Origin of the sequence: Siminovitchia sp. FSL W7-1587, from assembly GCF_037963795.1 — a bacterium.
In the GTDB taxonomy this organism is placed as follows: Bacteria; Bacillota; Bacilli; order Bacillales; family Bacillaceae_C; genus Siminovitchia; species Siminovitchia thermophila.
On the sequence record NZ_CP150169.1, the window covers coordinates 2,472,519 to 2,703,204 of the forward strand.

Below are 230,686 nucleotides of genomic sequence, written 5' to 3' on the forward strand. Positions count from 1 at the left end.
TAATTCCCATAAATGATCGGAGCCCTCCAACGCGGACTTCGACATAAATGGCAGTTCCATCACAGAGGTTAATGGAAATTGATTGGGTGTATAACCATGAACGCTTAAAGCCAAATCGACTGAACCGGTGGCAGCGGCATCAAAATGTTCATCCGGCGCCGCCAAAGAGGCTCCGGGATAAGAATTGATCTTTATCCTGCCATCTGTCGCTTTTTCTAGTTCAGTGGCAAATGTCTGAATTTCCTCTTCCATAAAATGTGTGGGTGGGAAAAAGTGTGAGAAGTCAAATTCATGTTCTTGGCCACCTCCGTCGCCATTCCCGCTTTTGTCTTTTTTAGCGTCTGTACTTTCACTTCCTCCACCGCAGGCAGACAGAAAGATTAAGCTGATTAATGCCATGAGTTGAAAAAACCACTTTATTTTTCTATGGGCCATAAATTGCAAATCTTTTCACTCCCCCTAATATTGAGATTTCAAATGTGAAGCGTTTTCATTTAGGACAAAACTCCTCCTCCTTTTTTATCGATTTTCTATAATCATATATTATTTAATATATGTTATCAAGTTTTTCTAGCATATTTTTCTATATTGTGAGAAAAAAAGCTATAATATGACAAAAGAGATTGTCAAAAGATCCCTAAAGACCAATAGATGGTTATTCTTGTCCAACGGAGAAAAAACAAAAAATGGTCACCCGACCCGGTTATTCGTGCTTGGAGTAGGAGGGTGGCCAATAGATTGTATATTCTTATAATGAAAAGCTTCGGACAGCGTCTTATGTTTTTCTTATGATAAAACTCAAATGTCTTCCAGATGTCTTGTCTTGACGATAGGAGAATCCACCCTTGTTTAAATAGGTACAAGTCCGGTCAAGGGTGATGTGCTCAGAAGGGATGCCGATGAGTTCACATTGTTTTTTGACGGTAAGCTGGTTGTCTATATGATATTTTTTTGTTTCGGCATTGAAATAAATAAAGTCATCAGCATAACCGAGGTCTTTGAATTTTGTGTACACATTCTCATCAACTTCAAATTTTTCCTGGCTCAAAGCTGCGCCAAGATGAACACGGAAATCCCCCGGATGACAGCCCTCCGCGTGTATGACGTGCTCAAACATCTTCAAGGTAATTTCTTTAGTCGTGCCCCTCCATCCGGAATGAATAACACCAATGAGACCGTTTGCCTCATTGTAAAACAGCACTGGGACACAATCGGCAGTAAAGCAGCATAACAATACATTCGGCTCATATGTGTACAAGGCATCCGTATTCGGAATGGCCGTTTCAGGTCGGTCGGCACCGCGCCCTTTGTCATCGGCCGTCACCTGATGGACATTGGCGCTATGCGTCTGATGAGCGCACACAAAGTCATCCAACCGGCAGTTTAAAAAGGCGGCCAACTTCTGGCGATTTTCTACAACATGATCAAGGTTTTCACATACATGGAGAGCCATGTTGTTCATTTCAAGCCTGCTTTTATCTTTCATCGTCATCCCTGCCATGAAACGGTCATTGCTTGTGTACATGTTTATTTTCATACCTTCACCTTCTTTTATTTTCATATTCGCCAAATGTCGAATCTGATCCTTGGAAAAATCAGTTTTGCGTCTGTTTCTGCCACATGCATATGGAGCGAAAAATAAGCAAGTGCGTCAACAACGAAATGATATCGACTCACATACAATCTTTTTCATATGCAACAATAGAAAATCTGAAAACGATTCTGCCTAATGACAGGAACCTCTTTTTTTCACGGGTGTTACGAAAAGGATCATTACAAAAAATGAAAGGGGAAAATCGGAACATGTCAAGCTTTAAAGAGACAAAAATATAATCAACATGCTATCGTTTTACATAAAGGATATACCTGCTAAATGGCTAAGTGTTTATGGGTCTAAATGGCGGTCAACTTCAAATGGAGTGGTTCTTTAACATAGAGACATATGCTTATTTATCCTTTGGTGAAACAAGTGCCACTTTAAAGTTAGAATCGTCGTATATGATTTCGAACCTGTCTATTGAATGTGCCAAAGATGCGAATGGATTTTTTTCTAGTGTCGTTTTTTTGATGTCTTTGATTGGGATTTTCTTTAATCGGTCCTTGTTGAATGGTTCGTTATGTATTTTATATCCAGTAGATATGAACAGGGTTGCAAAAGGTATGGTGAACAAAAGTGTTTCAAGGTCTTTTCCAATGAAAAGCGGACTAAAGCAGGCAATGATACAGCCCCAATAGAGAATAGATAACCATGCATCCTTTTACGATATCAAAATATTCGAGCTTTCTTTTTAGTGTGGGTTCGGGAGTTAGGACATGACCTTAAGGTAGGGGCCCGTCATTTTTTCAAACTTTACACTTAAAATTATAGCATAATGAATGGAATGACATGAGAGAAATCGAGAAGTGCCCCTCATTGATGTGAAGCCGAGTGCTGTATAGATAATGTTCCGGTTTCTGAAGATTAATGTTCGTGAATCGGGGCTCTGCATGCTTCTGCCATGATTGGTTCCGCTGCCATAAGTACCCATAGCTGCAAGTCAGCTATTTTAACAATAAAGGAGGATCACCCTCTTATGCCCAAAACAATTTATCTGCACACATAGTCACAGCTCCAATGTTTTAATATAATAGAATTTAATAGTTTGTAAGAATTTACAGGGGGATGGAAAAATGGAGAAAAAGTTTGATCGGGAAAAGCTAATGGCCAATCTGTTTAAAGCACGTTTTCCTTTCCTTTATATAGCTACATGGGAAGAGGACAGAGTGCTTTCACTCATAGAATCGATTGCTTCCAATCAGGCATTAATTAAAACAGAAAGAAAAGTCATCACATGGAAAATTACGACCGGGATTGAAGGAGAGGCTAACGGAAAAGGAGATACAAAATCTGCGCTTAAAGCTTTGGAACTTATTGAGAATTATCAAGAGCCTGCTATTTTTGTCCTGCATGACTTTCATATTTATTTTGGGGACGAAGGACGCACTCCAGACCATCAAATTATCCGTAAATTAAGGGATATCAGCTTGAAGTTGAAACGCAGTCCAAATCCTAAAAATGTTGTATTTCTTTCTCCTGTACTAAGGCTTCCGCATGATCTTGAGAAAGATATTACAATCGTCGATTTTGACTTGCCCACTTTTCATGAGATCAAACAAATTTTGGACGATCTTATTGAGGTTAATAAACAAACCGGACGAATTGCAGTTAATCTGAGTGAAGAGGAAAAAGAAAAACTTGTAAAGGCAGCACTTGGACTTACGTTGTCTGAAGCGGAAAATGCTTTTGCACGCGCAATGGTAGAGGATGGACAACTATCTATTCATGATGTAGAAGTGATTTTAGAAGAAAAGGAACAGATCATCAAAAAGACGGAGATTCTTGAATTTGTCAATAGCCGCTTGAATATGGATGACATTGGGGGGTTGGAAAATTTAAAGCGCTGGCTGCGAAAAAGAAACAAGTCGTGGCTGGAGTCTGCCCAAAAATACGGTCTGCCGGCTCCAAAAGGTGTGCTCATAACAGGTGTGCCTGGATGTGGGAAAAGTTTAATCAGCAAAGCGATCAGCGCGATGTGGCAGCTTCCTTTATTACGACTGGATATAGGAAAAATTTTCAGCGGGATTGTCGGGAGCAGTGAAGAGAATATGAGAAAAGCAGTTCAAACGGCTGAAGCCATTGCACCTTCTATCTTATGGATTGATGAGATTGAAAAGGGATTCAGCGGTTTAAATTCATCCGGCGACGGAGGTACGGCCAGCCGTATTTTTGGCCATTTTTTAACGTGGATGCAGGAAAAGGAGAAGCCGGTTTTTGTCATAGCGACAGCCAATAACATTTCGAGCCTGCCTACGGAATTGCTGCGAAAAGGCCGATTTGATGAAATATTTTTTGTCGATTTGCCGACGCATCGAGAGCGGGTCGAAATTTTCAAGGTTCATTTACAGAAAAGATTAAAGGATCCGAACGTTACCGGAGACTTTCAAATAAATGATAACAATTTACATCAACTTGCCGGATTGACAGAAGGATTTGTCGGGGCAGAAATTGAACAGGTAGTCATAAATGGATTATTTGAAGCATTTTACGAAGAAAGAAGTGTTACACTGTCTGATTTTGAAAAGATATGTAAACAGTTTATCCCGCTGTCAGTGACCCAGGCTGAACAAATCAAGGGAATCCGTGACTGGGCCAATGTCAGGGCTGTAGCTGCAACCCCGCGCGAAGACCGAGAGGAATACACGGAAAGTAATGAGGCCGCAGGCATCGGTGATATCATGGCATCACGTGGCGGAAGGACGATCGACTTTTAATCTGATTGAAAGGTGGAAAATGCCCATTGAGTATTGAACTTGTACTGATCCCGGTAGGAATTGCACTGGCACATGCTGCGGGCTCGTTAATCGAGAAAAAAAGCGGCCATACATACAGCATCCAAACAGTCATGAAGAGACAGCATTTGCTGCAAAAAGCCATTGAACAATATGGCTGTAACGTTTATGAACTTAATGAAGATAATTGTCAGGCAGAAGTAGGGGATATTAAAATCTTTTTCCAACAAAATGACAAGGGAATTTTTGAAGCAGTATTTGATGAAAGTGTAGAAAAGGAACATGCATTGGAGTTTATTGATAACCTGCACGTAGAGTATAAATATTTGATCCAGCAAGAGACGTACCAGAAGCTGCTGCAACAGGCCCAGGAAAAAGGGTTGGAATTGGAATCGGAAGAAATTCAGAAAGATCGTTCCATCTTATTAACATTCAATGTAAGTGAGTGGTCGGCAGGTGAGAAAAATTGAGGGATAAAAAATTACAAATAAAAATTACAGAGGACGGCCAAGTTTTTGCCGAGACAATCGGCATCAAGGGAAAGGATTGTTTGGAGTATATAGAGATGCTTGAACAACTGCTGGATGCTGAAACAATAGACTCTAACTATACAGAAGAATACTATCAAACAGAGATCCAGTCTGTTCGCCAAAATAAACAGTTTATAAAGGAGGGCGATTAGTCGATGGCGATCACCAGCAAGGGAAAAGGGTGGGAGTTGAGAAACTCAATCTGGATGCTTTGGGCCATCCTGACATTCGGATTTTTTAATTATGTTTCTTTTTATTATATTTCTTTTCGCGTGAAACAGAAAAAATGGTTTTTTGCCGCTCTGCTATATTCATCGATATTTATCACGACGATGGTTATTAACAATATTTTTTCGGAAGAACATTGGATGTTAGATGCAGGGGCTGTTTTTTTGATAGTCGGATGGGCTGTTTCGATCATCCATGTATTTAAAATAAGACCAGAGTATTTGTTAAGGCTTGAAGCCAAGACGGCAAGCGGCCATAAAGAACGGGAGATTCAATCGCTGAGGAAACAGATAACGCGGGAGTATGGGGGTACTGTTAAATCTCCGTCCACAGTAGCGCCTGTTCAACAAACAGTTAAGGAAAAACCGGAAGATACGATTCAACTGATTGATATTAATACTGCTTCCGAAGATGAAATTGCAGGAGTTCCGGGAATCGGCGCTTTGTTCGCCAAAAAAGTGGTTGAGGCCAGAAGCAGGGCGAACGGCTTTACATCGTTTGACCATTTTGTAGAAGTCCTCGCCATTAAACCGCACTTGGCTGAAAAGATGAGACCTTTCCTTGTTTTTCCTGAAGAAACGGAAAATAGTTCCTTGGAAAAATCAGAGGGGAGAATTGTTGACTTCTAATGAAACTCGTTATTCATCGTTACTTGTCTTGTACAACTGTTGAAGGCCCTGGAAAAAGATTCTGTCTTTGGGTGCAAGGCTGCTCTATTCGCTGTGAAGGTTGCGGGGTGCCTTGGACATGGTCAAAACAGAATGGAAGCACGATCACGGTTGAGGAGCTTTTTAAGGAAATCGAAAAGAGCAAAGAAGAGAATGATATAGAGGGTGTCACATTTCTTGGCGGCGAACCTTTCGATCAAGCGGAAGCTCTTGGAAAGCTTGCTGGCATGGTAAAGAATGCGGGCTTGACAGTGATGACATTTTCCGGTTATCTGTACGAGGAGCTGAAACATAGAACGAAAGCCCGAAGCCTGCTCGCCTGTACAGATTTATTGATAGATGGGCCTTTCGTGAAAGAAAAGCTTGATTTAAGCCGACCTTGGGTTGGCTCCTCTAACCAGCGGTTTCACTTTTTATCACCTGCCTATAAGCACTTGGAAAGCGACCTTTCCTGCATTGACAATAAAATTGAAATTCGAATTTCAAAAGACGGGACTATTTCAGTTAACGGGATGGCAACGCAGGAAGCATTAAATGAGTTATTTGATGTAAGTGAGTTTAAAAAAATCAAAACGGTATAAAAGAGGTTGCCCAAAGGGGTATGGCTTTTACTCGCGGTTATTAGTTCAAATTGCTTTGGATAAATAATTGTGGAGTTTGGCTGCATGTTCTTTTGAGGCGGCTTTTTTTTCGTGTCACTTCTTTTGGGGAAAATTTGTTTATAAGTATTACATTTAGTGCAATAATAGGCTGTAAGTATTATATAATAGGCATAAAGGTCTATGACAACAATTTGATGATTGGAGCCTTGTATGATGGTAAGGAAACAGATGGAATACATACAGCATGAAAAGAATGCAACCCTCATTACATCATTAGGACAGAATGAAGTTTTGCGACTTGTTGCTGTGGCCATATCCGAAGAAATCCTTCAATGTAATGCCGCTGGGATTTATTTACGTCAAGAAGATGGAACATACAAAAGAATGGCTGGTTATGGCGTAATGCTCGAAACAATGATCTTTGATCCAGAAGAAGATCTTATGATTCAACGAATCATGAACACAAAACAAACTTTATATATACCAGATATGTCCATGGATCACCATCTGGTTTCGGATTATGTGGAAGCGTTTAACATCAAATCATTATTAGCTTCACCCATTTTCTTTGAGGATGAATTATTCGGCCTCATTTTTTTGTTTAATGATAGAACTCCTATGTGTCTATCGGAACCCGAAATCCAAGGGGTTGAAGTGTATGCGCATATGGTTTCTGTAGCCATTCGGAATGCCGGTATATTTAAACACCGGGAGCTTATTGCCGAGGAGCGGCTCATGCAGGGAGTGCTGCGCGATTTATGCATGTCTACATCATCTGAAGATAGTTTGCATACGTGTTTTTTCTACTTGGGAAAGGTTTTACATACTTGGCAACTCGCGGCTTATCTCTTGGATCCATGTGACCAACATACCATTACCCTCATAAAAACATGGGGTGATAAATTAGAATTGGGGCAGAGCCTGACAACGTTGATTCAAGATGTTGTAAAAGCAAAACAAATCCTGTTTATTGAAGATGTGCGTGAAGATGAAAGGCTTAAAGGACAGTGCCATATGAAAAGTATATTGTTGATTCCTTTCGCTTCAATGGGGCAAGTGGCGGGGGTAATAGCCGCTTTCAACGTTTACCCCGATGTCCAAATCCCGCTGGCCCAGTCTATTGTGGATGCGACCGCTCTTACGCTTTCAAATGTACAGTATGTGGATAGACTGGAGAATATGGTGGAAGAAAGGACAAAGGAACTCGCTGCTGCTAATGAAAAAGTGACAAGCATCATTGATGGAATGACAGATGGTTTCTTCACTTTGGATCAAGAGTGGAAATTTACTTATATCAATAAACATCAATTTTTACCCCAAAACAAGACTGTGACAGAAGTATTGGGCAAGAGCATATGGGATATTTTTCCAAAGGCAGTTGGTACGGCTATGTATAAAGAATTTCATCGGGCGATGAGGGGAGACATTCCTGTCCATTTTGAAATGCGTTCAGTTTATGAAGATGTTTGGCATGAAATCGTAGCCTATCCATACGATGACGGAATCTGTTGTCTTTTCAAGAACATAACGGAAAAGAAGAAATACGAGAAAGAGCTCAGAAGGTTATCCAGCTTGGATTTAATTGGACAAATGGCAGCGGGTATCAGCCATGAAATCAGAAATCCAATGACGACGGTGCGGGGTTTCTTACAGTTATTAAAAATGGAAAATAAATTTATCCAATACAAACGCTATTTGGATTTAATGATAGAAGAGCTCGATCGTGCCAATGCGATTATTACGGAATTCCTTTCAATCGGAAATACAAGGACATCTGAATTACAGATGCTTGATTTAAATACCATTGTTCACGATATCGTTCCCTTAATCAAAATCGACGCGGCCAGTCAAAGCCAAATAATTGCTGTTGAGACGGGAGATATTCCGCAACTTCTCTTAAATCGTAATGAAATTAGGCAATTATTAATGAATCTTTACAGGAATGGCTTTGAAGCGATGAACGAAGGGCAAGTGCTGACCATTAAAACATATAAAGAAGGGAACCATGTCGTTCTTGCCGTGCAGGATCAAGGAGCGGGAATCAGTCCTGAAGTAATGGAAAAGCTGGGAACACCCTTTTTTACAACTAAAGACAATGGCACCGGTTTGGGGCTCGGTGTGTGCTATGCCATTGCTGCCCGTCATAATGCAACAATCGATATTGAGACAGGGTCTGAAGGGACGACGTTTTTTATTAAGTTTCAGGCAAATTAATTCTTGCGTAGTTTCAAAATATGATCATGACAATACATACAAACTTTTAAAAGAAATATAGATATCTCGACCTTTTTAAAGATAAGATGTTGGATTCATAGGATTTATTTATACATTTATTGCGATTATTGTACGGCTATCAAGAGTAAAAATTGGATAAACATGCTGGGGGGTTCAATAAGTCGATTATTCGGCCTATGGACACCCCCCTCTGCTTTTAAACGTTGTGAGCTTTATTTGTATGTTACTTTTAAAAGATATATCCTTTGCGGGCGGTCCTTAATGGTTTATGGCTATTCAATGATGTAGATGGATTCCATCGTATCGTCGGAAGGGCTTTGAAAATATGCGCCCATCGCATAAAGGTGTCTAATCGTTTGTATATGAGATTGGTTGATTTCCTCTCCGGGTGTAAGGAGCGGGATGCCGGGAGGATACGGAAGCACTGTTTCTCCGCAAAGGGAGCCGACTGCCTCGTCCAAAGCGGCTTTTCGGCGGGGCATATGAAAGGCGTCCCGCAAGGAAACCTTCGGTTGATATAAAGTGCCTTCTGGATCAAAAAAAACCAATTCCTTTTTTGGCGGTCTGGCTTTTTCAGACCAATGTTGTAATGTTTCATCAACCTTTTTGATGGAGGATACGACTTTATCAATATCGCCTTCTTTTTCATGGAGCGAAAACAAGAAAACAACATGGCGTGGGTCACTCATTTCGGCGGTTGCGCCTTGCTCATAAAACAGGTCCAGCAATTGATATCCGGAAACAAGTTCATTTTTACACGAGACAATCCACTTCAAAGGATCTCTGGCATATACTTCCTGACTTCCTCCCCATATGGAAAGTATTTTGAGATTCTCAGAAAGAGTTTTTCTGCGGTCTTCCAAACGCTGTACGGTTTCTTTTAACTGTTCCCTGCCGCGCTCTACTAAATGGCGTCTTGCAACATCCAAGGAAGCAAGCAACGGATATGAAGGGCTTGTGGACTGAATCATACCGAGTACTTGTGCCAACCGTTCACGGGAAACGAGCTGGCCTTTCATATGGAGCATGGAGGTCATATGCATGGAGGTTAACATTTTATGCGTAGACTGTATGACCAAATCGGCTCCTTTCGAGAGGGCGGACGGCGGAACTGTTTCCGCTTGGCCAAAATGGGCGCCGTGCGCTTCATCCACAATGAATGGTACGCCGGCTTGATGACAAATAGCCGCTAATTGGGTAAGGTCTTGACTCATCCCATAATAATTTGGATTTGTAATCCACACTCCTTTCACATCAGGGTATTTCTTTAAAGCCTGTTCAATATAATATGGTTCCGCCACCATTGCTGCTTTTGTGGTGGACTCCATTGCCGGAGCAATGTAGATCGGCTCGGCCCCGGCCAACAATAAACCGTGAAATACAGATTTATGCATATTGCGTTGAACAAGAATTTTGTTTCCCGGCTGACATAAGGAGAGCGCTATTCCGACGTTTCCTATCGTACTTCCTCCCACAAGAAAGAACGTATGATCCGCTCCAAACGCATCCGCAGCCAAACGCTGCGCCTTTTTGATCGCATTTGACGGATGATGCAGATCATCAATCCCTTTTGATTCAGTGGCATCGATAGACAATAGATTGGAAAAATGTTTTAAAGAATTTTCGTCAAAGACGCGTCCATCCTTATGACCTGGTACATGTAATGAAGTGCGGTTCTGTTCCTCATATAAACAAAGCATTTCATAAAGAGGGGCTTCCATATGTAAAGATGTACTTGTTTTTATATGATGATTCAAATGACCATCTCCTCTGTTTTATAGTAGAAACGATGAAAAAATATGAATTTTCTACCTTTTCATCGTGCTCATTATAACCTATTTTCGGTAGGAGGTGAAAGAGGGAGTATGTTTTTGGGGGAGAGAATGAAGACGTGGAAAACAGCCATATTACGCGGGAAAGGACTTGGAACGGGCCCATCACGGCTTGACTCCTCGTGCCAGATTGGAATGGAAGCGGGAACAATTGTAATTGAGGGGAAAGCTTCACTTCGCTTTTCAACTAGATAAATCGCTTGAAAAATAAAGTGAAGCCAAGAGGTTTCATAATGTTCTGAGCTATTCCTAGTCTAATAAATCTTTGTTCTTTTTGTAGGATCGCTTTAATGAAATATAGTTTGATAAAAACGCAACCAATCCGACCGTAATCAGGAGTCCGATTACATCCGCCAACTGCTTCTTCAGTGTTGATACTCCCATAAACAAGATGTATAAAATGAAAAAAATAACAACAAAAATAAAGGTTTGGTAAATCAACGCTTTTCTTTCTCTTTGAAACTGTCTGGCCGTTACTACATTTTCGTATTCCATACCAGAGAGCATATACCTTGTCGCTATATAAAGAAGCGGGGTGCAGAACCCTAATCCCCAAAGGATGTTAGCGTCAAAATGCCAGATAGACAATAGTTCTATAAAGGCAATGGCACCGAAAAGTATCATCGAGGTGACAGCTGCTTCAGCCATAAAGTAGACTATTTTCAAGCGTTTGTATTCATCTTTCGGCAGAAAAAACGTTAACCATGATGTAATCAATGTGACTCAACCTCCCAAAATAATTCATCCAATGTTTTTTCCAATGCTTTGGCAATGGCAATACAAAGTTGCAGGCTTGGATTATATTCGCCTTTTTCGATCAATCCAATCGTCTGCCTTGTGACTTTCACTTTTTTTGCCAACTGGATTTGTGTCATGGATTTTTCTAATCTCGCCAACTTCACTCTGTTGTTCAATGTATCACCTACATTCATTGCCTGATGTAATATATATATTACTTATGTAATTTATATGTTACATCACTTCGGTTATGAAGTCAATTGGTTTTGACATTCACACTTTCCATATATGCCTTTTATTAAATGGAAAAATTGGTATGGAGTAAGCGCCAGTGATCAGGTTTTGTAAAAAGGTGTGAAGGCGGATAGGGAGGGAGGACCCGTGGGGTTAGTTGTTTTTTAACAATGTGTAAGAGAGCAGCATGTAGATGCCACTCTCTTTGTGGGAATTATTGGTTTTTTCCTGGATGGTCATAAACATGCTCAGGATAGTCGGTAATGATTCCATCAACATTCAGTGAGAACAATTCGTAAGCTTGCTCCTGCGATCTGGAAGTGTATGGATACATTTTCATTCCGACGGCATGAACGCGGTCTATAAGCTCCGGTGTCACAATACTGATCGTCGGGTTAAAATAATCGGCATATGCCGCAAAGTCCGCAAGCTGTTCATCTGTAACGCCTGCCCATCCGCCGCCTAATAACACACCATGGGGTAAAAGCGGCAGAAGCTCTTTGGAGGTTTCGATGGATTCATGATGAAAAGACTGAATGACCATCTTTTTATTGTTTGGCTTATGCATATTTCGTTCAATCAAAGCTTTCGCTACCTTCTCTTCGATCCCGGGATATCGTTCAGGTGATTTAAGCTCAATCAAAATGCCGGTTTTTCCACGGAACTCATCAAGTACTTCCTCAAAGGTCGGAATTTTTTCACCTGCAAATTTTTCACTGAACCAGCTTCCTGCATCTAATTGTTTCATTTCTTCCAATGTAAGATCTTTCACAGCACCCGTTCCATTCGTGGTCCGGTCTACCGTTGTATCATGCATAATGACTAGTTCGCCGTCCTTTGACATTTGGACGTCAATTTCTATGTAATCAGCCTTCATGTCTACACCTTTTTGAAACGCGGCCATCGTATTTTCCGGTGCATGGCCCGATGCCCCCCGATGCGCCACATTAATCATTTTAAGCTGCTGTTGTTTTGAAATAGGGCCCTCCTGTGCCGCAAGTGCTGGAGCTGTATACATTCCCATGGCGAGGCTTGACATTAAAACGATGGAAAAAAACTTCTTCAAATCACTCACTCCCTTCATTTTCAACTCTATTATAAGAAGTAATGATAAAGCCTTCATGAATAAATGATAAAAATACTGTAAGAATATTTGGTTAATTAGTCGCGTATCCAAAGTCTTGCTTTTTTTTTTTCAAAAGACTAGATGAGAACAGGCTTGCAAATAGGCGTATGCCATGGAGCAAGGCAAGCCCGCAACATATAATATGGGGAGGAAAGCTTCAGCGCCAATTCATTTGATGAGAGGTGACAGCTTTGAAAATGGTAAAAACGATTCATAACATGAAAACAAATATCATCGCCCAAAACGGAAACATTAATTTTGGAGCGACAGTTCAAAGCAGCCATACTGCAAATACCAAGATTGCCGGGGTTTGTTTTTCATTCGGCGATTGTTCTCATGTCATTGATCTGAATAAGCAAACGACGGCAATCGGCGTTAGCCGAGGGAAAAACGGCAAAGGGGAATAAGGAGCGAACTTTAACCAAACGTGGAAAATGGGCATATATATAAACAACGACGAGTTGGGAGGAGAGAGTATGCCCTCAAACATAAATATATACAGCATTAAAATTAACAATATTTCCAACAACGGTTCTCTAAACATTGGTGATGCTCTGCATAATTCACATTCAGCCAACACCAAATCGCAAGGGGTCAATTCCTCGTACGGGGATATTTCTCCGACAACTTCGGGCATGGAAAATGTGTTCATCGATCCTGATGGAAATGACCAGGGGGACATCGCAACTCCAGCCAATGTGAACGCTAATCAGCTTTAATGAACGCTTCTAAGAAAGGAGTAAAAAATGCCTTACTTTATAAATATTCTCACAATGAAAACCAATGGAATTACCAAAAACGGGAACTTGGATATTGGAGCAGTCATCCAAAACAGCCATACCGCCAATACAAAGTTTATAGGAGCCAACCTTTCTCTGGGTGATTTGTCTCCTTCCACTTCCTTAATGGGCAACGGCAGCATTGACACCGATATAAGCGACCAAGATCAAATAGCCACTCCATCGTTCCCGATCAGCAATCAATTTTAGACAATTAGGGGAGATTGACCATGCTTCCATTTCCGTTTCTATCTAAAGGTGGACTGCCAAAATGGCTGACACAATCATATTTAAACAATGACATTCAAAAGTTTGTTCAAGAAATGGTTGAGCAGTCCATCTCCTCATCTATCAAAAATGCAAAGATGATGGGAAGCGTGCACGAAGTTGAAGAAGAAAGACCGGAGCAAGCGAATGGGACACTCCAGGCATCCACTTTTGAAAGCAATGATCACGTTTACGTTCGAGTGTTTGTCAAGGATGAATCTGTACTTCCCAATGTGAAAATTTATCATAGTTCCAACGAGCTTGTCATTGAAGGGATGCCCTCTTCAGATGACCGGCATATCATTTCCCTGCCTTCTCCGGTGCGAATGAAGGAATCTGTTTCGGAATATCGTGACCATCATTTGCAAATCAAAATGAAAAAAAGAATCGATCCCCAATTTACAGAGGTAGCTGTCCCGACATTGGATTAGGAGCAGTTCTTTGTATTTTGTTTTGAGCAATAAAGGGGGGACAAACAAATGGACTTTGAAAAAATAAAACAATGGATGGAAATTACACAAAAATATCAAAATGGGAAGTTTTGGGAAACAATTTTCGATGGCAATTCCTTTGATGAAGATGAGGAGACGTCTGAAGTACATCCTTTACAATCAAAAAACAAATCTGATCCAAAAAAATACCCGAAAACGGATATTTATGTAACGGAAACGGATGTCGTTGTATTAATGGAGATTCCTGGTGCTTTAAAAGAGGATATTGCCCTGTCCGTTTCGGGCAGTAAGCTTTCTGTCAAAGGAGTATTGCAGCCACCCATGATCAATGGGGCTTCTGTCTTGAATGAACGAAAATATGGAGAATTTCAAAGAAATATTGATTTGCCGGAGCCTGTCGACAGTAAAGACATCTATGCCCGATTTAAAAATGGACTCCTTACTATATCCTACGCACGAAAATATACAAGGGAAGAGAACATCATGATTCGGTAAGTCAACATTTTATCGTAAGGTGTGATGCATGTTATGCCCTTTAGAAGAAAAGAACTTAAAAATCACTTCCCGGAGGACATTTTTCAAAAAATCAGAGCGCTCGAAAAACAAGTGAAGAAGTTGGAAGTGATCGAAGATCATGTGGAGGCTTTGCGGGCGGACAAAGGATCGGCTCCTTTGGCAAATCAAAAAATAGAGAAAGATTTGGAAAAAAAACTCTTATTGTTTATAGAGGAGGCCATCAAAGGAGAATTGAAACCGATACGGCATTCGTTGGAAGGATTGTCAAAAAGAATTTCCAAAATGGAGAAGCGTGTTTCTTTTTATGAAAAATGGTTAGGGGACTATTTGACAATGTACGATCAGTGGATGGAAGAAAACAAGATGAAGGGAAGGGACAAGAGAGAGCAGGAGACGCCGATTGTGTACCAAGAGATCAAGGTGGATAAATTGTTTGTTGATAAGTACGAACAGGTGAATAACTTGGGAAATCTTGGCATCAAAGATTTAAGTGGGCAACTAAATATCGGTGCCACTTTTGAAAACAGCTCGAATCCCAGTGAATATCTTGATAAATGGACAGAGAAAGCAGATAAGTTTCATCAAACGATGGAAAAGCTCAAAGGGCTAAACAGGCAAGACGCAGAAAAGCCTAGTGAAGGAGCAAAAAAATCGGAATAAGAGATTTCTAAGACACAACAGCAGTCCCGGCTTTTTTCTTTTTGAAGGGGGATGTCTTAATCAAACATTTGATTAAATGAAACAATAGACGAATAGGGGGTAAAACGGAAAAACCTTACATAAATGTAGGCTTTCCGTTTTTTTATTTTACCTATGATCCTGTAAGTCCTTACAATGTTCCCTCATTCATTTGGCGGTCAGCGTTTGGCCGATCAACAAGTCTTTTGTGACCCGGCGAGAGCTGCGATTGATTTTATAAGACTTGCGCACCATTTCTCATCGAAGAATGGTCGCATTTTTACTGGGTATGGCCCAACTGGAAGATCGGTATGTATCTAGGAGAAGATGGCAATATGACAACAAGCCACGGATAAGACCCTGGCCATTTACAGTTATATTTTAAGAATGCTCACATCACTGCGGAGCAAGAGGAACTGATCAGATTTGTGGACCAGGTAGGCAAAGAAGATTTTGAATTGGTGGAGTTTTTGCAACAATGGTTTGATACGAAAGGATTTGACTGCGGGGGCTATTCTCGGAATGAATACGCTATCAAGTTTTTCCACGAGCGTTATAGAGAGGAAATGGGTGAAATATAGAGGTTATGCCATATGGGAGCCCTATAATCAAGTTTATCAACTGTATAGGTATGATAATCAAGCGTTGAGTGCGGTAGCCTTCAATGACTAGAAGCGTTACACTTAATATAGGGACCCTTCTTGCTATATTTAAAAATGGCAAGTGGGTCATAAATGCATCTAGATGTTGCAGATTGTTTATAGGAGGGACACCCAGATGTTAAAACCATATTTAGTGGTAGAGTGGAACGATACAGAGACAGATGCGAAAGGCTGGCTAGTCGTCCATAACTTTGTGAAAGGCTACACAGGTGGCGGGACGAGAATGCACCCGTCTGTGACAAAAGAAGAAGTAGAAAGACTCGCTGAAGCAATGGCTTATAAATACGTAGCGAGCGAATCTAAAACGACCGGAGGTTGTAAAGCAGGTATTTCCTATGATTACAAAGCGCCGGACGCGTACGATGTGTTAAGAAGATTTTTGATTGCGATGATGCCTTATATAGATAACGGTGTATCTTTGGGAAGTGATTTAGGAACAAAATATGAAGATGTTTTGAATATCTTCCATGAATTCGGTATTGATATTCCTCTCACGCAGTCAATGAAGCAAGACCCGGCAGTATTACAAGGGATAAAAGATTATGATGACCTATTAACAAAAAAAGTGGACGGGCTGCTTGTAAATGATGTTGTGACTGGCTATGGTGTCGCATTTTCTGCGGATGAAGCCTGGAAATTTAAACATGGGAAAGACGGCGCGAGAGTGGTCATTCAAGGATTCGGCTGCGTAGGTGCAAGCTGTGCATTGAAAATGTCTCAAATGGGATATAAAGTCGTCGGTATTTCAGATGCCAATTTGCTTGTAACGTGTAAGGAAGGCTTGGATGTTCAAAAGCTGATCGACCATAAAAATGCTTACGGAGAAATGGATCGGGATTATTTTGAAGCAAATTATGAAGTAAGACCGAACACGGAATGGCTTGATGTCGACTGCGATATTTTAATTCCGTGTGCGCTGGAGGATGTCATCAATGCATCCAATGCTGAAAAAGTAAAAGCAAGCTTGATTGTGGAAGCAGCGAATATTCCGATTTCAGCTGAGGGAGACAAGATCATTAAAGAAAGAGGAATTGATATTGTCAATGACTTTGTCGCCAACCTGGGGGCAATCCGTTCCTATGACGCTGTTATTTTTGGTTTGGTAGAACCAAATCCGCAAGCGGTGATAGATGATATTGAGAGACTGTGCCGGAAAAATGTGTCCCGCTTGTTTACGGAAGCGAAAAAACAAAATCGTTATCAAAGAGACGTTGCTTTTGAGATTTTTAAACCGGAAAAGAGCGATTTAATAGAATATACGGCATCAAGTTCAGCAACAGCCGTTCAGTAAAAATGGATGGGGAGCGCAGTAAAGCGTCTCCCCCGAACTCGTGACTTTGATATGATAACGAGGTTTCGGATCTTCATATTCATTCACAAATAGGCAGTACCGAACAATCGTAAGGAAAAAAGCTAAGGTTTTTAACATATTGGGGGGAACTGAATGGAAGAAGAACTAGGGAGTCAACAGTCAAAAGGATTAAAAAGATCGATGAAAAGCAGACATTTGTTTATGATGTCTATAGGAGGAGTCATTGGAACAGGCCTTTTCCTTGGGTCTGGGTATGCAATTGGTGAAGCGGGACCTGCTGGAGCCATTACCGCATACTTGTTCGGTGGATTGGTGATGTACCTCGTGATGATCTGCCTTGGAGAGTTATCAGTGGTCATGCCGGTATCAGGTTCATTTCAGGCGCATGCAGAGCGATTTATCGGTCCCGCAACTGGATTTATGATCGGATGGACTTATTGGTTGAGCTGGGCCATTTATGTGGGTTTGGAGTTTATCGCCGCCGGATTGCTGATGGCCAGGTGGTTTCCGGATGTCCCGGTATGGGTTTGGTGTGCCATTTTTGCTTTACTCCTATTCGGCATTAATGCATTGACCACTAGAAGCTTTGCCGAAACGGAATATTGGTTCTCCGCCATTAAAGTACTTGCTGTACTCTTCTTTATTGTCGTTGGCGGTGCGGCGATTTTTGGACTCGTTCCGATAAAAGGCCAATCCGCGCCATTTCTTTCAAACTTTTTCAGTGATGGACTATTTCCAACGGGATTTATGGGTGTTTTTATATCGATGATGACAGTTGTCTACGCTTTTATGGGGTCGGAAATTATGGGGGTTGCCGCAGGTGAGACAGAAAACCCGGAAAAGAATATCCCGAAAGCCATTCGAAGCATTGTCATCCGGATTATGGTTTTCTATGTACTGGCAACCTTTATTTTATCGGCTATTGTTCCGTGGAAAAAAGCGGGTGTGCTGGAAAGTCCTTTTGTAACCGTATTTGATATGATTGGTATTCCATATGCCGCTGATATTATGAACTTCGTCATATTGACGGCCGTTCTTTCAGTGGGAAATACAGGTTTATTCGCTTGTACAAGAATCCTGTATTCGCTATCCCAAAGCGGACAGGCTCCCCGTTTATTTGGTAAATTGAACAAGCGCGGCATCCCGATGAACGCCCTTTTCGTTACATTGGTGTTCGCATTGCTCTCGTTGTTAACGAGTGTCATGGCGGAAGAAACATTGTTTGTCGTGTTGCTGGCCATTAGCGGTGTTGGGGGAGTAGTCACTTGGATGGCGATTGCATGGGCCCAGTATAGGTTTCGTAAGCAGTATATTGCTAAAGGCGGGAAAGTAGAAGATTTGACCTTCAAAGTTCCTTTTTACCCTCTTGTCCCCATCCTCTGTTTGCTCATGTGTGTAGGAATCGTTGTCTTCACTGCTTTTGATCCCACACAGCGCACGTCACTGTATATCGGATTCGGCTTTGTTGCCGCATGCTATATCTTTTACTATTTCAAGTTTGCGAGAAGTAAAGTGCATGCACCGGTCTTGAGAAATAAAGAACCTGATAAATTTGCGCAATAGAAATGGGACTGCACGAATTTTGCCCGCGTGAGCTTAAACAGCAGGTGAAGGCTGGGTGGATGATAGAGATTCGTATGAGGGCCAAAGTTACCCGGCTCCGTGGATGCAGTTATACAGTTTAGATCCATTTTGAAGTACAATGAAGTTTTTACGATAGAAAGAAATAAAGAATGAACATCTTGGGAGGGCTTATCATGAATAATCAAAAAGCATACACAGTTTCAGATGCCATTGTGGAAGAGTTGGTGAGAGCGGGAGTTGAGGTAGTTTACGGGATTGTCAGTATTCATAACATGCCGATCTATGATGCGATGCTCCGCAGCGGAAAAATCCGCATCGTCACTGCGCGCGGAGAAAGCGGGGCGGTCAATATGGCTGACGCCTATGCTCGTGCGACAGGGAAATTGGGAGTTGTGCTAACGAGCACGGGAGCCGGTGCGGGAAATGGCGCGGGTTCATTGACGGAATCATGGAACGCCGGTACTCCGCTTCTCCATATCACAGGGGAAGCAGATTCCCATTACATTGGAACAGATCAACGTTATATCCACGAATGTAAAGATCAATTGAAGATGATGGATGGGGCGAACAAAGCGGCGTATCTCTTGAAGAGACCGAAGCAGATCACGCCATTTATGCGTAAAGCGATCGAAGAGGCATTAACAGTTCCAACAGGGCCTGTTACTGTACAAATTCCAACAAATTTCCAGCCGCTGATCATTCCGCGCAATCTATTAATAGAAGTAGGAACTGTTCAAGATACGAAAGTGAAAATTAATCTGCCGGCCGAAGTAGTTGAAAAAATTGCAACAGCCAAAAGGCCGATTGTGTGGGCAGGCCATGGCGTCATCGCTTCAGGCGCATCGGAGGAACTTCTGGCATTGGTTGAAAAAATCCAGCCTGCTGTTGTGACAAGTGAGGCGGGAAAAGGCTCCATTCCCGAAAATCACCCGCTTTGTATCGGCAATTTTGCCTTTTTTACGCAATTCGAGGAGCTCTTGAAAAAGTCGGATTTGCTGATCAGCATAGGCGTCCGTTTCCGTGGTGGAGAGACAAATGGCTGGACATCTCCGTTACCTGAAAACCACATTAATATTGATGCGGATCCAAATGCGTTTAACCGTAACTTTGATACACTTTATGGATTGGTCGGTGACGCCAAGGCAGTTTTGCAAGAGATCAACAACGCGCTGGCCGAGAGGGAATTAACGCCGGATACCGCTTATGTGGATGAAGTCAAAGCTGTCCGTCAAGCAGTGCGTGACGATCTTTGCAGTTCCATTAAGCCTTATGGTGATATAGCTGCGATTATGCGTAAACAGCTTCCTGATCATACAGTCCTGATAACGGATGTGACGATCCCCGGCTATACTTGGGGGAATAAACTGGTTGACGTCCACGAGCCGAGAAATTACCTTTACATGGCAGGCGGAGGAATCGGACAGGGCTTGCCAATGGCAATCGGTGCCAAAATTGGCCAGCCGGATAAGCCGGTCGTACTCATCGCGGGAGATGGAGGCTTTATGTTGAATGCCGGTGAAATGATTACGGCGACCCAAGAAGATGCGCCCATTATTGTCCTGCTATTCGATGATGGCGGCTACGGTATTTTAAGGTACTACCAGGAAGCCGCTTACGGCAGACGCGCGGCTGTTGATTTGAAAAATCCCGATTTCGTCATGATGGCAAAATCAATGGGCTTTGAAGCAGAAAAAGCAAGTTCCGTTCAGGAGTTTGAAAAAGGATTGGCAAACGCGCTTGCCAGCCAAAAACCTTATATGGTTGTTATTGATGTGGAGGCAGTAGGTACGCTCCATTATAAAGACTCCGAGGAATATATCGCATCTTTCCGTCCGCACGGGGAATAAACAATCTGTCGTCATCCTCTTTGGAACATGAGAATGATCGTCTGCATGAAAAGCTGAAAACAGGAGGCATCATGGTTATGACACTAAACTTGAAACTATATATAAACGGAGAATGGATAGAGTCTAATAATCCGGACAAGCAGGATATCTTAAACCCTGCCAATCAGCAAATCATCGCCAAAGCACCGAAAGCGACGAAGGAAGAGACAGAAAAAGCGATTCATATGGCAAAAACAGCATTTGAAAGCGGCGTTTGGTCAGAAAGGACTCCCCAGGAAAGGGCGCAAACGTTGCTGGAGATCGCTGAAAAAATGGAAGAGAGTATGGACGAGCTTGCGGATTTGGAAATGCAAAACAATGGGAAAACAAGACGGGAAGCACAAGCGGATGCTGCTGAGGCAGCTAACACTTTCCGCTATTATGCGGGACTGCTCAATCAGCCGAATGGACAAATATATGAAGCGTCACAAGATATGCAAACGATGATCGTAAAAGAACCAATGGGGGTTGCGGGCTTAATTGTTCCCTGGAATTTCCCGCTATTGATGAGCGTCTGGAAAATGGCTCCCGCCTTAGCCGCGGGAAACTCCATTATTTTAAAGCCGGCTGAAATCACCCCGTTGACGGCTGTAAAAGTGTTTGAGCTGATGGATCAAACAAGTTTACCCAAGGGAGTGGCCCATTTAGTGATGGGTTCAGGAGCCATCGTTGGTCAAACGATTGCTGAAAGCGATCATGTGGACATTGTTTCCTTTACGGGAAGCACGGGCGTTGGACGCCAGATTATGAAGGCGGCAACAGGCAATCTGAAAAAAGTTTCCCTCGAACTGGGAGGGAAATCACCGAACATTATTTTTGATGATGCTGACCTTGAAACAGCGGTTGACTATGCGCTTTTCGGTATTTTTATGGGAGCTGGACAGGTCTGCTCGTCAGGGAGCCGCATTTTGGTGCAAGAAGGAATCTACGATAAGTTTGTTACAACATATGTGGCAAGAGCCAAAGCAATCAAAGTCGGGCCGGGAAATGAAGAAAGCTCGGAAGTGGGCGCGATCGTCAGTAAAAAGCATATGGAAAGCATTTTGGAATATATCCGGATTGGAAAAGAAGAAGGAGCCACACTTTTATGCGGAGGGAAGCGCATAGAGCGGGACGGGATGGAGAAAGGCTTTTTTATCGAGCCGACCGTTTTTACAGATGTAACCAGTGACATGCGGATCGTCCGGGAAGAAATCTTCGGTCCCGTAGTGGTCATCCAAAAGTTCAAAGACGAAGAAGAAGCAATCAAGCTGGCAAACGATACAGAATTCGGTCTTGCGGGCGCGGTATTTTCCAAAGACCAACATAAAGCCATGCGCGTCATTCAAAAAGTGCGTGCAGGAATTACGTGGGTGAATACCTACCATTTGACAAACGTCCAGGCTCCATGGGGAGGCTACAAACAGAGCGGTATCGGCAGAAGCCTTGGGACGTATGGGCTGGATGAATACCAGGAAACAAAGCAAATCAATATCAGCCTGAATCCTCAACCGATTCAATGGTTTGAATAAGAAAGGCAGGCTCAGCTTGTAGAGAAAATAGGTGTGTTTTTTCTCTACAAGCTTTTTTATTTTGTGTTTTTACAATATGTTCATCTGACGTCACCCTTTTTCTTAACATCGAGTCCATTTGTATTGTCTCTTTCGTATTCCGGTTTTTCACCAATCTCGGTCAGTCAAAGAAGCCATTCAAAACAAAGTAGAATGTTGTTCCTCCCGGTTTTCTATTTGTTGCTCAATTTCATTCATAATGTTTTCCAGTGAATGGACGACACCTTTATCGTCTTTAAACATGACGTGATTGGGAGAAAAATGAACGGGAGAATCCAATCCGGCGGCTGCGGAAATCCGGAATAGCCCTTTTCGGAGTGTGATGAGATAATTGGCGGCCCGATGCTTCTTTTCGTTAATGACTAATGCCTTTTGCAGTAAAGGGTCGGTTGTGGCAACTCCAACGGGACAGATATTGGATTGGCATTTTAATGTTTGAATGCAACCGACAGATATCATGAAGCCTCTGGCAATTTGCACAAGATCGGCGCCCATGGCGAGCGCTATAGCCACCCGGTCCGGGGTAAAAAGCTTGCCGGACGCAATTATTTTGACGCGATCCCGGACACCGTATTTTTGAAGTGTCGATACGAGGATGGGAAGGCCCGACTTCACAGGCAAACCAACGCTGTCTGCCAGTTCTTGATAAGAGGCTCCCGTTCCGCCTTCCCCGCCGTCTATTGAAATAAAATCCGGTCCTTTTCCCGTCTTTCGCATGTAACTGGCCAACTCTAAAACGCTGTCGTTTCCCCCAATGACTATTTTGATTCCGACAGGTTTTCCGGTCGTTTCTCTGATTTTCTCAATAAAGTCGCACATCGTTGGGACGTCGTGAAATTGACGGAAACGGTTTGGGCTGTCCAAAGATGTATATGGCTTTACTTTGCGAATGGCGGCTACCTCTGGATTTACTTTTTCCGCATCAATATGGCCGCCGCGGACTTTTGCGCCTTGCCCCAGTTTTATTTCAAAGGCCTTTACTTGCGGGATTTCGCTTTTTCTTTTTAACTCCTCCCAATCGACATCCCCGTCCGGGTTTCGAATACCAAATAAGCCGGGCCCGATTTGCACCATAAGATCAACGCCGCCTTCAAGGTGATAGGGGGATAATCCTCCCTCCCCGGTATTCATCCACGTTCCTTTTGCCATGGAGAGTCCTTTTGATAAAGCAGTAATGGCATGTTTTCCCAGTGCCCCGTAACTCATCGCCGACATGCCGATAAGCCCTTTCAGGATAAATGGATGCTTGAGCCCGGCTCCAATGACGACAGCATCATTATCGTGCAGTAGATACGCCGATGACTTATCCTCCTCCCATTTTTCAACCCTTTGTGTAAAAAGAGGGTCCTTAATAAGTAAATACTTTTGGGTCAATGCCAAGGTTTCAGTGTCTACTTTCAATTCTTCTGTCAGTTTTGGAAACAGATCATTTCGGACGTAATAGCCTTCTTCTTCAAAATCACGTTTAGAGCCAAACCCGATCGCATCCCGCTTGTATTTTGCGCTCCTCACAATATGTTCATAGTCGTCTCTTGAGTAAGGCCTTCCCTCTGTATCGCTATTAAACCAATATTGGCGCATTTCCGGCCCGATTTTTTCTAGAAAATACCGGACCCTGCCAAGCACCGGATAATTCCTTAAGATGGAATGCATCTTCTGATTTCTGTCAAATAGAAGCAAATATGCAAAAAGAAAGATGATTGTTCCAATGACAAAGATGCTAGTCATAAAGCCAATCACGATGAACATATGTGCAAGATCCATGTTGACCTCCAATTTAGTACAAGTTATAAAGCCAGATCGTCTGTAGAAAGTAGTATTTCCATTCTTGTTGTAATCATTTATTCGGGAGAGAAGTTTGAACGATGGAGCATCATCCATCGTCGGCACGCGAGAAACGGGCTTTGATGCTATTTGAGATACTGAATAACAAAATAACAAAAGTCATTCAGTATTATTTTTTGTTAATTATAAATACAAACGTAAGCTTCATGTTATGGGAGAGGTATTCAGGATACTAAAATAGTCAATACCATCATTTTGGACTGGTCCATCATCATCCCACAGTGGTGAGCATAGCAGGAGTTCCTACCGCCTGAAAAACCACCTTGTGAAAGAGAATAAAGAAAGTAATGGCCAGTAATGGTATGTTCATGGGTGACGAATGGTTTGATCTACGTGAAGGTAATCTGTATATAGTCAATTATTAGGGGGGGGGCTGTAGCCATTGCCTCTTATCATAATTGTACATATCATAATTGTACATATCATTGTTGACTTTTATACATTGGATTCTATCTCCTTTATACTGACTTATCCTAGAAGAAATGAATTGAATAATTTACAGAGGGTAATGGTAGTATAAGGATAATGTATGATAGATTGTAAAGCGGGAATGAAGGAGGAAAGTCTGAAATACTCCCATAATTACTTCTAAAATTAAAGCCGCATGCCAAATAATCCATCCAAGATGACTTTTCAAAAAAATTATAAACCAATAGCGAATGTATCTAAGTTGCTTTAGTTTCTGGCATAGCAATGAGAAAACCTTGAGATATCACGAGTGCAATTGCTTGTTCGACCGTGATCTCACGGCTTACAGGGAGAGCATCTGATTTTTTGTATAACTCTGGATTATAAGGTTCTTTTTTCTTCAACATGTGATAAATTGCAGTTAACAACATTCGTGCAATGGCGATAATGGTACGTTTGTGACCGCGGCGTTTTTGATTCATGCGTAGCGATTCCTTATTTCCGGATGCTTTTCGCTTTTGACTACAGCGGCAGTACACTGTACCAAAAGGGGTTTGATATAGACCACCGCTCTGGAAACCCTTACTGACTTTTTTCTTGCCGGCACTTTCGTTATTTGTAGGTGTTAGCCCTGCTCAAGAATAGAGATGCTTAGCTGTCGGAAACACGTCCATACAAACACCTATCTCAGAAATCACGGCAATGGCAGAGAAGATGTTCTTAAAAGACGGAGCAGTTAAGATCAAGTTAATTTCATCCATGTAGGGCTCTGCAAGAGAAAATATCTGTTTTTCAAGGTCAGCTTTTCGTGCAGAAGGTTTTCTACATGCTGTTTAATAACCGTTAGTTTTCCAAATTGTTCGGGTGTTATAAGACCATTATTGGCAAGTTTTAGTTCTGGAATTTTATGATCCATGGAACCATGAATAAGTGATTTAATATCAAAATCGGGTGTCTGTCGGGTCTTCTAATAGTTTGTCAATGATATTTATGGAACTTTTTCCAAACGTATCAGAAACAACACTTCCAAGCTGAAGATTAGAAACCGTTAAGCTGTTTTGAAATCGGTTTTTTTCACTGGATGTAAAATGAATCAGTTAAAGCGATAGCCCATCAAATCACAAAGCTGTTGAATAGCTAGCGGAAGCATAAAGCTTTCAGCAACAAGATCATGTTTTAATAAATCCGCAATCTATTTATCATCTTTTTTGTCGGTCTTCTTGCCACGAATGGCTTTGACGTATTTTGGATGTGCCAGTGTGATGTTGCAGGAATCTTCTAGTATATTAAACACGGGAATCCAATATTTCCCGGTAGATTCCATACAAACATCTTTACAATTGTTCTTACAAAGCCACTGCGACAGCTCCACCAATCTTTTTGTAAAAGTTGAAAAGCGACGGTGTTTGTAAGTTGTGACATTTTTTATTAGTTGAAGCAATACAGGCAACAACAAAGGTTTTGTGGACATCAATTCCACTCATGTTATACAAAGAGAAGTCTACGTCCTCGAAGTCACACTTGTTTGTGCTTGAAAAGGCAATCTACACATATAAACATGCTTTTCCGCTATCGGAATGGCCCACTCCTGTGCATCCCTATACATCTACAATAATAAAAAAGTGCTCCGCACAACTATATTTCATGCAATTTTGTGCCTTGAGCGAGAGTGAAAGCGGATTAACCCCCGTATTTTGGACATGGTTACTCTTAATCTATCTTTTTCTTAAAATAGCTCTCTATTTCTTGATTTTGGATTCTGTGCTTCTTGTCCGCCACCATTGACCTTGCTTTTGTCCGTGTAGCGGTATCCATGCAGGTTAGCGAAAATAAAAGCCTAGAGGCTCGCCTGCAACAGATGGTAACACGGACAAGTCGATTCTAAGTATTCGTTGGCGGGGCCCCGACCCCTTCCACCGCCTACTAAGAATCGGGCGCTGCGGTAAATGGCAAGCAGCTGCGCTGTGGCTCCTTTCGTAGCCTGACTAGGATTCCTATCGGCCCTGACTCCCTCAAATCGATCACACGCGAACCTCTTTGATTTCCAATTTATGATGCTTATTTTGTTCGTAAAACTCCTGAGGTGATAGGTCCAAAATACTTGAATGCATCCGTCTTTCGTTGTAGAAGACCATAAAATCCGTGACAGCTTCATAGGCTTGCGCATAGGTTTCAAACTGCCACCTTGAGAGGCAATCATCTTCAAAAATTCGATGAAAAGATTCAATATGGGCATTCATATTCGGCGTTCTTGGCGGAATTCTTTCATGTTCCATATGGTATTTTTCGCAAAATTCCTCAAAAGTATGGGAAACAAACTGTGGCCCATTGTCTGTTCGGATCACTGGTTTGATCGCTGCGTTGAATTGTTGGCGTCTTAACAATGCTTGTTGAAGTGCCTGGACGGCATCTTTAGCTGTACAGCTTAATCCGTTATGATAGGCGACAATTCCACGGTCATATACATCGATAATGGACATGACGAAGAAAAACCGGTCTTCCCCTTCGATGTAGCCGTATTTGATATCCGCTTCCCATAGTTGGTTTGAGTCTGTTATCGTACGGTTTCGTGCCAGTTTCCTAGGGTGTTGGGTCTTCTTTTTGCGTTGTGGACGCAGGATACCCAGCTCTTTGCACAACCGGTAGACTTTCTTCTTGTTGATGACAAGGCTATATTCGCGGCGAAGCCTCTTAGTCAGTTTGCGGTAGCCATAGTTGAAGCCATCGCCTGCAATTTCCTCCAGAAGGAATTCTTTGATTTGTTCGTCTGATACTTTTCGTCCGTCTTCTGTGAAGGAATAACCTGGTGCTGGACGTCCCTCACTCACTTTTTTCTCTTCCACACGGTAGTTCTTTTGGTAATAATAGGTGGAACGAGCGATCCCTATGACCTTTAGCACCTTAGAAATAGAATAGCCTTTTTGAATCCAGTGGTCGGCTACTTCAATTTTTTCAGCAAGTGAGGGTTTTTCTTTTTTATAATGTCGCGTAAAATCGCGATTTCAAGGTCTTTTTCACCAAGCAATGTTTTAAGCTTTTCATTTTCCTTGGATACTTCTTTCGGGTCAAAATCTGGTAAAACAGCGACATCAACATCACCATATTTTCCGTCTTTATATTCCCGCACCCAACGGCATACCATGTTGGAATTCAGTTCATAACGGCGGGCAACAAGGCTGTTATTGCCTGTCTCCTGGGCCTCTTTGATGACTTGTAATTTAAACTCCTTGGAGTGTTTGTTTCGTGTCATGTTGTTAGCCTCCTTGGTACATTAAGCAGTATATTATTTTTTACCCTTATTGTCCAAGTTCATTTAGGGGCTAATTAGAAAGGATGGTTATAAAGATGTTTAAAAGAAAAAATTTAGAATGTGATAATTGTAAAAGAGAAATCCAACCAAACGAGGAATTAGTCGTTCATTTAACTCTCCCAGAGACTAAGAAGATGCCAGTAGGTGTCTTAGATAAGATTTTAAAAAAACATGCTAATGAAATTTATTGTAAGAGATGTTTTAAAATTATAAGTTCATAAAATAATAGTGTGGGAAGTGCATATTGAGCAGGATGATCCTCTTCGTTATCAAAAGCTTGAAAAATTTTATGTGAATCGAGTAGAGAGGGGCTGTCCAAAAAGCCCCTAAAATAAATCAGGCGGAGGAAAACGGCTTGTTTTCCTTCGCCTGATTTGTAAGCGTAAAATAAAACACACATAGGAATCAAAGGTCATCCATGGAATAATCTTCTTAGACATAACTCGGGAGGTTATGCAATGATTCCGAAAAATAAAATAATTGAATGGAAAGTGCGATATACGCTTGTTAAGGGTCCAAGGAATTATATAAATAACGCTTTGCTGTTGGAGAATGAACTTTGTGAACGGGTTTTAGCTTGTAGAGAAAGCAGATTCTCTCCAAGCTTTTTTATTTTGTTTTGTGCCTATAGAATCCGGGAAAACAGGTGACAGGTACTTTTTTTGTTTGCAGTGCTCCGCAAGCTTCTTCCTTGATCGGTAATGAGATCGAACCAGCAATGAATCAGGTGCCGATTATCTTGAATCGCTACCGTAAGGAGGCATTTGCTTGGGTATTAGTCATTTTTTGATGATCGAATTGAAAAAATCGCGTTGAAGCTGAAAGAGGTTGTCGAATGGTTTTTGACAGATGTTTTTTACCAATTTCATACTTTTAAAAAACTATTATACAATGGAGAGGGAGGCAATTGTTTTTAAAAAGGCAATCGGCAAGGTAATATCGCGTTTGGACAAACGAAGAAAGGTGATGTGATTCGTGATTGAACGCTTAAAAAATAAGTTGATTGGAGTCGTGAAGGCTGTTGACCGCTACCCGTTAACGATGCTTTTTCTTGTGGCTGTTGCAACAGTGAACGTGATTTCCATACAAAATGAAAAGGAAGATTTTTCAAAGTATCTTTTTACGTTTGTGGTCGGAGCCATGCTGAGTGTTGTTGGCCAGCACGTGTATGAGCGTTTTTGCACAAAGGCAAGTGAACGCTTTATGCTGATGGGCGGCGCGATCCTTTTAACTGCTGGTTATTACTTTATGATTCCATCGGCATCCGCATTTAATATCGAAATTAGCATAAAAACGGCTGTTGCCATGTTTGCACTGCTCATGGCTTTTATTTGGGTTCCCGCTATTAAAAGCAAGGTAACCTTTAATGAAAGCTTTATGTCCGCTTTTAAAGCATTTTTTATCACGGCGCTTTTTTCAGCCGTTCTCGCTGGAGGCGTCAGCACCATCATTTTTGCGATCGATCAGCTTCTTTTTTCCATACATTATAAAGTCTACTCTCACGCCTTAAACATCATTTTTTCTTTGTTTGCACCGATCTTCTTTTTGTCCTTTACGCCCCCTTATCCAGGGAAAAAGGATACGAATCTATCAACAGATCAACTTGAAAAAATGGAAAGGGCCATTTCGGTTCCAAAAACGCTGGGTATTTTGATTTCTTACGTCATTATTCCGCTGACTGCGGTGTACACCATTATTTTATTTGTTTATGTCCTTTTAAATATTCGCGGGGATTTTTGGACGAATAACCTGCTTGAACCGATGCTTGTTTCCTATACGATTACCGTTATTTTCGTGTGTATTCTGGCCAGCAGCCTGGACAATCAATCCGCAATGATATTCAGGAGAATTTTTCCGAAGGTACTCATTCCGATCGTACTGTTTCAAACGATTGCTTCGATCTTAAAAATATCGGAAGCAGGAGTGACTCATGGACGCTATTATGTCATTATGTTTGGGATTTTCGCATTCATTTCAGGCATTATATTCAGCTTTTTCCCTGTTCGAAAAAATGGCTGGATTGCGGCTGTTTTGATCGTTTTTTCCGCTATATCGATCATTCCTCCCATAGATGCGTTTACAGTCAGCCGAACCAACCAGATAAATGTCCTGAAAGATACTCTGACTGAGAACGGCATGTTGGAAGAGGGCAAAATTGTACCGAACTCATCCATATCCGAGAAAGATAAAAAAACGATTACGAGAACGGTCAGTTATTTGGACAGCATGGATTATCTGAAAAAAATTGATTGGCTGCCGGATAACATTCTTTACGATGATCACTTTCAGAAAACCTTCGGTTTTCAAGCAGTATACGATGGAATAGACGGGGGCGGTAAATCACAATATGCCGATCTGGACTGGCAGGAAAGCCCTGTCGTGAATATAGAACCTTACGATCGAATGGTTCAACTGACGGTTAATAGTAAAGAAGTACAGCAAGTTCCAGTTGAAATCAATAACGTACATTATATATTGAAGCAAGAATTGGAAAGCGATGATATCATCCTCCGTTTGGTCGATGAACAGAACGCCGAACTGATAAAGGTTCATACAAAAGAAGTGTTTGCTGAAATCCTTGAGGATGAAGAAAGTTACGGGGGAGGCACCAAAATGCTGTCTGTAAAGAAAGCAACTGTTACCCGTGAGAACGACAAAGTAAGAATGGATTTGCTCATTACTTCTGTGAGTCATTATGACAATCAGTTTTTTGCAGATATGTTTGTACTACTTAAGATCAAATAAGCACCTTTGTGAATGGCACCCTCCATCGTGAGAAACGATCAAACGATGGGAGGTGCTTTCTAATGCCTTTCATTACAGCTTTAGAGAAAAGCGAGATGGGGATTTACTGAATGATCTGACTGTTATGGCTGGATTGGCTTTTATACAGCCGAGTTCGCTCGCAAGTTTGGAAAAAAGGGCGTCACTTTTTATATTGCTCTCCAAACGGGTATTTCGTAAGGGGGAGCTTGTCATTACAGGAAGACTGTGACAGTATAGGCATATAGGAAACAATTAACTATATTTTTTTGAAAATGTTAAATAGCGAAATGAGGAATGAGAAGATGACCAATTTGCCCAATTGCCCAAATTGTAATTCTGAATACACGTATGAGGATAGAGGATTTCTTGTTTGCCCGGAATGTGCCCATGAATGGCATCCGGAAATGAAAGCAGACAATATGGAAGAAGAGCAAGTAGTCAAAGACGCCAACGGCAATGTATTACACAATGGTGATACCGTTACAGTCATTAAAGATTTAAAAATAAAAGGAAGTTCGTCAGTCGTAAAAATGGGGACAAAGGTAAAGAATATTCGCCTCGTTGAAGGGGATCATGATATAGACTGTAAAATTGACGGCATCGGCGCCATGAAACTAAAATCGGAGTTTATCAAAAAGATTTAAAAGGCTTTTGTGAGAAATGAGACTCTTAAAGCATTTACGGGTGAGTGAAGCCAAAAACAAAGATGTTTTGGTAAAAGAAAGAGTAGGGCTGGGACATAAGTAAATACGTTGCGGGATAAAGTGAAACTTCATTCAGTAGGCGTTTTCTTCCATCTCCTACTGAATGTTAGTTGAACCAATCGGGCATTTAGGTGCCGTTTTCTCCCACTTAGACCTTTTGTATTCACTTAAGATTTTGAAGTGGGAGTCTTACGGCACCTTACATGCGGGATAAATTGTTCCAGTGTATAATACGCAAGCTTTTAGCGTAGTCAACATATGTAGACTCCTGCGGGAATAGCTCGAGCTGAAGATCCCGCAGGAAAGCGACCTTTGCTTTCCGAGGAAGCTGAAGCCGTGCCCGCGGAAAGCGAAATATGTTGACGTAGCGATGATAGGGATTTTTTTAACACAATTAAACCGAACAATTATAAATGAATTGTTCGGCCTTTGCTATTTGTGTCACAGACTCCTTCTTTTTAATGTACGTATTGAAACTTCATGTTCTCCTAAGATTCCAAAGATGGACTTTTGGTCTTCCTGAATCATCTTCACAAGCATGTTTTCATAGAAAGCTCAGCCAATCTTCGTAAAATCATTTTATTCTCTTTTTGGATATATGCCGCCCGTATAACACCACGTCCAAGCTGTTTCATTCCTTCTTTTTCCGATACAGCTATGTAAAAGAAAGCTGTGTCCGATTTTTGTGGCGGCGATTCTTTCTATGGTATGTTCACTGGTCTTTAATGACTGCGTGTTCTGAACATCTATCATTTGAAAAAAGCTAATAAACGTTTTATGAAGGTTTTTATTATATCTTTTGTTGTGTTCCATTCATGGTGAAAGAATCGGGGATATTGAATTAAAAAGGAGTTTAACAGAGACTCACAAGATTTCAACTCGAAACAGGCTTTCTTTGGCATATTTCGCTTTATCGAGCCAACTAACAAACTAGGAGTGATCAATCTATTTCTTTTTTACAGATTGCAGAAAGATAATATAAAATAATTTCTTTCCAAATTGCGATTTTTTTCCATGAGGATGGGCAATCATGTTGCATATAATCAGTCGTGTACGATGAAAAAATCCTGAGACATTCGTTGCGGGATGGGTCGAGGAGGCTTTCACGCTTGTAGGCAATGAACGTTTTTCCGTAATACTCGTAGAGTGCACGACATTGGCCTTGTGTAAATTTGCTAGTACCATTCATCGAAATTGGTTATTGGTTGGAGTCAAACTTTTGTTTCAAACCCTATCAAATTTACGAGCGTTGATTTGATTATATAGACTCTTGCTTTACTTGTCATCATTGGAAAATGTAATTGTTGGAAGCTTTTCAGGATGAAAATTAAATTTTGCACAGAGGAAAAAACTAGCTTTTAACGAGTGCATATCACAAAACTTAATGAATGGAGCAGTTACTTCTTTTCTTTATATGGCTAACCTGCCGGTTTAAACAGCAGCCATAATATAGAGATACATATAATAGGCTACTGGTATAAACGAGATGATGAAACCAATGATTCTCGTTTTTGGCTTAAATTGTAAAACCAAGCCAATTATCCAAGTTAACAATAGTATTAAGTAAAAATAGTTGTTTGTAGGTTCCGGTGTTTCCGCTATTCCGCTCATTAAAAATCCTAAAATACTTGAGATGCCAACAAACAGCCCTGTCATAATGTTGACTATAATCAGTACGGTTTTCATCAGTTAATGACCTCCAATAAAGATCGTTCACTTGATTTTAATGTGGTTCCCATCCAGATTAGTGCAACAATATCTTTGAAGGGAAGGGAGAGACTCTTTTTAAGATGATGTTATGCTTGAAATATATGATAATGCTTATTTTATATAATTTCCATAGTTTAAATTTATTAAAATAATAAGATGGGTCAGTTCCAGCGACCTGTGATCAGAAAGATTGGCAAAGGCATAGCAATGATGTAAAAGGATACATCAAAAAAAACCGTCAGGAATACTTTTTGAAGGTCGCCACTAGGTAAAATGCTTGATTTTTATAAATTAATATCACAAGATTAGTTTATTACTTTTAGTAACTAAATAAGCGGTCTTTAAAAAATTGGAGGGATACTAGTGGAAATCGGAGTGACCACGTTTGTTGAAACAACGCCGGATGTTCAAACAGGTGAAGTGATCAGTCATGCTCAGCGGATTCGCGAGGTTGTCGAAGAGATTGTACTTGCCGATCAGGTTGGATTAGATGTGTTTGGAGTTGGTGAACATCATCGAAAGGATTTTGCCGCCTCTGCGCCCGCAGTTGTGCTTGCGGCTGCCGCTTCCCGAACAAAAAGGATTCGTCTGACAAGCGCGGTCACGGTGCTTTCTTCAGATGATCCGGTACGGGTTTTTCAAGATTTCGCCACGCTTGATGGCATATCAAACGGCCGGGCTGAAATTATGGCGGGGAGGGGCTCATTTATCGAGTCTTTTCCACTGTTCGGCTATGATTTGAATGACTATGAAGAGTTGTTTGAAGAGAAGCTTGAATTGCTGCTGGAGTTGTGCAAATCCGAGAAGGTAACTTGGAAAGGGAAGCATCGGGCGGCCATTGATCATCTTGGTATCTATCCACGACCTGTCCAAGACCCGTTACCGGTGTGGATTGGGAGCGGGGGCAATACACAATCGGTTATCCGGGCGGGTACGCTTGGGCTCCCGCTTGTACTTGCGATTATCGGGGGCAGGCCGGTGCAGTTTGCGCCTCTTGTGGAACTGTATAAAAGAGCTGCCGCCAAAGCGGGGCATGATGTGTCGAAGCTTCCGGTCGCCTCTCATTCTCATGGATTTATAGGAGAGGATACGGAAGAGGCGGCAGATACATTTTTCCCGTCTACCCAGCATGTGATGAATGTAATAGGCCGTGAACGCGGCTGGGGTCGCTATGATCGTTCAAGCTATGATGCGGCGCGGAGTTTTGAGGGAGCACTATATGTGGGAGATCCGGAAACCGTGGCACAGAAAATCATCCACCTCCGTAAAGAAGTCGGCATTACCCGATTTATGCTCCATGTACCGCTTGGTACGATGCCCCATCATGAGGTCATGAAAGCGATCGAACTGCTTGGAACAGAAGTGGCCCCGCGCGTCCGGGAGGAAGTTGCGAAATGGGAGGCCGGGTAATAAATAACATCTCGCCAAACGAAGATTTTCGTGTGAACATGACGAGTGATAAAAGCCGCTCGTCATGTTTTTTAAATAGGCTGTTTTCTAAAAGACTGTTGTTTTTAGGCCCATTCAAGGGATCATTCGTATGTAAATTATGGAGGTGATAAAATGGTATTTACATCAAGAAAAGATATATGGATGGGGATTGTAATTTGGGCTTTGATTGTTGTATTTATTTGGGGTTTTTATCAATCCGTTTTTGTTCAAATTGATATACTCGGAATGATTGTAATGGTTATTATGATTTATTTATTGGGAACAATCTGGTTCAATACTCGATATAAAATCGAAAATGATACCCTTAAAATATCATACGGACTTATAAAAAAGGCTATTGATATACAAGAAATTCAATCAATTCGGAATACAACTAATCCATTTGTGGCTCCCTCACTTTCTGTTCATCGTATTGAAATCAATTACGAAAAGTATAAAGCGATTCAGATTTCCCCCAAAGATATACAGGCATTTGTAAATGAGTTACAAAAAAACAACCCACGTATTCAACTTGATAACGAATGCAACTAAAAGTGAAAAGCAACCGTCCTCTTAATTCGAGGTCTTTTCTTATGCTCTTTTCAATATTTCAACAGTTGTATTTTTACTTAATACCTGCGATACAATTCAAAGCCTCCCCACAAAACCATTTGGTAAAAGTAGATGGTGGCCGAATAATGGCATCTTTCGCTTTTTCGGTAATGAACAGAAAAGAAAAAGTGCCGGCGCATCTTTTTTTTCGGATTCTATATCACGAATAAATAAAAAAAGCTTGTAGAGAAAAACCATTTACTGCTCTACAGGCTGAGTGCACTTCTAAAAATATTCCAAAAATGATTACAAAAGCCTATATCTTCAGCCTTAACATTTTGAAGTGAATTTTCTAACTTGAAAAAAGCTGCCTGCCTTATATTCAAACTATTGATCAGGCATGCGCTGAGGTTAGTTCGCGCCGCCTCTTGTCAATTGGCATCCCTTTTTCAAGGGGAGTTGGGCTAGTTAGTCACGAAGTTTGCTCAAGGTGCGCTTTGAATATTTCCTCCGCGATATCTTCGTTTACTCCTTTTTCGAGCTTTATGAGCATTTTGATGATTCGCCACGCTGATAGTTGAATCGTTGAAAAAATGACGACTCCAATCTGCTTTTCTTTTATAAAGCCGCAAAATGTATGGAATCCCATTGTGGTTCCTCCATGGTGTATGAGCGGAAACTCGCTCCATTTGACTTGTTCAATAAACCAGCCGAGACCCATGCTAGTTTTTTTCCAGGAGGTTTTTCCATGCGTTTGATGGGTCAATGCCATCGCCTCTTGCAAAGGGCTTTCCTTCAACCCAATTTGATATTCCAGGTACTGCAGCATGTCATGCAGGCTGCTTTTTAAAGCTCCTGCGCCATTTATGGCCGGTAGTTCCATTGGCCGAATGGGCTCTTTTTTTTGATTATATGCTTTTACGTATCTGCTGTTTTGCTCGGCAGTACCTGTGATAAAAGTGTCTTTTAAACATAATGGCTCCAAAATATGGGATTGGATAGCTTGCTCATAAGTTACCCCCAATATTTCTGCCAGGATGTTTCCCAACAGACCTACACCAATATTGGAATAACGCCACTTTTGATCTATTTCTCTTTTTAAGTCATAATCCAGGAAAAACTGATGTATGTCATCATGGGTAAAGTGTTTATACGGATTGTCTTTATCTTGTTTATTTTCTTTCATTCTTTGGCGGATTTTTTTCATATCTTCCCTTGGAAGGCCGGAAGTGTGTGTGGATAAATGCCGGAATGTTACTTCTTTTCCGTTATAAGAAAGTGCATTTTTATATTCCGGCTTAAACGTTGTAACAGGTTCATCCAGGGAGATGGTTCCTTCCAGGACTAATTTTGCAAATAATAGACTTGTAAATGTTTTGGTTGTGGAGCCCATTTCGAAAATACAATCACCGATGTCGGTGTTCCTATTCTCGTCATACAAGTGCCCGCTTACCCACTTCTGTTCTTTTGTGATGACACCAAGACCCATACTGGCGTTCTTTGCCCGGCCCAATTCTTTTTGAATTAATTTGTTCGCTTGTTCATTCAAAATGCTCATATTCCCCCCTTTTCTTTTTATATTACTTTTTAGTGGGATAAAATTCCATAATAGAAAGCCGGCAGTTGTTATGAAATTCCCCAGCTCTTTAATAACGATGTAATAGCTGCTTCTAATTCATCCTCTGGTATTCCGGCAAATCCAAGAATCATTTTTGGCGGATGTTCCACCTTTTTCTCCAGTGAATAAGAGGAGAGGGGGTGGATTTTCATCTTGGCATTCACGGCTTTTTGAACGAGGTCTTGTTCATTCATGCCATTTTTGACGACAAGGACAATGTGAAGGCCAGAGTGCTCGCCGATGACTTCGACTTTGTTCTGATAAGGCTTTAGGATGTCCAATGTTTTTTCTAATTTTTTGCGGTAAATTTTCCTCATTCTGTTCAGATGCCTTTCGAAATCTCCTTTTTTCATAAACTGGGCAAGGATGTGTTGGTCAATCCTAGAGACCGAACAGTGATAAAAGAAAATGTCCGCATCTTTATATCTTTGTAATAGTTCCTGGGGAAGAACCATGTAGCTGATCCGCAAAGAAGGGATAAGTGATTTGGAAAAGCTCCCCAGGTAAATGACTTTTTCACTATGGTCCATGCTTTGCAGGGAGGGGATCGATTTTCCGCTATAGCGGAACTCACTGTCATAGTCGTCCTCTATAATGTAGCGGTTTGCATGACCCGCCGCCCAATTTAACAGCTTGATCCGCCGGTTGACAGAAAGGACAGATCCATATGGGAAGTGATGGGAGGGCGTTACATAAACAACGTTAATCCCGGTTTGGTCAAGCGTATCCACTTTGACCCCTTCGTCATCGACCTCGAGAGGATACACTTCGTTTTGATGGCTTTTTAAAATATGAGAGATGACATGGTAGCCCGGGTCTTCCACTCCATACACCGTTTTTTTAGGAAACAATAAAATAAGTTGTTGTAAAAGAAAATCACTGCCGGCACCAACCACAATTTGTTCGGGAGAGCATTGCACTCCTCTCGCATGATATAAGTAATGGGCAATCTCCCGGCGAAGCTCAAATTCACCTTGCTTGTCGCCTAATAAAAGGAGTGCGTGGTGCTGTTCGTCAATTGTGTCTTTGGCGTATTTCCGCCATTTGGCAAACGGGAAGTGTTTCGTATCGATCCTGCTGGGAAGGAAATGATATTTCATGTTTTCTTTTTCATCTGTCGGCACATATGAGGTGGCGGCGGCTGTTTGTACATACTCCAAATCTTCATAGGCAAGCACAAAATAGCCTTTTCGCGGAATTCCTTCGACATAGCCTTCTGCCATTAGTTGATCGTAGGCAGCTTCCACTGTATTTTGGCTGATTTTTAAAAAGTCCGCGAGCTTTCGCTTAGACGGCAACTTGGAGCCATACTCCAGGCGGCCTTCGGTAATTTCTTTTTTAATATATAAATAGAGTTGTTCGTATAAAGGTACGTCTATAGATCGGTTTAAATTGCAAGATAACATATCCATTTTTTTAACTCCTCCTTATCTGACCCTGTTATTTTTATGAAAACTGACACTTTTAACAGAGCCACTTACTTTCTATAATAATGGGAAATGAAACAAATCACAACTTGAAGGAGTGGGGAACATGGGAAAACAACTGGGAACTGAGACGGTTAAAAGAGGAATGGCGCAAATGCAAAAAGGCGGCGTCATTATGGACGTAGTTAATGCGGAGCAAGCGAAAGTCGCGGAGGCTTCCGGCGCAGTGGCTGTTATGGCGTTGGAAAGAGTGCCATCTGATATCCGCGCAGCAGGAGGCGTGGCCAGAATTGCTGACCCGAGAATCGTTGAAGAAGTGATGAACGCCGTATCCATTCCGGTTATGGCAAAATGCCGGATCGGCCACATTGTGGAAGCAAGAGTGTTAGAAGCGATGGGCGTAGATTATATTGACGAAAGTGAAGTACTGACACCTGCGGATGAAGAATTTCATCTTTTAAAAAGTGATTATACCGTACCATTCGTATGCGGATGCAGGGATTTGGGAGAAGCCGCCCGCCGGATCGGGGAAGGGGCCGCCATGCTGCGGACAAAAGGGGAGCCTGGAACGGGCAACATCGTGGAAGCTGTTCGCCATATACGCAAAGTCAATGCGCAAGTACGTAAAGTTGCCAGAATGAACGATGATGAGCTGATGACAGAAGCGAAAAATCTTGGAGCACCGTATGAAATCCTTAAGCAAATCAAAGAAGAGGGCAGGTTGCCGGTTGTTAATTTTGCGGCAGGCGGTGTTGCCACTCCCGCAGATGCGGCGCTGATGATGGAACTTGGCGCGGACGGTGTATTTGTCGGATCAGGCGTCTTTAAATCCGAAAACCCTGAAAAATTCGCAAGTGCCATTGTACAAGCAACGACATACTATACGGATTATGATCTAATCGGCAAGCTTTCCAAAGAATTGGGCGCAGCGATGAAAGGGATCGATATTAATAAGCTCAGTCTTGAAGAGAGAATGCAAGAGCGCGGCTGGTAGAAGTGCTGCCGCTTGAATATTTTTTACATGAAGGGAGGTCGAACGATGACAACAATTGGCGTGCTGGGATTGCAAGGTGCGGTAATAGAACATTTGAAACAAGTAAACGCTTTGGGATTAAACGGAATCATCGTGAAGAAACCGGAGCAGCTTCAGGAAATAGATGGGCTCATTTTGCCTGGCGGAGAAAGTACAACAATGAGAAGACTCATTGATCAATATGGTTTTCTTCAGCCACTTAAACATTTTTCCAAGCCGATTTTGGGCACTTGCGCCGGATTGGTGCTTGTTGCAAAAGAAATCGCCGATTCCGATGAAGCCCATCTTCAATTAATGGATATCAAAGTGAAACGGAACGCTTTCGGCCGCCAAGTAGAAAGCTTTGAAACGGAGCTTGATGTCAAAGGGCTGGGTAAACCTTTGACGGCTGTGTTTATTCGCGCTCCTTACATCGAGACGGCAGGTGAAGGGGTGGAAGTGCTTGCCACTTATGACGGATATCCGGTGGCCGCAAAGCAAGGAAGCATCCTTGTGAGTGCTTTTCATCCTGAGTTGACAGGGGACAGGCGTTTCCTTGCAATGTTTGTCCAGATGGTAAAAGAAATGAATCCGGCAGTTCCTTAAGGGATGTGCGGACTGCTATTTCCAATCAAATACTAGCCACAAAAATAGTGGTTCGCCATCTATTTATGTACGCCGGAAAGAGCCGCTGTCATCAGATTGTCAGCGGCGCTCTTTTTTTAGCTTATCAGACAGACTTGAATTTTCTTTTGAGATCCTCCACTTCTGCGCGAATGCGGTCTCTATATGACTTCACTTTTGCTTTGCGTTCCGCAGAGCGCTCTTCCCGTAATTTTTCCCGTGCTTGCTTTTGTAACTCCATTTCTATTTCGCGTGCGTGTTCAACCTCTTCTCTAATCATGCTAGCTTCATAGCGGCGGGTTTGAGAGGAAAATTTAGACATGATATCATCGTAGACGGCATCATATTCGTCAGACATCACCAAAACAATCGCAACATCATTGTCTTGTAGACGGGATGAAATGGCCGCAATTAAACTGGATTCTTCTTCAAGGTCATTTATATCTACTATCGCCCCGATGGCGGCCCCCGCACCAAAACCGAGCAGTACACCCAATGGTCCGCCTAAAACCCCCACAAGTGAACCGATCAAGCCGCCGATTAAGGTATCGTCTCTTGAGTGAACGCCTGTATCAAACCCATCTTTCAAGACGATTTGCTCGTTCTCCTTTTTTAAAATAACCACCTGTGATAATGCGAAGTCGTTACTTTGGTATTGCTTTTGCTTTAATTCTGCCAGCGCCTGAAATGCCTCGCTCTCCTCGTCAAAAAAAGTGACAACCACATTTTCCATAAAACATACCCCTTCCTGAAATAATCGGTTACTATTGTTATTCTCTTTTTTTACAATAGAAAACATTTAATGTATGACAAAAAAGAGACATCGACTGTTGAAGAGGCTGATTGACGATAATTTGCCACTTTTATGTGACCTATTTCTTTTTATGAGAAGGTGGGACATATTGAGGAGACCCTGAAAAGGGCGAGGGTAAAATGTCATCGGACTGTATCAATATATTTCATATAGTTATGCGACTTCCATTCAAATGCGCTTCACCATTCTGGCTGTTATTTGGGGCGTTACTATCATGACATGAGCGGGGTCCACCCTCTTTCAAGAGCGTTGCAAATGTCGTTTTTTACACTATATGTGATAGAAAATAAAGGAACCATGCGAAGAAGCAAATGTGACCTTTATCTTCTTTCCTGAAGAATGAATCAATAATAAACATCGTTTCTCAAACGGTACCACTGAATAAGGAGCGGATACCGTTTGAGGTATAATATATAGATGTCTGGCACGAGCTTCCAGATCAATTAACTCTTCTTCATCAGTAAATAAACAAAATATGGCGCTCCGATTAAGGCGGCCATAATCCCTGCGGGTATGCCTTCGGCGTGTCCCAGATTACGTCCGATTGTATCTGCAAGCAATAATAGCCAGCCGCCCATCAGAGTGGCCACCGGGATACATAATTGGTTTCTTGGTCCGACTAATGCTTTTGCCATATGCGGTGACATGAGTCCGATAAATGCGATGCCGCCTGTTACCGAAACGGCAGATGCGGCCAGTGCAACAGCGGTGAGCAGGAGTACGATCCGTTCTTTTTCGATGGAAAGTCCAGCCCCGATTGCAACAGGCTCGCTGAGTCCCAAAAGATTTAATCGATTTGCCTTATATAATGTAAGAGGAATCAGAATAGCTAACCACGGAAGGATCGCCCAAATGAACGGCCAGTCTGTACCCCAAATATTTCCTGCCAGCCATTTGGCAATAAAATCCACTTTTGTACGTTCAGCGGATGAGATCAGCACAATCATTGCTCCAGATAGGGCCATGGAAAATCCAATTCCGACGAGTACTAATCTTATAGGTTGAAGCCCCCGATTTCTTTTGTATGAAAAGAAGTAAATAAAACATGCTGTCATGAGAGCCCCGATGAAAGCGACAAATGGAAGCAGATAGACGAAGGAGCCCGCTTTTATGGGAAAAAACAGAAAGAAAACAGCAACAGCGACACCTGCTCCAGAGTTGATGCCGATGATACCCGGGTCAGCCAAGTCATTCCTTGTCATCGCTTGTAAGATAGCTCCCGACAATGCGAGTCCCATACCTGCCAATACGGTGACAATAATTCTTGGCAGGCGAATGGAAAATAAGACGAATTCCTCTTTAAAAGACCCTTGTCCAAGAAGGGTGGGAATGAGCCTGCCGTAAGACAGGGGAGAATCGCCCAGCCCCATGCTGATGATGATCGTGACCATGATCAGTATTGACAAGATAAGCAATATCAATTGCTGTCTTTTGATTAAGGCGGGATGTATCATAAGAGTGCCTTGCCTCCTTTATGTACAATGAGCAGGAAAAAAGGCAATCCCAAGATCGCAATAATGGCTGCGACGGGTGTTTCGTAAGGCGCGTTCATTGTACGGCCAAGCGTATCGGCCAAAAGCATAAAAGCGGCCCCTCCGATCGCCGACATGGGGATAATGAAGCGATAATCAGTTCCCACCACGGCACGAACCATATGGGGAACCATTAAACCAACAAATACCATATTGCCAACAAGAGCAACGGAAGCACCTGCCAGAAGGATGATCACAATAAAAAGGGCTATTTTGATTTGTGGCGTATTTTGTCCAAGTCCAACAGCAACTTCATCACTCAAGCTTAAAATAGTCAGTTGTCTTGAAAGGGATAGGGCAATCAGTATACCGATTAATATAAACGGGACGATGACTTGAAGCTGGCTCCATGAAAGGCCGGCTAATCCACCGGCGGTCCACATGGACACATCTTTTGAAACTTTGAAATAAATGCCGATCCCTTCTGCAATGGCATATAAGAAGGCAGATACAGCGGCTCCGGCCAATACGAGGCGAAACGGAGAAAATCCGCCTTTTTTCGCTGCCCCCAATCCAAAAACCATCATGGCTCCCACCGCTGCTCCCAACAAACAGCCGATCATCACGCCAACATAATTTGTGGATGGCATCCATACGATCGTAATGGCTAAAGCTGCATTGGCTCCGGCCGTTATCCCTAATAGACCCGGATCAGCAAGGGGATTTCGCGTCATTCCTTGCATGATTGCGCCGGAAACGGCCAAAGCCGCTCCAACAAAGGACGCACCGACTTCACGAGGAAGACGGATGTTAAGGATGACTGAAGTCTGCTCGCTTTTCTCATTAGACATTAGAGCGAGCCACACATCTTTTACTGTGATATCAGCTGCTCCCAGCACCATAGCGGCCATAAATACGCATATTAAAATAAGAATTCCGGCAAGCAGCTTATATGCAAATGGAATGAAAGGTTGTTTTTCTTTTATCATCAGTCACTCTTCTTTTCTTTTTCTTGTTGCGGATGAGGAATATTTTTATAGAAATCATGTCCATCTTGTTTTACTTGTCAAGAAAATGTTGCATAAAATAATCTAGTTGAAGTTCCAACGTAATGGGGTCGTTAAAGTAAAATTCCTTTGCATTCACCTCAAATACGCGGTTATTTTTAACAGCTGGAAGGTTTTGGTACGTTTCGGTTTCTTGGAATGAATGATCCGCATCGGTATTTTTGCTCACGATGAGATAGTCGCCGGCAAATTCCGGCAGGACCTCGGGTGACAAGGCATAGTAGCCATCTTTTAAAGCCATTTCTTTTACTTTTTCCGGCATGGGCAACTTCATTTCTTGATAAAGGATTTCCGTACCGCGTCCCCAATTGTCACCAAATACATAAAGCTGTTTGTCGAAGCTTTCAATAACAGAAACCGTTGCGTCTTCACCTATTTTTTCTTTGATCTTTTTTCCGGCTGATTGGGCGCGTTTTTTGAAGTCATCTACCCACTCCTTGGCTTCTTTTTCTTTATTGAGCAGTTTGCCAATTTCCAAGTGTTGTGTCAGATAATCTACTTTTCCATATGTATAGGTGACTGTAGGTGCAATTTCGTTTAATTTATCAATATTTTTTATATTAGAGAGTCCAATAATCAAATCCGGGTCCAACTCAATGATTTTCTCCAAGTTTTCATCGGATACTTCCTCAACATCTTGCAATTTTTCCTGAAAGCGGGGATTCATTTTAGACCATGAATCAACTCCAACCAGATTGACGTCCAAAGCCATGACATTGCCGGCAAAACTGGAGAGTACCACAACGCGCTGCGGATCGGCGGGAACTTTAACAGGCCCGTTTTCCGATTCGTACGTAATCGTTTCTGCCTTTTCTTCCTTGCTTTCCTTTTTAGTTGATTGATTGCCGCACCCGCTAATGAACAGCATGAACAACAGTACGGCTAGGATCCAGCGTTTCTTCATTTTTGTGTTCTCCTTTAATTAAGTTATAAGTGATGCACATAGGTTTGTTCGTTCGCGGGTCACGACCGATTTCAGCATCGATCTGAAATACACTTTTGAGGACCGGATGAGTGATGACTTCCTCGCAATTACCGGCTTTCACGATGTTGCCCTCTTTTAAGGCGATCATATAATCTGCAAAACGGGCCGCTTGATTCAGGTCGTGAAGGACCATGATAATGGTGCGCTCCTGCTCTTGATTCAGTTTTTGTAAAAGCTCTAAAACTTCTAATTGGTGAGCCATATCCAAGTATGTTGTTGGTTCGTCCAGGAAAATCATCTCTGTTTCCTGCGCAAGCGCCATGGCGATCCAGACACGTTGGCGCTGGCCCCCCGATAGTTCATCGACAGGGCGGTATTTAAAATCGCTAATACCCGTTACTTCAAGGGCCCAGTCAATTACTTCGACATCCTTTTTCGTTAAGCGTCCAAACCCTTTTTGATAGGGGAAGCGTCCATAGGAAACGAGTTCGCCGACAGTTAGTCCACCTGCACTTTCCGGTGTTTGGGGAAGGATAGCCATTTTTTTTGCAAGCCATTTTGTATTTTCTTTTGAGATGTTTTTTCCATCTAGCACCACCGCTCCTGAATCATGTGAAATAATTCGGGTAATTGCTTTCAATAAGGTTGATTTTCCGCATCCATTCGGACCAATGATGGTTGTTATTTGTTTGTCGGGAATTTCTATACTGAGATTTTTCACAATTAAGCGTCCGTCATAGCCCACGTTAAGAGCATCTGTATATAAGCGGATCATTCTTTCACCTCCGATGTAAGAAATATATAGTTGAGAATGATTATCATTTTCGTTATAATCATAAATATAAAGGTGAGGGTATGAGTTGTCAACTAGCTGATTGAGAATATTTTTCAATTATGCATAACATACTGGGAGTGAAGGAAATATGGAGCAGGCGGACATATTCGATGTAACCGTGATCGGAGGAGGGCCAGCAGGGCTTTATTCGACCTTTTACAGCGGTTTGAGAGCAATGAAAACAAAATTGATAGAGTATCAGCCGTTTTTAGGCGGAAAATTACATGTATATCCGGAAAAAATGATTTGGGATGTTGGGGGTATAACCCCAATCCCGGGAGCTAAATTGATTGAACAGCTTGTGGAGCAAGGATTAACTTTTCATCCAAAAGTCGTTTTGAATGAAAAAGTAGAATCAATTTCACGAAATAATAAGGGAATGTTTATTTTACATACAGCTTCAGGGGGAAGGCACTTTTCAAAAACAGTGATTATTGCTGTCGGCAGCGGTATTTTAAAACCGCAAAAACTGGAGATAGAAGGGGCCGATAGATTTGAAATAGCGAATTTGCAATATACGGTTCGATCGCTGAAACGTTTTAAGGATAAAACCGTCATCATTTCCGGCGGGGGGAATTCGGCCATTGATTGGGCCAATGAATTGGAGCCGATCGCCAAAAATGTTTATTTAATTTATAGAAGAGACAAGTTAACCGGACATGAAGCGCAAGTGCACCAACTTATGAATAGCTCTGTTGTTTGTTTTTTTAATACGACGATAACAAAACTGCGGGCTTGTAAACATCATGACGTGATCGAGCGGGTGGAATTGACGAATGTAAAAACAGGTGAAGTGATGGAACTTCCTGTTGATGAAGTGGTTATTCACCATGGTTATGAACGTGATACGACACTGCTGGATGACAGCGAGTTAAAGATGGCAAGAGCAGAAAATGGTTATATATGCGGCAATGCGTCCAGCGAAACGTCGATTAAGGGCCTTTACGCAGCGGGAGACATATTAAAGCACGAGGGAAAACTGCATTTAATTGCGGGAGCCTTTCAAGATGCGGCAAATGCCGTGAATAAAGCGAAGCAATATATTGAGCCGGAGGCGGATGAAGTCGGTATGGTTTCTTCTCATAATGACGTATTTAAAGAGCGCAACAGGGAATTGGCCAAGCAAATGATACAATCGTTCTAGGATTGATATCCACCACCCCATAAACACCGGAGCTTGAGGCGATCGAATAAACATAAAATGGAGGCGGGACATAAGTTGAAAACTGATTCATATTCGTAAGAATCGTGAGAATAAAACCGCGTGAAATCAAGGTTTTTAAACTTGATTCCATGCGGTTTGTTTCATTTTTACAGGGTTTTGTCCCGGTCCTATTCTTTATTTATGTGTTAATGACCGCTATAATCCCTTCCTCATCGTCCAAAACAAGCTCGATACCGGCAAAAGGGTCTTTATTTAACATTTCATCCAGCCATAGTCGAACGGCTTCGATGATGTGAATCGTCTCCAGAACCGACTTTTGCCCATGGATATAAGCCTCCGCGGAAAATCCGTCGTCATCGTCAAACATGAGTTCAACTTCTACTTCTTGGGGCTGTACGTTTTTCTTGCGGGATTGAGCGATACAAATGGCGTTGATGATATCTTGTTCGGAAATGATTATCTGCCCCACGGATTCATATCCTCTCTCTTTTTCTGTCTTTTAAGAGCTTCAAAGACTTTGCGGATAATTACGATCAAAAAGTAAATCGCTGCAAGGTTGATCATTAATCCCAAGATTGATCCCAATGCCCCCATATTGGCGAACAGGCTGCCAAACAATAAACCGGCAAGACCTCCAACCATTAACCCTTTCATGAGACCTCCTGAAAAGAATCCGCCTTTCTGGTTTGTTTTCTGCATTTGCGATTTTGTTGTAGTGGAGTCCTTAGGTTTTTCTTGGATGTTTGAAGGGTTTTTTTGCGTATTAAACCCTTTCTTACCCGACTTGTATCTTTTGGCCTCAACAGTGGTAACGTCATCCTGGAAGAAAAGGCTACTAACAGGGGAAAAGAAAAGAGTGGCAGCCAATAAGGCTGTCATTAGTTTTTTCATGGTGTTCCTCCTCAGTAAAAATGTCTGTACTATTATTATATACGATTTATGGGCTAAACTTAACGAATATGATGAGGAAAGCGGATATTTGTAGGAAATTAGATCATGATAGATGATGTGAGTGTTTACAGTAAGGATTAATCCCAATTTGATAAACGGGAAAGTTTTCCTCGTATATTGTCCTAGATGACGATGATGATAGGGGTTTGGCAAGGACTTCTTAAGCAAAAGTCCCCATTGCACCATCTGCAATGGGGATGATCCATCGGGAGGGGTTTCCCCTAATATTTTGTTAGAAAGAAATAGGGAATCGGTCCATTAACATAAGAAGACTCCAACTGTGGAGCATGGAAGAGTTGTATTTAGAATTGAAAAAAACTAAAAATTTTAACTTTATTGCCGATAAGTATAATAATTAGTACTCAACTTTCGCAGAGTGAAATCGGCAAATAAGCCTTGATATAACTAGGAAGGCCGGAGACCCACTGCTCAAGTTGACTATCTATTGTTTACGAGAATGGTTCTTTACAGGACATGAATTAAATGAGCGGGTTATTCATATCCACAAAATTACACCGTGAAAGGGTTGGGTCCCAAAAATGCGGATTTTCAACGATAAGCATTTTGATCCTTTTGATAAATCCTGATTTAGGGGTACTTTGAATATATCTCAATCGGTTCTAATCTATTGAAAGGCTACCTTATTTGCGAAGAGGTGGCCTTTTTATACTCTTTATCGTTTAAAAACAAGGGTTCTTTATATATATGTAGAATCTACCATATTATTTTTATTTTCTACCCTATCTATATCTAACTTAAAAGTACAGGCATAGTCGCTAAACCAAATTCCGACTGGGGGTCAGTCATTGTACTCTGCTATTGGAATGAATGAAAACGCTTTGAATGACGAACTTGATCAGCTAATTAATAAAGAAATTGATATGGTTAGTTTAGAAAATGATAAGCTTGAGCAAATGATGGAGTCCTGATGCAATAAAATAATATTTTTGTCGTAGCGGACCGAAGGGAGAATAAGGAACAAAAATATATTGACAACCTCACCAAGCCCGAACCTTCTTGGCATTGACAAAACTTAAAGTTATTTTGTTCCCACATCATCCGGATGCTACCCCATAAAGCACCTTCGTTCTTCGAACTTGTGCAAGCTGAAAGAAAAACAATCTTAAAGTCGTATAACAATTTGTACAAATATTGATACTTATTAAGAAGTGCTTCGATAACGCTTTTTTTAAACGATTTCGCCCTTCTTATTGGGTATTAAAGTAACCCCTATAGTGGCCACGATTCCAGCTATAACAAAGGTGTAGAAGCTCCATATCAAATCGAAGTTCATGCTTAATAAAAGTCCGATGATCACGGGACCGGAAATCGCTCCGATTCTTCCAATTCCAAGACCCCAGCCTATGGCTGTAGCCCGAGATTCTGCCGGGTAGTACTTTGTCACAAATGCATTCATAATTTGTGTACTGCCAACTGCTCCGAAACCAGCGAGCCCCACTAGTAAATAAACAACGGCCATGGAAGGGACTCCTATCGTTAGTAAAAATGCGCTCAAGGCGGCTAAAGCATATGACACTCCAATGACTCGTTTCGATCCCCAGCGATCCGCAATAGCGCTCGCAAGAAGTGCTCCGATTCCGGCCGTTAAGTTCATGACGAGCAGAAATGATAAGCTGGAATGAAGTGAATAGCCTAATTCCCGCATAATCTGTGGCAGCCATGTGTTTAATCCATATACAAGGTAAAAACCCATAATATAGGTAAGAAAAATGGCTAAAGTTGCCCTGATATATTGCTTGGAAAAAAGGCCTTTGATCGACTTTTGCGACTTTCCTTTTTCATTTGCATGTATTTCTCTCAAATTTTCAAATTGAGAAATATCCATTTTATAACGTTTGCATATGGCTTCAGCTTCATTTACATTTCCTCGGGAGAGAAGAAAACTAACTGACTCAGGCAAGTATTTCATCATGATTGGAATTAGTAGTAAAGGAATGGCCCCAATCCAAAACATAAATCTCCAGCCAAGCGAGTCTAAAAGAAGTATTGCTAATATAGCGGCCAAAACAGTTCCAAACGAATAACCAGAAAACATAAGGGCATAGTTGAATGATCGTCGATGAGGTGGTGAATACTCTATCGCCAGGGCAGAGGCTGTTGGAATGACGCCCCCTAAACCAATCCCGCCAATAAAGCGAAATATGGCAAACATTGTTGGGGATGTTGCAATGGCACATAAAATCATCGTGACTGAAAATAGCGCTACACAAATAATCAACGTTTTCTTTCTGCCTATTAGATCGGTGACGGAGCCGACAAATATGGCGCCGAAAAGCATTCCGAATAACGCATAGCTCCCAATGGTTCCGGCATATGCGGGAGACAATCCCCAAGGTTGATAGTCTAATAGGCTTGGCAATACAGCTCCATAAATTCCTAGATCGTATCCATCTGCCAATATACAAAAGAAACATATGCTTAGAATAAAGTACATTAAAGAACGCGGAACCCCAGACTTTTGTGCATGTTTATGGCTATCTTCCAATTCAACGGTTACTCTCTGAGCGCCTTGATTCATTACATGTTTCACCCCTCATCTGATATTGAAACAGTCGTTAATTGAGCAAGCTTTCTTTCCGTTAAAAAATGGGAGCCGAGGCTCCCATTATGACGGAACGCCTGTCTCGCTGTTTTTTGGCCAAAACCCGCGGATCACCTATTTCTCGTATGAAATGTCAGCGCTTTTTTCGATGGACGCTTATGGACAAGGAGTCGTTCACTCAATCCAGGTTCCGCTCGCTTTCCTTGTCCATCAGCCAAATCATTCCTGCCCTCGCTCACAGCCCGGCATTTTACTGCGTTTCTCAGTCCTCAATCCAACTGCTCTCATAACGATCATCTTCTATATCTCTCGCTGTTTTCATCACTTGTAGCGGTCGAAAAGTGTCAATCATGACTGCAAGTTCCAGTGTCTCTTTCTTACCAATACTCGCTTCAATAGTACCTGGGTGCGGCCCATGCGGTATACCGGAAGGGTGCAGTGTAATAGAGCCTTCATTAATTCCTTTTCTGCTCATGAAATTTCCTTCTACATAGTAAAGCACTTCATCACTATCAACGTTACTATGATAGTAAGGAGCCGGGATCGCTTCAGGATGATAATCAAATAATCGTGGCACAAACGAGCAAATCACAAAGTTATGGCCTTCAAAATTCTGATGGACAGGAGGCGGTTGATGAATCCTTCCAGTAATCGGTTCAAAATCCCCAATGTTGAAGATATAAGGATATAGGTAACCATCCCATCCAACGACATCTAAAGGATGATGATTATATATGTGGGAATGAAGGGCTCCCCGTGCTTTTGTTCTTACTTCGTATTCTCCTTTTTCGGTAAAATAGACCAGTTCTTCGGGTCCGCGAATGTCTCTTTCACAAAAAGGGCTATGCTCAAGCAACTGTCCAAATTCGTTGCGGTATCTTCTGGGTGACGTAATCCAACTCGTTGTTTCAATGACCAAAAATTTAGTCTCTCCATCATCTGGAATCACTTTATAAATCGTGCCTACAGGAATGATAATATAGTCGCCTTTACCGTAGGTAAGGGTTCCGAACATCGTTTCTATTTTACCTGTCCCATAATGGACAAAAAGCACTTCATCACCGTCGGAGTTACGGTAGTAAAATTCCATGGGGTTGCTTGGGTAGACTACACCGATCACCAAATCGTCGTTGCCCAATAAGTACTCCCTTCCTGATAGAGCATCTTGGCCTTTTTTTACTTTATTTGTGTTGAAATGTCTCGGCCTTAGTGGGCTCTGTTCTTCATACTCAAAAAAATTCTCTTGCAACAGGGAGGAGGTAACAATTTCCGTTGGCGGATGATCATGATATAAGATGGATTGAATGCCGGAAAAACCTTTTGTACCCATGACTTGTTCCCGATATAGAGTGCCATCTTCCTTTCTCATAACAATGTGCCTTTTACGGGGTATCTTGCCCATCTGCTTATAATATGTCACGGCCATACTCCTTTCTATATTCTTTTTATATAGTTGCTTTACTTCTCCGCTCAATAAGTTTAGCTGGTAAAATGGTTCCGGTTACTTCTCCAAATCCAATGCGATACCCAGCCCCTTGACACCAGCCTGTCAAAGTAAGTTCATCCCCATCCTCTAACCAGCTGCGCTCTTCACCGTTGCTTAACTTGATTGGTTCTGTTCCCCTCCAGGCCAATTCCAGCAGACTTCCTCTTGATCTCTTTTCAGGTCCGCTAATGGTGCCAGTAGCAATCAGGTCTCCTGTATTCAGATTACATCCAGTGATCGTATGGTGGGCAATTTGCTGTGCGGCGCTCCAGTATAAATACTTATAATTGCTCGCGGCTATGCAATCCGGCTTTTCCATGTTTGGAGTCTTTAAAAAGACTTCCAAATGAATATCAAATGAATCTGGTTTTGTATGTTTTAAATAAGGGAGTGGTTCAGGGTCCTGCTCCGGCCCTTTTACGCGAAATGGTTCTAATGCTTCCATCGGAACAACCCATGGTGATATGGAGGTTGCAAAGTTTTTCGCTAAAAAAGGACCTAATGGCTGATATTCCCATGCTTGAATATCCCGCGCACTCCAGTCATTCACAAGAACCATCCCAAAAATTTGCTCTTCCGCTTTTTCAACCGGGACCGGTTCGCCCATCTGATTGCCCATGCCAATGAAAAAGCCCATTTCCAATTCAAAGTCCAACTGCCTGCAAGATGTGAAAATGGGCTTGGTTGTGTCAGCGGGCTTTATCTGTCCGCAGGGTCTATTGAAATGAGTACCGCTCGTCACAACTGAGCTGGCTCGACCGTGATAACCTACCGGAAGATGGGTCCAGTTCGGCATAAGCGCATTTTCTTTTCCTCTGAACATGGTGCCTACATTTGCCGCATGTTCTTTAGAGGCGTAAAAGTCCGTATAATCCCCAATTTTTACGGGAAGTTCCATCTTTACATCTGCTTGCGGAATAAGCGCTCTTTCTCTAAGCTGTACGTTATCTCTCAACTTTGGTTCATTTTCACTTAATAGCATTTGCAGTCTTCTTCGAACGGATTGCCACACATCCGGCCCTTTGGCCATAAACGGATTTAAAAAAGGCGCGGCGAACACTTTTTCTTCTTGATCAATGATATCCTGAAAATAACCTTCTTCTTCCAATACTGATAGATCTAAGACATACTCTCCAATTGCAGTCCCCACACGCGGCTTGCCGCTGTTGTCTCTCAGTCTAAAGATGCCATATGGCAGATTTTGAATTGGAAAATGATTCGAAGGTTCCACCGGAATAAAAGAACGCATATCTTCACTAACCCCTCTCTATCATGTTCAGATCCTTAAATTCACTTCGAGGTGTCTCAAAGCTGCATGAGCCATAAGAATGTAAATATTCTTTTCGCAGTCTCATTATTTCTTTTGTGCTTATTTCTAAATGGCGCCATGTTATTTTCTCGTTCTGGAATGAAAAAAACTTGGCGTCTTTTTCTTGGAGAATTTCAGTGATAGATTCCTTATCTAAATGATGTTGATATGCCATCAGGCCGGCTACAAACACATTTACAAATCCGTGCATGTCCGCCTGGACTTCACTTCTATACAAACGTACCGGATGATGGAGCCCGGCGGTAAATTTGACAGGAACTTTGTGTTCCTTGCAATGATAGATAAAGCTGCCAACAATATTGCTATCTGGTATCAGGCTGGCCTTTATCCCGCCTGTTCTAAGTTTTCCGCCAATTGAATAAAATCGGCTTTGATTTTGCTGTGAGATCAATAGAGCCGTTTTGGCCAATTTTTGTTCCCAAAATCTATCATTCTTATGGATGGGAAACTCGCAATAGCAAGTGATATGATGGCGGCTGCTACGTTTTCCCACCTCGTTCATGAATTCCGCAGTAATGTTTAAAGAGGGCAGAGGCAACTCAAACTGATTGACTCTCACCTTCGTTCCATGTTTTAACTGAAAATGTTCAATGGAAGCTAAATCGTCTTTAAAAAGTTTAATCGTTTCTCTTTCATTTTCCGCTTTTCTCCCCAAGGCAGAAATCGCTAACGGCTTTTCCGATGAAAATAATTCCAGGTAAGGTTCCAATTTCTCCAATTGGGAAGCTGGGCAAACAAAGGGGCCGATCATCCAGGCCTCACAACTATGGATATAGGAGGCATAGTGATGTATGGCTTCTTCTAACGGTAATTGAGTTGGCGGAAACAGTCCGGCATAATCAATGAGCTTTTTAAAAAAAGCTTCGAAACTGTGGGGAGCGGTTGCTATGTCCTCTTTTGCTTTATTAACCAACTCTTGTTTTCATCCTTTCCGCATCAGTTGCTGAAAGTAAAGTGCCGGCTTCCTGTTCAGCATTTTTGAAAAGATTCCTTTGCATAAAGATCAATTCCTCGGCTAGATTGTTCATTCTAGTTTGTATATCAGCATCCATAATCTCATTTTTTTCATTAAAATGACTATTATGGGCATATACATAGCTTGGAGTCGTAAAAGCTCTTAAATAGCCGGCAATCGGTTTTAGTTGGTTTTCAATCATTAAATAATGTTGGAACGTTCCTCCGACTGCCACAAAGCCCATGATCTTATGGCGGAGTGCCGCCGGTGGAAGCAGATCAAAAAGATTTTTAAGCGGTGCGGGAATAGATCCATTAAAAACCGGAGTTCCAATTATATAAAAATCGGCGGCCATCACTTTTCTAATTATTTTTTGGGTATCTTCATTGTAATCATGAATGGGCCTGCCATCGGAAAATTCTATGTTATAATATTTAAGGTCCAACAACTCGGCATGAATGTCAGGGTCTTTTTTCTTTACTTTATTTAGTATTTCATTTACCAGAATGGCTGATTTGGCACCGACAATTGTTCCGGATATTCCAAGTAGTTTCAATATTCTCACCCCACTTCATCAAGATACGATGGCTTGTTTGTTTTTATGGAAGGCCGGCATTACTTCGTCAGCAACTAATGTAATTGACTTCATGACTTCTTTATGGGGCAGACCGCCAAAGTTCATAAGCATCATCATATGAGTACAGCCGGCTTCTTCATACTTTTTCATTCGCTGAATAACGTCTTCAGGTGTTCCAATCAGAAGCTGTTCTCTGGCTTCCAAGTCTTCAAACTTGGCGCTTCTGCCATATTGTCGGGTATCGAGATACAAGTTGACATGCTCTTTTGCAACCATTTCCGCTTCTTCCCTTGTCTTTGCCACAAATGTGTGGAGTGCGAGCGGTATGTTGACAGAACGAGTGTCATGGCCGGCTTCTTGGCGTGCCGCTTTATATCCGTCAATGATCTGTTTCAATTCTTCTATCGAACTGCTTGCCACATAGGGGACTCCCATGATGTTGTATCCCATTTTGCCGACATATTTGGAACCTCTGTCACTTAAAGCCCCAATCCAGAGGGGGACCTGTTTTTGCTTGGGCAATACTTCCAACTTCACATCTGAATATTGATAATAAGGACCTTCATGAGAAAACTTTTGTCCTGTCCATGCTTTTTCAATGACAGCCAAAGCATCGTTAAAGCGATGCGCTTTGTCTTTACCATCAATGCCAAAGCCTGAGAACTCGTGGGGTAGATACCCGCTCCCCATTCCCAGATTTACTCTTCCGTTGCTTAGCACATCTAATAGAGCATAATCTTCCGCAACCTGAATGGGATTTTTAAATGGAAGCGTCACAATGGAAACTCCCAATCGAATGTTTGTTGTTCTCTCGGCCGCTGTCGCCAACAATAACGGCGGGGTGGTTAATATCCCATACTCGCTAAAATGATGTTCCGCAAACCAAACGGAGTCATAACCCAACTCATCCGCAAGCACTGTTTGGTCCAATACCTGTTGTAAAAGATCTTCATGAGACCTCCCCAGCTTTTCCTTGTAGTTGTCAAATACCGTGAATAATCCAAATTCCATTCTTAATCCCTCCATACGTTAGTAAATTAAACACAAAAAAACCAACAGCATAGAAAGTCCTCACATAAGTGGTCCACACCTATATAAGCTACTTTCGATACTGCTGGTTGTTAATCTACTTCAAGGGTTCAGAACTTCATCTTTCACCCAATAGATTAGCCAGCGAATACGTAGGCTTTTCTGTATTTTCTGCCATTATAACGAATGTTTTAAGGGAATGCAAGCGCTTTCTGTTTTTGTAAATCATGATGGCTTCGTTTCCAAATAGCGGTTCCGGGCTGAGATGACGGCTTGTATTACCGCTTTTTTGGGAGGTATGATTAATTTTTCCTCTATATTTTGGATGATTTCGTCCATATCATGTTTAATAGAGTATCCGATGATCAGTGAAGAAGAAAAGTGGTTCGTGAGATCTTGTATAAAAGTAAATGTGGCATCTTTAATGATATCAGTCTCACTATCTATTACAGCAATACAACCAATTACTTTTTGTGTTTCAAAAATAGGTGTCCCTTTAGGCAGTTGTGCAAATCCGGCTACTAAAATATCATTGTTTTTCTCGCGCTGCAAATAAACCCATCTCCTTTCAATTTTGCGGCCACAAACTGTTGGCGAGAGAAGCAAATTGGCAAAAGGCGTTTAGGCCTTCAGCAACTCTTCTTTTGTTTTATTGCTCATTAGCCATTTCACTTTTATTCTTTTATGGTAAATGATTGTATCATTATTTCATAATGTAACGACAATTTCTAGCCTTCCATCTATTTCTGCAGCCTTGACTATTCCGGTATCACGCCTTTTTCCCATTCCACTTGAACTTCAAATGCCCCGCTCAAAAAGTTTATCATTCCCATCCATATCTATATAATCAATTTTTTCTAAAAATTCCTTGCAATTATCGGGAGTCTGCTATAATCTTAAGTTAATTGTAAGTATTTTCAATCAAATCAAAAAGAAAGGAGCAGGTTGAAAATAGATTGAGCAGGATAGCATTTGAAGAAGTCGGACAGATCATAAACGACTGGTATAAAGTTATCAAACAACAGGATGTTTCCAAAGCCGCGATTATGCGGAAAGAGATCGAAAACATGTTGCCGAGAATGGAAAAGAATCAAAATGTGTTACTCTACTTCAACCTGATTGACTCACGCTATAAGCTCATGACAGAGGACTACAAAAAATCCGGAGAATTACTAGACAAGGTGCAAGCCAAAGCTTTAGAAGAAAGTACCGAAAACATGATTCACTATTATTTTTATTTCTTCTCCGGCATTTACGAATTTCACAAAAAGCGCTATATCAAAGCCGTCATGTACTATAAAATGGCTGAGGAACAGCTGAAAAAAATACCTGATGAAATTGAAAAAGCCGAATTCCACTATCAGCTCGCGATTGCATACTATCAAATCGAACAAAATATCTTCTCAATAACGCACGCTAAAACGGCATACGCCATATTCAAAGCGCACGACAGCTATAAAGAAAAAATGGTGAAATGTGAAATGATATTAGGGGCGAATAAACTCGACCTATTGCTTCATGAACAAACCAAAAAACATTATGAGAAGGCTCGTTCTATCGCCAAAGAAAACGGCTTTCGATACACCGAAAGTTTGGCGCTTTTTAATCTTGGCATCTGCTTTGAACGACAAAAAATGTTCAGCGAAGCTGCGAACTGTTTTAAACAAGCCTTAAGCATCCCGGAACATTTAGAGTCATTTGTCGCCGTCCGCTCCACTTACATGTTAAGCAAGGTTCTGTTTCAACTGGGAGCTTCCGACGCTGCCCGGTCATGGTACGAAAAAGCGCTCAAAAGAGCCACGGATGAAGGAGAACAAGAATATCTGGCGAAGTTAAAACTTGTATATGCTTTGTATGCCGAACAAAATGACCAAGAAGTGAGAAGAAATCTTCATATCCTTGATGATATGGAACTTTGGACAGAAACAGCCTATCTTTCACGCGAAATTGCTGAGTATTATAAAAATAAGGATGATCTGGAAAAAGCCGCGTATTACTTTACGCACGGTGGTTTTGCCAAGTACAACGTTCTTAATTCCGCCCTGCCGCCCCTGCTTTCTTTCCTTTCCCTTAAACGCGCCTAAATAGGCGTGTTTTCTAAATCCAAGAAGATTTGAATTCAGAGAAGAATGCTTTCAAGTTCTTTGACATCAATCATGGCTTCAAATCATTCGATTTCCTCTCGAATCGCATTAATCGACATACATTAACTGCCGCTTTTGGGATCTGCCATCCACTTTCTCTACAAGCTGAGCATGGAGATGTGACCATGCTTTTTTCTTATCCCTTAACAAGACTTCACTGTATGGATGAATGAGAAGAAAGGATCTACTTTTCGATAGAAATATGGAAAGAGCGAGTAGCGGAAGTGACAAAAAGAACGGGATCGGATTTGCGGTATTCATCGGGCAAGATAAAAAAGACTTGCGGGTTTTTTCAAGCAATGGCACAGTAATATTGAGTGATCGTTTGAAAAATAACGTTACATTAGAGGAAGGTACATATATGGGCGAAGAAAACATTACAAGACTTGAATTAAATGATAAAGAAATTATTTTGATCGGGACAGCACATGTTTCCAAGCAAAGTGCGGAACAGGTCAAGAGCGTGATTGAAGCGGAAATGCCTGACTCGGTTTGTGTGGAGCTGGATGAGCAAAGGTATCAAGCTATCATCAACAAAGACCGCTGGAAGGACATGGATATCTTTAAGGTGATTAAAGAAAAAAAAGCAACGCTGTTGTTAATGAATCTGGCCATTTCTTCTTTCCAAAAACGGATGGCGAATCAATTCGGCATTCAGGCGGGGCAGGAAATGATTCAGGGGATTGAGTCGGCAAAAGAAACGGGAGCGCAACTTGTCCTCGCTGACCGAAACATCCAGATAACGTTTGCCCGCATTTGGAATAATGTAGGATTTTGGGGAAAGGCCCAGTTGTTGACACAAATTTTTTTCAGTATTTTCAGTGACGAAAAGATGACGGAAGAAGAACTGGAAAAGATGAAGAACGATGACACCATCAACGCCATTCTAAAGGAATTTACCGATAACTTTCCAAAATTGAAGGAGCCCTTAATTGATGAGCGTGATCAATATTTGTCGCAAAAGATTAAAGAAGCTCCCGGAAGAAAAGTTGTTGCCGTATTGGGGGCGGCCCATGTGCCCGGCATCATCAATGAAATCAAGAATGATCATGATTTGAAACGATTAAATGAACTTCCGCCGAAATCCAAAGTTCCCAAAATTATTGGCTGGTCCATTCCCCTTGTCATTTTGGCGATCATTGCCTACACCTTTTTGGCAAATCCGTCCGCAGGGCTCCAGCAGACAATAAGCTGGGTGCTATGGAACGGTTCTCTATCCGCCATTGGAGCAGCGATTGCGCTGGGACATCCTCTCGCCATTTTAACGGCGTTCATTGCAGCGCCCATTACTTCCTTGAATCCGCTCTTGGCGGCTGGCTGGTTTGCGGGGATTGTCCAGGCCATGGTCAATAAACCGCATGTAAGAGATTTTGAAAATCTTACGAAGGATGTTTTCAGCATAAAAGGCTTTTGGCAAAATAAAGTAACACGCATTTTGCTTGTTGTCGTGCTGGCCAATCTCGGAAGCTCCCTGGGAACATTTGTCGGCGGCGCAGACGTCATCCGTTTATTTTTGGAGAATCTCAAATAATTTTTTACAAGAGCAATTAACCAAATTTATAATGAAGCAGCTGTCCTTTCTTGACTCAGAAAGGGACAATACTCGTCTTCTTATGCTGCTTGATGCATTCTTGCATAGAGTACAAATTGTCATAAACATACTGATTCGCTTTTAATAAAACTTATGGGATATGGCTTATCTTCGAGGTTTAAGCTTAGGAAATTGAAAAGAATTAGCTATAAAGGTACGGGCGGCCCCACTTGTTTGACTTGCCCGGTTGTACGTATGGGAGGAATGGAAATTGTATAAAAATGTGATTGTCAAAACACCAGGAAAAAGCTATGTGAAGGGATTAACGACATCCAATCTTGGCATTCCCGATTATGAAAAAGTATTAAAGCAGCATGCTGCGTATGTCGAGGCTATGGAAAAATGCGGAGTTACTGTTACTCACTTACCGGCTAGCGAACAATTCCCCGATTCCACTTTTGTTGAAGATACCGCTGTTTTGACGCCTGAATTTGCAGTCATCACAAACCCGGGAGCCGCTTCCAGGAACGGAGAAATCCAAGAGATGGAAACAGTTCTTAAAAGGTTTTACGAAAAGTTTTATCACATCCAGTCACCGGGCACTTTGGATGGCGGTGATATTTTGCAAATCGAGGATCACTTTTATATTGGTATTTCGGATCGTACAAATGAAGCGGGAGCTCGCCAATTGAAGGACATTTTGGAGTCGGAACATTATAAAGCCACAATCGTACCATTAAAGGAATTTTTTCATTTAAAGACAGGCATTACTTATCTGAGTGACAACCTGGTTGTGACGGCCGGAGAATTTATCAGTCACCCTGATTTTTCTACATATGAAAAAATCATTGTACCTCCCGAAGAGGAATATGCGGCAAACTGCATTTTAGTCAATGATTATGTTTTCATCCCCAAAGGATTTGAAACGACCAAGCGATACATCCAAGAGGCCGGTTACAAAACGATTGAACTTGAAATGTCAGAGTTTCAAAAACAGGATGGAGGCTTAAGCTGTTTGTCTTTAAGGTTTTAAATGATACATCAAGAATGTGCAGCCAAGCCATCAACTTAATTGAAGATAGCTCCATAAACTTTTATAAAATAAAACCAAAAATAAAGATCGCGGCGGGCGTCCATATATATTGATAAATGAAATTCATTTTTTCCCTCGTATTCTTTTGGGGGAAGGGTTATTTTTCAAAATCGGAATGTGGTTCAAATGTCGAAGACGAGAATATTGTATGGACGATATTGCTCTGTTTTTATCTGATATCCTAACCATCAAAAAAGCTTCGGGCTAAAAATGCCCGAAGCTTCTTACAACGCGTCTTGAATGACCTTTTTATAATAAAGGACGGAGAGCAGGCCGAAAATGGAGTACAGCACAGTATATAGCCCCATGACGATAAACATCGGTGTCCATAATTCGGTTCCGAAGAGGAACCAGCCGGACTGGACGGCGAAATAGCCGTGAAGCAATCCGATTCCAAGCGGAATGCCGAAGTTGAACAATTGTTTCGCCTGAATGCCCCGCAACAGGTCTCCTTGGGAAAACCCGAGTTTTCGCAGGATGGTGTAGTTTGGCTTTTCATCTTCACTTTCATCCATTTGCTTGAAGTAAAGGATACAGCCTGAAGTAATCAAAAAGGTAAGTCCTAAAAATCCGACGATAAACATCGTTAGACCAAATAATTGCTTTTGAGATTTGATCATGTCATTAAGCGAATAATAAGTTTCAGCTTTATGAAAACCGAGCTGATGAAAAATATCGTTCGCTTTTTCTATCTCTTTTTTGTCTTGAATGTCTATGCCGATATAAACCGATTCCTTTTGAATATCTGGATTCAGATTCTGCTTCATACGGTTAAATACGGAATCGTCCACAATGGCAGTCGGAAGCCCGCCGGCGGTAAAATTTAAGGAAAGAACGTATTCCTTTTCCAAGCCTTTAAAGGTTTGCGGAATCGTTTCGTTTTGCATGTTCCACTCGATTTCACCCGTATCTTTAAAAGACACAAACCTAGACATTATATCAGAGTAGCCGGTAAATACTGTTTCGTCAGAAGAAAGATCCACACCTTTAACATCCTTGTCACTGACAACAGACACTGTCATCACATTGGGGTCAAAATTCATTCCATCCATTGTGGTTTCCAGAATGTCTTTTACATTGGCTTCTGCTTGTAGAACGTTGATTTTTGTGTCACTGAAAGCAATTTGATTCCTTTTAAAAGTGTCTTTCAATTCATTTGCGTCATTGACATCCGTCAAGGTAAAATCGGCTGGTACATTGTCCTTCGCTGATTCTCCTGCGGAAAAGTAAGAAATGTAGCTGAGAGAAAGCAAGCCGATCGCCAGGGCTGAAACAGTTGTAATGACAGTCAAAAGCAGGGCATTTGACTTCATTCGGAACATGATGGAGGAAAGCGACAGTACCTCGTTTATATTCAGATACCCGTTCTTTTTTTTCCGAATGAGATGGAAGATGAAACTGACCGATCCTTTATAAAAAAGGTAAGTTCCGATAATGACGCTGCCCAGAATAAACAGCATGGCCAAAGACAGTTCTGTCATCGTTGTAAAGTCGCCGCCAAACAATTTTGATGAAACATAATAGCCGATGACAATCAATCCGATCCCAAACACGCCCATGACGGCTTCGAGTTTGGACAATTTTTTGACTCTTATTTCCGTTGAAGAAAGAACCCGGAATAACGACAGGATCGTTTGCCTTTTGATAAACAAGTAATTCATCAACAGGATGAAGAGATAAATGACAACAAAAACAATCACTGTCTGGATCAATGCTTTTGTCGAAAAATGTAAGGTGGCAATAGCATCGACACCGGTTAATTTAAATAAAACCATGATCATGAACTTGGAAGCGGAAAAGCCGATAAAGATGCCGATCGCCAAAGAACTGAAGTAAAGGATGGCATTTTCGGCGCTCAACAGCCGGAAAATCTTATTTTTTGTCATGCCAATGAGCTGAAACAATCCAATTTCTTTGCTTCTTCTTTTAATGAAGAGGTTATTGGCATATAAGAGAAAGACCGATACGATTGCCACGAGTAAGACAGATCCGGCCCGGATGCCGGCGGCGCCTTTGACAGTGCCTTCCACCACGTCCATCGAAGGGTCATATTGCAAGGTGACAAAAGCGAAATAAAGGGCGACACTGAAAATTAAAGCAAACACATAAAGGTAATAATTCTTTATATTCTTTTTCAAGTTGCGAAAAATGAGCTGATTAATGTTCATCATGGACACCGCCCAACACACCTTGGGTTTTCATGATATCTTTCAGGAACGCCTGCCTCGTTTCTTCACCTTTATTCAGTTGTGTATATATTTGTCCGTCTTTAATAAAGATGACCCTGCGCGAGAAGCTTGCCGCCACCGGATCGTGAGTAACCATGATAATGGTTGCGCCCAGCTTTTCATTGAGCCCGCTCAGTTTGTTTAAAAGGTCGGAGGCGGATTTGGAATCGAGCGCTCCTGTCGGCTCGTCGGCAAAAATGATGCTGGGCTCATGAATGAAAGCCCGGGCCGCGGATGTCCGCTGTTTCTGTCCCCCGGAAATTTCATTCGGATATTTATCTTTTAAGTCAACGATGCCTAGTTCGGATGCCAACTGGTGAAATCTTTGCTCGGCTTCTTTTCTCGGTGTTTTCGTAATGGACAAAGGCAACAAGATATTTTCTTTGACAGTTAACGTATCCAGTAAATTATATTCCTGGAAAATGAAGCCGAGGTGATGCTTGCGGAATTCGGCCAGTTGTTTTTCCTTCATGCCGACGATGTCTTTTCCATCAATTTTGATCGTCCCCTCGCTCACTTTGTCAATGGAAGAAAGGACGTTAAGCAATGTCGTTTTTCCCGAGCCTGACGCGCCCATGATACTGACAAAATCTCCTTTTTCCACTTGAATATCTATTCCTTTTAAGACTTCCTGCCTGTTAAATTTATTTCCGTAACTTTTGTAAATTTTTTGCGCTTCAAGAATACTCAATTTGGTTCACTCCTTTACTTGATATATTTATCATAAAAGGATTGGATATCTTTTTCCTTCGATTCGGCGAACAAATGATAAAAGCATGTGACAATCATGTCACATGCGAATGAGATTCTCAAATTCGTTAGAGGAATGTCGTTCCTGTTCCCGGCTATGATTGATGTTGCCATAGTGAGTGATCACGGGCAAAAGTTCGAACCCTGTCATTTCGGCAACCGCTGTTTTCCCCATAAAGTGAAACTTCATTCAGTAGGGCTCCTACTGAATGTTAGTTGAACGAATCGTGCATAGTAGGTGCCGTTTTCTCCCACTTAGACCTTTTGGATCAACTCCGGTCTTGAAGGGGTATATATGGCACCTTACATGCGGGATAAATCTTAATAAACCCAAAATGATTGGTAAATGAAATGTATTTTTTCACCACCGTATCCTGTTAGAGGACTAAGTCGGAATGTGATTCAAATGTCGAAGATGAGAATATTGTATTGATCGTATTGTTCTGTTTTTATCTGAATTTTATCCTAATCATAAAAAAACTCCGGGCTAAAAATGCCCGAAGCTTTTTACAACGCATCTTGAATGACCTTTTTATAATAAAGGACGGAGAGCAGGCCGAAAATGGAGTACAGCGCAGTATATAGCCCCATGACGATAAACATGGGTGTCCATAATTCGGTTCCGAAGTAGAACCAGCCGGACTTGACGGCGAAATAGCCGTGAAGCAATCCAATTCCAAGCGGAATGCCGAAGTTGAACAATTGTTTTGCCTGAATGCCCCGTAGCAAGTCTCTTTGTGAAAACCCGAGCTTTCTCAAGATGGTGTAGTTTGGCTTTTCATCTTCACTTTCATCCATTTGCTTGAAGTAAAGGATACAGCCTGAAGTAATCAAAAAGGTAAGTCCTAAAAACCCGACGATAAACATGAGCATCCCAAAATATTGTTTGGCAAATTTGTTTATTTCATAACGCGAGATAGCATCGGTTTTATGAAAGCCAAGTTGTTTAAAAATGTGGTTCGCTTTTTGTATCTCTTTTTGGTCTTGAATGTCTATTCCGATATAATACGGTTTTATTTGAATATCTGGATTTAGATGCTGCTTCATATGGTGAAATACAGTATCGTCTACAATGGCAGCCAGCTTAATATCATTTAAAGCGGTAAAGTCTATGGAAATAATGGACTCCTCCTGCAAGCCTTTTAACGTTTGGGAAATGGTTTTATTTTGCGTTTTCCACTTCATTTTCCCGCCTTCTTTCAAAGGTATGTCCACATCGTTTGATGGGCCGCTAAACACCGTCTCGTCAGAAGAAACATCCACACCCTTAACATCTTTGTCACTGACGACAGCCAATACCATTGTATCGGAATTCCCGCCATCCTGGTTGTCCAGAATATCCTTTACATTGGCTTCTACTTGCAGAACGTTGATTTTTGTTTCGCTGAATGCGATCTGCTTCTTTTTAAATGAGGTTTTCAATTCATTTGCGTCCTTTACATTCTTAAAGGTAAAATCAGCCGGATAGTCTTGAACCGAATTATCCACCGAACAGTAAGAAATGTAAGAAAGAGAGAGAAAGCCGATCGCCAGTGCTGAAACAGTCGTAATGACAGTCAAAAGCAAGGCATTTGACTTCATTCGGAACATGATGGAGGAAAGCGACAGTACCTCGTTTATATTCAGATACCCGTTCTTTTTTTTCCGAATGAGATGGAAGATGAAACTGACCGATCCTTTATAAAAAAGGTAAGTTCCGATAATGACGCTGCCGAGAATAAACAACATGGTGGACGCTAATTCTTTAGCGAATTTACCACTAAACATTTCCGTTGAAACATAATAGCCAATGATAATCAACGCGATTCCGAGTACGCCGATGAAGGCATCGCGTTTGGATAATTTCTTTATTTTTACTTCCGTTGAAGAAAGAACCCGGAATAACGACAGGATCGTTTGCTTTTTGATAAACAAGTAGTTCATCAACATGATGAAAAGATAAATAACAACAAAAACAGGCACTGTCTGAAACAACGCTTTTGTTGAAAAGTGCAAGGTGGCGATTGCATTGATACCGGTTATTTTAAATAAAATCATGATGATGAACTTGGAAGCGGAAAAGCCGATAAAGATGCCGATCGCCAAAGAACTGAAGTAAAGAATGGCGTTTTCGGCACTCAACAGCCGGAAAATCTTATTTTTTGTCATGCCAATGAGCTGAAACAATCCAATTTCTTTGCTTCTTCTTTTAATGAACAGGATATTGGCATATAAGAGAAAGACTGCTACGATTGCCACGAGCAAGACAGATGCGGCCTTGAATCCGGCGACGCCTTTGGAAGAGGAAGCTGTCTCCTTGATTATTACTGGGTCATATTGCAAGGTGACAAAAGCGAAATAAAGGGTCACACTGAAAATTAAAGCAAACACATAGAGGTAATAATTCTTTATATTTTTTTTTAAGTTGCGAAAAATGAGCTGATTAATGTTCATCATGGACACCGCCCAACACACCTTGGGTTTTCATGATATCTTTCAGGAACATCTGCCTCGCTTCTTCGCCTTTCAGTTGCGTATGTATTTGTCCGTCTTTAATAAAGATGACCCTTTGTTTTTCCTTCCTGCCGACGATGTCTTTTCCATCAATTTTGATCGTATCCCGGCTCACTTTGTCAATGGAAGAAAGGACGTTAAGCAATGTCATTTTTCCCGAGCCTGACGCGCTCATGATACTGACAACATCTCCGTTTTCCACTTGAATATCTATTCCTTTTAAAACTTCCTGCTTGTTCAATTGATTTCTGTCACTTTTGTCCGATTTTTGCGCGTCTAGAATACTCAACCTTGTTCACTCCTTTACTTGATATGTTTTATCATAAAAGGATTGGCTGTCTTTTTCCTTCGACTCGCCGAACAAATCATAAAAGCATGTGACAATCATGTCACATGCTTGTGAGACTCACAAATTCGTTTTGTTTTGGAAAGATGAGGGTGAATGTCGTCCCTGCTCCCGGCTTTGATTTTACATCGATTTGAATCAATAACGATTTTGCCGCTTTTTTCACCAAATACAGCCCCATTCCTGTGGCGGCTTGGTCTGGATGAGTTGTTGAGGTAAAGCCTTTGTCAAAGATGCGGGGAAGGTCCTTCGGATCAATCCCTCGGCCGTAGTCCCGCACTTCAAGGACTGTTTGACCATTTTCCATCCTGCTGCGAATGATAATTTCGGAAGCTTCGCTGTATTTTACCGCGTTTGTTAACAGTTGTCTTATGATAAAAGCCATCCATTTATCGTCACTCAGGACTTCATCCACTTGCAGGTCCACTTCAAATCCGATTCCTTTTTGCATACACCATGACTGCAAATTTTTAATTTCTTTTACAATCAAAGGCTCCAAGGGAACTTTTCCAACATGAAGATCGTTTTCAATGAACGAAATCCGTTTTTGATGGAGTTGCTGATCAAGCAACAGATGGATTCTCAGCCATTCATACGCCAGCCGCGCTTTCGCTTCTTCATCATCCAACCGTTCAATCATTAAGTGCATGGTTGTCATGGGAGTCTTCACTTCATGAATCCAAGATAATAATTCATCTTTTTCCTGCTCGAGGGCCAGCCGATTTTTACTATATATTTTCATCTGTCTGGCTGTTTGATCCGCCAGGCTGTTTTTTACTATTTTTTCAAAAGGTGATCTCGCTTCCGCGATCCCCGCCAAATCAAGGCTGCCTTCCCAGTCTTTCAGGCTTTTGTAAAAAGGTGTTTCTATATTGTACCGGACTGCCAGAAAGATGATGAAAATCAAGGCCGTTAAAAAAATAATATAGCCTACTGACGCGAGCGGGATGGCTGAATCAATATAAGCGATAAAAAGAAACAGGAGTTGGGTAAATAAAAATAACAAGATCCAACTACATCTTTCGATCAAAAATTTTTTTATCATGTTACTGCTCCTCTTCTTTCGCCATATAACCTTGTCCGACTTTTGTTTCGATAAATTTGCCAAGGCCTATCGTCTCGAGGCTTTTCCTTAAACGGTTTACATTGACGGTCAGTGTATTGTCGCTGACAAATCTTTCATCATCCCAAAGGCTTTTGATCAATTCCGACCGGCTGACGATGGTATTTTTCTTTTCAATGAGAACTTTCAAGATAAACATTTCATTTTTGGTCAATTCAATTGTCCCGTTTTCATTGGTAACCGTATTTTTCGCGTAGTCCACTGTGGCGCCGCACCAGCTTTTCATATCCAACGTGTCTGTATTATAGTTATAGACACGGCGGAGAATGGCCTGTATTTTTGCAATCAGCACATCAAAGTGGAAAGGTTTCTGGATAAAATCATCCGCACCTAGTTGCATGGACATGACCATGTCCGTAGGGTGGTCTCTTGATGACAAAAAGATGATTGGCACATTGGAATGAGAGCGAATCAACCGACACCAATGAAAGCCGTCAAACTTCGGCAATTGGATATCAATAATGACCAAATCAGGTTTAATCGCAGTAAATTCCTGAAGCACCCGGCCAAAATCTTCTACGCCGTACACATCGTAAGACCATTGTGTCAAACGGTCTTTGACCTCATTGAATAAGGATGCATCGTCTTCTATGAGAAAAATCTTGAACATGGTATCACCATCTTTGCTTTTCTAAATATTATTGTATATGAAAATGCATGTATAATGATAGTGGACATAAAAGGAGGGAGTCGATGGATTTGCTTGCGATCCAACCTTATATTAAAGTTACCAGGGTCGTGGATCTTGAACAAAAAAATATTGTTCAACACCGGCAAATATACTTATATCGAAACCGTATTGTTACCCGCTACCGAAGGTTCCCTATAGAGGATGTCCTTGATATATCTTTTCGGAAAGTTGGCGGTGAAGGGGGCCTGCTCTTTTTACACACTGTTCAGGGGATATTCTCTTATGTTGTTGAAACTTCACCGGAATTATTTATTCAGGCGTTCAAGGTTTATATAAAAGACTTGCGGTGATATGCAAGTAAAAAAATAAATTCAAGATACAATTTAAAGGATGTAACCGGAAAGTTGGTATGTGGCCTGGAAAGGTCGGCAAACAACCGGACAGTCTCAATGGGTGAGAAAAGCATTGTCCCACATGAGTTTAAGACCATTTTCCAGTAGTATCTCAGAATTGCCCAGAATTTGACATATCCATCAGGTAATCAATCGAATAGGGGACTCCAGGCGTTACGAGCCTCGCGAGGTACGCAATGGCAAGTGAAGAAGCTCAAGCAGACTTGCGAAAAAGCATGGCTTGTAGTGTAAAACGACAGTGTATAAATTTTTCGCAAAAAGCAAATTCAAAACAAAACGCCTAGCTTAATACCCCTAATACACGAGAAGATCAAATTTGATATAATGTAAAAATATCACTTTTTATTTAACTTTTAGGAGGAATTTTTTTGAAAAAATTAGTGTCAGTACTATTTCTTGTGTTTGTCATGGTGATCGTTTCAGCTTGCGGAAAGGAAGAAGCGGATAAAAAGAAGGCGGAGCCGGCAAAATCCGAGCAAGAGGAGAAAGGTGTGGAAGTGGAGAAAGGATTACGAAATGTGGAAGTCACACTTCCCGCATCTTTAATTGGAGAGAAAGATACAGACGAACTCATAAAGGAAGCAAAGGCAAAAGGCGTAAAAGAAGTGACAAAGAATGATGATGGATCAATCACTTACAAAATGTCCAAGCAAGAACATGAAAAAATGATGCAGGAAATGGAAAAAAGTGTTCAGGAATATATCGAAGAAACGAAGAATGATGAAAATGTTTCATCCATAAAAGACATTACCCACAATAAGTCGTTTACTGAGTTCACTCTTAGTGTGGATCAGGAGAAATACGAAAAGAGCTTTGACCGTGTTGCGGCTTTGGGACTCGGCATGTCCGGATTGTACTACCAAGTATTTTCTGGAGAGTCTGCGGAGGAGGCCAAAGTAACCATCTCGTTGAAAAACGCGGATACGGGGGAAGTATTCGATACAATTGTTTATCCTGATGATTTACCAGCCGAAGAGGGGAAAAACTAGTTCATCCTTGGTGTAAGAACACCGCCTCTTGTTCCGGGCGGAACTTGCATTTATAGACATTTGCTCTTTTAAAACATGGTTCCCTAGTTATTTTTGTATATAATAAAAAGAGAAGGATAAAAATGGATAAAGGCTTATAGAGGTGAACATGATGAGGCATGCTGTAATCACTGCGGGTTCAAAGGGACTGGGAAGGCAAGTCACAGAAAGGTTTCTTCGGGATGGCCGCTCCGTCACAGTCAGTTATCGAAGTGATGTGGCGAGAGTGGAGGAATTAAAGAAGGATTGGGAGCCTTTTTCCGAGCAACTGCAATTTGTCCAAGGGGATGTCACGAAAAGAGAAGATATAGCACGAATTGTGAAGAAGGCACTGGAACGCTTTGGCCGAATCGATTATTTAATCAATAATGCCGGTCCTTACATATTTGAACGGAAAAAGCTCGTTGATTATAAAGATGACGAGTGGGACGAAATGATTCATGGCAACTTGAGTGCCGCCTTTCATTTTCTCAAGTTAACGGTTCCTGTTATGCGCAAGCAGCGATTCGGCAGAATCGTTACATATGGATTTCAAGATGCTGAACAATCTCCGGGATGGAAGTACCGCTCCGCATTCAGTGCCGCAAAAGTGGGACTCGTATCTTTAACAAAGACGATTGCGTTGGAAGAAGCCGAGTTTGGCATCACTGCCAATATGGTTTGCCCTGGAGATATTGTCGGCGATATGAAAGAAGCAGACATCGAAACGGCAAGAAAAGTGAGGGATACGCACACCCCGATAGGGCGTTCCGGTACAGGGGAAGATATTGCCCGCATTGTTGCCTTTTTGTGTGAAGATGATTCCGATTTGATAACAGGAAGTGTGATTTCGGCGTCCGGCGGGCTGCGCGTTGTTCATCGTTATGATAAAAGTTAAGATCACCCAAATGTAATGGCTATGTCTTGTCCCCCTCATGCATTTACTGATATGGCTTTATAAAACATGGTGCTTACAAGAAAATGGGGAATTTGATCCTTGATATTTGCGGGAATCTGTCATGAGCTGTGGAGATACTTGTGGTATATGTTGTAAAAACAATGGAATGGAAATTATGGAATGATTTCAATCGGGGACCGTCTAGGGCTCCGATTTTTTTGATAAAGGCTCTATATAAATGTTGGGGTTTTAAACATATGTCAAAATGCAAAATCAGTCGCAGAAATAAGAAGCGTTTTTCTGCGACTGATTTATTTTAGAAGCTTTTTAGACAGCCCCTAATTCTCTGTTTACTCGTAAACTGTTACTTTAACTGTTCTGACTCCCCAGTTTAATGCTTCCTGATTAGTAGGCACGTGTAAGTCAATTTTATTTCCTTTTATCGCGCCGCCAGTATCTCCCGCAACGGCAGTTCCGTATCCTTCTACATGAACTTTGGACCCAAGAGGTATGACATTCGGATCAACGGAGATGACTTTGGCGTTAGGGTTTTTTATTAAATCAATGCCGGTAGCGGTAATGCCGCTACATCCTTTGCAACTGGCCGTGTAGGCCGTCGCTGTAACTGTGATTGTTTTATTGGCAGTTTCATTTGTCGTATCATTCGTAGTTTCATTCGCGGTTGCTTCGGGACTGGCAGTCTGAACAGGTGCTTGTGGCTTTTCTGTTGTATTGACTGGCGCCGCCGCGTTTGAATTCGTAATCGTTAATACTTGATTCGGGATGATAAGGTCACTTGTTAGTCCGTTCAAACTTTTTAATTGGCTGACGGAAACCTTATGCTGTAATCCGATACCCCAAAGTGTATCTCCCTTTTTAACTGTATATGTGTCCGTTGCCGCTGAAGCTGCTCCAGAAAAACCTAATACTAGAATAGATGCTGTAACCATAGATATGACTATTTTTCTCAACATGCAAAACTCCTTTATTTTAAATCGTAGGTCTTAGTATAACAGGGGAATATGACAGCCGTATTTCATCTGTATATACTTTCGGTTACAAAATATTTCCAAAAAACATGAACATGTCTTGGTAACCAAGCCTGGGAATCGCTATTTTCAAGGTTCTAAACAAAAAAGCCACTATATTACAGAACCATGTTATATTTTAATAAAGCCGGGAGCGAGGAGGAAGAATGGTGAAAAAAGAGAAGCTGGTTCGATTGTTTGACAGGCAAGCGAAAAGATATGCCAAGGGAAAGGATTCTGCTTCGTTAAAAAGGTGGCGCCAAGAGTTGATTCGTCAAGCCGAAGGAGAAGTTCTTGAACTGGCGGTTGGGGCGGGAGCCAATTTTCCTTACTATCCTTCAGGGGTCAAGGTGACGGCGACGGATTTTAGTGAAGAGATGCTTCGCAAAGCCAGGGTGGCGGCCGCCGCTCATCACATGGATGCTGTTTTTATTTGTGCCGACATCGAGAAAATGAGCTTTGATGAGGAATCGTTCGACACCATTGTTTCGACGCTTTCATTTTGTTGTTACGAAAATCCTCTCGGCATGTTTCAAAAAATCCAGCGTTGGTGTAAGCCTGACGGGAACATTTTATTATTGGAGCATGGTATTAGCTCTCATGTCGCGATTTCGACATTCCAAAGGACTTTCAATCCACTTTTTTGCCGTGTGGTCGGATGTCATCATAATCGTGACATGCTGGAGCTTGTAAAAGCTTCGGGAATCGAGATTGACAAGGTGGAAAGCCACTGGTTTAACATGGTGCATCTTATTTGGGCCAAGCCGGGAACCCGGGTCTAGTGCGTTATCATCCGAGTCGGAAGGGTATGGCAAAGGCGAATGAGAAGAAATGTCCTTTGCGCTATTATTTCACGATTATCAGACGGGAGTGCTAAGTTTCTAAAAACTGCTATTGACTCAATACGAGCCGGATTGTTAAAATAACTTATCGACAAAAATATGAGCAATGAGGGTTATGGATCAAACTATAACCGGAGCAGCTTCTGGAGAGACCGTGATTTACGCGGCGCCGAAGGATTCACAATCTCAGGCAAAAGGACAGAAGAGTAACATACGAACTTTTATGTACGTTATTCTACTGACTTTCGGAGATTGGAGAGATCCAATCTTTTTTTATGTTTACAATTTCAAGAAGGGGGCTATTACAACATGGAGAAAAGACGCGCAGTTGTCAGCGTGGTTGGGAAAGATCAAGTAGGGATTATTGCCAGTGTAACGAAAGTGTTGTCGGATCACCACATTAACGTTTTGGATATCCGGCAAACCATTTTGCAAGATTTTTTTACAATGATGATGGTCGTTGATGTAACGGGCATTGAAAATTTGGAAGGCTTGCAAAAACAGTTTGATGAACTTGGCGTGAAAATTGGACAGCAAATTAATATTCAACGGGAAGAGATTTTCCAGTCGATGCACCGTATATAGAAGGAGAATGTATATGAATATAGCGCTGAACGAAATGATGGAAACGATTCGGATGGTCCAAATGGAAAACTTGGACATTCGTACCGTCACCATGGGAATCAGCCTGTCGGATTGTGCTGATTCTGATTTTGAAAAAATGAACAAACGGGTTTATGAGAAAATCATACAATACGCCGGGAATTTAAAAAGCACGGCGGAGGCGGCAGAAAAAGAATTCGGTATTCCAATCGTCAATAAGAGAATTTCCGTCACGCCAATTGCCGAGTTGCTGGGCAATGCGACGAAGGAGCAGGCGGTGGAGTTGGCCAAAACATTGGACAAAGCGGCCGCCACAATTGGCGTCGATTTTATCGGAGGTTATTCTGCTCTCGTTCATAAAGGCATTGCCAAAGGAGATCAAACACTGCTTGACGCTCTCCCGGAGGCATTAAGCGTAACGGAGCGGGTTTGTTCTTCCATTTCTGTTGCCACAACAAGAACGGGCATTAATATGGATGCTGTTCGCGAGATGGGTTTGATTATAAAAGAAGCGGCGGAAAGGACGAAGGATCGAAACGGGATTGCCTGTGCCAAGCTCGTCGTTTTTTGTAATCCTGTTGAGGATAATCCGTTTATGGCGGGTGCTTTTCACGGTGCGGGCGAAGGAGAAGTTGTGCTGAATGTGGGAGTCAGCGGCCCGGGCGTCGTGTTAAATGCTTTAAGGCGCCATCCGGAGGCTGATCTTGGAGAAGTGGCAGATATTATTAAGAAAACGGTTTTTAAAATCACGCGAGCCGGCGAACTGCTTGGCAGGGTTGTTGCAGAACGTCTCCAAGTTCCGTTCGGAATCATGGATTTGTCACTTGCTCCCACGAACGCCATGAATGACAGTGTTGCCGATATTTTGGAAGAAATCGGCCTTGAGCGGGTCGGAACACATGGGACAATTGCGGCTCTCGCTTTAATGAATGACGCAGTAAAAAAAGGAGGGGCCATGGCGAGTTCTTATGTCGGCGGTTTGAGCGGCGCTTTTATCCCGGTGAGTGAGGATGAGGGCATGATCCGGGGCATCGAAGACCGGGCGCTCACTTTATCCAAACTGGAAGCCATGACATGTGTTTGCTCGGTTGGACTCGATATGATTGCCTTATCCGGCGATGCTTCACCTGCCACGCTGGCTGCGATCATTGCGGACGAAGCCGCGATCGGTATGATTAATAAGAAAACGACAGCCGTTCGCGTCATTCCAGTCCCGGGAAAGCGGGAAGGAGATATCGTGGAATTTGGCGGACTGCTTGGGCGGGCGCCAGTACTGGGTGTCAACCAATACAGCTCAGAGAAGCTTATCCGCCGGGGCGGGCGTATTCCTGCACCGCTGCAATCATTAATTAATTAAGTAACATAAAAAAAGCTCCCGGGTCACCAGTCCGGGAGCTAATGGCATATTTCTTTGCCTCAATTACCTTTTATTCAACGCTTCCAAATACAATTCATTCACTTGATCCCAATTCACAGTGTTCCACCAACTAGAGACGAATTCCGGTCGTCTGTTTTGATACTTCAAATAATAAGCATGTTCCCAAACATCTATGACAAGCAGCGGTGTTTTCCCGGTCATTAACGGCGTGTCCTGATTAGCAGTACTCATGATGGATAACTCCTCACCATCAAGTACAAGCCAGCCGTACCCACTGCCAAACCGGGAAATGGCTGCTTGGGAAAGCTTATCTTTGAAGTTATCAAAGGTTTTAAAGTAATGTTCGATGGCTTTAGCAATATCCCCTGTTGGTTCATCACCTCCTTTTGGGCACATGATTTCCCAAAAAAGGCTGTGGCAGTAATGCCCGCCGCCGTTATTTCTGACACCTGTCCGTATTTCCTCGGGCAGGGAATCCAAGTTGCTGAGGATATCCTCAATCGGTTTATTTTGCAGATGTTCATGGCCTGCCAACAATGTATTTAAGTTATTGACGTATGTAGCGTGATGTTTACTGTGATGGATTTCTAATGTTCGGGCGTCAATAAATGGTTCGAGTTCATCATAATCATAGTTCAATTCCGGTAAAGCGAATGATGGCACTTCTATTTCCCCTTTCCCATTAATTATTGCACATACACAAAAAAGTTTCCCTAATGCAAAATTAATATAAAGAGGTGTCTTTGTCAACTCTTTCGTACAAAATAGGACTTTATTACTACGAGAGGTTTTTTGAAGTTCTCTAAAAAAGGGTTTTATGATTCATTTGAAAAGTGGTGTAGGGAAAATCAGGATTTGGTTTTCTGTCATACAGGTTGCTATTTCCAAAAAATGTTTGATTTTCAATTGAAACATGCGGAGTACTATCGCTAAAATAAAAGTTGTAAAGGAGGATGGGCGACCGTGAATTGTAGAGCAACATAATCCTTAGTCGGTCGTTGGAGTGTTCATGATCTGAAAGAAAATATATACACTCCAGGCGGGTACCCTAGGATTTTTCATAAAAAATAATGTCACTTTATTGAAGGAGGAAGCGCATGTTCAAAATCAAAAAGAATATTTCTTTTGTGCAATTGATCCCGAAAGTACTGCAAATTATTTTAAATATTTCACTCGTCTTCCTCGCCATCATTTTATCCGTTTTACTTATACAGGAGTTAATCATTTTCGGCCAAATTCTTATTCGAAAAGAAAGCAATGATTATAAACTTTTTCTGGCCAATATCCTTCTCTTCTTCTTATATTTTGAGTTTATTACGATGATCGTAAAGTATTTTAAGGAAGAATATCATTTTCCCCTCCGCTACTTTCTTTATATAGGCATCACGGCCATGATCCGCTTGATCATTGTTGATCATGATCACCCATTAAATACGTTGTTTTATTCCATTGTGATTTTAATTCTGATCATCGCGTATTTCATTTTGAATATTACGCCAAGAGAACGTCCAGACAGCAAATGGTTTTTCAAAAAGTAACAGGAAAGTAGTCTATAATCTTTGCTTTATAGGCAATTCTCGCTATGATGAAAGTATGAAGTGAAGGGGTGATGTGCGAATGGAAGTGGAAATCAATAGAAGCACGCTTACGTTAATGAGAGGCGATATTACTAAACAGAAGACGGATGCGATCGTCAATGCGGCAAATGGCACTCTTTTGGGCGGAGGCGGGGTGGATGGAGCCATTCATCGAGCGGCTGGGCCCGAGTTGCTGGAAGAGTGTAAACGGCTTCGGAAAGAAGTTTTGAAGGGAGAGATGTTGCCAACGGGTGATGCGGTCATCACCAAAGGGTACCTCCTGCCGGCGCAATATGTCATCCATACGGTGGGTCCTGTTTGGCAGGGAGGAGATCAGAAGGAAAAAGAGCTGCTCGCCAATTGTTATAAAAACGCACTAGGCCTGGCGAGTGAAAAAGGACTGCAAAGCATTTCTTTTCCATCCATTTCAACGGGAGTGTACCGTTTTCCCATTGAACTCGCCTCAAAAACCGCTTTAAGCACGATTATCGGCTTTTTAAAAAAACATCCATTCGGAAAAGTAGTCATGACGTTATTTTCGGAAGAGGACTATCACACATATCAATCATCTCTGGAAGAACTGATAAAAGAAATATAAGAGCTGTCCGAAATAGAGCATAACATTGAATGAACGGGGAGCTTAATGATGATTGATTACAAATATGATAAGTTGTTATCTATAAAAACCACCGGAGATTGTGAAGGCCCCTCTGCCCATGTTCATTATCACCGTTATGAGCCGACACCCTATGCGGCATTGGAACAGCTTTTTTCCCGCTATAGGCTGTCCAAAAGTGACTGTTTCGTTGATATGGGATGCGGCAAGGGGCGGGTTGCTTTTTTCGCCCACCATCTTTTTCAAGTCTCGGCAACAGGTGTGGAAATGAACCCTTCATTGTATGAATCTGCCCTCAAAAATCAAGCAAGTTATATTAAAAACGGGAAGCTAAAAGCAGGTATCGTTAATTTTCGGCGTCTATTGGCGCAAGAATATGACATACATCCAAGTGATAATGTTTTTTTCTTTTTCAATCCCTTTTCTGTGCAGATTTTCATGAATGTCATTCATCATATTGGCTTGTCGGTGGCACAAACTCCGCGGAAAGTTGATCTTATTTTGTACTATCCTTCCATTGAATACGTGCATTATGTGATCAATTACACGCCATTTCAGCTTATAGACGAGGTTCGGGTCGACTTTTTATATGAAAAAAATGATCATGAACGGTTTTTAATTTTCAGGTGGTGTTAGAGGAGGGACAACGATGGGAAATATGTGGAATAAGCGGTTTGCTACAGAGGAATATGTATACGGAGAAGAACCCAATGCATTTATTCGGGAACATGTCGGCCAATTGAGGGCTTGCGGGCCGGTCGTCTGTTTTGCGGAAGGTGAAGGGCGCAACGCGGTTTTTTTGGCAAGGGAAGGCCATGATGTGACAGCTTGGGATTATGCGGAAAGTGGTCTGCGAAAAACGAAAAGTCTGGCGGCAAAACACGGTGTCGTTGTAAAGACTAAAACAGTCGACTTGCTCGAGTATGAAGTTGAAGCAGGCCAGTTTGATGCGGCAATCATGGTGTTTGGCCACTTTCAGAGTCGCGATCAAAAAGAAGTTTTTAAGAAAATGCTCAAGGTCGTCAAACCGGGCGGTGTGGTGATGCTGGAAGTGTACTCGAAAGAGCAAATCAGGTATGGGACGGGCGGTCCACGGGAAATCGACATGTTGTACGACCCCAAGGACGTGCTGGATTGGATCGGAGGCCATCATGTAGTTCACTTTTTCTGGGGCGAACAGGATCGAAAAGAGGGCACTCTTCATAAAGGATTGGCCCATGTGATTCAATTGGTTTTGAAAAAGAAAAGATCAGATGATGAATAAAAAGCAATCCTGCATTTTAGTCTGTCATTCCGATAAGTTCATATTGGTAACCAAAAAATAAATCAAAGTCTGATATGGAATCTAACCGTTAACGAAACTGCAATATAACCTAAAAAATTGCAGCGTGTGGCTGATTTAGCAAAGGGGTTATACCGTACGGTGGGTTGAAAGGAATACTCAATGAATATCATCTTGATGATGTTGAAGAGGTGTTCTGATTCATGCAAATGATGGAGAGGAAAGCGAGTAATAACATGGAATCGGCGAGAAAATGGATAAAGCGGACAGTATTTTTCAAAAGCCATGAGTAAATAAGAAAAGTGGATAGAATTTTTCAAAAGCCGTGAGTAAATGGAAAATTGGATAGTATTTTTCAAAAGCCGTGAGTAAATCGGAAAAGTGGATAATATTTTTCAAAAGCCGTGAGTAAATCGAAAAATTGGATAGTATTTTTCAAAAATCCCGAGTAAATCGAAAAAGTGGATAATATTTTTCAAAAGCCGCGAGTAAATGGAAAATTGGATAGTAAACCCCAAAAAGACAAGTCAATCCCAAAGGGGGGATGGATTTGCCGTGACTAAGCTTTCGAAGATTTGTTGACAGCCTGAGCAGTTATTTACTGCTCTTTTTTATTTGAACTAATGAAAGTTATCTACCTTATTTAAGGAATTCCCTTTCCTGCTTTTCTATGTTTGGCATCTTGATCAAAGAGAGATAAAATAATATTATCTCAATGGATAAGGTGGAAGTTGCAAAGTGGATGCATTTCTGAAAACTGTTTTTATTGGCCAACCTAAAACAATCGGCGAGAAACATGCTGAAAACCCGATGGATCGGGAGTGGCGGAGCGGTATCTTTAAAGAACCTGTTCAACGCCCTGTTTGGCTTGGAAAAACAAATTTACAAGGGGATGGCCAGGCGGATTTGAAGCATCATGGAGGTCCGGAAAAAGCGGTGTTCGCCTATCCGCTGGAACACTACGGCTATTGGAACAGTGAATTTCCTGATGCGGGGTTGCTTCCTGGAGGAATGGGGGAAAACTTTTCGATCAGGCATCAAACAGAAGAAGATGTGGCGATTGGCGACATTTATGAAATTGGTGATGCCGTGATACAAGTATCCCAACCAAGACAGCCTTGCTGGAAGCCGGCCCGGCGATTTAAAATCAAAAACTTGGCTTTGCTGTTGCAGAACACAGGCCGTACTGGCTGGTATTACCGTGTATTAAAGGAAGGATACGTTGAAGCGGGTCAATCCTTTACGTTAATGGAGCGCCCGTATCCATATTGGACAATCGAAAAATGCAATACAATTATCCACAAGGATAAAGAAAATATGGAAGAAGCAATGGAGCTTTCTCGCTGTGAAGCTCTTTCTGCCAATTGGCAAGTAACATTAAGCAAACGGGTCCTGAAAAAGGATATGCCGGATATCCGGAAAAGAGTATACGGACCAAATGAATAAGCGGGTACTGTATGTAGTAAAACATGTTTAGAAAGGATTCAGATGAATTTGGACCTTATATTGACATTTGTAATTTTAGGCATCACGATTATTTTATTTATGTCCAACCTGATTCGGGCCGATCTCGTGGCGGTTATGGGTTTGCTGGCGTTTGTATTGGCGGGAATATTGAGCCCCGCAGAAGCGCTTGTCGGCTTTTCCAATTCCGTTGTGATCATGGTCGCGGGTTTATTTATTGTCGGGGCGGGTATTTTGCATACCGGACTCGCGCAGATGGCAAGCAAATTCGTTCTCCGTTCGGCGGGGAAAAGTGAAAATAAGCTGTTTGTGATTCTGCTTGTTATCGTTGCGCTCATTGGTACATTTATGAGCAACACTGGAACAGTGGCGATCATGCTGCCGATCGTTGTCAGCATTGCCATTAGCATTCACAGCAGTCCTTCCAAGTTTTTAATTCCACTTTCATATGTGGCCAGTTTTTCCGGCTTGCTGACATTGATCGCTTCCCCGGCAAACTTGATTGTCAGTGAAACACTTGTCGAAAATGGATATAAAAAGCTTGGTTTTTTTGATATTACACCTGTAGGGCTTGTCGGCGTCGTTACCGGTATTTTGTATTTATACCTTGTACGCAATAAACTGCTTCCGAAAGGGAAGAAGCGGGGTGGTTCCGAAGATGAACACCAGCTTTCGCCCAAACAGCTCTCTGTTGATTATCAGCTGGGGGGCCGCTTGTATAAAGTGCAAGTGCCTGAAGAATCAGTGATGATTGGCAAACGTCTGTCTCAATTAAAAATACCGGCAACGTATCAGCTATACATTTTAAAAATTGTCCGAAAATCCCAAGAAGGATTGAATCTTCTGCCAATCAGATACCAAGAGATGGCTGGGCCGACGAGTGTCATTCAACCAAAAGATGTGTTATATGTTCAAGGCTCACTTGAAAACATTGAAAAAATGGTCAAAGATTTCGGATTGACAATCGATGAAGAACAATCTGAAGCAGATGAGCTTGTATCCAAACAATTAGGCATTGCAGAAGTCCTTTTGACCCCGCACTCCAAATTCATTAACCAAACGATTAGGGGAATTGGCTTTAGAGAAAAATACAATTTAAATATTTTGGGCATCAATCGTCAAGGGCAATTTGTTTTGAAAGAGCCATCCAAGCAGCGTCTTCGCTTTGGGGATGCTCTTTTAGTCCAAGGTTCTTGGGACTCCATTGAGTTGTTGGCGCAGGAAACAAATGACGTTGTCGTTGTCGGGCAGCCGCAAGTACATGCCAGAAAGGCGGCGGCAAGCGGTAAGGCTCCTGTCGCTGCCGGTATTATTTTATTGATGGTTTTTCTTATGGTATTTGAAGTGTTTCCAACTGTTATTTCGGTATTAATTGGCTCCGTATTAATGATTTTGACAGGGTGCCTGCGCAATATGGATGACGCCTATAGCCAAGTCAATTGGGAGACCATTGTTCTTGTCGCCGCCATGTTGCCAATAGCGACTGCTTTGGAAAAAACCGGCGGAATGCTGATCCTTTCGGAAATCATCATTAAAACGATGGGCGGATTCGGATCGCTCGGTGTATTTGCAGGCATATATTTGCTGTCGATGATTTTTGGCCAATTTATTAGCAATACGGCGACCGCTATTTTATTTGCGCCTATTGCAATGAATGCGGCGTTGACGATTGATGCCAACCCATATACATTTTTAATTGCTGTCGCAGTGGCATCCAATATGGCTTTTGCCACACCGGTTGCTTCTCCGACAAATGCGATGGTCATGACGGCGGGAGGCTATAAAGTGTTCGATTTTGTAAAAGTCGGCATCCCTTTAATGGCCGTCGTGTTTGTTGTCATGATGTTTGCCATCCCGTTCTTTTTTCCATTATAAGGATGCAAAAAGGTACTTTCATTTGGTGAGAGTGCCTTTTTGAATTATCCAACATAACGTGTTAACACCCTATCCACCTGTGTTCCATACACTTCACCAAACAGGTTGAGATGGACAAGCAAATAGTATAACTGATACAGTGGCTTTCTTTCATGATAATGCGGATCTAATGGATAGCGGTCGCTATAGGCACGATAAAATTCTTGTGAAAAGCCCCCAAACAGTTCCGTAAAGGCGATTTCAAAATGTCTGTCGCCAAAAAGAAAGGAAGGATCAATAAGGTATGGGCGGCCGCCGGGTCCGGCCATCCAATTGCCGTTCCATAAATCTCCGTGCAAATAAGACGGCTTAATATCTTCTGGAATCCAGTTTCCCAGACCCTTCAACAGCTCGTCCATTTTTTCTCGCCTCTTCCCCGTAATGACGTTATTTTTCATTCCCAGCTCTAATTGGGCGCGCAGCCTCCGATCTCGATAATATTTGAGCCAATTGTCGTAAAGTCCGTTTGGCTGAGGCAGTATACCAATATAAGTATCTTGAGAAAAGCCATGTTTTTCCCCGGCATGTTCATGCATGGCGGCCAATTGACAGCCGAGCAGGGTCTGAGTATTTACAGTTTCCTGTCCTTCAATCCATTCCAAAACGAGAAACGCCGCCTCCTTTTCATCAGAATAGGCCAAAACATCGGGTACGGAAATGGTTCCTGTATCCTTTATGTACTGTAAGCCCTTGGCCTCCATTGAGAAAAAATGCTTTGGGGAATTTGGGTGACACTTGATAAAATACTTGTTCTTGTTGGTTTCTACGAAAAAGCTTTCATTAATCGACCCGCCATACACCCGCTTTATCTCCCGGATATTCGTATGATCGCCCGCGGCCGCCAAAGCCTTTACCAAGGTTACTTTCACCATGAACGCCTCCTTATCATTATCTTCAAAAAATATGAAATTCCAATTTTGTTATCGACATTATCAAAAAACCATTTACAATAAGACTAGCGGTTTTATCCGTGAAAAGACAGAGGGAGTTTAAAGTAGTAATGAAGACAATACTCACGGTATCGATGATCAGCTTTATGATGTTGTTTATCTTCGGCTGTACAAAGAGTCATAAAATATATGATGAAATGATGGAGCAAGGGCATGAGCAAATAAAACAAGAAAACTATGAGATTGCAACTGACTTTTTTAAGAATGCTTTAAATGAAAAGCAAAATGATGAAAAAGCTGCCATCCTGTTTCAACAGACCCAAAAAATGACAGAAGCCAAAAGGTTTTTCGATGAAGGCAAATTGGACGCCGCTAATAAATCAGTTGAGCAAGTGGTTAACATGAAAGATGGTTCGGACAGTCTTGTAAAAAATGCCAAACAGCTACGAAAACAAATAGCTGATATGGAAGCGGTAAAAAAGAAATATGCCGAGAGTTACGAAGAGGCCAAGAAAACATTCCAAACAGAACGATATGACGAATCCATTTCCATACTCGAATCTATTTTACAACAAGACTTGAGCCATCCGTTTTTTTCAGATATAAAGCATGATGCAGAAACAAGTTTGTCGGAAATGAGGGCAGTAAAAGCGACAGCAGTAAAGGAAGCGGAAGAACTAGCGAGAGCCAGGGCAGAAGCTGACAGAGCGGAGAAAAAGCAGTTCGTACTAAAGGCAAAAACGGTTGGAGCAGCAGAAGGGTATTGGCTCACCGCCGACAAGGCGGCCGCATGCCACCTTACAAATGATTATCTTGCCTGTGCGGTGAAAGAGTCGGACGACTTGTTTAAGGACCAGATCGTAGAAGTAAATTGGTTAAATGAAGTTGAATTAGAATTGACGTTTGCAGACGGCTATAAAACAAAGCTCGCTTTGGTGGAAAAGAATGTGTTGCATACGGAGGGCGAAAGAATGTACAGGGTCTCAAAAGAGGAAGCGAACAGCATTTATGAGGGCCATTATAAGCTCCCATAAAAAAACAAAGGGTTTTCAGCCCTTTGTTTGCGATTAGAAGTGCGACTGGGCTACCGTCTGCTGCGCTAGCCCCGTTTTCTTTAAAATAGTTTTTGCATGGATATGATGATTCCCAGATGAATCCCTTCGTGCCAAGTCACGAATTGGAGCGCGGCGTCTACCGTATCCAATTTGAGATATCGAATATTTACAGTCTCATCGGCAGTGTTTTGCAATTTACTATTAAAATAACTCAGTATCCGCTCGCCCTGTTCTTCAATGGCTGTTAAAAGATCTTCCACGGAGGGGATCTCACTGCCCCAGTCGGCAGGGCTGGATCCGTCGATAAAAAGATCGTACCATTCCGGGTGAACAATCTCATAATCGTGATCGGCCTTGCTTAAATAATCTTCAGCCGTTATATAAACGTGACCCGCATTCCAGCGTATCGTATTTGAAAACATCGGCGGCTGCTCGTCCCATTTGTCATCAGGCGTATTTCTCAATGCGATCAGGAAAGCGGCACGAGAATATTGAAACATGTTTAATGATTCCATTCGATACACCCTTTTTCACTTATTTTACATCATTATATTCCAGGCATATGTCCAACTCCAATAATCTGTTTGACAATGCAAAAAAGACTTGTCATGGCCGTGCCATATCTTGGAACGGGGTTCTGGGAAGTTGCAATTTCCAAGCGGCGGTGCAAGAGAGAGCCAGGAAAAAGAGAAGCCCTTAAAGGAATACAGGAGCTGTCTATTGTTTAGTACAAATCTCATTGATGGTTTCGTTGTTCATGTAGTAGCCCTTCGGAAAATGAAAGACGCACAAATCCTTTTTCGAAGTTTTTTAACTCCTATAACAAAATTACCTTTGTATACGGGTTATAACCGTATAAAATCATCTACGCTTTTCATTACCTGATCTAAGGCCGAGATTGACATTGCTGTATGAAAGGGTTCCATCTCTAGAGAGTGATTGGCATTGGGGATTATTTTTATTTCCATATTTGTTTGATGTTGAATGCTTTCGATTTTACTTGGAATATAATGGTCATCTTTTTCCCCTATCACAATAAGCGTCGAATGTTTGCACATCAATAGTGTTTCAAAAATGGAGTCAAACCGCAGTAATGGGGTTAATAGAACCATTTTAGAATGTACATACCTATTGTTTTTCATCAGGTCGTTAATAAGGGGAATTGTGCCAAGAGATTTCCCTAAAAACATAGTTTCTTGATATTGATTACTTTTAAGCACATCGTCAATGATGGGTTTTACATCATGACGGATCATGTTTGTTATTTCTGCCAATGGAAGTTTGAATATATCCTGTCCGTAAGAATAGTGGACATGGACAACATCGTACTCATTTTGTAGCATCGTCATTGTCGAATAATAAAATAATGGCTGATCATACGTGTAACTTAATCCGGAAAACATAAAACAAACAATCTCATTTCCATTTTCAATATGAGTGTATGGAATTTCTTTTTTGTTCGCTATTAGCGTTTTTTGCTGAACTTTCATGTCGTTTCACCACCTGATCTTTATCCCGCTTGCAAGGTGCCATTATACACTACTTGAAGACCTGAGTTGATTCAAAAGGCCTAAGAGGGAGAAAACGGCACCTACATGCCAAATTCGTTCAACTAACATTCAGTAGGAGATGGAAGAAAACGCCCACTGAATGAAGTTTCACTTTATTCTAAAGGCTCATGTAAGGAGACTTTCCATTCAACTATATAACAGAAACGCCAAAGAAAGACGCTTTGGAATTGCTTTTTGACAAGGTCATTTGGTTTCTCGATTTGTGAGCCGAGAACGATTCTATGTGTAAAAATCGACATTTTTAAGTTTTAGGAATGTAAGCGCTTAAAAATGGGCATTGTGATGGATGACGTTTCCTCTTTTTTCAAGTATAATCCAAAACATAAGGATTTCCTTTGTTGATTAAGTACAAATGGAGAGTGTCATCGTGAAATCAATTACAGTAAAAGAATTAATGAACAAGTTTTCATTAGAGGTATTGGCTGGGGAAGACCAGCTTGATCGCAAGATTACAAAATCAAAAGCGCATCGTCCGGGATTGGAGTTTGTCGGTTTCTTTGAATTTTTTCCGATGGAGCTTGTTCAGGTGTTGGGGAGAAAAGAGTTAAACTTTTTACATACACTGACAAATGAGGAGCAGAAGTTGCGTATTGGAAATATCGTTCATTATCATCCGCCTTGTTTTATTATTACGGCAAGCCAGGACAGCATACATCATCTGACCCAGTGCTGCATTCAAGAAGGAATTCCTCTGCTTCGGACGCATGAGGATCCGACATCGGAATTTGTTTCCAAGTTGGATGCTTATATGCTGAAAGCATTGGCTCCCGAAATGGCCATACATGGCGTTTGTGTGAATGTCTCGGGAATTGGGGTTTTACTCAGGGGAAAATCCGGTATTGGAAAGAGTGAAACGGCTCATACTTTGATTCGCCGTGGACACCGCTTGGTGGCCGACGATGTTGTGACATTAAAAAAGCTGGGGCCGCAAACGTTGTTGGGAACCCATGATCAAAAGACGAAGGAACTGCTTGCATTGCGCAGCATTGGCCTTGTGAATGTCGTTCGTCTATACGGAAGAGAGGCGTTCCAGGATCAAACCCGAATTGTGTTGGATATTGAACTGACGAAATGGGAAGAAAACTCGTTATACAATGATCTGGAGTTGGAACCGAAATTTTCGGATTATATGGGTGTTCGAATTCCATACATTGAAATCCAGCTTCAACCGGGCCGTGATGTGGCAGGACTTATTGAAGCAGCCGCCAACAACTGGTATTTGCAGCGGGAAGGTTACAGCGCTATGGAGGAATTTTCCAAGCGGCTGGAAACGGAAAAATAAAAATAGACGGGGATGCATGAAGAGATCCTCGTCTATTTTTTGTTCTATTTGAGATGAATCAGGTAATCTCCCTAATAAAGGAAGTTTACTAATTTCGCGTGAATCATGTTACACATTCATCAGCCTCCATTTGCTGTTTCAAGCATCTTCTTTGAGTTCGACAGAAATAATCATGATCGTAGTGGCAACGATCAACATGGAAAATACAGCTAGAAACATATGGATCAACTCCTACCAAGTAATAAACCCTCTTGAACCTACAGGTGCGTGCTGGATCATGTCGTTAAGCGGAACGGCATACGCCAAGACGATGAGCGCCAAAGCGACTCCGACCCAGATTCCCCAGTTTTCCAAATACTTTGCGGTATGCGATGTGTCGCTGTTTGCAATTGGAAACTCGACAAACTCGCTTTCTTTTTTTGCTTTTGGCGCCGCAAATAACAAATTGGCAACGATATACACCATCAAAATGGCTGACAAGAATAAAATCGTTCCTCCAATGGCCATGGTAACGTGGTTGGAGAGCAAGCCCTGAAACCAGTCAAGAGCAGATTCGTGTCCATTGTAACCGGAATAAGCTGTTCTTCGCGGTGCTCCAAGAAGCCCCAACAAGTGTTGTGCTGTAGACATAAGTGTCATACCAATCGCCCAAGAAAACACTTGGATAAAGGCCAGCTTTTGCATATGCTTGGGAAATTGTCTGCCCGTCAAATACGGGATGAGCCAAAAGGTAACGCCCATAAACGTCATGGCGACAGGTGTCCCAACTGTAATGTGGAAATGGCCTACGACCCAAAGCGTATTGTGCACAAGCTCATTTAACTGAAAGCTTGCGTTTATGATTCCCGTAGCTCCTCCAGGGATGAAAAACAGCATGGCGATAAAAATGGATGTAAATCGAACATCTTTCCATGGAAGCTTTCTAAACCAGCCAAACAATCCGGTTCCGCCTTTTTTTCTTCCGGATATTTCAAACGTTGCGAACATGGAGAAGGCGGTCATCAAGGTTGGAATGACAACCATGAACGTCAAGATGACTTGTAAAAACTTCCAAAAACTTTCAATTCCGGGTTCGGTCAATTGGTGGTGGAATCCGACCGGGAATGAAAAGAGAATAAATAAGATAAACGAGAAACGTGCGAGTGAATCGCTAAATACATCTGTTCCGACAATTTTTGGCAAAACTGTATACCAGGCAATGTAAGCAGGCAAGAGCCAAAAGTAAACGAGCGGGTGGCCGAAATACCAGAACAGGGAACGGCTCAATTCAACGTTGATCGTTTCTACCCAACCAAACGACCATGGGATGTACTGAAACACAACTGTCGTTACGACACCCAAGCAGGCGATGATCCATAAGAGCAAAGTGGCCATGGTCATAAAAGCGAATAAGGGGCTGAATTGTCCTTTGTTTTTTCTTTTCCATACGACATAATGTCCAATTAATGCAAAGCTTGTGAGCCATGTTCCGATGATAAACAGTGCAAGCCCGACATAAAACCAGCCGCTCGCTTTTAAAGGAGCGTAAAAGGTATATAACACGGACGCTTTTCCGGAAATGATCATCACTGTTGCCATAACCGTTCCAACTGTCATCACAATTAGCCCCAGCCAGGCTGAGCGGCTTACTTTCGGACCAAAGCTTCCTAATGTTTTGCTCATCCCGGCAATCAAAAAGGCGAAAATGAAAAAGGTGGTAAAAATAAGTGCCAGCAATACGCCATGAGCAGTTAGCACTTGATAGTAATCAAGCCATTTGGGAAGCTCCAGGGAGTCGTTGCGGACAAACACTTGAAGCAAACCGCAAAGCGTTCCGATAATAAATGCGATATAAGCGATTTTGATGTTCCATAATGCCAATTTTCTGTCTGCTAAAGCGATCATGGTTCATACACCTCGATTTCGGTTGACATCATGTGATGGCCGGCTCCGCAATATTCGTTGCAAAGAACCAAATATGTTCCGGGTTTTTCAAACGTATAGCTTTTGTGGGTAATTCTTCCCGGAACAGCCATCATGTTTACTTTTGTATTATCAATGGTAAAGCTGTGGACAACATCTGTACTTGTTAATGTAAATATAATTTCTTTTCCTGCCGGAACTTTGATCTTTCCAGGAAGATAGCCAAAAGCTTGGCTGATAATCACTGCTTCATAAGTGTCATCATCAAGTTGTCTTACACCCGGCTTATCAAAGGGCGGTGTCTCGGCCACCTTCTCCGGATCGATCGTATCCATCCCGCCAGCGGGCGTATGCCCATGGGCAAAGGCGGTTACGCCAACAATCGTTAAGAATGCGGCAAGTGATAATGTTCCGAAAATCAACCAGATCTTTTCAAATTTATGAAAATGCATGTCTTTTCACCTACTTTTCTTTTTTTATCTGCCCGCATATAGAAAATACGTAGCGCCCCACATAATAATAATGATGATTCCAACGCCTAACACACTGATAAGTGTTCCTTTTAAATTAGGTTCCGAATGATGGTGTTCCTTAGTAATGTTGACACTTTCCGGTGTTCTTTTTTCTAGTTCCATCGTACTCACCCTCCCGCGTTGATTTCTAATTCCATCATACTTCCGTCAGATTTCCCCTCTCTGTGACAAAAGTCACACTTCACACCGATTTCACATGAACTTCATAATCCATTCAAATTTTTGACAAAAAAGATTCGCGTTGGTGGCAAATATCGGAAAATCTGGCCCCAAATTGAAGTTTTTAAAGCAAGTGTGACAATGAAAAGTACGTATACAACGTTCCTTGACGAATAATTCTTCGATTATATAAGATAAGTGTGATAAATAGTTTGAAAATTTACTATATAAAGACGGTTGAAAGGGGGATTGACAGTGGTTACGAAAAAGAATCATGTTCTGACTGCCGGTTTTGCGCAGTTCCCGAAAGGTACTCCGATTTATGAAACACAGAAGGTGATCGGGGCCATCCTGATTATTGATAAGTCAACGGATATGATTGTGGATGCTTCTTTTACTTTCATCTTAAAGATGACAAATGAATTTATTTCGTCTTTGGTCCGTGGAAAGTGTATTAAAAATGGCGTTGAAGAGATTATTCAAGAGGTGGAAACAAAGCTGCTCATTCCGGGACAGCGCGCTGTGATTCAATCCATTATTACTGCTTATGAACGTTATCAAGATATGAAGTAATACGGGATATTAGCCAAGCTTTTAGTTTACTTAATTGTGTAATATGTAGAAAAATGGCTTGAATGTCAAAAAGATATAGAGTATACTTGCTAATGAAAGCGCTTCATTTATTGCGTGAGACTGGATTATCTACGTGGAAGGGATACTCATCTTTTCCAGGTAAGTGGATGACAAGCCAGTAGTTTAAGAAACACGATGCAAGGCGGATAGCCGTAACATCTGTTCTTTTACTGCCGGCTTTTTTTGTTGCCAAAAAGATTTTCTGGGAGGAGGTCAGTATGGAATTTGGTTTATTTACTGTATTTGATCAATATAAAGAAAAAATGAGTCGGACGCATGAGCAATTGCTTTATGAAGTATTAGAGCAAACGGAGAGGGCAGATCAGCTTGGCTATCATTCTGTCTGGTTCGCGGAACATTATTTTAGCGAGTATGGCATTTTAACAACCCCGCAAATGCTGTTATCGGTGGCGGCAGAGAGGACCTAAAATATTCGTTTAGGAGTATCGATTGTTACGTTGCCATTTAAAAAAACTGAAAATTATGCACTATTGGATGTTTTAAGCAATGGACGCTTAAATCTTGGATTGGGAAGCGGGTATTTACCCCGGGTTTCATATTGACGAAAAGGATAAAGCCTTTCGATTTAACGACGCGCTGGCGGTACTCGAAAAGGCGTGGACTGGAGAAACATTTTCTCATAGAGGGGAATACTTTCAATTTTTTGATGTGAAATTGGAGATGTTACCGAAGCAAAAAGAAGTTCCTACTTGGATAGGCACTTTAAGTCCAAGGGGAGCGGAATTTGTCGCGAAGATGGGATATAGCATTTATGGGCGTTCCTTATGTGGCGAGCAAGTCTATTTCAGAGTTGAAAGAAATAATTGATCGCTACAAGAACGTGTACCGTGAATCTGGCCATGATGAAAAGAAAATAAACATTCCGCTCGCTGTCCATACATTTGTCGCTGAATCACGGGAGGAAGCGAGAGAAATCGCAAAGAAACATGTAAATCTTTATTTGGATACACGTCAATACGGCAGGAATGCGCAATTTGAAGACCTTGAAGAGCGGGCACAATTGCTGATTGGCTCTCCGGAAGATGTGATTAACCGCTTGAAGAAGTATGAGGATGCTGGCTGTGACCATATTATGATGCTGATGAATTTTGGTGGCTTACCACATGAGCAAGTACTTCGTTCCATGGAATTAGTTGCTGAAAAGGTCATGCCCGCTTTTAAAGTAAAAAAAGAACCAGTTTCCTTGTAAGATTTTTTGAAATGCTGTTCGGTGTTCTTCGGCCAGATGACTGTTTGGCGCTCTCATCCATTAGCCGGTAATACTTATTTTAAAATAAATGAAGGAGGAGTTATCATGAAGGTTTTAAGACTGGGACATGCATGTTATTTGTTGACGAGCAAGGAGGGGAAACGCTATTTAATTGATCCTTTTTTGAGTTTAAACCCGGGATGTCCTGAAGAGTACACAAAGCCGGCATTTTTACGTACGATTGATGCAGTGTTTATTACTCATGGCCACTTTGATCATACCCAGGGCTTAGAAGAGGTGGAAAACGCCAATCCTGATGTTCTAATAGTGGCACAGTACGATTTTGGAATGATCTTGCTGCAAAAGGGCTATTCTAATGTTCATTTATTAAACTATGGAGGTTCTATTTACCTTGATGATGTGAAGGTCACGATGGTACAAGCGATGCATACTTCATCTTATGGTGAAACGGAAGGAACACCGATATATGGGGGCCAGCCTGCCGGGTATATATTCAATTTTCATGGCGACAGGACGCTCTATCATTCAGGAGATACTACAATGATGGCCGATATGAAGATTATTCAAGACTTTTACAAACCGAGCGTGGCCATCCTTTCAGCCTCGGGGCAGTTTGTAATGGGACCTGAAGAGGCGGCATATGTTGTGAAACATCTGCTTGATGTTGAATACGTAATTCCGAACCATCAATTTCCGAACAGCCACACCACACCCAGGCCCGAAGTTTTGGAAGGCATGGTTCAACAATTTCCGGTAATAGAAACGATGATGAATAAAGATGAAAAGCTGCTACATCTGTTGGAGGATGATGATAAAACAGAGGTCATCATCCTTAACTACGGAGAAGAAAAAGAGTTTCCTATTTTGCAGGAGGCCTCTGTATAAAAGTAATATTGGCATGATAATGATTTCTTACACGAGGATTGCGGCGAGGTGAGAAACGAGTAACGTATCATGGTCCGTGCCACCGGAACCGGAGAAAACCACAGAAAAATTCAGTCAACTATTCTTTTTAAGGAGTCACTCTCTGGTTGATCTTGCAGGTTGGGGTGGCGACTTACTTACAGTTACCGGTCAAGCAGCCAATTCTTCGAAACACTCAACAACTTATGATGCAGCAATGGAATTGATTGGCCATAAAGACAAAGTGAAGCATGTTTAGCTCTGATGATTTACTAGCTGATATTGATGCTGTTAATATAGGAAAGATTTTGCTTAGTAGTAATAGACGACTACATGAAGTTGTCAAAGAGTATTATTCTTTTTTGTATCTAACTAGATACTCGTCCTTCTTGACCAATAGATTTTTTGGAGATCTTAAGCTGGTAAAATCTCAAAGTGAATTGTGCATTTGACGTTCCTCCCTATTCACTTAGTGACGGAGAACAAGTAGCTTCAGCATTCAGAGACACCATAAGCAAGAAAATGAACAAACAGTAGGATTTAAAACACCGAGCCTGTTCCATAGTGGCGAAAGGCTCGGTTACTTCTCTTTTTTATATTCAATAAGAACATCTATATATCCTGAAGTGCTTTTCTTCAAGTAAGATACTTTCAAGGTGTTTGGATCAATCCACTCTAATTGATAACTACCCCTATGAAACGGTTGAAATCCACGATAGCCTCTTATGGTCGATAAATGCTCTATGAGAAAGGGATTTTTAGTTATTTGATATAATTCACTGACATATGATTCAATGACAAGAAATTCTTCTTTACCGTCGGGTGAAGTAAAATGAGTGTATTCTAAACGGTCATACGTTATCCAGTGTGAAAATATTTTCATGAATATAATCACAACGCCTATGGTTATAAAAAGTCTTTTAATAACGATATCTTTGATGCTTTGTGATAATACAACCAATCCAGAAATAATTACTAAGATTGTTAGGAATAGGCTTATTTCCATGTGGTTAAATCCGTTTGGTTGAATTCCTAACTGTAAATAAAGGCCCTTGCTTCTAAGAATAATGAGACTAATAGATAGTAGAACACTGCCAATTAAAACAGCTAGTGATAATCTTTTACGAGCTTTGATAAATTTCGCCTCCGATCAAATGATAGAAAGAATGATCAAAATATAAAAGTTCTGTTTAATTTTAGAATAATATATTTTTCTGTTTAATGAGATGAAAAACTAACCCGGTTTCTGCAAAAATGCTTGAAATCCCGTCACAAAAGTATTACATAGCATAAGCGACCTTTGCTTTCCGAGGAAGCTGAAGAGACCTGCTGAAAGCGAAGTATTTTGACGTAGCGATGATAGGGATTTTTTTACACAAATAAACCGAACAATTATAAATGAATTGTTCGGTTTTTGCTATTTCGTATTTGCTTCATAAAGGCTTTTTCCCATGTCCCCCAATGACTGTAGAAGAAATCTTGGAGAAGTGAAAAACGATATCGATTCTGTTGGCGGAACAAATTGCGAAAACCGCCATCGCCATGCAGGGGGCTGATTGGATTGGCGCCCGTATGGGAATGAAAAAAACCAAAAATCGCGAAACGCCTTAGGAACTTAGCTTTTTCTTGTTTTAAGCAAATGTAATCCTAATCCGAATAGGGCAATACCTATAAATGATCCGATGGTAAAAGACAATGAAAAGTATCCGGATATCAGATATATGGTCAACATACTCACTACATAGCCTGCCGCAAAACTATAAAAAAATTTGGGGTGCATTGGGTTGATCCTCACAATCATAGATTACAAGATTATTGTTTACAGAGTACACTCTTAATCTATTCTGCAAATGTCGACAGGGCAGTTTTCGCAATGGATTTCATCTTTTAAGAATTGGAGGTCGTGGATGATGATGTTTCCATCAGCGATAGAAATGACTCCGTCTTTTTTTAAAGCTCCAAGAAGACGGTTGACGACCTCGCGGCTCATGCCGCAAAAGTTGGCAAGCTCTTGGTTTGTCAAAGATAAGTCAATGATTATTCCTTTGTCTGTTTTTATGCCATAGCTGTTTGTCATACGAATGAGTGTTGAATAGAGAGCGCCCTTTTTTCCATGCAATATAAGGTCGCGGAATTTAGAATGGGTTTTTTGATGGTGAATGCCCATCATTTTCATGAATTCGGCGGAAAGTCCGGGATTGATTAACAAATTCTCTTCCAGATCATCTTTATGGATGATGGCGCATTCACAGTCTTCGATTGCTTTGGCATGAACGGTGTATGTTGAAAGTGTGCAAAACAGCCGCACTTCACTAATAAAGTCTTCGGCATTTACAATTCTGAAGGTAATTTCCCGGCCGTCAGGCGTTATTTTTCCGATTCGTACTTTGCCGGATTTAATATAATAAATTTCGTTTGCTTTGTCACCTTCCTGAAAAAGATACGCCCCTTTTTTCCATGCTTTTTCTTTGTGCCGGATTAATAGCAGATCGTGTAGATTAACGGGCTCCCGTTCTGTCAAATTCATGGGTATCCCCACCTGACATGTTATTTTTTCAAGACGTATTCGTCTTTACTCTATAGTATACCACGGCGCGAAGCGGAGTTTCACTTTGATTATGACTTTATTTTATTTTTAGAAAATAGCCGTTGTGCTTCGGGAACTTGTTCGCGGTAGCGCCCAAATAAGGAAGAATTGTGTAAAGCGGCTGGCATCCTCATTTAAGCGGATTTTTCTTTTGGCGCGAACAATATGTTGGCAATTGTTAGTCTTTTACGTACGATAACCCCGATCCAGGAAGCGAGTGCCGCTTTCAAAAGGCCGACCACAATAAACGGTGCAAAAGCACTGGCGAATGCCGCTGGCCAGCTCAAGTTGGCAGCTATTTTGAGCCAAGCAGTTCCAAATAACAGTGTAATAAACATCCCGATTGTATTGGCAATCATTGCTTGGGTAAATTTGAAGGCTGTTTTTTCCAGGTACCAGCCTATGAAAAAGGCTGTCGGAATAAACCCGACGATAAAGCCGCCTGTTGGCCCGACCAGTACGGAAAAGCCGCCCGAAAACTGGCTAAACACAGGGATTCCGACAGCTCCCATTAAAATATAGAGCAAAACTGATAATGTACCATATCTTGCACCAAGAATGGTGGCGGCAAGTCCGATGGCAAGCGTTTGCCCTGTAATAGGCACTAACGGAAGCGGTATGGTAATTTGTGCAAAGATGCCGATTATGGCCGCAAACAGTGACGCAATCATCATTCCTCTTAGCTTTTGCCGTTCCGGTGTCATCCTTTTCCCTCCAATTGTTAACCAGATATAAAAATAAGGTTTCATTTAATTTAATGGTTGGAGAGGGTTTTGTCAATCATTTGTTGAAATAAGCACTGTAACGAAAAACACTCATATCCGATGCCTGAAAACGAGATCAAGAAAGGCCGATGATAAAGGGAAACTTCATTCAGTAGGCGTTTTCTTCCATCTCCTCTGACTAAATGTTAGTTGAACGAACCGGACATTTAGGTGCCGTTTTCTTCCACTTAGACCTTTTGTATCAACTCAGGTCTTGGTCTTACGGCACCTTCACCTTATATGCGGGATACAGTGAAACTTCATTCAGTAGGGCACCTACTGAATGTTAGTTGAACCGATCGGGCATTTAGGTGCCGTTTTCTCACACCTGGACCTTATGTATTCACTCAAGGTCTTGAAGTGGGAGTTTTACGGCACCTTACATGCGGGATAAAAAGTCGCGACACACTGACATTTTACACCAGCTGTTATACATTATTGAAAAAGCTCGGGATAAGCGGTTTTTGCAACCAACTCAACAGCTTCACCGATTCTTGGTCCTGAACTGCCCATTAGGTCATTATCCACTAGATATACTTCGTCGTTTTGAATGGCGTTGATGTTTTCCCAACCTTTGCGCTCTTGGATTTCTGTGACCGGATTTTCATGCAGCCCCGTTGTCACGATTATTTCCGGGTTTTGCTTGGCCACTTCTTCAGCCGTCACATTTATTAAGCCTACTTGGTCGCCAAATGTATTTTTCACACCTGCTTTTTGTAAAATCATATCCTGAAGTGTATTTTTTCCAACTGTATACATTTCGGGAGCGGGAATCATTTCTACATAGACTGTTTTCGGATTTTCAATTGTTTTGACTTTCTTTTCTACCTCCGCTATTTGGGATTGTATATCTTTGATCAATGTTTCTCCTTTTTCTTTCACATTCATTACTTCGGAAATTTGTTCTATATCACCAAATACATCTTCAAAAGAAGAGGCCGATTGGATTACAAAAACGGGAATTTCTGCATCTTCCAGCGTCTTTAACGCACCTTCGTCAGCTGTTGTAGAGGCAAATACAACACCCGGATCTAAGTCAATTATTTTTTCCGTGTTTATATGGACAGAGTCTGAAACACGTTCAATTTCTTTTGCCTCCTCCGGATAATGGTCAAGATCAGTCGCGCCGATGACTTTATCTCCGGAATCGAGCGCGAATAAGATCTCGGTGTTGCTTGGTTCTAAAGAAACAACTGTTTTCGGAGCTTTTTCAAACGTCACTTCTTTTCCTGTATCATCTGTCACGGTGTAGGGTTGGTCGGCTTCCGCTGATTTATTTCCTTTGTTATCGGCATTCTGGCATGCACTCAGAAAAAAAGCGAGAATAATAGCAGATAGCCAGCCAAGTAATTTTGCCTGTTTCATCACATTATTCCTCCGATTTCTTCATCCGTTTTACAGGGTAAGATTTGCTTATAAAAGGAATCTCTTCAACGCCATTTATTTTATTCACATAAACTGCCATTACAAATAAGACATTGGCCAAAAGATGAGTGTAGTCAAAGAGCCGTTTTGGCACTTCTTTTTCCAAACTGACTTTATGTAGGGCACGGACAGATTTCTTCGCTTCACTGCGGCAAACATGAAGCACACAAGCCGCTGTTGTGCCTTGTGGAAGGACAAAACGGTCAATTCGATCTTTTACTTCTGCCACATAAAAGTCGTACATCTTGCTTAGACGGTTTACATCCTCTTCGGTAATGGCCATTTTTCCACGGACAGAACCATTTAAATGGTAAACCATCGGAAGCAAATACATTAAATCTTCGTGAACAACCGGTATCTCTTTTGTAAGCGAAGCCGCTTGTCCAATCCGTGTTGTCAATGAATCTGTTCTGATTTCGAAATCCACGGTGGAAGCAGATTCACGCATATAAGGATAACAAAGATATCGCAAGTCTTTCTTTTCTTTCAAGTTCATTCCCTCCTTTGTTTCTTTTTCAGTGGAAGTGGCCGCCTTCTGACGTCCGGATGGCGGACCAAAAAAAGACGGCCGGGGAAAAGCGGGCAACGCTCAAGGTTCATCAATTACCCCTGTATTCAGAAGGGCAAATAGTATGGGTCAACGAACAGTAGGGCATCATCGGCACTACCAGTTCCAACTGGCCAGATTTCCTATCAAGCTTAAAATAAGTGGCTACACTTCTGCAAGAATTTGACTTATTTAGCCAGTATATCACGTTTCGTATGATGGTTTGACAGGTTTCCGGGTAGAGACAGATTCAATATCATTTTTTGAGCGACTGCTTAAGGGTAATGGCCTGGACGGCGTCAAGGACAAAAACACTTAAGTTTCGCATAACATAGATTATGCGCCAATGACGGGCAAACAAACTTGACGAATAGGTGAGGGAGGTCATGTTGTTTTTAGAAAACGCCATTCTTTTTCTGCCAACACCCGCCCAAATAAAGCTATTTGTGAAAAGAATTTAACCTGGCTTCTAATAGTATTTTAGTGTTAGGCAAAAAGGACGTTTTTAATTTTTTCAAAAAAAACTATACTAAACTTATAGCACTAATATCAAATTAGGAAGTGAAAAATGTTGAAGAAGCCTTGGCTGATTTTGCTACTTGTCTGCGTGGCCTTGCTTGGCTGTCAGCAGGACGAAACAAAAAGTGGCCAACCTAAAGAAAATACTGGTACATCAAAAACACAAAAGACTACAGAAGAAAAAGAAACGTACAGCCTGATTGGAGAAGAAATCGAGAAAGAACCGGCTGGACACTTGTTCGAAAAATATATCGGAAAAAAAGAGTTTGCTGATCAAGAAGAGTATGAAAAAGCAGAAGAAGAAGCTGTAGCTGAATACCTGGAAGAAATAAAAAACAAAGATACGAAGGATTGGGATGCCAAGCAGTGGGCAACATCAATTATTACAAGTCTCCGTACGGATGTCGGAAATGTCATTCAGCCAGTGAGAGATATGGAAGTAAAGTATCACGAACTAAAACTACCCGACGGAAGACTCGTTCAGGATGTCAGTGAAGAAGAATTAAACGAACAGCCGGATGAAGTGAATATAGCTGTTTTGATAGATGCCAGTGGAAGCATGAAGGCGGAAGTTCCAGGTGGTATAAAAATGGCATTGGCAAAGTCAAGCATCGAACAATTTTCAGAAAGCTTGCCGGAGAATGTGAACATCTCCTTATCTGTCTTCGGTCATAAAGGGACAGGATCAGATCAGGATAAAAAGATGTCATGTGAAAGTATCGAAACCGTTTATCCTTTGAAAGCATACGATCAAAAAGCATTCTCCGCTGCGTTAGATCAATTTGATGCGAGCGGTTGGACGCCGCTTGCGTCAGCCATACAGAAAGCGGAAAAGGAGCTCAAAGAAACGAGCGGTGAGCAGGCAAAAACATTTATTTATGTTGTTAGTGATGGTATTGAAACATGTGATGGGGATCCTGTTCAAGCAGCAAAGGCTGCCAAGCATTCACTAACAGACCTGCAAATGAATATTATCGGATTTGATGTGGACGACGAAGCTGATCGCCAGTTGAAAGAGGTGGCCAATGCCGGAGGCGGAAAGTATACATCGGTTAATAACAAACAGGAATTGGATGAAGAGGTTACGAAAAGCTGGAAGGAAAGCATGGGAAAAACAGGGTGGCGATACTGGTTTAGCCAAAATTCCCATAGTACTAACGTTTCGTCTGTCAGAATGGCTAGTGAGCTCAGGGGATTACAGGGAGATTACCTCACTTCACTGAACAGGGAGCATGATCGAATGAAAACAGCTTTAAACGAACTATCGGATGAAGACATAATGGATCTGGATACCAAACTAGCTATTTCAGATGCAATAGATGAACGGACGAAAACCGTTAAGGAATATGCAGACTCCGTCAGACAAGAAAAGCATCGTGAAATTTTTGATACCGCGGACAGCATAAAAGAGAAAATGGATCATGTAACAAAGGACCTTGATCTATAGAAAAAAGTTGAACAGCCTCCAGCTCTCGTTTGGACATCATGAATCGGGGAGAAATAGAAAAAAAGAGGTTTCCCACTGTAGGGTTTTCAACTTTTTCATAATGTCGCATCGTCCAACTTACATGCAAGGAAGTGGATCATGTTTTCGCCATGGCCACTTCCTGTTTGGAAAGAAGTGGTTTGAAAGTGTCTGCCGTGCATTCACTGGGGAAAAAATCCGTTTCTGACTAAATACCCGAACGGCAAGGTCGCCATATGATCATTACAAGCTTTCGGACAGATGTCGGAAATATCATTCAACCAGTGGAAGATGTTGAAGGAAAGTACAACGGGAGACTCGTTCAGATGTACAGGAGTTATAGGAATTCCCATTATTTTCCAATATATTTTCTGAACTCCTCATTGCAAATTCATATTTATGGTTTGTAAACTCGATATTTAACTTTGCTAAATATCAACCACCTTCAAAAAAACCAATTATGGCACGTTCTTTTATTTATCGTTACAGCTATCACATTTGGTTATGCTTTTTTCATCAATGATCCATTCAGCACCAATACTCGCATTCCTTTTTTTGCTTTTCAATTTGCTATTAACAAATTAACCAAAAAACTATGAGGCCTCATCTTTTTCTATACGCTTAACGACGTCCGGATAAAGTCCGGTTAAAACCTTTAACTCTGCCAAAAAAAACAAAACAGGTTACCGATTTTAGCAAAATGTAATGATGAACATCTACTTTGCTTCAGGAACAATCAGTGTCTCGTCTAATTTCTTGGTATGCTGCCACACACATGTCCAATCGCCACTGTTTAAAAAGGATACAGGCGAGGTCCTTCACAACGTTTTTAAATAAAAAAAGAAGCGCCCAATGGCCGAAAAAATCGACTTAATGGACAACTCCTTTGTTTTTCTATACGGGATTTTTAACCAAATATCTTTATGTTATACGTATCTAAAAACCATTGGGGTACAAAGAACCTAGCCGTTAACAAAGGGTCAACAATCTGCGAGATTTGAGTATGTCCAATCGCGCTTAATAGCATCGTCATTTCGCTCAGTTCAAGGTCTGTATGGGGAAGGAGCAGATCGACCATTTCTTCCACGGCCGTTTTGGCGGCTTCGTCCAATGTCTTGGCTGATACTAATTGACTCAGACCATCTGAATTTTTAACCACGGGGTGCTTCAAGCTTTTTCCTTTGAATACTTGTAAGGTTATATCCGCTTTTCCCGGAACTTCGATACCGGATACACCAATTTCTCCGTCTCCCATTGCTGCATGCATATCTCCCAGGCCAAACAAAGCCCCTTCGTGAAAAATAGGGAAATAGATGGTCGCTCCCTCTGCAATGAGAAGTGTATCCAGGTTTCCGCCATGGCTTCCCGGTGTGCCGCAAGGCACGGCATCGTCCTCAGGAGCAACACCTATCACACCAATCATTTTATTAAGCGGGATTTTCACTTTTTCATTAAAAATGGCATAGTTGTCTTCGATTGGAGTGATTTTCACGGTAAATTCATCGATTCGATGGCCCATGACACCCAAATTTGGTCCAGTAGCAAGCACGCCACTTTCCCCAATTTCAATACTGTGAATCGTTACAGCCAATACATCTCCCGGCTTGGCCGATTCTACGTAAATGGGGCCAGTTGCGGGATTAATTCGGTTCCAATCAATACTGTTCATCGTTGTATGATCGGACTGGATTTGATTTTCAAAGCAGTCGTAAGCTTCAACTACCAACCTGGTTCCCGAGTCCACCTTTATAACGGGTTCGTGTTCTTTGCTAAATGAATAAATAGGCTTTCCCGTTGGTACTATTTGCGGCATTCTCTTCCCACCCTTTTATAAAAAGTACATATTAAGCCTATCGTAACATAGAAGTTAGGTAAGTCAATTTTCGTCGTATTTGGTGATCTATTCTCTATCAACATGGCAAAAAGGCGGGGGCAGCCCTATTTGTGCTACATCCGCCTTTCCGGTTAGTTCGGTACCTTCCCAATTACCATCCGGGAATAACGGCACCCTTATATGTTTCATCAATAAATTGTTTGACTTCTTCTGACTGGTATACTTCCAAAAATTGCTTAATCGCAGGGTCATCTTTACTTTCCGCTCTGGCGGCAACAATATTCACCCACGGGGAATCTTTTTCTTCCATAAAGATGGCGTCTTCTGTTGGAACGAGTCCACTTTCAATCGCGTAGTTGGAATTGATGGCCGCCGCATCCAAATCATCCAATTGGTGTGGAATTTGCGCGGCTTCCAATTCTACAAATTCATAATCCTTTTTGTTTTCTTCAATGTCCTTGACGGATGGTGTATCGCCAGCGCCTTTCTTCAGTTTGATCAGTCCGGCTTTTTCAAATAATAGGAGGGAGCGGCCGCCATTGGTCGGGTCGCTGGGCAATCCCAGCTTTGCGCCTTTTTTCAGTTCGCCGAGATCTTTCACTTTATTGGAATATACACCCATCGGGGTCGTAATCGTATTTCCGACGTTGACGATATCGTAGTTGCGATCTTCTTTTTGTTTGTTCATATAAGGTTCATGTTGGAATACGTTCAGATCAAGATCTCCTTGTGCCAGTGCTTCGTTCACAATGAGATAGTCGGAAAAAGTTTTTATATCAATTTCCAGGTCTTTATCTGCGGCCAGTTCTTTTACTTTTTCCATGATTTCCTCATGTTCACCTGCGGTGACACCTACAGTCAGCTTTCCGTCACTGAGCAGGTCTTTCGCTTTTTCGTCTTTATCTCCCGCGTTTTCTTTGTCGCCGCCTCCGCAAGCTGTAAGGGCGGCGATCAGTATGAGGAGTAAACTGGATAAGAGCCACTTTTTCATATTGCCATTCCTCTTTTCTTTTTTTGATGGTTGATTAGTCTTTTTTCAATTTGGCTGCCAAGCGGTTGCCAAGCGACTGTAGCCCTTGCACAAGGATGATGAGCAAGATGACTGTTACATACATCACATCGACTTCGTAACGGAGGTGTCCGTAGCGGTAAGCAAGGTCGCCAAGACCGCCGCCGCCGACAAGTCCCGCCATGGCCGTTGCTCCGATTAAGGAGATGGTGGCAATGGTTAAACCAAGAATGATGGATGAGCGGGACTCCCTTACAAGCACGTGCCATACGATATGCCTTGTTTTCATCCCCATCGCTTCGTATGCTTCAATCACTCCGCGGTCCACCTCTAAGAGGGCGGTTTCCATTAAGCGGGCGATATAGGGCGCTGTATAAATAACGAGCGGCACGATCACCCCTTTTACACCAATCGTTACTCCGACAATGAATTTTGTAAAAGGCAAAATAAAGAACAACAAAATAATAAATGGAACTGAACGGATAATATTAATCAATACGTTTAAAACACCAAAAACAAATTTATTGCCGAGAGCTTTTCCCGGACGGGTCAAAACAAGCATGATTCCCAAAGGCAAGCCAATTAAAATGGATATTCCTAAAGAGATTCCGACCATTTGGAAGGTTTGGATGATGGCTTCCCAAATATCAGCGCCCCAGTTGTCAAGAAACTCGTTTATTTTCGTCACTAATCTTCACACCTTCCACATGAACCTGATCTTGTTCCAAATACCGAATGGCTTTATGAATTTCGGCCGGATCACCTTTCATATGAACGACAAGCTGGCCAAAGGTATCTTCTTTTAAATGTGTAATGCTGCCTGATAGAATGTTTGGATATATATCAAACTTCTTTGTAACAGTGGCCAACGCTGGTTCGCCGCTTGATTCCCCGAAGAAAGAGAGAGTAACGACTTGGCCGCTTTCATTTAATTTTTCCAGCATGTCGTTTGGTATTTTATGTGTAAACAGATTGCTGACAAACCGCTTCGTCGTCGGATGTTGCGGTGAAGTAAAGAGGTCTTTCGTTTTTCCTTCCTCGATTACTTCCCCTTTTTCCATGACGGCCACACGGTCGCAAATTCGTTGGATGACGTTCATTTCATGCGTAATCAACAAAATCGTGATGCCGAGCTCTTTATTGATTTTTAACAGCAATTCCAGAATGGCCTCCGTTGTATCAGGGTCCAATGCGCTTGTCGCTTCGTCACTTAAAAGGACTTCGGGCTCGAAAGCCAACGCACGGGCAATGGCTACCCGTTGTTTTTGCCCGCCGGACAGTTCGGCCGGGTAGGCATGATGCTTTTCGTCGAGTCCAACGATTTTTATATATTTCTTGACCCGCTCTTCCACTTCCTTTTTGCTGAATCCGGCAAGTTTCAGCGGCAGGGCGATATTTTCATAAACAGTAGCCGTCTTTAACAAATTAAAGCCTTGAAAAATCATTCCGATGTTACTGCGGGCTTCGCGAAGTTTTTTGGTAGACAGCTTTGTTAAATCGATCCCTTTTACTTTTACAGAACCCGTATCCGGTTTTTCCAATAAATTGACGCAACGGATGAGCGTGCTTTTTCCTGCGCCGCTGTATCCAATGACACCGTATATTTCACCCTTTTTCACTGAAAGTGACACATTCTTTAATGCGTGAATAGAGCCTTGCTTGCCTTTAAATGTCTTTGAAATTCCCGCCAATTCGATCATGTGTATTTGCTCCTTCATGCTTTATTTTCAAACCCGTAATGGCTGGAAGAATATTCGGGGACGGGTGGCCCCCTTCATTCCTTACCAGGAAGGAATGACAGATCCTTCAAATGTTTCATCAATAAATTGTTTTGTTTCATCAGAGCGGTACACATCCAAAAACTTTTGAATCGCTTCGTCGTCTTTGGACTCGGCTCTTGCCGTAACAATATTTACCCATGGAGAATCTTTCGATTCGATAAAGATAGCATCTTTTCCAGGTTTGAATCCATGTTCGATCGCATAATTGGTATTAATCGCCGCCGCATCCAGTTCTTCCAACTGACGGGGAATTTGGGATGCTTCCAATTCCACAAATTCAAAGTTGTTTTTGTTTTCTTCGATATCTTTGACAGTTGGCGTGTTTCCCGAGCCTTCTTTTAGTGTAATCAATTCGGCTTTTTCGAATAAAACGAGAGCGCGGCCGCCGTTTGTAGGATCGTTAGGCAAACCGAGCTTTGCCCCTTTTTGCAGTTTTTGCACATCTTTTACTTTGGAAGAATAAATACCCATCGGGAACGTTACTGTTTCGCCCACATTTACAAGATCCAGGTTTCTGTCCTTTTTAAATTGATCTAAATAAGGTATCGTCTGAAATACGTTGAGATCAAGCTCTTTTTCGTCCAAAGCGATATTCGGCATGACATAGTCGGTGAAAACTTTTACTTCTATTTCCAAATCTTCTTTTGCTGCAAGCTCTTTTACTTTTTCCACAATTTGCTCGTGCGGTCCGGCCGTTACGCCGACTGTCAATTTGCCGTCGCTGAGAAGACCTTCAGATGTTGATTCTTTATTTACAGTTTCTTTTTCACTGCTTTTTCCTCCACCGCATGCGGCAAGGGTAAGTGCTAGCAACACAACGAAACTAGTTAATAACCATTTGTGCATGTCATTTCCTCTTTTCTTTATATATTTAGTCTGCATTTAAGGCGTATGTTGAAAATCACATACGGGGAGGTTTTTTCTTCAAAATGAAAAATGCCTCCCAAAATGAGAGGCATGGATATACATTGTAAGTAAATCGGTTTACCTCTCTTATCTTTCAAAATACAACAGTATTTTGCAGGATTTAGCACCTGTTCTTGTTTCGTCAAACAAGAATGGTTGCCGGGCTTCACAGGGCCAGTCCCTCCGCCGCTCTTTATAAGAGAATTTCAAATTCAATTGTTACATAGATATTATCCTTAGTTAGAAAAAATGTCAACAAATTTTTCATGGAAACTGAAAATCAAAAAGTAAAACCCAAGCTTTAAAATCAACATTCTTGGGTTTTGAATTATTGGACTCTTTAGTTTTTAAGGAGAAGTTTTTGGAACGCAATGAAAGAGCAAATTTATAAAATTAATTTGTTTGACGATTTTTATTTATCTTTGTCAAAAATTTATATACTCCAATTATTAAGAAATAGATAATAAACACATTTAATAAAAATGCAGAGGGGATAAATTCAGTAGTTGATAAATTCTTAGGAGAAAAAAGGAGGAATGTAGTAGTTAATTTATTAGGTCCATGATGTATTACCCAGTTAAAAGGAAGTCCATACGATTTTCCTTGAGAAGGAGAGATTAAGACTATGCTTATAGAAACGATAAAGCTGAGATATAAAAAACGTCTGTACTTTATCATTATGATCATCTCCTTTTAATAAGATTATACATAATTTTAAACAAAAAACATTTACGGAAATATTTTTAGCTTTTTTAAATATGTACTAGTATCACCGAGCTTTACATCAGGTGTAAAACCTAACGACATTTTTCAAGAGGTTGTTTTTTTTTGAACGTAAAGGACGAGATGTCTAACCACATATGTATATTGTAGGGGCTGGGACATAAGCAAATACGAAATAGCAAAAACCGAACAATTATAAATGAATTGTTCGGTTTATTTGTGTAAAAAATCCCTAACATCGCTACGTCAACATATTTCGCTTTCCGCGGGCACGGCTTCAGCTTCCTCGGAAAGCAAAGATCGCTTTCCTGCGGGATCTTCAGCTCGAGCTATTCCCGCAGGAGTCTACCTATTTTGACTACGCTAAAAGCTTGCGTATTATACCTGGGATAATTTATCCCGCATGTAAGGTGCCGTAAGGCTCCCACTTCAAAATCTTGAGTGAATACAAAAGCCCTAAGTGGGAGAAAACGGCACCTAAATGCCCGATTGGTTCAACTAACATTCAGTAGGAGCCCTACTGAATGAAGTTTCACTTTATTGTTCGTTTTTTCATCAGCTGATTGAGTTGTGTCTCAGACTCTTTGTTTATGGTAATCCAGGGGAATCTATAGAATAAGAAGTTAAGATAACAACATTAAAACAATAATCTTTTTGGGGTTAAACCGAAAAAAACCTTATGGGGTTGTGGGTTGGAAGATAATGGATTGTTCCCGAGGAGCTCATGTATGGCGCTTTGATCTTTTTCATCTCCATAAAGTTCGAATCATCTTCCGTCAATCTGAATATAATCATTAAGAATTTGCCGTATCCGAGCAAGGGAGGTTTACCCCATGAAGAAAAAGTGGGTAACTGCTGTTTCATTTATTTGCGCCGCTTTGTTATTAATGTCTTGTTCTGCAAGTGGCGGAAATGGAAAAGGGCAGTTTCCTGAAAAATCCATTACGTACAGCATCCCGTTTGAACCAGGCGGACAGTCTGATATCGAGGCCCGGCGGCAGCAGTCATTTCTGGAGAAATATTTAAAGCAAAAAATTGTTATTCAATATAAACCTGGCGGTGGTGGTTCTGTAGGCTGGAGTGAGTTGGTGAATCAAAAGGCGGATGGATATTTTCTCGCAGGCATCAACATCCCGCATATCATCCTGCAGCCGCTTGCCAATGAAGATACAGGGTATCAAACAGAGGATATTGTGCCTATAGCCATTTTCCAGACAACGCCAATCGCGTTGACTATCGGTAAAGACAGCGGGATTGACTCGTTGGATGACTTTATTCAAAAAGCAAAGGAAAATCCGGGGTCGATCACGGTCGCGGGATCAGGCAACTATTCCGGCCATCATATCGCCTTTTTACAGCTTCAAGATGTGGCAGGGATTGAGTTGCAATATGTGCCGTTTGACGGGGCGGGCCCATCTATGCAAGCTTTTCTGGGAGGCAATACGGACGCTGTATTGGCGAATTCCAGCGATTTATTAAAATATACCGAAGACATGAAAATTCTTGCCATCGGGTCTGAAGAAACATTCGAACCGATGCCGGAAGTTCCTACATTTATCGAAGAGGGTTACGATATTACCGCCTCGATTGATCGCGGGGTAGGAGCGCCGCCGGATACCGATCTAAAGATCATTCACAAATTGGAAAAGGCTTTCCTGAACATATTGGAGGAGCCGGGGGTGAAAGATCAGATGTATGAGGAAGGCTTTGAGCCAAAAGCAATGGGCCATGAAGAATCAGTCCAATATATTGAACAGAAAACGAAGGAGTTTGCGGATATTTTGGAAAAACAGTAGGGTTACATGCTGCCAATTATTGAAAATGAGGCAATGCGGAACTTTCTATACAGGAATGGAATAATCATATAGGCAAAGGTTGAGTGACCACCGCCCAATTGGTCCTGGAATAAGCCCTGAGATACAGAACGGGAGGCGCAAAGATGATTGATTCGATTCCATCTGTGATGAGCTCATTAACGGACCCTTTCAATATCCTGCTCTTATGCACCGGGGTATTAGTGGGCATGATTGTGGGGGCATTACCCGGGTTAACCGCCACGATGGCTTTGGCACTTCTGTTGCCTTTTACTTTTACGATGCAGCCGGAGATGTCACTGATGACGATGGGCGGCTTATATGTGGGCGGCATTTATGGCGGCTGTATCTCAGCCATATTGATCAATACCCCCGGTACACCGTCCGCAATCGCCACCACCTTTGACGGATTTCCATTGGCGAAAAAAGGGAAAGCCGCCCATGCTCTTATCGCCGCGGCCATGAGTTCGGGAATAGGCGGGATTATCGGTGGTATGGCTCTTTTGTTTTTAACGCCCATATTAGCAAAGTGGGCGCTCAGCTTTGGCCCTTCGGAATATTTTTGGGTGGCGGTACTAGGCTTAACGATGATTGCCACCCTTTCTTCGGGATCTTTGCTAAAGGGATTGATTGGGGGTTGTATCGGGTTGTTGTTGGGAACGGTCGGAATCTCTCCAGTTGGTGGGGAATCCAGATACACGTTCGGCTTTTCCGGCCTGCAATCGGGGTTGGATATGGTTGTCATATTAATCGCGTTCTTTTGTGTCCCGGAAGTAATTTCAATGATTGAAAATAAAATCAAGCCGCAAAAGGCGCTAAAAAAAGAAAAGGGCATTTCTAAGAAAATCTTTTTCTATATCATCAAAAAACCGGTTTTTTTCATTCGTTCGTCGCTTATCGGCATTATTACCGGCATTATTCCCGGAGCCGGCGGCAATGTGGCAGCACTGCTCTCTTATGATGCTGCCATTCGGTTTTCCAAAGACAAAAAATCATTTGGCAAGGGAAATATGGACGGAGTAATGGCGGCTGAAACTTCCAATAACGCAGAGGTCGGAGGATCACTGGTTCCGCTTTTGTCACTCGGCATTCCGGGAGCGCCACCGGCCGCTATCATGCTTGGAGCGCTTATGATGCAAGGAATTACCCCCGGACCAAACCTTATGAACGACCATCCGGGGCTCGTTTATACCTTTTTAATCGCGTTTATTTTGGCAAACGTGATCATGTTGTTCTTTGGTCTAATCGGTTCACAAACGATTGGAAATGTGCTTACGCTGCCTATCTGGTATCTTGCTCCCTCCATTGTCTTTTTGACGGTTGTGGGAACTTATACGATCAGAAACAGTTTGTTGGATGTTGCCATGCTCGTTGGGTTTGGCTTAATAGCTTATGTCTTGAAAAATGCCGGTTTTCATCCAGCCCCGATTGTGCTTGGCCTCATACTGGGGCCGATTGCCGAAAGAGGGTTGATCCAATCGATTTTGCTTGGAAAAGCGTCTGGAAACATCTGGACACTGTTTTTTTCCAGGCCTGTTACGGTTGTTTTAATCATTTTATGTATCATTTCTATAGCAGGTCCAATCGTGTCAAGTATTCTGAAATCAAAAGCGAGAGAAGGTGTTTGAAGTGATCAGGCGAAACATGTCGTATGATCTTGTGTTCTCTCTGGTCCTGGTGTTTTTATCGTTGGCCGCCATATGGAAAACAAAGGGACTAAATGAAATGAGCTACCTTTTTCCGCGCACAGTAAGTATCATTTTGCTGTTTCTTAGTGTGATGTATTTGGCAGTCGTTTTAGTAAGAAAAGAACGCCCAAAGCTGTTCGAACATATTCATAAACGTCAACTGTTTATTATTGGTTTGGGCATGGTCGCATATGTCGTACTCATAGGTTTACTAGGCTTTTTATTGGCCAGCATCATTTATCTTTCGGTATTTACATGGTATTTAATGATGGGAGAGGATAAGCCCGGTAATAGGAGGGTGTTTCATTCAGCTTGGAGCGCAATGGCGGTCAGTGTGTTTTTCTTCGTTTTATTCCGCTATATATTCAATGTTCCTTTGCCTGCCGGTATTTTTGGCTGAAATGAGGACTGGATTTGTTCTATAATAGAATTGGACATTCATAGAAAGAGAGGTAACAGCTGTTGCGAGACACCAAAAAGCAGGTATTGGACTATATAGAAAAACATAAGCAGGACTTAATCGGAGCAATTGTGAAAGCGGTACAAATTCCAAGCGTGATTGGCAATGAGCAGGCCATGCAGGAATATATGAAGAAAAGATATGAGGAAATTGGATTACGAGTGGAAGAGATACAGCCGCGATATGAAAAAATTCGGAATCATCCTGCATTCAGCAGTTCAGGGCTTTCATTTGAAGGACGGAAAAATATCATTGGCGTTTGGAAAGGGACGACAAAAAATACGCCTTCTTTAGCATTAAACGGCCATGTCGATGTTGTTTCCCCTGAACCTGTGGAGAAATGGACAAAGGACCCATGGGGCGGTGAAATCGAAGGAAATAAATTGTACGGCAGGGGTTCTGGAGATATGAAAGCGGGACTGCTGGCCAATTGGTTTGCTTTAAAGGCTTTATTGGATCTTGGTCTCAAGCCAAAAGGGGAAGTTCAGCTTCAAAGCGTCATCGAAGAAGAAGCGGGAGGAGCCGGCGGCACCCTTTCATTATTGGAAGCAGGGTATGTAACAGATGGCTTTATTGCAACGGAACCCCACGCTTTAAGGCTGACTGTGGCACATGCCGGTGTCATGTATTTTCGGGTAAGAGTGCTCGGAAAAACGGCGCATGCCGGGATGGCGCATTTAGGTGTGAATGCCATTAGCAAAATGTATAAAGTATACAGCGCCTTGGAAACATTGGCGGAAAAAAGAGCAAAGGAAGTCTATTTTGAACTGTTTCATAAAGGTTCCGGCCAATCTGTTCATTTGAACTTGGGCACTTTACAGGGAGGCGACTGGGCTTCCAATGTGCCGGGTGAAGCAGTCCTTGAATGCAGAATCGGGTTTATTCCATCAGAAACGCGAGCGGAGATCAAACAACTTGTTGAAAAAACAATTCAACAGGCTGCTGAAGAAGACGAGTGGCTTCAGCAAAACCCTCCCCAATTAGAATGGTACGGATGGACAACAGAAGCATGGAACCAAAATCCCGAACATCCTTATATCCAGTCATTTAAACAGACGGCTGAAAGCATATTGGGGCGTGAAGTGGAAGTCGCCGGACGGGCAGCCGGAAATGACGCGAGATTTACCCAGTATTACGATAAGCCGGGTCTCGTATTTGGGCCAAAATGTGCCAATATGCACGGGCCAGACGAATATGTCGAAATTGACAGTGTCATCGACACGGCAAAAGTGTTAGCCGCTCACATCATTGATTGGTGCGGTGTCGAAGAGGCATGATTCGCACTTTCTGGCTGTAACAGGGATGTTCCGTTTGAAGGGATTGGCATGGTTGTTTAGAGAATGGCTCCCACTAGGCTGGGCATTTTGCAAATCTAAAATCAGGCGAAGGAACCTCGTTGGTTTGCTTCGCCTGATTCAGGTTATAGGCTAAAACGTCCGGCCGCAACGGCATAGTGCTCGGCTCGTTAATCGACCATTCGTTTACGAAAGATGATCACTGTTAATAGAGAAATGATAATGACCCAAGCAGCGATAATCGCAAAATGCGAAAGTACATCTGCGCCGCCCGCGTTTGCTTCCACTTTTGTCGCAATATCAAGCAACTGTACGTTCGGCAAATAATTGGCCGCTTTCAACACGGGATACTGTTCAGCCAGTGACTTGGAAAATGTTCCAGCGGAAAAAACGATAATAACAGGCAGGACAAGTGCGGAGGCCTCCATAATAGACTTCGCATAAAGGCCCAATAATGTCCCTAAACCGATATAAAAAAACGATGAAAGGATGATAGCCAGAGCAATGATTCCAATGTTCTTGGGAAGATATTCAAAAAAGATCGCACTTAGAACAATGGAGAAAAGCGTCAACAGGAACGACAGTAAACTTTTCCCGCTGAGAATTTCGGCTGTGGTGGCGGGAGACAGCATCAGTCCCCTTAAAGTGTTTTTCTCTTTTTCTTCCGCAATGAGACAGCTTTGAACAAAGGCTGCGACCATGGCAAATCCCATGTTGAAAATCATATAAATGGATTCAATCGAACTGGTGCCCATGCGACTATACAGGGCAGCGAGGACAGGCGGAAAGAAAATGATAATTGAAACCGCCATATTCCGTGAAAAATCCTTATAATCCTTGACAAAAATGGCGTTTACGCGTTTCCATGAAAATGTCATGCCAGCTTCCTCCCTGTTACTTGAATGAAAATTTCGCCTAAAGTCGATTCGTTTGAATGGATTCTCATTATTTGATCTGTTTTCATCAGACTATATAATTTATCTGCACCTTCTGAACCTGTCGGAACAACGACTTTTTGTCCGTTTGTCATTTCCACAGTGACAGTGGCTTCGGAATATTTTCTTTTGAGGTTATCGGGTGTATCTAATAACTGAATTTTCCCTTTATTTAAAAATGCAATGCGATTACAGAGAGTATCTGCTTCATGCATGTCATGTGTCGTTAAAAAGATGGTCGTTCCTTTTGCGTTTAATGCTCGCAGGCCTTCATATATATGGAGGGTGTTTGTCGGATCAAGAGCTGATGTCGGCTCATCCAAAAACAAAAGCTCTGGTTCGTGCAACAATGCGCGTGCCAATGCGACCCGCTGTGTCATCCCTTTTGATAATGTAGAAACTCTTCTGTTTTTATCCTCTTCCAAATTTACAATTGTAAGAGCTTCTTCTATTCTTGTGTGCGGAACATCATATAAATGACAATACAGCTTCAAATTATCTAAAACAGATAGCCTTCCATATAAACCGCTGTTATCAGTTAGAACACCAAACCGTTTCCGATAGTCCGGATTTTTCAACTTGGAAACAGGTTCTCCAAAAACGGTAGCTGTACCGGTTGTCGGGTTCAGTTGACCTGTTAAAATCTTAATGGTTGTGGTTTTGCCTGATCCGCTCGGACCCAAGAACCCGAAGATCTCTCCTTTCTTTACTTGGAAATCGACGCCTTCCAGAGCAGGACGATTGGCAAAAGTTTTCACCAAATCTTTGACCTCAATAATATGTTCCATGTTTTCCTTCACCTCATCCGTTTGTGTATCTACAGGTTACAAGATCATGAATCATCAAGCATTAAAAAGTCGATGAAAGGAGTTGATAATGAGGTGAATGGAGTATAAGGGAAGTTGATAAACCAATCATCGGGTATTCAAGCAACTTGATGATTTTCAATGAGGTACATTGATGATTAACGGCAGTTTTATATCGACATATTTCCCGAGAAATAATCATTATTTCAGCCCAAGCATCTCCTTCAATACAGCCATTTTTGATTTGGACAAAGGAATTGTCGATTTGTTGCTGTCATCCAAAACAAGGCTGTAGCTATTCCTTGTCCAAGTAATCACTTCGCGCACTTTTTGCAAATTGACAATATAGGAACGGTGACAACGGAAAAATCCGAAAGGCAATAACCGATTTTCCAATTCCTGCAATGTAAAGTCGCTTGAAAATGATTCGCCTTTTATATGCAAGAATGATTGCCCATCACTGCTTTCAATATAATCAATTTCCGGTGGGTTAAAGAGGACAATTTTATCCTTTATTTTGGTCGGGATCTTTTTGAATTGAACGGGTTGCATCATTTCGCTTCCTTGTTCCTTTTGTATGGGGTCAGCGGCTTTTTCCGAATGGTCGCTTTCAATTTGAATGGATGTTAATCCGCTGTTGTCTAACTTATACACCTTATCACCAGCCGTAATGGCACTTTCCATATTTCCCGTCAGGATCAAAATACTTTTATCTGATTCACGAAGCTGATGCAGAAGGGACAAAAATATTCGTTTAGATTCCAAATCCAAGTTTTGATCGGGTTCTTCGAAAATATAAATCGCAGGATTTTGCAGGAGCAGGCAGCCAAGCTGCACCCGCTTCGTTTCCGAATAGGTTAGTTGATGAATTTTTGTGTTCCGTTTTTTTTCAAGGTGAACCGTTTTGATGATTGTTTCAATGTCTTGATTGGAACTATAGATATTTTTTATAAAACGAAGCATTTCTTCTATCGAAAGCCGTTCGTATAAACTCGGCTTCAAGAAAAAAAAGCCCATATTTTTGGACGGGTGCTTTAACGGGCTGCCATTCATCTGAATTTCTCCCCGTGAAAGAAACGTTTTACCGAGGAGTAAATGCAACACTTGCTCCTGGATATTTACACTTGAATATACAGCGACCACTTGCCCGGGATGGACTGACAGGTTAAATGAAGGGAAGATGAGCGTATCGTGTACCCTTTTTTCCGCATTTGCAAATTTCAATTCCATGACTGTTCCCCATTTCTCCAAATCTACTTACAATCTGCATTATAACAGTTAATCAAAAGGATCGTGTAAATGAAAAAGCCCAAGCCGATCCCGGCTTGGGTTTGTAGGGGAGAACATTAATCTTCTACTAAAGGGTAGACACCATCTTTGTCATGTGTCTCTCTTCCGGTAAGTGGCGGATTGAAAACACAGATCATTCTCATATCTTTTGTCGCTCGTAAGTAGTGTTCATCATTTTGATCAAGCGCGTACATTGTCCCGTCTTTCAGAGGATAGACTTTGCCGTCGGAAACGGTTTCGATTTCCCCTTCTCCGCCAACGCAATATACGGCTTCCAGGTGGTTTTTATACCAAATATGAGTTTCAGTTCCTGCATAAATAATCGTATCATGGAATGAAAAGCCCATGTTATCCGATTTTAATAAAAGGCGGCGGCTTGCCCAAGTGTCCGCTTTTACTTCGTTTTCTGTCCCAATAATTTCATCCAATGTTCTAACGATCATTTTTCCATCTCCTTCATTGTTTTAAAGCGGCTTGAATGCTTTCATCTATTATATTAAGACCTTTTGTCATTCCTTCTTCATCAATCGTTAAAGGCGGCAGGAACTTGAATACTTCTCCTTTTGGACCGGAAGTTTCCATCAAAAGTCCTCGTTTAAAAGCTTCTCCACAGATTTTTTCGGAAATTTCGTCTTTGGCACATGCCACTCCCTGCATCAATCCCCGGCCTCTTTTTTCCGCTTTCAACTCCGGGTATTCCTCAATGATCTTCTGAATAAAGTGAGTCATCTCAGCGGCTTTTGTTTGAATGCCTTTGGAAAAATCATCTGTTTTCCAATAATCCAAGGCCTCTGAAGCCGCAACAAATGCCAGGTTGTTTCCGCGGAACGTTCCATTATGTTCACCCGGCTCCCAAATATCGTACTCGGGTTTTATTAATGTAAGAGCCATCGGCAAGCCATATCCGCCAATCGATTTGGATAGACAAATGATATCTGGTTTAATGCGTGCGGGTTCAAAGCTGAAAAATGTCCCCGTTCTTCCGCATCCCGCCTGTACATCGTCAACGATCAACAGTATACCGAATATTCTGCAAATAGAAGCGATATTTTGCAGCCATTGATCACTTGCTGCATTGATGCCCCCTTCTCCTTGGACTGTTTCAAGGATCATGGCCGCTGGCAAATCAAGACCGCTGCTGCGGTTTTCTAGAAAATGTTCAATCATTTTGATGGAAGAAACGTTTTCGACTGCGTTTTCATAAGGCATAAAAACGGTGTTGGAAAGAGGAATGCCAGCCCCGCTTCTTTTTGCTTCGTTCCCAGTTACTGAGAGAGAGCCTATCGTCATTCCGTGAAACGCATTTGTAAAGCTGATTACGGTATTGCGACCGGTTACTTTTCTGGCGATCTTTAAGGCGCTTTCCACAGTATTGGTGCCAGTGGGACCGGGGAACATCACTTTATATTCGAGTTGACGCGGTTTCAATATGATGTCATGAAACCTCCGCAAAAAGGTGCCTCTTGCAACAGTGGCCATATCAAGACTGTGTGTAATTTCGTCCTGTTCCAAGTATTTGATGAGGGATTGCTTCAATTTTTCGTTGTTATGACCGTAATTTAAAGCTCCGGCCCCGGCAAAAAAGTCGATATACTCTTTATCATTGACGTCCCACAACTTGTATCCTTTTGCTTTTTTAAAAACAGCGGGAAAACTTCTGCTGTAGCTCCTTACGTTTGACTCAAGCGTGTTAAAAATGTCCATGTCCATTTCCGGTTGGCTCGTTACAGTTGACATGAAGTGCATATACCTCCAATTTTTTATTTAAGTGGTCCAATCCGATAAGCAATCTCGGCTTCATGTGAAGGATCGGGAAATTGGTCTTCCCCAAAACATTCAAATGTTTTATAGTCGGTTCCCAGTTTTTTCGCCAATCCTTTGAATAAACGGTTAGAAGCGATATTTGTCGGGGTTACCGTTGCTTCGATGAAGCGGACATTTTGTCCTTCAAGTCTGTTAAGGAGCTTCATGATCAACGCAGTGGCTAACCCTTTGCCTCTTTGAGTCTGATCGACGGCGACTTGCCAAATAAAAAGTGTGTCAGGGGATTCGGGTTGGAGAAATGCGGAAATGAATCCAACGATCCGGCCATCTGTTTCTGCAATGATAGATGTTTTATGAAAGTACTTTCCCCACATGAGGTAGCTGTAAGATGAATTGACATCAAGGACTTTTGATTTTACGACAAGATCAAACATATGGCTTCCGTCATCTGCGGTTGGTTCCCGAAAATATATTGTTTCGGTGATCCTTCCCTTTGCTATTGGCTTTTCTTTTACCTTGCCGATTGTTTGGTCACCCCCTTTGATAAAGTTGTATACCATCATATCGAGAGTCATCATGAAAATCAAAACGGCTCAGCCGTGATGAGAACGATTTATTCAGTATGAGCATGAAACTGCTATACATTTTAGTATGTTTTCTTTAAATCCCTCCCGAATGGTCCTATTGAGAGCTTGACTGAAGAAGATGAATTGTCTGTTTCATGTTTACAAAAAAATAATTAGGTAAATAAAAGTGATAGATATGATATGGGGCCGTTTTTAAAAAGAATGTAACAGCACTATAAGTAGACCAGGAGGATCTGATGGATAGAAAAGCTTGGAAGAATCCAGTATTTACGGTGTCAGCTTTTATAGTATCCATACTCGTATTATTGGGAGCGCTGATGCCAAAGCAATTTGGAATTGTATCGGGTAAGTTGTTTAACTTTACATCAAAGAATTTTGGATGGTTTTATTTATTAGCCGTTTTTTTAGTCATTGTTTTTTTGATTGGGTTGGCTATCAGTAAATATGGATTGATTCGGCTGGGAGGAGAAGATGAAAGGCCGGAATTTCCCTTTTTCACATGGATCGGCATGCTTTTTTCTGCCGGTTTTGGGGTAGGGCTTGTGTTTTGGGGGATTGCTGAACCGATGAGCCATTTTTTTTCACCGCCTTTTGGCGGATTGGAGCCGGAATCGGATAATGCTGCTAGAGTCGCAATGGGTTACTCGTTTTTCCATTGGGGAATCAGCCAATGGGCGGTCTTTGCCATTGTCGGTCTCGTGATCGGTTTTCTTCAGTTCCGCAAGAAAAGGGATGGACTTGTCTCTACTGCGCTTGAACCGGTAACGGGCGGTAAACCCGTTGTAAAAGGAACGATTGATGCTTTGGCGGTTATTTCAACCGTAATGGGAATCGCTACTTCTGTCGGACTCGGCGTCCTTCAAATGAATGGCGGATTGAATGCTTTGTTTGGAGCGGGGCATTCGGTCGGCGTGCAGTTGGGAATAATTGTGATGGTTTTTATTTTTTATATGATTTCCTCCACAACGGGTTTGGAAAAAGGAATCCGTTTTTTGGGCAATGTCAACTTGGGTATGGCGCTTGGCATATTGGTTTTTGTATTTATCGCGGGCCCTTCCGTTTTTATTTTGGAAACATTTACGCTTGCAATCGGTGATTATATTACAAACTTCATTCAATATAGTTTAAGGTTGCAACCTTATGTCGGAGGGAATTGGGTGCGGGATTGGACTATTTTTTACTGGGCTTGGGCAATAGCTTGGTCGCCTTTCGTGGGGGCGTTCGTAGCACGGGTATCGAGAGGGAGAACCATCCGCGAATTTATTTTTGGGGTAATGGTCATTCCGCCGGCAATCGCCTGTTTATGGATCGCGGCTTTTGGAGGGACCGCCTTATGGCTGGATTTAAAAAAGGGGACAGGCATAGCCCGTGCTGTTGATTTAGATCTCACGACCGCTCTTTTTGCCACGTTTGAACACCTTCCGTTTACCGGATTGATTTCATTCGCATCTATTCTGTTAATTCTTACTTTTCTCGTGACATCTGCCGATTCGGCAACTTATATTTTGGCGAGCATGACGACCTATGGGAGCTTGCATCCCCCGCTGTTGGCAAAAGTTGTGTGGGGCGTACTCGTTTCCGCCATAGCGGCTGTTCTTTTATATGCAGGCGGACTGGAGGCATTGCAAACAGCTTCGCTCATATCGGCGTTGCCTTTTACGGCCATATTGCTTTTGTTGATGGTGTCCACTGTTAAACTGGTTCGAAAAGAACCGCTTCCGGTGCGGAAAGAAGATTTAAGACGCTTCAGGCGTTTGGAAAAGGCCGCCGCAAACAAAAAGACAAAAAAGTAAGGGCCTGATAGAATGATGACCGGATCGGGAAGAAAGATGAAAGGGAGGCGCTTTCTTCGGGTATGACGTCATACTTGCTTGACAAGACTTTTTTAGCTGGCAATATAGAATGGAAAAGGGAGGAGCATCATAAAAAAAGAACAGCCACGTTCTTTGGAGAGGTGGCTGTGCCAGTCCGATGATTGTCTATTTGACACTGTATTGTGATGGGCATTCAATCTTCCGGTACCATTCTAAAGTGATGAACAAAGCACGGGTTTTTTACATCCCGTGTCCCGGGTTTTTATTTTGTCTTGAATGGTTCTGGTTTTTGACTTTATGCGAGCCACTTTGCGGTTCTGGCTCGTTTGATTTTCTCTTCTGCTTTTTTTCCATGTTTTTACTCATGTCCTTGCACCTCCCATTTTGGTATCCTTTCCAAACTTCTTATTTATATGAGCCTCTATGTGGCAGGAAAGAGGAGGATATGCCAATAATGCTGAGTATCCTTCCACTCTTGTTATCTTAATGTAGCGAGAGAGCATTTAATGGGGTATTAACATGGAAAATGAAGTTTGAACCGTATTCTGGGTTCACGTAGACTATATTACATAGAGTTTTCCATCGGTTTTCTCCGGTTTGTGTGAGTTTCATATGACTAAACCAAGTAATTTGATCGATACAGGCGGATTACATTTTCTTATTTTGGAAAATTCGAAATAAAAAAACAGGGGGATATCACTATTATGAGAAAGTATGCTCTTCTGTTGGCTGTATGCCTTCTCGTTTTTCTCAGTGCATGCGGTTCCAACAGTTCGTCTAAAAGCGGAGGGAAAGGAAAAGACGGACAAAACACTCTTGAACAAATCAAGAAAGAAGGAAAGGTCAAACTTGGCGTAGCCAATGAAAAGCCGTACGGCTATATGGACGGGGACAAAGTCACAGGTGTCGCGCCTGAAATAACAAAAGCCGTTTTTAAAGAGATGGGTGTAGAAGTAGTGGAAGGAGAGGTAACGGAGTTCGGTTCCTTGATTCCGGCTTTGAAGGCGGGCCGATTTGATGTCGTTACCGCCGGAATGGATATCCGTCCGGAACGTTGCTCGGAAGCGGCGTTTGGTGATGTTGAAATCCGATACGGGGAAGGGATGGCTGTTCAAAAAGGCAATCCGAAAAATTTGCACAGCTATGAAGATATTGCCGCGAATCCGGATGTGAAAGTGTCCATTATGGCGGGAGCGAATCAGTTTAATTTCCTGAAATCGCTTGGTGTGGATGAAAGCCAAATTGAAACGGCCGACAGCATTTCGTCGAATATTGCCGCTGTTTCATCCGGACGTGTCGATGCGACAGTCATGACGGAGGCGACGTTGCGTGAAGCGGTCGCTTCAGCTGATGAATCCAAAATCGAAGAAGCCAAGCCTTTCACGCAGCCGGTCATTGACGGAGAGAGCGTCATGAGCTACGGCGCGGCTGTTTTCCGCAAGGAAGACAAGGAACTGAGGGAGGCATACAACGCCGAATTAAAGAAGTTATTCGATTCAGGAAAGATTTTGGAGATTTATCAAGAGTTTGGTTTTGGCGAAGATAATTTGCCGGACGAGGTCACAACCGCAGACCGGTGTGCTAAATAATATCCCGCAACAAATGAAGGCGCACCTAAGAATGAAAAGGGGATGTCTATCATAGATAATGTTACAATGTTTCTTCCAGAATTGTTGCAGGGAGCGAAAGTCACCATTCAGGTGCTGTTTTTATCGGCCGTGTTAGCTTTTTTCCTTGCCTTTCTTTTCGGTTTGGGCAGGGTGTCGCGCTTTTGGATCGTCCGGTTTTTGACGGGAGTGATGGTCGAGCTGTTTCGCGGCACTTCCCTGCTTGTGCAAATGTTCTTTTTCTTCTTCGCCCTCCCGGCCTTTGGAGTGGAACTGTCTCCGTTTACAGCAGGGGTGATCGCCCTTAGCCTAAACTATGGGGCTTATGCATCGGAGATTGTCCGGGGAGCGATTTTGGCCATACCCGGCGGACAGACGGAAGCCGGTATTGCTCTGAATATGACTCGTTGGCAGCGAATGCGGCTCGTCATTTTGCCGCAGGCGTTTAAAATCATGCTGCCGGGGTTTGGAAATATTTCGATTGAACTCCTGAAAGGAACGTCACTTGTCTCGCTTGTGACTCTGGCCGACCTGACGTTCCAAGGCAGGATGCTGAAAGATAATTATACGGGGGATCAGGTGGAAATCTTTACGCTTCTTCTCCTGCTCTATTTTGTCATCGCCCTGCCGCTTATATTTGGCGCGCGTTGGCTTGAAAAACGCGCGGCGAAGGGAGTGGTGGCCGGATGACATGGGATTGGGGTTTTGCGATTGATATTTTTCCGAGAATCCTCAAGGCGATGTGGATTACGCTTGGCGCGACAGTTGTCGCTTATCTCATTGCGCTTGTGCTCGGGCTTGTTCTGACGCTGCTTCGCCGGACGAAGATCAAGCCGGTGAAGTGGCTGGCGGTCGGATTTATCGAGTTTGTCCGCAGTACGCCGCCACTCGTCCAACTGTTTTTCCTCTTTTATGCCTTGCCGGAAATTCCGTACATCGGTTTTGCCATGAGCCCGTTTCTCACGGGTGCCTTGGGACTTGGCATCCATTACAGCACGTATATATCGGAAATTTACCGCTCCGGGATAGAGGCGGTGCCCAAAAGCCAGTGGGAAGCAAGCACGGCACTGAACTTTTCCCGGACTCAGACATGGGTGAAAGTGATTTTGCCGCAAGCGATTCCGCCCGTTATCCCGATGCTTGGGAATTATCTCATCGTGTTGTTTAAAGAGACGCCGCTACTATCCGCCATTTTGGTGGTGGAGATGTTGCAGACGGCCAAAATCATCGGGTCTGAAACATGGCGTTACTTGGAACCGATCACGATTGTGGGACTGTTGTTCCTGCTCTTGAGTTACCCGTCGTCCCTGCTCGTGCAGCATGTGGAGAAAAAGCTGAAAAGGGCAGGCGGCAAACACCATGCCACGAAAGGAGTGAGCCTGTAAATGACCGTATTGAAAAAAGCCGTTGGGGATGATCCGGCCCCGGGAGCCATCCAAGATCATCCGCCACAACGTCCGATGGTTTCTTATCAGGATATCCGCAAATCGTTCGGGGAAACGGAAGTGTTAAAAGGAATTGACCTTGATATCAAGCCGGGGGAAAAGATCACGATTATCGGTCCGAGCGGCTCGGGTAAAACGACGATTATCCGAATGCTCATGACATTGGAGGAACCGACATCCGGAGTGATTGAAGTGGACGGAGAGCCGCTTTGGCACAAGGAAGTCAAAGGAAGATTAGTACCCGCGGATGAGAAACATTTGCGGAAAGTGCGCGGGAAAATCGGAATGGTCTTTCAACAGTACAACCTCTTCCCGCATATGACGATATTAAGGAACGTTATCGAGGCGCCGATCCATGTGCTTGGCGTGCCGAAGCAGGAAGCGGTGGAGCGGGCGCTTGAGATGCTGGAGAAAGTCGGATTGAAAGACCATGTCGATAAATATCCGGCGCAGTTATCGGGAGGCCAGCAACAGCGTGTGGCCATTGCCCGGGCACTTGTCATGGAGCCAAAGGTAATGCTCTTTGATGAAGTGACCTCTGCTCTGGACCCGGAACTGGTCGGAGAAGTGTTAAAGACGATCAAAGACATTGCGAAAACGAGCAATATGACGATGATTCTCGTTACACACGAAATGGATTTTGCCCGTGAAATATCCGATCGCGTCGTGTTTATCGACCAGGGGAACATTGTTGAGCAAGGGCCGCCGGAAGAAGTGCTGGAAAATCCGGAGACGGAACGGCTGCAAACATTTTTACAACATTTTCGAAATGGTTACGAATAAATAAAAATGATCCTTCTGCTTAAATTGTGGAAGGATCATTTTTCTTCTGAAAATCACCGGTCTCTTTTTCCTGGGCAATCCTGTCCAACTGGTGAAATATCTTGTAAAATGACGTCTATATTTTTCACTTACTCTAGGACATCTATCTGATTGGCACTTTGGTTCAAACCTCCATTTTTCCTTCAAAGGGAAAAACTTGCTATGATATTGTAAGAAGTGAACGAGCTAAAAAGGGTGGTTTAATGGAAAAGCTTTCGGTTGTCTCATTGCTCAATGTGATTGGTGAGTTATTTTCGGATGAAATTTCAATTGCTGTATCGAATACAAAAGAATACATATATTATCGTCCGAGCAAGCGGGTTGATTTAAAAATCAAGCCGGGGGACCCTGTGAAGGAAGGAACAATCGCGTATAAAGCGCTGACTACGAATCAAAAAGTGTCAGAGTTTATTCACCGTGAAGTGTACGGAGTGCCCTATCACGGCATGGCTGTGCCGTTCGAATATGGGGGGAAGCTGGAAGGTTGCGTGACGGCCATTTACCCTGCTTATACAGAAGGTAAATCGGTTGTAACGATTAAATCAAATGATGGCTGGATTCCCGTCCCCTTTGAAAACGTAAAGTATCTGGAAGTAAAAGATCGAAAGACACATGTTTTCGCAGATGGCTTTTCGGGAACCCATAAGGATCCGCTGCAAGAGTTTGAGTATTTATTGCCAAGAGACATGTTTATTCGCTGCCACCGATCATTTATCGTGAATGTTCGCTATATACAGGAAATATATCCAGACACCCACTCAACATTTATTTTGGAAATGGACAATCAAACAAGAATTCCTGTCAGCCAATCGTATGCCAGTTATTTCCGGAAGATGCTCGGCTTTTGAAAAAAATTCTTCTGCCTCAGCCATTATATTTTGTCGCTTAATCGGTGTTTTTCTTGTTATAGGCCTGATTTCTCCAAAAGCTTCATGCATAGGATAAAATAATTTTTAACTATATGCAGAGAAAGAGGGATATCATTGGGTAAAATGAAGGATCGCATCAGAGATTCACGCTTATGGGACCGTATTTGTTCGGCTGAAGAAGCGGCTTCCTGGATCAAGGATGGGATGACATTGGGATTAAGCGGTTTTACTCGAGCAGGTGATGTGAAAGCGGTTCCTTTTGCGTTGGTGGAGCGGGCTAAAAAAGAACCGTTGAAGGTAAACGTGTTCACTGGAGCCTCTCTCGGGTCTGATGTTGATAAAATGTTTGCCGAAGCTGGTATCATACGTAAACGTTTGCCTTTTCAAGCAGATGCAGTGATGCGGAAAAAGATCAATGCAGGAGAGCTGTTATTTGTTGATCACCATCTTTCTCATACGGCTGAATATGTCAGGGCAAATACGATAGAACCCATTGACGTGGCTATATTGGAAGCGATTTCGATTACAGAAGACGGAATGGTGATCCCCTCGACATCCGTAGGGAATTCCTTGTCTTTTGCGAAGCAGGCCAAATCGATCATCATTGAAATCAACATGGCGCAGCCGTCACTATTGGAAGGGTTGCATGACTTATATGATCCCGAAAAGCAAGGTGAGCGTTCACCGATCCCATTGAAAAAGGTGGAGGATCGGATCGGGACAACCGGGATTCCGGTTGATGTTGAAAAAATAAAAGGAATCGTATTTACAGAGCAATTGGATTCTCCATCCACGATCGTGGACCCGGATGATGAAACGCAAATGATGGCAAAACACTTGATTGGTTTTTTACGGAAGGAAGTAAAAGCAGGCAGGTTGGCCGAACACCTTGCCCCATTACAATCGGGCATCGGGTCGGTAGCCAACGCGGTACTTCACGGGATGCTTGATTCTGAATTTAAAGACTTGGAAATATACTCTGAAGTTCTTCAAGATGCTGTATTTGATTTAATTGACGCGGGTAAAGTGCGATTTGCTTCTTGTTGTTCCATAACATTATCGGAAAAGAAAATGAACCACGTTTTTGGCCAGTTTGAAAAATATCGGGATAAGCTGATTATGCGTCCTCAAGAGTTGTCAAATCATCCGGAAATCATCCGCAGGCTTGGCTTGATTTCTATTAATGCGGCTTTGGAGTTTGATATATACGGCAATGTGAACTCGACACATGTTTCCGGTACAAATATGATGAATGGAATTGGCGGCTCCGGCGATTTTGCCCGCAATGCCCGGCTGGCTATTTTCGTAACGAAATCATTAGCCAAAGGCGGCGATATTTCCAGTATTGTCCCATTTGTTTCTCATGTGGACCATACGGAACATGATGTGGACGTTGTGGTGACCGAACAAGGATATGCGGATTTAAGAGGGTTGGCACCAAGAGAAAGAGCACCCTTAATCATTGAAAATTGTGCCCACCCCCTATACCGTGATCAGTTATGGACGTATTATAGCGAAGCGTTGGAGCGGGGAGGCCAAACACCGCATGTTCTTGAAAAAGCCTTTTCTTGGCATATCCAATATAAAAATCAAGGAACAATGCTTCAACAAATAAAGGAAAAAGAAATGGCATAAGCCTTGGCTGCTATGCCATTTTTTTTGTTTTCTATTATAAATCGGATTATTTATTGGAATAGTAGATGACTGAAACCGTCTGATCATCAATTTTTTTTAAAAAAACTTGAAAGACATTTTAAATCGAATTACCTTATCTAAGAAAGACTGAAAATAACGATTGAAGAATTACCTGAATCAAGGATTGCTTATTTCCGAAATGTTGGGAAGTATGGTGAAAAGCAAAATAAAAAAAGTGGGAAAATCATTCCACAATTTCAGGCAGACCGCAAGATACTCAAAGAGATGATTCGTCCTAAAGAGGAATGTCGTTACGATGTTTGCGTAGTAATACATAAAGATTTTAATGTGACAAAACCAGCCCATGTTGGTAAATTATCCGGCGGGAAATACGCTGTTTTCTTGGCAGTCAGTGAATTTTGGGGAAATATTTTTTAGAGATAGAAAGAAATGATCTATCGATAAGAGAACAACTAATTATAGAAAGAATGTGACATATTAGTTCCTACGAAGCAGGGACATTCAGAATTCGCAGTAGGGTGATTGTAAAATCGGAATACCTTTTTTCAATATGTAATTGCGAGCCGGCAGCATTTAAAAGCAATCGTTTTGCTTTTGCGCAATTCTTTGTACCTGTATTTTCGAATAAGAAAGACCATTGATCATGATGGACTCTTCCAATAAAAAATCGTTATGTTTGATGCTCATTTTTTACATGAATGGGTTTGCCTTGATGCTCGCTTTCTGGCTTCCTTTATTCTTTTGCATTTTTTCACAGTGCTGGAGAAATGTATGGACGAAATCATCTTCCATGTTAAAATGAGATGTAACACATTGTTGAAAGCGATTACAGTAATTTATGGACAGAAATGAGGTGGTCACGTGGCTAAAAACAATCAAATCGTATTAGGCGGCTCGCTATTAACACTCAAGGAAGTGGTTCAGATTGCGCGTTGCCATTACCAAGTGGGGATAAACCGCGACTCCAGAGAAAAAATTCATCACAGCCGACGATATGTTGAAAGTCTTTTGGAGGAAAAAAGGGTAGTATACGGGCTTACAACCGGTTTTGGAAAATTCAGTGACACTTACATCCCAAGCGAGATGGGAAAAGAATTGCAATTAAACCTGATTCGCAGTCATGCATGCGGTCTCGGTGAACCGCTTCCTGACGATGTCGTCAGGGCCGTTATTTTACTGAGAGTCAACGCCCTTTTACATGGACATTCCGGTATTCGCCTGGCGGTCTTGGAAACAATGGTTGAAATGCTTAATAAAGGGGTGACACCTGTCATACCAGAACAGGGTTCGCTCGGAGCAAGCGGGGATCTTGCACCACTGGCGCATTTGGCTTTAGTGTTAATGGGAGAAGGTGAAGCCAAGTATCGGGGTGAACAATTGAGTGGATTGGAAGCGCTTGCCAGAGCGGGAATATCTCCAGTCTCACTTGAAGCAAAAGAAGGATTGGCGTTAATTAATGGAACACAAGTCATGACGGCGATTGCGGCGCTTGCTTGTTGGGATGCGATCCAGCTTGCCAATTGGGCGGATTGTACTGCCGCTTTGACGGCTGATGTTCTTCGCGGAGTCAAGCAAGCATTTGAACCGGAAACTCATGAAATTCGCCCTCATTTAGGGCAACAGGAAGTGGCCAGGAACATGTTAAGATTGACGGCGGGAAGCCAGTTGATCACAAACCAGGGGGAGTTGAGGGTACAGGATGCTTATTCGATTCGGTGCGTTCCTCAAGTCCACGGTGCGTCAAGGGACGCTTTGCAGCATATACATGAAAAACTATTAATTGAAATGAATTCAGTTACAGATAATCCGCTTATTTTCGCGGATAAAGATAAAGTCATATCGGGCGGGAATTTTCATGGGCAGCCGATGGCCCTCATTATGGACTATCTGGCGATCGCGGTGGCGGAATTGGCCAATATCTCCGAGCGCAGAGTGGAAAGGCTTGTGAACCCCCAATTAAATGGAGATTTGCCCGGCTTTTTAACAAAGCGGGGCGGTATGAATTCAGGATTGATGATTGTTCAATATACTGCCGCGTCGATCGTATCAGAAAATAAGTCACTTGCCCATCCGGCAAGTGTCGACTCCATACCGAGTTCGGCCAATCAGGAGGATCATGTCAGTATGGGGACGATTGCCGCAAGAAAAGCGGCAAGCATCGTGAACAACAGCTATCGGGTCATCGCCATTGAACTGTTTTGTGGTGCGCGTGCCGCCGATTATCGAGGTTCTGAAAAACTGGGCAAAGGAACAAATCGGCTATATACGATTTGCCGGAGACATGTTCCTTTTATTGAGGACGATCATGTGATGTATCCTTATTTAAACAAAATAGTAGAACTTATGAAAGAAATGGAAATCACAGAGGAAATCGAACAATTGCTTCAAAAGGACTTGGGCGCTTAAGCGCACGAGCAAGTGATATAAGAAGAATATTCCAAGTTTAATTCAAACCCACGATGCTTTTTCTCGATAAAAGTTTTATGACTTTTTATTTGGTGAAATACGGAAAATACTTGAAATTAAAAAAATGAACTGCCTCCACTGTCAATGGGGGCAGTTCATTTTACGATTGATCTCCTCTTAGGTAAAAGACATTAAAGCGATCCCATGTAGCCTCCATTTGATCAAGACGGGATCTGGCTTCATCCATTCGTTCTTTTCCAACGCTAATAATGAGGGCGTTTATCAAGCTAAGCGGCGCCGTAAAGGAGTCGATGAAGGACGGCATTTGACTTGACGCAGTTAAGGGGATGTCCGCGTGTTGGATGAGCGGGGAGAGCAGGCTGTCCGTAATACAAATCGTTTTTGATCCTTTTTCCCTGGCAAAAGCGAGTGTTTGGATGGTGCTGTTCGTATAGCGCGGAAAGCTGATCCCGATAACGACGTCTTTTTCCCCCAAGTTGTACAATTGTTCCGAAAGGTTTTCTACAGACCTAACGATTTCGGACTTACCCAAAATAATATGCAAATAATATTGAAGAAATATCCCCAGGGCCGCAGCACTTCGATTGGCGGCAATATAAATGTTTTGCGCTTCTTCAAGTATATGAACCGCCTGATGAAATTTTCCAATATCTACTTGTTCAATGGTTGATTTAATATTTTCGATATCGTCGCGAAAAATATTATAAAACCATTGCTCTTGATCATTGTAAACATCTGCTGTCATTTTCAGTCTTTCAGTTGTCGTAAGCTGCTTTTGAATGGAATTTTGCATATGAGTTTGCATCTCCGAATAACCGGAATAACCCAAGAATGAGGCGAATCGAACAACCGTTGCTTCGCTGACATCTGCTTTTTTGGCAAGTGCCGCGACATTCAAAAATGGAACTACTGTCGTGTTCTCCAAAATATAATGGGCAATTTTTTTAAACGCTTTGCTCATTTCCGGCAGCTTGTTTGCCATATGACGGTAAATGTTTTGTGTTTTCATTTGTATCGTTCCCTTCTAAAGTGAAAGGGCAGTGTGGCTTACAGTATACATTAATGGAATACGGGCATTTTTGCAATAAATATTTTATTTTGTTTACATTTTGAAATAAATGATTCCAAATAGGCTTTTTAAGTGTATAATGAAATATATATTTCATAACATATAAAAAGTGAAAAAATAATTTCTTTGATGAGGTGCTATGAATGGCAATCAGTGAAAGAAAAAGTATAGGGTTAAGGCGGTTCATGGAAAAAACCCCCCGGTCCTTGGAGCTTTACAAAAAGACGCTGGATGTGATGCCAGGCGGGGCGACGGCTAATATTAAATTCTTTTCACCGTATCCGATCGCAATGGAAAAAGGCCGGGGCAGTTACTTGTATGATATTGATGGGAACGAATATATTGACTATTTGTTGTCTTACGGGGCGTTGATTTTAGGGCATGGCCATCCGGACATTATCGAAGCTGTGCATGTACAATTGGAAGAATCGGGTACTTATCTGTTTGGAGCACCCCACCGGCTTGAAATGGAAATGGGAGAAAAAGTAAAACAGCTTTATCCGAGCATGGAACGGCTAAGATATACGAATTCGGGGACAGAAGCTACTTTGCTCGCAATCCGTTTAGCATATGCTTATACCGGAAAAAATAAAATCGCCAAATTTGAAGGACATTACCATGGCGGTTATGACCAAGTACTCGTTAGTGTCAATCCTCCTGTACATGAGGCCGGGTCGGAAAGGCACCCACATCCGGTAGCCGAATCAAAAGGAGTCGACCCGTACCATGAAAAGCATACGATCATATTGCCATTTAATGATTTGGATGCGACTTATGACATTTTGAAAAAAAATCAACACGATCTCGCGGCAGTGATCATTGAACCTGTTCAAGGAGGGTTTATCCCAGCTACCCAAAGCTTCATGGACGGATTGAAAAAAATGACAGAAGAGATGGGCATACTTCTTATATTTGATGAAGTGAAAACCTGCTTCAGAATGGGGCTCGGGGGAGCGCAAGCCTACTACCAAATTACCCCTGACTTAACAACGCTCGGAAAAGCGGTTGGCGGTGGATATCCGATCGGGATAACCGGAGGAAGAAGAGATATTATGGAATTAAGCGCACCAACGGCGTCCGCAGATGTGTTTGACGTTAGCAAAAGCCGGCATTCCAGCGCCAAAGATGTATTATTTCACAGCGGCACTTATAACGGGCATCCGGCCATATTGGCCGCGGGATTAGCCACGATCCAAGTGTTGGAAAGGGAAATCTGGCATATTCAAGATATGGCGGCCAAATTGAAAGCGGGTATTGCAAAATTGTTTTCTGAACGAGGCGTTGGGATGCAGGTATTGGGGCTGGGTTCCATCTTTAATATTATTATTACGGAACAAGAGAGCATATCCAACTATCGCGACCTTCAAAAAGCGGACTTTGCCTTGAGAAGAGAGCTTGATTTCTTGCTTTTAGCCGAAGGGATTTATACAAAGCCTTTGAATCGCTATAGCATATCGGCCGCACATGGAGAAAAAGAAATCAGTAGGACATTGGAGGCTTTTGAAGGGGCGTTAGGGAAGCTTTGCTAGCCAGGGCCGAGAAAACGAAAAGAGAGAAGGGATGTGAACTGCCCCCTTTAAGTATTCAGGTTTTATTTTTTTACCTGTCTACTTACAGGGGAGCATATCAATGTGTTTTCCCGTTCTCTCTTTTTAAAGTCCCAGCTCAGGGAGCCATCGGCTAAGGTCGCAAATGAATAAGCAGCCTCCCCGCCACTTACTTGCCCCTGTTGCTTGAGGGCTATCGTATCGTGTCTTATGTGTTTCGCTCAGCTTTACGCTTTGGGTTGCTGCTGGGTAATGCAGTGAATATTGCCTCCGCCAAGAGAGACTTCACGTGTATTCACTGTAACGACCTTTCGATCCGGGTACATCTGTTTAAAAATATTTACCGCCTCTTCATCTTTCGGATCATCAAACGCCGGCAATACCACCCCGCCATTGCATAAATAGCAATTAATGTAAGTTGCAATAAATGTTGTATCGGCTGAGCGGTCATAAGCATCGGCGGCGAAATCAATTTCATTGCTTTCTGCTTTTGTAATGGTAATTTGCCGCGGCAGCGGAATTTTATAGATTTTCAGTTTTCGCCCTTTGGCGTCCACTTCCTCCTCAAGTTGTTTATAGGTTTTTTGAAGTACTTCATATTGCGGGTGTGCAGGATCATCGGTCCAACTGATGGCAACTTCTCCGGGCCGCACATAAAATAGTACTTCATCTACGTGTCCGTCGGTTTCGTCACCAACAAGACCTTCTTTGATCCAAATGATTTTTTCAATATTTAAATACTCTTTGAGTTTTTCCTCGACTTCTTCTTTTGACATACGTGGATTCCGGTTCGGGTTTAAAACGCATTGCTCTGTTGTAATGAGCGTACCTTCCCCGTCTACATGGATGGCGCCGCCTTCTAGTATGAAGTCTTTTGCGTCATAGCGATCAATTTGTTCAATTTCTAATACTTTCCTTTTTACAAGTTGATCTTGATCCCAGGGGAAGTACAGTCCTTCTTCCAAACCTCCCCAGGCATTGAATCCCCAATCCACGCCTCGCACTTCACCTTTGTCATTTTTGACAAAAGTGGGTCCTATATCACGCATCCAAGCATCATTAGATGATATTTCGACGACCCGTATTTGCTCGTCCAAAAGAGCGCGGGCATTTTCGAACTGTTCCGCTCTAACACACACCGTAACCGGTTCGAATTGTGAAATCGCTTTCGCCACCTCTGCAAAAGCTCGTTGTGCTGGCTTGGCTCCAGCTCTCCAAGTATCTGTTCTGACTGGCCAAAGCATCCATGTTCTTTCATGTTCCTCAAACTCGCCAGGCATTCTAAATCCATCTGTTCTGGGTGTACTGTTTATCGTACGTGCCATTACTATCCCCTCCATTTATGTTCACTGATATTATCATGCAACTTTTATGCCACTCGGGAAATTATCACTGTTTTGCTAAGCGCGATCTTGCCTATGCGGTTCCGGCAAGGTCGCTTCTCAGCTTTTTGAATAACCTCTTGCTTCATGGAGTTTTATGTCATGAGGAAAAAGGTTGCTTTTGAGGAGCAGCGTGCAAGGCCGCCTGGGGAGCCATGTTCTTGAAACATCTTACCGCAACGTACCTTCCCAATGGCGCCGTCTGCTCTACGTTATCCGGACAGTTACAATCCATATTTTTTTAACCGTCTTAAGTAGGAGGATTGCGTCAATCCCAAAGACTGAGCCGCCTTTCTCGTGGAAGGATATTTCATTTTCGCTTCTTCAATTAGTCTTTTCTCGATTTTTTCCAAATAATCTGGAAGGCTTTGATTATTTAATTTTCGGATCGAATGGTCCATGAACTCTTCATATAAAATTTTATCCGGCAGGTCGGATACCGTGATCGTGTCACCTTTTGCCGTTACAATTAAACGCTCAATCATATTTTCCAGCTCGCGGATATTTCCGGGCCAGCTATAATTTTGAAGGTATTCAAGCACCCCTTTGTCCAAGGATGATGTTTTCATATATGTATCATTAAATCGTTTTAAGTAATGATAAACCAATGGCGGGATGTCCTCTTTTCGTTCCCGAAGCGCCGGTATTTGGATGGAAATGACATTCAACCGGTAATACAAATCTTCACGGAATCGCTTTTCCTTAACCATTTTTGGCAGGTCCTGGTTGGTGGCTGCGATGATCCGGATATCGACTTTTTTTAGCTCCGTGCCGCCGACGGGGATAAACGATTTATCTTGAACCAATTGAAGTAACTTCGGCTGCAGGGACAAGGGGAGTTCTGCAATTTCATCCAAAAACAATGTCCCGCCATCCGCTTTTTCAACAAGCCCTTTTTTTCCGCTATGGCTTGCTCCGGTAAAAGCCCCTTTTTTATAGCCGAAAAGTTCTGATTCCAAAAGGTTTTCCGGAATGGCTCCACAGTTGATTTGGACAAAATTTTTATCTTTTCGCGTGCTATGTTTATGGATTTCACCGGCAATCAAGCTTTTGCCCACACCGGATTCACCCGTTAATAAAATGGTTGCGTCCACAGTGGCCACCCTATGCACCAAATCCAGCAATTCCTCGTTGCTCTTGCTGTTTCCGATGATGAGTTGGCTCGTTTTGTCCCGATGCTGATTTTTCTTCATCTCCTGAAGCTCTTCCCAATACTTTCGCATTAGGGCTTCCGCTTTTTCCAGCTTTAACGAGTTCTTCACCGTTTCGGTAATATCTTTTACTTGAACGAGAATGTACTCGGCATCGTCTTCTGTAATTTTTACAAGATAACCAGTCGCCAAAAACTGCCGGTCTTTGGAAGTTTGGACTTTTGTCACAGCTTCTTTTTGTTCCAATACGATTTTCGTTACGGAGGGAGTGAAAAAACCGTTGTTTTCCAAGTCATTGACATGTCTGCCTATGATTTTTGAACGGGGCGCGCCCATTTGTCTTGTACTTGTATCATTGCACCATAGTGCCACGCCATTTTTGTCAGCTATAAATATACCATCTTTTAAGTGATTGAATACGCGATGAAAATGTCGATCATTAAAAAAGTACTTTTTCATAAAAGCGCCTCCTGAATTCATCGAAAATTGATTCGCTTACGCATCGTTTTTATTCACTATCGGTGCAAATCTATTATATATGACTGGCTTTCTTAAAAAAAGGATTTATTTTTAAAGGGATTCCTTTTGGCACGCTTTTTGCATTGATAAATGTAAGTGAGGAGGATGCGTATGGAAAAGACATTATTGAAAGTGAACAGAGAGCGTTTGCTTGAAACAATAAAAATAAGCTCTTCCATCGGCTCATCCGCACATGGCGGTTTGCACCGTTTGGCACTGTCGGAAGCTGATAAGAACATGCGCGACATTTTTGTTGACTGGTTAAAAGCGGAAGGTCTTGCAGTAAGAATAGACGATTTTGGAAACATATATGGAAGAAGAAAAGGAAAAAAGGATAACGGTCCATCCGTTGCCATCGGATCCCACTTGGACACACAGCCTTGCGGCGGAAAATATGATGGCATCTTAGGTGTTTTAACCGCCTTGGAAGTGATTCGTGTTCTAAATGAAAACGATATCGAAACGGAATATCCTGTTGAAATTATTAATTTTACGAATGAAGAAGGAGCGCGTTTTGCGCCTCCGATGCTTGGTTCCGGCGGAATTACCGGGAATTTTACAAAAGACTTTATTTACCACATTAAAGACGATGAAGGAATTTCGTTTGAACAGGCTTTAAAAGATATTGGTTATATGGGAGATTCCGAGAATCGGTTAAAAAACATCAAAAATTTTATTGAACTGCATATTGAACAGGGCCCAATTTTACATGAACAAGAAAAAACAATTGGTGTTGTGCAGGGAATACAGGGCAATGACTGGTACACGGTGAAGGTAGCGGGAAAGACGAACCATGCGGGTCCGACTCCGATGGAAAACAGGCAGGACGCACTTGTGGCTGCTTCGAAAATGATTGTAAAGGTGAACGAGATTGCAAATGACATCAAAGGCTTAAAAACAACCGTCGGAAAAATGGATGTGACCCCTAACGTCACGAATGTTATTCCCGGCGAGGTAGTTTTTACGATTGATATTCGCCATGAGGACAACGAATTGAGGTCCCATGCTTTCGAAAGATTAAAAGAGCAACTCAGTGCCATTGCGTTAATAAGTAAAGTGGAGTTAACGATTACAACCGATTGGAATTCAGAGACGACCTTATTTGCGCCGGTTGTCAAAGATGCCGTCAAAGAGGCGGTAACTGAATTAGGTTATTCATCCATGGAACTGTTCAGCGGCCCGGGCCACGATGCGAAATATATGGCAGAAGTGGCGGATACAGGCATGATTTTTGTCCCCAGTGTTGACGGAATCAGCCATAATGAGCAGGAGCTGACATTGGATGATGATATTGAAAAAGGGGCAAATGTCCTTTTATATGTTGTTCAGAAGCTGGCAGGCACTAAGAAATAAAGAAAATTTAAAATAAGGAGAGATTTTACATGAGCCAACAAACTGAAACATTATTTAATGAGTTGTCATCACTTGACAAAAAGCACATTCTTCATCCGTCCACCAATCCAAAGTTGCAGTCAGAAACCGGTCCGAAATTGATTTTTACAAGTGGCGAGGGCATCTACTTAAAAGACATGCGAGGCAAAACATACATTGACGGGGTTTCCATGCTGTGGAACGTGAACCTGGGCCATGGTGTGAAGGAATTGGCCGAAGCATCATATGAACAAATGATAAAAGCCGCCTACACTACCACTTTCTACGGTTATTCGAATGAAGCGTCCGTGCGCTTGGCCGAAAAGATTGCCGAAGTTTCGCCCGGCGACTTAAATACGATTTTCTATACTTCCGGCGGCTCTGAGTCCAATGATACTGCATTTAAATTGTCACGATTTTACTGGGATTTAAAAGGCAAAAAAGACAAGAAAATCATTATTTCTTTGAAAAGAGGCTATCACGGTGTTACGGTTGCGACGCAAAGAGCGACTGGCATCGAGGCTTACCGTGAATTTTCCGGATCAAAGGACCCTAATATTGTAAACGCGAAGCCGCATTTGACTGAATGTGAGCTCGGAGATAAGAGTCATCCTGAATATGAAGGTTCCATCAGAAGCATCATTGAAAAAGAGGGCGCTGATAAAATTGCGGCTGTCATCGTAGAGCCGATTCAAGGTGCCGGAGGAGTCCACGTGCCGCCTGAAGGTTATTTACAAGCTGTTCGCAAGCTTTGTGACGAATTCAATATTCATATGATTGCTGACGAAGTCATCTGCGGATTCGGAAGAACAGGAAAAATGTTCGGTGTGGACCATTGGGACGTCGTTCCTGACTTCATGTCGATCGCAAAAGGGATGACAAGCGGATATGCGCAACTTGGTGGAGTGCTCATGACAGAAGAAATCAGAGACGCATTCAACACATTCGACGGAATGCTCGCGCATGGATTTACGTACAGCGGACATCCTACAGCATGTGCTGTCGGGTTGAAAAACATCGAAATTCTCGAACGGGACGGCCTGATTGAAAACGCAAGAGTCATGGGAGATGAGTTGAAAAAAGGGCTCGACTATTTGGAAGACAAATATGCATTTGTCGGAAACACGAGATCTAGAGGTCTTCTTGCCGGATTCGATTTGATGGAAGATCCAGAAGCGGGAAAACCGTTTGCCGGATCGATCAAAGCTGCCGCGACTGTTGTGGAAGAGTCCTATAAACGTGAACTGTTAATCAGACCATTTGATTTCACGCCTGGCATGAACATCGTGGCGATTGCACCGCCGCTCATCGTACAAAAAGACGAAGTGGAAAAGATCATTGCCATTGTCGATGATGCAATCGGCGCCTTCGCAAAAACGATTTAAGAAGAAAAGCGGAAGCGCTCGACCAGCGACGTACGGACTGGAGAGCCTCAGACGAGATAAAGGAAACACGGCGACGAAGGAGCCGATGTTGACTTATCGTAGGAGGAGGCTCGAAGTCAGCTAGTCGCTGAGCGCTGAAGCTGGACAAAAAGAAAAGCGTAAGCGCTCGACTACCGATGTACTAGAATCATTGCTGGACCAACCAGCCACTTTTTCCAAGTGAGGGGATGAAAATGATGAAAACTGGTGAAACTTTGAAACTTCATCCAAAAGTTAGAGATTTTTTAAAGGAAGAAAAGAAGAAACTATTTATCGATGGCGGCTGGCATGAATCGGCGGATGGCCAAACGTTTGAAACAATTAACCCTGCAACAGGGGAAGTGTTGGCTCACGTCCATGAAGCCCGTGAAAAAGATATTGATAGAGCGGTTGAGGCTGCTGTAAAAGCATTCGAAGAAGGAAGCTGGTCGAAAATCAGCGCATCGGATCGTTCTAAATTGATGCATAAATTGGCTGATTTAATGGAAAGGGATTTTGAAATCCTCGCCCAGTTGGACACATTGGATAATGGTAAACCGATTCAGGAGATGAGAAACGCCGATTTGCCTGGAGCGATTGATCAGCTCAGGTATTTTGCGGGCTGGGCGACGAAAATGACCGGTCAAACGATTCCGGTTTCCAAATCATTTTTTAATTATACCCGCCATGAGCCAGTGGGTGTGGTCGGCCAGATTATTCCGTGGAATTTTCCGATTATGATGGCATTGTGGAAAATTGCTCCGGCGCTTGCGACGGGTTGTACGATCATCTTGAAACCGGCGGAACAGACGCCGCTATCGGCGCTTTATTTGGGCAAACTTATTGAGGAAGCGGAATTTCCAAAGGGCGTTATCAATATCGTTCCTGGATTTGGAAAGTCAGCAGGCGATGCGCTGGTTAAGCATCCAAAGGTGAACAAGATTGCTTTCACTGGCTCTACCGGTGTTGGCAAGGCGATTATGAAAGAGGCCGCGAACACAATGAAGCGTGTAACACTTGAGCTTGGCGGCAAATCGCCGAACATCATCTTGCCTGATGCCGATTTGGATAAAGCGATCCCTGGGGTATTCAGCGGAATTATGGCCAATCAGGGGGAGGTATGCTGTGCCGGTTCAAGAGCATACATTCCTGAGCATATGTACGATGAGGTCATGGCAAGGCTTGCCGATTATGCTAAAAATGTAAAGTTGGGAAATGGTTTGTCAGAAGATACAGAAATGGGTCCGCTTGTTTCTAAAAGGCAGCAAGACATCGTCACTTCTTATATTCAAAAAGGCATTGAAGAAGGGGCCAATCTTTTGGCCGGCGGAGAAACATTCGATAAAGGCTATTTCGTTGCCCCGACTGTTTTTTCTCAAGTTGAAGAGCATATGACAATTGCGCAGGAAGAAATTTTTGGGCCTGTCGTCGCTTGTATGCCATATAAAACAATTGATGAAGTGATTGAACGGGCGAATAACAGCCCTTACGGACTTGGAGCGGGATTGTGGACGGAAAACCTGAAAAATGCCCACGTTGTAGCCGATAAATTAAAGGCAGGGTCGGTTTGGGTCAACTGCTACAATCTTACAAACGCGGCCGTTCCGTTTGGAGGTTATAAGCAGTCTGGTATTGGACGTGAAATGGGCTCTTATGCGCTAGAAAATTATACAGAAGTGAAAAGTGTGTGGATTAACTTAGAATAACGGGATTTGGCCTGGCAACTTTCGCCAGGCAAGACTCCCGTGCCAAAAGCGGGGAATTGCCCACATCGTGAAAACGCATTCGCGTCGTGTCGCCCTTCTCTAGACATAAAACTTGCGAGGTATGAAACTTGTATGGAACAAACCAATCAAATTGAAAGAAAACTAAAGTTAATGCATGTTGTTGCCATAGGACTTGCGTACATGTCACCAATGGCGGTGTTTGATACATTCGGCATCGCTTCCGATATATCCTCCGGCCATGTGCCAGCCGCCTATATCGTTGTATTTGTTGCCATTTTGTTCACGGCGCTCAGTTATGGAAAGCTTGTCAGGCAATTTCCCAGCGCGGGCTCTGTCTATACGTATACGAGAAATGTGATCAATCCTTATTTGGGTGTTATTGTTGGTTGGGTCACATTTATTGCCTATATAGCGCTTCCGATGATTAATGCTTTGCTTGCTGATATTTATTTATCAGCCGGATTTCCGGAAGTTCCAGGTTGGCTTTGGGTTGTTGGCCTGATCGCTATCATCACCTTCTTAAATATTTTCGGTGTAAAAATTGCTGCTTCGGTCAATATGCTTCTTGTTATTTTCCAGGCGTTGGTTGGGGTGATCTTTGCGTACCTTACGATTCGTTCAATCGTGAAAGGGCCGGAGAGTTTTATCCCGATCGGTGACATTTTCCCTTCCGGGGGTGAGGTGCCAGAATTATTTGGGGCGGCAGCATTATTGGCTCTCTCGTTTATCGGGTTTGATGCAATCACAACCTTGTCGGAAGATACAATAAATCCGAAAAAGACCATTCCGAAAGCGATTCTTCTCGTAGCTGGAATTGGCGGCGTTTTCTTTTTCACTGTCACTTATTTTATGCAGTCTCTGTTTCCTGACGTTTCCATTTTTAAGGATATTGAAGGAGCTTCCCCAGAAATTGCCGTGATCATTGGTGGAAATTTATTTTTGTCCTTTTTCTTGTCGGGAGCATTGTTCTCTGTCTTTGCTTCGGGTTTAGCCGCACAGCTTAGTGCATCAAGACTTCTTTATGCGATGGGAAGGGACGGGGTGCTTCCGAAGCGCTTTTTTGGATACTTGCATCCGAAATTTAATTCTCCTGTGGCTAACATTCTGCTTATCGGAGTTTTGTCTACTTCGGCCATTTTCCTTAGCTTAGAAGCGGCTACTTCTCTGATCAATGTCGGGGCGTTTACGGCGTTTTCATTCGTGAACCTTTGTGTGATCATTTCTTTTTTCAAACACAAAGGTCCTCGTTCATTTGGTTTTACTGTAAGTAGTCTTCTTTTTCCACTCATCGGCTTGGCATTTGTTGTTTACCTATGGATCAGTCTTGATATCTTTTCCATTATAGCAGGCCTTATATGGGCGCTGTTGGGAACCATTTACTTAGCGTTTACGACGAATTTCTTTAAAAAGGAGCCTCCTCAGATTGCTTTTGATGAATTGGAAGCCTAGTTCTCTCTCATGACTTGTCTATGATAGCTGGGTGATAATGGGGAAAGCTGAACAGTAGCGGGAAGCAAAAAATGAACAGGTATTCGTGAAGGAACTTTCAATATAAAGGTAGAGTAAAGTTGTATATGAACGGCCCGATGCATAAAACGGTTTTTTGAATGTGGCGCTTTTTATAAATCAAGCCTGAGTCCAAAATAGGGGTTCAGGCTTATTTTCGGTTGCGTCTGCCAAAAATCATGCAAAAAAGAAAAGGTTATGCAATGGTGAATACAACAGCTTCATTTTGCTGATGTAAACGTTGCTAATTAGCGTTCACAAGCTTGGCATAAAAATTGCAATCAAATATGATAGCGCTTTATCCATCAGGAGGTTACTAAATGAAGACATATAATGAAGAAAAATCAACAGTAAAAACACCCACTTTATTTGTTGCGCTTATTCCCATTGCATTCATGATAATAGCCCTGTTTGTCGGGATATTTATTTACGAGGCCGATCCGCATATTCCCCTTTTGCTTAGTGCGGGTGTCGCTTCCATCGTCGCTTTGGGGCTCGGTTATAAGTGGAAGGATATTGAAAATGGCATGCTTGATGCTGTCAGAATGGCTCTTCAAGCTATTGTGATCTTAATGGTTATCGGAGCCATTATCGGGTCATGGATTGCTGGCGGTATTGTTCCCACGATGATTTATTACGGTCTTGATATTTTGGCTCCGGGTTATTTTCTTGTTGCCGCTTGCGCCATTTCCTGTATTGTATCCATTGCATCAGGCAATGCTTGGACTGCCGCCGGGACGATTGGAATCGCCATTATGGGAATCGGCCACGGTCTCGGAATGAATCCGGCAATGGTCGCGGGAGCAGTCATCTCAGGTGTATATTTTGGCGATAAAATTTCCCCGTTATCCGAAACAACGAATTTGGCTCCGGGGATTGTCGGAGCGGAGCTATTTGAACATATTAGGCATATGCTTTATACGACTGTACCGGCTCTTGTCATTTCACTCATTATTTATGCGGTTATGGGCTTGAAATTTGCCGGAAAGGGTTCCAAGATTTCCGAGGTTGGTCTTCTTCAATCCCAACTCGCGGACATATTCACGATTTCCCCGTGGTTATTGCTCGGACCGGTATTCATTATTTTTATGATGATCATGAAAATCCCTGCTTTGCCTGGATTGACGATAGGCGCGCTGATCGGAACATTTTGTGCCATAGTTGTCCAAAAGGTGCCTGTAGGCGATGCCATCGGCATTTTGTATTACGGCTATTCTATTGAAACGAATATCAAAGTAGTAGACACTCTTCTCAATAACGGCGGTATTGAATCTGTTTTGTATACGGTTTCACTTATCATTATTGCGATGTGTTTCGGAGGTGTCCTTGAAAAAACAAAGATATTCGAAACAATTGTTCATAGTTTACTAAAATTGGCGAAGAAAACGGGAAGTTTAATTGCGACAACTGTCGCAACATGTATTTCCGCCAATATTGTCGGATGTGATCAATACTTGTCAATCATCGTGCCGGGGCGCATGTATGCAGCAGAATATGAGAAAAGGGGATTGAAATCCAAAAATTTATCGAGGACACTTGAAGATGCGGGAACAATGACTTCTCCGCTCGTTCCTTGGAATACGTGTGGCGCTTTTATGGCAACGACATTAGGAGTCGCGACATTGAGTTATTTGCCATTTGCGATTTTATGTTTGCTTAGTCCGCTTATTGCCATCCTATATGGAATGATCGGATTCAAAATTGAATATAAAGATGAGGTTGCAGCAAAGAAAGCTCTTAAAAGTAAAGCAAATGCCGCAGGCTAAAAACGATCATGCCGGAAAGAAGCGACTTTTTCGGCATGTTGGCACAAGAAGAAATGAAAGCGATTACGAAAAGTCGGCTAGATAAACGTATAATAGAAAAAGCGATAGGAGAGACGGAAATGGAAGAGATGATTGTAAGTCCCTGCGAAGGCATGTTAAAAAAGATTCAGATTCACCAAGAAGATGACTTGCAGCGGTGTTCAACCATTTTTCAAATCAAAAAAACAGATGGCAGTATATATGAACTAATCAAGTCCTATCGGGGAAAGTTATTGTCGGTTGAGGTGAAGGAAGGAGATGAAATCCTGAAAGGAATGGTGCTCGCGTATGTGGAAGAGCTTGCCATTGATATGTAAATGGCCCGTTGGTTAAATTTTCAAATAACATTAAAAGGGGGCAGGTTTTGGATGAGAAAAAAGCTTGGCATGTTAATGATTGTGGCTATACTTGCGTTGTTTATTGCCACTGGATGCGGGGGAGGAAGTACGGGGGGAAAAGAAGAGAATGTCGTCAATGTTTTAAATTGGTCCGAATATTTGCCTGAAAACCTCATTCAGCAATTTGAAGAAGAAACAGGGATTAAAGTGAACTACAGCACGATTTCTTCCAATGAAGAGCTGTTAGCGAAATTAAATGTCGGAAATGCCACCTATGATTTGGCAGTGCCATCCACGTATTTTATTGAAGTATTAATCAATGAAGGAAAACTGGAGAAGATAAATAAGGAAAATATTCCAAATTTAAAAAACATTGATGAAAAGTTTTTGGGGTGGGATTTTGACCCAAATGACGATTACTCGGTTCCGTATATGTGGGGAACGGAAGTGATTGCCTATAACGAAGATTTGGTAGATATTGAGATTGATGAATATAAAGACTTGTTTGATCCGTCGTTAAAAGACAGCCTTGTCGTATTGGATGACCCGCGTACGATGCTTGGCGCCATGCTTGAAATGCTTGGATATTCCACAAATAGCACCAGTGAAGAGGAAATCATGAAAGCCGGGGAGGAATTAAGAAAATTAATGCCAAATATAAAGGCATTTGACAGTGACAGCCCGAAAAACTTGCTCGTCAGTGGCGAAGTAAAAGCGGGTATCGTGTATGGAGCAGAAGCGGCTTTGGCCATGAGGGAAAACCCGAGCATTAAAGCCGTTATTCCCAAAGATTTCTTAAGCTTATGGCAAGACAACTTTGTTATTCCCAAAGATGCCCCCAATAAAGAAAATGCGGAAAAATTCATTGACTTCATACTTCGTCCGGAAATAAGCAAAGAAATCACGATGGACTACCCGTACCATAACCCGAACAAAGCTGCCTTGGAATTATTGCCGGAAGATGTCCGAAAAGAGTTGGAGTTATCCGATGAAGACTATGAAAGGGGCCTCCACGCAGTAGATGTGGGGCAAGCCATTCAATACTATGACAGGGCATGGTCGGAAGTAAAACAATAAAATGAAATGATCGATTCATACTGTTGAAGGAGTGGAACCATGAGTGATCTATCATTATGGCATGCGACAGCAAACAAACATCCAAAAAGACCTTCACTGGAAGGAGAGAAAACATGTGATGTTGTCATTATCGGCGGCGGCTTTACCGGGCTTTCCGTCGCATATCATTTACAGCAAAGAAATGTAAAAACGATCGTATTGGAAGCTCAGTCTGTTGGCTGGGGCGCAAGTGGAAGAAATGGCGGGGAAGTACTAATCGGTTATGTGGAGCCGATGAGCGCGCTTGCCAAAAAGTATGGCAGAGAGACTGCCAAACAGATGTTTCAAATGTCGATGGATTGCGTGGATGTAATTGCAAATATTATAGAAAAAGAAAATATCCAATGTGATTTTTTCAGAAACGGCAATATGTTGACAGCTTACAAGCCGTCCCATTTGGATTCGCTAAAAAAAGAACAGGAATTTTTGTATGATGAATATCATTTTGAAACAAAAGTGATCGAAAAGGAAGACATGCATACGGAAATGGAGTCAACCTATTACCATGGCGCACACATCGACGATAAAAGCGCGATTTTCCACCCGTTAAATTACTGTCTTGGATTGGCGGACGCTGTGGAAAAATATGGCGGAACCATTTATGAAAACTCCGAGGCTATGAAAATAGAACATCCGTCAAAAGACGAGGTGGTCGTCAAAACGCGCAATGGCTCTGTCAAAGCGAAGCACATTGGTATTTTTGTCAATGCCTATACGACAGACCTGCATAAGCTGATCAAAAGGGCCATTGTACCCGTAGAAAGTATCGTACTGGCAACAGAAAGGCTGCCGGAAGAGCTGTGCAAGCGGCTGATTGTCAATAATCGGGCGGCCTGTGATACGAAAAATTTGCTGTATTATTATCGCTTATCGGCTGATCACCGGATGGTCTTTGGCGGTTCCGGCCGCACAACGAGCAAACGTGATGCGAAACGCCTGTTTATTCATTTGCAAAAAGGAATGACAGAGGTATTTCCCGCATTAAAAGACGCGAAAGTGGAGTATACATGGAGCGGAAAAGTAGGATTTACGATTGAAAAAATACCTTACATCGGGCAACTCGATGACGGTACTCATTTTGCTTTCGGGTATGCCGGACACGGAGCGGCCATGTCCACCTTACTCGGGAAAATAGTTGCTGCAAATATTGTAAATGAAGGAGATAAAAACAACCCTTTGGACCGTTCAAACTTAAAGCCGATTCCTTTTCACAGCCATAATGCAAAAGGTCTCGGCATTATGAAATATTACTTTAAAATAAAGGATTACATTTCATAATTGTGTGAGAAAGGAAGACTGTCATGATCAAACAATTGGATTTAGAAGGAACACCAAGAGAAATAGGGGAAAAACATGGGCGTGAAGGGAAAGAACAAATCCAAATCAGCTTGGGCACTTATGAAAAATTGTTTTACGGATACCATCGTATCGGTTGGAAAGAAGCGAGAGAGCGGGCGCTTGTCCATCTAAAAGCGATTGAAGATTACGATCCCGGCTTCCTCGAAGAAATGGAGGGGGTGGCGGCGGGCGCCGGAGTGGATTTTGAAGATATACTGGCGTTGAATGCTCGCAGTGAAATCGCGCTTACCGGCAGAAAGGATCAGATTTTTTCTGATGGCTGCACGTCCATTGCCGTGACTCCGCCCGCTTCAGATGAGACGATTATTGGACAAAACTGGGATTGGAAAGGGAGTCAAAAGGCGAGCCTGTTGCTGCTTCGCATAAAACAAAAAGGAAAACCTGATATAACAATGGTAACCGAAGGCGGCATCATTGGAAAAATAGGATGGAATTCAGCGGGGCTTGCTGTTTGCCTCAATGCATTGATCACTGATAAAAAATCGGATGAAGTACCGATTCACCTTGGGTTGCGAGCTGTACTCAACTCTTTCTCTTATCACGAAGCGATTGCCAAGGTGAAGGACGGTCAAATGGCTTCTGCAGCCAACTTTTTGCTTGCCATTCAAGAAAACGGACGTGGTTCGATGGCGGCCAATATCGAGGTGTCAACGTTTGGAATAGACATGATGGGGGCCCCTGACGGAGCCATTGTTCATTCAAACCATATTTGCTCGCCCTCCTTGTTGCGTAACTTGAAGGATTTGAATGAATTTAAATACACCGACTCTGTTATCCGGAAAAACCGTGCTGAGCAACTGATTCGCACCGCCCTTGCGAAAGGAAGGGCAATTGATGAGGAGAGCTTTAAAGAATGGCTTTCCGATCAATTTAATTATCCGAATTCTATTAATCATTTTCCTAACGAAAATGCGCCCGAGCATAGGCGTACCGAAACCGTATTTTCAATCATCATGAATTTATCGAAACGGAGAACATGGCTGTGCATCGGCAATCCGACACCGGAAAAGTACGAGGAACTATAAATGACTCTTGATGATCCAATAGTGGATACGTGCCATTCGTTAGAATGCAATTTTTGCAGGCCTGAATCCATCAACACCAAATTTGATCAGAAGGGAAAAGAGATATCAATTAGTAAAATCCGGTACCCAATCTATTTGGAACTTGGTACTGCTGAGACTGGGACAGAACCCTATAAAAATGAATAAACCGCATGGAATCAAGTTTAAAAACCTTGATTTCACGGGTTTTATTCTCACGACTTTTACGAATTTTAATCAGCTTTCAACTTATGTCCCAGCCCCATCTTGTAAATAAAATCATGAAAAATAAGAAAGGAAGCGGGAAGCACCATGAGTGAGACGGACACTTCTATAAAACATAAACAAATCGTCATAAGAAATATTCGTCAAAAAGACATTCCGGAGGTCGTAAAAGTAGCCAACCTCAGCTTTGGCATTCCCGATGTCGCTTTTGAACCGGAACACTATGAAAGTCACATCCGAATATTCCCGGAAGGGCAGTTTTGTGTCGAATATGGTGGGAAGATTGTGGGCGCGTGTTCAAGCGTTATTGTCAATTTTGCCGAGTATGGCGAGGAACATACTTTTGATGATATTTCAGATGATGGATATATCCGTAATCACAACCCGAAAGGCGGCCATTTATACGGGTTGGATGTTGTCGTTCATCCCGATTACCGGAAGCTGAAAATTGGACGCCGCTTGTATGAAGCGCGTCGTCAGTTGTGCCGCCGTCTCAATTTGAAAGGCATCATAATTGGCGGCAGAATGCCCAATTATCATCAATATGCTCATGAATTGACGCCGGAACAATATGTGCATGAAGTCATTAAGAAAAAAATCTACGATCCTGTCATTACATTCCAAACAATGAATGGATTTACGTTTAAAAAAGTCTTGCCCAACTATTTAACAGGTGATGAAGCATCTCTTAAAAATGCCACATTAATGGAATGGATCAATGAAGACTACGTTCCATCCTCTGACAAAGACTACCGACATTCTTTACCTGTCCGCATCACGACCGTTCAACACGACATGAAGAAAATCAGTTCTTTTTCTGATTTTGCCACACAATGTGAACATTACGTCCGCAACAGTTCTAAATTCCGCTCGGATTTTATTGTATTTCCGGAAGCGGTTACCATGCAATTGGCCTCTTTTTTGGAGGAAAGATTTCCAAGCGGCCAAGCGCAAAAAGCGGCTTCTTACACAAATGAATTCATAAGTCTATTTTCCGATTTAGCCTTAACATATAGCATCAACATTATTGCCGGCTCTCACTATGTCCAAGAAAACAACGAACTGTATAGTGTTGCTTTCCTTTTTAATAGAGACGGAACGATGGATAAGCAGTATAAACTGCATATTCCCTCAGAAGAAGAAAAGTGGTTTGGGATACAGCCGGGGACCGAATTGAAAGTATTGGATACCGAATGCGGTAAAATAGCCATCTTGATCGGTTACGATATTCTGTTTCCCGAGTTAGCCCGTCTGGCAGTAGATAAAGGTGCCCAGATTATTTTTACCCCGTTTACTGCCGAAAACGAGCAGGACTTTTTAAGAATACACTATTGCGCCCGTGCCAGAGCTGTTGAAAATCAGGTGTTTGTGGTGACATCAGGTTCTGTTGGACATTTAAGCCATGTCACGCTGACAGATTCCCGTTACGGAAATTCGGAAATCTTTTCTCCCATTGATTTTTCCTTTCCGGGGGATGGAGTCATCGCAAAAGGCCGCTCGAATGTGGAAGCACTTGTAACCGGTGAAGTGGACCTTGAAGCGCTGCGAAGAATTCGGCTAGCCGGTTCAGTAACGCCTTTGAAAGACAAGAGACAATATGGGTTCTCGAAAGTGAATGCGCTCACGCCTCATGATGAGTCAGAACGGCCAGGCGAGTGACTGGCCGCAGCTTCATCTATAAAACCTGAAAGTAGGTGACGTTATTGACTTTTATAGGAACGATCATTTTGATTTTGTTTATCGTTTTAATAGCTTATTTGGTTATAACAATAAAGAAAGAAATATAAGCCAGAGTTTAAGATGCAATATGGTAGATATTAAAGTTATTTTAGAGAGGGGTTGTCTAAAAAATCCAATTTAAAGTAAATGCATTAAAATGTAAAACCCAAGAATGTTGATTTTACGGCAATCTTGGCTTTGGTTTTTTTGTTTTCAAGCGGCAATATTACTTTTCGGACAGCCCCTCTCTTTAAATGGTAACTGGATGCCGTTATAAGGGCATCGCTCAGGAAGGATAAGCGGTTTACAAAAGGTAACATCTCAAGGATATATCAATTCACATAGCGTAAAATGATATTTACATACAATTTTATAAAAGTATTTTCGTTTTTTGGAATAACTGAAAGATTTCAGGTGCACTGAAACAGATTCAAGGATAGCATAACGACGGTATTTTGAGAACATTGTCTTCTGAAAAGCTTTTTTGCGAAATAAGAAACTGAATCGTACTGCTCACTTTTTCATAGAAATGTCGGGTACTCGAAAGGAGTTTATTTAGGAATAAAGCGGGTCCCATTATTCACGGGGATCGGCTTTTACAGGAAAACATGTAACAGATGTCCTGCCTCATACCCATACAGTACATTCCCCCTGCACATCCAACGGATATGATTCTGTTGAGAACGAAATGGGAGAAGAGACAGAAAATGAAGGGTTGAAAAAAAGTCCATAGATGTGGTAGAGTTTAAAATGGAAATTTTCATAACCGCAAGTTTGTATAACCTCAATAATCTGGTTTGAGGGTCTCTACCAGGAACCATAACCTCCTGACTACAAAAAGCAATCTTATTTTGTGGGCAGGGGTTTTTTATGTTTTAAAAGGGTTCACTTAAGATTGATTCAACAAACGTTTAAAAGAGTTTTATAAATGTGGTGTGCAAAGTGTAGGGAGGGGCCTTAATGAATTTGAAAGTTTTTATACTTGCTGCGGCTACGATTGGAGTAGGTCTGGTCGAATTAATTGTCGGCGGCATTTTACCTGTTATGGCAGACGATCTGCAAGTCAATCTTGGTACCGCGGGACAGCTTATTAGTGTGTTTGCGCTTATTTATGCCGTTTCCGGTCCTGTTTTATTATCATTGACGGCAAAAATTGAGCGGAAACGATTGTACCTTATCGCATTGTTTATATTTTTCCTCGGAAATGTCATGACTTATTTCAGTCCTAATTTTTTGCTCGTTATGGTTGCGAGAGTTATAACAGCTATGAGTACCGCCTTAGTTGTTGTCCTTTCGTTAACGATTACGGCGAAGATTGTCGAGCCGGCGCATAGAGCAAGAGCATTAGGTTTTATTTATATGGGAATTAGCTCATCGCTTGTTTTAGGTGTGCCTATAGGTATTATCATTACCGATCACTTTGGATGGCGGACTATATTTTTAGGCATCGCTTTTCTTTCCCTTATGTCCATTGTTTTCATCTCTTTATTTTTAGAGCGAATTCCTACTGAAAGAGTACAGCCGCTATCCGTACAAATAAAGTCGCTAGGAAACATAAAAATTGCGAGCGCCCACTTGGCAACGATGTTTATGCTGGCTGGGCATTATACACTTTATGCTTATTTCACCCCATTTTTGGAAACTGCATTCCATTTGAATCAAAATTGGATAAGTATTTGTTATTTGCTATTTGGTCTTTCGGCCATATGCGGCGGCGCATTGGGTGGAGCATTGGCTGATCGAATCGGATCTCAGAAAAGTATTTTACTAGTCATTAGTTCTTTTGCCATTGTGTTATTCTTACTGCCATACTCCACTTTTTCTTTTCCTTTATTCTTGGTGGCGATGATGCTTTGGGGCGCATTAAGTTGGAGTCTTGCTCCTCCACAACAGAACTACATCATTCAAATTGATCCTGATGCTTCCGATATTCATCAAAGCATTAACAACTCCGCTTTGCAAATTGGAATATCATTGGGGTCGGCAATTGGCGGAGTCGTGTTGGAGCGTACAAGTTCGCTAATAAGTACAGCGCATGTTGGGGCTGGTGTCGTTGTGATCGCTTTAATATGCGGCATTTTTTCTCTTGCTAGGTCTTCCGGTATCGATCATGCAGAAATGTAACATATCATCTTGATGAATGATGCTATCATAACGACAATGTCTTTCTGAACGAAAAACAAGTACTGTTAGGTAAAAGATTCACCGTTTTCCATGGTTTGGTAATAGAAAATACTTCACCATGGATGTGTCATCATATATCGTAGCCATGTCCCCGAGCATATTGTTGGTGAGTATCTTTCTTTACATGGACGCTGGTGTTATCTGTCAGGTGCTTAACCATACGATTGGGCATGTACGCTGACCTGGCAAACAGATATAACGAACCGGAACTGTTTCTCTGGAAAATATGCTCTTCGTTGTGATTTGTATCTTCAACAGGAAAAAACGAATGCCGTCAACGAGCATGCGTCTGCCCGCTGATCCGGCATCTTATTTATTTAAACGAAGCTGGGCGAATACTGCAATGGTTAAGGTAATGAGCAGCATAAGCGTAGAGAGTGCATTGATTTCCGGAGAGACGCCAAACTTAACCATGGAGAAAATTTTCAGCGGCAAAGTTGTGCTGCTTGGTCCTGCCACGAAGAAGCTAATAATGACATCATCGATCGATAGTGTAAAGGAAAGCAGGGCGCCGGCCAAAATGCCCGGACCGATTATAGGCAGTGTCACTTTCGTGAAGGTTTGCCATTCATTCGCTCCCAAGTCTCTCGCCGCTTCCTCCAATGAGCGGTCAAACCCTTCCAATCTTGCCCGTACAATGACGACGACAAAAGGAATGCAAAATGTGATATGGGCAATCACAAGCGTCATGATCCCAAGGGGGATATTGGCAAGCGCGAAAAACGCGAGTAGTGAAATACCCATGACGATTTCCGGAATAACGATCGGCAAATAAAGCATTCCGTCCAAGGCGGTTTTGCCTTTGAAGTGATAACGATACATTCCAACCGCTGCCACTGTACCTACCATTGTGGCAACAATAGTAGATACGGCCGCTACGGTTAAGCTGTTTTTGGCAGCCGCCAGCACATCGCTATTTTGCATCAGTTTGCCATACCACTCAAAAGTAAAGCCTGTCCAAACCGCATTCAATCTGGACTTGTTAAAAGAAAAAATAATTAAGACGAGGATTGGCACATATAAAAAGCCATAAATGAACGTTGCATATAAAATAGATGGCAAGCTTTTAAATCGGAAACCCACCTATATCACCTCAATCCCTTTTTTGTTGCCGCCGACTCTTAAGTAGATCAGGATGAAGATTAATGTCAGCACCATCAAAATCATGGAAGCCGCCGATCCGAACGGCCAATCTCTAGCTGTCAGGAATTGGTTTTTAATCAAATTTCCAATTAATAACGATTTGGATCCGCCCATCAGGTCAGGAATAAAGAACAAACCAAGTGTCGGGATGAATGTAAGCAGGCAGCCGGCAACGATCCCGGGCATTGTCAGCTGCAAGGTAATTTTTGTAAAAGCCCGCCAAGGCTTGGCGCCTAAATCACTCGCGGCTTCCAAGTACGATTTATCTAGCTGTTCAATGGAAGCATATAGCGGCAAAACCATAAATGGGAACAATGTGTAGGTTAAACCAACCATTACCGCACCATGGTTATAGAGCATCGCAAGCGGTTCGGAAATGATTCCGATTTTCAACAATATCATATTGATGACACCTTCCGTCCGCAAAAGGACGATCCATGCGTACGTTCTGACTAGAGAATTCGTCCAAAATGGCACGATCACAAGCATTAACAGAAGATTCCGGTATTTTTTGGGCGATCTTGCGATAATGTAAGCAAAAGGATACCCGAAAACAAGACAGATAAGTGTTGTAAATCCGGCAATTAAGATAGAGTCCCACAAAATTTTCAAATAGAGCGGATCGAAAAAACGCGTGTAATTTTCAAGTGTAAATGTGTATTCTATACCGCCGTATAGGCCTCTGGTTGCAAAGCTGATGAACAAAATAAATAGAAGCGGAAATATAAAAAACAATACGAGCCAAAACGTGACTGGGGAGAGGGTCCATGCCATCCCCAATAATGTTCCGGGCCTCCGTTTTTTCTTCTGCCGGACGGGAGGACTCTCTGCATGGGCAATATTGCTTTTCATCATGTAATGACCACCGCCTTATCAGGTTCCCAGCTTACGAAGACATCTTGACCAACGGCAAATGAATGGGCTACTTCCGGCATTGTATTTACCGTAACTTGGTTTTCGCCCGGAAGAGAAACGACTGTTTTTATGATCGACCCGACATAAATATGCTCGACGACCTTCCCGGGAATGGCGAAACTCTCCCTGTTTGGTTCTATATGAAGCTTGATTCTTTCAGGACGAATCGCCATCGCCACTTGGTGATTTAACGAAAGTGGCGCTGTCTGGACAACGGGGATTTTATGTCCGGAAAACGCCAGGTAGGCATGCGAATTGTTTATTTCCATAACCGTTCCTTCAAAGAGATTCGTTTCTCCAATAAAGTCGGCGACAAAACGGGAAGCGGGCCGTTCATATATTTCATCTGGCGTTCCAAGCTGCTCAATAATGCCATTGTTCATAACCGCGATCCGGTCTGACATTGTCAAGGCTTCTTCTTGATCGTGGGTGACATATATAAATGTGATACCGAGTTGCTGTTGCAGATGTTTTAATTCGACTTGCATTTGTTTGCGCAATTTAAGGTCAAGTGCGCCGAGCGGCTCATCGAGCAGAAGCACTTTCGGACTGTTGACCAAAGCGCGGGCGATCGCCACGCGCTGTTTTTGTCCCCCGCTGAGTTGGTCGGGCTTTCGCTCCGCGAAAGTTTCAAGTTGGACAAGTTGAAGCGCTTCCATTACACGCCGCTTTATCTCCTCTTTCCCTACTTTCTTCATCTTGAGTCCAAAGGAAACGTTGTCATATACGTTCATATGGGGGAAAAGGGCATAGCTTTGGAATACTGTATTGACATCCCTTTTGTGTGGGGGAATCCCGCTCACTTTTTTTCCATCTATTAATACATCACCGTCAGTCGGCTGTTCAAACCCGGCAATCATGCGCAACGTTGTCGTCTTTCCACATCCTGAAGGGCCTAATAACGTCAGGAATTCCCCTTTTTTAATATCCATGCTGATGTTTTTGACAACTGTGTTACGCTCAAAACTTTTGACGACGTTGTCCAATGTAACCATCACATCATTCAAAACAATGATCACTCCTTCATCTGAGTTGCTGTTTTTTGTTTGAAAATTTCGTTTCTACAAAACTAATAAATAATAATGCAAATTATGTGCCAATTTATAAATGTATTGATAATATAGCCATAATAGTGAAAATTCCTAAAAGTACTATGTCTTTTCGCATAAACTATTCATTAGAGAATAGAGCGGAATCATTTTTTGCTTGGAAAAAAGTATGCACATATTATATTATTCATGCGGATTTGAATAAATATTTTCAAAAATACATAGCTATATGAATTTTTTTGTTATAATATTTAGAAACGACAATAAAAGACAAGGGAAGGGATTGATCATGTGTTCCTCTTATCCAAAGATATTATTCAACCGATTGTAAAATTATCTGTTGACGAACCTGGTCCAAACTGGCAAGATCTATTGTCTAATAATAATCGGTTTATTTTTTTAGAGGAAAATCGCAAGATTAGCAGTTATATTCATTTACGAGATTTACCTGTCAGTTACAGGGAAAATGTCGGATTGCAGTTGGAACAGTTGAATCCATACGCCAAGCCTGTCACAGAGCTGAGCACATTGTCGGAAAGTCTTCCTTTCTCTGCCATATTTCAAGTCTTGGGAAAGGATATTTCATTAGTTAAGAATGAAAGCGGTTCAATTGCCGGCTATGTTCTACGCGAGGATTTGCTCATTGAATTGTTTAAACAAGAAGATATGAATTTTTTGAAAGTGTTGATTGCGTCGATACCGATGGGAATTTTTATTGTGGATAATCGTGGAGTCGTCGTTAATTATAATGAATCAGCCTTGAAGATGACCCGTTTTGCGCCGGAGCAAGTGCTCAATCAATCGGCAAGTGATATTTTCGATCCTCATCATCTAAACCATGTCTTTTTAACAGGTGAAACAGTCTTGAATCAAATTCAAGTATCAAACGAATCCGGCTTGCTAGTGGACTACAGTCCGATCATCAATGACGGTAAAAACGTTGAAGGCCTCATTATCATCGTCCAGGATTTGCCAATGGTTGAGCAGATGGCGATGGAACTGGAGTCAGTGAAAAATTTGAACAAGGATTTGAACGCCATTTTATCAAGTATTTATGATGAAATATTGGTTGTCAATGCGCGTGGAGAACTTCTCAGATTTAGCGAGAATGCGATTCCGGAGTTTTGGGGAGTGGATTTAAGTGAATTGCTTGGGAAAAACATCATGGAACTGGAAAAACAGGGGCTATTTATGCCTTCTGTCACGAGGCTCGTTTTGGAAAAGAAAAAGAAGGTTTCCGTAGTGCAGGAAACGCCGGGCGGAAAAAAGGTTCTTGCAGTTGGAAACCCCATTCTCGGGGAGGATGGGGAAATCGAACGTGTCATCGTGGCTTCCCGGGATATTACGGAAGCGACGCGCCTCCGGGACGAGCTGCGTGAAATGAAAAAAATATCAGCCCGTTATAAAGAAGAACTCGATCAAATCAGAACGCGGGAAAAGCTGCAAAGACAACTGATCTACTGCAGCCAGAAGATGGAGGATATTGTCGCCCAAGTTCATAAAGTTGCCAAGTTCTCTTCAACAGTGCTGATTCAGGGGGAATCGGGCGTCGGAAAAGAAGTGATTGCGCACGCCATTCACCAACTGGGAGTCCGGAAAGACAAGCCGTTTTTAAAAGTGAATTGTGGGGCCATCCCGGAAACGCTGTTGGAAAGCGAATTGTTTGGGTATGTGAAAGGAGCATTTACCGGGGCGGACCCTGGAGGTAAGGAAGGCTATTTTAAACAGGCGGATCAGGGGGTTTTGTTTTTGGACGAAATCGCTGAGTTGCCCCTCAGGCTCCAGGTAAAGCTGTTGCGTGTCCTCCAAGAGCGCGAAGTAACACCTGTCGGCAGCACTCAGTCGATTTCCGTCGATGTGCAAATCATTGCGGCTACGAATACAAACTTGCGGGAAATGGTGGCGGACGGCACGTTCCGTGAAGATCTGTTTTACCGGTTAAATGTAATCCCGATCCATGTGCCGCCTTTAAGAGAAAGGCATGAAGATATCCCGCTGATTGCACATCACTTTTTGAAGCAGTTGAATGAGCGCCATCACAGCAATTATCATTTAACGCCCGATGCGTTGAATCTGTTGGAGGCATACACATGGCCCGGTAACATCCGTGAGCTGCAAAATATCGTTGAGCGCCTTGTCGTGACAGCGGATGATGAGTTGATTGATGCCAACGTCGTGGGCCAGGTGCTGAAACTGAATGAACCGATGAAAAAAGTAAAGCCGATCATTACGAACATCATGCCGCTTCAAGAAGCATTTGAAGCCGTTGAGGAACAGCTTATTTCCCAGGCGATGAATCTGTATAAAACAACAACGAGGGCGGCCGCGGCACTCGGTATAAGTCAATCTTCCGTCAGTCGCAAATATCAAAAAATCTTACACCGCAAGCGTAAAAAAGAAGGGATCGGTTCCCGTTGAAACAATTGAAATGTTTTATTAAGTAGCCGGAGACGGTTCATAGCGGCCACCCATTATGCATAATTGCATACAAATTTCCGTTTGTGCATAAAATCGTTTTCACTCCGTCAAGGAGGTTGAATATAAAAACGCTGAAGAATCAAGGAACGGCACCTTTTAACTTGCTAACGCGAGCCCGCTTTTTAATGTGGCATGGAAATTGCACATTAGAACTACGAGAAAAATGATGGAGGTGCCAAAAATGGCTAGTCAAGTAGTAAAAGATTCCAAGATTCAAGAGTTGATTGAATTAGATAAAAAACATTATATTCACCCGACGACAGATCCCAAATTGCTTGCTGAAGAGGGACCACCCATAATTTTTGCAGGAGGGGAAGGCATTTATGCCGACCATGTAAATGGAGATAGATATATAGATGGAATGTCCATGTTGTGGAATGTGAACTTGGGGCATGGGGTGGCCGAGCTTGCTGATGCGGCCAGAGAACAAATGATGAAAATCGCTTATGCTTCCTCTTTTAAAGGTTTTTCAAATGAGCCGGCTATTGAACTGGCCAAAAAAATTGCTGATATGACGCCTGGCGACTTGGAAGCTGTTTTTTACACGTCCGGTGGTTCGGAGTCGAATGATACCGCATTCAAACTGGCCAGATTTTATTGGGAAATCAAAGGAAAGCCTAGCAAGAAAAAAATTATTGCCGTTTCAAACGCATACCACGGTGTGACGATTGGAGCCCAAACAGCAACAGCATTGCAGGCATTCCATGAGTTTTCCGGCTCCAATATTCCGGGATTGTTTGTACACGCGACTGCCCACTTGCTCAACGCGGAACAAGGGGATAAGAATGATCCGCAATATGAAGAATCCATTCGTGCGGCGATCGAAAGAGAAGGGGCGGACAATATTGCCGCCATTATTATCGAACCTGTACAAGGCGCGGGCGGTGTGAATATTCCTCCGGAAGGATATTTGCAAGCTGTGCGCAAGTTGGCGGATGAACATGACATTTTATTTATCGCTGACGAAGTGATTTGTGGATTTGGACGCACGGGAACGATGTTTGGCGTTGAAAACTGGAACGTTGTCCCTGACCTGATGAGTATTGCGAAAGGGATTACAAGCGGATATTCCCAGCTTGGCGCAGTTGTCATGAACAAGGAATTCCGCGACACGCTCGTAAGCTTTGAAGGAGTTCTTGCGCATGGATTTACTTATAGTGGACATCCAACAGCTTGCGCGGTCGCATTGAAAAATATTGAGATGTTGGAGCGCGATAACGTATTGGATAACGTGAAAGCGATGGAAAAAGTGATGCGGGACGGGCTCGCATATTTGAAAGAAAAACATGATATCGTCACAAATACGAGAGTGATCGGGCTATTGGACGCGTTTGATCTTAGGGAAGATAGGGAAAATGACAAAACGTTTGCTCCGGAAGTAAAAGCGGCTCCAACCATTGTGGATGAGTGTTTTGACAGAAAGCTTATTTTAAGGCCGCTTGGCATGGATCGTATCGCGATAGCACCGCCACTTATTATCAATAAGGAAGAAGTGGAGAAAATCATCGCGATCATTGATGAATCCATTACGGCCTTTAAAAACAAGCTCAAATAAAAAGAACCAAAGGAGGTTTACGGATGTATTACATCAATGGAGAATGGTATGAGTCCGATCAAAAAGAGCAAGTAAAAAATCCGGCAACGCTTGAAGTGATCGACACTATTTCGCTTTGTGGAAAAGAAGAAACGAAGCAAGCCATTGAAGCCGCCAAAGAAGCCTTTAAAACATGGGGGAAAACGACAGGGAACGAAAGAAGCGCCTATCTTTTCGAAGTGGTTCGTCTCATGAAAGAGAAGATGGAGGAACTTGCCCAAATCATCACACTTGAAAACGGCAAGCCGCTGCCGGATGCAAAAAGGGAAGTGTTGGGCGCCATCAGCTATTTGGACTGGTACGCGGAAGAAGCGAAGAGAATATACGGAGACGTGCTTCCTTCATCCCATAAAGATAAGCAATTAATGGTTATTAGACAGCCAGTCGGTGTTTGCGGAGCCATCACTCCATGGAATTTCCCGCTTTCGATGATCACTAGAAAAATTGCGCCTGCGCTTGCCGCGGGCTGTACAGTCGTATTAAAACCGGCTTTGGAAACACCGCTTTCCGCGATCAAAGTATTTGAATGTTTCCATGAAGCAAAAGTACCAAAAGGTGTCGTTAACCTCGTAATCGGACCTGCTGAAGAAATTGGCAAAGAGTTGACTTCAAGTCCCGATGTTCGAAAATTGACATTTACGGGGTCTACGGCGATCGGGAAAAAACTGATGCGGGATTCAGCCGATACGATGAAGAAAGTGTCCATGGAATTGGGCGGACATGCACCCTATATCGTATTTGAAGATGCTGATCTGGATCTTGCCGTTGAAGGTGTACTGCTTTCCAAGTTTAAAAACTCCGGCCAAACTTGTATCAGCACAAACCGTGTGTACGTACAGGAGTCGATTGCCGATGAATTTGCACAAAAGCTTGCAGAGCAGGCTTCCAAGTTGAAAATTGGCGACGGTTTGGAAAAAGGTACGGATGTTGGTCCGTTAATCAATGAAAAGTCTTTGGAAAAAATGAAGAGCCAAGTGGAGGATGCTGTCAAACATGATGCGAAAGTCGTCCACGGCGGAAATGTTTATAAGTACGAGAAGGGCAACGGCTATTTCTTTGAACCGACAGTCCTTTTGCATGCAACGGACGATATGCAAATTGCGACTGAGGAAACATTTGGCCCAATTGCCCCGGTCTTTACCTTCAAAGATGAAGATGAGGTCGTTGAAAGAGCCAATCATAAAACATATGGCTTAGCCGCTTATTGCTATACGAAAAATCTTGGCCGCGGCATGCGGATGATGAAAGAGTTGGAGTTTGGCATTATCGGCATTAATGATCCTGCTCCAATCGTCATCCAGGCGCCATTTGGCGGAATAAAAGAGAGCGGAATGGGCAAAGAAGGCGGAAAATACGGCTTGGAAGAATACCTGGAGGAAAAATTCGTATCCATTTACGAAAACTAATAGCGGCGGATGGCGCGTAACACAATTGCGCGCCATCCTACTACAAAAAGGAGGGACTATCGTTTTGAAGGAAAACTTGGCAAACATTCTAGAACAAATAGGGGCCAGGCCTATGGAACTGCGGGATATTTACAAAGTCAACGAGATGGCCGCTATCGGGTTCGGAGATCCGTCCATACCATTTAAGCCCGAGCACTTGGCAAGCCAAATTGAAACTTTTCCTGAAGGCCAGGTAGTCATTGAGCATGAAGATGGGACCATTATCGGATCATGCTCTAGTGTGATCGTCAATTTTGAAGATTATGGGGTCAATCACTCATTTGATGATATATCAGACAAAGGATATATTAGAAACCATAACCCGCAGGGAAAAAATTTGTATGGAACAGAAGTTGTTGTACATCCCGAATACAGGGGTCTTAAGGTTGGAATGCGCTTGTATGAAGCAAGAAGACAAATTGTAAAAGCCTTTCAGCTGGAGAGCATTCTGTTTGGAGGGCGTATACCAAACTATCATAAACACGCCCAAGAGCTTACACCTGAACAGTATGCACAAAAAGTGATTAATGGAGAATTGCATGACCCGGTTATGACGTTTCAACTTCGAAATGGATTTAAATTTATTTCCATCATGCCGAACTACTTGCCGCAAGATGCAGAGTCATTGAAATATGCTGCGTTAATGGAGTGGAAAAACCCGGATTACAAACAAGTGTAACCGTTCACAATAAAGAGATGGAAGGTCCATATTTTCCGATTGCTTTCGGACAATAACCTTCCTTTGAATAATAAAAAAATGTTTGCCAGGGGGCTTTTTACATGCAAAAAAACCCGTCTTTGAAAAGATCTCTCGGTTTATGGGCAATTGTTGCACTCGGATTGGGGTATATGACGCCAACAGTTGTATTCGATACTTTTGGAATCGTTTCTAAACAAACGGGGGGCATGGTCCCCTTGGCATACCTTGTCGGTTTGGTTGTTATGCTGTTTACAGCCATCAGCTACGGAAAGATGGTAAGAGTCTTTCCAAGCGCCGGTTCGGCTTACACGTATACGAGGGAAACGATGGGTCCCCATTTAGGATTTTTAGTGGGATGGGCATCATTGCTTGATTATTTGTTGCTTCCCCTTGTAAACGCTGTCATCATTCGCTTATATATGGAAGCGTTGTTCCCTGAGGCGTCGGCATGGATTTGGGTCCTCATCTATGTGGCTTTTGTAACAGCGATTAATGTTTACAGTATGCGCTCCACATCAGGCGTCAATACTATTTTGGTTGTGTTTACGATGGCCTTAATGATTGCATTTGTTGTTTTGGGAACCATTCAGCTTTCCAAAGGAATGGGAACTGGCACGCTGTTAACGATTCAGCCGCTCTTTCAAGCAAATATGGACACTGCCGCCATTTTAGCCGGGGCAACCGTAGTTTGTTTTTCGTTTATTGGATTTGACGCCATTACGATGTATACGGAAGAAGCAAAGGACATTAACACAGTGCCAAGAGCTATTGCTTTAACCGTGCTGATTGGCGGGGCGATCTTTTTCATTGGAGCGTATTATGCACAGACATTGTTTCCGGATGTGTCCGTCTTTCATGTTGTCGATGATACACTTCCCGAGATTGCTCTTCACGTCGGGGGAGTGATTTTTCAACTAATCTTTTTGGCCGGCGCGTTTGCGGCCACAACCGCTTCCGGATTGGCCTCTCATTCGAGTGTATCCAGGCTATTGTACGTAATGGGAAGAAACGGTGTTCTTCCAAGGAAACTGTTTGGATATGTTCATCCGAAATTTAGAACCCCGGCCATTAACGTTATTTTCGTCGGGTTGGTCAGCTTGTTAGCGATGGGGCCGAGCCTTGAACTCGTTGCCAGCCTGATTAATTTCGGCGCGTTAATCGCTTTTACGTTTGTAAACTTGTCCGTTATAGCCTACTTTGTCTTTAAAAGGAAACAATATAAAACACCAAAACAAGTATTCTCTTATATCATCATGCCGACGATAGGAGCCGCCTTTACGGGAGTTCTCTGGGCGTTCCTTCAGGCGGACGCGTTTATAGGGGGAATCGTTTGGGTCGTGATCGGCATCATATATATGTTGTTCATGTCCAAGGTTTTTAAAAGAAACATCAAAGATTTGGACCTGGATGAAGCCGAACAATTACCGAGTTAACAAAACAGCCTTGCGGGGCTGTTTTTACATGGTTGAAAAGGAGTGGATAGTTAAATTGGAAAAGGAGGATAAATGGATATGCGCGCTTATGGTCAAGCCCCATTTCTCAAATCAGACAGGAGACATCTTAAAAATGGAATCCATCATGAGACGAAGCATTTTACTGCAGATTCTTGTTTCATTATGTAGTCCTTTTTATAATGAAGAAAGAAGAATGGTGAATGGCATGGTTTCATACGAGAATTTCTTTCTATTTATCTTAATCAGTATTTTAGGTCCAGTGATCGGGTTGCTCATATTAATCATCTATAATGCGTTTGAGAAGCAAATATATTTGTTGGAAGTGGAAAATTCAAAAGTTTTATTGGAAAAAGAATTGGAAACAACAAAATATATTAGACTGAATCAGCAAATCCAGCCCCACTTTTTATTTAATGCTTTAAATTCTATGTTTGGGTTAATCCGTTTAAAAAAATATGACCGTTTATCAGAAACATTTGAACATATGATTTTATATTTACGTTCCAAATATCATCAAGAACAAACTTTATATTCTTTAAGAGAAGAAATGGAGTATACAAAGCACTTTTTGGCGATACAACAGCTCCGTTTTGGGGAACGACTTCATGTTAAATGGGATGTTGAAGAGGGAACGGAAGAGTTACTCGTTCTCCCTTATCTATTGCAGACTCTTGTTGAAAATGCCTTTAAACATGGAATAGAAAAGGTGGAAGGGCCCGGAATTGTTCATATTATGATTCAGTCGACCGCGCGTCGGCTTTCTATCATTGTGAAGGATAATGGGCCTGGTTTTGCTTTTAACCCTTTAGAAGAAGAGAGCACAATAGGAATAGGTTTAATCAATGTCTCTAAACGGTTAAACCTATTGTTTGGGGAAGAGGCCCGTATGGAATTTTTGTTAGATGAACAGCAGGACGAGCATGGTGGAAAAGTAGTTGTGTCGTTGCCGAAAATTTGTGATAAATCAGAGTTGGGAGGTGAAACAATCAATGAACATTTTGGTTCTGGATGATGAACCGATCGAGTTGGAGCAATTAGAATTTTTAGTTCACTTGCATTATCCCAAATGGAGCATTTTTAAAGCGTTGTATGGTTCAGAGGCAATCAAATTGGCTGAACAGATGGTTGAAGTGGAAGACTCTTTTCAGCTAGCACTTATGGATGTTCAGCTTCCCGGAATGAATGGCCTGGAAGTGGCAACAACACTAAAATCGCTAATGCCCAATATGGAAATTATTATCATATCCGCTTTTCAAAATTTTGATTATGCCAAGCGGTCTATCCACTTAAAGGTACTAGATTACATTGTCAAGCCAGTGATAGAGAAAGAATTGGTTGCGGCTTTGCGGAATTTTCTAAAGACGCGTCCGGAATATGACAATTATTCAGACATTGTACGCGCGGTTATTCAGATGGTAAAAAGACATTATAAGGAGCCATTACGGCTAGCTTCTATTGCGAAAGAACTTCATATTAATGTTAGTTACTTAAGCCGGCTTTTTAGAGAAGAAGTGGGTATTAACTTCTCCGATTATTTGTTGCATTTTCGTATTGAAAATGCAAAGAAGATGCTTATCCAAAATAAAAACTGGACGATTCTCCGAGTAGCAGAGGAATGTGGCTTTAATAGCCAGCATTATTTTAGCAGCGCTTTCAAAAAAATGGTCAGTTGTACACCAAAGGAGTATCGCAACAAGAAAGTAGTTTAAGACGATGATCAAACCATTAAAACCTTTAAACATTATCTATTTAATCTCAAGTTGGTTATCAATCAGTATGATATTTATCATTGGGGAAGTCGTTATTCGATTTGGTGTTTTTTCCAGTATCGTTATTGTGTGCGCCTTTATGTTAGCATTTTGCGCCTCTTTTCTTTTACAAAAGCTGACCAAATCACCTGCTTTCGCAATCAAAAAGCAGTCTATAGCAGGAAGAATTATAAGGTCTGTAAGGATTTTAGAAGTTTATGTGTTGCATCTTTTTGTAAGTGGGTTGATTTTTCATTCTCTGTTTCAAATAAATATTTATATTTCTGTTTTTAGTACGGCAGCTACTTTTCTTATACTTGCTTCGTTTCTTCCAAACAAGAAAAATTGGAAACAAATGATAAAAGAAGCTAAATTTACTATTATCAGTGGATTAGCAATTATCCTTCCTACTTATATTTATTTGCAAAAAGGGCTCGAATCTTTATACCATAATCTTTTGTACTATCAGCCCCAGGTTTTGAATCATGATGCAGAAAGTTTACGTTTATTATGGCTCATTGCTTTTTTTATTTTCTTTGCAAAGTTATTATGGCAAGGAGATGTGATTGTCAAATATACAAATCCAAGTTTTAAAAAGGGAATTAGCAAATTGCTGATTGCCGTTTTTATCTTTTCTACTTTTCTACTGGCTTTTGCAACGATGAATGTTGTCGCCATTACACAAAACTTGGAATATAGCCATGCAAATGAATTATTTATATTATTAATCAAAAAGCTTTCCCCTTCGCTCATGTTTAAGATGTTTTGTTTTGTCGTTTATGTTGGCACACTTATATTATTCATTGATACACTTCCGCAAAAAGTGGGAGAAAGAAAAAGTAAGACGCCTTTTGTTCTTCTTTTAATAGCCGCGTTAATGACAGTTACTGTTTTTCACCATTATAGTCTTCTTTTGATTTATACATTTTTTGGCTTACTCATTGGTATATTAGTCATGGTAGCGACAGCTACCGAGGTGATTCGCAACATAATGTCAAGAAAGTGAAAAAAGTCCCAACAATAATGCAATATTATTGTCGGGACTTTTTTTATAATGAATAAACAGAGATCGCGAACAAAGCAGTGATGAAAGGGTTATCATTCTGAGAAAGGAGAATCAGATTGAAAATATATATTTTGCAGAGATTGCTTTCCCTTATACCGGTCATGTTAGTAGTGGCTATTGTCGTCTTTTTCTTGATACACCTGACCCCTGGAGATCCTGCATCCATTATATTGGGCCCGGATGCTCTGCCCGAAGACATACAAGAGTTACGGAATGAGCTTGGCTTAGACTTGCCTCTCTATGAGCAATTTTTCAGTTGGTTTAGCGGGGTATTAATAGGGGATTTGGGAGATTCGCTTTATTTGGATATGCCAGTTTTGAAGGCGTTTACAAGTCATTTGGCCCCTACTTTATCCTTGGCTATTTTGGCTCAGCTTATCTCAATCGTCATTGCCATTCCACTTGGAGTGATCGCTGCAACAAAAAAAGGCACAGCAGTAGATCAATTTTTCATGGTATTTGCTTTACTTGGAATCTCTATACCGAGTTTTTTGCTGGGACTTTTACTCATTCTCTTATTCGCGGTTGAGCTTCGTTGGCTTCCAGCTGCCGGCTATCAACCGCTCAGTGCAGGATTATGGAACCACTTGAAGTTTTTATTATTACCGGCCATCACCCTTGGAGCCATTCAATCCGCGTTAATTGCCCGCATGACCAGGTCATCCATGCTCGATATACTCAGCATGAATTATATTAAAACCGCCCATGCAAAAGGCCTGAAAGAAAAAGTCATTATTTATAAACATGCTTTTCGGAATGCCTTCATTCCAATCTTAACGGTTATTGGCCAGGCATTTGGCACTTTAGTAGCCGGCGCGGTAGTGACCGAGGTGGTTTTTAATATACCTGGGCTCGGCCAGTTGATTGTTAATGCCATTCAACGAAGAGATTATGTTCTCATTCAAGGGAGTGTCCTATTGATTGCCGGAACTTACGTCCTGATTCATCTTGTGGTGGACCTATTATATGGAATAGTAGATCCGAGGATTAAACTAAATAGAAAATAGGGGGTGAAGGAATGCTTGCAAAAGTGATGGAATCGGATGTCGCCGTGCAAAAAAAAGATATTGCCAAAGAAAGAAGATCTTTATTTATCAGACGGCTTTGGGCGAATAAAATGGTTGTGATTGGCGGAGGGATCATGTTATTGATCACTTTGTCAGCACTTGCTGCTCCGCTCATTACCCAATTTACTCCTTATGACTTGGAGGCGGTAAACCGTTTAAAGCCCCCAAATGCGACTCATTGGTTTGGTACTGATAACTTCGGACGGGATATATTTAGCCGCGTAGTTTACGGAGCAAGAGTATCCTTGGCTGTAGGGCTTTCCGTAGCGGTTATTACAGGTTTATTGGGTCTGTTTATCGGAATGTATGCGTCGTATTATCGCGTTCTCGACCACATTTTAATGAGAATTGCCGATGGTCTGATGGCCTTCCCTTCCATTCTTTTGGCTATTGCGATTATGGCAGTAATGGGGCCTAAGCCCATAAATGTTGTGATCGCCATCGTCATTGTGGAAACACCGGGCGTGGCCAGAATTGTCCGCTCAGCTGCCCTCGTTGTAAAAGAACAGACTTATGTTGAAGCGGCAAGAGCACAAGGAGCAGGCTCCTGGAAGATCATTTGGTCGCATATCGCACCGAACGTTCTTACTCCTCTTATCGTTCAAATTACATATGTTTTCTCGGTTTCCATGATCATAGAGGCATCTTTGAGCTTTTTAGGAGCGGGAATTCCGGCACCTGAACCAAGTTGGGGCAATATTTTATATGATGGCAAAAGCGTGATCCAGACAGCTTGGTGGATGACTGTATTTCCCGGGATGTTTCTCTTATTGGCAGTGTTAGGGTCGAATCTGCTTGGGGATGGCTTACGTGACTTGATTGATCCCCAGTCTCATCAAACAAAAAAATCATAAATAATAGGAGGTTGAAGATGTCTATTCAGCCACTTTTGGAAGTGAAACATTTAAGAACAACTTTTACGACGGAACAAGGGCCTGTTGCGGCGGTTGATGATGTCACCTTTAGAGTAAACAAAGGCGAAACCGTGGGGGTTGTAGGAGAATCGGGTTGTGGTAAAAGCGTAACTTCTGAATCAATTATGAGGTTATTAAATGAAAAGACGACTAGGTATGAAGGGGAGGTTTTATTTGAAGGAAGGAATTTGTTGAAGCTTAGCAAATCGGAAATGCGGAAAATCCGTGGAAATAAAATATCCATGATCTTTCAAGACCCGATGACTTCTTTAAATCCGGTACAAACCATTGGAGATCAAATAGCTGAGGTAATTGTAATCCACCAAAAAGTGAGCAAGGGCGCAGCACTAAAAAAAGCGGAAGAAATGTTGAAGCTTACCGGCATACCGGCGCCAGAAAAAAGAATACATGAATATCCGCATGAGATGTCTGGAGGAATGAGACAGCGGGTACTCATCGCCATGGCTCTGGCATGCAGGCCCAAAGTACTGATCGCGGATGAGCCGACCACTGCTCTTGACGTAACGATTCAAGCCCAAATCCTAGAGTTGATTGATGATTTGAAATCAGAGCTGGAAATGGGCGTGATGATGATCACACACGACCTGGGTGTTGTAGCTGAAGTGTGTCAACGGGTTGTCGTCATGTATCTCGGCCAGGTAATTGAAGAAGGTGTGGTGGAAACATTGTTTTTCAATCCGCTTCATCCTTATACCAAGGGCCTGTTGAAATCAATTCCCCAGATCGACGGAGACCGGACGGAAAAACTGCATGTCATTAAAGGAGTTGTCCCGCCTTTAACCGCTATTCCAACTGGTTGCCGTTTCGCGCCAAGATGTGCGTTTGCCGATGAACAGTGTAAGAGTAGCACACCTGACCTACAAGAAATAGGTAATGGCCAAAAGGTGAGATGTTGGAAGGCAGACGAGTTTTTAAACAAGGAGGGTGTGGGACAAAATGCAGCAACAGTATGAAAGGCAAGAACCTCTCTTGCAGGTTAAAGATCTCCAGAAACATTTTCGAATCACAAATCCACTAGGCAAAGTGACCGGTCACGTAAAGGCGGTTAATCATGTCACGTTCGATTTATTTGAAAAAGAAACATTGGGGCTTGTTGGAGAATCCGGATGCGGCAAAAGTACTACCGGCCGAACCATTTTACGATTAACAGAACCTACTTCCGGTGCGGCTTTATACCAAGGGCAGGATATTTTTTCATTAAAAGAAAAAGAATTTATGCCTATCAGAAAAGAAATGCAAATGGTCTTCCAAGATCCCCATTCTTCGCTTAACCCCAAAAAAAGAATCGGCTATAGCATTGAAGAGCCAATGAAGATTCAAGGGATTGGAACAAAGGCTGAAAGAACAGACAAAGCGATGGATTTGTTACATAAAGTTGGATTGCGCAAAGATCAATATGATCGGTATCCTCATGAATTTTCGGGAGGGCAAAGACAACGAATTGGTCTCGCGCGGGCACTGGCTGTCACGCCAAAAATCATTATATGCGATGAACCAGTCTCGGCTTTGGATGTTTCTATACAATCACAAGTCATGAATCTTCTGCAAGAGCTGCAAGGAGAATTTGGACAAGCCTATTTATTTATAGCCCATGATCTCAGCGTTGTTCGCCATATTTCTGATCGAATCGGGGTCATGTATCTGGGCAAAATCGTAGAGTTGGCACCAACCGATGAACTTTTTCAAAATCCGCTTCACCCTTATACTCAAGCTTTACTGTCTGCCATTCCGATTCCCAATCCGCGCAGAAAAAGAGAGAGAATCGTCATGAAAGGAGATGTGCCCTCCCCGGCAAATCTGCCTTCAGGATGCGTTTTTCATACGCGGTGCCCATACGTCATGAATCGATGCAAGTCAGAAGTTCCAACAATCATACAAGGGGCCAATGGCCATCAGGTTGCCTGCCATCTCCATATGTAGCTGATGGGGTCAGATAAAAAAAGGAGAGAGACAACGTATGATTAAGAATGTATATCTTCAAGGATCTGCCAAGGACATTGGATTTGGTCACGGGAGTCAAGGGAAGCAAGAAGTAATCAATAGTTTGGAAACATATGAAAAACTATTTTATGGGTTCAAAAAAATGAGATGGTCCGAAGCAAGGGAATACGCATTACTTCATTTAAAGGCGATTGAACAATATGATTTGCAGATGGTGGAAGAAATGGAAAGAATTGCGGAGGGTGCGGGAGTCGATTTTGAAGACATTTTAACATTAAATGCCCGAAGTGAAATAGCCCTGACCAATCAAGGAGAATTGCTGGCGGATGGTTGCACGACGATGGCGATCACCAGCCCCATTAGCAAAGACACTATCATTGGCCAAACTTGGGATTGGACTCCATCGCAAAAAAGAAGTTTGCTATTACTCCATATACAAGCCAAATCTAAACCCCGAATGACAATGGTGACTGAAGGGGGCCTCATCGGTAAGATTGGTTACAATTCGGCTGGAGTCGCCCTGTGTTTTAATGCTTTGCTGACAAATAAAAGGACAAACGAAATACCATTACATCTTGGTGCCCGTGCCGTCTTAAACTCCTATTCGCAAGCTGAGGCGATAGCCAAAATTGCAAATGGGCAAATAGCCGCCGCTGCCAGCTTTTTAATTGGATATGATGACGGCAGTGGGAACGGGATGGCAGTTAATCCGGAAATCTCCCCTTTTGGCATTGATTATGTAGGCGGGGATGAAGGTTGGCTGACCCATACAAACCATATTTGTTCCGCTAGTCTTAACAATAAATTGAAGGATTTGAATGACTTCAGGTTTGAGGATTCAATCCTTAGGAAGAAGAGGGCGGACCAGCTTATAAAGACAAGCCTTGCCGTCGGCGAACCGATCAATGAAAACGTATTTGAGAGGTGGCTTTCAGATACATTTAATAAACCAAGTTCTATTCATCATTTTCAAAATAAAAATGTTCCTGAACATCGACGGGCAGAAACGATCTTCTCGATTATCATCAATGTAACAAATAGGAGGGCGCTATTACGGATTGGCCAAGAAGGAGAATTCAAGGAGATTGACAGCTTCCGAGAATGAGCCTGGAGAATAGTCGGAAAAGAAAGATAATAAAAAGTGGAGGAAATATCATGAAAAAAATGCTGATATCTTTTGTGGCAGTTATGATGTTAGTTGGATGTGCTTCATCATCTGATGATGCGGGAAAAAGCGGAAAGAATGAAAAAGGCGGAACATTGAATGTTGCGTATATGGCACAACCTCCTACCTTGGATCCGCATGTAACTGTTTCTGTAGCCACAACTGATGTGGGACGTAATATTTTTGAAACCCTTTTGGCCTTTAACGAAAGGAATGAAGCCGCGCCATTACTCGCGGAGTCATTTGAATCAAGTGAAGATCTTAAAAGCATCACTTTTACATTAAGAAAAGGTGTCAAGTTCCATAATGGAAAAGAAATGACCGCAGATGATGTAGTGGCATCCATGGAACGCTGGAAGGTACTGAATGGCAAGGCAAGCACCTATTTTTCCAAATCCGAATTTGTGAAAGAAGACGATTATACTGTCACGTTAAAAATGGATAAACCATTTACAATCGCCAAATATATTTTAGCCACTAATATAAACTTCCCGGCTATTATGCCAAAAGAAGTGATTGAAAATGCGCCAAAGTCCGGAGTTAAGGAATATATTGGAACAGGACCATTCAAGCTGGAAGAATGGAAGCAAGATCAATATATAAAGCTAGTGAAAAACGACGATTATCAATCACCACGCAAAGAACCAGATGGATTGGTCGGCAAAAAGGAGGCGATGGTTGACGAATTATACTTCCATATGGTCCCTGATGCATCGACCAGAACGGCGGGCATTCAAACAGGAGAGTACGATATAGCTCTGCAAATTCCATATGATAATGTTCCGGCAATAGAAGGTGACCCGAACATAGAAGCAATGACCCATCCGGAAGGATTCAGCACAGTTGTATTCAATAAGCGTAATGGATTGTTTTCTAATGAAAAAGCGCGGCAAGCATTAAACCTTGCAGTAGATAAACAAGAAGTGATGATGGCTGCATTCACCGATGAAAAGTTTTATACATTGGAGCACGGATTGTTGACGAAAGAGTATGTAAGCTGGTACAGAGAACAGGGAAAAGAGCAGTATGAAGCGCATGATCCGGAGACTGCCAAAAAACTGTTCAAAGAGGCTGGCTATAACGGGGAAAAGCTAAAAATATTAACAACGAGAGATTATGAAGATCAATATCAAATCGCGGTCGTTATTCAGGAAAATCTTAAAAAAATAGGCGTCAAGTCTGAATTACAAGTATATGATTGGGCAACATTGATGGAAGTTAGGGAAGATGATACATTTTATGATTTAATGCCAATGGGTTACAACCCGGTAACAGACCCAACGCAAATTAACTTTTTAGACTCCAGAATTCATTATACAGGCTGGTCGAATAGTCCGGAAATGGATCAATTGTTGGATCAATTGATGGTTGCTCCATCAGATGAAGATGCTAAAGAAATTTTCGGTAAACTGCAACATGAATCTTGGAACTATTTGCCTGCAATCAAATTTGGAGATTATGATAGTGTTGCCGCTATACGCACCAATGTGGAACATTTTGAGATGTTTCATGGACCGATTTTATGGAATGTTACAAAGTCAAAGAAATAAATCGACAGAAAACAATCTTTTTGTAACGTTATGATCGGCTTGATTGCAAAAACGATGCGGCAAAAAACGAAAATCCGCCTTTCCATCATGAATAGTTCCGGCCTTTTATGTGGATATCTTAGTAGAAGCAAAAGGTATCCACATATTTATGAGAGAAAGGTCTTGGCAGAGTCGGTATCGGCAGCTATTTTAGTGGAAAACGAACAGACGATGCGGCAAAAAACGAAAATCCGCCTTTCCATCATGAATAGTTCCGGCCCTTTATGTGGATATCTGAGTAGAAGCAAAAAGATGTCCACATTATATGAGAGAAAGGTCTTGGCACAGTCGGTATCGACAGCTATTCTAGTGGATAAATGAGTAAAATGTAAAGGGGTCAAAGCCGGCGCCAGCGCTATAAAATAAGTTGTTATATAAAAGTAAGGAAAATTGTTCCGATGAAAGGGCCTGGGATCCAAAGCGGGTTGTCTTTCATTTGTCATGTAACCGGCAAAATGTTCGTTTCGGTGGAAAAGTACAACAGAAAGTTGCCGGTGCCGAAGGCTTTGAAATGAGCAAAATTTCTATTATATTTTATTGTCAAATTTTAGAAAATGGCCTTTATCATTTTTAGGTGGTTGGGTGTACTCCAAACTTACTGTAAGTTCTTTTAAAGAGGGGAGACCTGTGATATGATTTTTCATAATAGTCACTCTTTTATTGTGCTTTGTTTCTGCCAAAGGAGGTGACCTTGTTTGATCGAATTTGACTATGTCCTTCATTAATGAGATTTAGTAGAGGTAAACAGAAATAACACTATGAAGCTTATATTGTCTACGATGTATAAGATTCGATGGCAGCTGTATGAAAAGGCATTGGTTCCCCCGATTTGATGTTTATAGATTAGTCATGGCGGCCCAACGTAGGCTCCATTAAGGTACTTGTAGGATAAAGAGCGCAGTAGGTGCTAAAAAGGTAGAAAAGCCAATACTCTTGATGGGCTTCACATATAAGGTAACCCGATTACGAATATATCTCCGGCCGTTTCAACATAAGTATAAAAGCATAAAGGCATCATCATAGCGGCGCTAGGATCTTTGTCCAACAGTCATCCGTCTATAATCTTCCTTTATCTCGGCGTTGGATGACTAGACTCAGTTGCTTCCAACATGATCTTCCATCTCAGGCTTAAAAAGCATCCGATAGGTGAGCGGGCGCTATGTGAAGTGGAGTTCAGAAATTCAGCGTATTGTCTCGCAAGTTATCCATTTGCCGGGCTGGCCATTCTCTTATCTCTTAGCAACTTATCTGGTTTGGGCTATATAAGAAATGTGCGGGTCAAATAAAGTAAAAGGAAGGTTATGATGAAAATATTCAAAGATTTCATAAATACATATTCGATCGTTGGTTATGATCCTGAAACAGAAGAGCTTGGGGTAGCCGTTGTTTCCAAGTTCCTCGCAGTCGGTTCTATTGTGCCGTGGGCCAAAGCAGGAGCTGGTGCTGTGGCGACACAATCGTGGGCAAATCCCTTATATGGAAAAAGAGGGCTGGAGTTAATGGAGAGTGGGAAAAGTGCGGAAGAAACCATCAGCATCCTCACTGAATGTGACGAGCAAAAAGCCTTACGTCAGGTTGGAATGGTCGATGCGAAAGGGAACAGCGCCACATTTTCTGGGGATGAATGCTACAAATGGGCCGGCGGGATGTCGGGGAAACATTTTGCTTGCCAAGGAAACATTTTAGCGGGGCGAGAAGTTGTTGAAGCAATGGCCGCAGCATTTCAATCATGTAAAGGTGATTTGGCCACCCGTCTTTTAAAAGCACTCATGAGCGGGGAGCAGGCAGGGGGAGACAGACGTGGAAAGCAATCGGCGTCTTTATTGGTAGTTAAAGAAAACGGAGGGTACGGCGGGATGACAGACCGTTATTTGGATCTTCGTGTCGATGATCATGAAGAACCTGTAGAAGAGCTTCTTCGCTTATTCAATCTCCATCAGCTTTATTTCAAGAAATCAAAAGGCGAAGAGATATTGTTCGTTGAAGGCAGCGTAAAAGAAGATCTGGCATGTTCTCTGTACAAATCATCCTTATTGACTGCCAAAGATCCGACCGATGATCAGCTCCTTGACGCTCTCCAAGACTTTCATCTGATTGAAAACTTTGATGGAAGTATGCAGGTGAGGGGACAAGGGGAGCGTAAGGCAGCAGAGTATATTGAAGTGTTGCAATCTAAAGGATAAGAAAACCGCATAAAGACTTGGAGCTTCATTTCATCATTCAAGGTGGAAAGAAAGGGAGCGAATCATTTTAAAAAGGACCTGTTTCGCGAACGCAAAAACGCCAAAAAGGCTTCTCTTATAAGGGGTTGTAACAGGCGCAACACCGATAATGCCAAATCGTTTTTTGGTGTGTTTTTTGCTAATGAGCGCTCTCTTTCTTTTTGTATCATGTGGGAACATGTCATTTATTCATAGGTGAGTTCGGACTTTCCAGCTCCAAAAGCTTGGATTTCATTGCAAGACCACCGCGATAGCCGGTCAATGCGCCATTTTTTCCAACAATGCGATGACATGGCACTGCGATCATAATGGGGTTCGCGCCAATAGCTGCGCCGACAGCACGAGCCGCCGTTGGTTTGTTCAGGTAGTTTGCGATGTCGGAATAGGTCTTTGTCTGTCCGTAAGGAATCTCACAAAGAGTATTCCAAACTGACAGCTGGAATGGCGTCCCTTTGTAATCAACTGGAAATGTGAATTCTTTCCGTTTTCCTTCTAAATATTCGATGATTTGCATTTTATAAGGAGCGAGATTTTTCTCATGTTCAACGAGTTGGCTGTCCGGAAAATGTTTTTCAACCCATGCAGACAATTCTTCCAATGGTTTGTTAGGTGATCCAACATATACAAGCCCCTTGGATGTGGCTGCTATATAAAAACGCCAATTTTTATGTTCTAGCAAAGACCAGTAAATAGCGGATGTATGGTTTGATTTCATATTATTGATTCTCCTTTTTACGCTTGAATCGCTGCAGTTTACGATATTGTGCAGGTGTATGGCCAAACTGCTTTTTAAATAGTGTTATAAAATAGGGTGTGTTTGGGATTCCCACACATATGGAGATATCCGTAATCGTTTTATTGGTTTGAGTTACATACTCTTTTGCCGCGTTTAATCTCACTTGTTGTATATATTCGGCAGGTGTGATGCCTTTAATCTTTTTAAATGTTCGGTGTAAATGGTACGGACTTCCGTGGGCGATACTTGCCAGCGCTTCTAAATGTAATGGCTTTGTAAAATGGTTATGAATGTATTCCGTGACAAGAGCAATCCACTCATGATCAGGCAATTCCTCGTTAGTGGGCTTGCAACGTTTACACGGGCGAAAATTTGCTTGGAGAGCTTGCTCTGCCGTTAGAAAAATACGGACATTCTCTTTTTTTGGCACACGAGATTTACATGATGGTTTGCAGAATATCCTCGTCGACTTGACGGCGTAGAAAAATTGATGATTGTAAGAAGGATCATTGTTTATAATCGCTTGCCATCTTTCATTTGTCATGAATGTGGCGTTATCCGGCATTCCGCAACCCTTTTGAAAGCTATTCTGTTGTTTGCCTTCCATTAAGCTCTCACCTTCTTAAGCAAATGCCCCCTAAACATTGAAATGGACGATTTTGCAGATATTCAATGGCAACCTCACTTCGAATCATGAAAAATAATTCCCAGTCCATAGCGTTTTCCGGAAGTAACAGTACTGACTCCATGGCGGATTTTCGTTTTATAATACCCTTTTTTACCGAAGAAAGGCCGATGGCTGGTGGGAAAAATGAGCGCCTCACCTTGTTCCAACGTAATGACATGACCCCGGCTTTGAGCACGTGGAATTTGCTCCACCAGTAAAAATTCTCCCCCGGCATAGTCATGATCCCTTTTGTTGAGTCCAAAGACTACTTGGAAGGGGAAGAATATATCTCCATATAAATCTTGGTGCAAACAATTAAATCCTCCTTTTTCATACTTTAGCATCAAGGGGGTTGGCCTCGTTTGTCCATATGATTCACATATTCTTAGAAAATCTTGTAGATGATCCGGAAATTGTGCAGGCTGGTTTAAGTAACCCGCCCATCTATTTGCTGTTTTAGCCAGTTCCACATACAACGACTCTCTTAATTGTTGTAGTGGGTCGGGCAGTGGATATAAAAAATATTTATACTCTCCATTACCAAAGCGGTATCTCTCCATACTGACAGTTGATCTGAATAACTCCTCTTGTTTATAAAACTCGATGAAAGAGGCGCATTCTTCTATCGTTAGCAGGGATGGAAGTTTTGCAAATCCAATTTTATCCAATTCTTTTTGAATCGACGCCCAATCTACATTTTGAATACGTGTCCTTATATTTAAAGACATTCAACCTCTCCCTTGTTCATGATTTTGTACAATCTAGTATAACGGCAGATGAAATAAAAAATAAGTTCTTTAGAACGTAATAGCAAGATATTGAAATTTTATCGGAGGATGATGTGATAATATGTACATCAATTCGGTATAAGGACATAAAAATGCTTGCCAGGATGAGGAGATGGATAACATGACATTCCGTACACTTGAAGATGACATCACCATAATGTTACCTGAAGATTTTGATCTGGAAGCGAATCTTGGGTATTTAACACGGGAAAAGAATGAATGCATGTATGAAATAGAGGATGGTTTTATAACGAAAGCCATTGCTATTGAAAAAGCTAGATTCTTAATACAAATAAGCGTTATCGCTAACAAACAGATGGTTATTCGTTTTTTGGATGCCGCCCAACCTGTTGAGGAGTGGCATAGGGAGAAGATTGTCAAATATATTCGCGAATGGTTTGATCTTGATCGAGATATAACGCCATTTTATAAAATAGCAGAAGCCGATCCGCTTCTTAAAACGCCTGTTGAAAAGTTTCGCGGCTTGCGGGTTATTGGGATTCCCGACTTATTTGAAGCCTTATGTTGGGGTGTATTGGGACAGCAAATTAATATCGCATTCGCATACACATTAAAAAAACAGCTTGTAGAAGCATTTGGGGAATGTATGGAATGGAAAGGAAAAAAATACTGGATTTTCCCGTCGTACAAGCAAATTTCACAACGAACCACCAGTGATTTTTCAAATATTAAAATGACGCTACGGAAAAGTGAATATGTGATTGGCATTGCTAAGCTAATGGAAAGTGGAGAGATATCGAAGGACGAGTTAATGAAAATGAGCTTTCAAGATGCCGAAAAGAAATTAATCCAGATTCGTGGCGTTGGTCCTTGGACGGCCCATTATGTTTTAATGCGTTGTCTTAGATTCGGTTCTGCTTTTCCAATCGATGATGTAGGTCTTATGAATGCAATAAAAGTACTGCGTAATATGGATCGAAAGCCAACCAAAAATGAAATAATGGCCTTATCGGCTTCATGGAAAAACTGGGAATCGTACGCTACTTTTTATTTATGGCGTACACTTTATTAGCGGGGAAGAGCCCGCAGCCGCGTGATCAGTGGAGACCAAGAAATAGCGTCTGGACCTTTTGTATCACCCTCACGTTTTGAAGTGGGAGTCATACGGCACCTTACATGCGGGATCAATTGTCCCAGTGTATCATACGCAAGCTTTTAGCGTAGTCAACATATGTGACTCCTGCGGGAATAGCTCGAGCTGAAGATCCCGCAGGAAAGCGATCTTTGCTTTCCGAGGAAGCTGAAGAGACCTGCGGAAAGCGAAATATGTTGACGTAGCGATGATAGGAATTTTTTTAACAAAAATAAGGGCTGGACATAACTCTGTAAAAATGAAATAAACCGCATGGAATCAAGTTTAAAACCTTGATTTCAGGCGGTTTTGTTTTCACGATCTTTCCAATTCTATCTCAGCCCCATTGTGCAATGATAAAGGAAGAATGAAACATCTTTATTGCGATCAGCTGTGTGAAATGAAAATGTTGTACAAAATTATCAAATATAAGCGTATGATCTATGGACCAAATGAATGGAACGTCACAAGTAACACGAACAGTCGGAATCCTCATGGTGCTCGTAGCGGGAGCCGGGACAAATAGGGAAAAGAACGCTCAAACTAACATCTCTGCGAGAATTTCATATGAGCGGATCCGGTCCTTTGGGTCAAAAACTTGTGAGTTAACGATGATTTCATCAGCTTCTGTTTCTTTTATAAATTCACGCAGCTTCTCACGAACGTGTTCAGGGCGGCCCACAATTGTGGAGCGCGCATCAAGGGTTCGTTCAACAGAGGCTTTTTCAAGCGGCGACCAAATTTCATCCATATTGTCAACAGGCGGTTTTAATTGAGACGGCATGTTGCGTATCAGATCCAAGAACTGCTGTTGCTGGGAAGTGGCAAGCCAAGCGGCTTTTTCATCTGTATCAGCGGCTATGACGTTAACGCCAACCATCACATAAGTGCGGGCTAACGTTTTCGATGGCCGAAAGTTATTTTTATAAAGCTGTATAGCCGGTATCGTGTATTGGGGAGCGAAATGGCTGGCAAAAGAAAAAGGGAATCCTTTATAAGCGGCGAGCCTGGCGCTAAAATCACTCGAGCCAAGGAGCCAGATTGGAATGTTGAGTCCTTCACCGGGAATGGCGCGGACCTGTGCTGTTCCATGAAAATACTCCTCCAACTCATCCACTTGCTGCGGGAACTCTTCAGCTCCCCTATTGAGTGTCCGTCTGAGTGCGTAAGCAGTCGCTTGATCGCTTCCCGGCGCACGACCGAGTCCTAAATCAATCCTTCCGGGATACAGCGATTCAAGGGTTCCAAATTGTTCAGCGATGACAAGAGTCGCATGGTTCGGGAGCATAATGCCGCCCGCACCCACTCGAATGGATTTCGTGGAGCCGGCAATATGGCCGATGAGGACCGATGTAGCGGAACTGGCAATACCGGGCATATTATGATGTTCGGCAAGCCAGTAGCGGTTAAATCCAAAGCTTTCGACAGTTCGTGCCAATTCAACACTGTTTTTAAAAGATTCTGTTGCCGTGCTTCCTTCGGTAATGGGAGCCAAATCAAGAACCGACAGCGGGATGCCGTCAAACAGTTTTATGTTAGGTGATTGTAACAATGGAATCACTCCTTGGTTTCTCTTATAAAAGATGATAAAGTGTTTGCAATAGCACGTCCAATGATCCGTTTTTCATATCGAGTCGAACGGAAGTTTTTGTCATTTGCCAATGATCATTTTCTCTTTTTGGAGGGATATTGTATGGAACGTTTATCGCAGGAAGAAGTAGCGGTGAAATTGCAAGAAAATAAAAATTGGAAACTTGTTGATGAAAAATGGATTACGAGAAAGTACCGTTTTCGCGACTACTTAAAAGGAATCGACTTTGTGAACAAAGTGGCACAAGCCTCGGAAAAAGCGCAACATCATCCATTTATATCAATCGACTACAAGCTTGTGACACTTAAAATTTCTTCTTGGCGAGCCCGTGGCTTAACGACACTGGACTTTGAAATGGCAGATCAATATGATCAATTTTATGAGGAGTGTACGAAAGAAAACTAGAATACTTTCCAATATGAAAAGTTAATGCTATCATTACTACAAGAATCATTCATATGCAAAAGCACTGGGGGAATCCTTGAAAAGGACTGAGAGAAGAGTGCGCACTCTGATACCCTTATCACCTGAACAGGTTGGAACCTGCGGAGGGAAGTGACATGCCGATTTATATGATAAATTTGGCCGCTTCCTTTATGGTAAGTGGTTTTTTTGTGTTTAAAGGGGGCATGTAGTTGAAGTTGATCGCTGTAACAAATGATAGGTGGCCGATCAAAAAGGTAGGACAAATAATGGTGGAAACAGAGCCGTTTGTCGATCATTTTATCATCAGGGAAAAATCAAAAACGGCTGATGAGTGTATGCAACTGATCCAGTTGGTATTGCGTGAGGGAGTCTCTTCTGAAAAACTGATCGTAAACGACCGGGTAGATGTAGCTGTTGCGGCAAATATCCGAAGGGTGCATCTTCCGGGGCACGGGTTGGATGTGCAAACGGTAAAAAGGTGTTTTCCCCGACTATTAGCAGGATGTTCTGTTCATTCCGCGGAGGAAGCCGATCAGGCAATCGCGGGCGGAGCTGATTGGCTATTATATGGACATGTATTTGAAACAGCCAGCAAAGGGCATCTGCCGCCGCGCGGACTTGAGGAGTTTTCAGAGATAAGTGTGAAATACGATGGCGCAGAGATTTATGCGATTGGGGGAATCAAACCGGAACATATCCCCGAACTGAATGCAGCAGGTGCCTCGGGGATAGCCGTGATGTCAGCGATTTTTGACAGCAAGGATCCATTATCTGCCGCAGCGGCTTATGATGACGCCAGGCAGGCAATCACTTGAGAGGGGGGAGCGAGATGGAAGTGAAATTAAACGGTCAGCTGTATGAGTTGCCTGAACATGTTACGACCATTCAAGAGCTGCTCGATCATCTTAAGTTGTCCAATCGAATTGTCATTGTCGAGGTAAATAAAGAGATTGTTCAAAAGTCCGATTATGGAAAGCACATTCGTGAACGAGATGAGATTGAAATGATTCATTTTGTAGGAGGAGGATAAGCATGTTAAAAATAGGAGAGAAAACATTTGACTCAAGATTATTGTTGGGTACAGGAAAATACCCTTCATTTGAAATACAAAAAGAAGCTGTTCGCGTGTCGGAAGCAGAGATTCTTACGTTCGCGGTAAGAAGAATGAACGTATTTGAACCGTCGCAGCCCAATTTCTTGGAAATGCTTGATTTGAAAAAGTATACCCTTCTTCCAAATACAGCCGGCGCTAAAACAGCGGAAGAAGCTGTCAGGACGGCACAACTTGCCCGTGCATCTGGATTATGCGATATGGTGAAAGTGGAGATTATCGGATGTGACCGATCATTGCTTCCTGACCCTGTTGAAACGTTGAAAGCTTCTGAAATGTTGTTGGAGGAAGGTTTTACTGTACTTACGTATACATCAGATGATGTTGTACTTGCCAAAAGATTGGAAGATCTGGGAGTCCACGCTGTCATGCCGGGCGCTTCCCCGATTGGCTCGGGACGGGGAATCTTAAATCCTTTAAATCTCAAATTTATTATTGAGCAATCATCTGTTCCGGTCATTATTGACGCAGGAATCGGTTCTCCGAAGGATGCGGCTTACGCAATGGAATTGGGAGCGGACGCCGTATTGTTAAACACTGCCGTTTCAGGAGCAAAGGATCCAGTGAAGATGGCCCTTGCTATGAAACTAGCCATTGAAGCAGGAAGGCTCGGATTTGAAGCCGGCCGGATCGAAGAGAGGGATTATGCGGTGCCGAGCAGTCCTATTGAAGGATTGCTTCCATCGTGAACAGCCGTTACTCGAGACAGGTACTGTTTGAACCGATCGGTGAAGCCGGTCAAAAGAAAATTTCTCAATCCCATATTTTAGTGATCGGAGCGGGGGCACTTGGATCTGCAAGTGCCGAAATGCTCGTTCGTGCAGGAGTAGGGAAGCTGACGATTGTAGATCGGGATATACTTGATTGGAGTAATTTGCAGAGACAGCAGCTTTATACCGAACAAGATGTGCTCGATCAGTTGCCAAAAGCGGTTGCGGCCAAAAAGCGGCTTGGCGAGATTAATAGTGAAGTCGACATTGAAACGATGGTTGCGGATGTAACAGCAGAAAATGCTGAAGAGCTTGTCAAAGGAAAGACGTTAATTGTGGATGCGACGGACAATATCGAAACGAGATTGTTAATGAATGACGCATCCAGAAAAGTAAATATACCGTTCTTTATGGGGGCTGTCGTCGCCAGCTACGGCTTGACCTATTCGATTGGGTGGAACGACCGTCCATGTCTCCATTGTCTGCTCAATACGCTTCCGCCGCAAACACTCACTTGTGATACAGCAGGGGTAATCAGCCCGATTATTCAAGTGGTAACAGCACATCAAGTAACCAATGTATTCAAATATATCGTGGGAGAAGAAGTAGATCACAGGCTCAAATCGTTTGATCTTTGGACGGGCGATCAAGCGGCAATTGATGTAAGACCGTTGCGTCGTCCAGATTGTCCAAGTTGTTCAGAACAAGCGACCTTTCCGTTTTTATCCAAAGAAAATCAAACAAAAACAGCGGTATTATGCGGACGGGATACAGTTCAACTCACACTGTCGCGTGAAAGGATGGTCGAGCCGCGCCTGCTTTCTGAAACCATTCGTCCGATTGTAACAGATCTTGTGTCTAACCCGCACCTTGTAGCCTGCCAATTTGACGGTCACCGGATTGTTTTGTTCCGTGATGGCCGTCTGCTTATTCATGGAACGAAAGATATTGTGAAAGCTAAATCGCTTGCGGCCAAACTGTTGGGGTAGACATTGGTCTGCGAAAGCGGATCTATTCTGTAAAGGATCAGTAAATTGAATAAAGAGATCGCGTCCAAAAGTCGATTGGACGCCTCTTTTTTAACCATTTTCATAAAGTTGGCAGAGGTGGGGAGGGCAAGCTCTCCCGCAAAATCAGTGTTATTATGTGAAATACTGCCTTTTATTTACACGGCAAAGGACGCATAATGTGGCCTACGAGACTCCGCCGTTGGCATAAAGACTTATCTTTGTAAAAGTGTTTCCTGAATAATAGGAATCTCAAGCGGCAGATTTCCTCATTTATTTGATCAATTTGCTTTTCTATTCATTCAAGTTATACAAGCTGTTGCTTTTGTTCTTTTAAATTATACATCCGTGCACAACGCACACCTCTTTGAAAGAAAAGAATTGTAATCCCTCGTACGAGCTACTGTTCTTTTTTGAGTTTGCGCTTTTAGGCAATTTGAGCTGGTTCCGAAAGAGAAAGAATCTGACATTAGGAAAGCTCAGTTGGAAAATGAAATGGACTGCAAAACATATCATTTCATGGGTCCAACTCTTCATTAGCTTGGTTATTTAGGGAGCGATTTTGATAATACTGCCTTTTTCCTGACAAGTATTTTCACGTTCGGCTCGAAAACGAGACCCTGTCCAGTCATGGCGCGCGCTTTTCTCCATGTTACTTCGTTTGTTTTCAGTTGCAAAATACATCTGCAGCTTTTATACTTATTATTAATAATTATTGGAAAATTAAATCATTAGAACAGCATTTCATATCCAGCGGTGGGGGAAGTTGAGTGAATGTCATCATTGCTCTTTCATGTTCAAAAACGAACATCAGGAAATTGCTTATGAAGCTGAAGACCCGCGGGAGTGATGGGAGGCTAAAGCTGACCTGCGAAAAAGCGTTCGCCTGTAAATAAGAATGATATCTGTCATTGGACATTTCGCTTGCTTTACAGTGATTGAATAATATTCACCAGCCTGTTGGGTGAATCCCAAAGAGAGGTTTTACTATATTCATAAGCATTCCAGCTTATCTTTTGCTCCATTTTGAATGGCTAGTGCTGTTACATCGAGTTAATGGTTATGATGAAATTGGTTAGTAGTGTTTTTTCAAAAAAAGGATTCATTGTATACGTTTTCTCTGCTATTTGTATTTGCCGTTCTTGCAGGTATCTTGGAAATGAAAGATGTCAAATAGGGGAAGGTGGTATTTTTGCAATTGAAGCGTTTGCCAGTCCTGATTTTGGCGACAAGCATTTTGTATATTCTTATTATTCCGACTGATCCCTTGCTGTTAAAATTGTTTTTTAAATTAATTCCAATGATACTCATTATCATGTACGCTTTCTTTACATTACCAAAGCAAAAAACAAAAGCACATTGGCTGCTTTTGATTGGCTTCGTTTTTTGTTCCATTGGTGATGGAACGATACATTGGTTTATTGTTGGTCTGACAGCCTTTTTAATTGGACATTTATTCTATATAGCTAGTTTTGCTTTTCAATGGAAGTTTTCCAAGTGGCGGATGGCATGTGTTCTTCCTCTCATTCTTTATTCCTGGGTGTTTGGAAGAGCATTAATTCAAGCACTTGCAAACTCTGGAGAACAGGCTCTCATTTTTCCGGTTAGCATTTATATGATTGCGATCGCAAGCATGACTTGGTTCGCTATTATGACTGGAAATGTTTATCTTGCCTTAGGGAGTATCTTATTTGTTATTTCAGATTCCATTTTAGCCTGGAATCGCTTTGTTTCTCCCGTACACTACGAGCATTTACTTGTCATGTCCACGTACTATGCCGCTCAATTTTTCATTGCTTACAGCATCAGGAGTAACAAAAAAGCAAATGCGCTTAGCATGGTAAGTTAACCCCGTTTTTGCATAAAATAATGGAAGTTTGAACGGATCGTGGATGTAATGTTCCATATTAGTACGAAAAAAGTACACTCGACTATTGGAAACCTCTTTCTCTTTCGCATGGATACCCTGGATTGATATTGTTTTTTTGATTAAACAACTACTTAATGGTAAAAAACGGGATTTGGTAACTTGTGAGCATATGGAAGTGACTGAAAATATAATTGAAAAAGATTATTGTTTACTAGTTTGGCAGAGAATAACTATGCTATACATCATGCATCGAAAGATGGAACTAAGGATAATAAAATATTAAATGAGTTAGATACACATTTTAAATGACCTTGGAAGTCGTTTTGCTCAAAAGTATTATGATTCGTGGCACAACAGAATTAGGTGATGATCTAGTAACAGGAATGACAGGTGATCTTTGGCCTTAGGTTCATCACCCCAGGAGCCGGAGGGCATGCCAGAGAAGGGCTATTGCCGCTCCGCTCCGAAGGCATCAGTTCTTTTACCTTGCCAAAGATATCCGTATTCATGCAGCCTGGATATCAGCTGGCCTGCCCATCCTTTCCCCGCCTTTTCCTCATAATCAAATACTTACCGCTAATCCGTAACCGACAAACAACCCTTTTGAGATTCAAAAAGTCATGAATGAAGAAAAAACGCCATGAGCAGACTAAACTTATCTGTCATTTTTGCCTGCTACAATAAAACCAAAATGTTATTGCTTCAAAAATCCTGTCGATGGGATGATACTCAGACCAGTTTATAAGGAGATTGAATTTGATTCAAATCTTATTTTAATCCGCTAAAGTTAAATCTGTTATTTGTGTCCATTTAAAGTACAGTGGTCTGATCAAAAGTTTGATTCACATGAAATAGCGGCAAAATCATATTCATTCAATTAACAACGGAAATGAATGAATTGGAATTCTCGCTTTATTGAAACATTTCCATAAACGTTTACAAAATCTTTACATTAAGTTGATTTACTTTTTACAGTATCTTAATATAACATGGTGAAAGAGCAAAAATATGTCGAAAAAAAGGGCTGAAGAAATGGATTTGCAAACAATTCTTTTCATGTTTTTTGGAGGACTCGGTATTTTCCTTTATGGCATCAAATCAATGGGTGATGGCCTTCAAAAAGCGGCGGGAGACGGACTTAGGGATTTGCTTGACCGTTTTACAACCAATCCCTTTTTGGGTGTATTAACGGGTATTGTTGTTACGGTTCTCCTGCAAACGAGTTCGGGGACAACTGTATTGACGATTGGCCTTGTGACAGCAGGATTTATGAATTTAAGGCAAGCGATTGGCGTCATCATGGGCGCCAATATTGGAACGACCACAACTGCATTTATTATTGGAATTAATATATCGGACTATGCCTTGCCAATTCTTGCATTGGGTGCCTTTTTGATATTCTTTTTTAAGAATCACAAGGTCAATAACTTTGGTCAAGTATTTTTCGGATTCGGTGCTTTGTTTTTTGGGCTGAACTTAATGGGTGACGCGATGAAGCCTATGCGTGATGCGCAGTTTTTTACAGATTTAACTGTCAGCTTCAGTGACAACCCGCTTCTTGGAGTACTGGCCGGCGTCGTGTTTACGGTTATTATCCAAAGTTCATCCGCCGCTATAGCCTTGTTGCAAACATTGTTTGACCAAGGGGCTATTAACTTGCATGCGGCTTTGCCGGTTTTATTTGGTGACAATATTGGAACAACCATTACAGCCGTGTTGGCTTCCATTGGCGCATCGGTGGCAGCCAAGCGCGCTGCGTTGACGCATGTCATTTTCAACGTCATTGGAACGACCATTGTGCTTATTTTATTTATTCCATTTACTCATTTTATCGAGTACATGCAGGCGAGCCTTGATTTGAATCCAAGAATGACGATCGCTTTTGCCCACGGGCTTTTTAACGTATCCAATACGATCCTGCAATTTCCGTTTATAGCAGTGCTTGCATGGATCGTAACCAAGCTTGTTCCCGGCGAAGATACGACAATTGAATATAAACCGGTTCATTTAGGTGAAAAGTTCATCCGCCAATCTCCTTCGGTTGCTCTTGGACAGGGGAAAAAAGAAGTCATTCGGATGGCGGAGCTGGTTGAAAAAGGAATGGAAGAAATTAAGGGCTATTATAAGACCAAGAGTAAAAAACATCGGGAATTGCTCCCGCAAATCGAAGATGCTTTAAACATCTTGGACAAAACTATTACAGATTACCTTGTTCAAATCTCTTATCACTCCTTGTCGGATCAAGACATAAAAATCCACAGTTCTCTCTTGAATACAGTCATCGACTTGGAGCGGATCGGGGATCACATTGAAAATATTACGGAACTCGTTGACAGTCAATTACAACAAAAGGTGAAATTTTCCGATTCGGCTATCAATGATTTGGACAGGATGTTTGATTTAACTATTTCTACGCTCCGTCAATCTATAGAGTCGCTTGAGGCCGATGATGAGTCGCGTGCACGGGCAGTGCTGGAGAAGGAGCAATTGATTAATAAAATGGAATGGGAATTACGCAAAAAACATATTCAACGCCTCAATGATAATTTATGTACAGGCACTGCAGGTATTGTCTATGTCGATATCGTCAGCAACCTTGAACGAATTGGAGACCACGCAGTCAACATCGCTGAAGCGGTCATCGGTGAAGCATAATAAAGTGAATTTTCAGTTAGTGGAGGGTTTAGCCTCATCAGATGTGGCATTTTTGACCCTCTAACTCCCACTGATAAGCATATGAAACACAAAGCTGGATATACATGGAGCTCAATGCTCTGCTCATATGATACCCGAATGAACGCAGAGTAGCTTTTCGCTCATACCGAAACATCGGGCTACTTCCAAAGCTAAAAGATCTACCACCGTGGAGACTGTTCCAGATGTAAAAAGCCAAAGGCAGTCCACCGAGTCTATTGGAATACGGTCTATGAAGAAATGAAGGAAAAAACAAAATCAGCCCTTGAATGTGAAAAGAACGCAGTAACCTACGATCGGCGCAAAGTCGAGGTAGAAAGCGCACTCCAGTCACAATCAAGGGCTATTAGTCGTTCAACTTATTCCCTTGCGAGGCCTTGAAAAGGTCCGCGTGGAATTCGAGATCGTGGCGCTGCCTCTTGAAAGTGGCGGGCATTCGCCAGTTTCTTTCAGGATGAGACCTCATAAATACAAAAACAGTCGCAGGAAAACGCATCGTTTTTTCTGCGACTGATTTTTTAAAGGGGCTTTTTAAACAAAGTCCATAGTTGTCTAGTGTAATCTATCAAATTACCCAATATTAAGAATGAGACTGAATTTTTTATTATAGGTAGGTGAATTATACGCTTTTTTTATTTATTAATACACTAATTAATGAAGGAAAAATTTAAAAGATTGGAGGGTAAATAGTAAATGCGAGCCAATCGTTGTTCTAATAATTGTTGTAGTTGTCCTATGTGTGATGAATGTGTTGTTGTCAACCATATAACATGCCCGACTGTCGTTGGAGCAACAGGGCCGACAGGACCCGCGGGACCGACAGGACCGAGGGGACCCACTGGCGACCCTGGACCTACAGGTGTGATCGGACCGACCGGAGAAATCGGACCTACTGGACCTGCAGGCCCGACCGGAGCGACAGGCCCAACCGGTCCGACTGGAGCAACCGGAGCGACGGGCCCGATTGGTCCGACCGGAGCAACCGGAGCGACAGGTCCACCTGGTCCAACCGGAGCAACCGGAGCGACAGGTCCACCTGGTCCAACCGGAGCAACCGGAGCGACAGGTCCAGCCGGTCCAACCGGAGCGACTGGAGCAACGGGTCCAATTGGTCCAACTGGAGCGACTGGAGCAACGGGTCCAGCCGGTCCGACCGGAGCCACAGGTCCAACCGGCCCGACCGGAGCAACCGGAGCGACGGGCCCGCCTGGTCCAACCGGAGCGACTGGAGCAACGGGTCCAATCGGTCCAACCGGAGCGACTGGAGCAACGGGTCCAATTGGTCCAACTGGAGCGACTGGAGCAACGGGTCCAGCCGGCCCAACCGGAGCGACTGGAGCGACGGGTCCAACGGGTCCAACCGGGGTGACGGGGGCAACGGGTCCAGCCGGCCCAACCGGAGCGAGGGGAGCGACGGGTCCAATTGGTCCAACCGGAGTGACTGGAGCGCCTGGTCCAACCGGCCCAACCGGAGCGGTAGGAGCAACGGGTCCAGTTGGTCCGACGGGACCTACTGGAGCGACAGGTCCAACGGGTCCAACCGGAGCGACTGGAGCAACGGGTCCAGCTGGCCCGACGGGTCCAACGGGAGCAACGGGTCCAACCGGTCCGACAGGAGCGACTGGAGCAACGGGTCCAACCGGTCCGATCGGAGTCACCGGAGCAACGGGTCCAATCGGTCCAACCGGAGTGACTGGAGCAACGGGTCCAACCGGTCCGATCGGAGTCACCGGAGCAACGGGTCCAACGGGTCCAACCGGAGCGACTGGAGCAACGGGTCCAACCGGAGCGACTGGAGCAACGGGAGCAACGGGTCCAACCGGTCCGACAGGAGCGAGGGGAGCAACGGGTCCAACCGGTCCGATAGGGGCCACCGGAGCAACGGGTCCAACCGGTCCAACCGGCCCAACCGGAGCGACGGGTCCAATTGGTCCGACCGGAGCCACCGGTGTAACGGGTCCAACCGGCCCGATAGGCGCAACTGGAGCGACAGGTCCAATTGGTCCAACGGGTCCAACCGGAGCAACGGGTCCAATTGGTCCGACCGGAGCCACCGGTGTAACGGGTCCAACCGGCCCGATAGGCGCAACTGGAGCGACGGGTCCAATTGGTCCAACCGGTCCAACCGGAGCAACGGGTCCAATTGGTCCGACCGGAGCCACCGGAGCCACCGGCGCAACGGGAGCAACGGGTCCAACTGGCCCAACCGGCCCGACCGGAGTAATCGGCCCAACCGGCTCGACGGGCCCAACAGGTCCTATTGGAGCGACGGGTCCAACCGGCCCGACGGGTCCAATTGGTGTAACGGGTCCAACCGGTCCGACGGGCCCAACCGGAGTAACGGGTCCAATCGGATTGACCGGCCCAACCGGTCCGACAGGCCCAACGGGAGCAACGGGTCCAATCGGGTTGACCGGCCCAACTGGTCCGACGGGTCCAACTGGCCCGACAGGTCCAACTGGTGCCACCGGAGCGACGGCGTCCATAGCTATTACAACTTATGGAGTATTTTACAGATCCACTCAAACAGGTATTTTAGCGGCGAATTCAATTATTCCTTTAACAACTACCGATCCAATTACCACTCCTGACCTTGTATTGGCAGCTAATGGAGGAGTACAAGTAAATACTGCTGGCTTATATTCGGTAACGTATATGGCAACTGGACAAAATGATACGAATTCGAGTACGGTCACCTTTGGTTTAAGTATAAATGGTGTTTTTACGCCTTCCTCTCAAATGACTACAAGCATATTTACTCCTGTAAATTTAGGCAGACAGCCTGGAACGAATACAATAATACTCAGACTTGCAGCGGGCAATATATTAACTCTGGTTGTTACCAACACAGCAGCTAATCAATTTTTTAATGGACCAAATGCTGCAAGTATCACTCTCGTTAGAATAGCTGACTAGCATAACAATCCAACAGTAAACTAGTGTTTATGCAATCGATCATGGCTTAATTTCACTTTAATACAACATCGAGAGTCTATTAGGTGGGGGAGAATCACGAAAATGTATAAAAAAAATGGGCGATCTCCTAGCAGTTATTATAATTGTCGTCATTGCTCTAAACTTAACTGCGCTTGCAGAATGGTAAACTTTATTGAATGTCCTACTCCACCGACGGGCCCAACTGGCCCGACGGGTCCAACCGGAGTGTCGGGCCCAGCCGGGTTGACCGGCCCAACCGGAGCAACGGGTCCAACCGGGACAACGGGTCCAACTGGGGCGATGGGCCCAACTGGCCCGATAGGAGAAGTTGGAACAACGGGTCTAACTGGTCCGACCGGAGCCACTGGGACAACGGGTCCAGCAGGTCCGACCGGCTCGACGGGCCCAACGGGTCTGACAGGAGGAATTGGAGCGACGGGTCCAACGGGGGCAACGGGCCCAACCGGCTCTATGGGCCCAACCGGTCCGAGCGAAGCAACGGGAGTAACGGGCTCAGCAGGACCGAGCGGAGCGACGGGAGTAACGGGTCCAACGGGTCTGATCGGAGCGACGGGGGTAACGGGTCCAGCAGGTCCGGGCGGAGCGACGGGAGTAACGGGTCCAGCAGGTCCGGGCGGAGCGACGGGAGTAACGGGTCCAGCAGGTCCGGGCGGAGCGACGGGAGTAACGGGCCTGGCAGGTCTGACCGGAGCGATGGGCCCAACTGGTTCGAGCGGAGCGACGGGAGTAACGGGCTCAGCAGGTCCGAGCGGAGCGACGGGAGTAACGGGTCCAGCAGGTCCGGGCGGAGCGACGGGAGTAACGGGTCCAGCAGGTCCGGGCGGAGCGCTAGGAGCCCCGGGTCCAGCTGGTCCGACTGGAGAAACGGGAGCCCCGGGTCCAACCGGTCCGAGCGGAGCGACGGGAGTAACGGGTCCAACCGGTCCGAGCGGAGCGACGGGAGTAACGGGTCCAGCAGGTCCGAGCGGAGCGACGGGAGCCCCGGGTCCAACCGGCCCGACCGGAGCGCTAGGGGCGACGGGCCCAATCGGTTCGACAGGTAGCATAGGAGCGACGGGTCCAATCGGTCCGACCGGATCGCTAGGAGCGACGGGTCCAATCGGTTCAACAGGTGGTATAGGAGCAACGGGTCCAACCGGTTCGACAGGTGGTATAGGAGCGACGGGTCCAATCGGTCCGACTGGAGCGCTAGGAGCGACGGGTCCAATCGGTTCGACAGGTGGTATAGGAGCGACGGGTCCAATCGGTCCGACTGGAGCGCTAGGAGCGATGGGCCCATTCGGTTTGACAGGTAGCATAGGAGCGACGGGTCCAACCGGTCCGACCGGAGCGCTAGGAGCGACGGGCCCAATCGGTTTGACAGGTGGTATAGGAGCGACGGGTCCAACCGGTCCGACCGGAGCGCTAGGGGCAACGGGTTCAACCGGTCCGACTGGAGCGCTAGGAGCGACGGGTCCAACCGGTCCGATCGGAGCGCTAGGGGCGACGGGCCCAACCGGCCCGATGGGAGTGATAGGAGCGACGGGCCCAACCGGCCCGATGGGAGTGATAGGAGCGACGGGGCCGACAGGCCCGACCGGAGCCACTGGAGCAATGGGTCCAACAGGAGCCATGGGAGAAACGGGGTCTACTGGTCCTCCCGGAGCCACTGGAGCAACGGGCCCAACTGGCCCGACAGGCGAAACGGGAACAACGGGCCCAACTGGCTCAACAGGTGACGTAGGAGCGGTGGGTCCAACCGGCTCGACCGGAGCCATTGGGAAAACGGGTCCAATCGGTCCTCCCGGAGCCACTGGAGCAACAGGGTTTACTGGTCCTCCCGGAGCCACTGGAGCAACGGGCCCAACTGGCCCGACGGGCAAAACGGGAGCAATGGGACCCACTGGCCCGACGGGCGACACAGGTGCAACTGGTTCAATTGGAATAACTGGACCTTTAGTTACAACTGCTGGGGTATTTTACAGACCAGTACCAACAAATGTTTTAGCGGCCAATTCCATTATTGCTATGCAAGTCACCGGACCAAACACCACTGGTGATCTGGTATTAGCAGCGAATGGCGGTGTGAGAGTAAATACGGCTGGTTTATATTCAGTAAGTTATATGGCGAACACAGAGAATAATGTTAATGCAAGCACTATAACCTTTGCATTAAATATAAATGGTGGCGCTGCCATACCTGCATCTAGAGTAACTACAAGCCCATTTACCACTAGAGACTTAGGAGCACAACCTGCTATGAATACCGTATTAGTCAGACTTGCAGCTGGAGATATTTTAACTATGATTGTTACATCCGCCTCAGCTAATCAATATTTCAGCGGGCCAAATTCGGCAAGTATCACTCTTGTTAGAATAGCTAATTAGCCTAACTGTCTAGATAGTTAAACTGAGTTTATGCAATCGATCTATATTTTTTAAACGTCATTGGGTTACCTAAAGTGGCATGAACACAACATTTCAATAATTGAAACTAAAGAATCTTATAAGAATTGTGATACTTATTCGAATGAGAATATCAACATAATATAAAAATAATTTAATGCAATTTTGACGCTATTTAAAATTACTAACCGTTAAAAAGAAAGTTGTAGATCATCTAGTCCAACTTTACTTTAGAGAATCTCTAGTGAAAGGTTCGGCTTTTTTAGTTAATATTCCGCTTAATTTTATTTTAAAACATCATGAAGAGTTCTATTAGGTGGAAAGGAGAATAGTAGAAATGTATAAAAAAAATGGGCGATCTCCTAGCGGTAATAACTCTCGTCATTGCTCTATACTTAACTGCAACTGCAAAAGGGTAAATTTTATTGAATGTCCCACTCCCGGCACTATGACCGGCCCAACCGGTGCGACCGGCGCGCCGGGTCCAACCGGCCCAACGGGTGCGACCGGAGTGACGGGTCCAACCGGTTCAACCGGCGCCCCCGGGGCAACCGGCCCAATCGGTGCGACCGGCGCCCCCGGGGCAACCGGCCCAATCGGTCCGATCGGCGCCCCCGGGGCAACCGGTCCAATCGGCCCGACCGGCGCCCCAGGCGCGCCGGGTCCAACCGTGACCGGCGCCATAGGAGCGACAGGCCCAGCCGGCGCCACAGGAGCGACAGGCTCAATCGGTGCGACCGGCGCCATAGGGACGACGGGGCCTGCCGGTCCGACTGGAGCGCTAGGAGCGCCGGGTCCAATCGGCCCGACCGGCGCCATAGGAGTCACCGGCTCAATCGGTGCGACCGGCGCCCCAGGCGCGCCGGGTCCAACAGGTGCGACCGGCGCCATAGGAGCAATAGGCGCCACCGGTGCGACCGGCGCCCCCGGGGCAGGCCCAACCGGCCCGACCGGCGCCATAGGAGTAACGGGTCCAACCGGCCCGACCGGCGCCATAGGAGTAACGGGTCCAACCGGTGCGACCGGCGCGCCGGGAGCAACGGGCCCAACTGGTTCGACCGGCGCCCCCGGGGCAACCGGCCCAATCGGTTCTACAGGCGCCCCCGGCGCCGCGGGCCCAATCGGTGCGACCGGCGCCATAGGAGTAACAGGTCCAACCGGGGCAACCGGCGCCCCCGGCGCGCCGGGTCCAATTGGTCCGACTGGAGCCCCCGGCGCCGCGGGCCCAACTGGTCCGACCGGCGCGCCGGGTCCCATCGGTGCGACCGGAGCGATAGGCTCAACCGGCGCGACCGGTCCGACCGGGTCAACAGGAGACCAAGGTCCAACCGGTTCTTCGGGAGCCATAGGCGCCCTGGGTCCAACTGGACCTACGGGAGCCCCAGGAGCCCTCGGGGCAACGGGCCCAATTGGACCTACGGGAGCCCCCGGCGCCGCGGGCCCAGCTGGTTTGACCGGAGCGATAGGCTCAACGGGCGCCACCGGTCCGACCGGCTCCCCAGGTGTAACAGGTTCAACCGGTGCGACCGGAGCGATAGGCTCAACGGGCCCAACCGGTGCGACCGGAGCGATAGGCTCAACGGGCCCAACTGGTGCGACCGGAGCGATAGGTTCAACGGGCCCAATCGGTGCGACCGGAGCGATAGGCTCAACGGGCCCAACCGGTGCGACCGGAGTTACAGGCTCAACGGGCCCAGCCGGTGCGACCGGAGCGATAGGTTCAACGGGCCCAATCGGTGTGACCGGAGTCACAGGCTCAACGGGCCCAACCGGTGCGACCGGAGCGATAGGTTCAACGGGCCCAATCGGTGCGACCGGAGTCACAGGCTCAACGGGCCCAACTGGTGCGTCCGGAGCGATAGGCTCAACCGGCGCGACCGGTCCGACCGGCGCGATAGGAGCGACCGGCGCCACTGGTCCGACCGGAGTCACCGGCGCCACCGGCGCGACCGGTCCGACCGGAGTCACCGGCGCGACCGGTCCAATCGGTCCGACCGGCGCTACGGGCGCCACCGGCCCAACCGGCGATACTGGTCCAACGGGTCCAATTGGGCTCGTTGGAGACATAGGCCCAACCGGTCCAACCGGCCCGACTGGCGCTACCGGAGTAACGGGTCCCACTGGACCGACGGGCGGAACCGGGGCAATTGGTTCAACTGGAATAACTGGACCTTTAGTTACTACTGCTGGTGTATTTTACAGGACCACTCAAACAGGTGTTTTAGCGGCAAACTCCATTATTCCTATGCAAATCACCGGACCCAATACAACTCCTGATTTAGTATTAACAGGGGGCGGTGTACGAGTAAACAATCCCGGCTTATATTCAGTAACTTATATGGCGAATACAGAAAATGATCTTACTGCGGGTATTGTTACCGTTGCTTTAAATATAAATGGCGGTGCTCCCATACCTTCCTCCATATTGACCTCAAGTCCATTTGCTGGTGCGGATTTAGGGAGACAGCCTGCTACCAATACGGTATTAATCAGATTTGCCGCTGGAGATCTATTAACTCTAATTGTTACCTCTGCAACACCTAACCAACTATTTCGAGGACCAAACCCTGCAAGTATAACACTTGTGAGAATAGCCAACTAACTAGCATCATGGAAAAAGCCATTGTTAGTTGAAAGTCTAAAGTTGGGAAATGCAAGGAGTTGAACTTACTTTTTATAGGTTACGAGCCCATGTTTCAAATGATTGGCTTATAGCTACTTTGCTAGACTTATAAAAAAGCAGGACCCTCACTTACTAAAAAAAGGAAAATACCCGATAAATGGATTCAAAAAGGATATCCCATAAATTTGTATTTAAATGATGGAACATTTCCCGTTACACATATCAGAAGAATTACCGTGTAAAGAGAAGTAAGTGAGTGAGGGTCGTCCAGTATCAGCTATTCCATTAACGAAGACGAAAGGAAAATATCGGATGAACAGATCAAAGCGTTTTTGTTAAAACTTATTTTTGGCGGGTGTACCGGGGATGGCTAACACGAATTGACTGTGATACTTCGCTGTCATCAGAACGCTGTTCAGCGAACTTGTAGTTTGATGATCTTTGAATATCGGCATAAGACATATTGTTATTGGGCGCAGCTTCTTCATTCAACCTTTCTTTTTTCGCCATGTTTACACCCCTTCCCGGTCGCTGAAATAAGGATTGTCGGTTGTTGAGAAATCAGATGCCTGTAAGCTTGCGTTTTTCTCCACACCATACAACGAAGGACTTTCTTCTTGATTATCCCGCTTTTTTTCAACCCCTGATTCCATAACGGACATGAAACCGTAACCAGTAGGACTTTGTTCAAGCACTACTTTCGGTGCGTTTTTCAACGATTTATACGGTTGCTTTTTTTTCATGACGAGCTCCCTCCGAATGGTCTATTTTCTCGTTATTTATGTTGCCCCGTCTGTCCATATCAATCCTTTTTTTATGGAATAAACTTTGTAAGCCAGGCAATATACAATGCCCCCGGAATAAACAATGCCTGCGCCAGGATTGTTCCGAGGAAGCGGGAGGCAATCATCATGACAGAAACACCTTTCAATTGAAGATAATTGCCTCTTTGATTCACGACATCGTCGGCCAACACCGATACTTTCGGGTCGACAAAAACAACAAGGAGAATAGTGGCTACGCCATTGATGAGTCCCGAAGACATGATGGTGGTGGCGCTTCTTTCGGGAGCGAGCAATGATGCATATAAGGCAGAAAGGACTCCCGTCGTATAAATCGCAGAAATGATCATATTCAATAAAAATAACCGGACAGGAACCTCTCTTATTTTGATTCCCTTTAAATAGGAGAGAGCGGGGGCGTGGATATGTTTGATCCCACGCCGTATGTATTTGATTGAAAATCCTTTGCGGAACAGTCCTGGGACCGATCCCCTCTCCTCGGAAAGATGAATAATGGCTCTGGAAAAAAGGGCAATGAATGTTGGGAGTAACAGGATTCCAAATATCGTTCCCAAAGTCGATGAACCGATAATGACGCGAAATTGATCTTCCACGAAGGCGAGAGCATTTTCTTCCGGGGCGTTATCAATCAGCCTCCCTGTAAACGGCTGTTGCATCATGTTCGCCAACCGGGAAACCGTTACCATTATGTTGAATAAAGATAGGGCGGAGGCAATCATCCGTACGCTGGCTCCCGAAAGCCTAACCGCATACGCTAAAATCTCAATCGAGTGAATGAGAAAAATAAATAATGCAATGAAAATGAGCGTTACTGTAAAAAGTTCCAAGTGATCTTCAACACCCTGCCAATATTATTTCGGTCTTATCAGCTTGTAAATATTTCCGATTTCGGCATATTCATTTCCAGCCAGGCGGGCGACAGGATTAAGTTTGTTGGTAAGAATATAGCCCCTTTTTTCATCATATACATCTTCAGCGATATGAATATAAATAATCCGCGCCAAGATGAGGTCAGCCGCTGTCACGCCTTCATCATTTTTTATTTCATATTGATGCTCCACCTTGCACTCGAATCGCACCTTCGCCTCGGCAACGGCCGGAACATTTACTTTTGTGCTTTTAGTGGTTTGGAGGGAAGTCAGTTCCAATTCACTTTCACCAGCCGGCAAGGTTGCTGCTGTTTCGTTGACATCCTTAATGATATGATCTGTGCTGATATGTACAACTAATTCCCCGCTGGACACCGCATTCCGGGAAGTGTCCTTCATGTCCCCGTTTTTTCTGCCGATGGATAGCGAGATAATCGGCGGTTTGCTGGAAACGACATTAAAGAAGCTGAAAGGAGCCGCATTGATCACTCCTTTTTCCGTAGAAACCGTTGTGACGAAAGCAATTGGCCGCGGGGCAATCGTCCCCGTCATCAGTTTATATACATCTTTCGCTGCCAGTTCATCTGGGTTAAAAGTCAGCACGATTCACATCCTCCCCACTCATCATAACTACATACTGAATTTTATGGTACACGGTTCTGATCAAAAAGGAAACGGTTACGCTTTATTTGGCGGGTTCTCATGTATGCCTTCAAACCGCGCAATCGTCTATACCATGAAGAAAAAAAGCCTGTAGAGAAAAATGTTTTTTCTCTACAAGCTGAGAATGAGCCGCGGGCTCTTCCTTTTTAACTGTTTATATGCTCTTTGACAGCATTTTTAATATTGTTTTCGGTAATATGCCAATGGGAAGTATTCCATACGGCCTTTTCATCTTTAAGAAGAAAGATTTGCGGCGATTCATGTTTGATGTCGAGGTCGCTCGCAATTTGATTGGAGACGGTTCGGCTTTCACTTACGATTAAGAAATACTTATTCATGTCTGTTGAAAAGCTTTCGTATTCTTTAAAGGCGTTGGCGCTGACCGGGCATGTTGAACTGTGTTTAAAAATGAATACGGGTTCTTCGTTCGTTTGGTGCAAGACTTTTTCCCATTCATCTGTTTTTGTGAGTTGTATCAGAGTAGACATGTTTCTCATCCTTTCATTCTTTGTTTTATTATGGCAGATTTGCCAGATTCATTCATGTTTTGTGCTTTTTTCTCGTTTTTATGTACGGAGAAATGAATGTGAATAAGATCTTGCCGGGGTCTTTTCAAACTGCCGCTTTTTACGGGTTGTTACGAGGCTCTTGCCGCAAAAACCGGTGCCACATGGTTCGGGAAAATGCCACTGACAGTATCGCTTTGAAAAGTGCGCCTGTATCGTTAAGAGTCTTTTTGCGTATGATGTTCTATTACCTAATGCGCAGAAGCAATGATTCGGGCAAAAATGACGTCTAAAATATGATAAAATAGGTTAGATATAGAGTAGGGAAATAAAGGATAGAAAGAAGGTAAGCATCAATATTTTGGTACCAGTTAATAAAAGCGATATCCAGAGAATGTTCAACCCCATCGTCTATCGGCGGGGAAGGGAATATTATTTTCAAGATCGGGTGGGGAAGCTACACTTTGAACATTCAAACGGTACTTGCTGGGCAAACGTAGAGGGCAGTCATTCTTATTTGGTTGAAATACAATTGAATAAAAATCCGGATCATATGGCCATGTTTTGCGACTGTAAAGCATATTTGCGATATGATGAATGCAAACATATCGTGGCGGTCATGTTGAAATTGTGCGAAAAAGAAGCAGAAGTGATCAACATGGTGGGATACACGGATAACGGGAAATATTTTGCTGTTGAAGAACTGCTTGAATCAGTTGGCACCGCGCCTGCTGAGCCTCCCGTTTCATCGTTTGGAAAACCGATGAAAATCGAGTACCATTGCGACTTTTCCAATCCTCAAGCTTTGTTTATAGAGATAAAAGCGGGAGTGGACCATTTATATGTTGTCCGTAATGTGAGTGAATTCATCGAGAACGTAAAGGGAGGCCGTGAACATCTTTTTACACCAAAATTTACTTACAGTCCTGAAGAACATGTTGTAAGTTCGGCTGATCAGGAAATATTATACGAGCTTTTGGCAATGATCGAAAACGAAAGGCTGTATGCAGATGGCATCCGTTACCAATACTCAAGCAATGCGATTTATTCTACAGCCCGTTCCATCATGATTCCTCCGCTGTTTGCCAAGTCGCTTTTGAAAAAATTGACTAAGAGAAAAACCGTCAGTAAACTGGACAATCGTTCTTTCTCGGAATTAAAGTTGTTGGATGAACCACTGCCTTTTCAGTTTGAACTCGACAAAAATGAAAAAAAGGAATTGGAACTTTTTTTGCCGCATATGGAAAATGCCATATTCATGAAGCCATATGAGCTTGTTTTTATGAATGGAAGAATTTTTTACCCAGCTCCTAACATTTTGCCGCTTATCGAAAAAATATTTGACATCGAAAATAAAACGAACCGTGTGTTCATACCGTCTGAGAAGGCAGATGCATTTGCTTCCGAAGTGCTCCCAATGCTGAAAAAAGTTGGTACTGTTCAAGTGGCGGAAAAAGTGAAAGAACAAATTATTCAAGCGCCGCTCACGGCAAAGTTGTACCTCGACTTGGAAGAAGATACGATCAAGGCCAGGCTGGAATACCACTATGGCGACTTTTTGGTTGATCCGTTTCAACCTCAGGGGCAGGATGGAACTATTTTAATCAGGGACGTGGATAAAGAGCAGGAAATCATGACCATTATGGAGAACGCAAAGATGAAATATAACGGGAAGGAGCTCCATCTGCAACTGGATGAAGAGGAGCTGTACGATTTTATATTTACAATCTTGCCGGCACTGGGAGAACGATGTGAATTGTATATGACCAATAGCCTGCGTCTGTTGGTTATGGAAGAACAGCCCGTCCCGAAAACAGAAGTTCGCACGGATGAATCTTTCGGCTTGTTAGAAATCAGCTTTCAAATGGATGGGGTCGATCAAGAAGAAATTGCCAAGATTATGGAAACTGCCATTGAAAAGAAACGGTTTTACAAGCTTAAAAGCGGAGCGTTTTTATCTCTTGAAACCGATGAATTTCGATCACTTCAGGAAATGTTTACCGATCTCCATATTCAGAGTGGGGAAGTAGCGAAAGGCACATTGGAAGTGCCCATTTATAGGGGTATGCAATTGGATGAAACTCTTCGCACAAAAAAGCAGTACGACCCTTCTTTCCGCAAGCTGCTTGACCACTTAAACAATCCTGAAGAACAGGTTTTTCCACTCCCCGAAGGGCTCAATGCTTCCATGCGGGAATATCAAAAAACCGGTTATCAATGGTTCCGATCATTATCCCATTATCATTTGGGCGGAATATTGGCAGATGACATGGGGCTTGGAAAAACACTCCAAAGCATAGCCTATTTATTGTCGGTGATCGAAGGGAACAAGCATTTAATCGTCGCACCCGCATCGTTAATTTATAATTGGCAGAGCGAATGGGAGAAATTTGCGCCTGGTGTTAAAACAGTCGTCATCTCGGGAACGCCCGAGAGCCGTGAAAAAATGTTAAATACCGAAGATGCCCACATCTTTATCACTTCTTATTCAACGCTTCGCCAAGATATTCAGCTGTACAAAGATAAGCAGTTTCATACGTTAATTTTAGATGAAGCCCAGTTTATTAAAAATTACTCAACGAAAGCGGCTTCGGCTGTCCGGGAAATCCGCGCAACGAGGAAGTTTGCATTAAGCGGGACACCAATTGAAAATTCAGTTGATGAATTATGGGGCATTTTTCAGGCCATTTTGCCCGGTCTGTTTCCGGGGCTGAAAGACTTTAAAAAGATGGAGCCTAAAAAAATAGCGAACATGATCAGGCCTTTTATATTGCGCAGGCTTAAATCCGATGTGTTAAAAGAACTTCCCGAGAAGATTGAATCAACCCATATTCTGGAATTATCAAAGGAACAAAAGGAGTTATACGTTGGTTATTTGCAACGTATCCAGCAAGAAACGGCCGCCTCTTTGCAAGAAGAAGGATTCCAAAAAAGTCGGATGAAAATTTTGGCGGGCATTACAAGATTGCGTCAACTGTGCTGTCATCCACTGCTCTTTTTGGAGAACTTTCAAGGAACGTCGGGAAAATTGGAGCAGCTTTTGGAAATAGTCGAAAATTCTATTGCGAACGGGAAACGGCTCCTCATTTTCTCTCAATTTACGAGCATGCTGGACATCATTCAAACCGAGTTGACAAAATCCGGCTATCCGCATTTTTATTTAAACGGCAAAACCCCTTCGCAGGAACGTTTGCGCATGAGCCAGCAGTTTAATGAAGGGGAGAAGGCCATTTTCCTCATCTCGCTGAAGGCGGGCGGCACCGGGCTCAATCTGACAGCAGCCGATACGGTGATTTTGTATGACTTGTGGTGGAATCCGGCTGTAGAAGACCAAGCGGCGGGAAGAGCCCATCGCTTTGGACAAAAAAACGTGGTTCAAGTGATCAGATTGATTACGAAAGGAACCATTGAAGAAAAAATTTATCAATTGCAGCAAAAGAAAAGAGAGCTGATTGAACAAGTTATTCAGCCCGGAGAAACAATGCTGTCCAGCCTATCTGAAGAAGATATAAAAGAAATATTGAGCATGTAGGGGCTGGGACTTGCGTTGAAAACTGATTGATATTCGTAAAAATCGAGAATAAAAACCGCGTGAAGTCAAGAGATTTTTAAACTTGATTCCATGCGGTTTATTCATTTTTAGAGGGTTCTGTCCCGGCCTCGTTTTGATTTGGGTGTATTGGAAGTAAGAAAAGATAGACCCTTCCAAATGAGTCTAATTATCAATCATTATGTCGGAATATTGAATAATATGATTGTAACTGCAAATTATTTTCGATAATTTCTTCAATATTGTAAAGTGATCTTCGTCTGTTTCATTGAATATATTCCTTAAAGTGGTCAATGGTCTGCATTATTTTATTAAGAAAGGCAGCTTTTAATACAGTATATAAAATAATAATAATTTTAACTTGAAACTAATTATCAACCGTGTTATGCTGTTATCAGATTATAATTATTATAAATAGGGTGGGATGAGTAATGACGAAGAAAGATCACCGTTTGACAACGAGTTGGGGAGCGCCTGTAGGAGATAACCAAAATTCCATTACTGCCGGTTCTCGTGGGCCGACGCTTATTCAAGACGTTCATTTGTTGGAAAAGCTCGCTCATTTTAATAGAGAAAGAATTCCTGAGCGGGTCGTACATGCAAAGGGTGCGGGCGCACACGGGTATTTTGAAGTAACGAATGATCTATCAAAATATACGAAAGCCAAGTTTTTATCGGAAGTTGGAAAGAAAACGCCCATGTTTATTCGTTTTTCTACAGTTGCCGGGGAGCTTGGTTCAGCTGACACTGTCCGGGACCCGCGTGGATTTGCTGTTAAATTTTACACGGAAGACGGCAACTACGACCTGGTAGGAAATAACACGCCTGTATTTTTTATTCGCGATGCCATTAAGTTTCCAGACTTTATCCATACGCAGAAAAGAGATCCAAAAACACATTTGAAAAATCCAAACGCCGTTTGGGATTTCTGGTCCTTGTCGCCCGAATCGCTTCACCAAGTAACGATTCTTATGTCTGACCGCGGTATTCCTGCCACTTTCCGCCATATGAATGGGTATGGGAGCCATACATTTAAATGGACGAACGCCGAAGGCGAAAGTGTATGGGTGAAGTATCACTTCAAGACAGACCAAGGAATTAAAAACCTTGATGTGAACCTTGCGGCGAAACTAGCCGGAGAAAATCCGGATTATCATACTGAAGATCTGTATAATGCCATTGAGAATGGCGACTATCCTTCCTGGACGCTAAAAGTGCAAATCATGCCGCTTGAAGACGCCGAAACGTATCGTTTCGATCCATTTGATGTGACGAAGGTATGGTCGCAAAAGGATTATCCGCTGATTGAAGTCGGGAAGATGGTGTTGAACCGTAATCCTGAAAACTATTTTGCTGAAGTCGAACAGGCAACATTTTCACCGGGCACGCTTGTTCCAGGCATTGATGTATCGCCAGATAAAATGTTGCAGGGCCGCTTGTTTGCCTACCATGACGCCCACCGTTATCGAGTCGGAACGAATCATCAGCTCTTGCCGATTAACCGGCCCATCAACGGGATCAACAATTATCAACGCGATGGCTCCATGCGTTTTGACGACAACGGTGGCGGATCCGTCTACTACGAGCCTAACAGCTACGACGGACCAAAAGAAACGCCGGAAAACAAGCAAGCTGAATATGCCGTTTCCGGTGTTGCGGCAAGTACCAGCTATGATCACCATGACCATTACACACAAGCGGGCGACTTGTACCGGCTTATGAACAAGGAAGAGCGCGAACGACTTGTTTCTAACATCGTTGCGGCCATGAAGCCGGTTGAAAAAGAAGAAATCAAGCTTCGGCAAATCCGCCATTTCTATAAGGCGGATCCCGAGTATGGAACGAAGGTGGCCGAAGGTCTTGGCCTAAAAGTTCCTACTGATGAGGAAGTATTAGCTTAATAAAAAATCAATGTGCGGGACCCGATTACGGGTTTCCGCTTTTTTTTTTGAACTAGCCATACATGCTTCATAAAGCCGCCAAACAAGGCATATGATGAAGCGAGGGAGGAGAATGTATGACGTTCAGCCATATCTCGCACTTATCCTGTGCCAAATGTTCATTCGTATACAAGCCTGACGAGGTTCATCAACTGTGCCGCTGTGGCTCTCCACTCCTTGTAAACTATGATTTATCCAGCATTTCCATGAAAGTGAAGCGTGCGCATTTATTAAACAGAAGCAATGATCTGTGGCGTTACCATGAACTGCTGCCTGTCCAACACCCGGACAATATTGTCTCATTAGGAGAAGGCATGACCCCTCTGCTCCCCATGAAGAAAATTGGGCAAGAAATGGGCCTTCCACGGCTGCTGATGAAGGATGAAAGCTTGACTCCTACAGGTACATTTAAAGCCCGCGGGGCCGCGCTGGGAGTTTCAAAAGCGAAAGAACTTGGCGTGAAAGCGTTTGTCATGCCGACAAATGGAAATGCCGGAGCCGCCTGGTCCCTTTATGCGGCCAAGGCGGGAATCGAAGCGGTTATTGTCATGCCTGTCGCTGCTCCCCCATTCATTCGCTCAGAGGTTGCCGCAACAGGATCGAGACTATTTTTCGTGGATGGTTTGATCAGTGATGCTGGAAAAATGGTTGCCAAAGCCGCTGCCGATTTTCATTTATATGATGCTTCCACATTAAAAGAACCGTACAGGATTGAAGGCAAAAAGACGATGGGTTATGAAATTGCGGAGATGATGGATTGGCAAGTACCTGATGTCATTATCTACCCTGCAGGGGGTGGCGTTGGATTAATCGGGATTTACAAGGCTTTTCGCGAACTACAGCAACTGAGATGGGTTGACCAAGGCAAAATGCCAAGGCTGGTCGCCGTCCAGTCGGAGGGTTGCGCTCCCATTGTAAAGGCGTGGCAAGAGGGGAAAATGGAATCGGAGCTTTGGCGTGATTCAAAAACAGTTGCCTTTGGAATCAATGTTCCGAAAGCTTTAGGGGATTTTTTAGTGTTGAAAGCCATTTACGAAACAAACGGTTTTGCGCTCGCCGTAAATGATGAAGAAATTTTGGAGGAACAAAAAAGGATTGTCCAAACAGAAGGTGCTTTTGTTTGTCCCGAAGGAGCGGCTACTTTTTTGGCTGCGAGAAAACTCGGCAATGCCGGAGTAATTGATCAAAAAGATACGGTGGTTACCGTGAATACCGGGATGGGACTCAAATATTTACATGTTGATGAACAGAACACTCCTGTATTACAAAGAGACGGTTATATCAAAAGCCTTATTGATGAGTAAATTCTCCCTCAAACATCTTGGGAAAAAGGGAGGTCCACCGATGAGAAAAAACTTTGTGCTTCATATTTTGGCCGCCTTTATCCTTGCTGTTCTGGCGGGATGGATATTCGGAGAAAGAGCAGTAGTCGTTCAGCCGTTGGGAGATTTGTTTTTAAGGCTTATTAAGTTTATTATTGTCCCTCTTATTTTATCCACGATTATTGTAGGAGTGACGGGCGCCGGAGATGTAAAAAAACTGGGCAGACTGGGAGGAAAGGCAGTCGTCTATTTTCTTGTAACCAGTTTTATCGCTATTGCGCTCGGCCTTTTTGCGGGATTTGTTTTTCAACCGGGCGCCGGTGTTGAGGTGGCTGTCCAAGGGGAAGCTGTCGAAGCGGCCGAAACCGAAGGTGTCATCGCTACATTATTAAATATTATACCTACCAATCCATTTGAAGCTTTAACAACCGGAGCCGTGTTACAAATCATTTTCTTTGCCATATTTATGGGGATCGGCATCTCTCTCGTTGGTGAAAAAGCGGCTCCTGTCCAGAGATTCTTCGAGGGCATGGCTGAAGTGATGTATAAAATTACAGGCATTGTGATGAAGCTGGTTCCACTCGGCATCTTTGGCTTGCTTGCCCCCATTGTCGGAACGTATGGGGCATCTGTCCTACTGCCGCTGATAAAAGTGATCATCGCAATGGTTGTCGCTATCATCGTTCATGTTGCCCTCGTGTATTCGACCGCGGTTAAAACGTTTGGCAAGATGAATCCTCTGCACTTTTTTAAAGGGATCTTTCCAGCCGCGTCCGTCGCTTTTGCAACTTGCAGCAGTTCGGGAACGCTGCCGGTGACGATGAAAAATACCGAGGAGAATTTGGGGGTATCGAAAACGACGACCAGTTTTATTTTACCGCTCGGGGCAACGATCAACATGGATGGAACAGCGATTTATCAAGGAGTTACCGTCATGTTTATTGCCCAGTACTTCGGTACGGAATTAACGTTTGCGCAAATTCTGATTGTCGCCCTTATGGGAACACTCGCTTCGATTGGGACGGCGGGTGTGCCGGGTGCGGGGTTAGTGATGCTGACGATGACGTTGGCCGCCGTCAATTTGCCGCTCGAAGGCATTGCATTAATTGCCGGGATTGACAGAGTTTTGGATATGTTCAGGACATCCGTCAACATAGTAGGAGATGCATCGGCCTGTGTGGTTGTGGAGCAGGGAAGCGAACCAACTGCGCAAAAAACAGCATGAAAAATGGAAACCGGGCGTAACACCCGGTTTTTTTTACATAATGGCCTTTGCCGAAAGAGACGTTCAATTTGTGTGTGCCAAACGAAGCAACGTCGGCTTTTTGCGAAAAGCGGGGTTGTTTACCCTCGTCACAAAGCTTATACGATGCAATAAAAATCAGCCGCTGCAATCATTCTTGGGCAGACCGCCCATGCTTTCGTCATCTGTTGATAATCCAAAGCATATGAGCTTTTTTGAAGAAATTTCCATGAATTCAGTAAAAAGCGTTGCGGAACTATCGACTTCCTTTTCAAGAGGCGCAAGTTTTCTTAGTCATTCGCTAGCTTCAGTTTTTCCAACAGTCTAAAGAACAAGCTCAATATGATGGCAACGACGGTCGCCAATCCCATTCCGGCCAATGAAACCGCGCCGATGTGAATGGTTGCGCCGCTGATTCCGATGGCGAGTACGACACATGTCAAGATCATATTGTGAGATGTGTTGTAATTGACATTTGCCTCAACGAGCATCCGGATGCCGCTAACTCCGATAATTCCGAAGAGCAGAAGGGATATTCCGCCCATGACGGGCGCCGGGATCGACGAGATGAGAGCCGCTAATTTACCGCAAAAGGAAAGAATAATGGCAATACAAGCAGCGATGCCGATAATCCAGGTTGAGTAAACCCTTGTAATGGCAAGCACACCGATATTTTCTCCGTACGTTGTGTTGGGAGTTGACCCGACAAAACTTGAAATGATGGTGGAAATCCCGTTGCTCATTAATGAACGGTCTAACCCGGGATCTTTAACCAAGTCTTTTTTGACAATATTCCCCGTTACGACCAGGTGGCCGATGTGTTCAGGGACGAGTACAAGAGCTGCGGGCAGGATTAAAAAGATATCCGCCCAATTGAATTTCATCGCATAGTATGTGGGCATTGTAATCCAATCTGCTTCTTGGACAGCCGTTAAATCGACCATGTTCATTGATAAGGCAATTACATATCCCGCAACAATTCCAAGCAGGATGGGAATGATTTTTAAAAATCCTCGAAGTGTGACCCAGCATACGATCGTAATTCCAAGGGTTAACAAGGAAACGGTAATCGTCTCGGGATCGGGCTTCCAATTGGCCGCGGCGTCCTCCGGTTTTACCAAACCAGCCATTCCGGCTGCGACTGGAACAAGTTCGAGACCGATGACAGCGACGATCGCTCCCATGGCGGCGGGCGGGAATATGACATCAATCCACGCGGTTCCCACCAGCTTGACAATGAGCGCAACGAGTATAAGGATAATCCCGACAACAAGGAATCCGCCGAGTGCGTAGGCATAGCCCTTTCCTCCGGAATAATTGCCCAAAACGGCAAATACGGGAGAAATAAAGGCGAAACTGGAGCCGAGATAAGCTGGTATTTTCCCTTTTGTGATAAAAATATAGAGCAATGTGCCGATTCCATTCATGAGTAAAATGGTTGCGGGATCAACTTGAAACAATAATGGAACCAAAACGGTGGAACCAAACATGGCGAATAAGTGCTGGAAGCTTAATGGCAAGCTTTGTAAAATAGGTAGTCGTTCATCGACCTGAATCTCTCGTTGGCTCATTCTTTTCTCTCCCTCACTGTTATTTGTCCGCAAAAAAAGCACCTTGTCCGATAGTGGGCAAGGTGCTGGGTATTTTGCATGGAAAATCTACCGTTTATATACGGTTGATCGGATACCTTGCCAGCCTCACGGGACCGGTTTAAAGGCAAATATGATGAAATTGTCTTAAGTATTATGGCAGGTAGCGTGTGGAAAGTCAACTGTTTAAGCGAAAATAAATCAATTCATCGACCAATATTGTGCAAGCTTTCCGCGCGTTCCTCAAACAATTTACAAATCTCAACAATCGTAAGGACAGCTTTTTCCATCACGTCAACAGACGCAAACTCATAGGGACCGTGGAAATTTTCTCCTCCTGTAAAAATATTTGGCATCGGCAGTCCCATGAACGATAGCTGGGAGCCGTCCGTACCGCCCCGGATTGGGAGGATAACCGGTTCAATCTGCAGCCGTTTCATGGCATCTGCGGCAATATCGACAATTTCTTTGACGGGTTCAATTTTCTCGCGCATATTGTAATATTGGTCTTTTACATTGACGGATACGCGTCCAGGTCCGTATTTTTCATCAAGCCTGCTGGCAATGGTTTGGACAAGCGCTTTTTTCTCGGCAAACTTCTGCCGGTCAAAGTCGCGAATGATATAGTGAAGGTTTGTTTCCTCGACATCTCCCCGGATCGATAAAAGGTGGAAAAAGCCTTCGTATCCGTCCGTTAGCTCCGGAGTTTCATCGGCCGGAAGCTGGGCGTGAAATGCCATCGCGAGCTTTTGTGAATTCACCATGATCCCTTTGGCTGATCCCGGATGTATATTTGTACCTTTGCAAGTGACATGAGCACTTGCCGCATGGAAGCTTTCATACTGTAGCTCGCCAAGTTTCCCGCCGTCTACTGTATAGGCAAAAGCCGCGTTAAACGCCTTTACATCAAATTTATGTGGTCCACGGCCAATTTCTTCATCCGGTGTAAAAGCGACCCGTACTTTGCCATGTTTTATTTCCGGGTGCTGTAATAAATAATTCATTGCTGTCATGATCTCGGCAATCCCCGCTTTATTGTCGGCGCCAAGCAAGGTTGTCCCATCCGTGGTTATAAGCGTATGTCCTGTATAATCCAATAAGGACGGAAATTCTTTTGGGGATAAGACCCGCTTTTTGTCTTCATTCAATATAATGTCTTTCCCGTCATAGTTTTCAATCATTTGCGGATTTACCCCAGTCCCGGTGAAATCTGTGGCCGTGTCCATATGGGCCAAAAATCCGATTGTTGGGACATCTTTGTCAGTATTGGACGGGAGTGTGGCCATGACATATCCATTTTCATCAACAGTGACATCTTTCATCCCTATGGCTTTTAATTCATCCACGAGCTGACGAGCCAGCGTCCATTGCCCGGGAGTGGATGGACATGAATCGCTGTTGGCGTCGGACTGGGTATCAATCTTCACATAGGAAACAAATCTTTTAATGATTTCGTTTTTCAACGTTTCAATCTCCTTTCTGTGTGATGTAAAGGGAATACAATATACAAAAAAGTAGCCGATTGTCTTATGAAAAGCAATCGGCTTTACGCATTTGTTGTTTTCTCGGTTACTACTGCTTAGCTAATCGCCGACGAAACACTAAAGCCGAAATAGTGAATATAACGAAAGCTGTTATTGAACCGGCAGTAACTATCTTTAATACATTTCCTATTGGAGTGCTGAATAATAAAGCAACCGAGATGACTAGGACGCCACCAGTTAACCCCGTCCCTAAAATTGAGAACGCTAAAATTTATTCATTCAATCAACACCTTACACGAATTTCGATCCACTTTTCGCTCCATTTTTCAATTTCTTTCATAATGGGACCAAGGGCCATTCCTTTTTCAGTCAGCGAATACTCTATCCTTACCGGGGTCTCCGGATATACTTCACGTTTGACGATGCCTTCTTTTTCGAGATCTTTTAAGCGCTCTGATAGTACGCGGGCACTGATCGGCATGGCTGCTTCCACAGTGCAGAAACGCTGCGGGCCATCCAACAACTGATGAATAATCAACCCTGTCCATCGCTGTCCCAATATGCTCATCGCTTTTTCAAACTTCGGACATTTATTTGAATTCATTGTCCTCACCTCGCTCATCATCATTATATCACTAGAACCATGATTTTTATAAAATTTATCCCGCATATAAGGTGCCGTAAGGCTCTCACTTCAAATTCTTGAGTGAATACAAAAAGTATAAGTGTGAGAAAACGGCACCTAAATGCCCGATTGGCTCAACTAACATTCAGTAGGAGAGAAAGAAAACTCCTCCTGAATGAAGTTTCGCTTTATTTTACACTACTTGACAACTAATGTTAACTAATATAAAGTTACTTACATAAAGTAAGTTATTGTTTTAGAAAGGAGGCATGAAAAAATGGTTCATCCTATTGTTGGCACAATTCAGTTGACAGTCCGGGATTTGGAACGAGCCGCTGATTTTTACCAAAATATCCTCGGGCTTCGGTTGTTAAAAAGGACCGGAAGTGCCGCGGTGTTTACAGCAGACGGAAAAAGGGCCTTGCTGGCGCTTGAGGAAAACAAGCATGCCAAACCAAGAAAGGGTAGGACGACAGGATTGTATCATATGGCCTTTTTATTGCCGGACCGTTCGTCTCTTGCTGATGTATTACAGCATTTTATCGACATTCGTCTTCCTTTGCAAGGGGCGTCGGACCACCATGTCAGTGAAGCGATTTACCTGGCGGACCCGGAAGGAAATGGAATTGAAATATATGCGGATAGATCGCCTGATACATGGCGGAAAGGTGATCAAATATTTATGACGACTGCGGCGCTAAATGTAGAAAATCTCATGGAGGATGCTTCCGAGTCCGGCTGGAAAGGTATGCCTTCAGCAACCGTGATGGGTCATATCCACTTGCAAGTAGCGGATTTAGTTTCTTCGGAGCACTTTTACTGTGATGGACTTGGTTTTGACAAGATTCTCCATTATGGCAGCCAAGCCTTATTTATTTCCAAGCACCGCTATCACCATCATATTGGTTTAAATACGTGGAATAGCGCGGGGGCGCCGCCTCCTGAAGAAAACAGCACAGGATTAAAGCGGTATTCTCTTCTTTTTTCGAGTGAAGAGGAGCGGGAGAAAGCGGTCCGGCGATTGGATAAAATCAATGTCTCCATTTTTAGGGAAAAGGGCATCATAATAGTAAAAGATCCATCTGATATTCAAATCAAGTTAGAAGTTGACCATAAAGGAGAGCATGAATGATGATTCAAACAAAACAAGATTTTTTAAAAGCTGTGAAAGAAAGACGTTCTTACTATGCCATTAGCAAGAAATCGGATATCTCTGATGAACAGATTGAAGAAATCATCGCAAATGCCATCAAGTATACACCAACAGCTTTTAACTCCCAAAGCGGCAGGGCAGTATTGCTGCTCGGAGAAAATCACGATAAGCTTTGGAATATAACGGAAGCGGTTCTAAGGGAAATGGTTCCCGAACAAGACTTTGAGCCAACCGCTCAAAAAATGGAAGGCTTTCGGAATGGCTATGGAACCATCCTTTTCTTTGAAGATCAATCGGTCGTAAAATCATTGCAGGAATCATTTCCGACATATGCCGATAAGTTTCCGGATTATTCCTTGCAGTCATCCGGAATGTTGCAATATATCGTGTGGACGGCCTTGGAAATAGAAGGATTTGGCGCATCGTTGCAGCATTACCAGCCGTTAATAGACGAAGCTGTGCATAAAATATGGAACATTCCATCCGATTGGAAACTTCTTGCCCAAATGCCTTTCGGAAAGCCGACGGCCCAGCCGGGTGAAAAAGAATTCAAAAGCATCGAAGAGCGCTTCAAAGTGTTTAAGTAAATAGAGAGGTTCCAAAAGGAAGGACGCCTTTTTGTATAATGGGAACACTCCAATTAGTGTACTTTGTGCCGAATATTGGAGAAACAAGCAATAAATCAGCCATTAAAAGGGTTGTGCAAACAAAGTCAAATGAGAGATTTGATGTCAAAGAAGTTTGTACGAATGAGCACATTGGTTTTTTTCAGCACACAAGGTTTTTATAATGAGGAGAAAAAGCCGGGGCATAAGAGTGGCTATTCATACAAATTGTGAAAGTAAAATCGCGTGAAATCAAGGTTTTTCAATTTGATTTCACGCGGTTTATCCCGCATGTAAGGTACCGTATACAGCAATTTTAGACCTGAGTTGTGCAAAATAGTGAGAGAAAACGGCACCTAAAATCCCGATTGGTTCAACTAACATTCAGTAGGAGCTGAAAGAAAGCTCCTACTGAAAGAAGTTTCACCTTATTCATTTTTATAGGGATTTGTCCCTGCCTTCATCTTTGCTTGGGCGTTTTCTTTGAACATCTCTGTTTTTGGTCATGAATCAATCGAACATCATCACATACATTTCGATTATCTTCGTTTTCCGGGAATTCCGCTTATCGTTTATTCTGGTTGTGATTCGCTAAGGTGGTTTCTCGCTACTCTCTCTATTTCCGGCTGTATGAATCCTGCAACATCAGGTCGAGCAAATTGCTTGGTTTCAAAGGCTTTCCCGTGAGTCTCATGTTGGAAGTATACAATTTTTTGCGGTGAAATTGTCCAATATATGGTTAGTTTGATAGCTGTTGAATATCCTTTTCCCGAATAGTCTTATTGCTTGTAAAAGATCCGGAGAATTTTACATATCCGGGCATTTTTTGCCCCTCTACAACATTTGCGTTAATGGTCACGGAGTCGTATACATAGTGATTTGCGTTTAATAATTGTTGAATTGCTTTCATGGTATTGGCCACATCTTTTTTTGTTTTTCCGTCTGCCTGAATCATCATATGAATGTGCATCGGTTTCGCAAGGGGACCCGTCTTACTCCATTTCGTATTCGAATCCAACGTTCCTGTTAAACTATCCAGTTGCACTTCTACATGGATGATGTCGGGCACATCTTTTATTAGTAATTCCCTGATTTCTTCGGACGCTTCATTTTCCAGTCTATCCCTAAGAGATGTATCCCTTTTGGCGTCAAAGGCGACCTTCGGTTGCAAAGCTCCCGTTACTTCAAACTCGAACCCTTTCTCACTTGCTACCTGTTCACCTTCATACGTGTAACCGCCGATTTTCAAATTGAAAAAGCCGTCAAGGATGTGGAATGGTTCATTAAGATATGTTTTCGTCAGATAGCTGTCCAATGCTTGCTTGGAAAAAAGGTCGCTAACGGCATTTCCGTTAAAGTCAATGTAGAAAAAAAGTGTGGGAGCCCATAGCATAATGATCAATGAGCCATAGATCCGTTTTTTCTTTTTCATACGCTTCTAACCTCTTTCAACCATTTTAAAAGCAGGAGAGCCATGAGGCTTCCGACAAGCGCAAACACCAGATGAATCAAAGCGAGAAAAGCTGCGCCAAGCAGCATCTCCAGAGCGAATAGGCTGGCTTGCGTTGAATCCACCAATGACCAAATGAAGCTGGGCAAAAAAGTGATCGCTGTCACCATTACAAAATGTTTATAAAAGAGATATAGGACAAACCCGAAAATGGTATATGTCAAGACGAATACTAAGTGATTATTGAGCAAGGATGTTATGAGCGCGAAAAAGAATGAAATTGTCACAAAGATTATTTGATAAACCGCTAATTTCAAGTAGATATTGGCAAACATTTTATCGTTGTCAATCGGGGAAGGAATGACGGCATTTTCAATGGGCTCACTTGTCGATTTCGCATATTCGCGGCAGTTGTCACATGATGCCAAATGCTCCTTCAGCCAGGAAGCTGTTTCTTCATGAAGAAGCCCTTCGTGATTCAAAGGCAGCAAATCTTTGGCGATATAACAATCTTTATTCATTGACCGACCTCATCTCTTTTTTCAATTTCATTTTTGCTCTATGGAATGTTACCCTGGCATACAATTCACTTTCTCCTGTCAGGTCGCCAATTTCTTTAAAAGACAATTCTCCGTATATGCGGTACGTAACAATATCCCTCGATTTTTCATCCAATCTGGAAATGCGTTTGATCAGAGTGCGGCTGTCTTCGCGCAAGACGAAAAGGTCCTCAAGGGGGAGCGGCATTGCTCCTGCTTCGCATGCAAGCTTTTCTTGCAACAATTTGGAATACTTTTTTGAACGGTAAAACTTCTTTAGTCTGTTTTTGGCGATCGAGAAAACCCATGTATTGATTGAAGAATTTCCAGTAAAGCGGTGAAAACCTTTAAGCGCTTCATAAAAGACGTCTTGGGTCAGGTCTTCGGCAATGAATGGATTGCCTGTTTTTACAAAGAAAAAAGCAAAAATCTTTCGCTGAATACGCCGATACAGATTTTCTAGATCATTCATTTTGCCCCCTCCGAAATTCGTATCTATAAGATTAGTACCATGAAGGCGAAATTCGTTACTTATGTTAACTAATATTTTTATCGGGTTGACAATTATGCTTAAAATCTATTATTCTCAACATAATACGAAAAAGGGAGTGATGTACAATGGGCGCGTCGGCTGTAGGCGGTAAAAGCAGGATGAGAACACTGGATATGGTGTATATCAGCTTATTTTCCGCTTTGATGATGGTAGGGGCCAATATCACATCTCTTTTGCCCTTCATGGTTGTCGGCGGGGTACCCATCACCCTGCAGGCTTTTTTTGCGGTCTTGGCGGGGGCTTTTCTCGGCGGGCGTCTTGGAGCTGTTTCAATGGGTGTATATGCATTGATTGGTCTTATGGGAGCTCCGGTGTTTGCGCGGTTTCAAGGCGGCATTGGCCAAATCATTAGCCCTACCTTCGGATTTATCATTGCATTTGCGTTTACGGCATACATAACAGGAAAAATGGTTGAGAAAAACAAGAGCATGTTCCGATTTATCGTGGCGGCATTGATTGGAACGGCTTTCAGCTATGTGTTTGGAACGAATTGGATGTATATGGCATATAAACTTTGGGCGCAGGCGCCAGCTGCTTTTTCCTATAAAATGGCTTGGGCATGGATGGCCGTTCCGCTTCCAAAAGATATTATTCTGGCGATATTTGCCGGGATGTTTGCGCATCGGATGAGAAAGATTGTGAAAACAGGAAAGTAAGGGGAGGATGGAACGATGAATATATATGAACATATCGCAGATATGGCATTGGAAGGAAAAGAGCTGACAGATGAGCAGGCAATGGCTGTTCTGGAGTGCCCGGATGAAGATTTGTTAAAGCTGCTTCACGCAGCTTACCAGGTGCGGAAACAGTTTTACGGCAATAAAGTGAAATTGAACATGATCATCAATACGAAATCGGGTCTGTGCCCGGAAAACTGCGGGTATTGTGCTCAATCAATTGTATCAAAAGCACCGATTGAAAAATACTCCATGATGAAAAAAGAAGAAATAGTGGCGGGTGCAAGCAGGGCGGCCGAATTGAATGCGGGAACTTATTGTATTGTGGCGAGCGGACGCGGCCCGGCCAGTCGTGAACTGGATATTGTGGTCGATGCCGTCAAAGAAATTAAATCTACCCATAAAGAAATGACCATTTGCGCGTGCCTCGGCATATTAAAGCCTGAACAGGCTGCCCGTTTAAAAGAAGCGGGGGTCGACCGTTACAATCATAATATCAATACGTCAAGCCGCCACCATTCCAATATTACGACTTCACATACATATGATGATCGTGTCAACACGGTGGAAACGGTGAAAGAATCCGGGATTTCGCCATGTTCCGGGGTCATTGTCGGCATGAAAGAAACGAAAGAAGATGTCATCAACATGGCCCGGAGCTTAAAAGTACTTGATGCGGATTCCATTCCGGTCAATTTTCTTCATGCCGTTGACGGGACGCCTCTTGAGGGGACAGATGAATTAAATCCCCGTTATTGTTTAAAAGTGCTCTGTCTGTTTCGATTCATGAATCCGACGAAGGAAATTCGAATTTCCGGGGGAAGGGAAGTTAACTTGCGCACCCTCCAGCCGCTCGGCTTGTATCCAGCCAATTCCATTTTTATCGGAGACTATTTGACAACCGAAGGGCAGGAAGGCTCCACGGATTGGCAAATGCTCACGGACATGGGTTTTGAGGTGGATTTGGAACCGTTAAATCGGGAAAAAGCAAAAGCGATTTTGTAATGGAAGGCGTCTGTTTCAGATGGAGAAACAGCCGCTTTTCCATGATGGTGGTCTTGCGGGGAGGGTGTCGGCATACAACTTGATGCCAATTTCTTCTGAAAGCTCCTCCAAATATCTAAGCCTTCTCCCAAGAGACTTTCTTGTTAACATTGCTCCCTGTATGGCTTTAAAACAGGTTGTTTTTTGACTTTTATGTAAATGCGTGCCCGTGCCCATTTTTGTTATTGGAATCATCCATCAACACGTTAGCCGATTTTAATGGGGCGGTAAAAAATATTCTTCAAAAATGGGGATATGCTTGCTGGATGACTTTTGCATTATTGGGGATTGTGTTGCTATGAATTCCTTTTTTGAGCTGTTTTTTCAAGGTCCTTTGATAAAAAGCTCTTTTTTAAAAACCCGTTCTCAGCTATGTATTTCATCTTAAAGAAAACGAAAGAACTTTCCTTCCCGGAAATTTGACTGCAAAGACAAGCGGTGGCTGTATGAAAAATTCGCAATAGGGCTCGTCCTGTATGATATGATTGTATGAAAACAGATTTTCTTATTAAGTTGGGGGATTAGCCATGGATATATATAAAGAAATGTGTGATTTGATCGGAAAAAGTAAAGTATCGATCAATGAAACACTTTTACAGCATCACAGCAAGGACGAGTCTGATTATGAAGCTGTGAAGCCGGACGTAGTTGTTTTTCCCGAGACAAAAGATGATGTGGTTCAAATTGTCGAATATGCGAATAAGCACCACATCCCAGTCGTCCCATTCGGTGCCGGCTCCGGTTTGGAAGGGCAGGCCATTCCAATCCACAAAGGAATTTCGATGAACTTTGAACGGATGAATACAATAGTGGAAGTAAGGCCGGAAGATTTGGTTGCTATCGTACAGCCTGGCGTTACACGTGTTCAATTAAATGAGGAGCTCAAAAAATACGGATTGTTTTTTTCTGTTGATCCGGGTGCGGATGCGTCCATTGGCGGAATGGCCGCAACAAATGCCAGCGGCACTTTGACGGTTCGTTACGGGGGTATGCGGGATCAAATTTTGAATCTGGAAGTCGTGCTTGCCGACGGTCGCGTTATTCAAACGGGGAGCCTCGCCAAAAAGTCTTCATCGGGATTTCATTTAAATGGTTTGTTCGTCGGTTCGGAAGGAACGCTCGGAGTGTTTACGGAAATTGCGCTGAAGCTCCATGGTATTCCGGAAAACATTGTTGCGGCCCGTTGTTTTTTCAAAACGGTGAGGGATAGTGTGGATGCGGCGGTCTCCATTCTGACTGCGGGTATTCCAATCGCCCGTATTGAACTAGTCGATTCCCGAAGCATCAAAGCTGTGAATGCTTATTCCGAAACCGATTACCCCGAGGCACCGTTGCTTTTCCTTGAATTCCACGGAAATCAGGCGGGAAATCAGGAAGATATCGAGTTTGTCAAAGAAATTGTGGAAGAGGCGGGCTGTCTTGAGTTCTTGTTTGAAACGGATTCGCTTAAACGGGCCTTGCTGTGGAAAGCGCGCCACGAGTTAAATTATGCGTTGCGACACGGCAGTCGTGAGCTTGCCAGTATGACGACGGATGTATGCGTTCCGATCTCCGCTTTGTCGGACAATGTGGAGTTTGCAGACACCCAACTGGATGTCTTGGGATTAAAAGGCGGTATCGTCGGTCATGTGGGAGACGGGAATTTTCATGTTATGATCTTATTTGACCCAAATTCCCTTGAGGAAATCGATAAAGCGAAAGATTTAAATAGACAAATTGTCAATAAAGCATTGCTGTCGGGGGGAACATGCACCGGAGAACACGGAGTGGGTCTTGGTAAGCTAAAATACCAAAGACAAGAACATGGGGAAGCCTTGGATGTCATGATTGCTTTTAAACAGTTATTAGACCCGAACAATATTTTAAACCCTGGGAAGGTTCTTCCAATCAATGAAAAAAATGCGTAGAGAATGAAGTCTCTGCGCATTTTTAATTAAATAACACCTTGGAACAGCATCGCGTCGGCAACTTTTACAAAGCCTGCTATATTGGCGCCTGCAACAAGGTTTCCGCTCATGCCATACTCATCAGCCGCTTTTATGCTGTCTTGGTATATGTTGGTCATAATTTTTCTAAGTTCTTTATCCACTTTTTCAAAGGACCACGGCATTCTAGAGCTGTTTTGAGCCATTTCCAGTGCCGAAACCGCCACACCGCCAGCGTTTGATGCTTTTCCTGGCGCATAGAGGATGTCATTGCTCAGGAATGTTTCCGCTGCGTCATGTGTACAAGGCATATTTGCCCCTTCTCCGACCGCTTTTACCCCGTTTTTCACAAGGGTTTCCGCCGCGTTTTTATCCAATTCATTTTGTGTGGCGCATGGAAGGGCAATGTCGCAAGGAATTGTCCAGATATTTTCGCTGCCTTCAAAATATTGGGCATTGGGGCGTTCGTTAATGTATTCGCAAATTCTGCATCTTTCCACTTCTTTTAAGTGTTTAAGTGTTTCAATGCAGATGCCTTCAGGATCATAAATATACCCGGTGGAATCACTGCACGCAACAACTTTAGCGCCAAATTGCTGTGCTTTTTCGATCGCGTATAAGGATACATTTCCCGATCCTGATACGACCACAGTTTTGTTTTCAAAGCTCATGCCTTTATCTTTGAGCATTTCTTCAACGAAGTAAACAAGACCGTAACCAGTTGCTTCAGTCCGTCCAAGACTTCCGCCATATCCGACTCCTTTACCGGTCAGGACGCCTGCGTCAAAGTGACCGCGCATTCTGCGGTATTGGCCAAACATATAGCCGATTTCTCTTGCGCCGACACCGATATCTCCGGCTGGAACGTCAACATCGGAGCCGATATATTTGCTAAGCTCTGTCATGAAACTTTGTGTAAATCTCATGATTTCCGCATCCGATTTTCCTTTTGGATCAAAGTCGGCTCCGCCTTTTCCGCCGCCAATTGCCTGGCCAGTCAGGGCGTTTTTAAAAATTTGTTCAAATCCCAAAAATTTAATGATGCTTGCGTTAACGGAAGGATGGAATCTTAATCCGCCTTTATACGGTCCCAATGCGCTATTATATTGTACCCGGAATCCGCGGTTTACTCTCACCTTTCCTTGGTCATCAACCCATGGCACACGGAATGTGATCAGGCGTTCCGGTTCCACGACTCTTTCAAGTATACCATTCTCCATATAATGAGGATGTTTAACGAATACAGGCAGAAGAGAGTCGAAAATTTCTTGAACGGCTTGTAAAAATTCCGGCTCGTTAGCATTTCTTTCCTTTACAGTGTTGTATACATTGTCAATGTAAGTTTTCGCCGCCTTCACTTTATGATTTTCCATTTTCATAATCATTGCCATTGTTTTCACTCCCATTCACCAGTATTTTCATGTCATTTTCAAAAAAAACCACGTCCAAAAAAACTTGGTATAATTTATTTTATCTTTTACAATTAATCTATACAATATGAATATGAGATAATTTTAATGCCAAAATGAGATTAATCATTTGAGAGCGGGGATAGTCGAATGGAATTAAGACAGATTCAATATTTTATTGAGGTGGCAAAAAGGGAACATATGACGGAAGCTGCCGAGGCGCTGCATGTCGCCCAATCCGCGGTAAGCAGGCAAATTGTCAACTTGGAAGCGGAGCTGGGGGTTGATTTATTCATACGTGAAGGTCGCAGTATTCGTTTGACGGCAATTGGACGAATGTTTCTTGAAAAGATGGAACACGCCATGAATCTGATTGAGCAGGCCCAAAGAGAGATTGAAGAACGCCTTGATCCGGAAAAAGGGACCGTCCGCATTGGTTTTCCGAGCAGCTTGGCGGCGTATTTGCTCCCTACGATCATATCCGCATTTAGAAAAGAACATCCTTATGTCAAAATCCAACTTTACCAAGATTCTTATCGTAATCTGGTGGAAGCAGTCGTGTTGGGGGAGGTCGATCTCGCTTTGCTTGGACCCGTTCCGAAAAAAGAAACAAGAGTCAAAAGCGAAGTGTTATTTGTTGAAGATCTCGTGGCATTGCTGCATGTTAGTCATCCCTTGGCATCGAAAGCTTCCATTAATCTGGAGGATTTGCGCAGGGACCCATTTATTTTGTCGCCAAAGGGGTATATTTTGCAGGATATTGTGGAGGATGCATGCCGGCAATACGGATTTGTTCCAATGGTGTCTTTTGAGGGGAAGGATATCGACGCGATCAAGGGTCTTGTTGCTGCCGGCCTCGGGGTCACATTGCTTCCTGAAGTTACGCTGGTGGACAGCTTGCCGCGGGCGACGCAAAAAGTTCCTCTTTCCGAGCCGCATGTAACGCGGACTGTTGGAATGATTATTCCTAAAAACCGAAAATTGCTCCCGACAGAATTGGTTTTTCATCAATTTTTAAAAGAATTCTTCCAGAAGTTGAGCGGCTATCGCTAGTATCGGCAGGAAAGAGTTGAATCAAAAAAATACGATGAGACATACGTATTTATTTCATGTATATTAATAAGTGAGATTGAGTAAAATTTTATCAACATATGGGGGGTCCTTATGAAACTGGTATATGAAGGAAAAACAAAAAACGTATACGAGCTGGAAGACGGGAATTTTTTGCTTCAGTTTAAAGATGATGTTACCGGGGAAGACGGCGTTTTTGACCCTGGAGCCAACACTGTCGGATTGACGATTGAAGGAGCAGGACAAACCGGTCTTCGCTTGACGAAGTACTTTTTTGAACTTTTGCAGGAAAAGGGCATACCTACCCATTATGTAAGTGCAAATGTGCAAGAAAATACGATGATTGTGAAGCCTGCCAAACAATTTGGAAAAGGGCTTGAAGTGATTTGCCGTTATAGGGCTGTAGGCAGTTTTTATCGCAGGTACGGCGCCTATGCCGAGGAAGGACAACCATTGGACGGATTTGTTGAAGTCACATTGAAGGATGATGAGCGCCAGGATCCCCCGATCAGCGAAGATGCGTTGGTCATGCTGGGTATTTTAACAAATGAAGAATATAAGCAGTTAACAGGACTTGCGGAAAAGATTGGACGGATCGTAAAGGACGCCTTAAGTGAAAAAGGAATTGAGTTATACGATATTAAATTTGAATTTGGCAAGGTTGGCGAAAATGGGGACATTACGCTGATTGATGAAATTTCAGGTGGAAACATGCGGGCGTATAAAAACGGCCGGTATATTGAGCCGCTTGAACTTGGCCGGTTGCTGTTGAACGGTGAATAAATAAAGTACCATTTCGATAAATTGGAGGGGGAGAAATGGATCAATTTATGAAAAAAGCCGTTGAGTTGGCGAACCAAAATGTAGATGAAGGGGGCACGCCCTTTGGGGCTGTTCTTGTAAGGAATGGTGAAGTGATTGCAGAAGGGGTCAACGAACTGCACAAAAAATTTGATGTGAGCGGACATGCCGAGCTTGTCGCGATTCGAAAAGCTCAAGAACAATTGCAAACGAATGATTTAAGCGGTTCGATTATGTATGCGAGCGGCGAGCCCTGCCCCATGTGCATGACGGCCATTTACTATGCGGGCATTGACACAGTCTATTATGCCGGATCGATTGAGGAAGCCAAACAGGCAGGCATGGGCACATCTGTCTATATATACAATCAACTGGCTCTGCCGCGGGAAGAAAGATCCGTCAAAATGATCCATATGCCGGTTAAAGGTGAAGAAAAAGATCCACTTGATTATTGGAAAGCGAAAAAAGGGGAGTAATCATGCGGATTGTATCCATTTGTCCAAGCAATACGGAAGTAGTCGGGTATTTGGGGAAAGAAGACATGTTGGTTGCTGTTGATGATTATTCCAATTGGCCGGATCGAGTGGCTGATTTGCCGCGGGTAGGACCTGATCTTACTATTGATATGGATAAGGTTGAGTCCTTGCGGCCAGACCTGGTGTTGGCTTCTCTCAGTGTGCCGGGAATGGAAAAAAATGTGTACGAGCTGAACAAAAGGAATATTCCCCATATCGTCTTAAACCCGAATACACTAGAGGATATTGCGTGTGACATCGAAACAGTTGCCGAAGCGCTCCATTGTAAAGAAACAGGCAGCGAAAAAGCCCGCGCTTTCCGGGAGAGCGTCAGCCGCTACAGGAAATTTTCCGAACAGAAGGATGAAAAACCTTCCCTCTATTGGGAATGGTGGCCGAAACCTGTTTTTACTCCTGGGGGAGCAAACTGGTTAACGGAAATAAGCGAGCTTGCTGGCGCATATAACATTTTCGCCACAGAACCAGAGGCAAATGTACAGACTGACTGGGAAGAAGTTAGGAAAAGAAACCCGGATCATATTTGTCTCGTGTGGGTCGGGGTGAAAGAAGAAAAAGTAAACCCCCATTTATTGCTAAAGCGGCCGGGATGGGAAAAGATGAAGGCAGTACAGAATCAATCCGTGCATGTTCTTGGAGATTCACTGTATTGCCGGCCCTCGCCCAGGCTATTGCTTGGGCTTGACAAGCTGATGAATACTTTGTGGGGTCAGTCCCCGCCGCGGTAACGTACCGAATGGCGGGGATTGACTTGTTTACGTGAATGTATTTTTGAAGCAGGGGAAATACTCTTGCCTTCATAAAAACGAACCAAACAAAGCTCATGCTAACGGATTTTGCCACTCGAATTTTCTTTAAGGGGACGGACAGGACATTTTTCCTTTATAGAATCGTTCGCTTTCAAGTAAAATAAAACATGAATGATTTTTTCTTTTCAAGAAAGAAAGGGATCAATATTGATGCTGCCAGCAAAAGGTACAAGAAAAAAAAGAATACTTACAGGCATCGTGATCTTGTTCATAGTCTCTTTATTTGTCCCCACCCCTTTTCATATTTTCCAGCCCGGGTCAGTTGAGGAGCTAGGCTCGAAGGTACTTGTGGAGGATGGGGAACAAGAGGCAGAAGGACAACTGTATTTAACGACAGTCCTTTCAATGAAGGCGAGCAATATTTATTATTTGGCTTATGGGCTTCTCGCTCCTCATGCCGCTGTTGAACGCTCCACGAGTGTAAAAGGCAACATGACGGATCAGGAATACAACCGCTGGCTTAAATATTTAATGGATTCTTCCCAGGAAAGCGCAGTCGTTGCCGGTTTAAAAGCGGCTGGGGAAGAGGTAAATATTTATCCAAAAGGGGTCATTATCCAAGCGGTTGACGAAAAGTCGAAAGCGAAAGGATCGTTGGAAGTCGGGGATATTATTCATACAGTGGATGGTCTCCCTGTACGAAAGTCCTCTGATTTGCTTGCTTACCTCAAAGGGAAAGAGACGGGAGATGTAGTTACGGTTGGATTGAACAGGGACGGGGTGGAAAAAAAAGAGGAAATCGAACTCATCCCGCTTAAACATTCGAAAACAAAGGCTGGTCTGGGCATTGTCCTTTCGGATTATACGAAATTGGAAACGTCCAGGAAAGTAAAAATAAAAGCGGGTGATATAGGAGGACCTTCCGCAGGATTGATGTTCTCATTGGAAGTTTATAAACAGCTTCAAAACAGGGATATTACGAAAGGTTATAAAATTGCCGGCACTGGAACGATTAGTCAGGACGGAAAGGTCGGACAAATTGGCGGCATTCGTGAGAAAATCACTGCTGTTGATAAAGCGGATATCGACATATTCTTTTGTCCGAAAGATATAGAGCCGACTGACACAAATGAAAAAACTGTAATGGAAGAAGCTGAGAAATACGGCTATGACGTAAAGATTGTTCCAGTCGAAACGTTGGAGGAAGCCATTAAATTTTTGGAAAAACTTCCGCCAAAACCTTAGGAGGGGAATTATGGTGTTTAAACGTATTGGCAAAGCAGTCATAATGGGTCTGATTTGTTCGGTGCTTGTTTTATCTGGACAAATGAATGCAGCAGCGCAAAAAGACGATGTCATCAATGAGAAACTGGGAGTGCCGATCGTTGTTTATGGGGAAACACTGACGAATGAACAAAAGGATGAAGTGCGCAAGCTGCTTGAAGTGACGAACCCGGAAAATGTCGACGAAATTACGGTAACCGCCCAGGACTTAGCGCGTTTAATTGGCGGAAATCCCAAATCCCGCATGTTTTCTTCAGCAAAAATTACCGTGAAAGAAAAGGGGAATGGCCTTGTTGTTTCCATCGTTACACCGGAAAACATTACGGAAGTAACGAGTGAAATGTATTCGAACGCCCTTTTAACCGCCGGAGTCGAAAATGCCAATGTGGATGTTGCCTCCCCAGTGAAGGTAACAGGGCATTCCGCCCTTGTCGGCATTTATAAAGCTTATGAATCAAAAGGTGAAGTTCTTGACAAAGATCGGATGGAAGTGGCGAATGAAGAATTGAGCCTTGCCACCGAACTTGCTAATAAGGAAGGGCTGAACGATGAAAAGGTAACAGAACTGTTAACCGAAATTAAAAAAATGATCGCCGAGCAAAATCCGGCTACACGGGAAGATGTGGAACAAATTGTCGAAGAACAATTAAATAAGATGAACATCGAGTTAAGCGAAAAGGATCGTCAATTACTAATTGACCTATTTGATAAAATGAGGTCTCTGGAAATTGACTTTGACGGTGTAAAAAAGCAACTGGAAGATATTAAGGGAAAGCTGGAGGAAGTCGTCGGCGATGAAGGATTTTGGGATAAAGTCGCAAACTTTTTCCAAAAGATAGCCGACTTCTTCCGCAATTTATTTAAATAAACATCAAAAGCTCTTGAAATAATAGGGCCCCTTTCAGGATATGGACGATGCAAGAAAGTCCGGATCTTGAAAGGGGCCACTTTCCATTGGAACACCTGAGTGTCTTAATGCAGTTTTTGGAAAAATTTACAAAATTATCCGACAAATGTTTTAACAGCATCACAGGCTTTCAGGACAAGACCTCTACAAATAATGACCACTACAGTGTCCATCACACTTTAAAGCGGGGTATTACATGATTGCCAAGCCTTACAAATATGTTGTTTGTAATGGAAAGTTGTAGCACTTAAAATGATTCGATTCAAGATCTTGAGCTAAGTGAAAAATTCCGATTATCCACTTTACCTATCCATTATTTTGCATATTAAGGGCGTTTCCGGCTAAAGCATATAAAATAATAGTGGAAGCTAAGTGAGCTGAAAATTGGTTTGGATCTTGCTGAGGATATACTTCAACAAAGTCCATTCCAATCACGCCTTTTTTCGTAAACTCGTGAACAAGCGTTAATAGTTCATAAGAAGAAAGCCCATTGCCGTCCACCGGGCCTCCAGGGTTGAATGCAAAATCAAGAACATCGCTGCAGATGCTCAAGTATACACCATCCACATCTTTACTTGCCATTTCATATACTTCATTTGCAGTTTCAATGAGATTTTTTTTGCGGATATCGTTAATGGTAACTGTCACCGCACCAGCTTCTTTGGCAAGTTTTCCACTGTCCGGTTTGTTCCTTGGGCCATGAATTCCAGTGTGAACGAGGCTTTCGTTTCTAACGCCTTCCTCCGGTGGGTAGGTCTTGGTCACCGCGAAAAGTAAGAAGGGTAAAACGTTTGATTGTAACGTTTCTCTCGAAATAAGTGAATATAAAGGTAAAAAGTCCTGGAGGCTTGTGCCCGATTTTGGGTGAGCGGGTATTCTCGCGACTTATCTTGCACGAAACTGAACAGACATGATAGAATTTAGATGTTCTGTGTGTGTGGGGGTGTTTTAGTGGCGTTGTTCCGTGTCTGTTTACTATACGGTGCGGTGCGGCACCATATCGGTTAGAGCATCAGAACGCTTACCCTTTACGGGTCAAGCTCACCCCTTTTCTCTTCTCCCACAACCCCATGTGGGAGAAGTTATTTTTTTTGTTTGGGAATCGCAATAAAGATGATGGTCGTCCTGTTAATAACCTTGTGATATACTGGTGGTGACCAGTTAACGCAAGTAAAAATTTGAAAAAAACGAAGCCATACAGCTTCTAACTGCGGGGACCGCAGGGATAGCCTAATCCATAACTTTCGGTTACGAATGTGTTCTTAGGAACCCCCCCCCCCACTTCAAGCGTAAGCTAAGTGGCGGGTGGTTCAAAGTGAGGAACGATGCCAAAAGATAAAGAGATTAAGCAGCCTAGCACCATTAGAACACCGGCACCAAGCTGTGGCATAATTTTTTTGTTTTTTCACTGTCTACTTGACAGGGAGCGGTACAAACGTACTAGGTGTGGGCTATTTTACGCTTACCCGCCAGGCCAAAATAAAAAAGAGCCAAAAAAGGCTCTTTAAAAAGTTATTTTGGAAAGTCGGTTGATCTTTTTTCTAACTAATAATCATTTTCTAGGGACACAAGTGACAACACCCTGAGGCATTGTTATAGTCCCATAAAATTCTCCTGAGAGATAAAAACCCTTTTTATATTTATTACATGAATTAACAACTTTCATCCCTAAAGTACCAACAGCTAATATTAGCATAGTTAAAGCTGTAGGGGATAATCCTAGTTTCATTTTAATAAGGGCGGCAGCTACCCCAAAAATTCCTCCACTATAATTAGTAATTGTATTTAATTTTTTTACAGTTGCATTAGAAATATAAATACCTCTAACTTTAGTTTTTTTAGTAAGGGTTCCAATTTCTCCAGGATTCACTGAGGAATTCTCAGAATATAAAACATTTCCTACAACTTCATTTGTTCCGTTATTTTGAATTTCTAATTCGTATTTTAAGTAAAGTTCTTTTGCATCAGGACTCAATAATTCAATTTGCTCAGACTTATTATTTTCTAAGTTAATAATATCAATTCCTTTGGAGTCCATTTCTTCTAATAAATTAATTAGCTGATCAAGTTCGTCATTCAAAGAGTTTTCACTCATTCCTATAGCAGAATACACTGACTTACCACCATTCGGATTTTGATTTAGCGACTGTGCCTGCACTTTTAGGTTAGATATAGATAGTGTAGAAAGAAAAAGCACCAAACTTAAGAACAAAACACTAAACTTTTTCATTTTCATAATAATCTTAAATACAAATATGTTTGTTGCATTCAAGGTCTTTTAAATTTATTTAGTATAAAATCACTTACAAAAAAAACTACCAATCCAGCCATTAAAATTATAAATGAAATATTAAATCCCGAGCTTGTAATAAATGAGTATATAGAACTTGCTAATAAAGCAACCATATAAAAAGCAAATCCTATTTTTATAGCCTTTTCAGTACTTTTTCTTTCTTCATTTGTCATTTTTTTAAAAAACAATCTATCAATTCCTCCTCAAATATTACTCCATAGATCACCTCATTTGTATTTGGCAATCAAATGTATCAAAAGGCAATCAAGTATACTCATTTAATTGTATAAAGATCCAATGCCGTGCCGCTTGACATGAAGCCTCCGCACGTATAATTTTCTGCCTTCTTCAAATGCTATCGTGCTAAATCTATTTCAATCGTCTCCTTTTTTTGATTTGATTGAAAATACTTACAATTCTTCCGGATATTATAGCAAACTCCTAAAAAATTGCAAGGAATTGTGTAAAAAAATGACTATATGTATATATATTATAGATATGGATAGGCATAAAGGCTTATAAATGTACGTGCAAAAAAAAATAAAATACACATAAAAAACAAATGGGATCTGTGTGAATGAATTTCATAGTCTAATCAAAAGGAGGCCAATCTGTTCTTTCATAAATTCATGAAATTTATCTGGTTTGTTGTTATCCGGCATGGGTACAACCTTGACGGGGAGCAGTTCAGTGTGTGGATAGTACTGGATTTCTATTGTTTTAACAATCTATACCACAGATTCAGGATGTATTTAAAAACACTGAACATACCGCCATTCACCTCTTGAGATTCTACTTGGTTTTAATTATCATTATTACATATTATGTAATACTAAAACTATTACATAAGGTTTTTTATGAATTAGCCGAGAACACTCGTGACTTCTTGAACTACCCTCCACTTAGCTTTCATGATTTCTATATGCTTAATATAACACAAAAATGCTTTGTACAAAGCGTTTTAACGAGTGTTTTTTATGCGAGAAAAGATCTCCACCCTAGCTTTGCTTGAGGAATTCCATGATAAAGAAAAGGAGGGTGCTCCAATGTCGTTTTTACAACCGTTTAATCCAACCAAGACACCGCCGAATAACGAACACAACAAATCCGAACTAGACGACTGTGAAAATGAATATGTACATATGACGCTACCGAATGGAGAGGGGGTGCGCTTTAAGTGCGTGTGGTCTGGTTACCGCTTCTCGGACGATGAAGTCGCGAGGTTGATGGCCGGTTACGACATCCGGATTAAGACCGACCATATCGATGGAATCATCGGTTCGTTCATACAATCTTGCAAATGGGTACATCTTGCAAATTTGTCACCATTGTAATGAGGCATGTTGTCGTAATGTGCGTCCATGTGGATAATACCTACTTTTTTGCCTGTCGTTTCGACTAAGGCTTTTACAATGGGAAATGTCACACCATGGTCTCCGCCTAATCCGATAAGGAATTTATCGCTTTGCCAAAGTTTGCTTGAGAAATTTGTAATTCTCTCCATAGTTTCTTCCACATCAGCAGGTACGATATCGATATCACCGATATCACCTAATGTAATATGTTCAAATACATCTATATGGTCTAATTCAGGCAGTTATCCGCTGTATCTTGCCGAGCAAAGCCGCATAACTTTCGGACCAAGCTCACATCCTGTATAATCCCCCCAAGTAACGGCGCCTTCCCACGGAATACCATATACTATGGCATCTACATTCGACATATCTTTGCTTTTGGAAATATTCTCTGTATTTAAAAAACACGGGGTATTGCCATAAAGCATGTAACTCATTCCTCTCTTGTTTATATAATATCTATTACGTCATTTTGACAAACTGTAAACGTCATTTGTATTTGAATTCAAGTTGTGGCTAGTAGACTATGTGCTGGTAAACAGGATGGTAAAGGTAATTAGGCAATAGAATGAACATAATATCTTTTGATTTTGGGCTTTATTTGAAAAATTAAAAAAGGCCACTGAGAATATGCTAAAAAAGAAAGAGCCGCAACATAATAGTAAGTGGATAACAAAAATAAACGGCTTTAGCCCTTGAGTGCCAGGCGAAAGCCGTTTAATATTTTATGGTTAAACATAAAATAAGAGAATGACAATAAAGTATAAAATCATTGCAATCAATCCGACAGGAACGCCAAAACGGGCCCACTCGCTGCTCGTAATGTTCAATTTGCCGGCGGCGATAATGTTCGGTATATTTCCGGGAATCAGCATCCCGCCGCTAATTAGAAGTCCCAACAGGATGGAAATTAAAGTAGTATCTGACATTTGCGGACTGATTTCTGCCGCGGCCAAAGTTGCATTATCCAAAACTGCCGAGATCATGTTGATCCAGTATAAAATTTGCGGGCTCAGCCCGAGCAAATACCTTTCGATGAACGGCTCAAAACCTGCACCCAGCAATGTTAAGCCCATAACGAATAAGTACACTTTAAACGCTCTAATGAAGATTTCCTTGTAGCTTTCAGACTCCATGCTAGCTCCAAGGCTCTCGCCATTCCCTTTTGGATTCACGATAATGGCTGCTAGAATGCCGAACAAAATGACAGCGGGAATGACATCGGGACCAATTAAACGGAGCAAATAGAAAAAGTCTGCGTTTAATTTACTTACAGCAATCGTTGATAACGGCTCACCGATTGGAGTTAAAGCAGCTCCAAGACCGATCGAGAAACACGCCAATATGACGAGGCGGATTTCCGACTTTCTTTCTAGACGGAGCACGCTTACAATCACGACTAATACGATTGCGGCGATAATGGCAGTAATGATACTGGAAATAAGTCCAAGAATAATAACAACCAGAGCGATGAAAAGGCGGGCCGGGATAGCTCGGCTCATCCCCAAAATTCCTTTTTCAATCGAAGACTGAAACCATTTAAATAGTAAGCCGGCAATTAATACTGCCAGCGTAATATGTACCGGATCCACCAACGCTTTTGTAAAAAGGGCTCCCGTAAGCACCTGGCTGATTGCGGCAGCCAAAAGCCCCATGATAAATAAAAAGGCTTCCAAATTCTTTTCAACTTTATGAACTGTAAACGGTAAAAATAGCACGAGAATTAATATAATCGTTAAACCTAAAATCATATATTTCTATCCTTTTCTCTGTTTTTCTTTCTATTATAGCATAATTAGACATCATTAAATCATGGTGATAGAGGAAAATAATAGGTGTCGAGGCTTTTGCGGTTATGAAAAGAAGGAGGAATGAGTAGATAAGAAGAGTTTGGGACACAACAAAATCAGCTGATTAAAAAACGAACAATAAAGTGAAATTTCATTTAGTAGGTTTTCTTCCATCTCCTACTGAATGTTAGTTGAACGAATCGGGCATTTAGGTGCCGTTTTCTCCCAGACTCTTTGTTATTTCGTATTTGCTTATGTCCTAGACGCATCATGTATTGCTTTTCATACTCTCTGGTTTGGGGCTACAAGCGACTTTGCAACGCCTGAGTATCAGGGCGAGATGTTTGATATACAGCGGCTCGCTATCTCAGCAGTTTCTTTTCTCTTTTCTTTACTCACTTATCAATGGTATCTTCGGGCTGTATGTAGTAGTTTTCAAACTGGAATGGCTGGATTTTTGATTCATATCCGCAGGAAGCGGGCTTTGATTCAATAAACCGGACGGCATTCCACTCTACTTCCGTACCGCTACACGCGGCTCTGTTGATGAGATCGGCGACATCTCTCTTTTTAATCATTTGATAATCAAAAACTTTTTGTGCCGGTGGCGGCAGGGCGGCGGTTCTCTTGGCATTTGCGGCAGGAACAGTTAAAGCCGGGCTCAACACTATCAAAAATGCTCATAATGATATCCGCTTCAAGACTGAAAGCTTCCCTTTCAGATAATAGGTTCATAGAATAATGTAAGTCGGATCATTCAGAAAATACAAAAAGGGATGGCTCTTTTGCCGGGAAGGAATCAACGAGAAAGGAAGGTCATATACTGTATCAGTTTCAAAAAGGGGGAAAATCATTGTCCATCTGGGAAGATGTCATAGCAGTTCACCATACATGCAAGCATATGCCGCTTCAACACAAGCTTATATTGACAGCGCTTTTTAGTGGACTTGCCGCGGCTTTTCAATCAGCCGGAGCGCTGTTTCCAGGGGCGGGATGTCTCATTAGCCTCCTTTCAACAGCTCCCATTATTGTTTGTACCATTTTTTCGCTGCCACTAGGAATGTTGTCTTATTTCTTGACCATTCTCATGTTATTTTTCTATCCAAGCGAGTTGCTGATTTTTCCTTTTACGACCGGGCTGCTTGGTCTGGCCATCGGTTTTTGTTTTTTGATTACAAATACACGCTTAACTGCCGGAGTGATTACATGTTTAACACTGGCATCCGGGATTTTCTTCGTTTTATACGGATTGCAGTTTCCATTGCTCGGACCCGTCGTATCAACTTCGCCGGATATTCGGATCGTGTTCGGAATTTTGTTGTTTTCGGCTTGGTACGGCTGGATTTGGCTTTGGACCAGCCACTTCTTCATAAAGAGATTCAGAAACATGATCGCTTAGTCATTTTCCGGTATTTAGTTCGGGTGGTGTGATGAAACGTCTGCCCAAATACGACAACAGTCGTTCTTTCCAACTCATTGCCTGTTTCATGTTAGGGATTTTCCTATGAACGGGGAAACAGAATGCATCAAATCAAGCATTTCATTACGGGCCTTTCCAATTCTCATTCGTTTATCGGCAGGTTTCACAATGGATCTCCATTTCAGCATTTGAATGCTGCCCATCGTCTCGGTTCAAAACAACTAATTCTGTAATAAATGATAAAGTAGCCGCTCTTTATCATCAAAAAACTGTTTCATGATGGAATAGTGTCCTGTATTTTCAAGCTTTGTTTCTTGTAACCCATTTTTGGTACATTCATAGATGATTGAATCCGGGTATGCCATCATGATGGGGGAGTGGGTGGCGATGATGAATTGTGAAGACTGCGCCGCGAGATCATGGATGCGGGCCAGTAGGGACAATTGTCTTAAAGGTGACAATGCCGCTTCCGGCTCATCCAATATATATAGGCCGTTTCCCCTAAAGCGATTTGTGAAGGCGGCAAAAAAAGACTCGCCGTGAGACTGTTCATGTAATGAAGTTCCTCCGTATTGGTCGATGATGCGAGAGCCTGTTCCCGGTTCTCTATCAAGTTCTTCTATATGTGTAGCCACATTATAAAATGTTTCCGCCCTCAGAAAAAAGCCGTCTTTCGGTTTTTGGACTCCTCGTATTACCCGAAGATGCTGTTCCAGTTCGGAATGGGAGTGATAGGTTGAAAAGTTAAAATTGAATGTGCCGCCTTCCGGATTAAACCCAGCACTGATTGCGATAGCTTCCAACAATGTTGATTTCCCCATTCCATTTTCTCCGACAAAGTATGTAACTTGTGGATGGAAATGAAGTTCTTGCAGGTTTTTGACGGCCGGAAGGGAGAAAGGATACTTGGACATGGAAGGCAATTGTTCTTTCTTCAATGCAATTCTTTTAACATATTGATTTGATTGATGTAGTTTCATATGAATCGCCCCAACGTATATATTAATTCCATGTTACAACATTTGCGGTCAAAAATCGTTACATATTTCCCCGGCAATAAACGACAATTTCCTAATGGGTGGTGAAATAGATGAAAAGGAAAAAAGGCATTGTTCCCGGTGATAAAGTTGGGTTGACAGCTCCGGCAGGCCCGGTTGAAGCGGGATATCTCAGAAAAAGTGTGGAGGCATTAAAAGGTTTTGGGTGGGAAGTAGAGGTCGGCGACACATGTTTTCAGGAATACAGGGGATATGTAGCGGGACCGCCTGAAATGAGAGCTGAAGAATTACACAAGATGTTCGCCAGCCCGGAAATATCTGCCATATTTTGTTTGCGCGGGGGGTACGGGTCAGCGCAAATCTTGTCTTTGCTCGATTATACGCTTATAAAAGATAACCCCAAATTGTTTATCGGGTATAGCGATATTACGGCCCTGCATATTGCCTTTCAACAAAAAAGCGGGATTTCGACTATACATGGACCAATGCCCGCCTCTGATTTAATTGATGCGGATGAATATACCAAATATACATTGCAGTCGTTTTTAGAAAGTCCATTTTCACCACGCATCATTGATAATCCTGTTGGTGAGCCCATCGAATGTTTCGTGCCTGGAAAAGCCCGCGGCATATTAACAGGAGGAAATCTAAGTCTGATTGCCAGTTTAATGGGGACACCGTATGAACTTGATACAAAGGGGAAAATTTTATTCTTGGAGGAGGTGAATGAAGAGTGGTATCGAGTGGACCGAATGTTGACTCAACTCGCCATCGCCGGGAAATTTACTGCCGCGGCGGGCATTGTTCTCGGTTCATGGACAGGTTGTTCTCCGCCAACCAATGATTGGACGCTCGAAAACTTATTTCAAGAATTTTTCCTGCCTTTTAACAAACCGGTATTATTCAACCTACGGGCAGGTCATTGCCGGCCTGCGGTCGCGCTCCCGTTCGGGACGCTTGCCGAAATAAATGGTTTTCAGCGAAGTCTCCGAATTTGTGATTGATTTTAGGCAAGCTTCTTGCTACCACGAACATTACATTATACCATTATGATGAATTGACTGGTTGAGGAGACATGAAATCTATGGAAAAAGTGAAACTCGTAATCCTGCAAACGAGCGATGTCCATGGCCATATTTTTCCAATCCATTATGGAACAAATGGATATGCAGATGTCGGACTCGGTAAAATCTCTACCCTTGTTCAAGCGGAAAGAAAGAAAAATAACTATACCCTGTTAATTGATAACGGCGATTTGATCCAGGGGACACCGTTAACATATCAATATGTTCGGTCGGATTCCAGGAACAACCTTCCAAACCCCATGGTGGTCGTTTTAAATGAACTTCAGTATGATGCTGGTGTGTTGGGGAACCATGAATTCAATTATGGCATGGAAGTGCTTGAAGCTGCCATCTCGCAAGCCCGGTATCCGTGGTTGTCAGCCAATATTGTAAGCAGCGCGGACGGCACCCCTTATTTTGGAAAACCTTATATGGTAAAACGATATTCAAACGGGTTAAAAGTGGCCGTGCTTGGTTTAACGACGCCTTATATACCTTATTGGGAAAAGCCCGAGCATATACAAGGACTCACTTTTGACGATCCGGTTGAAACAGCGAAAAAATGGGTTCCTTTCTTGAAGGAAAAGAAGCAGGCTGATGTGATCATCATTTCATACCATGGCGGATTTGAACGCGATTTAGACACAGGAGAACCGATTGAAAAAATTACCCGAGAAAATCAGGGCTATCGGCTATGCCATGAAGTCGAGGGAATTGATGTGTTGCTTACCGGTCATCAGCATCGGCAAATTGCGGGGAAAAAAGTGAACGGTGTCATTGTACTTCAGCCGGGAAGCTCAGGTTCTTTTCTTGGCAAGGCTGAATTGGAACTGGGGAAAAGAGATGGGAAATGGACAGTCATTCACAAGGATTCGCAACTATTGCCTGTTGTCGGTGTGCCCGAGGATGGGACAATACTCGAGAAGGTCAAAATATATGAGGAAATCACCCAGCAATGGCTTGATCAGCCGATTGGCATAATAGAAGGGGACATGCGTGTAAAAGACGCGTTGGAGATCAGATTGGGGGATCATCCATTAATCGAGTTTATCAATAAAGTGCAAATGGATGCGGCAGGTGTTGATATTTCCGCAACTGCCTTGTTTGACAATGAATCACCGGGATTTCCGGAGAATGTGACGATGAGAGATGTTGTTTCGAATTACATATATCCGAATACTTTAAAAGTTGTCCGTATTACGGGGAAAGACATGAAAGACGCCCTGGAGCGCTCGGCCTCCTATTTTAAACAATATAAAGGCGGAAAAATTGAAGTCAATCCAACATTTACAATCCCGAAACCGCAGCATTACAACTATGATATGTGGGAAGGGATCGAGTATACAATTAATATTTCCAAACCTGAAGGAGAGCGTATCGTCAAGCTCCTATATAAAGGCGCTCCTGTAAAGCCCGATGCCCACTACGATGTCGTCATGAGCAACTACAGGGCCGGTGGCGGCGGGCAGTACTTCATGTTTCAGGGGAAACCGGTCATAAAGGAAATCACAACAGATGTATCTGAATTGATTGCCAACTACCTGTTAGAAAGAAAAAAAGTAAAGGCAACGGTAAACCATAATTGGAAAGTCATTTATGATTGATGGATAAATGCGGCATTCACAAGACCGCCCGTCAGTAAAACCGCGGCGGTCAAGTAAAACCAAACCATGAGCACCACCATGCTGCTGAGTTGTCCATAAAGTTGGGAGTAATTGACATAAGAAACATAATAGGAAAATCCGATTGAAACGGCTTGCCAAGAAATCGTCGAAAAGAGTGCTCCGGGCAGGACGGAAGAAAGCGGAACCTTGCCACTGGGCACTAGCTTGTAAAAGAAAAGAAAGAACAAAAACAAATAAGCCGAACCAATTCCCCATTTAATGATCATCCATGTTTGATAAGAAACAGGGGAGAGTTCCAACTGGGAGGATAAAAAGATGTGGCCAATTTCCTCCCCAATGGGAACGAGCAGGGAAATGGCCAATGTCACCATAATGATAGCAGTTAAAAATAAATCTTTGCCAAAGACGAGAAAAAAACTTTCTTGTCTGTGAATGCCATAGGCATCATTCATTGCCCGGACGAGCGACTGCACCGCCATGAAAGAAACCCAGAAAGCGGCAAGCAGGCTGATGGAAGCCAGCCTTGTCCGGTGCTCGCTTAAAATGGCCATCACATTATTTTCTATCAGTTTATAACTCCCTTTTGGAGCATATTGTTGTATCGCGGCCAAGACGTCTGCTGAATGGATCGGTAAAAAACTAAGCAGGGAAATAACAAAAATTAAGAAGGGAAAGATAGATAACATAAAAAAATAAGCCATTTGCGCAGATTGGTCATGAAACCGTTCCGTAAAAAAGCGTTTGAAGACAGAAGAAATGATTTTCATATCTTTCCCTCCGGGTTGTACTTCTTTTGTATTATTCCCCTATTTTCAAAACAATTTTCCCCGCATTTTTATTTTTCTCCATTCGTTCATGTGCTTGATTGACATCTTTCCAATCCCACACTGAATCAATGACGGGTTTTAGTCGCCCTTCGGAAAACTTTTGCAAGGCGAAAGCGGCAAAAGATTGCGTTAAAGCGATTTTTTTCTCAACAGGCTGGGAACGAAGAGCTGTTCCAATGATTTGAATTCGTTTAAATACTATTTTTAACAAATTCACCTCTTTTACTTTGGCCCCGCCCATTG

General features: G+C 42.8%; 205 protein-coding genes, 4 pseudogenes and 4 riboswitches (2 of these 213 only partly in view). Of the genes and pseudogenes, 118 read left to right on the forward strand and 91 right to left on the reverse strand.

Going from position 1 to position 230,686, the window contains the following annotated elements:
- From NST31_RS11625 to NST31_RS11635, 3 genes are all read right to left on the reverse strand, one after another.
- Nucleotides 1-435, reverse strand: the 5' end (the start) of a protein-coding gene (locus NST31_RS11625) for a TRAP transporter substrate-binding protein (protein WP_339165530.1). Its footprint begins 645 nt before the window's first position; 435 of the gene's 1,080 nt are visible here — the first part of the coding sequence; the start codon lies at nucleotides 433-435; its stop codon lies beyond the left edge, outside the window.
- Nucleotides 436-775: 340 nt separating this feature from the next.
- Complete coding sequence (gene pgeF, locus NST31_RS11630; protein WP_077112621.1) at nucleotides 776-1,537, reverse strand: peptidoglycan editing factor PgeF; 762 nt, start codon at nucleotides 1,535-1,537, stop codon at nucleotides 776-778.
- 409 nt (nucleotides 1,538-1,946) lie between these two features.
- Nucleotides 1,947-2,171, reverse strand: a complete 225-nt coding sequence (locus NST31_RS11635; protein ID WP_268920958.1) for a PH domain-containing protein — start codon at nucleotides 2,169-2,171, stop codon at nucleotides 1,947-1,949.
- 499 nt (nucleotides 2,172-2,670) lie between these two features.
- Here NST31_RS11635 and NST31_RS11640 point away from each other — a divergent pair, with 499 nt between their 5' ends.
- The 6 genes from NST31_RS11640 to NST31_RS11665 all read left to right on the forward strand — a co-directional run bounded on the left by NST31_RS11640 (nucleotide 2,671) and on the right by NST31_RS11665 (nucleotide 8,571).
- Entirely contained in the window at nucleotides 2,671-4,311 is a 1,641-nt protein-coding gene (locus NST31_RS11640; RefSeq protein ID WP_339160732.1) for an AAA family ATPase, read from the forward strand.
- Nucleotides 4,312-4,337: 26 nt separating this feature from the next.
- The gene (locus NST31_RS11645) at nucleotides 4,338-4,799 is read left to right on the forward strand and encodes a hypothetical protein (RefSeq protein WP_205178990.1); all 462 of its coding nucleotides are present in this window, start codon (nucleotides 4,338-4,340) and stop codon (nucleotides 4,797-4,799) included.
- On the forward strand, nucleotides 4,796-5,011 hold the full coding sequence (locus tag NST31_RS11650) for a DUF2997 domain-containing protein (protein ID WP_205178988.1): 216 nt from the start codon (nucleotides 4,796-4,798) through the stop codon (nucleotides 5,009-5,011). The genes NST31_RS11645 and NST31_RS11650 overlap by 4 nt, the downstream gene beginning before the upstream one ends.
- Nucleotides 5,012-5,014: 3 nt before the next feature.
- On the forward strand, nucleotides 5,015-5,716 hold the full coding sequence (locus NST31_RS11655; RefSeq protein ID WP_205178986.1) for a helix-hairpin-helix domain-containing protein: 702 nt from the start codon (nucleotides 5,015-5,017) through the stop codon (nucleotides 5,714-5,716).
- Entirely contained in the window at nucleotides 5,716-6,336 is a 621-nt protein-coding gene (locus tag NST31_RS11660) for a 4Fe-4S single cluster domain-containing protein (protein WP_205178984.1), read from the forward strand. Before NST31_RS11655 ends, NST31_RS11660 begins: the two co-directional genes overlap by 1 nt.
- A 249-nt stretch (nucleotides 6,337-6,585) precedes the next feature.
- Nucleotides 6,586-8,571, forward strand: coding sequence for a GAF domain-containing protein (locus tag NST31_RS11665; protein WP_339165531.1), 1,986 nt, complete (start codon nucleotides 6,586-6,588; stop codon nucleotides 8,569-8,571).
- 293 nt (nucleotides 8,572-8,864) lie between these two features.
- Here the strand turns inward: NST31_RS11665 and NST31_RS11670 are convergent, their stop codons facing one another.
- Complete coding sequence (locus tag NST31_RS11670) at nucleotides 8,865-10,349, reverse strand: aminotransferase class I/II-fold pyridoxal phosphate-dependent enzyme (RefSeq protein ID WP_236017015.1); 1,485 nt, start codon at nucleotides 10,347-10,349, stop codon at nucleotides 8,865-8,867.
- A gap of 126 nt (nucleotides 10,350-10,475) precedes the next feature.
- On the opposite strand from NST31_RS11670, the gene NST31_RS11675 reads away from it, so the two are divergent.
- On the forward strand, nucleotides 10,476-10,619 hold the full coding sequence (locus tag NST31_RS11675) for a hypothetical protein (RefSeq protein WP_171973941.1): 144 nt from the start codon (nucleotides 10,476-10,478) through the stop codon (nucleotides 10,617-10,619).
- Nucleotides 10,620-10,673: 54 nt separating this feature from the next.
- Here the strand turns inward: NST31_RS11675 and NST31_RS11680 are convergent, their stop codons facing one another.
- The 3 genes from NST31_RS11680 to NST31_RS11690 all read right to left on the reverse strand — a co-directional run bounded on the left by NST31_RS11680 (nucleotide 10,674) and on the right by NST31_RS11690 (nucleotide 12,462).
- Entirely contained in the window at nucleotides 10,674-11,141 is a 468-nt protein-coding gene (locus tag NST31_RS11680) for a hypothetical protein (RefSeq protein ID WP_077112609.1), read from the reverse strand.
- A complete protein-coding gene (locus NST31_RS11685; RefSeq protein ID WP_077112607.1) occupies nucleotides 11,138-11,338 on the reverse strand; it encodes a helix-turn-helix transcriptional regulator in 201 nt (66 codons plus the stop codon). The genes NST31_RS11680 and NST31_RS11685 overlap by 4 nt, the downstream gene beginning before the upstream one ends.
- A 272-nt stretch (nucleotides 11,339-11,610) precedes the next feature.
- Nucleotides 11,611-12,462, reverse strand: coding sequence for a glycerophosphodiester phosphodiesterase family protein (locus NST31_RS11690; protein ID WP_077112605.1), 852 nt, complete (start codon nucleotides 12,460-12,462; stop codon nucleotides 11,611-11,613).
- A gap of 257 nt (nucleotides 12,463-12,719) precedes the next feature.
- On the opposite strand from NST31_RS11690, the gene NST31_RS11695 reads away from it, so the two are divergent.
- The 10 genes from NST31_RS11695 to NST31_RS11740 all read left to right on the forward strand — a co-directional run bounded on the left by NST31_RS11695 (nucleotide 12,720) and on the right by NST31_RS11740 (nucleotide 22,169).
- Nucleotides 12,720-12,929, forward strand: coding sequence for a spore germination protein (locus NST31_RS11695; RefSeq protein WP_077112703.1), 210 nt, complete (start codon nucleotides 12,720-12,722; stop codon nucleotides 12,927-12,929).
- A gap of 69 nt (nucleotides 12,930-12,998) precedes the next feature.
- Complete coding sequence (locus tag NST31_RS11700; RefSeq protein ID WP_077112603.1) at nucleotides 12,999-13,241, forward strand: spore germination protein; 243 nt, start codon at nucleotides 12,999-13,001, stop codon at nucleotides 13,239-13,241.
- A 27-nt stretch (nucleotides 13,242-13,268) separates the two neighbouring features.
- Nucleotides 13,269-13,511: a spore germination protein gene (locus NST31_RS11705; RefSeq protein WP_077112601.1), complete on the forward strand. Its 243-nt coding sequence runs from the start codon at nucleotides 13,269-13,271 to the stop codon at nucleotides 13,509-13,511.
- Nucleotides 13,512-13,531: 20 nt separating this feature from the next.
- A complete protein-coding gene (locus NST31_RS11710) occupies nucleotides 13,532-13,999 on the forward strand; it encodes an Hsp20/alpha crystallin family protein (protein ID WP_077112599.1) in 468 nt (155 codons plus the stop codon).
- A 48-nt stretch (nucleotides 14,000-14,047) separates the two neighbouring features.
- Nucleotides 14,048-14,515 (forward strand): Hsp20/alpha crystallin family protein, encoded by a 468-nt coding sequence (locus NST31_RS11715; RefSeq protein WP_077112597.1) that lies wholly within the window; start codon nucleotides 14,048-14,050, stop codon nucleotides 14,513-14,515.
- A gap of 33 nt (nucleotides 14,516-14,548) precedes the next feature.
- Complete coding sequence (locus tag NST31_RS11720; protein WP_077112595.1) at nucleotides 14,549-15,196, forward strand: hypothetical protein; 648 nt, start codon at nucleotides 14,549-14,551, stop codon at nucleotides 15,194-15,196.
- A gap of 795 nt (nucleotides 15,197-15,991) precedes the next feature.
- The gene (locus NST31_RS11725) at nucleotides 15,992-17,167 is read left to right on the forward strand and encodes a Glu/Leu/Phe/Val dehydrogenase dimerization domain-containing protein (protein WP_077112593.1); all 1,176 of its coding nucleotides are present in this window, start codon (nucleotides 15,992-15,994) and stop codon (nucleotides 17,165-17,167) included.
- A gap of 153 nt (nucleotides 17,168-17,320) precedes the next feature.
- Nucleotides 17,321-18,751: an amino acid permease gene (locus tag NST31_RS11730; RefSeq protein WP_339160741.1), complete on the forward strand. Its 1,431-nt coding sequence runs from the start codon at nucleotides 17,321-17,323 to the stop codon at nucleotides 18,749-18,751.
- A gap of 194 nt (nucleotides 18,752-18,945) precedes the next feature.
- Nucleotides 18,946-20,619, forward strand: a complete 1,674-nt coding sequence (locus NST31_RS11735; RefSeq protein WP_339160743.1) for a thiamine pyrophosphate-binding protein — start codon at nucleotides 18,946-18,948, stop codon at nucleotides 20,617-20,619.
- Between the two features lie 77 nt (nucleotides 20,620-20,696).
- Nucleotides 20,697-22,169, forward strand: coding sequence for an aldehyde dehydrogenase family protein (locus NST31_RS11740; protein WP_339160745.1), 1,473 nt, complete (start codon nucleotides 20,697-20,699; stop codon nucleotides 22,167-22,169).
- Nucleotides 22,170-22,346: 177 nt separating this feature from the next.
- Here the strand turns inward: NST31_RS11740 and NST31_RS11745 are convergent, their stop codons facing one another.
- The 4 genes from NST31_RS11745 to NST31_RS11760 all read right to left on the reverse strand — a co-directional run bounded on the left by NST31_RS11745 (nucleotide 22,347) and on the right by NST31_RS11760 (nucleotide 27,711).
- Entirely contained in the window at nucleotides 22,347-23,972 is a 1,626-nt protein-coding gene (locus NST31_RS11745; protein WP_339160746.1) for an FMN-binding glutamate synthase family protein, read from the reverse strand.
- Nucleotides 23,973-24,718: 746 nt separating this feature from the next.
- A complete protein-coding gene (locus tag NST31_RS11750) occupies nucleotides 24,719-24,943 on the reverse strand; it encodes a hypothetical protein (protein WP_339160749.1) in 225 nt (74 codons plus the stop codon).
- 710 nt (nucleotides 24,944-25,653) lie between these two features.
- Nucleotides 25,654-25,932, reverse strand: coding sequence for a transposase (locus NST31_RS11755; protein ID WP_339160752.1), 279 nt, complete (start codon nucleotides 25,930-25,932; stop codon nucleotides 25,654-25,656).
- A 550-nt stretch (nucleotides 25,933-26,482) separates the two neighbouring features.
- Nucleotides 26,483-27,711 (reverse strand): IS3 family transposase gene (locus tag NST31_RS11760; RefSeq protein ID WP_212951973.1). Its coding sequence is split into 2 segments (ribosomal slippage): nucleotides 26,483-27,423 and nucleotides 27,423-27,711, totalling 1,230 coding nucleotides; the frame shifts between segments, so codons are not numbered across the junction.
- A 1,035-nt stretch (nucleotides 27,712-28,746) separates the two neighbouring features.
- Here NST31_RS11760 and NST31_RS11765 point away from each other — a divergent pair.
- Nucleotides 28,747-30,516 (forward strand): DUF4153 domain-containing protein, encoded by a 1,770-nt coding sequence (locus NST31_RS11765; protein ID WP_077112575.1) that lies wholly within the window; start codon nucleotides 28,747-28,749, stop codon nucleotides 30,514-30,516.
- A 323-nt stretch (nucleotides 30,517-30,839) separates the two neighbouring features.
- Nucleotides 30,840-31,181 (forward strand): zinc ribbon domain-containing protein YjdM, encoded by a 342-nt coding sequence (locus NST31_RS11770; RefSeq protein ID WP_339160756.1) that lies wholly within the window; start codon nucleotides 30,840-30,842, stop codon nucleotides 31,179-31,181.
- A 1,491-nt stretch (nucleotides 31,182-32,672) separates the two neighbouring features.
- Here NST31_RS11770 and NST31_RS11775 read toward each other — a convergent pair.
- Complete coding sequence (locus NST31_RS11775) at nucleotides 32,673-32,927, reverse strand: hypothetical protein (RefSeq protein ID WP_077112571.1); 255 nt, start codon at nucleotides 32,925-32,927, stop codon at nucleotides 32,673-32,675.
- A 387-nt stretch (nucleotides 32,928-33,314) separates the two neighbouring features.
- Here NST31_RS11775 and NST31_RS11780 point away from each other — a divergent pair, with 387 nt between their 5' ends.
- Both NST31_RS11780 and NST31_RS11785 read left to right on the forward strand, forming a co-directional pair.
- Nucleotides 33,315-34,361 carry an LLM class flavin-dependent oxidoreductase gene (locus tag NST31_RS11780; protein WP_077112569.1) on the forward strand — a complete coding sequence of 349 codons (1,047 nt, stop codon included), beginning with the start codon at nucleotides 33,315-33,317 and terminating at the stop codon, nucleotides 34,359-34,361.
- 153 nt (nucleotides 34,362-34,514) lie between these two features.
- On the forward strand, nucleotides 34,515-34,934 hold the full coding sequence (locus tag NST31_RS11785; RefSeq protein WP_339160758.1) for a PH domain-containing protein: 420 nt from the start codon (nucleotides 34,515-34,517) through the stop codon (nucleotides 34,932-34,934).
- A 472-nt stretch (nucleotides 34,935-35,406) separates the two neighbouring features.
- Here the strand turns inward: NST31_RS11785 and NST31_RS11790 are convergent, their stop codons facing one another.
- A complete protein-coding gene (locus NST31_RS11790; RefSeq protein ID WP_077112558.1) occupies nucleotides 35,407-36,492 on the reverse strand; it encodes a serine hydrolase domain-containing protein in 1,086 nt (361 codons plus the stop codon).
- A 68-nt stretch (nucleotides 36,493-36,560) separates the two neighbouring features.
- Nucleotides 36,561-37,964 carry a PLP-dependent aminotransferase family protein gene (locus tag NST31_RS11795; protein WP_339160760.1) on the reverse strand — a complete coding sequence of 468 codons (1,404 nt, stop codon included), beginning with the start codon at nucleotides 37,962-37,964 and terminating at the stop codon, nucleotides 36,561-36,563.
- 121 nt (nucleotides 37,965-38,085) lie between these two features.
- Between NST31_RS11795 and pdxS the strand changes: the two genes are divergently transcribed.
- Both pdxS and pdxT read left to right on the forward strand, forming a co-directional pair.
- Complete coding sequence (gene pdxS, locus NST31_RS11800; RefSeq protein WP_339160762.1) at nucleotides 38,086-38,973, forward strand: pyridoxal 5'-phosphate synthase lyase subunit PdxS; 888 nt, start codon at nucleotides 38,086-38,088, stop codon at nucleotides 38,971-38,973.
- Between the two features lie 45 nt (nucleotides 38,974-39,018).
- On the forward strand, nucleotides 39,019-39,597 hold the full coding sequence (gene pdxT / locus NST31_RS11805) for a pyridoxal 5'-phosphate synthase glutaminase subunit PdxT (RefSeq protein ID WP_339160765.1): 579 nt from the start codon (nucleotides 39,019-39,021) through the stop codon (nucleotides 39,595-39,597).
- 124 nt (nucleotides 39,598-39,721) lie between these two features.
- Here the strand turns inward: pdxT and NST31_RS11810 are convergent, their stop codons facing one another.
- The 5 genes from NST31_RS11810 to NST31_RS11830 all read right to left on the reverse strand — a co-directional run bounded on the left by NST31_RS11810 (nucleotide 39,722) and on the right by NST31_RS11830 (nucleotide 44,668).
- Nucleotides 39,722-40,348: a DUF1269 domain-containing protein gene (locus tag NST31_RS11810; RefSeq protein ID WP_339160767.1), complete on the reverse strand. Its 627-nt coding sequence runs from the start codon at nucleotides 40,346-40,348 to the stop codon at nucleotides 39,722-39,724.
- 524 nt (nucleotides 40,349-40,872) lie between these two features.
- On the reverse strand, nucleotides 40,873-41,883 hold the full coding sequence (locus NST31_RS11815) for an iron ABC transporter permease (RefSeq protein ID WP_339160768.1): 1,011 nt from the start codon (nucleotides 41,881-41,883) through the stop codon (nucleotides 40,873-40,875).
- Nucleotides 41,880-42,890: an iron ABC transporter permease gene (locus NST31_RS11820; RefSeq protein ID WP_339160770.1), complete on the reverse strand. Its 1,011-nt coding sequence runs from the start codon at nucleotides 42,888-42,890 to the stop codon at nucleotides 41,880-41,882. The genes NST31_RS11815 and NST31_RS11820 overlap by 4 nt, the downstream gene beginning before the upstream one ends.
- Before the next feature lie 70 nt (nucleotides 42,891-42,960).
- Nucleotides 42,961-43,872, reverse strand: a complete 912-nt coding sequence (locus NST31_RS11825) for an iron-hydroxamate ABC transporter substrate-binding protein (RefSeq protein WP_077112545.1) — start codon at nucleotides 43,870-43,872, stop codon at nucleotides 42,961-42,963.
- Nucleotides 43,823-44,668 carry an ABC transporter ATP-binding protein gene (locus NST31_RS11830; protein WP_339160772.1) on the reverse strand — a complete coding sequence of 282 codons (846 nt, stop codon included), beginning with the start codon at nucleotides 44,666-44,668 and terminating at the stop codon, nucleotides 43,823-43,825. The genes NST31_RS11825 and NST31_RS11830 overlap by 50 nt, the downstream gene beginning before the upstream one ends.
- A 148-nt stretch (nucleotides 44,669-44,816) precedes the next feature.
- Between NST31_RS11830 and NST31_RS11835 the strand changes: the two genes are divergently transcribed.
- Entirely contained in the window at nucleotides 44,817-45,872 is a 1,056-nt protein-coding gene (locus NST31_RS11835; RefSeq protein ID WP_339160775.1) for an NAD(P)/FAD-dependent oxidoreductase, read from the forward strand.
- Between the two features lie 199 nt (nucleotides 45,873-46,071).
- Here the strand turns inward: NST31_RS11835 and NST31_RS11840 are convergent, their stop codons facing one another.
- Both NST31_RS11840 and NST31_RS11845 read right to left on the reverse strand, forming a co-directional pair.
- Nucleotides 46,072-46,362, reverse strand: coding sequence for a DUF2653 family protein (locus NST31_RS11840; RefSeq protein ID WP_077112540.1), 291 nt, complete (start codon nucleotides 46,360-46,362; stop codon nucleotides 46,072-46,074).
- The gene (locus tag NST31_RS11845) at nucleotides 46,350-46,784 is read right to left on the reverse strand and encodes a hypothetical protein (RefSeq protein ID WP_077112538.1); all 435 of its coding nucleotides are present in this window, start codon (nucleotides 46,782-46,784) and stop codon (nucleotides 46,350-46,352) included. Before NST31_RS11845 ends, NST31_RS11840 begins: the two co-directional genes overlap by 13 nt.
- Nucleotides 46,785-47,650: 866 nt before the next feature.
- Between NST31_RS11845 and NST31_RS11850 the strand changes: the two genes are divergently transcribed.
- Nucleotides 47,651-47,773, forward strand: coding sequence for a hypothetical protein (locus tag NST31_RS11850; protein WP_268920957.1), 123 nt, complete (start codon nucleotides 47,651-47,653; stop codon nucleotides 47,771-47,773).
- 260 nt (nucleotides 47,774-48,033) lie between these two features.
- On the opposite strand, the gene NST31_RS11855 is transcribed toward NST31_RS11850, so the two are convergent.
- The 7 genes from NST31_RS11855 to NST31_RS11885 all read right to left on the reverse strand — a co-directional run bounded on the left by NST31_RS11855 (nucleotide 48,034) and on the right by NST31_RS11885 (nucleotide 55,336).
- On the reverse strand, nucleotides 48,034-49,299 hold the full coding sequence (locus NST31_RS11855) for an aromatic acid/H+ symport family MFS transporter (RefSeq protein WP_339165533.1): 1,266 nt from the start codon (nucleotides 49,297-49,299) through the stop codon (nucleotides 48,034-48,036).
- Nucleotides 49,300-49,669: 370 nt separating this feature from the next.
- Entirely contained in the window at nucleotides 49,670-50,833 is a 1,164-nt protein-coding gene (locus tag NST31_RS11860; protein ID WP_339160778.1) for a homogentisate 1,2-dioxygenase, read from the reverse strand.
- A gap of 19 nt (nucleotides 50,834-50,852) precedes the next feature.
- The gene (fahA, locus tag NST31_RS11865; protein WP_339160780.1) at nucleotides 50,853-52,142 is read right to left on the reverse strand and encodes a fumarylacetoacetase; all 1,290 of its coding nucleotides are present in this window, start codon (nucleotides 52,140-52,142) and stop codon (nucleotides 50,853-50,855) included.
- A 7-nt stretch (nucleotides 52,143-52,149) separates the two neighbouring features.
- Nucleotides 52,150-53,136, reverse strand: a complete 987-nt coding sequence (locus NST31_RS11870) for a hypothetical protein (protein ID WP_205178976.1) — start codon at nucleotides 53,134-53,136, stop codon at nucleotides 52,150-52,152.
- Nucleotides 53,129-53,734, reverse strand: coding sequence for an NADPH-dependent FMN reductase (locus NST31_RS11875; RefSeq protein WP_339160783.1), 606 nt, complete (start codon nucleotides 53,732-53,734; stop codon nucleotides 53,129-53,131). The genes NST31_RS11870 and NST31_RS11875 overlap by 8 nt, the downstream gene beginning before the upstream one ends.
- Before the next feature lie 18 nt (nucleotides 53,735-53,752).
- On the reverse strand, nucleotides 53,753-54,766 hold the full coding sequence (locus NST31_RS11880; protein WP_339160785.1) for an LLM class flavin-dependent oxidoreductase: 1,014 nt from the start codon (nucleotides 54,764-54,766) through the stop codon (nucleotides 53,753-53,755).
- A gap of 243 nt (nucleotides 54,767-55,009) precedes the next feature.
- Nucleotides 55,010-55,336 carry a DUF3870 domain-containing protein gene (locus NST31_RS11885; RefSeq protein WP_339160787.1) on the reverse strand — a complete coding sequence of 109 codons (327 nt, stop codon included), beginning with the start codon at nucleotides 55,334-55,336 and terminating at the stop codon, nucleotides 55,010-55,012.
- 404 nt (nucleotides 55,337-55,740) lie between these two features.
- Here NST31_RS11885 and NST31_RS11890 point away from each other — a divergent pair, with 404 nt between their 5' ends.
- The 3 genes from NST31_RS11890 (at nucleotide 55,741) to NST31_RS11900 (ending at nucleotide 59,492) form a co-directional block, all read left to right on the forward strand.
- Nucleotides 55,741-56,868, forward strand: a complete 1,128-nt coding sequence (locus NST31_RS11890) for a Rap family tetratricopeptide repeat protein (protein WP_339160788.1) — start codon at nucleotides 55,741-55,743, stop codon at nucleotides 56,866-56,868.
- 421 nt (nucleotides 56,869-57,289) lie between these two features.
- The gene (locus NST31_RS11895) at nucleotides 57,290-58,459 is read left to right on the forward strand and encodes a TraB/GumN family protein (protein ID WP_077112693.1); all 1,170 of its coding nucleotides are present in this window, start codon (nucleotides 57,290-57,292) and stop codon (nucleotides 58,457-58,459) included.
- 271 nt (nucleotides 58,460-58,730) lie between these two features.
- The gene (locus tag NST31_RS11900; RefSeq protein WP_339160789.1) at nucleotides 58,731-59,492 is read left to right on the forward strand and encodes an arginine deiminase family protein; all 762 of its coding nucleotides are present in this window, start codon (nucleotides 58,731-58,733) and stop codon (nucleotides 59,490-59,492) included.
- Nucleotides 59,493-59,776: 284 nt separating this feature from the next.
- Here the strand turns inward: NST31_RS11900 and NST31_RS11905 are convergent, their stop codons facing one another.
- The 7 genes from NST31_RS11905 to NST31_RS11935 all read right to left on the reverse strand — a co-directional run bounded on the left by NST31_RS11905 (nucleotide 59,777) and on the right by NST31_RS11935 (nucleotide 67,102).
- Nucleotides 59,777-61,720 (reverse strand): ABC transporter permease, encoded by a 1,944-nt coding sequence (locus tag NST31_RS11905; protein ID WP_339165534.1) that lies wholly within the window; start codon nucleotides 61,718-61,720, stop codon nucleotides 59,777-59,779.
- A complete protein-coding gene (locus NST31_RS11910) occupies nucleotides 61,710-62,471 on the reverse strand; it encodes an ABC transporter ATP-binding protein (RefSeq protein ID WP_077112516.1) in 762 nt (253 codons plus the stop codon). Before NST31_RS11910 ends, NST31_RS11905 begins: the two co-directional genes overlap by 11 nt.
- A 99-nt stretch (nucleotides 62,472-62,570) precedes the next feature.
- Nucleotides 62,571-62,720 (reverse strand): hypothetical protein, encoded by a 150-nt coding sequence (locus tag NST31_RS11915; RefSeq protein WP_171973937.1) that lies wholly within the window; start codon nucleotides 62,718-62,720, stop codon nucleotides 62,571-62,573.
- A 317-nt stretch (nucleotides 62,721-63,037) separates the two neighbouring features.
- Nucleotides 63,038-64,963 (reverse strand): ABC transporter permease, encoded by a 1,926-nt coding sequence (locus tag NST31_RS11920; RefSeq protein ID WP_339165535.1) that lies wholly within the window; start codon nucleotides 64,961-64,963, stop codon nucleotides 63,038-63,040.
- Entirely contained in the window at nucleotides 64,953-65,312 is a 360-nt protein-coding gene (locus NST31_RS11925; RefSeq protein WP_077112512.1) for an ATP-binding cassette domain-containing protein, read from the reverse strand. The genes NST31_RS11920 and NST31_RS11925 overlap by 11 nt, the downstream gene beginning before the upstream one ends.
- 100 nt (nucleotides 65,313-65,412) lie before the next feature.
- Nucleotides 65,413-66,414, reverse strand: a complete 1,002-nt coding sequence (locus NST31_RS11930) for a sensor histidine kinase (protein WP_077112510.1) — start codon at nucleotides 66,412-66,414, stop codon at nucleotides 65,413-65,415.
- A gap of 1 nt (nucleotide 66,415) precedes the next feature.
- Nucleotides 66,416-67,102: a response regulator transcription factor gene (locus tag NST31_RS11935; RefSeq protein ID WP_077112508.1), complete on the reverse strand. Its 687-nt coding sequence runs from the start codon at nucleotides 67,100-67,102 to the stop codon at nucleotides 66,416-66,418.
- A gap of 83 nt (nucleotides 67,103-67,185) precedes the next feature.
- Between NST31_RS11935 and NST31_RS11940 the strand changes: the two genes are divergently transcribed.
- From NST31_RS11940 to NST31_RS11950, 3 genes are all read left to right on the forward strand, one after another.
- Nucleotides 67,186-67,473 carry a hypothetical protein gene (locus NST31_RS11940; RefSeq protein WP_077112506.1) on the forward strand — a complete coding sequence of 96 codons (288 nt, stop codon included), beginning with the start codon at nucleotides 67,186-67,188 and terminating at the stop codon, nucleotides 67,471-67,473.
- A 431-nt stretch (nucleotides 67,474-67,904) separates the two neighbouring features.
- The gene (locus NST31_RS11945; RefSeq protein WP_083717607.1) at nucleotides 67,905-68,525 is read left to right on the forward strand and encodes a hypothetical protein; all 621 of its coding nucleotides are present in this window, start codon (nucleotides 67,905-67,907) and stop codon (nucleotides 68,523-68,525) included.
- 151 nt (nucleotides 68,526-68,676) lie between these two features.
- Nucleotides 68,677-69,441 (forward strand): SDR family oxidoreductase, encoded by a 765-nt coding sequence (locus NST31_RS11950; RefSeq protein WP_077112502.1) that lies wholly within the window; start codon nucleotides 68,677-68,679, stop codon nucleotides 69,439-69,441.
- A 350-nt stretch (nucleotides 69,442-69,791) separates the two neighbouring features.
- Here the strand turns inward: NST31_RS11950 and NST31_RS11955 are convergent, their stop codons facing one another.
- Nucleotides 69,792-70,412, reverse strand: a complete 621-nt coding sequence (locus NST31_RS11955; RefSeq protein WP_339165537.1) for a 3D domain-containing protein — start codon at nucleotides 70,410-70,412, stop codon at nucleotides 69,792-69,794.
- A gap of 224 nt (nucleotides 70,413-70,636) precedes the next feature.
- Here NST31_RS11955 and NST31_RS11960 point away from each other — a divergent pair, with 224 nt between their 5' ends.
- From NST31_RS11960 to NST31_RS11970, 3 genes are all read left to right on the forward strand, one after another.
- Nucleotides 70,637-71,251, forward strand: a complete 615-nt coding sequence (locus tag NST31_RS11960; RefSeq protein WP_339160795.1) for a class I SAM-dependent methyltransferase — start codon at nucleotides 70,637-70,639, stop codon at nucleotides 71,249-71,251.
- Between the two features lie 193 nt (nucleotides 71,252-71,444).
- A riboswitch (glycine riboswitch) is annotated at nucleotides 71,445-71,523 on the forward strand.
- A gap of 97 nt (nucleotides 71,524-71,620) precedes the next feature.
- Nucleotides 71,621-71,896 (forward strand): ACT domain-containing protein, encoded by a 276-nt coding sequence (locus NST31_RS11965; protein ID WP_077112499.1) that lies wholly within the window; start codon nucleotides 71,621-71,623, stop codon nucleotides 71,894-71,896.
- Between the two features lie 13 nt (nucleotides 71,897-71,909).
- Nucleotides 71,910-73,271: a PFL family protein gene (locus tag NST31_RS11970; RefSeq protein ID WP_339160799.1), complete on the forward strand. Its 1,362-nt coding sequence runs from the start codon at nucleotides 71,910-71,912 to the stop codon at nucleotides 73,269-73,271.
- A gap of 63 nt (nucleotides 73,272-73,334) precedes the next feature.
- Here NST31_RS11970 and NST31_RS11975 read toward each other — a convergent pair whose 3' ends face one another.
- The gene (locus tag NST31_RS11975; protein WP_339160802.1) at nucleotides 73,335-73,955 is read right to left on the reverse strand and encodes a superoxide dismutase; all 621 of its coding nucleotides are present in this window, start codon (nucleotides 73,953-73,955) and stop codon (nucleotides 73,335-73,337) included.
- A 434-nt stretch (nucleotides 73,956-74,389) separates the two neighbouring features.
- Between NST31_RS11975 and psiE the strand changes: the two genes are divergently transcribed.
- The 6 genes from psiE (at nucleotide 74,390) to NST31_RS12005 (ending at nucleotide 80,106) form a co-directional block, all read left to right on the forward strand.
- Nucleotides 74,390-74,830 (forward strand): phosphate-starvation-inducible protein PsiE, encoded by a 441-nt coding sequence (psiE, locus tag NST31_RS11980; protein WP_077112493.1) that lies wholly within the window; start codon nucleotides 74,390-74,392, stop codon nucleotides 74,828-74,830.
- A 79-nt stretch (nucleotides 74,831-74,909) separates the two neighbouring features.
- A complete protein-coding gene (locus NST31_RS11985; protein ID WP_339160806.1) occupies nucleotides 74,910-75,467 on the forward strand; it encodes an O-acetyl-ADP-ribose deacetylase in 558 nt (185 codons plus the stop codon).
- 48 nt (nucleotides 75,468-75,515) lie between these two features.
- On the forward strand, nucleotides 75,516-76,121 hold the full coding sequence (locus tag NST31_RS11990) for an SAM-dependent methyltransferase (RefSeq protein WP_339165538.1): 606 nt from the start codon (nucleotides 75,516-75,518) through the stop codon (nucleotides 76,119-76,121).
- A gap of 13 nt (nucleotides 76,122-76,134) precedes the next feature.
- Nucleotides 76,135-76,749 carry a class I SAM-dependent methyltransferase gene (locus NST31_RS11995; RefSeq protein WP_077112487.1) on the forward strand — a complete coding sequence of 205 codons (615 nt, stop codon included), beginning with the start codon at nucleotides 76,135-76,137 and terminating at the stop codon, nucleotides 76,747-76,749.
- Between the two features lie 756 nt (nucleotides 76,750-77,505).
- Complete coding sequence (locus tag NST31_RS12000; RefSeq protein WP_339160809.1) at nucleotides 77,506-78,213, forward strand: MOSC domain-containing protein; 708 nt, start codon at nucleotides 77,506-77,508, stop codon at nucleotides 78,211-78,213.
- A 42-nt stretch (nucleotides 78,214-78,255) separates the two neighbouring features.
- Entirely contained in the window at nucleotides 78,256-80,106 is a 1,851-nt protein-coding gene (locus tag NST31_RS12005) for an SLC13 family permease (RefSeq protein WP_339160810.1), read from the forward strand.
- Nucleotides 80,107-80,150: 44 nt separating this feature from the next.
- On the opposite strand, the gene NST31_RS12010 is transcribed toward NST31_RS12005, so the two are convergent.
- Nucleotides 80,151-81,017 (reverse strand): fructosamine kinase family protein, encoded by an 867-nt coding sequence (locus tag NST31_RS12010; protein WP_339160812.1) that lies wholly within the window; start codon nucleotides 81,015-81,017, stop codon nucleotides 80,151-80,153.
- A 128-nt stretch (nucleotides 81,018-81,145) separates the two neighbouring features.
- Between NST31_RS12010 and NST31_RS12015 the strand changes: the two genes are divergently transcribed.
- Complete coding sequence (locus tag NST31_RS12015; RefSeq protein WP_339160815.1) at nucleotides 81,146-82,069, forward strand: hypothetical protein; 924 nt, start codon at nucleotides 81,146-81,148, stop codon at nucleotides 82,067-82,069.
- Nucleotides 82,070-82,149: 80 nt separating this feature from the next.
- Here NST31_RS12015 and NST31_RS12020 read toward each other — a convergent pair whose 3' ends face one another.
- The gene (locus NST31_RS12020) at nucleotides 82,150-82,605 is read right to left on the reverse strand and encodes a DinB family protein (protein ID WP_077112477.1); all 456 of its coding nucleotides are present in this window, start codon (nucleotides 82,603-82,605) and stop codon (nucleotides 82,150-82,152) included.
- Nucleotides 82,606-82,935: 330 nt separating this feature from the next.
- On the reverse strand, nucleotides 82,936-83,580 hold the full coding sequence (locus NST31_RS12025; protein ID WP_339160817.1) for an alpha/beta hydrolase: 645 nt from the start codon (nucleotides 83,578-83,580) through the stop codon (nucleotides 82,936-82,938).
- Between the two features lie 448 nt (nucleotides 83,581-84,028).
- Between NST31_RS12025 and hprK the strand changes: the two genes are divergently transcribed.
- Nucleotides 84,029-84,943 (forward strand): HPr(Ser) kinase/phosphatase, encoded by a 915-nt coding sequence (gene hprK / locus NST31_RS12030; RefSeq protein ID WP_077112473.1) that lies wholly within the window; start codon nucleotides 84,029-84,031, stop codon nucleotides 84,941-84,943.
- A gap of 231 nt (nucleotides 84,944-85,174) precedes the next feature.
- Here the strand turns inward: hprK and NST31_RS12035 are convergent, their stop codons facing one another.
- From NST31_RS12035 to NST31_RS12045, 3 genes are read right to left on the reverse strand one after another with little or no spacing between them, the layout of a single operon-like run.
- Nucleotides 85,175-86,827 (reverse strand): b(o/a)3-type cytochrome-c oxidase subunit 1, encoded by a 1,653-nt coding sequence (locus NST31_RS12035; RefSeq protein WP_205178962.1) that lies wholly within the window; start codon nucleotides 86,825-86,827, stop codon nucleotides 85,175-85,177.
- Nucleotides 86,824-87,297 carry a cytochrome c oxidase subunit II gene (locus NST31_RS12040; RefSeq protein WP_077112469.1) on the reverse strand — a complete coding sequence of 158 codons (474 nt, stop codon included), beginning with the start codon at nucleotides 87,295-87,297 and terminating at the stop codon, nucleotides 86,824-86,826. Before NST31_RS12040 ends, NST31_RS12035 begins: the two co-directional genes overlap by 4 nt.
- Nucleotides 87,298-87,321: 24 nt before the next feature.
- Nucleotides 87,322-87,480: a cytochrome C oxidase subunit II gene (locus tag NST31_RS12045; RefSeq protein WP_139345665.1), complete on the reverse strand. Its 159-nt coding sequence runs from the start codon at nucleotides 87,478-87,480 to the stop codon at nucleotides 87,322-87,324.
- 312 nt (nucleotides 87,481-87,792) lie between these two features.
- Here NST31_RS12045 and NST31_RS12050 point away from each other — a divergent pair, with 312 nt between their 5' ends.
- The 5 genes from NST31_RS12050 (at nucleotide 87,793) to NST31_RS12070 (ending at nucleotide 90,286) form a co-directional block, all read left to right on the forward strand.
- Nucleotides 87,793-88,110 (forward strand): DUF3870 domain-containing protein, encoded by a 318-nt coding sequence (locus NST31_RS12050; protein ID WP_339160821.1) that lies wholly within the window; start codon nucleotides 87,793-87,795, stop codon nucleotides 88,108-88,110.
- Between the two features lie 278 nt (nucleotides 88,111-88,388).
- Nucleotides 88,389-88,598, forward strand: a complete 210-nt coding sequence (locus tag NST31_RS12055; RefSeq protein ID WP_339160822.1) for an LLM class flavin-dependent oxidoreductase — start codon at nucleotides 88,389-88,391, stop codon at nucleotides 88,596-88,598.
- A gap of 94 nt (nucleotides 88,599-88,692) precedes the next feature.
- A complete protein-coding gene (locus NST31_RS12060) occupies nucleotides 88,693-88,998 on the forward strand; it encodes an LLM class flavin-dependent oxidoreductase (RefSeq protein WP_339160825.1) in 306 nt (101 codons plus the stop codon).
- Complete coding sequence (locus NST31_RS12065) at nucleotides 88,916-89,380, forward strand: LLM class flavin-dependent oxidoreductase (protein ID WP_236017011.1); 465 nt, start codon at nucleotides 88,916-88,918, stop codon at nucleotides 89,378-89,380. The genes NST31_RS12060 and NST31_RS12065 overlap by 83 nt, the downstream gene beginning before the upstream one ends.
- A gap of 105 nt (nucleotides 89,381-89,485) precedes the next feature.
- Nucleotides 89,486-90,286, forward strand: coding sequence for a metal-dependent hydrolase (locus NST31_RS12070; protein ID WP_339160828.1), 801 nt, complete (start codon nucleotides 89,486-89,488; stop codon nucleotides 90,284-90,286).
- A gap of 598 nt (nucleotides 90,287-90,884) precedes the next feature.
- On the opposite strand, the gene NST31_RS12075 is transcribed toward NST31_RS12070, so the two are convergent.
- From NST31_RS12075 to NST31_RS12095, 5 genes are all read right to left on the reverse strand, one after another.
- Nucleotides 90,885-91,310 (reverse strand): hypothetical protein, encoded by a 426-nt coding sequence (locus tag NST31_RS12075; RefSeq protein ID WP_339160830.1) that lies wholly within the window; start codon nucleotides 91,308-91,310, stop codon nucleotides 90,885-90,887.
- Between the two features lie 828 nt (nucleotides 91,311-92,138).
- Complete coding sequence (locus NST31_RS12080) at nucleotides 92,139-92,831, reverse strand: Crp/Fnr family transcriptional regulator (protein ID WP_339160832.1); 693 nt, start codon at nucleotides 92,829-92,831, stop codon at nucleotides 92,139-92,141.
- A 194-nt stretch (nucleotides 92,832-93,025) separates the two neighbouring features.
- Nucleotides 93,026-93,595 carry a biotin transporter BioY gene (locus NST31_RS12085; protein WP_339160835.1) on the reverse strand — a complete coding sequence of 190 codons (570 nt, stop codon included), beginning with the start codon at nucleotides 93,593-93,595 and terminating at the stop codon, nucleotides 93,026-93,028.
- Between the two features lie 495 nt (nucleotides 93,596-94,090).
- Nucleotides 94,091-95,020 carry an ABC transporter substrate-binding protein gene (locus NST31_RS12090; protein ID WP_339160837.1) on the reverse strand — a complete coding sequence of 310 codons (930 nt, stop codon included), beginning with the start codon at nucleotides 95,018-95,020 and terminating at the stop codon, nucleotides 94,091-94,093.
- Between the two features lie 4 nt (nucleotides 95,021-95,024).
- Nucleotides 95,025-95,576: a hypothetical protein gene (locus tag NST31_RS12095; protein ID WP_339160840.1), complete on the reverse strand. Its 552-nt coding sequence runs from the start codon at nucleotides 95,574-95,576 to the stop codon at nucleotides 95,025-95,027.
- 619 nt (nucleotides 95,577-96,195) lie between these two features.
- On the opposite strand from NST31_RS12095, the gene NST31_RS12100 reads away from it, so the two are divergent.
- Complete coding sequence (locus tag NST31_RS12100; protein ID WP_339160842.1) at nucleotides 96,196-97,593, forward strand: VWA domain-containing protein; 1,398 nt, start codon at nucleotides 96,196-96,198, stop codon at nucleotides 97,591-97,593.
- Between the two features lie 925 nt (nucleotides 97,594-98,518).
- Here NST31_RS12100 and NST31_RS12105 read toward each other — a convergent pair.
- From NST31_RS12105 to NST31_RS12125, 5 genes are all read right to left on the reverse strand, one after another.
- Complete coding sequence (locus tag NST31_RS12105; protein WP_205179467.1) at nucleotides 98,519-99,424, reverse strand: acetamidase/formamidase family protein; 906 nt, start codon at nucleotides 99,422-99,424, stop codon at nucleotides 98,519-98,521.
- Between the two features lie 172 nt (nucleotides 99,425-99,596).
- On the reverse strand, nucleotides 99,597-100,436 hold the full coding sequence (locus NST31_RS12110; RefSeq protein ID WP_205179468.1) for a MetQ/NlpA family ABC transporter substrate-binding protein: 840 nt from the start codon (nucleotides 100,434-100,436) through the stop codon (nucleotides 99,597-99,599).
- A 34-nt stretch (nucleotides 100,437-100,470) separates the two neighbouring features.
- Entirely contained in the window at nucleotides 100,471-101,133 is a 663-nt protein-coding gene (locus tag NST31_RS12115) for a methionine ABC transporter permease (RefSeq protein WP_205179527.1), read from the reverse strand.
- Complete coding sequence (locus tag NST31_RS12120; RefSeq protein ID WP_205179469.1) at nucleotides 101,117-102,154, reverse strand: methionine ABC transporter ATP-binding protein; 1,038 nt, start codon at nucleotides 102,152-102,154, stop codon at nucleotides 101,117-101,119. Before NST31_RS12120 ends, NST31_RS12115 begins: the two co-directional genes overlap by 17 nt.
- An 81-nt stretch (nucleotides 102,155-102,235) precedes the next feature.
- Nucleotides 102,236-103,081 carry a MetQ/NlpA family ABC transporter substrate-binding protein gene (locus NST31_RS12125; RefSeq protein WP_205179471.1) on the reverse strand — a complete coding sequence of 282 codons (846 nt, stop codon included), beginning with the start codon at nucleotides 103,079-103,081 and terminating at the stop codon, nucleotides 102,236-102,238.
- Nucleotides 103,082-103,225: 144 nt separating this feature from the next.
- Nucleotides 103,226-103,343, reverse strand: a riboswitch (SAM riboswitch).
- Nucleotides 103,344-104,697: 1,354 nt separating this feature from the next.
- Between NST31_RS12125 and NST31_RS12130 the strand changes: the two genes are divergently transcribed.
- The 4 genes from NST31_RS12130 (at nucleotide 104,698) to NST31_RS12145 (ending at nucleotide 109,103) form a co-directional block, all read left to right on the forward strand.
- Nucleotides 104,698-105,660 (forward strand): tripartite tricarboxylate transporter substrate binding protein, encoded by a 963-nt coding sequence (locus NST31_RS12130; protein WP_205179473.1) that lies wholly within the window; start codon nucleotides 104,698-104,700, stop codon nucleotides 105,658-105,660.
- A gap of 143 nt (nucleotides 105,661-105,803) precedes the next feature.
- Nucleotides 105,804-107,306: a tripartite tricarboxylate transporter permease gene (locus NST31_RS12135; protein WP_205179475.1), complete on the forward strand. Its 1,503-nt coding sequence runs from the start codon at nucleotides 105,804-105,806 to the stop codon at nucleotides 107,304-107,306.
- Nucleotide 107,307: 1 nt separating this feature from the next.
- Nucleotides 107,308-107,766 carry a tripartite tricarboxylate transporter TctB family protein gene (locus NST31_RS12140; RefSeq protein WP_077109459.1) on the forward strand — a complete coding sequence of 153 codons (459 nt, stop codon included), beginning with the start codon at nucleotides 107,308-107,310 and terminating at the stop codon, nucleotides 107,764-107,766.
- Between the two features lie 62 nt (nucleotides 107,767-107,828).
- Nucleotides 107,829-109,103: an ArgE/DapE family deacylase gene (locus NST31_RS12145; protein WP_077109460.1), complete on the forward strand. Its 1,275-nt coding sequence runs from the start codon at nucleotides 107,829-107,831 to the stop codon at nucleotides 109,101-109,103.
- Between the two features lie 188 nt (nucleotides 109,104-109,291).
- On the opposite strand, the gene NST31_RS12150 is transcribed toward NST31_RS12145, so the two are convergent.
- From NST31_RS12150 to ectA, 6 genes are all read right to left on the reverse strand, one after another.
- Nucleotides 109,292-109,999 carry an ABC transporter permease gene (locus tag NST31_RS12150; protein ID WP_205179477.1) on the reverse strand — a complete coding sequence of 236 codons (708 nt, stop codon included), beginning with the start codon at nucleotides 109,997-109,999 and terminating at the stop codon, nucleotides 109,292-109,294.
- Nucleotides 109,996-110,844: an ABC transporter ATP-binding protein gene (locus tag NST31_RS12155; RefSeq protein WP_205179485.1), complete on the reverse strand. Its 849-nt coding sequence runs from the start codon at nucleotides 110,842-110,844 to the stop codon at nucleotides 109,996-109,998. The genes NST31_RS12150 and NST31_RS12155 overlap by 4 nt, the downstream gene beginning before the upstream one ends.
- Before the next feature lie 219 nt (nucleotides 110,845-111,063).
- On the reverse strand, nucleotides 111,064-112,092 hold the full coding sequence (locus tag NST31_RS12160) for a LytTR family transcriptional regulator DNA-binding domain-containing protein (RefSeq protein WP_205179493.1): 1,029 nt from the start codon (nucleotides 112,090-112,092) through the stop codon (nucleotides 111,064-111,066).
- 116 nt (nucleotides 112,093-112,208) lie between these two features.
- Nucleotides 112,209-112,595 carry an ectoine synthase gene (locus tag NST31_RS12165; RefSeq protein WP_077109464.1) on the reverse strand — a complete coding sequence of 129 codons (387 nt, stop codon included), beginning with the start codon at nucleotides 112,593-112,595 and terminating at the stop codon, nucleotides 112,209-112,211.
- A gap of 13 nt (nucleotides 112,596-112,608) precedes the next feature.
- The gene (ectB, locus tag NST31_RS12170; RefSeq protein ID WP_339160853.1) at nucleotides 112,609-113,889 is read right to left on the reverse strand and encodes a diaminobutyrate--2-oxoglutarate transaminase; all 1,281 of its coding nucleotides are present in this window, start codon (nucleotides 113,887-113,889) and stop codon (nucleotides 112,609-112,611) included.
- 23 nt (nucleotides 113,890-113,912) lie between these two features.
- Entirely contained in the window at nucleotides 113,913-114,479 is a 567-nt protein-coding gene (ectA, locus tag NST31_RS12175) for a diaminobutyrate acetyltransferase (protein WP_236017086.1), read from the reverse strand.
- Between the two features lie 260 nt (nucleotides 114,480-114,739).
- On the opposite strand from ectA, the gene NST31_RS12180 reads away from it, so the two are divergent.
- On the forward strand, nucleotides 114,740-116,296 hold the full coding sequence (locus tag NST31_RS12180) for a BCCT family transporter (protein WP_205179494.1): 1,557 nt from the start codon (nucleotides 114,740-114,742) through the stop codon (nucleotides 116,294-116,296).
- 261 nt (nucleotides 116,297-116,557) lie between these two features.
- Here the strand turns inward: NST31_RS12180 and NST31_RS12185 are convergent, their stop codons facing one another.
- A complete protein-coding gene (locus tag NST31_RS12185; protein WP_205179495.1) occupies nucleotides 116,558-116,683 on the reverse strand; it encodes a small acid-soluble spore protein P in 126 nt (41 codons plus the stop codon).
- A gap of 338 nt (nucleotides 116,684-117,021) precedes the next feature.
- Here NST31_RS12185 and ehuB point away from each other — a divergent pair, with 338 nt between their 5' ends.
- The 8 genes and pseudogenes from ehuB to hutH all read left to right on the forward strand — a co-directional run bounded on the left by ehuB (nucleotide 117,022) and on the right by hutH (nucleotide 125,122).
- A complete protein-coding gene (gene ehuB / locus NST31_RS12190; RefSeq protein WP_077109467.1) occupies nucleotides 117,022-117,906 on the forward strand; it encodes an ectoine/hydroxyectoine ABC transporter substrate-binding protein EhuB in 885 nt (294 codons plus the stop codon).
- A gap of 42 nt (nucleotides 117,907-117,948) precedes the next feature.
- Complete coding sequence (ehuC, locus tag NST31_RS12195; RefSeq protein ID WP_205179496.1) at nucleotides 117,949-118,614, forward strand: ectoine/hydroxyectoine ABC transporter permease subunit EhuC; 666 nt, start codon at nucleotides 117,949-117,951, stop codon at nucleotides 118,612-118,614.
- Nucleotides 118,611-119,309, forward strand: coding sequence for an ectoine/hydroxyectoine ABC transporter permease subunit EhuD (gene ehuD / locus NST31_RS12200; RefSeq protein ID WP_077109469.1), 699 nt, complete (start codon nucleotides 118,611-118,613; stop codon nucleotides 119,307-119,309). The genes ehuC and ehuD overlap by 4 nt, the downstream gene beginning before the upstream one ends.
- Complete coding sequence (gene ehuA / locus NST31_RS12205) at nucleotides 119,310-120,152, forward strand: ectoine/hydroxyectoine ABC transporter ATP-binding protein EhuA (protein WP_077109470.1); 843 nt, start codon at nucleotides 119,310-119,312, stop codon at nucleotides 120,150-120,152.
- A 242-nt stretch (nucleotides 120,153-120,394) separates the two neighbouring features.
- Nucleotides 120,395-121,039, forward strand: coding sequence for a LytTR family DNA-binding domain-containing protein (locus tag NST31_RS12210; RefSeq protein WP_205179497.1), 645 nt, complete (start codon nucleotides 120,395-120,397; stop codon nucleotides 121,037-121,039).
- 144 nt (nucleotides 121,040-121,183) lie between these two features.
- Nucleotides 121,184-122,695 (forward strand): acetyl-CoA hydrolase/transferase family protein, encoded by a 1,512-nt coding sequence (locus tag NST31_RS12215; protein ID WP_205179530.1) that lies wholly within the window; start codon nucleotides 121,184-121,186, stop codon nucleotides 122,693-122,695.
- A gap of 147 nt (nucleotides 122,696-122,842) precedes the next feature.
- Nucleotides 122,843-123,189 (forward strand): annotated as a pseudogene (locus NST31_RS12220) (GyrI-like domain-containing protein).
- Nucleotides 123,190-123,577: 388 nt separating this feature from the next.
- A complete protein-coding gene (hutH, locus tag NST31_RS12225) occupies nucleotides 123,578-125,122 on the forward strand; it encodes a histidine ammonia-lyase (RefSeq protein ID WP_205179498.1) in 1,545 nt (514 codons plus the stop codon).
- A 160-nt stretch (nucleotides 125,123-125,282) separates the two neighbouring features.
- On the opposite strand, the gene NST31_RS12230 is transcribed toward hutH, so the two are convergent.
- Nucleotides 125,283-126,152, reverse strand: a complete 870-nt coding sequence (locus NST31_RS12230) for a MurR/RpiR family transcriptional regulator (protein WP_077109473.1) — start codon at nucleotides 126,150-126,152, stop codon at nucleotides 125,283-125,285.
- Between the two features lie 203 nt (nucleotides 126,153-126,355).
- Between NST31_RS12230 and NST31_RS12235 the strand changes: the two genes are divergently transcribed.
- Entirely contained in the window at nucleotides 126,356-127,741 is a 1,386-nt protein-coding gene (locus NST31_RS12235) for an aspartate aminotransferase family protein (protein ID WP_077109474.1), read from the forward strand.
- Nucleotides 127,742-127,986: 245 nt separating this feature from the next.
- Here NST31_RS12235 and aguA read toward each other — a convergent pair whose 3' ends face one another.
- Nucleotides 127,987-129,084, reverse strand: a complete 1,098-nt coding sequence (gene aguA, locus NST31_RS12240) for an agmatine deiminase (RefSeq protein ID WP_077109475.1) — start codon at nucleotides 129,082-129,084, stop codon at nucleotides 127,987-127,989.
- 281 nt (nucleotides 129,085-129,365) lie between these two features.
- A complete protein-coding gene (locus tag NST31_RS12245; protein WP_205179502.1) occupies nucleotides 129,366-130,751 on the reverse strand; it encodes a sigma 54-interacting transcriptional regulator in 1,386 nt (461 codons plus the stop codon).
- Between the two features lie 171 nt (nucleotides 130,752-130,922).
- On the opposite strand from NST31_RS12245, the gene NST31_RS12250 reads away from it, so the two are divergent.
- The 11 genes from NST31_RS12250 to NST31_RS12300 all read left to right on the forward strand — a co-directional run bounded on the left by NST31_RS12250 (nucleotide 130,923) and on the right by NST31_RS12300 (nucleotide 146,547).
- A complete protein-coding gene (locus NST31_RS12250; protein ID WP_077109477.1) occupies nucleotides 130,923-132,164 on the forward strand; it encodes a Zn-dependent hydrolase in 1,242 nt (413 codons plus the stop codon).
- A gap of 29 nt (nucleotides 132,165-132,193) precedes the next feature.
- Nucleotides 132,194-133,567 carry an aspartate aminotransferase family protein gene (locus tag NST31_RS12255; RefSeq protein ID WP_077109478.1) on the forward strand — a complete coding sequence of 458 codons (1,374 nt, stop codon included), beginning with the start codon at nucleotides 132,194-132,196 and terminating at the stop codon, nucleotides 133,565-133,567.
- A gap of 233 nt (nucleotides 133,568-133,800) precedes the next feature.
- A complete protein-coding gene (locus NST31_RS12260; protein ID WP_213089051.1) occupies nucleotides 133,801-135,291 on the forward strand; it encodes an aldehyde dehydrogenase family protein in 1,491 nt (496 codons plus the stop codon).
- 132 nt (nucleotides 135,292-135,423) lie between these two features.
- A complete protein-coding gene (locus NST31_RS12265; protein ID WP_205179503.1) occupies nucleotides 135,424-136,761 on the forward strand; it encodes an APC family permease in 1,338 nt (445 codons plus the stop codon).
- Between the two features lie 377 nt (nucleotides 136,762-137,138).
- On the forward strand, nucleotides 137,139-138,584 hold the full coding sequence (nhaC, locus tag NST31_RS12270; protein ID WP_339160864.1) for a Na+/H+ antiporter NhaC: 1,446 nt from the start codon (nucleotides 137,139-137,141) through the stop codon (nucleotides 138,582-138,584).
- 8 nt (nucleotides 138,585-138,592) lie between these two features.
- Nucleotides 138,593-138,940, forward strand: a complete 348-nt coding sequence (locus NST31_RS12275; RefSeq protein ID WP_205179506.1) for a hypothetical protein — start codon at nucleotides 138,593-138,595, stop codon at nucleotides 138,938-138,940.
- 51 nt (nucleotides 138,941-138,991) lie between these two features.
- Nucleotides 138,992-140,038, forward strand: coding sequence for a spermidine/putrescine ABC transporter substrate-binding protein (locus NST31_RS12280; protein ID WP_205179508.1), 1,047 nt, complete (start codon nucleotides 138,992-138,994; stop codon nucleotides 140,036-140,038).
- A 39-nt stretch (nucleotides 140,039-140,077) separates the two neighbouring features.
- Entirely contained in the window at nucleotides 140,078-141,355 is a 1,278-nt protein-coding gene (locus NST31_RS12285; RefSeq protein ID WP_205179510.1) for an FAD-binding oxidoreductase, read from the forward strand.
- A 23-nt stretch (nucleotides 141,356-141,378) separates the two neighbouring features.
- On the forward strand, nucleotides 141,379-142,461 hold the full coding sequence (locus NST31_RS12290) for a C45 family peptidase (RefSeq protein WP_205179512.1): 1,083 nt from the start codon (nucleotides 141,379-141,381) through the stop codon (nucleotides 142,459-142,461).
- A gap of 330 nt (nucleotides 142,462-142,791) precedes the next feature.
- Entirely contained in the window at nucleotides 142,792-144,363 is a 1,572-nt protein-coding gene (locus NST31_RS12295; protein ID WP_339160871.1) for a bifunctional GNAT family N-acetyltransferase/carbon-nitrogen hydrolase family protein, read from the forward strand.
- Nucleotides 144,364-145,177: 814 nt separating this feature from the next.
- Nucleotides 145,178-145,277: riboswitch (purine riboswitch) on the forward strand.
- A 106-nt stretch (nucleotides 145,278-145,383) separates the two neighbouring features.
- Nucleotides 145,384-146,547 carry an MFS transporter gene (locus tag NST31_RS12300; protein WP_339160873.1) on the forward strand — a complete coding sequence of 388 codons (1,164 nt, stop codon included), beginning with the start codon at nucleotides 145,384-145,386 and terminating at the stop codon, nucleotides 146,545-146,547.
- Nucleotides 146,548-146,916: 369 nt separating this feature from the next.
- Here the strand turns inward: NST31_RS12300 and potC are convergent, their stop codons facing one another.
- From potC to NST31_RS12315, 3 genes are all read right to left on the reverse strand, one after another.
- Entirely contained in the window at nucleotides 146,917-147,669 is a 753-nt protein-coding gene (potC, locus tag NST31_RS12305) for a spermidine/putrescine ABC transporter permease PotC (protein ID WP_339165539.1), read from the reverse strand.
- Nucleotides 147,670-147,690: 21 nt separating this feature from the next.
- Nucleotides 147,691-148,524 carry an ABC transporter permease gene (locus NST31_RS12310; protein ID WP_339165541.1) on the reverse strand — a complete coding sequence of 278 codons (834 nt, stop codon included), beginning with the start codon at nucleotides 148,522-148,524 and terminating at the stop codon, nucleotides 147,691-147,693.
- A 77-nt stretch (nucleotides 148,525-148,601) separates the two neighbouring features.
- On the reverse strand, nucleotides 148,602-149,660 hold the full coding sequence (locus NST31_RS12315; RefSeq protein ID WP_339165543.1) for an ABC transporter ATP-binding protein: 1,059 nt from the start codon (nucleotides 149,658-149,660) through the stop codon (nucleotides 148,602-148,604).
- Nucleotides 149,661-150,005: 345 nt separating this feature from the next.
- Here NST31_RS12315 and NST31_RS12320 point away from each other — a divergent pair, with 345 nt between their 5' ends.
- From NST31_RS12320 to NST31_RS12395, 16 genes are all read left to right on the forward strand, one after another.
- Nucleotides 150,006-152,132: a sigma 54-interacting transcriptional regulator gene (locus NST31_RS12320; protein WP_339160876.1), complete on the forward strand. Its 2,127-nt coding sequence runs from the start codon at nucleotides 150,006-150,008 to the stop codon at nucleotides 152,130-152,132.
- Nucleotides 152,133-152,373: 241 nt separating this feature from the next.
- Complete coding sequence (locus NST31_RS12325) at nucleotides 152,374-153,747, forward strand: aspartate aminotransferase family protein (protein WP_339160879.1); 1,374 nt, start codon at nucleotides 152,374-152,376, stop codon at nucleotides 153,745-153,747.
- A 23-nt stretch (nucleotides 153,748-153,770) separates the two neighbouring features.
- On the forward strand, nucleotides 153,771-155,192 hold the full coding sequence (locus NST31_RS12330) for an NAD-dependent succinate-semialdehyde dehydrogenase (RefSeq protein ID WP_339160881.1): 1,422 nt from the start codon (nucleotides 153,771-153,773) through the stop codon (nucleotides 155,190-155,192).
- Between the two features lie 64 nt (nucleotides 155,193-155,256).
- The gene (locus tag NST31_RS12335; RefSeq protein WP_339160883.1) at nucleotides 155,257-155,910 is read left to right on the forward strand and encodes a GNAT family N-acetyltransferase; all 654 of its coding nucleotides are present in this window, start codon (nucleotides 155,257-155,259) and stop codon (nucleotides 155,908-155,910) included.
- Nucleotides 155,911-156,011: 101 nt separating this feature from the next.
- Nucleotides 156,012-157,364 (forward strand): APC family permease, encoded by a 1,353-nt coding sequence (locus tag NST31_RS12340; protein WP_339160886.1) that lies wholly within the window; start codon nucleotides 156,012-156,014, stop codon nucleotides 157,362-157,364.
- A gap of 133 nt (nucleotides 157,365-157,497) precedes the next feature.
- Complete coding sequence (locus tag NST31_RS12345) at nucleotides 157,498-158,397, forward strand: histidine kinase (RefSeq protein WP_339160889.1); 900 nt, start codon at nucleotides 157,498-157,500, stop codon at nucleotides 158,395-158,397.
- Complete coding sequence (locus NST31_RS12350) at nucleotides 158,375-159,094, forward strand: helix-turn-helix domain-containing protein (protein WP_339160892.1); 720 nt, start codon at nucleotides 158,375-158,377, stop codon at nucleotides 159,092-159,094. Before NST31_RS12345 ends, NST31_RS12350 begins: the two co-directional genes overlap by 23 nt.
- Before the next feature lie 4 nt (nucleotides 159,095-159,098).
- Nucleotides 159,099-160,139 carry a hypothetical protein gene (locus NST31_RS12355; RefSeq protein ID WP_339160894.1) on the forward strand — a complete coding sequence of 347 codons (1,041 nt, stop codon included), beginning with the start codon at nucleotides 159,099-159,101 and terminating at the stop codon, nucleotides 160,137-160,139.
- Between the two features lie 116 nt (nucleotides 160,140-160,255).
- Nucleotides 160,256-161,206, forward strand: coding sequence for an ABC transporter permease (locus NST31_RS12360; protein ID WP_339160895.1), 951 nt, complete (start codon nucleotides 160,256-160,258; stop codon nucleotides 161,204-161,206).
- An 11-nt stretch (nucleotides 161,207-161,217) separates the two neighbouring features.
- Nucleotides 161,218-162,120, forward strand: coding sequence for an ABC transporter permease (locus tag NST31_RS12365; RefSeq protein ID WP_339160897.1), 903 nt, complete (start codon nucleotides 161,218-161,220; stop codon nucleotides 162,118-162,120).
- 17 nt (nucleotides 162,121-162,137) lie between these two features.
- Nucleotides 162,138-163,154 carry an ABC transporter ATP-binding protein gene (locus NST31_RS12370; protein ID WP_339160900.1) on the forward strand — a complete coding sequence of 339 codons (1,017 nt, stop codon included), beginning with the start codon at nucleotides 162,138-162,140 and terminating at the stop codon, nucleotides 163,152-163,154.
- Nucleotides 163,138-164,121, forward strand: coding sequence for a dipeptide ABC transporter ATP-binding protein (locus tag NST31_RS12375; RefSeq protein WP_339160902.1), 984 nt, complete (start codon nucleotides 163,138-163,140; stop codon nucleotides 164,119-164,121). Before NST31_RS12370 ends, NST31_RS12375 begins: the two co-directional genes overlap by 17 nt.
- Before the next feature lie 37 nt (nucleotides 164,122-164,158).
- Nucleotides 164,159-165,247 carry a C45 family peptidase gene (locus tag NST31_RS12380; RefSeq protein WP_339160904.1) on the forward strand — a complete coding sequence of 363 codons (1,089 nt, stop codon included), beginning with the start codon at nucleotides 164,159-164,161 and terminating at the stop codon, nucleotides 165,245-165,247.
- 50 nt (nucleotides 165,248-165,297) lie between these two features.
- Entirely contained in the window at nucleotides 165,298-166,857 is a 1,560-nt protein-coding gene (locus NST31_RS12385) for an ABC transporter substrate-binding protein (protein WP_339160905.1), read from the forward strand.
- Nucleotides 166,858-167,019: 162 nt separating this feature from the next.
- Nucleotides 167,020-167,217 (forward strand): hypothetical protein, encoded by a 198-nt coding sequence (locus tag NST31_RS12390; protein WP_339160907.1) that lies wholly within the window; start codon nucleotides 167,020-167,022, stop codon nucleotides 167,215-167,217.
- Between the two features lie 980 nt (nucleotides 167,218-168,197).
- On the forward strand, nucleotides 168,198-169,079 hold the full coding sequence (locus NST31_RS12395) for a DUF1028 domain-containing protein (RefSeq protein ID WP_339160908.1): 882 nt from the start codon (nucleotides 168,198-168,200) through the stop codon (nucleotides 169,077-169,079).
- 220 nt (nucleotides 169,080-169,299) lie between these two features.
- On the opposite strand, the gene NST31_RS12400 is transcribed toward NST31_RS12395, so the two are convergent.
- The 3 genes from NST31_RS12400 to NST31_RS12410 form a co-directional block, all read right to left on the reverse strand.
- On the reverse strand, nucleotides 169,300-169,833 hold the full coding sequence (locus tag NST31_RS12400; protein ID WP_339160910.1) for a methylated-DNA--[protein]-cysteine S-methyltransferase: 534 nt from the start codon (nucleotides 169,831-169,833) through the stop codon (nucleotides 169,300-169,302).
- Nucleotide 169,834: 1 nt separating this feature from the next.
- Nucleotides 169,835-170,419 carry a bifunctional transcriptional activator/DNA repair enzyme AdaA gene (locus NST31_RS12405; protein WP_339165545.1) on the reverse strand — a complete coding sequence of 195 codons (585 nt, stop codon included), beginning with the start codon at nucleotides 170,417-170,419 and terminating at the stop codon, nucleotides 169,835-169,837.
- A gap of 116 nt (nucleotides 170,420-170,535) precedes the next feature.
- Nucleotides 170,536-171,249 carry a 2OG-Fe(II) oxygenase gene (locus NST31_RS12410; protein ID WP_339160913.1) on the reverse strand — a complete coding sequence of 238 codons (714 nt, stop codon included), beginning with the start codon at nucleotides 171,247-171,249 and terminating at the stop codon, nucleotides 170,536-170,538.
- Nucleotides 171,250-171,430: 181 nt separating this feature from the next.
- Between NST31_RS12410 and NST31_RS12415 the strand changes: the two genes are divergently transcribed.
- Nucleotides 171,431-172,342 carry a DNA-3-methyladenine glycosylase gene (locus NST31_RS12415; RefSeq protein ID WP_339160914.1) on the forward strand — a complete coding sequence of 304 codons (912 nt, stop codon included), beginning with the start codon at nucleotides 171,431-171,433 and terminating at the stop codon, nucleotides 172,340-172,342.
- Between the two features lie 598 nt (nucleotides 172,343-172,940).
- Here the strand turns inward: NST31_RS12415 and NST31_RS12420 are convergent.
- Nucleotides 172,941-173,954 (reverse strand): LLM class flavin-dependent oxidoreductase, encoded by a 1,014-nt coding sequence (locus NST31_RS12420; protein ID WP_339160916.1) that lies wholly within the window; start codon nucleotides 173,952-173,954, stop codon nucleotides 172,941-172,943.
- 141 nt (nucleotides 173,955-174,095) lie between these two features.
- Between NST31_RS12420 and NST31_RS12425 the strand changes: the two genes are divergently transcribed.
- The 10 genes and pseudogenes from NST31_RS12425 (at nucleotide 174,096) to NST31_RS12470 (ending at nucleotide 189,756) form a co-directional block, all read left to right on the forward strand.
- Nucleotides 174,096-174,398 carry a 4a-hydroxytetrahydrobiopterin dehydratase gene (locus tag NST31_RS12425; RefSeq protein ID WP_339160918.1) on the forward strand — a complete coding sequence of 101 codons (303 nt, stop codon included), beginning with the start codon at nucleotides 174,096-174,098 and terminating at the stop codon, nucleotides 174,396-174,398.
- A gap of 56 nt (nucleotides 174,399-174,454) precedes the next feature.
- Nucleotides 174,455-174,564, forward strand: a riboswitch (TPP riboswitch).
- A gap of 64 nt (nucleotides 174,565-174,628) precedes the next feature.
- Nucleotides 174,629-175,234, forward strand: a complete 606-nt coding sequence (locus tag NST31_RS12430) for a thiamine phosphate synthase (protein ID WP_339160921.1) — start codon at nucleotides 174,629-174,631, stop codon at nucleotides 175,232-175,234.
- Between the two features lie 14 nt (nucleotides 175,235-175,248).
- A complete protein-coding gene (gene thiS, locus NST31_RS12435; RefSeq protein WP_339160924.1) occupies nucleotides 175,249-175,449 on the forward strand; it encodes a sulfur carrier protein ThiS in 201 nt (66 codons plus the stop codon).
- 2 nt (nucleotides 175,450-175,451) lie between these two features.
- On the forward strand, nucleotides 175,452-176,219 hold the full coding sequence (locus tag NST31_RS12440; RefSeq protein ID WP_339160926.1) for a thiazole synthase: 768 nt from the start codon (nucleotides 175,452-175,454) through the stop codon (nucleotides 176,217-176,219).
- Nucleotides 176,216-177,229: a ThiF family adenylyltransferase gene (locus tag NST31_RS12445; RefSeq protein WP_339160929.1), complete on the forward strand. Its 1,014-nt coding sequence runs from the start codon at nucleotides 176,216-176,218 to the stop codon at nucleotides 177,227-177,229. The genes NST31_RS12440 and NST31_RS12445 overlap by 4 nt, the downstream gene beginning before the upstream one ends.
- Before the next feature lie 1,210 nt (nucleotides 177,230-178,439).
- Complete coding sequence (locus NST31_RS12450; RefSeq protein ID WP_339160933.1) at nucleotides 178,440-179,096, forward strand: lysoplasmalogenase; 657 nt, start codon at nucleotides 178,440-178,442, stop codon at nucleotides 179,094-179,096.
- Between the two features lie 1,053 nt (nucleotides 179,097-180,149).
- Nucleotides 180,150-181,772: a Na/Pi cotransporter family protein gene (locus NST31_RS12455; protein ID WP_339165547.1), complete on the forward strand. Its 1,623-nt coding sequence runs from the start codon at nucleotides 180,150-180,152 to the stop codon at nucleotides 181,770-181,772.
- Between the two features lie 825 nt (nucleotides 181,773-182,597).
- Nucleotides 182,598-184,727: pseudogene (locus NST31_RS12460) on the forward strand (collagen-like protein); the annotation flags it as partial.
- 102 nt (nucleotides 184,728-184,829) lie between these two features.
- Nucleotides 184,830-187,136, forward strand: coding sequence for a collagen-like protein (locus tag NST31_RS12465; protein WP_339160936.1), 2,307 nt, complete (start codon nucleotides 184,830-184,832; stop codon nucleotides 187,134-187,136).
- A 355-nt stretch (nucleotides 187,137-187,491) separates the two neighbouring features.
- Complete coding sequence (locus NST31_RS12470; RefSeq protein WP_339160938.1) at nucleotides 187,492-189,756, forward strand: collagen-like protein; 2,265 nt, start codon at nucleotides 187,492-187,494, stop codon at nucleotides 189,754-189,756.
- A 363-nt stretch (nucleotides 189,757-190,119) separates the two neighbouring features.
- On the opposite strand, the gene NST31_RS12475 is transcribed toward NST31_RS12470, so the two are convergent.
- The 5 genes from NST31_RS12475 to ytxJ form a co-directional block, all read right to left on the reverse strand.
- On the reverse strand, nucleotides 190,120-190,287 hold the full coding sequence (locus NST31_RS12475; RefSeq protein ID WP_339160940.1) for a hypothetical protein: 168 nt from the start codon (nucleotides 190,285-190,287) through the stop codon (nucleotides 190,120-190,122).
- A gap of 2 nt (nucleotides 190,288-190,289) precedes the next feature.
- Nucleotides 190,290-190,520: a hypothetical protein gene (locus tag NST31_RS12480; RefSeq protein WP_339160941.1), complete on the reverse strand. Its 231-nt coding sequence runs from the start codon at nucleotides 190,518-190,520 to the stop codon at nucleotides 190,290-190,292.
- A gap of 71 nt (nucleotides 190,521-190,591) precedes the next feature.
- A complete protein-coding gene (locus NST31_RS12485) occupies nucleotides 190,592-191,407 on the reverse strand; it encodes a lipid II flippase Amj family protein (RefSeq protein ID WP_339160944.1) in 816 nt (271 codons plus the stop codon).
- 24 nt (nucleotides 191,408-191,431) lie between these two features.
- Nucleotides 191,432-192,001: a flavin reductase family protein gene (locus tag NST31_RS12490; RefSeq protein ID WP_339165549.1), complete on the reverse strand. Its 570-nt coding sequence runs from the start codon at nucleotides 191,999-192,001 to the stop codon at nucleotides 191,432-191,434.
- Between the two features lie 257 nt (nucleotides 192,002-192,258).
- Nucleotides 192,259-192,600, reverse strand: coding sequence for a bacillithiol system redox-active protein YtxJ (ytxJ, locus tag NST31_RS12495; RefSeq protein ID WP_339160946.1), 342 nt, complete (start codon nucleotides 192,598-192,600; stop codon nucleotides 192,259-192,261).
- A gap of 379 nt (nucleotides 192,601-192,979) precedes the next feature.
- Between ytxJ and NST31_RS12500 the strand changes: the two genes are divergently transcribed.
- The 4 genes from NST31_RS12500 to NST31_RS12515 all read left to right on the forward strand — a co-directional run bounded on the left by NST31_RS12500 (nucleotide 192,980) and on the right by NST31_RS12515 (nucleotide 200,655).
- On the forward strand, nucleotides 192,980-196,150 hold the full coding sequence (locus NST31_RS12500; protein ID WP_339160949.1) for a DEAD/DEAH box helicase: 3,171 nt from the start codon (nucleotides 192,980-192,982) through the stop codon (nucleotides 196,148-196,150).
- Between the two features lie 449 nt (nucleotides 196,151-196,599).
- Complete coding sequence (gene katA, locus NST31_RS12505) at nucleotides 196,600-198,069, forward strand: catalase KatA (protein WP_077109721.1); 1,470 nt, start codon at nucleotides 196,600-196,602, stop codon at nucleotides 198,067-198,069.
- 116 nt (nucleotides 198,070-198,185) lie between these two features.
- The gene (locus tag NST31_RS12510) at nucleotides 198,186-199,412 is read left to right on the forward strand and encodes a threonine synthase (RefSeq protein WP_339160953.1); all 1,227 of its coding nucleotides are present in this window, start codon (nucleotides 198,186-198,188) and stop codon (nucleotides 199,410-199,412) included.
- A 40-nt stretch (nucleotides 199,413-199,452) separates the two neighbouring features.
- Complete coding sequence (locus tag NST31_RS12515) at nucleotides 199,453-200,655, forward strand: dicarboxylate/amino acid:cation symporter (RefSeq protein WP_077109719.1); 1,203 nt, start codon at nucleotides 199,453-199,455, stop codon at nucleotides 200,653-200,655.
- Nucleotides 200,656-200,963: 308 nt separating this feature from the next.
- On the opposite strand, the gene uraA is transcribed toward NST31_RS12515, so the two are convergent.
- The 3 genes from uraA to NST31_RS12530 all read right to left on the reverse strand — a co-directional run bounded on the left by uraA (nucleotide 200,964) and on the right by NST31_RS12530 (nucleotide 204,350).
- Nucleotides 200,964-202,244: a uracil permease gene (uraA, locus tag NST31_RS12520; protein WP_077109718.1), complete on the reverse strand. Its 1,281-nt coding sequence runs from the start codon at nucleotides 202,242-202,244 to the stop codon at nucleotides 200,964-200,966.
- Between the two features lie 224 nt (nucleotides 202,245-202,468).
- Entirely contained in the window at nucleotides 202,469-203,725 is a 1,257-nt protein-coding gene (pepT, locus tag NST31_RS12525; protein WP_339160956.1) for a peptidase T, read from the reverse strand.
- A gap of 304 nt (nucleotides 203,726-204,029) precedes the next feature.
- The gene (locus NST31_RS12530; RefSeq protein WP_339160957.1) at nucleotides 204,030-204,350 is read right to left on the reverse strand and encodes a helix-turn-helix domain-containing protein; all 321 of its coding nucleotides are present in this window, start codon (nucleotides 204,348-204,350) and stop codon (nucleotides 204,030-204,032) included.
- 298 nt (nucleotides 204,351-204,648) lie between these two features.
- Between NST31_RS12530 and NST31_RS12535 the strand changes: the two genes are divergently transcribed.
- Entirely contained in the window at nucleotides 204,649-205,503 is an 855-nt protein-coding gene (locus NST31_RS12535) for a VOC family protein (protein WP_077109714.1), read from the forward strand.
- Entirely contained in the window at nucleotides 205,503-206,111 is a 609-nt protein-coding gene (locus NST31_RS12540; protein WP_077109741.1) for a nitroreductase family protein, read from the forward strand. The genes NST31_RS12535 and NST31_RS12540 overlap by 1 nt, the downstream gene beginning before the upstream one ends.
- A 757-nt stretch (nucleotides 206,112-206,868) precedes the next feature.
- Here NST31_RS12540 and NST31_RS12545 read toward each other — a convergent pair.
- The 3 genes from NST31_RS12545 to NST31_RS12555 are packed head-to-tail and all read right to left on the reverse strand — an operon-like array spanning nucleotide 206,869 to nucleotide 208,590.
- Nucleotides 206,869-207,561, reverse strand: a complete 693-nt coding sequence (locus NST31_RS12545) for a hypothetical protein (protein WP_077109713.1) — start codon at nucleotides 207,559-207,561, stop codon at nucleotides 206,869-206,871.
- A complete protein-coding gene (locus NST31_RS12550) occupies nucleotides 207,558-208,100 on the reverse strand; it encodes a zf-HC2 domain-containing protein (RefSeq protein ID WP_077109712.1) in 543 nt (180 codons plus the stop codon). Before NST31_RS12550 ends, NST31_RS12545 begins: the two co-directional genes overlap by 4 nt.
- Nucleotides 208,093-208,590, reverse strand: a complete 498-nt coding sequence (locus NST31_RS12555) for an RNA polymerase sigma factor (protein WP_077109711.1) — start codon at nucleotides 208,588-208,590, stop codon at nucleotides 208,093-208,095. The genes NST31_RS12550 and NST31_RS12555 overlap by 8 nt, the downstream gene beginning before the upstream one ends.
- Nucleotides 208,591-208,736: 146 nt before the next feature.
- On the opposite strand from NST31_RS12555, the gene NST31_RS12560 reads away from it, so the two are divergent.
- The 3 genes from NST31_RS12560 (at nucleotide 208,737) to NST31_RS12570 (ending at nucleotide 212,299) form a co-directional block, all read left to right on the forward strand.
- The gene (locus tag NST31_RS12560) at nucleotides 208,737-209,327 is read left to right on the forward strand and encodes a biotin transporter BioY (protein WP_339160959.1); all 591 of its coding nucleotides are present in this window, start codon (nucleotides 208,737-208,739) and stop codon (nucleotides 209,325-209,327) included.
- A 15-nt stretch (nucleotides 209,328-209,342) separates the two neighbouring features.
- Nucleotides 209,343-210,353: a biotin synthase BioB gene (gene bioB, locus NST31_RS12565; protein WP_077109709.1), complete on the forward strand. Its 1,011-nt coding sequence runs from the start codon at nucleotides 209,343-209,345 to the stop codon at nucleotides 210,351-210,353.
- A 566-nt stretch (nucleotides 210,354-210,919) separates the two neighbouring features.
- Entirely contained in the window at nucleotides 210,920-212,299 is a 1,380-nt protein-coding gene (locus NST31_RS12570; RefSeq protein ID WP_339160962.1) for an FAD-linked oxidase C-terminal domain-containing protein, read from the forward strand.
- Between the two features lie 26 nt (nucleotides 212,300-212,325).
- Here NST31_RS12570 and gdhA read toward each other — a convergent pair whose 3' ends face one another.
- Nucleotides 212,326-213,708: an NADP-specific glutamate dehydrogenase gene (gene gdhA / locus NST31_RS12575; protein ID WP_139345542.1), complete on the reverse strand. Its 1,383-nt coding sequence runs from the start codon at nucleotides 213,706-213,708 to the stop codon at nucleotides 212,326-212,328.
- A gap of 168 nt (nucleotides 213,709-213,876) precedes the next feature.
- Between gdhA and NST31_RS12580 the strand changes: the two genes are divergently transcribed.
- The 6 genes from NST31_RS12580 to NST31_RS12605 all read left to right on the forward strand — a co-directional run bounded on the left by NST31_RS12580 (nucleotide 213,877) and on the right by NST31_RS12605 (nucleotide 219,032).
- Nucleotides 213,877-214,779, forward strand: a complete 903-nt coding sequence (locus tag NST31_RS12580) for a LysR family transcriptional regulator (RefSeq protein ID WP_077109708.1) — start codon at nucleotides 213,877-213,879, stop codon at nucleotides 214,777-214,779.
- Nucleotides 214,780-214,890: 111 nt separating this feature from the next.
- The gene (locus tag NST31_RS12585; RefSeq protein WP_077109707.1) at nucleotides 214,891-215,580 is read left to right on the forward strand and encodes a phosphoribosylaminoimidazolesuccinocarboxamide synthase; all 690 of its coding nucleotides are present in this window, start codon (nucleotides 214,891-214,893) and stop codon (nucleotides 215,578-215,580) included.
- 35 nt (nucleotides 215,581-215,615) lie between these two features.
- Nucleotides 215,616-216,074 carry a nucleoside deaminase gene (locus tag NST31_RS12590; protein WP_077109706.1) on the forward strand — a complete coding sequence of 153 codons (459 nt, stop codon included), beginning with the start codon at nucleotides 215,616-215,618 and terminating at the stop codon, nucleotides 216,072-216,074.
- A gap of 2 nt (nucleotides 216,075-216,076) precedes the next feature.
- Nucleotides 216,077-216,859: a cobalamin-binding protein gene (locus tag NST31_RS12595; RefSeq protein ID WP_077109705.1), complete on the forward strand. Its 783-nt coding sequence runs from the start codon at nucleotides 216,077-216,079 to the stop codon at nucleotides 216,857-216,859.
- 231 nt (nucleotides 216,860-217,090) lie between these two features.
- Nucleotides 217,091-218,125 carry a SepM family pheromone-processing serine protease gene (locus tag NST31_RS12600; RefSeq protein WP_077109704.1) on the forward strand — a complete coding sequence of 345 codons (1,035 nt, stop codon included), beginning with the start codon at nucleotides 217,091-217,093 and terminating at the stop codon, nucleotides 218,123-218,125.
- A 10-nt stretch (nucleotides 218,126-218,135) separates the two neighbouring features.
- Nucleotides 218,136-219,032 carry a DUF1002 domain-containing protein gene (locus tag NST31_RS12605; RefSeq protein ID WP_077109703.1) on the forward strand — a complete coding sequence of 299 codons (897 nt, stop codon included), beginning with the start codon at nucleotides 218,136-218,138 and terminating at the stop codon, nucleotides 219,030-219,032.
- Nucleotides 219,033-219,377: 345 nt separating this feature from the next.
- On the opposite strand, the pseudogene NST31_RS12610 reads toward NST31_RS12605, so the two are convergent.
- The 6 genes and pseudogenes from NST31_RS12610 to NST31_RS12635 form a co-directional block, all read right to left on the reverse strand.
- A pseudogene (locus NST31_RS12610) lies at nucleotides 219,378-219,812 on the reverse strand (arginase family protein); the annotation flags it as partial.
- An 811-nt stretch (nucleotides 219,813-220,623) separates the two neighbouring features.
- On the reverse strand, nucleotides 220,624-221,301 hold the full coding sequence (locus NST31_RS12615) for a hypothetical protein (RefSeq protein ID WP_139345540.1): 678 nt from the start codon (nucleotides 221,299-221,301) through the stop codon (nucleotides 220,624-220,626).
- Nucleotides 221,302-221,339: 38 nt separating this feature from the next.
- A complete protein-coding gene (locus tag NST31_RS12620) occupies nucleotides 221,340-221,552 on the reverse strand; it encodes a hypothetical protein (protein WP_077109700.1) in 213 nt (70 codons plus the stop codon).
- 1,027 nt (nucleotides 221,553-222,579) lie between these two features.
- A pseudogene (locus tag NST31_RS12625) lies at nucleotides 222,580-223,156 on the reverse strand (arginase family protein); the annotation flags it as partial.
- Between the two features lie 294 nt (nucleotides 223,157-223,450).
- Nucleotides 223,451-224,470: a DUF1646 family protein gene (locus NST31_RS12630; protein WP_339160967.1), complete on the reverse strand. Its 1,020-nt coding sequence runs from the start codon at nucleotides 224,468-224,470 to the stop codon at nucleotides 223,451-223,453.
- Nucleotides 224,471-224,904: 434 nt separating this feature from the next.
- Complete coding sequence (locus NST31_RS12635) at nucleotides 224,905-225,177, reverse strand: hypothetical protein (protein ID WP_339160969.1); 273 nt, start codon at nucleotides 225,175-225,177, stop codon at nucleotides 224,905-224,907.
- A gap of 185 nt (nucleotides 225,178-225,362) precedes the next feature.
- Between NST31_RS12635 and NST31_RS12640 the strand changes: the two genes are divergently transcribed.
- Entirely contained in the window at nucleotides 225,363-225,908 is a 546-nt protein-coding gene (locus tag NST31_RS12640; RefSeq protein ID WP_339160972.1) for a hypothetical protein, read from the forward strand.
- A 242-nt stretch (nucleotides 225,909-226,150) separates the two neighbouring features.
- Here NST31_RS12640 and NST31_RS12645 read toward each other — a convergent pair whose 3' ends face one another.
- Entirely contained in the window at nucleotides 226,151-226,909 is a 759-nt protein-coding gene (locus tag NST31_RS12645; protein WP_339160975.1) for an AAA family ATPase, read from the reverse strand.
- 110 nt (nucleotides 226,910-227,019) lie between these two features.
- Between NST31_RS12645 and NST31_RS12650 the strand changes: the two genes are divergently transcribed.
- Complete coding sequence (locus NST31_RS12650) at nucleotides 227,020-227,931, forward strand: LD-carboxypeptidase (RefSeq protein ID WP_339160978.1); 912 nt, start codon at nucleotides 227,020-227,022, stop codon at nucleotides 227,929-227,931.
- 80 nt (nucleotides 227,932-228,011) lie between these two features.
- Nucleotides 228,012-229,595, forward strand: coding sequence for a bifunctional UDP-sugar hydrolase/5'-nucleotidase (locus NST31_RS12655; protein ID WP_339160980.1), 1,584 nt, complete (start codon nucleotides 228,012-228,014; stop codon nucleotides 229,593-229,595).
- Here NST31_RS12655 and NST31_RS12660 read toward each other — a convergent pair.
- Both NST31_RS12660 and NST31_RS12665 read right to left on the reverse strand, forming a co-directional pair.
- Nucleotides 229,586-230,383 (reverse strand): YihY/virulence factor BrkB family protein, encoded by a 798-nt coding sequence (locus NST31_RS12660; RefSeq protein WP_339160983.1) that lies wholly within the window; start codon nucleotides 230,381-230,383, stop codon nucleotides 229,586-229,588. The genes NST31_RS12655 and NST31_RS12660 overlap by 10 nt on opposite strands.
- 31 nt (nucleotides 230,384-230,414) lie before the next feature.
- Nucleotides 230,415-230,686, reverse strand: partial view of an NAD(P)H-quinone oxidoreductase gene (locus NST31_RS12665; RefSeq protein WP_339160984.1) — the end only. 706 nt of this gene lie beyond the right edge of the window; only the last 272 of its 978 coding nucleotides appear in the window; its start codon lies off the right edge, out of view; its stop codon occupies nucleotides 230,415-230,417.

Coding starts and splice junctions, on each gene's coding strand:
- NST31_RS12440 (WP_339160926.1), top strand. CDS start 175,452: ATGTTAAAAATAGGAGAGAAAACATTTGACTCAAGATTATTGTTGGGT.
- NST31_RS12235 (WP_077109474.1), top strand. CDS start 126,356: ATGGCAATCAGTGAAAGAAAAAGTATAGGGTTAAGGCGGTTCATGGAA.
- NST31_RS12510 (WP_339160953.1), top strand. CDS start 198,186: ATGACGTTCAGCCATATCTCGCACTTATCCTGTGCCAAATGTTCATTC.
- NST31_RS11695 (WP_077112703.1), top strand. CDS start 12,720: ATGGTAAAAACGATTCATAACATGAAAACAAATATCATCGCCCAAAAC.
- NST31_RS12100 (WP_339160842.1), top strand. CDS start 96,196: ATGTTGAAGAAGCCTTGGCTGATTTTGCTACTTGTCTGCGTGGCCTTG.
- ectB (WP_339160853.1), bottom strand. CDS start 113,889: ATGTCAACTGTAACGAGCCAACCGGAAATGGACATGGACATTTTTAAC.
- NST31_RS12280 (WP_205179508.1), top strand. CDS start 138,992: ATGAGAAAAAAGCTTGGCATGTTAATGATTGTGGCTATACTTGCGTTG.
- NST31_RS12125 (WP_205179471.1), bottom strand. CDS start 103,081: ATGCACAAATGGTTATTAACTAGTTTCGTTGTGTTGCTAGCACTTACC.
- NST31_RS12005 (WP_339160810.1), top strand. CDS start 78,256: ATGAATTTGGACCTTATATTGACATTTGTAATTTTAGGCATCACGATT.
- ectA (WP_236017086.1), bottom strand. CDS start 114,479: ATGATGGTATACAACTTTATCAAAGGGGGTGACCAAACAATCGGCAAG.
- NST31_RS12215 (WP_205179530.1), top strand. CDS start 121,184: ATGAAGGATCGCATCAGAGATTCACGCTTATGGGACCGTATTTGTTCG.
- NST31_RS12465 (WP_339160936.1), top strand. CDS start 184,830: ATGTATAAAAAAAATGGGCGATCTCCTAGCAGTTATTATAATTGTCGT.
- ehuB (WP_077109467.1), top strand. CDS start 117,022: ATGAGAAAGTATGCTCTTCTGTTGGCTGTATGCCTTCTCGTTTTTCTC.
- uraA (WP_077109718.1), bottom strand. CDS start 202,244: ATGAGCCAACGAGAGATTCAGGTCGATGAACGACTACCTATTTTACAA.
- NST31_RS12325 (WP_339160879.1), top strand. CDS start 152,374: ATGGCTAGTCAAGTAGTAAAAGATTCCAAGATTCAAGAGTTGATTGAA.
- NST31_RS11940 (WP_077112506.1), top strand. CDS start 67,186: ATGGATTTGCTTGCGATCCAACCTTATATTAAAGTTACCAGGGTCGTG.
- NST31_RS12070 (WP_339160828.1), top strand. CDS start 89,486: ATGAAGGTTTTAAGACTGGGACATGCATGTTATTTGTTGACGAGCAAG.
- psiE (WP_077112493.1), top strand. CDS start 74,390: ATGTTCAAAATCAAAAAGAATATTTCTTTTGTGCAATTGATCCCGAAA.
- NST31_RS12155 (WP_205179485.1), bottom strand. CDS start 110,844: ATGGAACATATTATTGAGGTCAAAGATTTGGTGAAAACTTTTGCCAAT.
- NST31_RS12025 (WP_339160817.1), bottom strand. CDS start 83,580: ATGAAAGTTCAGCAAAAAACGCTAATAGCGAACAAAAAAGAAATTCCA.
- thiS (WP_339160924.1), top strand. CDS start 175,249: ATGGAAGTGAAATTAAACGGTCAGCTGTATGAGTTGCCTGAACATGTT.
- aguA (WP_077109475.1), bottom strand. CDS start 129,084: ATGGCACGTACGATAAACAGTACACCCAGAACAGATGGATTTAGAATG.
- NST31_RS12385 (WP_339160905.1), top strand. CDS start 165,298: ATGAAAAAAATGCTGATATCTTTTGTGGCAGTTATGATGTTAGTTGGA.
- NST31_RS12295 (WP_339160871.1), top strand. CDS start 142,792: ATGAGTGAGACGGACACTTCTATAAAACATAAACAAATCGTCATAAGA.
- NST31_RS12600 (WP_077109704.1), top strand. CDS start 217,091: ATGCTGCCAGCAAAAGGTACAAGAAAAAAAAGAATACTTACAGGCATC.
- nhaC (WP_339160864.1), top strand. CDS start 137,139: ATGAAGACATATAATGAAGAAAAATCAACAGTAAAAACACCCACTTTA.
- NST31_RS11755 (WP_339160752.1), bottom strand. CDS start 25,932: ATGTCCACAAAACCTTTGTTGTTGCCTGTATTGCTTCAACTAATAAAA.
- NST31_RS12130 (WP_205179473.1), top strand. CDS start 104,698: ATGAAGAAAAAGTGGGTAACTGCTGTTTCATTTATTTGCGCCGCTTTG.
- NST31_RS12405 (WP_339165545.1), bottom strand. CDS start 170,419: ATGCCGGATAACGCCACATTCATGACAAATGAAAGATGGCAAGCGATT.
- NST31_RS11960 (WP_339160795.1), top strand. CDS start 70,637: ATGGTGAAAAAAGAGAAGCTGGTTCGATTGTTTGACAGGCAAGCGAAA.
- NST31_RS11995 (WP_077112487.1), top strand. CDS start 76,135: ATGGGAAATATGTGGAATAAGCGGTTTGCTACAGAGGAATATGTATAC.
- NST31_RS12350 (WP_339160892.1), top strand. CDS start 158,375: ATGAACATTTTGGTTCTGGATGATGAACCGATCGAGTTGGAGCAATTA.
- NST31_RS11725 (WP_077112593.1), top strand. CDS start 15,992: ATGTTAAAACCATATTTAGTGGTAGAGTGGAACGATACAGAGACAGAT.
- NST31_RS11815 (WP_339160768.1), bottom strand. CDS start 41,883: ATGATACATCCCGCCTTAATCAAAAGACAGCAATTGATATTGCTTATC.
- NST31_RS12655 (WP_339160980.1), top strand. CDS start 228,012: ATGGAAAAAGTGAAACTCGTAATCCTGCAAACGAGCGATGTCCATGGC.
- NST31_RS12230 (WP_077109473.1), bottom strand. CDS start 126,152: ATGAAAACACAAAACATTTACCGTCATATGGCAAACAAGCTGCCGGAA.
- NST31_RS11715 (WP_077112597.1), top strand. CDS start 14,048: ATGGACTTTGAAAAAATAAAACAATGGATGGAAATTACACAAAAATAT.
- NST31_RS11895 (WP_077112693.1), top strand. CDS start 57,290: ATGGGCGAAGAAAACATTACAAGACTTGAATTAAATGATAAAGAAATT.
- NST31_RS12585 (WP_077109707.1), top strand. CDS start 214,891: ATGAAACTGGTATATGAAGGAAAAACAAAAAACGTATACGAGCTGGAA.
- gdhA (WP_139345542.1), bottom strand. CDS start 213,708: ATGGCAATGATTATGAAAATGGAAAATCATAAAGTGAAGGCGGCGAAA.
- NST31_RS12015 (WP_339160815.1), top strand. CDS start 81,146: ATGAAGACAATACTCACGGTATCGATGATCAGCTTTATGATGTTGTTT.
- NST31_RS12365 (WP_339160897.1), top strand. CDS start 161,218: ATGCTTGCAAAAGTGATGGAATCGGATGTCGCCGTGCAAAAAAAAGAT.
- NST31_RS12245 (WP_205179502.1), bottom strand. CDS start 130,751: ATGAAAAAGTACTTTTTTAATGATCGACATTTTCATCGCGTATTCAAT.
- NST31_RS12165 (WP_077109464.1), bottom strand. CDS start 112,595: ATGATCGTTAGAACATTGGATGAAATTATTGGGACAGAAAACGAAGTA.
- NST31_RS11665 (WP_339165531.1), top strand. CDS start 6,586: ATGGAATACATACAGCATGAAAAGAATGCAACCCTCATTACATCATTA.
- NST31_RS12095 (WP_339160840.1), bottom strand. CDS start 95,576: ATGAACTTGAAAGAAAAGAAAGACTTGCGATATCTTTGTTATCCTTAT.
- NST31_RS11655 (WP_205178986.1), top strand. CDS start 5,015: ATGGCGATCACCAGCAAGGGAAAAGGGTGGGAGTTGAGAAACTCAATC.
- NST31_RS12355 (WP_339160894.1), top strand. CDS start 159,099: ATGATCAAACCATTAAAACCTTTAAACATTATCTATTTAATCTCAAGT.
- NST31_RS12415 (WP_339160914.1), top strand. CDS start 171,431: ATGACATTCCGTACACTTGAAGATGACATCACCATAATGTTACCTGAA.
- NST31_RS11745 (WP_339160746.1), bottom strand. CDS start 23,972: ATGGATCTTGCACATATGTTCATCGTGATTGGCTTTATGACTAGCATC.
- NST31_RS12085 (WP_339160835.1), bottom strand. CDS start 93,595: ATGACACCGGAACGGCAAAAGCTAAGAGGAATGATGATTGCGTCACTG.
- NST31_RS11710 (WP_077112599.1), top strand. CDS start 13,532: ATGCTTCCATTTCCGTTTCTATCTAAAGGTGGACTGCCAAAATGGCTG.
- NST31_RS12105 (WP_205179467.1), bottom strand. CDS start 99,424: ATGCCGCAAATAGTACCAACGGGAAAGCCTATTTATTCATTTAGCAAA.
- NST31_RS11830 (WP_339160772.1), bottom strand. CDS start 44,668: ATGATCCGCTTATATACAGATGCTCTTAACGTGGGCTATGACGGACGC.
- NST31_RS11935 (WP_077112508.1), bottom strand. CDS start 67,102: ATGTTCAAGATTTTTCTCATAGAAGACGATGCATCCTTATTCAATGAG.
- NST31_RS12040 (WP_077112469.1), bottom strand. CDS start 87,297: ATGCATTTTCATAAATTTGAAAAGATCTGGTTGATTTTCGGAACATTA.
- NST31_RS12035 (WP_205178962.1), bottom strand. CDS start 86,827: ATGATCGCTTTAGCAGACAGAAAATTGGCATTATGGAACATCAAAATC.
- NST31_RS12160 (WP_205179493.1), bottom strand. CDS start 112,092: ATGGAATTGAAATTTGCAAATGCGGAAAAAAGGGTACACGATACGCTC.
- NST31_RS11795 (WP_339160760.1), bottom strand. CDS start 37,964: ATGGATATGTTATCTTGCAATTTAAACCGATCTATAGACGTACCTTTA.
- NST31_RS11640 (WP_339160732.1), top strand. CDS start 2,671: ATGGAGAAAAAGTTTGATCGGGAAAAGCTAATGGCCAATCTGTTTAAA.
- NST31_RS12555 (WP_077109711.1), bottom strand. CDS start 208,590: ATGAATGATCTAGAAAATCTGTATCGGCGTATTCAGCGAAAGATTTTT.
- NST31_RS12055 (WP_339160822.1), top strand. CDS start 88,389: ATGGAATTTGGTTTATTTACTGTATTTGATCAATATAAAGAAAAAATG.
- NST31_RS12595 (WP_077109705.1), top strand. CDS start 216,077: ATGCGGATTGTATCCATTTGTCCAAGCAATACGGAAGTAGTCGGGTAT.
- NST31_RS12395 (WP_339160908.1), top strand. CDS start 168,198: ATGATGAAAATATTCAAAGATTTCATAAATACATATTCGATCGTTGGT.
- NST31_RS11990 (WP_339165538.1), top strand. CDS start 75,516: ATGATTGATTACAAATATGATAAGTTGTTATCTATAAAAACCACCGGA.
- NST31_RS11735 (WP_339160743.1), top strand. CDS start 18,946: ATGAATAATCAAAAAGCATACACAGTTTCAGATGCCATTGTGGAAGAG.
- NST31_RS11915 (WP_171973937.1), bottom strand. CDS start 62,720: ATGAAGTTTCACTTTATGGGGAAAACAGCGGTTGCCGAAATGACAGGG.
- NST31_RS12020 (WP_077112477.1), bottom strand. CDS start 82,605: ATGGAATCATTAAACATGTTTCAATATTCTCGTGCCGCTTTCCTGATC.
- NST31_RS12285 (WP_205179510.1), top strand. CDS start 140,078: ATGAGTGATCTATCATTATGGCATGCGACAGCAAACAAACATCCAAAA.
- NST31_RS11985 (WP_339160806.1), top strand. CDS start 74,910: ATGGAAGTGGAAATCAATAGAAGCACGCTTACGTTAATGAGAGGCGAT.
- ehuA (WP_077109470.1), top strand. CDS start 119,310: ATGACCGTATTGAAAAAAGCCGTTGGGGATGATCCGGCCCCGGGAGCC.
- pdxS (WP_339160762.1), top strand. CDS start 38,086: ATGGGAAAACAACTGGGAACTGAGACGGTTAAAAGAGGAATGGCGCAA.
- NST31_RS11810 (WP_339160767.1), bottom strand. CDS start 40,348: ATGGAAAATGTGGTTGTCACTTTTTTTGACGAGGAGAGCGAGGCATTT.
- NST31_RS11930 (WP_077112510.1), bottom strand. CDS start 66,414: ATGATAAAAAAATTTTTGATCGAAAGATGTAGTTGGATCTTGTTATTT.
- NST31_RS12550 (WP_077109712.1), bottom strand. CDS start 208,100: ATGAATAAAGATTGTTATATCGCCAAAGATTTGCTGCCTTTGAATCAC.
- NST31_RS12535 (WP_077109714.1), top strand. CDS start 204,649: ATGGTTCATCCTATTGTTGGCACAATTCAGTTGACAGTCCGGGATTTG.
- NST31_RS12545 (WP_077109713.1), bottom strand. CDS start 207,561: ATGAAAAAGAAAAAACGGATCTATGGCTCATTGATCATTATGCTATGG.
- NST31_RS12540 (WP_077109741.1), top strand. CDS start 205,503: ATGATTCAAACAAAACAAGATTTTTTAAAAGCTGTGAAAGAAAGACGT.
- fahA (WP_339160780.1), bottom strand. CDS start 52,142: ATGCGTTCTTTTATTCCGGTGGAACCTTCGAATCATTTTCCAATTCAA.
- NST31_RS12265 (WP_205179503.1), top strand. CDS start 135,424: ATGGAACAAACCAATCAAATTGAAAGAAAACTAAAGTTAATGCATGTT.
- NST31_RS12310 (WP_339165541.1), bottom strand. CDS start 148,524: ATGGCATGGACCCTCTCCCCAGTCACGTTTTGGCTCGTATTGTTTTTT.
- NST31_RS12475 (WP_339160940.1), bottom strand. CDS start 190,287: ATGGCGAAAAAAGAAAGGTTGAATGAAGAAGCTGCGCCCAATAACAAT.
- NST31_RS11770 (WP_339160756.1), top strand. CDS start 30,840: ATGACCAATTTGCCCAATTGCCCAAATTGTAATTCTGAATACACGTAT.
- NST31_RS12400 (WP_339160910.1), bottom strand. CDS start 169,833: ATGAAATCAAACCATACATCCGCTATTTACTGGTCTTTGCTAGAACAT.
- NST31_RS12560 (WP_339160959.1), top strand. CDS start 208,737: ATGGGCGCGTCGGCTGTAGGCGGTAAAAGCAGGATGAGAACACTGGAT.
- NST31_RS11965 (WP_077112499.1), top strand. CDS start 71,621: ATGGAGAAAAGACGCGCAGTTGTCAGCGTGGTTGGGAAAGATCAAGTA.
- NST31_RS12120 (WP_205179469.1), bottom strand. CDS start 102,154: ATGATCGAATTGGCGGGAATTTCAAAGACATTTAAAGGCAAGCAAGGC.
- NST31_RS12380 (WP_339160904.1), top strand. CDS start 164,159: ATGATTAAGAATGTATATCTTCAAGGATCTGCCAAGGACATTGGATTT.
- NST31_RS11905 (WP_339165534.1), bottom strand. CDS start 61,720: ATGAACATTAATCAGCTCATTTTTCGCAACTTGAAAAAGAATATAAAG.
- NST31_RS12375 (WP_339160902.1), top strand. CDS start 163,138: ATGCAGCAACAGTATGAAAGGCAAGAACCTCTCTTGCAGGTTAAAGAT.
- NST31_RS12075 (WP_339160830.1), bottom strand. CDS start 91,310: ATGGAAATAAGCCTATTCCTAACAATCTTAGTAATTATTTCTGGATTG.
- ehuD (WP_077109469.1), top strand. CDS start 118,611: ATGACATGGGATTGGGGTTTTGCGATTGATATTTTTCCGAGAATCCTC.
- NST31_RS12315 (WP_339165543.1), bottom strand. CDS start 149,660: ATGGTTACATTGGACAACGTCGTCAAAAGTTTTGAGCGTAACACAGTT.
- NST31_RS11790 (WP_077112558.1), bottom strand. CDS start 36,492: ATGAGCATTTTGAATGAACAAGCGAACAAATTAATTCAAAAAGAATTG.
- ytxJ (WP_339160946.1), bottom strand. CDS start 192,600: ATGTCTACTCTGATACAACTCACAAAAACAGATGAATGGGAAAAAGTC.
- bioB (WP_077109709.1), top strand. CDS start 209,343: ATGAATATATATGAACATATCGCAGATATGGCATTGGAAGGAAAAGAG.
- NST31_RS12455 (WP_339165547.1), top strand. CDS start 180,150: ATGGATTTGCAAACAATTCTTTTCATGTTTTTTGGAGGACTCGGTATT.
- NST31_RS11950 (WP_077112502.1), top strand. CDS start 68,677: ATGAGGCATGCTGTAATCACTGCGGGTTCAAAGGGACTGGGAAGGCAA.
- NST31_RS12650 (WP_339160978.1), top strand. CDS start 227,020: ATGAAAAGGAAAAAAGGCATTGTTCCCGGTGATAAAGTTGGGTTGACA.
- NST31_RS12470 (WP_339160938.1), top strand. CDS start 187,492: ATGTATAAAAAAAATGGGCGATCTCCTAGCGGTAATAACTCTCGTCAT.
- NST31_RS12180 (WP_205179494.1), top strand. CDS start 114,740: ATGGATAGAAAAGCTTGGAAGAATCCAGTATTTACGGTGTCAGCTTTT.
- NST31_RS11820 (WP_339160770.1), bottom strand. CDS start 42,890: ATGATAAAAGAAAAACAACCTTTCATTCCATTTGCATATAAGCTGCTT.
- NST31_RS12135 (WP_205179475.1), top strand. CDS start 105,804: ATGATTGATTCGATTCCATCTGTGATGAGCTCATTAACGGACCCTTTC.
- NST31_RS12300 (WP_339160873.1), top strand. CDS start 145,384: ATGAATTTGAAAGTTTTTATACTTGCTGCGGCTACGATTGGAGTAGGT.
- NST31_RS11660 (WP_205178984.1), top strand. CDS start 5,716: ATGAAACTCGTTATTCATCGTTACTTGTCTTGTACAACTGTTGAAGGC.
- NST31_RS11675 (WP_171973941.1), top strand. CDS start 10,476: ATGAAGACGTGGAAAACAGCCATATTACGCGGGAAAGGACTTGGAACG.
- NST31_RS12010 (WP_339160812.1), bottom strand. CDS start 81,017: ATGGTGAAAGTAACCTTGGTAAAGGCTTTGGCGGCCGCGGGCGATCAT.
- NST31_RS11860 (WP_339160778.1), bottom strand. CDS start 50,833: ATGGCCGTGACATATTATAAGCAGATGGGCAAGATACCCCGTAAAAGG.
- NST31_RS11785 (WP_339160758.1), top strand. CDS start 34,515: ATGGTATTTACATCAAGAAAAGATATATGGATGGGGATTGTAATTTGG.
- NST31_RS12185 (WP_205179495.1), bottom strand. CDS start 116,683: ATGAGTAAAAACATGGAAAAAAAGCAGAAGAGAAAATCAAACGAGCCA.
- NST31_RS11825 (WP_077112545.1), bottom strand. CDS start 43,872: ATGAAGAAACGCTGGATCCTAGCCGTACTGTTGTTCATGCTGTTCATT.
- NST31_RS12590 (WP_077109706.1), top strand. CDS start 215,616: ATGGATCAATTTATGAAAAAAGCCGTTGAGTTGGCGAACCAAAATGTA.
- NST31_RS12615 (WP_139345540.1), bottom strand. CDS start 221,301: ATGAAAAAGTTTAGTGTTTTGTTCTTAAGTTTGGTGCTTTTTCTTTCT.
- NST31_RS12645 (WP_339160975.1), bottom strand. CDS start 226,909: ATGAAACTACATCAATCAAATCAATATGTTAAAAGAATTGCATTGAAG.
- katA (WP_077109721.1), top strand. CDS start 196,600: ATGACGAAGAAAGATCACCGTTTGACAACGAGTTGGGGAGCGCCTGTA.
- NST31_RS12255 (WP_077109478.1), top strand. CDS start 132,194: ATGAGCCAACAAACTGAAACATTATTTAATGAGTTGTCATCACTTGAC.
- NST31_RS11845 (WP_077112538.1), bottom strand. CDS start 46,784: ATGAAAAAACTAATGACAGCCTTATTGGCTGCCACTCTTTTCTTTTCC.
- NST31_RS12250 (WP_077109477.1), top strand. CDS start 130,923: ATGGAAAAGACATTATTGAAAGTGAACAGAGAGCGTTTGCTTGAAACA.
- NST31_RS12210 (WP_205179497.1), top strand. CDS start 120,395: ATGGAAAAGCTTTCGGTTGTCTCATTGCTCAATGTGATTGGTGAGTTA.
- NST31_RS11970 (WP_339160799.1), top strand. CDS start 71,910: ATGAATATAGCGCTGAACGAAATGATGGAAACGATTCGGATGGTCCAA.
- NST31_RS11855 (WP_339165533.1), bottom strand. CDS start 49,299: ATGTACTTTATTCTAAGCATATGTTTCTTTTGTATATTGGCAGATGGA.
- NST31_RS11750 (WP_339160749.1), bottom strand. CDS start 24,943: ATGAATCAAAAACGCCGCGGTCACAAACGTACCATTATCGCCATTGCA.
- NST31_RS12630 (WP_339160967.1), bottom strand. CDS start 224,470: ATGATTTTAGGTTTAACGATTATATTAATTCTCGTGCTATTTTTACCG.
- NST31_RS11705 (WP_077112601.1), top strand. CDS start 13,269: ATGCCTTACTTTATAAATATTCTCACAATGAAAACCAATGGAATTACC.
- NST31_RS12480 (WP_339160941.1), bottom strand. CDS start 190,520: ATGAAAAAAAAGCAACCGTATAAATCGTTGAAAAACGCACCGAAAGTA.
- NST31_RS12290 (WP_205179512.1), top strand. CDS start 141,379: ATGATCAAACAATTGGATTTAGAAGGAACACCAAGAGAAATAGGGGAA.
- NST31_RS12490 (WP_339165549.1), bottom strand. CDS start 192,001: ATGACGGGGACGATTGCCCCGCGGCCAATTGCTTTCGTCACAACGGTT.
- NST31_RS11920 (WP_339165535.1), bottom strand. CDS start 64,963: ATGAACATTAATCAGCTCATTTTTCGCAACTTAAAAAAAAATATAAAG.
- NST31_RS12275 (WP_205179506.1), top strand. CDS start 138,593: ATGCCGGAAAGAAGCGACTTTTTCGGCATGTTGGCACAAGAAGAAATG.
- NST31_RS12340 (WP_339160886.1), top strand. CDS start 156,012: ATGCAAAAAAACCCGTCTTTGAAAAGATCTCTCGGTTTATGGGCAATT.
- pdxT (WP_339160765.1), top strand. CDS start 39,019: ATGACAACAATTGGCGTGCTGGGATTGCAAGGTGCGGTAATAGAACAT.
- NST31_RS12570 (WP_339160962.1), top strand. CDS start 210,920: ATGGATATATATAAAGAAATGTGTGATTTGATCGGAAAAAGTAAAGTA.
- ehuC (WP_205179496.1), top strand. CDS start 117,949: ATGTCTATCATAGATAATGTTACAATGTTTCTTCCAGAATTGTTGCAG.
- NST31_RS12330 (WP_339160881.1), top strand. CDS start 153,771: ATGTATTACATCAATGGAGAATGGTATGAGTCCGATCAAAAAGAGCAA.
- NST31_RS12345 (WP_339160889.1), top strand. CDS start 157,498: ATGGAATCCATCATGAGACGAAGCATTTTACTGCAGATTCTTGTTTCA.
- NST31_RS12530 (WP_339160957.1), bottom strand. CDS start 204,350: ATGAATTCAAATAAATGTCCGAAGTTTGAAAAAGCGATGAGCATATTG.
- NST31_RS12260 (WP_213089051.1), top strand. CDS start 133,801: ATGATGAAAACTGGTGAAACTTTGAAACTTCATCCAAAAGTTAGAGAT.
- NST31_RS11720 (WP_077112595.1), top strand. CDS start 14,549: ATGCCCTTTAGAAGAAAAGAACTTAAAAATCACTTCCCGGAGGACATT.
- NST31_RS12660 (WP_339160983.1), bottom strand. CDS start 230,383: ATGAAAATCATTTCTTCTGTCTTCAAACGCTTTTTTACGGAACGGTTT.
- NST31_RS11880 (WP_339160785.1), bottom strand. CDS start 54,766: ATGGAATTTGGATTATTCACGGTATTTGACAACTACAAGGAAAAGCTG.
- NST31_RS12045 (WP_139345665.1), bottom strand. CDS start 87,480: ATGGAACTAGAAAAAAGAACACCGGAAAGTGTCAACATTACTAAGGAA.
- NST31_RS12580 (WP_077109708.1), top strand. CDS start 213,877: ATGGAATTAAGACAGATTCAATATTTTATTGAGGTGGCAAAAAGGGAA.
- NST31_RS12080 (WP_339160832.1), bottom strand. CDS start 92,831: ATGAATTTGACAGAACGGGAGCCCGTTAATCTACACGATCTGCTATTA.
- NST31_RS12110 (WP_205179468.1), bottom strand. CDS start 100,436: ATGAAAAAGTGGCTCTTATCCAGTTTACTCCTCATACTGATCGCCGCC.
- NST31_RS11835 (WP_339160775.1), top strand. CDS start 44,817: ATGGAGCAGGCGGACATATTCGATGTAACCGTGATCGGAGGAGGGCCA.
- NST31_RS11730 (WP_339160741.1), top strand. CDS start 17,321: ATGGAAGAAGAACTAGGGAGTCAACAGTCAAAAGGATTAAAAAGATCG.
- NST31_RS12425 (WP_339160918.1), top strand. CDS start 174,096: ATGGAACGTTTATCGCAGGAAGAAGTAGCGGTGAAATTGCAAGAAAAT.
- pgeF (WP_077112621.1), bottom strand. CDS start 1,537: ATGAAAATAAACATGTACACAAGCAATGACCGTTTCATGGCAGGGATG.
- NST31_RS12150 (WP_205179477.1), bottom strand. CDS start 109,999: ATGACATTTTCATGGAAACGCGTAAACGCCATTTTTGTCAAGGATTAT.
- NST31_RS12515 (WP_077109719.1), top strand. CDS start 199,453: ATGAGAAAAAACTTTGTGCTTCATATTTTGGCCGCCTTTATCCTTGCT.
- NST31_RS12410 (WP_339160913.1), bottom strand. CDS start 171,249: ATGTCTTTAAATATAAGGACACGTATTCAAAATGTAGATTGGGCGTCG.
- NST31_RS12370 (WP_339160900.1), top strand. CDS start 162,138: ATGTCTATTCAGCCACTTTTGGAAGTGAAACATTTAAGAACAACTTTT.
- NST31_RS11775 (WP_077112571.1), bottom strand. CDS start 32,927: ATGAAAACCGTACTGATTATAGTCAACATTATGACAGGGCTGTTTGTT.
- NST31_RS11740 (WP_339160745.1), top strand. CDS start 20,697: ATGACACTAAACTTGAAACTATATATAAACGGAGAATGGATAGAGTCT.
- NST31_RS11700 (WP_077112603.1), top strand. CDS start 12,999: ATGCCCTCAAACATAAATATATACAGCATTAAAATTAACAATATTTCC.
- NST31_RS12605 (WP_077109703.1), top strand. CDS start 218,136: ATGGTGTTTAAACGTATTGGCAAAGCAGTCATAATGGGTCTGATTTGT.
- NST31_RS12090 (WP_339160837.1), bottom strand. CDS start 95,020: ATGAAACAGGCAAAATTACTTGGCTGGCTATCTGCTATTATTCTCGCT.